Genomic DNA, 230686 nt, shown 5'->3' with positions numbered 1-230686 from the left:
GCGGAAAAGATCGGCATCCCCATCGAGCGGTGCGCCATCAACCTCGCGCGCGTCGGCAACACAGCCGCCGCTTCCATTCCGCTGGCGCTCGCCGACGCCGCCGCGAGCGGACTGCTCAGGCCCGGACACCGTGCGCTGCTCGCCGCGTTCGGCGGCGGCGCCACCTGGGGGGCCGCCGCCCTGACATGGCCGGACGTGACCCCGGAACGAACCTGAACGGTCCCGCTCAGCACCCGGCCACCGCCGCCCACCATCACCCATCCGACGTACCGGACGTAAGGACTCACCATGGCCTCCTCTGCCCCTTCCGCCCGCTCCCTCGAGGAGCAGATCAGCTCGCTGCTGGAGACCCGGTTCGGTGTCGACGCCGCCACCGCCACCTCCGAAGTCACCTTCAGCGCACTCGAACTGGACTCTCTCGCACTCGTGGAACTCTCCGACGTCCTTCAGGAACTCTTCGAAGTGCCCATCGGCGACGACGACCTCGGCGCCGAGCAGACGATCGGCGAAGCCGCCGCCCTCATCCGGGTCAAGCTCGATGAACCGGAGCGCATAGGGAAGAAGGCATGATGCGCGGCCCTTTCCATGCGGCGATCACCGGGATCGGCCTGGTCACCTCCGCGGGGCTGACCACGGATGAGACCTGGGCCTCCGTTCTGGAGGGCCGTCCCACGGCCTCACCGGACCCGGCATTGGCAGGGCTGCCCGTCGAACTCTCCTGCCGTGCAAGCGAGTTCGACGGAGACGCGGCGCTCGGGCGCCGCACCGCATGGCGTCTCGACCGTTGCACCCAGATGGCCATCGCGGCCGGAAGAGCGGCCGTCGTGGACGCCGGCCTGGACCCGGACGATTGGCACGGCCCTCGTGTCGGCACCATCCTCGGAACGGCGTTCGGTGGAATCGGCACCTGGGAACGTGAGCACCGCAAACTCCTCGAACTCGGTGCTTCGCGCATCTCGCCGCTGACCGTGCCGATGTCACTGACCAACATGATGGCGGGCCGGCTCGCCACTGACCTCAAGGCCCGCGGACCCAGCTTCGTGACGAGCTCGGCGTGCGCGTCGGGCGCCACCGCTGTCGGCACGGCGCGCGAGTTACTCCGATCCGGCGCCTGCGACATCGTTCTCGCGGGGGGATCCGAGTCCAGCCTCGTGCACTCGGTCGTAGCCGCCTTCGCCAAGGCGGGCGCCCTCTCGCAGTACAAGGACGACCCCTCGAAGGCGTCCCGCCCTTTCGACATCGAACGCGACGGCTTCGTCATCGCCGAGGCATCCGCTGTCCTCGTCCTGGAACGCCCCGAGCACGCACGGGCGCGCGGCGCTCGGACGTACGCCTACGTCAGTGGTTACGGCGCGTCCGCCGATGCCGGACACGAGACCCGCCCCGACCCGGAAGGGCAGGGCGCCGAAAGGGCGGTGCGGGCCGCTCTGGAGGACGCGGACCTCTCCCCCGCCGACGTCACCCATGTCAACGCCCACGGGACATCCACACCGCTCAACGACATGGCGGAAGGCCGCATGATCCGCAGAGTGCTTGGAGGTCACCCGGTCACCTCCTCGGTCAAGGGCGTGACAGGGCACTCGCTCGGCGCCGCCGGTGCGGTCGAGGCCGCGATCACGGCGCTGTCGCTGAAGCACCAGACAGTCCCGATGACGGCAGGCCTGACCCATCAGGACCCTGCCGTCGACCTCGACATCGTGGCGGCCGCGTCCCGTCCCGTGGCCATGGAAGCGGCGCTGAGCAATTCCTTCGGATTCGGCGGTCAGAACGCCGTACTCGTTCTCACCCGACCGTAGGAGATGACCATGGCTACCAGCACCGTCGCCGCCGCACAGGATCCGAACGTACAGCTGGTCATCGACGTCCTGCCCGCGCTCCTGGTCATCCTGATCGTGTCCGCGCTCTGCGGGAGGCTGGCCGTGGCCTGGGGCCAGCCCCGCGTGGTCGGGGAAATGGTCGCCGGTATCGCCCTCGGGCCGACCCTCTTCGGCCGGGTGTTCCCCGACGCCCAGCAGTCCCTGTTCACCCCCTCGGTGAAGCCCGTGCTGTACGTACTGAGCACGATCGGCCTCACGCTGTTCATGTTCCTCGTCGGCCTGGGGCTCGATCACGAGAAGGCGCCACGCGGATATCAGCGCACCGCGGCGGCGCTGGCCCTCTCCAGCATCGTGCCGGCCCTCCTCCTCGGCTGCGGCGTAGGCCTGCTCTTCCATGAGGAGCTGTCCCGGTCCGACGTCGGCCCAGGCATGTTCTCCCTGTTCGTGGGGGGCGCCTTGGCGGTCACCGCGTTCCCCATGCTCGCGCGCATGCTCTACGACCAAGGGCTTGAGCGCACCCCACTCGGAGTTCTCGCGCTGCTCGCGGCAGCCGTGGACGACGCCGTGGCCTGGTGCTTCCTCGCCTTCATCGTCGCCTTCCACAGCAACGGCGGGCTGTCGCAGAGCGTTCGCGTGGTCGTCCTGTCCGCCGCCTTCGCCGTGCTGACGCTGACTGTCGGACGCAGACTCTTCCGCAGGCTGGGCGAGAAGACGCGCGCGCGAGGCGACTTGACCACAGGCCAGTTCCATCTCGTACTCATGGTGGTGCTGGCCGCCGGATGGTTCACCGAGGAGATAGGCATCTACGCGGTCTTCGGCGGCTTCGTCGTCGGACTGGCCATGCCACGCGAGAAAACCTTTCAACGCGCGGTCAGACTGCGGCTCCTGGACACCGTGCAGGTGCTGCTCGTCCCGGTCTTCTTCGCCTTCTCCGGCCTCAACACGGAGATCGGAGGCATCACCGACGGGGGCACACTGCTGCCCCTCGCGGCCCTGCTGACGGCCGCGGTCGTCGGCAAGTACAGCGGCAGCCTGGCGGCGATGCGCGCGAACGGCTTCAGCTGGCGCGAAGGATCGGCCATGGGGGCGCTGATGAACGCCCGCGGCCTCATGATCCTCATCTTCGTCAACGTGGGTCTGGCCGAAGGCATCATCAACCAGAAGACGTTCTCGCTCCTCGTGCTGGTCGCCCTTGTCACCTCCGCGAGCGCCATGCCCTTGTGCAAACTCTCGCTCGGCCGCCAGCCCATGAGTCTGCTGACAACGCAGCACGAGTCGGCCTGTCCGCCTACAGTGTCGAACGAGTACACGAACAGGGGTGGTTGACCGAGCCTGCACAGCACCATGAGCCAGACGCTCGTATATCGACGGGGGAAGGTCGGTACATGGCACGCGGATGCCTTCGTTTGCTGAAGGCCTTGGTCAAAGGGCTACTGCCCTGCCTCTTGTTGGGCCACGCCCTGTTCGGGCAGGTCGCCCCGCTCCTCACCACGGAGCAACTGGCAGCGCCCGCCCCCACATCGGTGACAAGTGTGTACGAAGGTGACGACGAGGGCGGCGCGGGCGACGAACGGCCGGGCGACGCCGTCTGCTGCGGCCTGACATCCAGTACGGCCGCTCAGCCCCGGGGCCCGCAGACACCGGCAACGGCAGAGCCGCCGTCACTCTCGCCGTCACTCTTCGCGGATTCCGCGGCGATGGCCGTGCCGGTCTCACCCGTGGCCCCGAGCGCACTCGCCGAACCCACCAAACCGAGGGTTCCGGCTCCACTTCGTCCGACGCTGCAGAGCTGGCTGATCTGACACGACCGAGTTCCCGATGCGCACAGCACATCGACTGAGCTCCGTCATGCCAGAAAGGCAGCAACATGCGTCCTGCGAACGGTCTGATAGCGCGCCCCACAGCTGAACGCCCGCACCGGCTCGAACGGACACGCCCCGGCGAGAACCTCCCCCAGACCCTCTTCATATCCTGCACCGAGACCCGGATCGCTCCCACCCGCTTCGTCTCACGTCCTGAGCAGCTGTTCGAGCTGAGGAACATCGGGAACATCGTGCCGCCGTACAACCCCAAGGTTGTCTCCGGCGCGATCGCCACGATCGACTACGCCCTTTCGCTGACCAACCTGCGTGACGTGGTGGTCGCGGGGCATTCAGGCTGTGGTGCGGTGGCGGTACTGCTCAACCAGGCCTCGCACAGCGTTTCCCCCGCCCTGCGCCGGTGGCTGGTCGTCGGCAGTTCACGGGCGGCCTGCCAGGACGCCGCCGGCGAGCGGGCGGCAGGCGCCATCGGCAAGGAAGCCCTGGACCGCGCCGCCCGAGCTCATCTCCTCGTCCAGCTCGCGCACCTGGCCCAGTACCCCGGCCTCGAATCCGGCCAGAGCAGCGGACAGCTTCGGCTCCGTGCCCTGTTCCACAGGGCGGAGTCCGCGACGACAGAGGTGTACTCACCACGCGACGACTCGTTCAAGCCCTTGGCCCGGGAGGGTGGCGGGAGGAGTCGCTGACGGGCAGGCCCGTGACGCGGGGGCGGCATCGCGGCACGGCTAAAGTGATCGCGCGATGACGCCGCATACGGTCTGGAGGGGCACAAGTGAGGGCTGAACCCCTGCCGATACGCGTGCCGATCGGGCATGAATCCCGGCGTTGGGCCAGCCGCATCACTCAACGCCGGGTTCTGCTGGTGGTCCACAACGTCACCTCCGCCGGTCGCCTGCGGGACTTGCTGCCGTTGTTCCATGACGACTTCCGCGTCCAGCTGCTCGTCACCTCGACGGGATCCTCCGCCTTTCAGGGCGGGGTCGAGGAGCTCTTCGCCGACCTGGGCCTCCCGGTGCTTCCTTGGGACCAGGCTCTTTCAACGCCCGTGGATCTCGCGGTTTCGGCGAGCTTCGGTGGTCAAATACCCTTTATCCAGGGCAAATTGTCCATTGTCTCGCATGGAGCGGGATATACTAAGAAACTCCCCCAGCCGGGAGCCGGGAGCCGGGAGCCGGGAGCCGGGAGCCGGGAGCCGGGAGCCGGGAGCCGACGTTCGGTTTGTCGCCCGAGTGGCTCTTGGCGGACGGCCGCCCGTTCATGGACGGCCTCGTGCTGTCGCATCCGGAACAGCTGGAGCGACTGCGGCGCGTGTGCCCGGAGGCCCTGGACGTCTCCGTGCTCGGCGGCGACCCCTGCTTCGACCGCATGCTCGCCGCGCGCCCGTACCGCAACCGCTTCCGGCGGGCCCTGGGTGTGCGACGGGGCCAGCGGCTCGTCGTACTGAACTCCACCTGGAACCCCGAGGGCTTCTTCGGCAGCGGCGGCGGCCATGACCTCTTGCCGAGTCTTCTCCCGCGGCTCACCTCGGAGTTGCCCGCCGACGACTACCGCCTCGCGGTCGTGCTGCACCCGAACATCTGGCACGGACACGGGCCGGGGCAGGTTCGAGCCTGGCTGGATCAAGCCCTCCGCAGCGGACTGACCTTGATCGACCCCGCTCATGGCTGGCGGCAAGCCCTGCTGGCGGCCGATGCCGTGGTGGGCGACTTCGGCGCCGTCTCCTACTACGCGTCCGCGCTGGGTGTCCCGGTGCTGCTCGCGGCCACCGGGCAGGACCGCCTCGACCCCGAGTCGCCGCTCGCCGCTTTCGTCGGGGACGCGCCTCGGCTCGATCCGCACGGACCGCTGCGCGCTCAGGTGGAGGAGCTTCTGGGGGCAGGGCACCTCCCGGCCGCCGCGCCCGCCGAAACCGCTGATCCCGCCGAGTTCGTCACTTCGGCTCCAGGCGCATCGGCAGCGCTCCTGCGGCGCCATTTCTATACGTTGATGGACCTCCCCGAGCCCACCACGCCCGCGCTCCTCGAGCCCCTGCCCCTGCCTCCGTACGAGCCGCCACAGCGGACGGCCCCGCTGCGCGTCCTCACCCGCGTCAGTGACACGGCCGTCGAGATCGAGCGGTCCACCACCCATCCCTACGACGCGGTCGGCGACGTACACATCGCGGTGCACGAGGACACCCGGGACCCGGGCGACCTGGAGGTGGCCGACGTGATCTGGCGCGACGGGTCCGCGGACGACCCACGCCTGGGTGGGGCGGAGGTGTGGACGGTCGAGGTTCTGGGCCGGCACGCGCACTGTGCGGCCGCCGCGTACGTCGACGGCCCGGACGGCTGCACCGTGCGCAGCCGGGAACACGGTCTGTTCCGCCTGTCCGCGGGCCCGGAAGCGGACACCGATCCAGCGGCGTACGCCTCATCGCTGTACGCCTGGCTGGCGGGCGGCGCCATCGTGCCGTCCGGAGGTCTCACCCTCCGTGTGCACGCCGCCGGGGGCGTGCATCCGGTGGCCGTGGAGCCCTGGGCAGTGGAACCCCGCCGGGGCCTGTCCGGCGGATCAGGGCCGGACGGGCCCTAGTGGCCGCCCTCGCATCGCAGCCGGAGTCCGGCGAGATACCGCAGATGCGGGGCGGCCGCGGGGGTGAGCAGCGCCTCCGCCTCGGTGATCTTCGTCAGCGCCTCGGACCGCTCACCCGCGTCGTGGAGGGTCTCGGCCAGGTCGGTGAGAGCGCGCGCCTGATTGTACCTCTCGCCCTGCTCCCGGAAGAAATCCGCAGCAGCTTCCAGAAGGCGCCGTGACTCGGCCGTCCGCCCCATGCCTCGTAGGGCGCGCCCCTGATGGCGCTCGGCCAGCGCGAGAGCACGTGCCACATCCTGCGCGCCCTCTTGGCCGGAAGTGATCCGCCGGTACACGCGCTCGGCCTCGGCAAACCGCTCGTAGGCGGCCTCGTATCGCCATTGGTACAGGCTCAAGAGGCCCAGCAGTTCGACCGCCGATGCCTCACCCCGCACATGGCCCGCCGCGCGCTCGCTCTCGACGGCCGCGTGCGCCGCGTTCTCGGCTTCCTCCCAGCGTTCGAGTTCGCCCAGGCAGTGGCCGAGTTGAAAGTGCAACGCCGCTGCCATGCGCGAACGCGGGTGATGTGCGTCGGCACACCGGGCCGCGACACGTAGCGCGGGCAGTACCTCGTCCCAATGGCCGGCCTTCAGTTGAAGGGGCCACAGGGCTCGGGCCAGACGCAGCGCGGTCGTGATGTGCTGGTACTCCTGTGCGACGGACACCGCTCGGACGACGTTGGCCACCTCTGCCGCCAGCACGGCCACACCCTGGGCCTCGTCGCGGTACGCCTCCCCGTCCCGTGGCGCCGGCTCGGTGCGCCAGCTTTGCGGCAGGGCGGCGTGGGCGGCATGCAGGGCGCGGTTCAGCAGAGCGTCGAGTGCGCGCTCGACGGCGGCGGAACATTCGGGGATTCCGTGCTCCGGGCCCGCGGTGTCGGCCAGGTAGCGCCGCACTTCGGGGCGGAAGCGGTAGCGCTCGTCCGCCGCGAGTTCCAGGAGCTGTACGTCTGCCGCCTCGGCGAGCATCCGTGCCGCCTCCTCGGGTGCGACGCCGGCGGCCGCGGCGGCGAGACGGTCGTCGACGGAGGGCCAGCCGCCCAGTGCCGTCAACCGGACGAGCCGCGCCGTTTCCGGCGGGAGACGGTCACAGGCGTGCTGGGCAGCAGCGCGCACCGGATGGCCGCCCGGCCCGTCGGCCCTCGGCTCCGGGGCCGGGTCCGCGTCCGGGGCCGGGTCTGCTTCGTCGGTCAGCAAGCGCATCGCCTCGGCCTTCAGAGCGAAAGCGTTGCCCGCGCAGTGCTCGAGCAACTGCGGCATCCTGGCCTTGGCGCGCGCGGCCTTCTCCGGCCCGGCCACCTTTCTCACCATCTGCACCGCGTACCGGTCGCTCAGGGGCGGCACGGCCACGCGTTCGGCCTCCAGTACGAAGGGACGGCCCGATACCACCACCAGCAGGAAGACGTCGGGGGTGGCCGGGATCAGTCTGCGGACCTGGGCGGCTGACGTCGCGTGGTCGACGACCACCAGGGCCCTGCGGCCGTCGGTGACCTGACGGTAGAGCTGTTCGCGGCCCGCCGTCGTGACGGGTATCCGTTCCGGTGCGACGCCCATCTGCCGCAGGAGGCGGAGCAGAACGGTGGCGGGTTCCGGGCCGTTCCCCGTCGAGGCGTCGCGCAGGTCGACGTAGAACCGGCCGTCGGGGAACTGGGCGTAGTGAGCGGCACCCAGGTGCAGTGCCACCGCGGTGGTACCGATCCCCGGCGGCCCGTGGAGCAGCGCGACGCGTGGCCGCCCGGCGGCGGGGCGTGTCGCCTCCCGCTTCAACTGCCTGAGGGTTCTCTGCCGGTTGGTGAAGTCCCTTGAGGCGGGCGGCAGTCCGCCTGTGCCGGACAGGGCCACGGCCTGCTCCGGGAGACTGCGAACGAGCAGCGCCCACTCGTCCGCCCGCTGGGGGTCTCGGCCCAGACGAGGGTGCATCTGGGCTGCCAGCGTCTGCCATCCCTCCGGACCGGCAGGCATCGGCGTCTCCCTCCCCATGGTCCTTCTCGCCAACGCCCCCGTCGACAGGAGTAGTTGCTTGCCCATCTCCCCCGCGGCGCCGTTCCCGGCAGCGGTGAGAAAGGCGGTCAGCGCACTCAGCGCCACAACCTCCAGCACGTCGGGCCCCTCCCCTTGATCACCGATCCGACCTTGCCGGACTGTATCGCCGCGACCACGGCCCGAGGAAACATTTGAGACCTCGTCAACTCCGTTGCGCGGACGAGGTCATGCCCGGACGCGCACGGGCTGGGCGGTCGGCGCGGCAGAGTCTGGGGGCTGAGGGGTCCAGGGGGGTCTGGGCCCGGGTGGCTCAACCATTCACGGTTTGCTGAATTCAGGATCCGCTGTACTCTCATGGAGTGCTGACCCTCGCCTCCGAAATCGACGTACTCGCCCGCTTCGGCCGCGCGCTCGCCGATCCGATCCGCTGCCGCACCCTCCTCGCCCTGCGCGAGGCACCCGCCTACCCGGCCGAGCTCGCCGACGCGCTCGGCGTCTCCCGCACCCGCCTCTCCAACCACCTGGCATGTCTGCGCGACTGCGGCCTCGTGGTGACCGTCCCGGACGGACGCCGCACCCGCTACGAACTCGCCGACGAGCGCCTCGGCCACGCCCTGGACCAGCTGCTCGCGGCGGTCGTCGCGGTCGAGTCGGACAAGACCTGCCCGGACGCCGCCGAGAAGGACTGTTGCTGATGACCGCGATATCCCTCGGGCCCTCCCCAGCCCGCCGCGACGCCCTCGCCAAGCGAATACGCCTCCTGGTCGCCGCGACGATCGCGTACAACGCCATCGAGGCGGTCGTCGCGATCACGGCGGGCACCATCGCCTCGTCGACCGCGCTGGTCGGCTTCGGCCTGGACTCGGTCATCGAGGTCTCGTCGGCCGCCGCGGTCGCCTGGCAGTTCTCCGCCCGCGAGCACGCCGTGCGCGAGGCCCGGGAGAAGACCACCCTGCGGATCATCGCGGTCTCCTTCTTCGTCCTCGCCGCCTACGTCAGCGTCGACGCCGTACGCGCGCTGGCCGGCGCCGGTGAGGCGGACCGCTCTGTCCCCGGCATCGCCATCGCGGCCCTTTCGCTGGCGGTCATGCCGTTCCTCTCCGCCGCGCAGCGCCGCGCCGGACGCGAACTCGGCTCCGCGTCGGCGGTCGCGGACTCCAAGCAGACCCTGCTGTGCACGTATCTCTCCGCCGTCCTGCTGGTGGGCCTGGTCCTCAACGCCACCCTCGGCTGGTCGTGGGCCGACCCCGTCGCCGCCCTCGTCATCGCCGCCATCGCCGTCAAGGAAGGGCGCGAGGCCTGGCGGGGCAAGGGCTGCCGCGCGCCCACGCACGGGGCGTGAGGCGCCGCAGGCCGCTTCAGCAGCCGCCGGAGGTAGCCGCCGGAGCGCCGGTCCCAAGCTGCACCACGGCCGGGGCGCCGCAGCACCCGCTGTCTTCGGACTCGGTCTGCGCGGGCTCGTCGAAGAGGCCGGCGCCGCCACAGACCCCCGTCTCCGGAAGGGTCAACTCGACGCGCTCGGCGGCCTCTTGGTCGCCCGCGAGGGACGCGGCGACGGAGCGGACCTGCTCGTAGCCGGTCATGGCGAGGAACGTCGGGGCGCGGCCGTAGCTCTTCATGCCGACCAGGTAGACGCCCTTCTCCGGGTGGGACAGCTCCCTGACGCCGTGGGGATAGACGGTGCCGCAGGAGTGCTGGTTGGGGTCGATCAGCGGGGCGAGGCCGACCGGGGCCTGGAGGCGCTCGTCGAGGCCCAGACGCAGCTCGTTCAGGAAGGAGAGGTCGGGGCGGAAGCCGGTCAGCACGATGACTTCGTCGACCGGGTCGAGGCGGCGGCCGTCCTCGGCGACGAGCACAAGACGCTCGCCGCTCTTCTCGACGGCGTCGGTGCGGAATCCGGTGACGGCATCGGCGTGGCCGCCGTCCACGGCGGCCTTCGCCGCCAGGCCGAGCGCCCCGCGTGCGGGCAGCTGGTCCGCCTCGCCGCCGCCGAAGGTCGAACCGCTGATGCCACGTCGCAGGACCCAGACGGCATGGGTGCCCGGAGCGTCATCGGCGAGGTCGGCCAGGCAGGCGAGCGCGGTGAACGCGGAGGCGCCGGAGCCGATGACCGCGGTGCGCCTGCCCGCGTAACGCGCCCGTACGGCAGGGTCGTTGAGGTCGGGAACCCGGTAGGAGATGCGCGCACCCGCGGTGCGCTCGCCGAGGGCGGGCAGGCCGTCGCCGCCGATCGGGCCGGGCGTGGACCACGTGCCGGAGGCGTCGACGACCGCGCGGGCGAGGATCCGCCGCTCGTTTCCTTCGGTGTCCTGGATGCGCACGGTGAAGGGCTGCCGCTCCCGGTCGGCGTCGACGATGCGGTCACGGCCCTGGCGGGAGACCCCGGTCACCGTCGTGCTCAGACGGACCTTGTCCCCCAGGGCGTCGGCCAGCGGCCGCAGGTACTTCTCGGCCCAGTCGCCGCCGGTGGGGTAGACCGCGCCGTCCGGCCTCACCCATCCCGTCGGGGCCAGGAGCTTCTCGGCCGCGGGGTCGACGACCTCGGCCCAGGTGGAGAAGAGCCGCATGTGAGACCACTCCCGTACGGCGGCGCCCGCGGACGGACCAGCCTCCAGGACGAGCGGCTCAAGGCCGCGGTCCAGCAGGTAGGCAGCGGCTGCCAGGCCGATCGGGCCGGCTCCGATGACCACGACGGGCAGCTCGTCGGAGGCGGGTACCTGGGTGGTGGAAGTGGTCACGGCGATTCCCCTTCGTACTGTTTCGATATCCGTCAATCTCTTGTCCGGCCAGCATGGCATCTGATTCGACGTACGTCAACATAGACAGATATCTAATCAATGCCGCCCCGCCATCCCCCTCACCGCCCCTCGCGGACCTGGTTCGACGTGTGTCAACATAGATGCATGTCGAATACGAAGGTGCTGCCGGTCCTCGACCCCGCGACCGTCGCTCCCTGCTGCCCGCCACTGACGGAGCGGCCGCTGAGCGCCGAGGAAGCCGAGCGAACGGCGGGGATGTTCAAGGCGCTCGGCGATCCCGTACGACTGCGGCTGTTCTCGCTGGTCGCCTCACATGAGGGCGGCGAGGCGTGCGTGTGCGACATCTCCGATGTCGGCGTCTCCCAGCCGACCGTCTCCCACCACCTCAAGAAGCTCCGCGAGGCGGGCCTGCTGACCTCCGAGCGTCGCGGCACCTGGGTCTACTACCGGGTGGAGCCGTCCGTGCTCGCCGCGATGGGGCAGATGCTGCGGCAACACGCCTGATCCCGCCGATCACCGCCACGCCCGTCCGCTGTGTCATGCCCCGGTGGTCAGCGCGGAGGACGCGAACTTCCTGCGCCAGGCCAGCGAGACGTACACGAGCGCGATCAGTACCGGCACTTCGATGAGCGGGCCGACGACTCCGGAGAGCGCCTGGCCGCTGGTGACACCGAAGGTGGCGATGGCGACGGCGATGGCGAGCTCGAAGTTGTTGCCCGCCGCGGTGAACGCGAGGGTCGCGGTGCGGTCGTAGGCGAGTCCAAGTCCCTTGCCCAGCAGGAAGGTTCCGAAGAACATCACGGCGAAGTACACCAGGAGCGGCAGGGCGATGCGTACGACGTCCAGCGGCTGGGAGGTGATCGTCTTCCCCTGGAGGGCGAAGAGGACGACGATCGTGAAGAGCAGCCCGTACAGCGCCCACGGGCCGATCCTGGGAAGGAAGTCGGACTCGTACGCCTCGCGTCCCAGCTTCTTCTCGCCGACGCGGCGGGTGAGGAATCCGGCGAGGAGCGGGACGCCGAGGAAGATGACGACGTTCAGGGCGATCTTCCACATGGAGATGTCGAGGTGCTCGCCGTCGCCGAGGCCGAGCCAGCCGGGCAGCAGGTCGAGGTAGAGCCAGCCGAGCAGTCCGAAGGCGATGACCTGGAAGACGGAGTTGAGCGCCACCAGGACGGCGGCGGCCTCGCGGTCGCCGCAGGCGAGGTCGTTCCAGATGATGACCATCGCGATGCAGCGGGCGAGGCCGACGACGATGAGGCCTGTGCGGTACTCGGGCAGGTCGGGAAGGAAGATCCAGGCCAGCGCGAACATGACGGCCGGGCCGACGATCCAGTTGATGACCAGCGACGACGCCATCAGCTTCTTGTCGCCGGTGACCGCGTCGAGCTTGTCGTAGCGCACCTTGGCGAGCACCGGGTACATCATCACGAGCAGACCGAGCGCGATCGGCAGGGAGATCCCGCCGACCTCGATCTTCGCGAGCGCGTCGTTCATGCCCGGGATCAGCCGGCCGAGGCCCAGACCGACGGCCATGGCAAGCAGGATCCATACGGCCAGGTAGCGGTCGAGGGTGGAGAGCTTGGCGACGATGCCCTCGCCGGACGGCCCGCCCCGGTCCGTCCGCGGGGTGGTGTCGGTGCGGCTCATCAGCAGGCCCTCTTGTTGTCGGCGGCGGTGCGGGCGGCGGCGGCCAGCTCGGCGAACTGCCCGGAGACCGAGGCCAGAACCTCGGGGCGCAGCTTGTAGTAGGTGAAGCGGCCGCACGGCTCGGTCTCCACCAGACCCGCATCGCGCAGCACCTTCAGGTGGTTGGAGAGGTTGGTCTGCTTGGCACCGGTCTCCTCGACGAGGTGCGTCGTACAGAGCGTCTCCTGGGCGAGCAGCGTCACGATTTTCAGACGGAGCGGGTCGCCGAGGACCCGGATCACATCAGTATCAACTGAAGTCAGCATGGACTGATACTGTCACATCATTCGGAGCTGATACCAACCCCGGGCCCTTTCGACCACTCACCACCGCCACCCCTCGCCACCCATCGCCTGTGAAGGAAGCCCCCATGACCACCGCCCCCCTCCCCCTCGCCTCGGTGCTCTTCGTCTGTGTCCACAACGCCGGGCGCCCGCAGATGGCCGCCGGATTCCTCGACCACCTCGCGGGTGACCGGATCGAGGTCCGCTCCGCCGGATCGATCCCCGGCGACCAGGTCAACCCGGCCGCGGTCGAGGCCATGCAGGAGGTCGGCGTCGACATCGCCGGCCAGAAGCCGAAGGTCCTGACCACCGAGGCCGTCCAGGCGTCCGACTACGTCATCACCATGGGCTGCGGCGACGCCTGCCCGATCTTCCCCGGCAAGACGTACCTCGACTGGGCCCTGGAAGACCCCGCGGGCAAGGGCGTGGAGTCCGTCCGCCCGATCCGCGATGAGATCAGGACCCGCATCGAAGCCCTCATCGCCGAGATCGACGCCAAGTAGGCCCCAGGGCCAACCACAAAGCGCTGATTGTCACTTCACGGCACTAGCTGTCACTTCGCAGCACCGGCTGTCACTTCACGGCGCGCACGATGGCCGAGTGCATACCGTCGGCGACCTGGTGCGTCGGGGTGATGCCGATCTCCGTGAATCCGGCAGCCTCAAGCCCTGCCCGGTATTCGGCGGCGGACAGCGCCCCGGCCGTGCAGCCGACGTAGTCACCACGCTCGGCGCGCTGCTCAGGGGACAGGTGGTCCTCCGCCACGACGTCGGAGACGCCGATCCGCCCACCGGGAACGAGCACCCGGAACATCTCGGCGAACACGGCGGCCTTGTCGACCGACAGGTTGATCACGCAGTTGGAGATGACCACGTCGACGGAGTTCGCGGGCAGCGGTACGGACTCGATGGCGCCCTTGAGGAACTCGACATTGGTGGCACCCGCCTTCTTCGAGTTGGCCAGCGCCAGGGCGAGCATCTCCTCGGTCATGTCGAGGCCGTACGCCTTCCCGCTCGGGCCCACCCGGCGCGCCGACAGCAGCACGTCGATGCCACCGCCCGAGCCCAGATCGAGTACGCGCTCACCCTCACGCAGCTCGGCCACGGCAAGGGGGTTGCCGCACCCAAGGGAGGCGGCAACCGCCTCGGCGGGCAGTGCGTCACGGTCTCCGGCCGCGTACAGGCCCGCTCCGAAACCCGCGTCGATCTCGACGCCGTCGGAGCCATCGGACCCGTCGGAGCTGCCACAGCCGTCGGAGCCGCAACAAGCGGTTCCGCCAGCGGCGACCCGCAACGCCGCCGCAGCGTAGTTGGCACGGACCTGCTCACGCAGGTCGCCGTCCTGTCCCGTCATGGCCCACCTCCATCGTTTCGATGTTTGCCAATACAAGACTTCTCCCTGAATCGACACTCGTCAACATAGAGATTCATCTAATCAAAGGCGGGAGCCGCAGGAGGCTTTCCGGCGCAAGCGGTTCGCTCGTTCGAAGGCGGGCGAACGTTTCCCCGCTTCCGGATATCGCACGGAGGTCATGATCAACACGGGTTCCGCGCAACGGCGGAATCCGCCGCCCGCTCAGGAGGTCACCGTGGTCCTCGTCATCGTCATCGCCGTACTGGCCCTGCTCGCGGGGCTCGCGGCCAACCGCTTCGTGCGGCCCCGGCTGATGAGCGACGACGACGCGGGCATGGCCGTCAAGGACCTCGTCGGCCCGCTGCTGACGCTGACGGTCCTCCTGCTGGCCTTCGTCCTGGTCACCGCCTCCGGCTCCTACAGCAAGGGCGAGGTCGCCTCGCGCGGCGAGGCCCGGGCCCTCGATCAGCTCACCGAGATCGCCGAGTACGCCCCGGCGGCAGAGCGGGAACGGGTCCAGGCGGACGCCATCTGCTACGCACGCGCCGTACGCACCCAGGAATGGCCCGCCATGGCCGACGGCAAGGGATCGGAGGCGCCCAGCACGTGGTCGACCGACCTGCGCCGCTCCTTCCGCGCCCTGGAGGGCAAGCCCGTCTTCGGCATGCTGATCGCCGCCGACAACAAGCGCTCCGACGAACGCGAGGAGCGCCTCACGCAGGCCACCGCCAGCGTTCCCGGCGTCATCCTCTGGTTCCTGCTCGCCACCCTCGCGATCACCGTCGTGGCTCTCGGCGTCTGTCTGCCCCGCAAGAACAACCGCGGCCAGATCATCGCGCTCACCGTGATCACGGCTCTCCTGACGTCGACGCTGTGCATCATCCGCGACGTCGACCGGCCCTTCGGCGGCATCATCGACGTGAAACCCAGCGCGATCACCGAGGTCGAACGGCAAGCCACCCGCGACTTCCTCACCCACCACCGGGCCGCCGACCTGCCCTGCGACGACAACGGCAACCGGCGCACCGCGTAGCCGTCGTGCCCACCGGCCATGAGGGCTACGAGGGCAACGAGGGCTGCGAGGGCTACGAGCGGGACATCGAGGGTCAGGTCGCGCGGCGCAGCCGGGGGTGGGGTTCGAGGTGGAGGTAGAGGCCCGCTGTCGCTCGGGCGGGGTCGGTGGGCAGGGGCAGCATCTGGCTGGTGCCGTGGCCGCCGAGACCGTGGGAGGGCCGTCCATGGAGGGGCTGGGTGAGCCTGCGGTGCACTGCTTCCACGGGGTCCTGTTGGGCGTCGTGGAGGTCATCGGCGCCGGTGACGACGTTCAGGAACGACTCGTGCAGGCGTAGGTCGCGCTGGTCGCGGTGGCTGAGCGTCTGGGCCGTCCGGAAGTAGGTGTCGCGCCCGTCATGGATGCGGTAGAAGGCGCTGACGAGGAGGAGTAGCCGTTCGTACGCGTGGCGGTAGGCGGTCTGGTAGAAGTCGCGGGCCCCGCGCTCGTCCACGTCACCCCGCAGGACGCCGGCGATCGAGGCCGCGCCGAGCAGCGCGCTGTACATGGCCAGGTGCACGCCCGTGGAGAGCAGGGGGTCGAGGAAGCAGGCGGCGTCGCCGGCGAGGAAGTACCCCGGTCCGCAGAAGCGGTCGGACACGTAGGAGTAGTCGCTTTCCACCCTCAAGTCCCCGGCCGGCCGGGCGCCTTCGAGCAGTCGCGCGAGCCGGGGGCACTCAGCGAGGGCCTCGCGGTACAGGACCTCGACCGAACCCGCCCGCTGACGCGCCCTGTTGAAGGAACCCTTGTCGGTGACGAGCCCCACGCTCAGGGTGCCGTCGTGCAGGGGGATGGCCCAGAACCAGCCGTTGTCACGCAGCGAGAAGACCCCGATCGCGCCGGCGGGGGCGCAGGGCAGGGGTGGTGCCCCGCGCCAGTAGCCCCACGCGGCGACGTTGCGGAACACGTCGTGGAATCTGCGGGTACGCAGCTCTCGGGCACCCAGCAGGCCGGCGCGGCCGGTGGCGTCGACGAGGAACCGGAAGGCTGTCGTGCCGTGGTGTCCGTCGTCGCTGGACCAGGCGACCGCGGCGGGCCGGTCGCCGTCCCACTCGATGCGGCGCACGCGGGTTCCTTCGCGTACGTCGGCGCCCTGGCTTCGCGCGTGCCGCAGAAGGATGTGGTCGAATTCGGAGCGTATGACCTGGAAGCTGTAAGCAGCCGGCCGGCCGGGCTCGTCGAAGCCCAGCGACCATTCCTCACGGCCCCAGCCGTAGAAGGCGCCGGTCTTGCGGACGAAGCCGTGCTCCTCGATCAGGTCTCTCGCCCCCATCACATCGAGCAGCGGGAGCAGGGACGGCAGGAGCGATTCGCCCACGTGGTAGCGCGGGAAGCGGTCCTTCTCCATGAGGGTGGCCCGGAAGCCCTGACGGGCCAGCAGGGCAGCGGCTGTCGAACCGGCGGGCCCACCGCCGATGACGAGGACGTCTGTTGCTTCCGGCGCTTCCGGCCCTTTCGGCTCTTCCGGCACAAGGAATCCTCTCGACCCGGTCGACTGGATACATGTGGTGCGGCGGCTGCTCACATACCGGCCCGGTCACCATAGGTGACAGACTGCTCACCATGAAGAGCGAAACTGGACTCCCCCCGACGAGCAGGCTCCGGCGGCCGCGCGGCGCGGGCAGGGACACCGAGCGGCCGACGGGCTGATGCCCGTCACGGTGGGTGTTGAAGAGGAGTACTTACTCGTCGACCCGGTCTCCCGGCAGTTGAGCACGCAGGCCGACAAGGTCGTCGCGCAGGCGGCCACCGAACTGGGCGACCGCGTCACCACCGAGATCACCCGCTACCAGGTCGAGGTTCGCACCGATCCGCACACCAGCCTGGCGGAGCTGGGAGACCAACTCCGGGCGGCACGCCACACGGTGGCACGCGCCGCGGCCGGGCTCGGCCTTCGCATCATCTCCAGCGGTACGCCCGTCCTCGGCCAGCGCACCCCTCCGCCCCTGACACCCGGCCCCCGCTACGCCCGCAGCGCCGCCATGTTCCGCGCCCTGGACAACGAACAGAGCGCCTGCGCCTGCCACGTCCACATCGGCGTCCCCGATCTGAGCACGGCCCTGCACCTCAGCAACCACCTGCGCCCCTGGCTTCCCGCCCTCATCGCCCTGAGCGCCAACTCGCCCTTCTGGCAGGCGCAGGACACCGGATACGCCAGCTGGCGGACCATGACCTGGTGGCGCTGGCCCGTGGCGGGGCCGCCTCCCTACTTCGAGTCCCGCACCCACTTCGAGGACCTGCTCGACAGCCTCCTCACGACCGACACGCTCATGGACCGCGGCGGCCTCTACTGGGACATCCGCCCCTCTCACCACGTGCCCACCCTGGAGATCCGGGTCGCCGACGCCGCCCCCACCGTCGACGACACCCTGCTGCTCGCCGGAGTGGTCAAGGGCCTGGCCACCCTCGCGCTGCGGGCCATCGACGATGCTCTGCCCGCCCCGCGCCCCCAGCCGGAGATGCTCCGCGCCGCATGCTGGCGCGCGGCCCGCGACGGCCTGGCGGGCCAGGGCATCAACCTGCGCACCGGCCGGCTCGAACCCGCCACGGCGCACCTGGACCGTCTCTTCGCCGCCGTGCGCCCCACCCTGGAGACAGAGAGCGGCCTCCCCCTCTTGCGGGCCGCGCGAGCACGCGTCAGGGACGAGGGGAACGGCGCCGACCGTCAAAGAGCCGCCCACCAGCGCAGGCAGGACCTCAACGACGTCATCGACTACCTGGTCCACACGGCCACCGCGGGGTGATCATGAGTGTGACGCGATGCGCGCAGACACTCCCGGGCAAAATGCCCTGAAAGGACCTGGCATGAGCGAGGCCCCGCCCTACATCGACGCCGAGGCGATCGCCCGGCTCGTCCCCATGTCCACGGCCGTCGAGGCGGTGGAAGCCGTCCTCAAGACGGGCCTCGACCCGGAGGCGGAGTCTCCTCGGGGGGTCCTGGAGGTGCCGGGCGGCCAGCTCCTGCTGATGCCGTCCGCCACGGCGTCGTACACAGGGGTGAAGATCGCCACGGTCACCCCGGAGAACGCGGCCCGCGACCTGCCCCGTGTCCAGGGCATGTACCTCCTCCTGGACGGAACGACCCACACGCCCCTGGCCCTCCTGGACGGCATCGCGCTGACGTCCCTGCGGACCCCGGCGGTGTCCGGCGCCGCGATCAAGCACCTCGCGGTCCCGGAGACGCGACGCCTCCTGGTCTTCGGCACCGGCCCCCAGGCCTGGGGGCACGTGGAGGCGGTCCGCGCGGTACGCCCGACGCTGGCTCACGTGGACGTGGTGGCGCGCAGCCCCGAGCGGGTGGCGGCCTTCGTCGACCGATGCCGCGCCGCGGGCCTGTCGGCGGCGCCCGCGACTCCGGCGGACGTCGCGACCGCCGACGTGGTCTGCTGCTGCACGACGGCCCGCGAACCGCTCTTCGACAGCGCGCTGCTCCCGTCCCACGCGACGGTCGCAGCCGTGGGCTCACACGAACCGGACGCGCGCGAGGTGGACGAGGAGCTGCTGCGGCGCGGCCTCGTGGTGGCCGAGTCGCACGAGGTGGCACGGCGGGAGTGCGGGGACATCGTCCTCGCGGTGTCCGCGGGCGCCTTCGAGATGGGGCGGCTGCGGACGCTGGGTGAGCTGGTGCGGGGCGATGTGGCGATGCCCGCGGGGCGGCCTCGGCTGTTCAAGTCGGCGGGGATGGCCTGGGAGGATCTGGGCGTGGGGGCGGCCGCGTACGAGCGGTGGGCGAGCCTCGGCTGACCCCGGAACTCCCTGTCCTCACAAGCTCCCTGTCCTCACACCACCCGCACCGCGTGCCGCACCACCGCGTCGAAGAAGTACCCCTGCGTGTTGTGCACCGTCGCCTCCGGCTGGGTGCGCCCTGTGGTGTCCCTGGCGCGGGCAAGGAGTGCCGTCGGGCCCGGGGTCCTGGGGTGCCATGGAGTGGTCCAGCGGGTCCACGTGGCGCGGTGAGGGGTGTCCTTGAGGCGGGCCTCGTGCCAGGTCCTGCCCGCGTCCGTGCTGACGTCCACGCGAGCGATCGCCCCCGTCGCCGACCACGAGCGGCCGGTGAGGTGGTGGGTCGTGGCCGCCGGGAGGCTTGCGTTCCAAGGGAGTTCGAAGGCGGACTTCAGGGTTTGGCGGGTCAGCGGGGCGCTGCCCTGCGGGGGGTACGCCTCGCCGAACAGGCGGTAGAACTGCGTGTTCCAGGGGGAGAAGAGAGGCCTGGACGAGACCTCGATGTCGCCGAGCCATTTGATCGAAGCGATGCCCACCCACGCCGGGACGAGGACCCGCACCGGGTAGCCGTGGTCCGCGGGGAGCGGGGCGCCGTTCATCTCGTACGCGAGGATCACGTCGTCCATCGCCTTGGAGAGCGGCAGCGGGCGGCGGACCCTGCCCAGGTTCGTGCCGTCGTCCGTGACGTACTCCGCGTCCAGGCCGCTGGGCATCACGTCCACCGCATCGCGCGACACGCCTGCCTGGCGCAGGACTTCGGAGAGGCGTACGCCGCGCCAGCGGGCGTTGCCGATCGCTCCCAGGGTCCAGGCCGTGCCGGAGGCCGGCTGGCCCTGCTGGGTCGTGAAGAAACTTCTGCCGTTGCCCGCGCACTCGACGAAGGCGGTGCGTGACGTCGACGGGAGGCGTCTGAGGTCCGCGAGCGTGAACTCCCTCTCCCCTCCGGTCAGTCCGTCGCCCCAGATCCGCAGCGTCCACGTCTTCGCGTCCAGGCGTGGCGTCGCCGTGTGGTTGCGTACGAAGAAGTGGGATGTGGGGGTGTGGAAGCCTGTTTCCGCCAGCGCCTCGAACTTCGTCTCCGCGTTCGTGCCGCGGATCGTGAAGCGGTCCGCGGGGAGCGGTTTCACGATCCCGGGGGGCGCTGTGCCGGTTGCCGCCCGCGCCCGGGGTGCTCCCAGCGTCACCGGCAGCGTCGCCACCGCCCCCGCCGCGGCCAGCAGCCGCAGCATGTCCCTACGGGCCACCCCGTCCGCCCGCGCCTCCCCTGCGAGCCACTGGGCACGCCGACGGGCGTCGTACGCCTCTTCAGAGATCATGGGCGCCATCGTACGAGCCGCCCGTGGATCAACTCACGGATGAAACACGCCAGTTACGGGGTTGTCGTAGACACTACATAGACCATCGGGTGTTCCGAGTTGGCGCGGTTCACGACCACGTCGAGGGTCGGCGCCGGGTCCTTCTTCACATGGGTCAGTCCCAGCCAGGGGCCCGGGTCCGTGAACTCCCAGCCGACCACCTTGCGGTCGCGCTTGCTGATCGTGATGTCGTTCTTCTTCAGTTCTTCGGTGCTCGTGCCGATCCGCTTGAGGAACTTGTCCAGGCCCTCGTTGCTCGTCAGGAACTGGGCGTACAGGCGGCTGGTGCGCCAGTTGTTCGTCTCGTAGTAGGCGACTTCCCTGGAGTACGGGGGAATCGGCACGTCGTAGAGACGGCGCTGCACTCTCGACGGCCAGCCCGCGGTGAGGCCCGTCGCGGAGTACTTGGCCTCCTTGTCGCGGCCGCTGTTGCGGCTCTGGTTCGCGGAGATCACCAGATAGCCGGCAGGCACGCCGATCAGGAGCACGATGATCGTGGCCGTCAGCCAGCGGCGGCGGATCATGTGGCGGCGGTCCTCGCGGGGGCGGCCGCCCTCGTCGGCGGGATCCGGGGAGTCCGGAGAGTCCGGGGACGAGGGCTGGCGGGGGACGGTCATCTGTTTACTGGGTTCCCTGAGAGGTGCGGTCGTTGGTGCGGCGCGCTTCCACGTACCGCTCGTAGCGTTCGTGGCGCTCCACCCTGCGGCGGTTCGCCCTCCGGAAGCGCCGGGCCACCAGGCGTGCCAGGTCGGCGGCGCCCACCATGCCCGCCTCGGGGCCCAGCTGGGCGCGGGCGATACGGGCCTCGGGGCGGTAGCCGCGCCCCGTCAGCTGGCGGCGGAAAGCGTCGCGGGCCGGGCCGATCAGGAGGTCGTCGGCGGCCGATACGCCGCCGCCGATCACGAAGCAGGACGGGTCGAGGGCCGCCGCGAGGTTCGCGATGCCGACGCCGAGCCACTGGCCGATGTCCTGGAGGAGCTCGACGCACATCGCGTCGCCGTCGCGGGCCAGCTCCGTGATCAGGGGGCCCGTGATGTCGGGGATGTTGCCCTTGACCCGCTCGATGATCCCGTACGCGACAGGGGAGTCGGCAGCGGCGAGCTCGCGGGCCTCCCTGACCAGCGCGTTGCCGGAGCTGTACTGCTCCCAGCAGCCGCGGTTGCCGCACGGGCAGCGGTGGCCGCCGGGCACGACCTGCATGTGCCCGAACTCGCCGGCGACCCCGAACTTGCCGCGCTTGACCTGGCCGTCCTCCAGGATCGCGCCGCCGATGCCGGTACCGAGCGTGATCATGACCAGGTGGTCCTCGCCGCGGGCCGCGCCGAAGCGCCACTCCGCCCACGCGGCCGTGTTCGCGTCGTTGTCGACGAGCACGGGGACCGCGAGGCGGCCGGAGATGCGGTCGCGGAGGGGTTCGTTGCGCCAGGACAGGTGCGGGGCGAACAGGACGCGGTTACGGTCCGCGTCGACCCAGCCCGCGGCGCCGATGCCCACCGCGTGCACGTCGTGCCGGTCGGAGAGGTCGAGGACCAGCTCGACGATGGTGTCCTCGACGACCTTGGGGCTCTTGGACTTGTCCGGGGTCTCCGTGCGGAGCGTCTCCAGGATGTTGCCGTCGGCGTCGACGACGCCCGCCATCACCTTCGTGCCGCCGATGTCGATGCCGACGGTGGGCACACGGGGCGCCGTCAGATGTGATCGGCGCTCCCGCGTGCCCACGGTACGCAGGACGGTGGCTCGGGCGGAGCCGCGGTGCGCGAGGTCGCGGTAGGTGCTCATTGCGGCGATTCTGCCTCACACTCGCGGGGGCGCGCACAACGGACCCCGGGGTGCGGAGCGCCCCGAAGGGGCGCGGGGAACTGCGCGCTCAGCCCGAGAAGAGCCGCAGTCGCGTCTGCCGGGCGGCCCAGCAGACGCGACTGCGGCTTTTCCGTGGTTGCTCGCGCAGTTCCCCGCGCCCCTGGCGGGGCGTTGCTCAGCGCTTCTCCAGTTCGTGACGGAGGTCGTCCAGTTCGGAGCCGCCTGCCATCTGGCGGGTGAGTTCATCGAGGGTGACCTCGTCACGCGCATAGCTGCCGAACATCGTGCCGCGCTTCAGGAGGACGAAGCGGTTGCCGACCAGGTACGCGTGGTGCGGGTTGTGGGTGATCAAGACCACTCCGAGGCCCGCGTCCCGCGCGGCCGCGACGTACTTCAGGACGACGCCCGACTGCTTGACGCCGAGCGCGGCGGTGGGCTCATCCAGGACGAGGACCTTCGCGCCGAAGTACACCGCGCGCGCGATCGCCACGCACTGGCGCTCGCCGCCCGACAGGGTGCCGATGGGCTGGTCGACGTCGCGCAGGTCGATGCCCATGCGGAGCAGCTCCGTGCGGGTCGTCTCGCGCATGAGGTCGACGTCGAGGCGCTTGAAGGGGCCCACGCCCTTCGTCGGCTCGGAGCCGAGGAAGAAGTTCCGCCAGACCGGCATCAGCGGAACCACGGCGAGGTCCTGGTAGACCGTGGCGATACCGCGGTCCAGGGCCTCGCGCGGCGAGCCGAGCTTCGCGTCCTCGCCCTCGATGCGGAAGTCTCCCGCGTCGTGCCGGTGCAGGCCCGCGATGATCTTGATGAGGGTCGACTTGCCCGCGCCGTTGTCGCCGAGGACGCAGGAGATCTCGCCCGCGTGGACCTCCAGGGAGACACCTTCGAGGGCGCGGATGTTGCCGTAGTACTTACTGACGTCGTCGAGTTCGACGAGCGGGGCGCGGCCCGGCTCCGGCACCGCGTCGGTGACTTCGGTCGTGTCGGTGGTCACTTCGTCGCCTCCGCGCGCTTGCGGACCCAGTGGTTGAGCAGGGTCGCCAGGAGCAGCATCACCCCGAGGAAGAACTTGAACCAGTCCGGGTTCCACTCGGCGAAGACGATGCCCTTGCTGACCATGCCGAAGATGAGGGCACCCACGGCCGCGCCGACCGCGGAACCGTATCCGCCGGTGATCAGACAGCCGCCGATGACGGCCGCGATGATGTAGATCAGTTCGTTGCCGACGCCCTCGCCCGACTGGACGACGTCGTACGAGAAGAGCAGGTGCTGGCCCGAGATCCAGGCGCCGAAGGCGACGCCCATGTAGAGGCCGATCTTGGTCGCGGCGACCGGGACGCCGACCGCGCGGGCCGCGTCCTCGCCGCCGCCGACCGCGAAGATCCAGTTGCCGACGCGGGTGCGGAGCAGGATCCAGGTGGCGACCGCGATCAGGCCGAGCCACCAGAGGATCGTGATCTTGAAGTCGACTCCGCCGATGGTGATCGTCGAGGCGAAGACGTCCTTGGCGGAGGTGAAGCCCTCCATGTCGGCGATCGACTTCGTGGAGACCGTGCCGCTGATCAGCTTGGTGAAGCCGAGGTTCATGCCGGTCAGCATCAGGAACGTACCGAGCGTGATGATGAAGCTCGGCGGGTCGGTGCGCGTCAGCATCACGCCGTTGAAGACGCCGATGGCGAGGGTGACGAGGAGCGAGACGAGCACGCCGACCCAGACGTTCGCCGTCATCTGGTAGCTGAACATCGACGAGATCAGCGCGGAGGTCGTCACCATGACGCCCGCCGACAGGTCGAACTCGCCGCCGATCATCAGGAGCGCCACCGGCACCGCCATGATGCCGAGGGTCGACGCGGCGTAGAGGACCGTCGCGAGGCTTGTGGCCTGCAAGAAGCTGTCCGCGGTGACCGTGAAGAAGACGAAGACGGCGATGGCGCCGACGACGGAGCCGAGCTCGGGGCGGCCCATCAGCTTCTTCAGCGGCGAGGCCTTCAGGAGGCGCTCGTCCGTCTTGGTGTCCGGCGACGGCGCCGGTGCTGGTGCGGTCGCTGTCATCGCGTCCCTCGCTTCGCGTATTCCTCCAGCTTGGCGGCCTGGTCCTTGGTGACGATCTGCGGTCCTGTGAGGACCGGCTTCCCGCCGCCGAGCACGTCGTCGTTGTACTTGTAGAGCCAGAGCAGGTCCACGGCCTCGTACCCCTGGAGGTAGGGCTGCTGGTCGACGGCGAAGCCGAGCGTGCCGTCCTTCAGGCCCGCCGCGACCTTCTCGTTCAGGTCGAAGGTGGCGACCTCGGCCTTGCTGCCCGCGCTGTCCGCGGCCTTCACCGCGGTGTCCGCGAAGGGCGCGCCGAGCGTGACGACCGAGTCGATGGACTTGTCGGACTGGAGCCTGGCCTCGATGGAGGACTGCACGTCGGGCATGTTCGTGCCGGTCACGTACAGGTTCTGCATCTTGCCGTCGAAGGTCTTCTTGGCGCCCTCGCAGCGCTGCTCGTGGCCGACGTTGCCCTGCTCGTGCAGGATGCAGAGCGCCTTCTTCTTGCCGCGCTTGTTGAGCTCCTCGCCGACGGCCTCGCCCGCGATCGTCTCGTCCTGGCCGATGTGGGTGAGCGCGCCGAACTCCTTGGACTCCGCGGAGCCGGAGTTCACGGTGATCACCGGGATGCCGGCCTTCTTGGCGCGGGCCAGGGCGCCCTTCATCGCGGCGGGCTTGGCGAGGGTGACGATGATGCCGTCGACCTTCTTGTCGATGTACGAGTCCACGAGCTGGGCCTGCTGCTGGGCCTCGGCGTTGTGGGCGTACAGGAACTTGATGTTGTCCTTGACGGCGGCCTGCTTGGCGCCGCTCTGGACGATGTCCCAGAACGTGTCGCCGTCACCCGAGTGGGTCACCATGCCGAACGTCCAGTTCGGCGTGTTCACCGCGGCCTCGCCCTGTGCCGTTGCCGCCTTGCGTGCGTCCTCGGCGCGCTTGCCGCCGGTGCTGCTGCACCCCGCGAGGGATACCCCGAGCACCGCGACCAGCACGGCGCCCACCGCACGTACCCCTGTCTGAACCCTTGCCACGACGCCGTGCCCTTCTAGCTCTAGCTCTGCTGCTCGGTGAGGCCGGTCCGGATCCCCGGCCCCAGCCGCCCAAGTATCGACCACGCGGATCACGCATGCGTTCATCGGGTACCGCGGGCGGTGTACTTCTCCAGCTTCGGCACGTCCTTCTCGGTGACGATGGCGGGGCCGGTGAGGACGGGCTTGCCGCCGCCGAGGACGTTCGCGTTGGTCTTGTAGAGCCACAGCTCGTCGATGGCGAGATAGCCCTGGAGGTAGGGCTGCTGGTCGACGGCGAAGCCGACCTCCTTGGCCTTGAGGCGCTTGACGACCTCGGCGTTCAGGTCGAAGGTGGCGACCTCGGCCTTGCTGCCGGAGTCCTCCTTGGCCTTCACCGACAGGGCGGCGATGGGCGCGCCGAGCGTGACGACGGCGTCGATGTCCTTGGCGGCCTGGAGCTTCGCACTGATGGATGACTGGGCGTTCGGCGCGTTGGTGCCCTCGACGTTGAGGTTCTCGACCGAGCCCTTGAGGGTCTTCTTGACGCCCTCGCAGCGCTGCTCCAGGGAGACGTTGCCCTGTTCGTGGATGACGCAGAGCACCTTCTTCTTGCCGCGCTTGCTGAGCTCGTCGCCGACGGCCTCGCCCGCCACGGACTCGTCCTGACCGATGTGGCTCAGCGCGCCGAAGCCGGCGGAGAACTCGCCGCCGGAGTTGATCGTGACGACCGGTATCCCGGCGGCTTCCGCCTTGCCGAGGACCGTCTTCATCGCCTCGGGCTTGGCCAGCGTCACGACGATGCCGTCGACCTTCTTGTCGATCGCCGACTGGACGAGCTCGGCCTGGCCCTTGGCCTCTTTGTCGTTGGAGTAGAGGAACTCGACGTTGTCCTTGCGGGCCGCCTGCTTGGCGCCGGTCTGGACGATGTCCCAGAAGGTGTCGCCCTCGCCGGAGTGCGTGACCATCGCGATCTTGAGGCGGGGCGTGTTCACGCCCTTGCCGCCTCCCCCGCCGTCGCCCGACTTGTCCTCGTCGTCCTTGCCGCCGGAGCCGCTGCACCCGGCCGCGAGCGCGATCACCGCTGTGAGAGCTGCTGCCGTGCGGGCTTTGCGCATGCGGCTACGCCTGGGGGTACGCATGGGGGGACCACCTCTTCTCCCGGCCGCCCGAATGCGGCTGGGGGAGTTCTAGCGGCGGGCGCGCGGCAGCGTCAATGGCTTTGTCAGAACATTCTGACGAATGTGAGCGACTTGGGACCTACGGCCGTACGAGGAGCTGGAACTCGAAGGAGTAGCGCGAGGCGCGGTAGATGTGGGAGCCGAACTCGACCGCGCGGCCCGTGTCGTCGAACGTCGTGCGCTGCATCGTGAGCAGCGGGGCCCCCGCGGGTTCGCCGAGCCGCTCGCCCTCGTCGGCGGTGGCGGCGCGGGCTCCCACGGACTGGCGCGCGCTGTGCAGGGTGATGCTCGCACCGCGCATCAGGCGGTAGAGGCCGGTGGCCTCCAGACGTGCGGTGTCGAGGGCGAGAAGACCGGACGGAATGTGGTTGCGGAGGTAGGCCATGGGCTCGCCGTGGGCCAGGCGGAGCCGCTCGACGAGGTGGACCTCGTCGCCCTCCGCGATGGCGAGCGCGGCCGCGACCTCGGCGGACGCGGGTTCGATGGTGTTGCGCAGGACGCGGGTCTCGGGGCGCTGGCCCGCGGCCTCCAAGTCGTCGTAGAGGCTGCTGAGTTCGAGCGGGCGCTTGACCTGGCTGTGCACGACCTGGGTGCCGACGCCTCTGCGGCGCACGAGCAGCCCCTTGTCGACGAGCGACTGGATGGCCTGGCGGACGGTCGGCCGGGACAGGCCGAGGCGGCCCGCGAGCTCGATCTCGTTGCCGAGCAGGGTGCCCGGTGTCAGGGCGCCGCGCTCGATCGCCGCCTCCAGCTGCTGGGACAGCTGGAAGTACAGCGGGACCGGGCTGCTGCGGTCGACGCCGAGCTGGAGCGAGACGGTCGGGTCCACGGCTGGTTTGGCGGCTGATTTGGGCACGTGGCGAGCGTAGTCGCAGGGAATGATGACGGGAAGTTCTGAAGTTCTGTTGTCCGGACAAAGGATTGACAGGATCGCGGGGTGTGGCGAGGGTGGGTCCATGCGCATCGGACTGATCGGAACGGGTCGTATCGGCACATTTCACTCCGCGGCTCTGCAGCGGCATCCGGAGGTGGACGCGCTGGTCGTCGCCGATGCCGACGCCGGGCGCGCGGCGGGGCTCGCGGCGCGGATCGGCACGGCCTCGGCGGCCTCGGTGGACGACGTCTTCACGGGGAGCGGCCGGACAGGCGCCGTGGACGCGGTGGTGATCACCGCGGCGACCTCCGCGCACGCCGAGCTGATCGGCAAGGCGGCGCGCGCGGGCCTGCCGGTCTTCTGCGAGAAGCCCATCGCCCTCGATCTGCCCGGTACGCTCGCCGCGCTCCGGGAGGTCGAGGCCGCGGGCACGGTGCTCCAACTGGGCTTCCAGCGGCGGTTCGACGCGGGGTACGTGGCCGCGCGCGAGGCCGTGCGGTCGGGGCGGCTCGGGCGGCTGCACACGGTCCGGGCGATGACCTCCGATCCGGCGCCGCCGCCGGCCGCGTATCTCCCGCTCTCCGGCGGTCTCTACCGCGACTGTCTGGTCCATGACTTCGACATGCTGCGGTGGGTGACGGGCCGTGAGGTGACGGAGGTGTACGCGACCGGGTCGGACGCCGGGCCTTCGATGTTCCGCGACGCGGGCGACGTCGACACGGCCGCGGCGGTCCTCACTCTCGACGACGGCACGCTGGCCACGGCGACGGCCACGCGGTGCAACGGCGCGGGCTACGACGTACGGATGGAACTGGCCGGCGATGAGGATCAGATCGCGGTCGGCTTCGACGACCGCACCCCCCTGTCGTCCGTGGAGCCGTCGGGCCCGCCGCCGCCCGACAAGCCGTGGCCCGGCTTCCTCGAACGCTTCACTCCCGCGTACGAGGCGGAGCTCGCCGCGTTCGTGGATGTCGTACGGGGAGAGCGGACGAACCCCTGCGACGGCCGGGAGGCACTGGAGGCGCTGCGGATCGCGGAGGCGTGTGAACTGTCACGCAGGGAAGGGCGGTTGGTGCGGATGGCGGAGATCGAGGGAGGCTGACGGCCCGGCCGGGGGCTGCCGCGGCGGCTACTCCACCTCGTCAAGGAGTCCCGCGTCATGCGCCAACAGTGCGATCTGTACTCGGTTGTTGAGGTCCAGCTTCGTCAGGACGCGGGAGACGTGGGCCTTGACCGTGGCCACGCTCAGGAAGAGTTCCGCCGCGATGTCCGCGTTCGACGCGCCCCGGCCCACCGCGACCGCCACCTCCCTCTCCCGCTCGCCAAGGAGCGCGAGCCGCTCCAACGCCCGCTCGCGGCGCCCCTGTTGGGGGCCCACCCCCGTCACCTGCGTGATCAGCTGCTGCGTCACCGTGGGCGAGAGCACCGGCTCTCCCGCCGCGACCGCCCGTACCGCCGCGACGATCTCCGCGGGCGGGGTGTCCTTGAGTACGAACCCGGCCGCCCCCGCCCGCAGGGCCCGCAGCACCTGATCGTCGGCGTGGAAGGTGGTGAGGACGATGACCTCGGGGGCGTCGGGGCGCTTGCGGAGGGCCTCCGTCGCCGCGAGGCCGTCCATCGTGGGCATGCGGATGTCCATCAGAACGACGTCGGGGCGGAGCTCGCCGACCAGCGGGGCCACGTGGGAGCCGTCAGCCGCCTCGCCGACGATCTCGATGTCGTCCGCGCCGCCCATCATGAAGGACAGACCGGCACGGACCAGCGGGTCGTCGTCGACGAGAAGCACGCGGATCGGGTTCATGGCCCCACAGTAACGAGATCAGCGGCGTACGCCGTCCCGGCACTCAGCCCCTCCCCGCGCTCAGCCCGCCGCGCCGCACCGCTTCTCGCGCGCCACGGGCGGCGCCGCGTCCAGGACCCAGCGGTCGTCGCTGCGGACGGCGGACCACGCGGTGCACACCGTGCCGTTGCCCCCGGCGTCCGCCGTGACGGTGACCACCGGCTCCGCGTCGCCCTTGGACACGGTGGCGCGGATCCGTCGCGGATCCGCCTCTCCGAGACGGGCCACGTAGTTCTTGGCGTAGTCGTCGCCCGCGCTGTCGGCGTCGAAGAGCCGGCCGAACTCCCCGTCGTCCCCGTCGGTCAGGGCCTGTTGCACGGCGGAACTCAGCCCGTCCAACGTGGCCTCCCCGTCCGGCTCTTCCGTCGCGATCGAGACGATGACCGTGGTCATCCAGACAGCGAGCAGGGCCGCGCCGATCAACAGGACCAGGGATGCCGGCCGCTTCAGCCAGGGCTGCCGCTTCACGGTCATGTACGTCCCATTTCCACACTCGAGCAGGGCATTCGCTCCGCGACCGTACCATCGGCGGTTTCACGCATCAGAGCGGTACGGAGAGGGGGGCGACTGGCTCAACTACCGGGCCACGGCAGCCAGGCGTCGACGCGGAAGCCGCCGTCCCCCGTGGTCCCGTGCTCGATGCGGCCGCCCGCGAGCATGGCCCGCTCCGTGAGGCCGATCAGTCCCTGGCCGGAGCCGGGGACCTTCGGCACGTCGCCGGGCGGCGGCGGGTTGCGTACCGACAGGGTGAGGCCTTCGCCGGGGGCGCCCGACACCAGGACCGTGACCTCGGCGCCCGGGGCGTGCTTGCGGGCGTTGGTCAGGCCCTCCTGGGCGATGCGGTAGGCGGTGCGGCCGACGGCGGCGGGCACGGCGGCCGGGTCGGTGACGCGGTGGTCGAGTGCGACCTTCATGCCCGCGTCGCGTGACTCGGCGACCAGGGTCTCCAGGGCGGCGAGGGTGGGCTGCGGCCGTCCTGACGCCTCGCTGTCCCCGCCGCCGCGCAGGACGCCGATCACCTCGCGCAGGTCCTGCAGCGCTTCGTGGGCGCTCTCCCGGATCACACCCGCGGCGCGGACGATCTCCTGGCGGGGCGCGTCCGGGCGGAACTCCAGGGCGCCCGCGTGCACGCTGAGCAGGGTGAGGCGGTGGGCGAGCACGTCGTGCATCTCGCGGGCGATGGACTCGCGGGCCAGGCACTGGGCCTGTTCGGCGCGGAGCGTGGCCTCGTTCTCGGCGCGGATCGCGCGGTCGCGCAGGCTCAGCAGGAGCTGGCGGCGCGAGCGGACGAACATGCCCCAGCCGATGACGGAGGCGTTGATCAGCACGCCGAAGAGGACGCCGAGCAGAAAGGGCATGTCGGGGTCGGGCCGCATCCCGTAGGCGAACGGCACCACGCAGATCGAGATCCCGCCGATCCAGCCGACGTACCGGAAGGGCCGGCGCACCGCGAGGGTGAACAGCGCCACGGCGACCGCGCCGCCCGCGGTGTCCGAGACCACGCTGACCAGCACCATGGCAATGGCGAGGCCGACCGGCCAGCGCCTGCGCAGCCAGACGGCGGCGCAGGCGAGCGCGCCGATCAGCTGGTCGGCCTCGGCGAGACCGGGCGAGACGTTCGGGTTCTTGCCGATCGCGTCCGCGCCCACCATGCCGATGACGACGGCCACGAAGAAGCAGGCGAAGTCGACCAGCCAGTCGCGCGCGGTCCGCCGGGGCCCGCGCCCGCTCTTGCGCGGCGCGCGGTCCGGGTCGAACTCGGCGGCGACGGCCGCGGGCAGCGCCCATGGACGCCTTGCCCAGGGGGCCGAGGGCGCCGAGGGAACAGGCGGGGGCTCATTGCCACTCATGGTCGACAAATCTACGCACTGCCGGGGCGTCGGGCGCCGACCGGACGTGATCGTCTACCAAAGTCGCGCAGGCGGAGACTTTCGGAGGGGGCCAGGAGGAAGAAGCCTCACCCCGTGGCCGATGTGCGTGGGGGGTCCATGGGGCGAGGCTCTTCGGCATGAAGCGGGTACTTGAGGTCTTCGGCGTCCTTCTCCTGATCCAGGGCGTGGCCGCCCTGGTGCATGGGCTGACCGGCCGGCTGCGCGGCTGGGGCATCGTGCGGCGGATCGGGTTCCTCGACGGCTACGAGATCTACGCGGGCGTCACGCTGATCGTCCTCGCGCTCGCGCTGTTCGCCGTCGCGGAGAGCAGGAAGGCCCGTTAGTACCGTGCCGTCACATCAGTACCGTGCGCGGCGGTCCCAGCAGGCTCTCAGCAGGCGTAGTCGACCAGGTCGAAGGACTCGTAGTGGTCGGAGGTGTAGTAGTCCTCCTTGTTCTCCTCACCGGTCACGATGCGGCGGGCGCCGCGGTCCGGTGAGCCCGGCGTCTTCACGGTGTACTCGTGGTAGTAGCCGGAGCCCTGGGAGGGCAGGATGCCTTCCCGGTTCTGGAAGACGGTGCCGTCCTGCGGATACGGGTAGGGGCCGCCCGCCTCGATCAGGTCCAGGGTGTCGTGCGCCTGGGCGGGCAGCGCGGAGTAGCAGATGTCGCCGACGGCGGTGACGGAGTACGCCGTCGACACGGGGGCGTGGTGGTCAGGGGCCGCGCTCGCGGAGACGGCGACGGGGCCGCCGATGAGCAGGGCGGCGGCGAGGGCGGTGACGCTCACGATTCGTGGGGGGATTCGCATGCGACCAGTGTGACGCGCGTAGAGGTTGTCGTGTCAACGTCAAGTGCAGTGAATTTTCCGGGAGTTAACCAAGCGCCGCCGGTTCTTCCTCAGCCCTTCTTCGCGGCGGCGATGCGGTGTTCCGCCATGTACTCACGCATCCGCAGGCTGGTGGACCCACCGGTGTAGAGCACCGCGCCGCCCACCGAGAGCGGCACCGAGAGCCCCAGCCAGCCCAGCATCTCGGGCCACCGGCGCTGGGAGCGGCAGTCCTCCCACGTGGACTCCTGCCACGTCGGGGCGTCCCCCTCGTAGAAGAGCACCGACTGGCACTCGCGGCTGCGGGAGGAGTCGTCGTCCCCGTCGCTGAACGGCGCCATCAACTGCCACGCGAGCACGGCCCAGATGACACCCGCGGCGAGGAACAGCACCCCGCCCCAGATACGGCGCTTCTGCGCGCCCGCGGCGAATTCCTGCTCGAAGTACTCGTTCATGGGCTCCCCCTGCTTGATCGACCACGGAAGGTATCACCGCACCCGACGCCCCCAACTGGTCCCCACCAGAACCAGCACACCTCCCACCAGACCCACCACACCCAGCCGCTCCCCGCCCACCGCGATCCCCACCGCGGCCGCCCACAACGGCTCCGTACCGAGCAGCAGGCTCACCCGCGAAGGAGACGTCCTGCGCACCGCCCACATCTGCACGAAGAAGGCGAAGAGCGTGCAGAACACGGAGAGGAAGAGCAGCCCGGCCCATTCGCGCGCACCGAAGTCCGCGGCGACGGACCAGGGCGACGCTCCCGTGCCCGCGGCGGCGAGCACCGCGAACACGCCCACCGCGGAACCCAGTTGGACGGTGGTGAGCGCCAGGGAGTCCGCCTCCGCGGCGTCCCGGACGGCCTTGATCCGGGACATCGCGAGGACGTGCACCGTACGCGCGAGCGCCGCGAGGAGGATCAGGCCGTCACCCGCCGACGGCCGCGTGAACCCGCCGCCCTGGGTCAGCAGGACCACGCCGAGCACGGAGAGTCCGGCTGCCGCCAGGAAGGCACGGGGCGGCCTCTTCCGCGTCATCGCGGCCTCGGCGAGCGGGGTGAAGATCATGGTGAGGCTGATGATGAGGCCCGCGTTGGTCGCCGAGGTGTGCACGACTCCGTACGTCTCCAGGAGGAAGATCCCGCTCAGGACGAGACCGAGCGCTCCCGCCCCGCGCCACTGCGGCGCCGTCAGCGCGCGCAGGCCGCGCCATCCGGCCACCACGAGCGCGGGCAGCACGACGGCGAACCGCAGCACGAGGACGGCGACGACCGTGTGCGTCGTCGTGATGCCCTTCGCGGCGAGATAACTGGCGCCCCAGACCACGGCCACGAGCAGGACGGGCAGATCGGTGAGCCAGGCGCGGCGCGCGGCGGGCGCGGCGGGAACAGCGAGCGTCGACACAGGGCACGGTCTCCAACGGATGCGGCGGTGTGGAGACTTCGGCGGCTCTCACGCGGGTCGGTCACCGTAGCCCCTCCGCCGGGAAATCGGTGTCCATTTCCCGCCAGCCACGGCGCACGCCGCCCGCTTTCATTGAACCCGCAAGCACTTCCCACGCATTACGCGTCTATCTGTATCTGTCTACGCAAATGAGGCTCTGACATGTCTTCTCTGACCGGCAAGACCGCCCTCGTCACCGGCGGCAGCCGCGGCATCGGCGCGGCGATCGCGCTGCGGCTCGCGCAGGAGGGTGCCGACGTGGCGATCACGTACGTCAACGGAGAGGCCGCCGCTCATGAGGTCGTCGCCAAGATCGAGTCGACGGGACGGCGCGGGTTCGCCATCAAGGCCGACGCGGCCGACCCCGGTGACGCCGCGGGCCCGGTGGAGCGCGCGGCCGACGACCTGGGCCGTCTGGACATCCTGGTGAACAACGCGGGCATCGGAGTGCTCGGCCCCATCGGGGACTTGGCGCTCTCCGATGTCGACCGGGTGCTCGACATCAACGTACGTTCGGTCTTCCTGGCCTCGCAGGCGGCGGCCGGCAGGCTCGCCGACCGGGGCCGGATCATCTCCATCGGATCGGCGCTCACGCGGTACGCCGGTGGGCCCGGCGGGACGCTGTACGCGATGAGCAAGGCGGCGCTCACGGGGATGAGCAAGCCACTGGCGCGGGAGCTCGCGGGGCGCGGGATCACGGTGAACGTGGTGCATCCCGGGGCGATCGACACGGACATGAATCCGGCCGACGGCCCGTTCGCCGAGCCCCAGAAGGCGGGCACGGCGCTCGCCCGCTTCGGCTCGGCGGACGAGGTGGCTTCACTCGTCGCCTATCTCGCCGGGGAGGACGCCGCGTTCATCACGGGCGCGGAGCTCGTGGTCGACGGCGGATACACCGCGTAACCGCGGCTCGCGGGCATGGAGAGTGGGGCGCACCGGGGCTGTCCACCCGGTGCGCCCCACGTTCTTCAGGGCACTTCAGCGGCTGCGGATCAGCCGCCGAGCTCCTGGTGACGCGCCGCCAGGCGGCTCGCGCCCGCCTCCGTCAGGGAGCCGTACAGCCGCAGCCGCGAGATGCCGCCGTCCGGGAAGATGTCGATGCGCACATGCGTGCCGACGACCGGGACGTCCAGGACGAAGCGGTGGTTGGTGTCGGGCTGCAGGCGGGTGCGGGGCAGCGCCTCGACCCACTCGCCCTGTTCGCCGTCGCGGACGGAGAGCGAGGCCCAGCCCGCCGAATTGCCCTTCAAGTAGGCCGTGTCGATCTCGACGGAGCGGATCTCGGACTGGGCCACAAGCTGGTAGCGGATCCAGTCGTTGCCGTTGTCGCGGCGGCGCCGCGTCTCCCAGCCGTCGTCCATCTTGCGGGAGCGGCCCGGCTGGATGGTGTTGGTGGCCGGGGAGTAGAAGCGGTCGGACGCGTCCTCGACCTGGCCGCCGTTCTCCAGGGCGACGACGTCGAACGTGCCGAGCGCCGCGAGCCACTTGGGGTCGGCGACGACCTCGCCGTACACACGCAGGCGGGCGACGCCGCCGTCCGGGTGCTGGTTGACGCGCAGGTGCGTGAAGCGCTGCTCCAGGTCGACGGCGAAGCCGTTGGCCGCGTGACCGCCAACTGCCGTGCGCGGTACCAGAGTCGTCCACTTCACGTCGTCCGCGAGGAGCTCCTCGGGGGTCGGCGAACCGTCGACGCTCGTGCCCTCGACGGACACGGCCTGCGGGTAGTTGCCGCGGAAGTGTGCGGTGTCGATGACGATGCCGCGTACGACGCCGGGGGCGCCGAGGCGCACGAGCGCCCAGTCGTGGTCGTCGGCGGTGGGCCACGGGTGCTCGGACGAGACACCGCGGCGGCGGCGGGTCTCCCAGCCGTCCATGACCTTGCCCTTGTGCCCGAAGTGCTCCGGGTCGAACACGGCGGGGTGCGCGAGGAGCAGGTTCTCGCGCATCGCGAAGAACTCGTCGTTGGCGGCGATCACACCGGCGCCCAGCTGCCGGTCGGCGAGGTTGGCGTACTGCGTGAAGGGGAAGTCAGCGGTGCGGTAGTCCGCGTAGGGGTCGCCGCCGCCGTAGGGGTTCGCGTCGCCGGTGAAAGTCGGTATCGCCGTCGTCACAGTGATCAGTTCTTCCTTTCCAGAAGTCGGCCTGCGGGTTCGCTGAACTCGCCGCCGTGCAGGATGCGTTCGCCGCGCAGCCAGGTGGACTTCACGACGCCGCTGAGGGTCTTGCCCGCGTACGCCGTGACTCGGTTCCGGTGCTGCAGCTCCGCGGGGTCCACGGTGAAGGTCTCGTCGGGCGCGAGGACCGCGAAGTCGGCGTCGCGGCCGGCCTCGATGGCGCCCTTCTGGTCGAGTCCGACCAGTTCGGAGGTGCGCGTCGACATCCAGCGCACCACGTCCTCAAGGCTGTGGCCGCGCTTGCGTGCCTCGGTCCAGACCGCGGGGAGGCTGAGCTGGAGCCCGGAGATGCCGCCCCACGCGGTCGCGAAGTCGTCGGTCTTGAGGTCGGCGGTGGACGGGGAGTGGTCCGTCACGATGCAGTCGACGGTGCCGTCGGCGAGCGCGTCCCACAGCAGGTCCTGGTTGGCGGCCTCGCGGATGGGCGGGCAGCACTTGAACTCGCTCGCGCCGTCCGGGACTTCCTCCGCGGTGAGCGTGAGGTAGTGCGGGCACGTCTCGACGGTGAGCTTGACGCCCTCGCGCTTGGCGGCGGCGATCAGGGGCAGCGCGTCGGAGGACGACAGGTGCAGTACGTGGACGCGGGCGCCGAGCCGCTTGGCGAGCCCGATGAGGCCCTCGATCGCGACGTCCTCGGAGACGCGCGGCCGGGTCTGCAGGTAGTCCGTGTACTTGGGGCCGCTCTTGTGCGGGGCCGCGTCCAGCTCGTGCGGGTCCTCGGCGTGCACGATGAGCAGGCCGCCGAAGCCCGCGATCTCCGCCATGGAGGTGGCGAGGCGGTCCTGGTCCAGGTGCGGGAACTCGTCCACGCCGGACGGCGAGAGGAAGCACTTGAAGCCGTAGACACCGGCGTCGTGCAGGGGCCCCAGGTCGCCGACGTTGTCGGGCAGGGCGCCGCCCCAGAAGCCGACGTCGATGTGCGCCTTGGTGCGGGCGACGTCCTGCTTCGTGCGCAGATTGCCGACCGTCGTGGTCGGCGGCAGGGAGTTGAGCGGCATGTCGACGAGGGTGGTGATGCCGCCGGCGGCAGCGGCGCGGGTGGCGGTCCAGAAGCCCTCCCACTCCGTGCGGCCCGGGTCGTTGACATGGACGTGCGTGTCGACCAGACCGGGCAGCAGGACGTCGTCGCCGAAGTCCTCCAGACGGGCCCCCGCCGGTACGTCGGCGTCGTGGGCCAGCACGTCGGCGATCTTCCCCCCGGAGACCGTGACCGACGCGGGGCGGGTGCCCTGCGGGGTGATCACGCGAGTCGAGCGCAGCACCAGTTCTACGTCCACGTCTTCAACGCCCTCTCTTCGTTCATTCTTTTCCGCTACACAGACCATTCGTTTCCGCTAAACGGAATTCAACGTTCTGTTGAATGAGTCTTCACGGCCGACCCCGAACCGTCAAGAGGCCACCTGGAGCACTCTGGACGTTTCCACAAAGTGGAATTAGAATTCCACAGGCCAGAACGTAGCTACGCACAACCGGGCCGTCAAACGATCACCGCGGTGTGACGGCGGAGAAGCGGACAAAGGCTCCCCGACCGGTCCCCGGCCACTCCCTGAGCAGCCCTGACCGGCTCTGACGCCAGGGCCGCAGAGGGACCCGGCGAGGAACCGCCCGGTAGGCTGCTGCCTTGCCCGTCAGCCCCGAAAGGACTGCGCCGTGCCGACGTCAAGCGCCAGCGACGCCTCCACCGAAGTCGCCGCCTCCAAGCCGCCCGCTGCCAGCGGTGGTGTCCAGTCCCTCGAGCGCGCCTTCGACCTCCTCGAACGGATGGCGGACGCCGGAGGCGAGGTCGGCCTGAGCGAGCTCTCCGCCAGCAGCGGCCTCCCGCTGCCCACGATCCACCGCCTGATGCGCACGCTCGTCGCCTGCGGCTACGTACGTCAGCAGCCCAACCGCCGCTACTCCCTCGGCCCGCGCCTGATCCGCCTCGGCGAATCGGCCTCGCGCCTCCTCGGCACCTGGGCGCGCCCCTACCTCGCGCGCCTCGTCGAGGAGACCGGCGAGACCGCGAACATGGCGCTGCTCGACGGCGACGAGATCGTGTACGTCGCGCAGGTGCCGTCCAAGCACTCCATGCGGATGTTCACCGAGGTGGGCCGCAGGGTCCTGCCCCACTCCACGGGCGTCGGCAAGGCACTCCTCGCCCACACCCCGCCGGAGGAGGTGCGCGCGCTCCTCGCCCGCACCGGGATGCCCGCAGCCACGGAGAAGACGATCACCACGCCGGAGGGCTTCCTCGACGCGCTGGAAGCGGTCCGCAGCGCGGGCTACGCGGTCGACGACAACGAACAGGAGATCGGGGTGCGCTGCCTGGCGGTGTCGGTCCCCAACTCCCCCACGGCGGCGGCGATTTCGATCTCCGGCCCGGCAGGCCGCGTGACCGAGGCCGCGGTGGAGAAGATCGTGCCGGTGCTGCAGGAGGTGGCGGTGGAACTGTCCGCCGCGCTGGCCAGTTCGGGACCGGCGGCGTAACCCTGGGCGCGGGGCGAGTGGGCGGCTACTGACCGGCGCCGCCCCGGATCAGCCCCCGCCCCGTCGCCACCGCCACCGCCGCCGTACGCGAGTCGACGCCCAACTTCGCGTAGATGTGCACCAGGTGGGACTTCACGGTGGCCTGGCTCAGGAAGAGGCGCTTGCTGATCTGCAGGTTCGACAGGCCCTCCCGCACCAGCCTGAGCACCTCCAGCTCCCGCCCGGTCAGCGCCTCCCCGGGCGCCCGCATCCGGTCCATGAGCCGGTGGGCGATCGCGGGCGCGAGCGCGGACTGCCCCGCGGCCGCGGTCCGCACCGCCGCGGCCAGCTCCTCCGGCGGCGCGTCCTTCAGGAGATATCCCGCCGCGCCCGCCTCGACCGCGGCGAGGATGTCGGCGTCCGTGTCGTACGTCGTCAGGACGAGCACCCGCGGCGCCCCCTGCTCGGCGGTGATCGCTGCCGTGGCCTGCGCCCCGTGCATCCCCGTCCCGAACTGAAGATCCATCAGTACGACGTCGAACCCACCGGTCGCGGCGAGCGTCACCGCCTCCTCGGCCGTAGCCGCCTCCCCCGCGACGGCGAAGCCGGGCTCGGTGTCGAGCACGGCACGCAGCCCGGCACGTACGACGGGATGATCGTCGGCGAGGAGCAGCCTGATGGGTTCCCCCGCCGCGGCGCTCACAGTGCGGCCTCCGTCGGAAGCGGCAGGGTGACCGCGACGGCCGTCCCCTGCCCCGGCGCCGACTCCACGCTCAGCGTCCCGCCGAGCGACCGGGCCCGCGCCCGCATCGCCGGCAGTCCGAATCCCCCGTCCCCGCGGGGCGCCGATGCCGGGTCGAAGCCGCGCCCGTCGTCGACGACGTCCAGGGACACGGACGTGCCCATGAAGCTCAGGGTGATCTCGGCGCGCCCCGCGCCCGCGTGCTGGAACGTGTTGGCGAGGGCGGACTGAGCGGTGCGGAGCAGGGCGACCTCGTACGGCGTGGGGAGCTCGGCGGGCTTCCCGCTCACCGTGAACTTGACGTCGACGTCGCCTCCGGGGGATGCGGAGAGCCGCTCAAGGGCCCCGGCGAGCGAGCCGTGCTCCAGGTCGGGCGGGCTGAGGGCCCGCACGAAGCGGCGTGCTTCGGCGAGGTTGTCCTGCGCTGCGGCACGGGCCTGCTCGATGTGCGGCGCGGCGGGCGAGCCCGCGGGCAGCGCGCGTTGCGCGGCACGCAGCAGGAGCTGGATGGAGGAGAGGCCCTGCGCGAGCGTGTCGTGGATCTCGCGCGCGAGACGCTCCCGCTCGGCGAGGGTGCCCGCGGTCCGCTCGGCCGCCGCGAGCTCGGCCCGCGTGGCCATCAGCTCGTCGATCAGCTGACGGCGCCGCTCGCTCTCCCGGTACAGCGCCTCGTACCCGAGGACGGTGGCGACCGCCACGGCCGCGCCGAGCAGTGGCCCGATGAAGCTGCCGGGCGACACGGGAGAGCCGTGCAGCAGGAAGCTGGCGATGGCGGCACCGGCGGTCAGCGCGACGGTGGGCAGCGCCCAGCGCACGGGCAGCAGGTGCAGTTGCAGGAAGTACAGGGGGAAGGCCGTCCACAGCCCGTCCGGCGACACGACGAGCAGCGCCACCCAGCAGACACCGAGCGCCGCGAGCCACACCGAGGCGGCGCGCTGTGAGCGCGCGACGGCCGGGCTGAGCGTCCCCGCCGCGTAGACACCGCCCATCGCGACCACCGCCGCCACGACGGCACCGCCGCGCGGCGCACCGTCGGCCACGGCACGCACGGCGGCGAGCGCGAGCAGCCCCGCGAGCAGCGCGTGCAGGCACAGGCGCAGGGCGAGGGCTACGGGAGTGGTCCGGGACGGGGCCCCGGGCCCGGCCGGAGGTCCGGGGCGGGTCTCGCCGGAGAGGTTCGGGGGAGCTTCGGAGGTGTTCATCGGACCTTCCAGCGTATGCGGAACAGCCCCGTCTCCCCTCAACCGAAAGGTTGATCGCGGGCTCCCCCCTTCGATTCGGGTGAAGCGTGCTGTGGCGCGATGCCGTGAGGGCGTGCGCGGACGGAGGGTGGGGGCATGTTCGTCGCATGGAGAGACCTTCGGTTCGCCAAGGGGCGGTTCGCCCTGATGGGAGCCGTCGTCGTACTCATCACTCTGCTCGTGGGGCTGCTCTCCGGACTCACCGCCGGGCTCGCCAGGGAGAACACCTCCGCGATCACCGGCCTCCCGGCCGACCGCATCGCCTTCGCCGCGCCACCGTCCGGCCAGTCCGTCTCCTTCACCAATTCCCAGGTGGAAGAGCGCTCCTGGAAGACCTGGGCCGAGCAGCCCGGCGTACGGTCCGCCGAGCCCATCGGCATCAGCACTCTCAACGCCACCGCGGGCGACCGCTCGGCCGCCGTGTCCGCCTTCGGCGTCGAACCGGACTCCGGGATCGCGCCTGCGGGCATCGCACCGGGTGAGGCCGTGCTCTCCGAGAAGGCGGCGACGGACCTCGGCGTCGGCCCCGGGGACACGGTGCGGCTCGGCGGGAGCGGGGTCGAGGAACGGGTCGCACGGGTCGCGTCGGACGCCTCGTACAGCCACACCCCTGTCGTATGGACCACGCTCGACGACTGGCAGGGGCTCGGCCACCGGGGTACGTCGATGGACGAACAGGCCACGGTCATCGCGCTGCGGACCGGCGGCGGGGTCGATCTCGCGGCCGGGGACGAGGCGGCGGGCACGAAGACGAAGTCTCTCGACGGCGCGCTCACGGCGATCGGCTCCTACCAGGCGGAGAACGGTTCGCTGCAGCTGATGCGCGGCTTCCTCTTCGTCATCTCCGCGCTCGTCATAGGGGCGTTCTTCACGGTGTGGACGATTCAACGCGCGGGTGACATCGCGGTGTTGAAGGCGCTGGGCGCTTCCACGCCGTACCTGCTCAGGGACGCTCTGGGCCAAGCCGTGCTGATGCTGGCCGCGGGTACGGCCCTGGGGACGGGGATCGCGGCGATGGTCGGTGCCGCGATCAGTGGCGGTGACGTCCCCTTCGTACTCGATCCGCCGACCGTGCTGTGGCCCGCCGCCGTGATGATCGCTCTCGGGGCGTTGGGCGCTGGCCTGTCCGTCAGGCGGATCACCGCCGTAGATCCGCTGACCGCGCTGGGGAGTGCCCGATGAGTCTGTCCCTCGAAGACATCACGCTGACGTACCCGGACGGGGAGGGCAGGCTCACGGCGCTCGACACCGTGAGCCTGGATGTCCCCGCCGGGACGATGACGGCGGTCGTCGGCCCGTCCGGCTCCGGAAAGTCCAGCCTGCTGGCGGTGGCGGCGACGCTGGTGACTCCCGATACGGGGCGGGTGCTGGTCGGCGGTACGGAGACGGCTGCGCTGACCGCGGCGGAACGTGCGGAGCTGCGGCGGCGGAGGATGGGCATCGTCTTCCAGCAGCCGAATCTGCTGGCGTCGCTGACGGCGCTTGAGCAGGTGGAGCTGATGGCGCGCCTGGACGGGCGCGGACGCTCGGGCGAGGCCCGGGATCGCGCACGGGAGCTGCTCGACACGGTGGGCCTCGCGGGCCTCACACACCGCCGCCCGCACCAGCTTTCGGGCGGGCAGCGCCAACGGGTCGGCATCGCAAGGGCGTTGATGAACTCACCCGCGGTGCTCCTGGTGGACGAGCCGACCAGCGCACTCGATCACGAACGTGGCGCGGCGGTCCTGGACCTGCTGGGGCGGCTCACTCGGGAGTGGGGGACGGCAACGGTACTGGTCACGCACGACCGGGCACGGTTGTCTGTCGCCGACCGGGTGGTGGAGTTGGTGGACGGGAGGGCGGGGGGCCAGCAGGAGAGCGGGCAATGCGGCCCGTCCGGCGCATGAGGACGTTCCGGCCCGCTCAGCAGCAGTCTGTACGCTGATTGGCCCGGCAGGCAGGGCCAATCAGCGGGAGGTGGCATGGCGGACGTACGCGTGGTCCACGACGTGGACCGGCGGCTCGGCAGCAGGCAGCTGTCCCAGTTGGTGACCGGCGCGGCGGGCGGCCATCCCGGCTACCGCGCCCTCGCCCACGGCATCCGCACCCTCCTCCTGGACGGCCGCATCCCCCTGCACACCCGGCTCCCCGCGGAACGCGAGCTCGCCACGGCCCTGGGTGTCAGCCGGGCCACCGTCACGGCCGCGTACGACCTCCTGCGCGAGGGCGGCTATGCCCGCAGCAGGCGCGGCGCGGGCACCTGGACCGAGCTGCCCGACGGGCGCCGCCCCTCCAGTGTGGCCGCGTTCCCGGCGGGCGACGGCATGCTGGACCTGGCGGTGGCGGCACCGGGCGCGCCCGAGGCGGAGCTCTCCGACGCGCTCGCCGCCGCGGCCCTCGACCTCCCCCGGCACGCCTCGACACCGGGTTACCACCCGTACGGGCTCCCGGAGTTGAGGGAAGCCGTCGCCGAGCGTTTCACTCGGCGCGGTCTTCCCACTCTCCCCGACCAGATCCTGATCACCACCGGCGCCCAGTACGCCCTCTCCCTCACGCTCTCCCTGCTCGGCAGGCCGGGCGACCGCATCCTGGTCGAGAATCCCTCGTACCCGAACGCCCTCGACGCGATCCGCCGCGCCGGTCTGCGTGCCACTCCCGTGCCGGTCACCGACACCGGCTGGGACACCGGCCTGGTCGAGTCGACGCTCCGTCAGGCGGTGCCGCGCCTGGCCTACTTGGTGCCCGACTTCCAGAATCCGACGGGCAGCCTGATGCCAAGGGAGCAGCGCGTACGCATCCTGGAGGCCGCCCGTGCCACCGGCAGCCGGCTCGTGATCGACGAGACGATCGCCGAGATCGCGCTCGACGGGCCACCGCCCGTGCCCTTCGCCGCGCTGGCCCCGCACGGCGTGGGCGAGCAAGTCGTCACCGTCGGTTCGCTGAGCAAGACGCACTGGGGCGGGCTGCGCATCGGCTGGGTGCGGGCGGGCTCACGGCTCGTCACGGAGCTGGCTACGGCGCGCGTTCCCTCCGACATGTCGACCCCGGTGATCGAGCAGCTCGTCGCGCTGCATCTGCTGGCCGGGATGGACGACGTCCTGCGTGAGCGGCTGCCCCGGCTGCGCGCGCAGCGGGACGCGCTGGCCGCCTCGCTCGCCCGGCGTCTCCCCGAGTGGCGCTGGCGGACGCCGCCGGGCGGCCTGTCGCTCTGGGTGGACCTGGGCAGGCCGATCGCATCGGCCCTGGCCCGCGCGGCGCTGGCCCACGGCGTCCGCATCGAGGGAGGCGCCCGCTTCGGCGCGGACCCGGGTACGCACGAACACCGCCTGCGCATCCCCTACACCCTGCCGCCCACCTCGGGCGATGAGGCGGTCCGCCGCCTGGCCGCAGCGCTGGGCGACGGCTTGGACACCGCGGCCACCGGGGGCCCACGCAACTGGGTCGCGTAACGCCGACAACGGCCTGCGGGAGCGTGGACAGCGGGCTGGCCGGGCTGCGGGGCGGGGCCCCGTCGGTATGGCCGTCCTGAGGTTCCGGCTACCTCGGTCCCGGCTCCCCGAAGAGCTCCACCGCTCCCCGGACCGCCGCGAGGCCCGAGGCCAGTGCGCTGACGGAGCCGATCGCTCCCGCGACGAGCAGCAGTGAACGGCGCAGCCTCGGTACCTCCGGAGCACCGCTCAGTGCCATCGCGGCCAGCGCCGCGAGCTCGTCCTCGGCGATGCCCCGGTCCGGGAACTCGGCCGGATGCGCGGCGAGCTCTCGGCGCAGCCGGGACACCGCCGTGCCCAATTCCGCCACTCGCGGATCTTCCTCGCTGCCGGTCACTCGCCTCTGCCCCACGCTCCGCAACACAGCTCTCCCCCTCACACACGACGTCGTGCGCATGTTCTCGTACAGATCTTGCCGACCCCGCGCGGCGTTGGTCAGACGCCAGGGGGCGCGGGACAGTAAACGCCACATGGAGCAGGACGCGCCACTTTCCGGCGGTGCGCGGTATGCAGGAGGCATGACGAATCCGATGATCGCCGGGCTTCTCCTCGCCGCGGGCGGTGGGCGGCGCCTGGGCGGCCGCCCGAAGGCACTCCTCGATCACCAGGGGCGGCCCCTGGTGGAGCACGCTGTCCGCGTCCTGCGCGAGGCCGGTTGCACGCGCGTGCACGTGGTACTCGGGGCGGACGCCGCCGCCGTACGCGAGAAGGCCTCGCTCCCCGGCTGCGTACTGATCGACAACCCCGAGTGGGAGGAAGGGATGGGTTCGTCTCTACGGGCCGGGCTCGCCTCCCTGCCTGACACGGGCGCCGACGCCGCTCTCGTCTCGCTCGTCGATCAGCCGGGCATCGGCCCGGACGCGGTGGCCCGCGTGTACGCCGCCTACCGCTCGCCCGCCACCCTCGCGGCAGCCGCGTACGACGGTGAACGCGGCCACCCGGTGCTCTTCGGCGCGGACCACTGGCCGGGCATCGCGGCGAGCGCGGTCGGTGATCGCGGGGCGCGCGCCTATCTGAAGGAACACGCCGGGGAGATCGCGCTCGTCGAGTGCGGGGATGTGGCCCAGGCGTACGACATCGACACGCCCGCCGACCTGATCCACCTTGAGTGACCGGCATGGCACTCAGCGACACGTTCTGTCGATGAAGAGAATCTCGACGTCAACAGACGATTGAACTTCCACTATGAGGAAACTAGTATCCACTGTTCAGAAGCACCCGTTCCCTCAAGTGGGGTCCACGGCCGTATCTCGGCTCCGGTGGCACTGAGTGTCACTGCGAAGGCCCGGCGGCCGCCGCGACACCACCTGTGAAGCTCGCTGAAGGAAGTGACAGCTCATGTCCGCACCAGCGCAGTCCCCGCTGGCCATCGTCGACGCGGAGCCTCTGCCGCGGCAGGAGGAGGTCCTCACCGACGCGGCCCTCGCCTTTGTGGCCGAGCTGCACCGGCTCTTCACGCCCAGGCGTGACGAGCTCCTCAACCGCCGCTCCGAGCGCCGCGCCGAGATCGCCCGCAGCTCCACGCTCGACTTCCTTCCCGAGACCGCGGCCATCCGCGCGGACGACTCCTGGAAGGTGGCGCCGGCCCCGGCGGCCCTGAACGACCGCCGTGTCGAGATCACCGGGCCGACGGACCGCAAGATGACCATCAACGCCCTGAACTCGGGCGCCAAGGTCTGGCTCGCGGACTTCGAGGACGCATCGGCGCCCACCTGGGAGAACGTGGTCCTCGGCCAGCTGAACCTCGCCGACGCCTACGAGCGCCGCATCGACTTCACGGACGACCGCAGCGGCAAGTCGTACTCCCTCAAGGACGCCGACGAGCTCGCCACCGTCGTGATGCGCCCGCGCGGCTGGCACCTGGACGAGCGTCACCTGCAGTTCGAGGGCCGCCCGGTGCCCGGCGCGCTCGTCGACTTCGGCCTGTACTTCTTCCACAACGCCAAGCGCCTCATCGAGCTCGGCAAGGGCCCGTACTTCTACCTCCCGAAGACGGAGTCGTACCTGGAGGCCCGCCTCTGGAACGACATCTTCGTCTTCGCGCAGGACTACGTCGGCATCCCGCAGGGCACCGTCCGCGCCACGGTCCTCATCGAGACGATCACGGCCGCGTACGAGATGGAGGAGATCCTCTACGAGCTCCGCGACCACGCGTCGGGCCTGAACGCGGGCCGCTGGGACTACCTCTTCTCCATCGTCAAGAACTTCCGTGACGGCGGCTCGAAGTTCGTCCTGCCGGACCGCAACCTCGTGACGATGACGGCCCCCTTCATGCGGGCGTACACCGAACTCCTCGTCCGCACCTGCCACAAGCGCGGCGCGCACGCGATCGGCGGCATGGCCGCGTTCATCCCGTCCCGCAAGGACGCGGAGGTCAACAAGGTCGCCTTCGAGAAGGTCAAGAACGACAAGGACCGCGAGGCGGGCGACGGCTTCGACGGCTCCTGGGTCGCGCACCCGGACCTGGTCCCGATCGCGATGAAGTCGTTCGACGCGGTCCTCGGCGAGAAGCCCAACCAGAAGGACCGTCTGCGCGAGGACGTGCAGGTCGCGCCCGGGGACCTCATCGCCGTCGACTCCCTCGACGCGAAGCCCACGTACGACGGCCTGGTCAACGCCGTCCAGGTCGGCATCCGTTACATCGAGGCCTGGCTGCGCGGCCTCGGCGCCGTCGCCATCTTCAACCTCATGGAGGACGCGGCCACCGCCGAGATCTCGCGCTCGCAGATCTGGCAGTGGATCAACGCAGGTGTCGTCTTCGAGAACGGTCAGACGGCGACCGCCGACCTGGCCCGCGAGGTCGCCGCCGCCGAACTGGACGCGATCCGCGCCGAGATCGGCGACGAGGCCTTCGAGTCCGGCAAGTGGCAGCAGGCCCACGACCTCCTCCTCCAGGTCTCCCTGGACGCGGACTACGCGGACTTCCTCACGCTCCCGGCGTACGAGCAACTGCGCTGACTTCCCTGCGGAGTTCATGACGAGGCCCCCGGCACCGCACAGCGCCGGGGGCCGAGTCGCGCCCCGTAAGGGGCGCGGGGAACTGCGCGCTCAGCCACAGACGGCCCGCACCTAACCGAGATGCGAGGACCAATCCTGCTCAGCCGCAGGCTTCCCGTGCAGATCGGGAACCCGCTTGAGCCAGGCGGGACGCCCCTTCTCGGTAGCGGCAGCACGCCGGGCGTCCGCGGCGGCAAGCTCACCCCGGCTGGGAAAGTCCACCGGCAGCCAGGCCGCGGAGGCCCGCGCACGCGCCAGCAGGAAAGCGACGTACGCCTCGCGGACCTCATCGGGGGACGAGAATCCCGGCTCGTCCGCCAGCCACGCGTCCGGCACGAGACCGACGATCTCGCATAGCGCCGCCTCCGTGACGAGCGGGGCCAGTTCAGCATCGGCCGCACGCGTATCGGGTCCGTACCCGCCCAGCGCGTGATGCCGGAAGTCGTACACCTTGTCCGGCGCGGACGCGCCCCAGCGGTGGTGGAAGACCAGGGCCGCGCCGTGGTCGATCAGCCACAGGTGGGGCTCGTGGACGCCGAACGTGGGCCAGATCATCAGGTTCGAACTGTGCACCGTGCGGTCGACGTTCGCGGTGAGGGCGTCGAGCCACACCACCTTGCCCGCCTCCAGCGGGTCCACGTCAAGCGCCTCGGGGGTGAAGTCCACGGCGCCCGGCAGGAGGTCCATGCCGAGGTTGAGACCGGCGCTGGCGGCAAGCAGGTCCCGCACCTCCTGGTGCGGCTCGTCCGCCGCGACCGCCGGATCGAAGTGGACCAGGACGAGCTCGGGGAAGCGCAGGCCGAGGTGGCGGGCCAGTTCACCGACGATGATCTCGGCGACCAGCGCCTTGCGGCCCTGCGCCGACCCGGTGAACTTCACGACGTACGTACCCAGGTCGTCGGCCTCGACGACGCCGGGCACGGAGCCCCCGGTCCGCAACGGGTTCACATACCGGACAGCAGTCACTTCACGCAGCACACCGGCAACTGTATGCCGAGGGCCCGTCCTGCCACGATCCAGTTTCGCCGAGTCAGCACGCGCGCAGGGCCTTCGCGAGGACGCCCTCGCCGGACACCTCGATCCGGCCCGCCTTGACCCCTTCGGCGACCGTCAGGGCGCCCCCGCTCACCGCGACGGACGTCTCCGCGTCCATGACGATGCGGGCGTCCGGTTCCTGGGGCGCCGGTCCGTCCCCGTACGAGCCACCGTCGCCCCCGACACGTACATGGAACTCCCCCTCGTCCAGGCGGACCTGGGCCACCCCTTCCACCCCGAGTCCCGCCAGGGCCCGCAGCAGCGGCAGCGCGAACCAGTGGGCGCGGACCGCGTCCGTCGGCGCGCGCTCCTGGAGGGCGGGCGCGCCCCAGGTGGCGAGGGCCTGGAGGACCGGCAGCAACTCGCGGCCCCGCTCGGTCAGTTCATAGACGTACGCGGCCGATGGCGGGGGCAGGCGGCGGCGCGTCGTCAGGCCATCGCGCTCCATGTCCTTGAGCCGGGACGCCAGGACGTCCGTGCTCACGCCCGGCAGATCGGCGTGCAGGTCGGTGTAGCGGCGGGGGCCGACCAGGAGTTCGCGGACGATCAGCAGGGTCCAGCGGTCACCCACGGTGTCGAGGGCACGGGCGGCAGCGCAGTACTGGTCATAGCTTCGGTGAGGCCTGGGTGCAGGTGGCATGCGACGCAGTCTATGCAAGTTGTTGGACTTTCCAAGCTCCAGCTTGGTAAAACCAAGTAACTCACGTCACGGGAGGCACAGCGCATGGAGTTCCGGCAGTCCAGCAAGCTCAGCGAGGTCTGTTACGAGATCCGGGGCCCGGTCATCGAGCACGCCAACGCCCTGGAGGAGGCGGGCCACAGCGTCCTGCGCCTGAACACCGGCAACCCCGCGCTCTTCGGCTTCGAGGCGCCCGAGGAGATCGTCCAGGACATGATCCGGATGCTCCCCCAGGCGCACGGCTACACGGACTCGCGCGGCATCCTCTCGGCCCGCCGCGCCGTCGCCCAGCGCTACCAGGCCCTTGGCCTCGACGAGGTCTCCGTGGACGACGTATTCCTCGGCAACGGCGTCTCCGAGCTGGTCACGATGGCCGTCCAGGCCCTCCTGGAGGACGGCGACGAAGTCCTCATCCCCGCACCGGACTTCCCCCTGTGGACCGCCGTGACGACCCTCTCCGGAGGCAAGGCCGTCCACTACACGTGCGACGAGTCCGCCGACTGGTACCCGGACCTGGACGACATGGCCGCGAAGATCACCGACCGCACCAAAGCCGTCGTGATCATCAACCCGAACAACCCAACGGGCGCCGTGTATCCCAAGGAGATCCTGGAGGGCATCCTCGACCTCGCGCGCCGCCACGGCCTGATGGTCTTCGCCGACGAGATCTACGACCAGATCCTCTACGACGACGCCGTGCACCACAGCGTCGCCGCCCTCGCCCCGGACCTCGTGGTCCTGACCTTCTGCGGTCTGTCGAAGACGTATCGCGTCGCGGGGTTCCGGTCCGGCTGGCTGGTCGTCACGGGCCCGCAGCAGCACGCGAAGAGCTACCTGGAGGGGCTGACCATGCTCGCCTCCATGCGCCTGTGCCCGAACGCCCCCGCCCAGTACGCCATCCAGGCCGCCCTCGGCGGCCGGCAGTCCATCCGCGATCTCACCGCTCCGGGCGGCAGGCTGCACGAGCAGCGCGACATGGCGTGGCGGAAGCTGAACGACATCCCCGGCATCTCGTGCGTGAAGCCCAAGGGGGCGCTGTACGCCTTCGCGCGCCTCGACCCCAAGGTCCACCCCATCCACGACGACGAGAAGTTCGTCCTCGACCTGCTCCTCCAGGAGAAGATCCAGGTCGTCCAGGGCACGGGCTTCAACTGGCCGCGCCCCGACCACTTCCGCATCCTCACGCTCCCTTACGCTGACGACCTCGACGCGGCGATCAGCCGCATCGGCCGCTTCCTCAGCGGCTACCGCCAGTGACGTCACCGGACGACGGGGGTCGTGTGTCTCTCTGTTCCGCCTGCCAGGTCCCTTCCCTCACCCAGTTCGCCTCGCCCGGCCTCGTCGAGCGGATCGTGTACGGCGGCCTCGACCCGGCGGCCGACCCGGCCTGGGCCGAATCGGGCGCCGCCACCCTCGACGACTACGCGCGCTGGTGCGGCCACCTGTGCGGTCTGACGTGCCTGCGGATGGCACTCGGCCCGTCCGCGCCCTCGCTCTTCGAACTGCGGGACGGCGCACTGAAGTACGGCGCGTACACGGAGGATGCCGATCACACGATCCGCGGGCTGATCTACGCCCCGTTCGCGGAGTACGTGCGTGAGGTGCACGGCGTCAACGGCACGGTGCACCGGCACCTCACGGTGGAGGAGATCACCGGCCTGCTCGACGAGGGCCGCTCGGTCATGGTCTCGGTGCACTACGAGATCCGCCGCCCGCACCGGCCGTCGCCCGGCCGGGGCGGCCACCTCGTGCTGGTCACGGGGCGTTCCGCGGACGGGGGTCTGCACCTGCACAACCCGTCCGGGACCGACGCCGGGACGCGGATGGCGGACATGGCACTTTCGGACTTCGAACCGTTCTTCGCCGGACGCGGAGTGTCCATGCACTGACAGAGGGTCACCCTTGCTGCCAGGATGGCGCGATGATGCGTGGAGGCAGGGTCGCCATCGTGGGTGGAAGCATCGCCGGATGCGCCGCCGCACTCGCCGCGTACCGCGGTGGCGCCGATGAGATCACGGTGTACGAGCGGGCCGCGGGCCGCCTTGCGGACCGCGGCGTCGGGCTCGCGGTGCACAACTCCCGTTACGCGGAGCTGGATTCCGCCGGGTATCTGGACGCGGACATGCCGTGGGTGCAGCTGGTGCGGCGCCGCTGGTACGTGCGGGACGGGTCGGCCGCGGGGCCGCTCGGGCACGAGATCGGGGCGATGTCGTTCCCCTTCCGTACGTACAACTGGGGCCCTCTGTGGCGTGAGTTGCGCGGCCGGGTGCCCGATTCCGTGGTCTTCCGCTCGGGCGTCACGGTGGACGAGGTGCGGCGCGGCGACGCGACCGCAGAGGGTACGGAGGGCTCGGAGGGCGCCGAGGTGGTCACCGCCGACGGCACCGAGCGTGTCGACCTCGTGGTCGGCGCCGACGGCTACCGCTCCGTGGTCCGTACGGCGGCGTTCGCCACCGTACGTCCCACGTACTCCGGTTACCTCGCCTGGCGCGGCGCCTTCCCGGCCGACCGGCTGCCGGACCCGGAGCTGTGGGCGGAGGAGGACTGCGCCTACGTCGTCTTCTCCGGGGGCCACGTCATCGTCTACCGCATCCCCGACGGAGTCGGCGGCCACCGCGTCAACTGGGTCCTTTACACGGCACCGCCGCCCGACCTCGACCTGGGGCTCGGCCTCGACCTGAAGCTCACCGCCCCCACCAGCCTGCCGCCCGGCGGGCTCACGGAGGCCCTCGCCTCTCACCTCACGTACGTGTGCGACGAGTTGCTGCCACCCTTCTGGGGCGACCTCGTCCGTACGACCACCCCTGACGAGCTCTTCCTCCAGCCGATGTACGACTTCACCGCGCCCCGCTACACCGCGGGCCGTCTGCTCCTGATGGGCGACGCCGCCACCGTCGCGCGGCCGCACACCGGGGCGGGGGCGGTCAAGGCGCTGCAGGACGCGACGGTTCTGGAGTCCGCCTTCGCCACGGCCACGACCTGGGCGGACGCCCTCGACACGTACGACACCGACCGCACCGTCGCCGGCGGCGCGATGGTCGATCTCGGGCGGCGCCTCGGCCGCGCGCTCGTCGAGGAGACGCCGCCGTGGCGGTCGATGGACCAGACGGCCCTTGAGACGTGGTGGAAGCAGGCCGACGGGGGCGGGGCGTTCGGGGGCCGCGAGCTGAGGCGGTAGACCGAGGCCCTGTGCTGAAGGGGCGAAGGGTCATACCCACCCGCCGGTTTGGGTATGCACGTCAAGATCAATAAGATCCGGCGATGATCACAAGACAACGGCTGGCGGCCGGGGCCTTCGCCCTGCTCGCGGCCTTGACCGCCGGACTCGGCACGGCGGGCCCCGCCGCAGCCGACGAAGAAGAACCGGCACAGCCCTCGCCCAAGGTCGAGCTGGTCCTCGACGTCAGCGGTTCGATGCGGGCCCGCGACATCGACGGCAAGTCCCGGATGGCGGCGGCGAAGCAGGCGTTCAACGAGGTGCTCGACGCCACACCGGACGAAGTCCAGCTCGGCATACGCACGTTGGGCGCCAACTACCACGGCGACGACCGCAAGACGGGCTGCAAGGACACCGAACTCCTCTACCCGGTCGCGGAGCTCGACCGCGCGGGGCGCACCGACGCGAAGACCGCGGTGGCCACGCTCGCGCCCACCGGCTGGACGCCGATCGGCCCCACGCTCCTGAAGGCCGCCGACGACCTCAAGGACGACAACACCGAGCGCAGCCGCCGCATCGTCCTCATCTCCGACGGCGAGGACACCTGCCAGCCGCTCGACCCCTGCGAGGTGGCCCGCAAGATAGCCGCCGAGGGCATCCATCTCACGGTCGACACGCTCGGCCTCGTGCCGGACGCCAAGACTCGCGACCAGCTGAGCTGCATCGCGGAGGCCACCGGCGGTACGTACACGTCGGTGCGGCACACCGATGAACTCTCCGGCCGGGTCAAGCAGTTGGTGGACCGCGCGGCGGACCCCGTCGCCACTCCGGTGGCCGCCGAGGGTACCGCCCAGTGCTCCGACGCCCCGCAGCTGAACGCGGGCGTCTACACCGACCGCGAGAAGTTCGGCGAGCACCGCTGGTACCGCGTCGCCGTCAAGCCCGGCCAGGAGCTGCGCGCTTCCGTCAGCGTCGGCGCCGACCGCGCGGTGAATCGGGACTACGGCGTGCTGCTGCGGGCCTCGACCGTGCACGGACGCGAGATCGTGCGGGGCTCCGAGGCGGGCGACGGGCGTACGGACGTGATCTCGACGGGCCTGCGCTATCCGAAGCCGGAGGAGGACGACGAGGAGGAGAGCGGCGGGAGCGAGCCCGTCGGCGAGACCGTGTGTCTCCAGGTGAGCAACTCCTTCTCCGCACCCTCCTCGGTCAAGACGACCCCGGGTCTGCCCGTCGAGCTGGCCGTCGATCTGGTGGACGCGCCCGATGAGGCGTCGGACGTGGCGTCGTTCGGCCTGGGCAACGGCTGGTGGCTGCTCGGCGTACTGATCCTCACCGGCTTCATCGCCGGTCTGGTCTGGGGCTGGGTCTCGCGCTGGCGCTTCGCGGTCTGGAGGACCAACTGATGCATGCGACACGTGTGTTGAGCCGGATCGGCGTGTTGAGCCGGATCGGCGTGCTGAGCCGGGCAGGTGTGCTGGCCGGCGCCGCGCTCCTCGCCCTGGCCGGTTCGGCCGGAGTGGCGTTCGCCGATGGCGCCGAGGACGGTGACAAGCCCACCGAGGCCGGTACCTCCTTCCGTACGGCGACGGCGATCCAGCCGGACCAGGAGGCGACGGCGGAGGCGTCCACCGGCGACTACCTGTACTGGTCGTTCCCCGCGGACATCGGGCAGCGCCCGACCGTGCACGCCACGGTGAAGCTGCCCGACGCCGCCGCACGGCACGGCGATTCCACCTGGCAGGTCGATGTGTACGACGGGCTGCGGCGCCACCAGGCGTGCCGGATCGGCGCGCAGACCAGGACGGCCGCGCAGGACGCCGCCACGGTCGAGCTGTCCTGCACGCTGCGCACCGTGCGCGGCTGGTCCGAGCCGTGGGCCAACGACCCGTTGCCCGGCACGTACTACGCGCGTGTGACGGTCACCGGCCTCAAGGCCGACGACCTGGGCCTGCCGATGCGGGCCTCGACGACAGTGACGTCGAGCGACGCGGGCGGCGCGCAGGCGGTGGACGGCGCGCTGGCGGAGCCGTTGGTGCCGGGGGCGGGCACGAAGATGGCGGCGGCCTCCGGTGAGCCGGAGGACGGCTGGGCGTCGGGCTTGTGGTCGTCGCGCTGGCTGTGGACCGCGGGCGGCGGTGTGCTCGGCGCGCTCGCGGGCATCGGGGGCTACTGCCTGACGCGCGGCTCGGGCCGCCCGGCGCGCGTACCTGCGGGGATCTAGTCTCGGTGGTGGCCGGACCGCCCTGTGCGCGGGTCCGGCCACCACCGACAGACCCCTCAGATCCATCGACAGACAGGAAGTTCCGCACCATGGGTGACCTGCTCCTCGTCCGGCACGGCGAGACCGAGTGGTCGATGAACGGCCGGCACACCAGCTGGACGGACATCCCGCTCACCGAGAACGGCAGGGAACAGGCGCGGGGCCTCGCGGGTCTCGTGGGGCGGTTCCGGATCGGCGCGGCGTTCACGAGCCCCCGGCAGCGGGCCAGGGACACGGCGGAGTTGGCGGGGTTCCCGGACGCCCGGGTGGACCCCGACCTGAGCGAGTGGGACTACGGGGCGTACGAGGGGGTCACGACGGTGGAGATCCATCGCACACGCCCCGACTGGTATCTGTTCACGGACGGAGTGGCCCCGGGCCCCGCCGAGCACCCCGGTGAGACCCCGGAGGAGGTCGGCGAGCGGGCGGACCGGATGCTGGCCAAGGTCGATGCGGCTCTGGCCAACTACGAAAGCAGTGTGGTCCTCTTCGCGCACTCCCACTTCCTGCGGGTGCTGACGGCCCGGCGGCTCGGACTGCCGGTGTCGGGCGGGTCGTTGTTCCAGCTGGCGACGGGGACGGTGTGCCGCCTCAGCACGGAGCACGGCCGCCCGGTGGTGGCGAGCTGGAACATCCGGCCGTAAAACCAGGCACACTCTGTCCCATATAGCACTCTCACCACCAAGAAGGATCGTGAATGATCACGCTCAAGAAGGAAGACGGACCTGCGGATCTGGGCGGCGTGACCCGTCTGTCCATAGGAGTGTCCTGGGACCCCACCGTCGGCAGCAGCGGTGGCCTGATGGGCAAGCTCCGCCAGAAGGCCGGCACCGACCTCGACCTGATCGCCATCGCGATGGCGGGGGCCGACCCGGTGCGCCTCGCCGGACTCGACTCGACCGACCCGCTGGGCAACGGCTCGCTGGTGCACAGCGGCGACAACCAGACCGGCAAGGGTGACGGCGACGACGAGACGGTGACCGTCGAGTTCGAGCGCGTGCCGGACAACATCACGTCCATCGTGTTCGTCGCCGCCGCGTACAAGAAGCGCAGCGCCTTCCAGAACGCGCGCAACATCAGCTTCAAGGTGTACGACGCCACGGGCGGCAGCACCCAGCAGGTCGCCGACATCTGGCCGAGCCTGCTCACGAACGACAACGGCTGCGCCGTGGCGAAGGCGATCCGGGACGGTGCGACCTGGAAGCTCCAGGTCATCAACGAGACCGGGAAGATCAAGCAGGGCGACGAGCAGGCCCTGATGCGTTTCGCGATGAGCAAGTAGCGAGCTGAGCAAGTAGGAGCGGAAGTACGGGCCGGCCGGGGAGACCGGCCGGCCCGGTTCGACACACGCCCCCAAGATCATCAAGACTTGCCGCCATGCGATACGGCGTGAACCTCCTCAACTTCGGCTCCGGCACCACCCCCGACTCCCTCGTCCGTCAGGCGACCGACGCCCGTGAACTCGGGTTCGGCTTCGCGATGATCTCCGACCACATAACGGTCACCCCCGACGTGCATTCGGTCTATCCGGCCCCGTTCTACGACCAGTTCGTGCTCGCCGCGCATCTCGCGGGCCGCGTCCCGGGGCTGCGGCTCGGCACGACGATCACCGTGATCCCTTACCGCCACCCGCTCCAGACCGCCCGCCTGGCCGCCAACATCGACCAACTCAACGAAGCGGGCTTCATCCTCGGCGCCGGTGTCGGCTGGTCCCGCGCCGAGTACGAGGCGCTCGGCGTCCCGTTCGAGAAGCGCGGCGCCATCACGGATGAGTACCTCACCGCCATCCGCGCCGCCTGGAGCGAGGAGACGACCTCCTTCCAGGGCCGGTACGCCGCCTATGAGGACATCCGCAACGCCCCCGCCCCGGCGACGCAGATGCCCGTCTGGGTCGGCGGCAACTCCCCCGCGGCCCAGCGCCGCGCGGCCCGCCTCGGCGAGGGCTGGCACCCGTTCATGCCGACGCTCGAAGCCGTACGGACGGCGCTGCCCCGCATCGCGGCGGAGGCCGGGGCCGCCGGGCGCCCCGTGCCGGACCTCGTGCCCCGCCTCCAGCTCAAGCTCACCGCGCAGCCGGACACGGAGGACCGCCCTCTCGGTCACGGGAGCGTCGACCAGCTCCGCGCCGACCTGGAGGCGCTCGCCGAGCTCGGCGCCACGGACGTGCTGCTCGACACCTATCCCGGCACGCCCGCCGAGCGGGGCACCGCCGACGACGACCGGCGCACGCTGGAGCTCGTCGCCGAGAAGGTGGTCGACCCCGTAACGGGAACGGTTCGCTGAACATCGGGAAACATCGGGAACAGTTCGGCGGCCGGTCATCCACCCTCAGCTGACATCCCGCGGCCGTTGTCAGTGGGGCAAGGCACTATCGGAACCAGGCAGAAGGACCTGGGAAAGAGGTGGGCTCATGACGAAGCCTCCGACGGCCGCTCAGCGGCGGATCATCGAGGCCGCGGACCCGGCGACCGGCCGTCTCACCGGGAGCGAGGCACAGCTGGCGGGACTGGTGCGCCACCGCCTCGCTTTCCGGCACCCCCGTCCGCCGCACGCCTATTTCCTGACGCCCACGGGCCATCGCATACGGGAGGGGAAGGAGAGTCCTCCAGCCGCCGATGCCCCCGGCCCTCCTCCGGACACCCCCGCCGCCTCCGGCCTCTTCGCCGCCCGCACCGGCGCCGAGCCGACACCACCGCCGGGCGCGGAGAGACCGGAGGCCCGCGCACGTGACGTGCGCAGCGCCTGGGAGGGCCTCCTGGAGATGCGCCGCATGACCAATCCGGACGGCGCGCGGGACCGTCCCTGCGCCTGGGAGCGGAAGCATCTGGTGCAGGCCGCCGCACTGGCCCTGGAGGCGGCGGGCTGCCCGCCCGGACCCGACGGATACCGAGTGGACGAGACCCCGCAGCCCGAGGCCGTCGCCGTCCGCGAGGCGGCGGCGGACGGGCTGCGGGCGTGCGCGACGGCGCTGGAGGCCGCGGGCTGGCAGGTCAGTGAGCACGCCGAGCGGCCTCATGGGGTGCGCTATCTCCTCGCCTCGCCCCGGAGAAGCTAGACAATCTTGAAGTGACCGTGTTGAACCGTTGAAGGGAATGTCGTGGCGGAGCCGTTTTCCGTGAGCATCAGCGTCCGTGGGTACGAGACGGACTCGCAGGGCCATCTGAACCAGGCCGTCTATCTCCAATACGCCGAGCACGCCCGCTGGTCGGTGCTGCGCGCGGCCGGAATCGAGCAGGCCGATCTGCTCGCCAAGGGGGTGGGCCCGGTCGCCCTGGAGAACACCATCCGCTACTTCAGCGAGCTGCGCGCGGGCGACGAGGTGGAGGTGAGCTGCGTCTTCGTGTGGGGCGAGCGCAAGACGTTCCGCATCGAGCAGACGATCCTCAAGGCGGACGGCACGAAGGCCGCCGAACTGCACTCCATCGGCGGCCTCCTGGACCTGAACGAACGGCAGATGGTGGCCGACCCCCGCGAGTACTTCAGGGCGCTGGCGGACGACCCGGCTGTGATCGGCCTCTGACCGGCCTTCGGCAGCACGGGAGTTGGGGGCGCCGGTCCGGGGTGGCGGGAACTAGATTGGCCGGTGATCGTTCTTTCAAGCAGTAAGCAGGCCCGCTCACCCCCAGGAGGCCCCCGTGCCGGACCGCGACCCCCAAGCCGAAGCCGCCGCGGACATACGCGCGCGCATCGACACCAGCACGCCGCACTCCGCGCGCTTCTGGAACTACTTCGTGGGCGGCAAGGACAACTACGAGAAGGACCGCGAACTCGGCGACCACATCAAGCAGATCCACCCCGGCCTGGTCGACGTGGCACGCCTGAGCCGGCACTTCCTGGGCCGCGCGGTCCGGCATCTGGCGACGGAGCAGGGCATCCGCCAGTTCCTCGACATCGGCACGGGCCTGCCGACCGCCGACAACACGCACGAGGTCGCCCAGCGCGTCGCCCCGGACTCCCGGATCGTGTACGTGGACAACGACCCGCTCGTCCTGGCCCACGCCCGCGCGCTGCTCACCAGCACGCCCGAGGGCGAGACCGCGTACATCGACGCCGATCTCTACGCCCCCGAGGCCATCCTGGAGGCCGCGAGCGCGACCCTGGACCTCTCCCGTCCGGTCGCCCTGATGATTCTCAACACCCTTGGCCACGTGGCGGATTACGAGCAGGCGCACGAGCTGGTGTCCCGGCTGATGGCGGGCCTGGCGTCCGGCAGCTATCTGGTGATCAGCGACAGCACCGCCACCAGCGACGGCATGATCGCGGCGTCGAACGCGTACAACAAGAGCGGCGCGATCCCCTACTACGTCCGCGGCGTCGAGGAGATCGGCGGCTTCTTCGACGGCCTGGAGCTGGTGGATCCCGGGGTCTGTCAGGTCACCCGATGGCGCCCGGACTCCGGCTCCGCGGACACGACGCCGGTCGACGCGTACGGCGCGGTGGCCCGCAAGCCATAGGTCTCTCCGGAGCGGTGGGGGCTACGCGTCCACCAGCCCCCGCCGCTCGTCATAGTCCGCACGCGACTGCGCGATCGTCACCCGGTGCCGCTCCGCCCACCCCGTCAGGGACAGCAGCGTGCCGTGCAACTCCTGGGCGACCGGGGTCAGTTCGTACTCCACCTTCGGCGGTACCGTCGGATGCACCGTGCGCGTGAGCAGGCCGTCGCGCTCCAGATTCCGCAGGGTCAGGGTCAGCATGCGGCGGCTGATGCCGTCGATGCTGCGCTCCAGCTCCGTGAAGCGGATGGGGCCGTGGGCCGCCGCGACCAGGATCGGCACGCTCCATTTACCCACCACCCTGTCAAGAACTTCCCGCACGGGGCATGCCTGCGCGTTCACCACCTGCGAGGTAACACCGGTGTTCCTTCGGGACATTGAAGTGCCTCCTTCTCCCGGCCTCCATGGTCACCCACGATGAGTCCCGTTACAAGTCGTGCACCTATGCAGTTCATGGAGGTTTTCATCGTGTCCGAGGCCAGGGCTCAGGTCCCATCCACCCCACTACGCTCCCGCCGGGCGTCGCTCGCCGTGCTCTCCTCGGGTCTCCTGATGACGATCATCGACGGCAACATCGTGACCGTCGCGATGCCCGCCATCCAGAGCGACCTCGGCTTCTCGGCGCCTGGCCTCGCCTGGGTCGTGAACGCCTACCTCATCGCCTTCGGCGGCCTGCTCCTTCTCGCCGGACGGCTCGGTGATCTCATCGGCCGCAAGCGGATGTTCGTCTCGGGCCTCGCCGTGTTCACCGCGGCGTCCGTGCTGTGCGGGGTCGCCACCGACCAGGGCCTGCTCATCGCGGCACGCGCCGTGCAGGGCGTCGGCGGGGCGATGACATCGGCGGTCGTACTCGGCATGCTGGTGGCGCTCTTCCCCGAACCGCGCGAACAGGCAAGGGCCATCGCGGTGTTCAGCGCGGTCGGCGCGGCGGGCGGCGCGCTCGGCACGTTCCTCGGCGGCGCGCTCACCGAGGCCCTCAACTGGCACTGGATCTTCCTGATCAACCTGCCGATCGGGGCCGTCGCGCTCGTCGCGGCGGTACGCGTCCTCGCGAACGACCGCGGCACGGGCCTCGCCGGGGGCGCCGACTATCCGGGCGCGGCGCTCGTCACCGGCGCGCTGATGCTCACCGTCTACACCATCGTCGGATCCGCCGAGCACGGCACGCCCGCCACGCTCGCGCTCGCCGCCCTCTCCCTCGCCCTGTACGCCGCCTTCGCCGTGCGCCAGGCCCGCACGGCCCGGCCCCTGCTGCGCCTGCGCGTCTTCCGCTCCCGCGTCCTGACCGGCGCCAACGCCGTGCAGATCATGATGATCGCGGGCATGTTCGGCTTCCAGTACATCGGCGCGCTCTACTTCCAACGGGTACTCGGCTACGGCGAGTTGAAGACCGGCTTCGCGTTCCTGCCCGCGCCGATCGCCATCGGCGTCCTGATGGTGGGTCTGTCCGCCAGGGTGATCGGCCGCTTCGGCCCCTACCGTTCGCTGCTCGCGGGCCTGGTCCTCATCACGGCCGGTCTCGCCCTCCTCGGCCGCCTGCCCGCCGACGGTTCGTACGTCGTCGACGTACTCCCAGCGATGCTGCTGCTCGGCGCCGGGTTCGCGGCGGCGATGCCCGCCGTGACGGGGCTCGCGATGTCAGGGGCGCGCGAGGAGGACGCGGGCCTTGCCTCCGGGCTCTTCAACACCACGCAGGTGGTGGGCGGTTCACTGGGCCTGGCCGTGCTGACCACCCTCGCCGCGAGCCGCACGGAGAGCCTGCTCGCGGGCGGCGGGCGGACCGTGGCGGCCACGGCCGACGGTTACCGCCTCGCCTTCTGGGTGGCCACGGGCATCGCGGCCGCGGGCCTCGCCCTGGCGGCGACGCTGCTTCGCCCGGAGCGCGGGGCGGCCGCCTCCGATGACACTGCCGCTGCCGACGCCACTGCCGCCGCGACCGAGCGGGAGCGGAAGCCGGAGCGCCGCGAGCCCACGACCGTGTGAACCAGCTGTTAGACCGATCCGGGTACTCCTCTTGCCTCACGACCGGCCGGGCCATTACGGTCCGGCCAGCCGTGAATCTACGCGCGTCGCACACCGAGCGAGAGGTCCCTGACCATGCGTAAGACCGTCCTGACCGCAATGACCGTACTGGGCGCGGGAATTGCTCTGGCGCTCAGCACCGGCCTGTCCACGGCGCAGCCCGAGACCGGCCGGTGGCAGCAGGTCGGGGACGACGTGAAGTCAGGCATCAGCGGGCTCACCGTCACCTCCCGTTCGGGTGACGATCTCCGCGCCCTCGTCGTACGCGACAACAAGCGGCCCGGCGAGAACCGCATCGCCGAAGTGACCCACCGGCCCGGCCGGCCCGCAGAGGTCTCCGCGATGACGTGGCTGAGCGGTGCCGAGCCCGTCGACCTGGAGGCGGTCGACGCGGTGCCGGGGACGTCCGACGAGTACGTGGCCGTGGCAAGCCGCGGACTCGCCTACCACCTCAAGCTGGCCGACGCCGGGGAGGCCGTACGCGTCCTGGACATCGCGCCGCTGCCCGCGATCGGCGCGGGCGACGACTTCGAGAGCTTCACGCTGACCTCACGGAACGGGAAGACGGCGGCGCTCTGGGCGGACCGCGGCGCGGGCGCGGACCGTCCCGCGACGCTGTACGCGGCAGCGTTCTCGGTCAATTCCTACGGTGAGTCGAAGTTCGGCGCGGTGAAGAAGGCGACCCTCCGCGCGCCGTACCCGAAGGGGAACGTACGCCACGCTTCGGACATCGAGGTGACCAAGTCGGGCCGCATCCTTGTCAGTTCGGCTTCGGACGCCGGTGACGACGGGCCGTTCGACTCCGCGGTGAGCGACGCGGGCAAGCTGACGGTCACCTCCACGGGGAAGGTGCGTCTTTCCGTCGACAGGTCGCCCGAGCTCCTGGAGACGTTCGAGGGCCACAAGATCGAGGCGCTGCGCTGTCTCCCCGGCTCCGGCCTCGCGGCCCTCGGCACGGACGACGAGAACGCGGGAGGCTCCCTCACCACGCGCCGGCTCTGCGACTGACCTCGGCGCCTTCTGCCCGCCGGCAGAGACGGCCGAGTGCCGCGCACTGCAGGGCCATGGACACCGCCATGGCCAGGCAGACGCCCGGCAGCCCCTGGTCCAACAGGGCGTAGGCGAGGGCCAGTTGTACCGCCACACCGACTGCCGTGATGCGGGCGAGGGCCGGACTGCCGCCGCCGCCCTCGAACACGCCGCCCAGCGCGATGAAGCAGGCGAGCAGCACCAAGTAAGGCCCCAGGCACCGCAGATAGAGCACCCCGGCGGCGGCCACCTCGCCCTCGGCGCCGAAGCCCCGCATGATCCACGGACCGGCGACGAGCAGCAGCAGCGCTGCCGTAAGGCCCAACACCCCCGCGACGAACAGCACTTGGCGCCCGACGGCCCGCCGCTCGTCACGTCCCGTGCCCAGCAGGTGGGCGGTGTGGATGGCCGCGGCCTGGCGCACGGAGTAGAAGGCCATCGTCGCCAGATACATCGCCTTGGTCGCGATGCCGTACGCGGCGACCTCGCCCACGCCGATCCTGGCGACGACCGCGACCAGCGCGAGCGCGCCCGTCATCCGGAGAACGAAGTCCGCGGACATCGGAAGCCCCGTCGCCACCGTCCTGCGGGCGTCGGCGGCCAGTCGCTCCACCCCGCACCCCTGGACGGGCGCTGCCCGCAGCACGTCGTTCCGCCGCAGCGCCGCGAGACCCCAGAGCAACGCGACCGCCCGGCCGATGACCGTGGCGATCGCCGCACCGCGCACGCCGAGCCCGAGCCCGAGGATGAACAGCGGGTCCAGGACGAGGATCAGGCCGTTGGCCAGCAGGGCGAGGCGCATGGGAGTGCGGGTGTCTCCCGCGCCCTTGAGGATTCCGTCGACGACGTTCGTGGCGAAGTACACGGCCATGCCCGGCAGCGCGATCGCGAAGTAGCCGGTCGTGAGGGCGAGCGCGTCCCCCTCACCTCCGCCGAGGACCAGCCGGGCCAGCGGCTCCCGGCACAAGTAGCCGCCGACGGCAACGACGGGCGTGATCAGCGCCCACAGGGCCCAGCCGCCGCGCACCGCGGACCGTACAGCCGCCTGGTCCCCCGCTCCTCTGGCCCGCGCGACCAGGACCGTCGTACCGGACCCTGCCATGAGGATGACGCCGAGCAGCAGGTTCTCGACGTTCGTGGCGACGGCCACCGCGGCGACCGCGGCACCGCCGAGCCGGGCCACCCAGAGCATGTTGATGATCCCGGCCGTGACACCGGCGAGCAGCTCGAAGTAGACCGGGTACGCGAGCGACACCAGCCGTCGGCGATGTTCCTTCGAACCCACCATTCCCCCTCTTTCCGCTGTACCTCGATTCGAGGTACAGCGGAAAGAGATAGCATCAACCGCACGGCCGGACAAGGAGCCGGACAAGGGCCGGACAAGAGAAGGGGCTCAACTCACGTGCTGGAGCTGTCGATCCTGGGCTTCCTCCACGAGGAACCCCTCCACGGCTACGACCTCAAGACCCGCATCCAGGGCCTCAGCGGCCACATCCGCCCGGTGAGCGACGGCGCGCTCTATCCGGCGATCACCCGCCTGGTGAAGGCGGGCCTCGTCGAGCAGCGCACCGAGCCGGGCAAGAGCGCCGCGCCCCGCCGGATCCTCTCCCTCACGGAGGCCGGGCACGGCGAACTGCGCGCCCGGCTCCGGGACCCCAAGGACGCCGAAATCACCGACGGGCAGCGCTTCTTCACCCTGCTCGCGTTCCTGCGCCACCTCCCCGACCCGGCAGAGCAGGCCGCCGTGCTCCGCCGCCGCAAGGCCTTCCTGGACACACCCGCGAGCTTCTTCTACCGCGACGGGAAACCGGTGACGGCGGAGGAGGCACCCGACCTCTTCCGCCAGGGCATGCTCCGGATCGCCCGCGCCACCGGCACGGAGGAGAAGAAGTGGCTTACCGAGGCCATCGAAGCCCTGGAGGCATCCGCCCGGGAGGCATCCGCCCTGGAGGCCGGGCGCGGCTGACGGTTCGGTGGAGCTCAGGGCCGCTGCGCGGCCACCAGCTCCCGGGCCTCCTCGTCCGTCGCGACCGACGGCGGGGAGCCCTCCAGGGGCTTGCGGGCCGTCTCCTTCATCGCGGCCACCGCGATGATGCCGACCAGACCCGCGAGCATCGTGTAGAAGGCAGGCATCAAGTCGTTGCCGGTCGCGCCGATCAGAGCGGCGACGACCAGCGGGGTCGTACCGCCGAAGAGCGAGACCGAGATGTTGAAGCCGATGGAGAGGGAGCCGTAGCGCACGTCCGTCGGGAACAGGGCCGGGAGCGACGAGGACATGACGCCCAGGTAGCAGACCAGGGCGAGGCCGAGGATGAGCAGGCCGGTGAAGACCGCCACCGTCCCGCCCTGCTTGATGAGGAGGAAGGCCGGCAGGGCCAGGACGAAGAAGCCCACCGAGCCCGCCATCAGGACCGGCTTGCGGCCGATGCGGTCGGAGAGGCGGCCGACGGAGTTGATGAGCGCCATCAGGATCAGCATGACGAGCACGATGGACATCAGGCCGCCGGTCTCGCCGAAGCCGAGCTGTGTCAGGTAGGTCGGCATGTACGAAAGCAGCATGTAGTCGGTGACGTTGAACGCGGCGACCAGCGCGATGCAGAGCAGCATCGCCCGCCACTGGCCGAAGAAGGATTCCTTGAAGGACTTCTTCTGGCGCTCGGCGGCCGGCCCGCTCTCCGCCTCCGCCATCTTCTGGAAGGCGGGCGACTCGTCGAGCTTCAGCCGCAGGTAGAGACCGATGAGGCCGAGCGGCGCCGCCACCAGGAACGGGATGCGCCAGCCCCAGGACTGCATGGCGTCGTCGCTGAGCCACATCGTCAGGGTGGTGACGAGCACCGCCGCGACGGTGTAGCCGATGAGGGTGCCGAACTCCAGGAAGGAGCCCCAGAATCCGCGGCGCTTGTCGGGCGCGTACTCGGCGATGAAGGTCGCGGCGCCGCCGTACTCACCGCCCGTGGAGAAGCCCTGCACCATGCGGCAGAGGACGAGGAGGACCGGGGCCCAGACGCCGATGGTGGCGTAGCTGGGGATCAGACCGATCGCCAGGGTCGCCGTCGACATCATGATCATGGTCAGCGCGAGGATCTTCTTGCGGCCCACGCGGTCGCCGAGCGGCCCGAAGAACATGCCGCCGATGGGGCGTACGAGGAACGCGGCGGCGAAAGTGGCCAGGGAGGAGAGGGTCTGCGCGGTGTCGTTGCCTGAGGGGAAGAACTCCTTGCCGATGATCACCGCGAGGTAGGCGTAGACGCCGAAGTCGTACCACTCCATGGCGTTGCCCAGGGCGGTCGCCTTGACCGCCCTCTTGACCTGGGCCTCTTCGGTGACGGTGATGTCCGACTGACGCAGGCGCGGGTTCTTCCGGCGGTGGATCGCGCGGAAGAGCGCACGGTGCCTGGCTATGGCCTCCGGAGCGGGTGCTGGTGTTTCGGGGGCTTCGGGGGCGCTCACGGGGCAGTCACCTTCTTGGTCGGCAATGATCTGTCATCGACCGTCTGACCTGGGAAGTCAAAGATCGACGAACGGTCGTCTGCCCAGCCGGGCGTCGGTCAACACTGTCAATTCCGAGGACCGGAAAGTGCCCGCCATTGGTCCTCACAGCAGGGGCCCCAAGTCCTGACTTCCCAGGACTTGGGGCCCGTCACTCAGCCGAGGACCCGTGGGCCGCTCAGCGCCCGTGCGTCAGCGCGCGTACAGCTGTGTCGCGGGCACGATCTGCTGCTCCTGTCCGGGGCTGGACCAGAGCAGCTTCATGTGGGCCTCGCCGGTCTGTTCCGCGTACTCGACCTTGATCGTGTGCCGCTTCCCGGCGGTGAGGGCGACCTGGCCCTTGTCGATCTTCGGCTCGTGCGGTGTCCACGAGTCGATGACGAGCTTGCCGTCGACCCACACGCGCGCCATGTCGTCAGAGACGGTCGTCAGCGTGTACGTCTCCGAGCGGCGCGGCTCCAGCTTCCCTGTCCAGCGGACGCTGAACTTGTCGGAGGGGATGCTCGCCGCCGGTGAACCCTCGTACTTCCAGGCGTGGTTGACGGAGCGGTCGGTGCGGGTGATCTTCGGGGTGCCGCTCAGGTCCGCGTTGTCGAAGATCTCCTGCTTCAGGCCCTTGCCCTTGCCGGGCCGTGCTGTCGGCCCCGGGTCCACCCTCAGCTCGATGACCGTGGCGGTGTCGTTGGTCGCGGCGCCGGACGGCTTCAGGTCGATGCCGTCGCCGGACTTGGTGACGGTCACCTTCTGGTCGCTGCCGAGCACCCGCGCCGACGTGACGTCGAAGTCCGTACGCGCCTTCAGGTGCAGGGCGGTACCGGACGCCGGCCACTGGGTGACCGCCGCGTACAGCTTGTCGCCCTTGCGGCTGACCGAACCCCAGGACGGCTCCTCGACGAGTCCGCCGAAGCGGGCGCCGAACACCGCGTTGCCCTGGCCGGACGTACGCAGCCAGTCGCCCATCTGCTTCAGGCGGTCGACGGAGGGCTGCGGGACGCGGCCGCGGGCGTCGGGGCCGACGTTCAGGAGGTAGTTGCCGCTGCGGGACGTCGTGGAGAGGAGGTTCCTGACCAGGGTGGACGACGACTTCCAGTTGGTGTCGTAGCGCGCGAAGCCCCAGTGGCCGTTGAGGGTCATGCAGGATTCCCAGAGCTGGCCGTCGACCGGGGCGCCGGGGATCTCCTGCTCGGGGGTGCCGTAGTCGCCGTCGACCACGCGGCGCTTGCCGACGCGGTTGTTGATGATGAGGTCCGGGTCGAGGTCGCGGAGGTAGGCCTCCAGCTTCTCGCCGTCCTTCGCCGTCCAGGGGTTGTTGGGCTTGTCCGTGTCCCATTCGCCGTCGAACCAGAGCAGGGCGGGGTCGTAGGTGTCGACCAGCTCCTTGAGCTGGGCGCGCATTCGCTTCTCGTACTTGGGGAAGGTGGCCGGGTCGGGGAAGTCCGGGTCGTGCCAGTCCCAGATCGAGTAGTAGAAGCCGAGCTTGATGCCCGCGTCGTCGGATGCCTTCTTCAGCTCGGCGAGGATGTCGCGGTTCTTGTCGAAGGACGAGTGGTCGCGCAGGTTCCAGTCGTTGACCTTCGTGGGCCACATCGCGTAGCCCTCGTGGTGCTTCGATGTGATGACGATGTAGCGCATTCCGGCGTCCTTGGCCGCCTTGACCACGGCCTTGGCGTCGAAGTCGGCGGGGTTGAACGCCGCGGCCTGCTTCTCGTACTCGGCCTTCGGGATGTCGCACTGGCGCTGGATCCACTCGGCGTCACGGCAGAGGGAGCCGTCGGCCTTCTTGTACTCGCCCTCCAGGTTGGAGTACGCGCCGAAGTGGATGAACATGCCGAAGCGGTCCTGCCGGAACCAGCTGGTGCGGTCGGCGGTGAAGGGGTCGTCGGTGGCGTGGTCGGTTCCGGGGCCGGCGGCGGCCGGGGGTTCCGTCGGCGCGGCGACCGCCGTGGGGACGGCTGTCGCGGCGAGGGCCGAGGCGAGGAGCAGGGCGATCCCGGCGACTCTTCGCCGGGTGCGGCTCAGCTGTGTGCGCATGGGGGCGGCTCCCTGAGGTTGACGGGTCGCTCGGGAACGTAGGGTTGAATACATCGGATGTCAATGCGCCCAACTGACACCGATGGGGCGGATGTTGGCGTGATCACGTGACATCGCTCCGATGACTGGCCCCGGGGGCACCCCCCGGGGCACCCCCGAGCCACCCTCGCCCCCCGCTCCATAAAGCTTTCAAGCGAATTCCGGTCGGCCCGGGTCGGCCTGCGATAGGAATCTGTGACTCCGATAAACCCGCCGCACAACACCCCATCCGCTATTGACTATTCACCGGAAGAGCCTTTGTGAGAGTGGTGTAGCATCGGATCAGGCAGATAAATCGTCGACGATTGAAATCAGCCAACGGGGGCCCTCATGTCATCGATAAAGATCCTGCTTGTCGACAGCGAACAACTCGTCCTCGAAGGATTCCGCAAGCTTCTCGACGGGTTTACGGAATTCTCCGTGGTGTCCATCGCCCATGACGCCGCCACCGCCCTTGAGCACTTACGCGGGCGCCGCCCGCAGATCGTCGTGATGGGACTCGGCGTGCCCGGAACAGGCGGTGTGGACGCGATCCGGGCCATTCGCCGCGAGTCCGGCCACGTACGCATCGTCATCCTCTCCTCCAACCAGCAGCCCGTCTATATGCGCGAGGCCTTCGTGGCCGGGGCCAACGCCTATCTCTCCCGCAGCATCGACGCGAACGAACTGCGCGGGACGCTCCTCGCGGTGCACCGCGACGGCGCCGCGTTCACCGCGGCCACCGCGGGCCCGATCCTGCAGCTCATGTCGGGCCGCCACCGCGGCGACGACACGGCCCTGTCGACGCTGACCGAGCGCGAGCGGCAGATCCTGTCCCTGGTCGCCGACGACCACGAGACCGACTGCATCGCCACGGCTCTGGGCATTCGCCCGAAGACCGTGCGCAACTATCTGAGCCGTATCTACGCCAAATTGGGCACCCCCAATCGCGTCCAGACCGTCCTGTACGCGAAACGCTCTTTAGGCCGCCAAGGAGGACTCGCGACGGACCCGTGACGCACAGGGCGGGCACCTCCCTCACATCGCTCTGACATCGCTGCGGAACACGCCTCAATTGCCCGCGCAATTGGCCCGTTCATTACGGTTCCTGTACTACATCGGCCACCGCCCTGCACCATGCCGCGCCCGCATCGGCCAGCGCGACAGGGAAGGCCATGAAGGTGAACGCACCGCCCGGCGGTAGGTCTCGCAATCTGGCCAATCCCTCAATCTGGATGAATTCGCGTTTCCGGCCATGGATATGCGTGGGCCAGAGGGCCGCGGGATCTCCGGTCCCGTAGAAGGACTCCACCATCGCGCGGGCGGGGCCGTCGAAACTCCAGCAGTCCGTGCCGAGCACCTTCACGCCGAGATCCAGCAGATGGTCGACGGCCTCGGGAGTGACGGCGGTGGACTCCGTGTAATAGGCGGGAGTACCCAGGCGCAGATCCGAGTCGGTGCGGAAGAGCACCACCGTCCCCGGACCCACCTCCGAACCGGCCGCGCGCAGCGCCTCCTTGACGTCACGGGCCGTGACGCGCCCCCCGCACTCCCGTACGTCGAGGACGACACCGGGCCCGCGGAACCACTCCAGCGGCAGGTCGAGGACCTTCTTGGCGGGCCTGCCCGCGCACTCGGGGCCGTAGTGGAAGGGCGCGTCCACGTGCGTGCCCTGGTGCACGGACATCCGGTAGAACTCGTTCGAGAGGAAGCAGCCGTCGGGCAGATCGCGTACGCGCAGCCTGCGGGCTCCGGTCAGCCAGCGCCAGTAGTTGCGCCGCCGGTCCGTGCGGCTGTCCCCCGGTAACGCCCTGATTCTGCGCGACAGATGGCGGATGCCGTCCCGGTGGAGCCACTGCTCGAACTCCACGCCGGGTGCGCGGCGGCTGATGGGGATGCTCAGGTCCACGTACATAAGTCGGATGCACCTCTCTCGTTCTCTGTCGGTGGCGCTGTCGGTCACGCTCACGCGGCGTAGGTGAGCAGGCGGCGGATCGCGGCCGCCGCCGTATGGCCGTACGCCTCTCCGGCCCGGCCGAGCAGGCGGCGTACGTCCATCGCGTACTCCTGTGTGCCGGTCGTCTCCAGGGCGAACGACGCGAGTACGCAGCCCAGTTGGGCCGACCCCTCGAACGGTGCGCCCTGGGCGAGCCCGGCGACGAGGCCCGCCCGGAGCGCGTCCCCCGCCCCGCTCGGCTCGGCCACGGTGACCGAGCCGGGAGCGGGGACGAGGGCCGGCTCATGGCCGGCGCGCTCGATCCGCACCCCGGCGGCGCCGAGCGTGGTCACCCACGCCCCGACCCGTTCGAGGATCCGCGGCCCGCTCCAGCCGGTGGCCTCGCGGAGCCGCACCGAATCGCCCTCGTCGGTGAAGAGGCAACTCGCCTCTGAGATCAGGTACTTGAGGTCCGCGCGACCCATCCCTCCGATCTGCCACGAAGGATGGGCCACGAACGGCAGCCCCAGCCCACGGCACTCCTCGGTGTGCCGGAGCATCGCGGCCGGATCGCCCGGCTCGACCACCACGAGACCGAGACCGCCCGTGCGCTCCGCGACGGAGCGCAGCGAGAGGGTGGACGAGGCCCCCATGGCTCCCGGCCGGAAGGTGCTGACCCGCACCCCCTCCAGGTCGGTCGTGCACACGTACCGCGCGGTGTGCTCGCCCGGCACGACGAGCACGGACTCGGTGTCGACCCCGTGCTGCTTGAGCCACACCTGGTAGTCGGCGAAGTCCGAGCCGGCCGCGCCGACCAGGACCGGATCGAGGCCGAGGCGGCCGAGGCCGAAGGCGACGTTGGCGGCTGTGCCGCCCCGGCGTATTTCAAGCCGCTCGGCGAGGAAGGGCAAGGACGCGACGTGCGGGCGGCCCGACGCTCCTGACGGCTCCGGGAACCGGCCAGGGAAGGTCATGAGGTGGTCCATCGCGATGACCCCCGTAACGGCGATGGGCACGGAGACTTCAGACCCCGGACTCGATCTTCCGCTTGATGCCCGCCTGGTTCTGCCGCGTGTGCAGCTGCATGCGCTCCACGACGGTCGGCAGCGGGACATCAAAGGCGTCGTCGACCTCGAAGTCCTGGACCCAGGTCATCAGGGTTCCCTCGGGCACCTGCTGGTAGCTCCACCTGAGGTGCATGTAGCGGAACGGGAAGAGCGGGTCGCGCCGCTCGGCGACCGCCGTGAGCTCGCGGTGGTCCAGGAGCCGCCAGGAACTCCAGGTCGAGCCCTCGGGGTTGGTCAGCTCGAAGAGGATCTCGGTCCAGCGGCCGTCCCGCTCCTGCGAGACCACCTTGGCGTGGTGGTACTCGTCGAAGAGGTCGGGCCAGCGGGCGATGTCGTTGGTGGTCTCGAAGACGCTCAGGGCGTCGGCCTCGATGACGACACTGTTCTCGATCCTGGGCATCGTCTCAGCTCCCTACCGTGGCGGCGCCGGCCGACAGCAGACGCCCCACACAGTCGACGAGGTCACCGAAGGTGCGGAAGCCGCCCTCGGCGTCGGCGTCGATGCTGACGCCGAAGTGCTGTTCGAGGGCTACGACGATCTCGACCAGCTCGGTCGAGTCGATGTCGAGGTCCTCGGCCAGGCGCTGCCCGTCGGCCAGCTCCTCGCTCTCGAAGCCCGCACCGCGCATGACGGTGACCACGTTCTCGCGGATGTCCATGTAACTCACGTACTCCTTACGCTGGTTGAATCCTTTGAGGTGCGAGGGTCAGTCGGCGACCGCGATCGCCACGGCCACGCCCGCCTCGTGCGAGATGCTCACGTGCAGCCCGCTGTAGCCGGCACGCCGGAAGGCCTCACCGGCCCGTCCCGTCAGCCGGGGCACGGGTGCGCCCGACGCCTCGCGGCCGATCTCGACGTCCCGCCAGCCCAGGCCTTCGCCGTGGCCGCCGAGTGCCTTGCGCACGGCCTCCTTGGCGGCGATGCGGCCCGCCATGCAGGAGGCCCGGTGGCGGGGCGACGTGCCCTCGCACAGAGCCAGTTCGTTGACCGTGAAGAACCGCTCCACGAGCCGCTGCCCACGCCGCTCGGCCATGGCGCGGAAGCGTTCGATGTCGACGATGTCGATGCCCACCGCGCGGATTCCGGACGACCGGGGCAGGGCACTCCACGCGGTCAACGCCTCAGCAACAGACATGCGTTGACACCCCCCAGGCCGCGCGAGACCACCAGCGTGTGCTCGCAGTCGCCCGCCGGACGCGCCTGTCCCGCGACCAGGTCGAGGTCGATGCCGGGAGCCGGGCGTTCCAGGTTCACGGTCGGCGGCAGCACCCCGTCGCGCATCGCCCGCAGGGCGAGCGCCACGTCGGCCGGCGCCGCGGCCCCCAGGAGGTGGCCGAAGCCCGACTTGGGTGCGGTGACGGGGAGTTGGCGTGCGATAGAAGGGCCGAACGCCTCGTGCAGCGCGTATCCCTCCGTGACGTCCTCGAACGGGACGCCCGAGCCGTGCGCGAAGACCGCTCCGATGTCGCCGCCGGAGATCCCGGCGTGTTCCGTCGCTGTCCGCATGGCGCGGCCCAGGATCTGCCCGGTGGGCTCGACCGTGTAGTACGGCATGTAGCCGTCGGTGCTCACGCCCCAGCCGGCCAGTTCGCCCAGGATGCGTGCCCCGCGCCGCTCTGCGTGCTCGCGGCGCTCCATGACCAGGAACACCGCCCCCTCGCCGAAGACGCTGCCGCCGTGGCCCGCGTCGAACGGCCGGTACAGCTCGTGCGGGGCGAGCGAGCCGCGGGACTTGGCGCCGAGCCCGCTGGTCTCCATGCAGAGCCAGCCGTACGGCGAGAGGGGCGCCTCCACGCCGCCCGCGATCACGATGTCCGCGCGGTCGCGCAGGAGCGCCTCGGCCCCGCCGATCAGCGCGTACGCTCCACTGGCCCGGTCGGCGACGAACGTACGCGCCGGGCCCTTGATGCCCTGGTCGATGCAGATGTTGCCCTGTGGCGCGGCGGGGAACCAGGCGGTCGCCTGATAGGGGCTGACCGCGCGCGGCCCGTCGGTCCACAGGTGGCGCAGCTCGCGCTCGGCGAACTCCCAGCCGCCCAGGATGTTTCCGACCATGACGCCGGTCCGCTCGGCGGATGCCTCTTCGCCCACGGTGACGCGGGCGTCCGCGAGTGCCTGCCGCACGGCGTGCACGGACAGGTGCGTGAAGCGGTCGGTGCGCTTGACGAAGCGGGACGGCAGTTCGGCGCCCGCGTCGAAGTCGGCCTGGCCCGCCGCCGACGTGGCGTACTCCGAGGCGTCGAAGCGGTCGATGGCGGCGACCCGCGGGACGCCTTCTCGTGCGCTGTCCCAGAGGGGATCGGTGCCGGTGCCCGCGGGCGTGACCGCGCCGATGCCGGTGATGACGACGCTCATCGGTGCGCCCCTTCCCGCACGGCCCGCGTGACGAGCGCGGCGTGCAGCCCCGCGAATCCGCTGGCGCCCTTGAGGATCGCCTCGCCGTACCATGGGCGGCCTTCGCCCGGGACGTAGTCGAGGTCACAAGTGGGGTCGGGGTTCTCGTAGTTGGCGGTCGGGTGGACGAAGGAGTGCTTGCCCGCGAGGGCGCAGAGCACGATCTCCATGGCGCTCGCGGCGGCCAGCGCGTGGCCGACCATCGACTTCGCCGAGTTCACCGGGATCTGCCGGGCGCGCTCGCCGAGGGCGAGCTTGAGGGCGCTGGTCTCGCAGGTGTCGTTCTGCGGGGTCGAGCTGCCGTGCGAGCTGACGTGGTCGATGTCCCGCGGACGCAGGCCGGCCTCCGCGACGGCCTGTGTCATGGCGCGGGTCAGGTCCTCGCCGTCGGAGAGCAGGTCGGTCATGTGCGCGGCGTTCGAGGTGTGCGAGAAGCCGTCGACCGTCAGGTAGGGCGCGGCGCCCCGGCGCTCGGCGTGCTCGCGCGACTCCAGTACGACGATGCCGCAGCCCTCGCCGAGCACGAAGCCGTCGCGGCCCGCGTCGTACGGGCGTGACGCCGCCTCGGGGCGGTCGCTGTGGGCGCGCGAGAGGCAGTTGATGATCTCGAAGGACGCCACCGTCACCGGGGTGATGGGCGCCTCAGTGGCCCCCGCGATCATCACGTCCGCCTCCCCGTGGCGGATCGCCTCGTAGGCGTGGCCGATCGCGTCGACGCCGCCGATGCACCCCGTCGACAGGGTCACGCACGGGCCCTGCATGCCCAGCAGGGCCGAGAGGATCGTGCCGGGGGTGTTCGACATGGACGCGAGGTAGAGATCACGCCCGGCCTTCTCCGGGTCGACGGGCCCCCGCCCCTGATCGGTGACCCGCAGGAACTCCTCCTCCATCTTCGGGGTGCCGCAGACCGCCGTGGACAGCGAGAGTCCGGCGCGCTCCGGGTCGTAGCTGCCCCGGTCGAGTCCGGCGTCCCGTACGGCTTGGTACGCGGCCGCGACGGCGAACTGTGTGTACCGGTCGAGGCGTTGCACCTCGGGCGGCAGAGCCGGTATCTGCTCCTCGAATCCGGGGACCTCTGCGATCGAGTCCGACGCGAATTCGAAGTCTCCGAAGAGCGCCGAACTCGTAATGCCGGAAAGAGGTTTGGTGACGCTCTTTCCCGCGGAGATTGTTTCCCATAATGCTTCTGTTCCGATTCCGGCCGGGCTGACCACGCCCAACCCGGTGACCACCACTTCTCGCACTGCTTCTGGCACGTGAACCACTAACGCCTTTCTCCTGTCAGGACGGTGATGAGACCGGGGGTGACGGACTCCTTTGCCGTCACCCCGTATTTCTCCATGACCGCGCGGTACGCGGATTCCTCCTGGACCCCGCCCGCATCGGTGTTCACCAGGAGGCTGAGCGCGATCATCGGGCGGTGGAGGGCGGGCCGCCCCGGCTCCTGGCGCATGACGTCGACGATCAGCAGGGTGCCGCCGGGCCGCAGCAGCCGTGCGCACTCCTGGATGAGGCGTTCGGTGGCGTCCGGTCCTGCGAAGCGACTGAGGTGTGCGAGCACGACGGTGTCGAAACACCCCTCAGGGAAGGGCGCCTTGGGGAAGTCGCCGGCGTAGTCCCTGGTGAAGTCGGCGGGGACGAAGCGGAACCGCTCCGCCACGCCGAACTCCGCCGCCCGCTCGCGCGCGGCGCCGAGCAGCTCCGGGGTGTCGTGGGCCACCACCCGTGCCTCCGGGTCGGCGGCGGCCAGGGCGATGCCCCACTCCCCCGCGCCCGAGGCGAAGTCCAGGACGCGGCCCGCGGCCCGCGGGGCGAGCTCGCGCACTACGCGGAAGGCGGTGCGCACGCCCACCGGGAAGATCCCGGCGAACATCCCCGGGTAGAGCCCGCGGTTCTCGGGCGCGCCCAGCTCACCGCCGCCGTGGCGGCCGGACCGCACCAGTTCGGTGAGGCCGCTCCACTGGTCCCATTCCGCGAGTACGTCGGCGAAGTGGTCGCCGAGGTAGCCGCGGCCGCCCTCGACCAGATGGGCGCGGGACGTGTCGGTGAGCGTCCAGCTCTCCTCCGCACCGCCCGCGACCAGGCCGAGCTCCTCCAGGGCGGCGAGCAGGGCGTGCAGCGCGGCGGGGTCGCAGGCCAGCTCGGCGGCGAGGCCCGGCGTGCCGCGCGGGCCCCGGGCGAGGCCGGTGAACACGCCCAGGTCCAGGGCCGTGCCGAGGACTCTGGCGCGGGCGAAGCCGAAGTTCAGGGCGAGGAGCGGGCCGGGGTCCGGGGCGTCCTCGTACGGAGCGAGGGCGCGGCTGTGGGCAGCGGCCGTCGGGGCGCTCACTTGCCGCCCTCCAGAAGGCTCACGTACTGGGGGTTCTGCGTGTACTCGTACGGGTCTTCGGAGAGGAACACGTTCCGTACCGGGGGCCGTTCGCAGGGCGCGACGACGAGGAACCGGCAGGTCTGGTCCGGTCCTGTGACGAAGCCGTGGGGTTCGTTTCGGGGGATGAAGATGGCGTCGCCGGGGCCGACTTCCTCGGTCTTGCCGAGCCCGGGCATGACGAGCCCCATCGAGCCTTCGAGCACATAGATCTCGTGCTCCCACTCGTGGTAATGCGGGGGTGTGGAGCCGTTCGGCGAGACCTCGAATTCGGTGAGGACGAAGCGGTCGGCGCCGTCCGGTGTGTCGATGAGTTTCCGGTGAGTGGTCTCCTTCGCTCCGGGTTCGCGGACTATTTCGGCCTTGACCGCGGTCCTGTGCACGCGCTTCATGTGCTGCCTTTCTCCGAATGAGAATCCCGAATGGTTTCCCGACTGGGGCGGGCGCTTGTGCGGCGCCGCAATCGAACGTAATTCAGCGGTACGGAGCGCATCTATGGGCAGGGACCGCCACCGACGTCGGGACTTGGAACCGGAGTCGCCGGGGACGTCGGCCCACGGGCCGGGACAAAGTCCCGGTGGATGCGGGACGCGCTCGACGCCGCCCCTCTGCCGCACACTTGACCATGGTTCACGGGCGGTTCATCGTGAGGCGCCGAGCATTGTTCGGGCGTCTGCCCGAGCATCGCCGAACCGGGAGGGTATCCCTACGTCATGCCCCTGGCCCGCCGCACCTTCCTCTCCGCCCTTGCCGGAACGACCGGCGCCGCCGTCGCCTGTTCCGGCTCCTCCGCCGACGGCGCCCCGACCTCCGAGTCACCCGCGGTCAAGGCCGCCCGGCGGCTGCTGCCCGGACACTGGAAGCAGCTGACGTTCACGACCGCGGGTCCCGCCGACGCCTTCCGGATATCCGGGCGGCGCGGGCGGATAGAGATAGCCGGACCGAACCCTGCCGTCCACCTCACCGGCCTGCGCCACTACTTGAAGCACACCGCCCACGCGAACATCACCTGGGCGGGCAGTCAGCTTGACCTGCCCGATCGGCTCCCCGGGCTCGACGAACCGGTGACAGGAAGCGCCAACGCCCCACACCGCTTCGTCCTCAACGACACGAACGACGGCTACACGGGGGCGTACCACGACTGGTCGTACTGGGAGCGCGAGATCGACGTGCTCGCGCTGCACGGCTACAACGAAGTGCTCGTGTACGTCGGCGCCGACGCCCTCTATCACCGCGTGTTCCAGGAGTTCGGCTACTCCGACAAGGAGATGCGCGAGTGGATCCCGTCCCCGGCCCACCAGCCGTGGTGGCTGCTCCAGAACATGTCCTCCTTCCCGCATCCCGTCTCGCGCCAACTCCTGCACGAACGCGCCGTGTTGGGAGGCCGCATCACGAACCGACTGCGCGAGCTCGGCATGACCCCGGTCCTCCCCGGCTACTTCGGAACGGTCCCGCCCGGCTTCGCCGCGAAGAATCCCGGCGCGAAGACCGTGCCGCAGGGCGACTGGGTCGGCTTCGCGCGGCCCGACTGGCTCGATCCGCGCACCGAGCACTTCGAGCGGGTGGCCGCCGCCTTCTACCGCTCCCAGGACGAGCTGTTCGGGGCGTCGACGATGTACAAGATGGACCTCCTCCACGAGGGCGGGAAGTCGGGCGACGTCCCGGTCCCTGACGCGGCGAAGGCCGTCGAGAAGGCCCTCAAGGCCGCACACCCCGGCGCCATATGGGTGATCCTCGGCTGGCAGAGCAACCCTCCCAAGGCCATCGTCGACGCCGTCGACAAGTCGAAGATGCTCGTGGTCGACGGCCTCTCCGACCGCTTCCCGAAGATCACCGACCGCGAGTCCGACTGGAACGACACCCCCTACACCTTCGGCTCGATCTGGAACTTCGGCGGACACACGACCCTCGGCGCCAACACCCCGGACTGGGCCGCGCTCTACGAGAAGTGGCGCACCAAGGAAGGCAGCAAGCAGCGCGGCATCGCGCTGATGCCGGAGGCGGCCGACAACAACCCCGCCGCTTTCGAGCTCTTCTCCGAACTGGCCTGGCGGACAGGGGACTTGAACCTCACCGCCTGGTTCGCCGACTGGTCCGTGTCCCGCTACGGCGCCGCCGACCCGCACGCGGCCGAGGCCTGGGACGTCCTGCGCCGCACCGCGTACGGCACGACCCGAGCGGACCAGTGGTCCGAGGGCGCGGACGGCCTCTTCGGCGCGCGCCCAGATCTGGCGGCGAAGTCGGCGGCGGCCTGGTCGCCGAAGGCGATGCGGTACGAGCCCGCGGACTTCGAACCGGCACTCACCGAACTCCTCTCCGTAAGGCGCTCGTTGAGACAATCATCCGCCTACCGCCGCGACCTCCTGGACGTGGCCCGCCAGGCACTCTCCAACCGCAGCCGCGTACTCCTGCCGCAGATCAAGGAGGCGTACGACGACCGGGACGACGCCCTCTTCGACCGGCTGACCCGGACCTGGCTCGGCCTCATGGACCTGCTCGACAAGCTCGTGGCCACCGACTCCCGCCATCTGCTGGGCCGTTGGGTCGCCGACGCCCGCTCGTGGGGCGCCGACGCGACGGAACGGGAGCATCTCGCGTACGACCAGCTGTCGCTGCTCACCGTGTGGGGCACGCGGGCCGGCGCGGACGCGGGGCTGCGCGACTACGCCAACCGGGAGTGGGCGGGCCTCGTCGGCGGGCTCTACCGGCTGCGCTGGGAAACGTACTTCAAGGAGCTGCGGACAGCACTCGACCAGGACCGGAAACCAAAGGCCATCGACTGGTTCGCGATCGAGGACGGCTGGATTCGTGATCCGGGGCCGCTCGCGACCCGGCCGACCGGCGACACGTACGAGATCGCCCTACAGGTACGCGACCGACTGGCGGCCAGGCGCTGAGGCGCCACCGGTCCGACGGCCGTGCCCCCGAGGCAGAACGGGGGCACGGCCGAGCCCGGTCAGGACCTCGGGCACTCCTTCCACGCCATGTGGTAAATCGTGCTGATGTCCCCGTCTGTCGAGTCCATCGTCATGAAGCTGGTCTTCGCGGGGTCCGATGTGCCCGCGTCGATGCGCAGTTCGGTGTTGATGTTGAAGTTCCGCTGCACGCCGCAGGGTGCCCAGACGAGCTGACCCCACTCCGTGGTGTCGCTGGCCTGCCAGTTGTCGTTGTACGCACCCTTGAACTCATGGCTGATCGAGGCCGTGTTCGGTGAGCCCTGGAAGTAGTACGACGCCTTCTCCGTGGCCTTGGCGCCGGCCTGGAGCGATGCGTAACCGCGGTAGTCGGCACTCGCGATCGCGTACGTGAAGCCGTGCGGGACATGCACGACGAGGTTGAGCTGGCAGTTCTTGCGGAACGCGGTGGGGTCCGCGCCGCCGCCCACCTGGGCGAGGTAATCGCTGTAGGTGACCGTGAAGGCCGTGTTGTCCGCGGAGACAGCGACGGCCGCGGTGCCCAGGGGGCAGCCCGAGCCGTTCACCGTGGCGACCTCGATCACGATCTTGTCCGGGGGCGGGTCCAGGGTGGCCGCCGTGTCCTGTGCGGGGAGCGTCGAGCCGAGCAGCGCCGCGACGGCGCCGCTCAGCAGCAGTGCACCAGCCATGGTTCTCCATTCCATTACTGAGGAGGGGGGTCGGAGAAGTGCCTGTGGTGCGAGGTGCCTGTGGAGCGGATTGCGTGAGCGAGGGGGATCGTACGGACCAATGAGGTAGGCGGCCAGAGCGATCTCCGGCCATTCGGCCCGCGGGGCCCCATCGCGTCTTGACGGGTATACGTCACCCACAATCTCTGGTAGGAAACCTTCCTAACAGTACGCGGTACGACGAACTCCCCCTGGATTCCCCACCCTTGGAGGCCCTCGTGCAGTCCCCCCACATACGCCCGCGCACCCTCACCTCACGCCGCACCGTGCTCACCTTCATCGGCGCCTCGCTCATCGCGGGCCCAGTAATCGCTTCCCAATCGGCAGGCGCGGCCCCCGCCGCCACCCCGACCCCCATGGCGGGCGGACTCGACGATCCGGCGAAGAAGGAGATCGCCATGAAGATCGTGTGCAGCGCCGAGAACTCCGACCTCAACTGGAAGGAGTACTACCGCTACTGCGAGGACATCGGCGACGGCCGCGGCTACACCGCGGGCATCATCGGCTTCTGCTCGGGCACCGGTGACATGCTCGACCTGGTCGAGCTCTATACGCGCCGCAAGCCGAACAACATCCTCGCCAAGTATCTGCCCGCGCTGCGCGAGGTGGACGGCACCGACTCCCACGAGGGCCTCGACCCCCACTACAAGCGCGACTGGGAGAGGGCCGCCGAGGACCCCGAGTTCCAGAAGGCTCAGAACGACGAGCGTGACCGCGTCTACTTCAACCCGGCCGTCAAGCAGGGCAAGGCGGACGGCATCGGCGTGCTCGGGCAGTTCGCGTACTACGACGCGATCGTCATGCACGGCGACGGCAGCGACCACACCAGCTTCCGCAACATCCGTAAGCGCGCCCTGCGTTCGGCGAAGCCGCCGGCCCAGGGCGGCGACGAGGTGACATACCTCCACGCCTTCCTCGACGCGCGCGTCTGGGCGATGAAGCAGGAGGAGGCACACGAGGACACCAGCCGCGTCGACACGGCCCAGCGAGTGTTCCTGAACAAGCGCAACCTGAACCTGAACCCGCCGCTGGAGTGGAAGGTCTACGGGGACTCGTACCGCATAGGCTGAACCGCCCACATCGGCGCGGGACACCGCCACCACCCCCGCGCCGATGTAGCAGCGCCGATGTAGGAGCGCTTACGAGTTGCGTGAAGCAGCTTTCGCTGGTGCTGAACGGCAAGGCCGCCCGATCCTTGTCGAATGATCGGAATGAACGCGATACTCGGCGTCGCAGTGGTGTCCCTGGGCATGGTGCTCACGCCGGGCCCCAACATGATGTACCTGGTCTCGCGGAGCATCACCCAGGGCAGGCGGGCCGGAGCGATCTCCCTGGCCGGGGTCGCCGTCGGGTTCATCATCTACCTGACGGCAGCCAACCTCGGCCTCTCCCTGGTCTTCCTCGCGGTCCCCCAGCTGTACATGGCCGTGAAGCTCGCGGGGGCGGCCTACTTGGCATGGCTGGCCTGGAAGGCACTCAAGCCGGGCGGGGTATCGGTCTTCGCCCACCAGGAGCTGACCCCCGACTCGCCCCAACGCCTGTTCACCATGGGAGTGCTGACGAACCTCCTGAACCCAAAGGTCGCCATCATGTACGTCTCGCTGATACCCCAGTTCATCGACCCGACGGCCGGCCACACCCTCCTCCAGGGCTTCGTACTCGGCGGCATCCAGATCTCCATCAGTCTGGGCGTGAACCTGGCGATCATCGTGGCGGCGGGCACCATCGCGGTATTCCTGGCCCACCGCCCGACGTGGCTCCGAGTCCAGCGATACGTGATGGGAACGGTGCTGGGCGCACTAGCAATCAAACTCGCAACGGACCGATCCCCAACGACGGCAACATGAAGGCGCCCCCCACCACCACCCTCAGACCAACCGGGCGGCCCCGGCAACCATCAAGGCCGCCAGCATCGCGACGCCCCCGCCGACAGCCATGACCGTCGTGGCGGACGCCGTGTCCACGACCACTCCGCCCGCCAGCGCGCCGAACGAGAACGTCGCCTGGAACGACGACGTGAACAGCACGGACGCCGCCTCCGGCGCATGTGGCGCCGCGGTCACGAACCACGTCTGCGAGCAGACGGGCACCGCCCCGTACGCGACGCCCCACACCACCAGCAGCACAAGCGCACCCGCCTTCCCGGTGCCGAGGGCTGGCAGCAGCAGCGTCACCGCACCGATCAGCCCGGCGGCCGTGGCGAAGGTGCCACGCGGCGCACGCCTCACCCACGGCCCCGCGAGGAAGTTGCCGAGGATGCCGGCAGCGCCGTACGCCAGCAGGAAGCCGGTGATCGACCCGGCGCCCACACCGGTCACCTCCGCCAGGAACGGAGTGACGTACGTGTACGTGCCGAAGTGAGCCGTCACGACGAGGAAGGTGACGGCAAGGGCGGCGCGGACGCGGTCCGTGCCGAGCAGCTCGCGCAGCACGGCGAGGCGGGTGACGTTCTGCGGCGGCAGGGCCGGCACGGACACCAGAAGCGCGGCGAGAACCGCCAGTGTGAATCCGCCCATAGCCACGAACACGACGCGCCAGCCCATGAGTTGGCCGAGCAACGTACCCGCCGGCACACCGAGCACGGAGCCGAGCGGGACGGCGGAGAAGATCACGGCGGTCGCCCGCCCGGCCTGCGCCTCGGGGACTAGGCGGGAGGCGAGGCTCGCGCCGATGGACCAGAAGCCGCCGATGACGAGTCCGACGAGGACCCGGGAGACCATCATCAGCCAGTAGCCGGGGGCGAGCGCGGCGAGGAAGTTCGCGAGGGCGAGCACCAGGATCAGAGCGCAGAGCATGAGGCGCCGGTCGACGCGTCCGGTCGAAACCGTCACGGTCGGTGCGGCGACGGCGGCGAGGATGCCGGGCAGGGTCATCATCAGGCCGGCCGTGCCGTCCGAGATGCCGAAGGTGTCGCCGATGGGGTTGAGCAGGCCGATCGGCAGGATCTCGGTGGTGACGATGGCGAAGATCCCCGTCGTCACGGCGATGACGGCCGGCCAGCCGCCCCGCCGAAGGCGGGCGGAGGAGGCCTCGGTGAACGGAGGTGACGTGGCGGGTGCTGGCATGCTGCCGAGTTCAGCAGTGCCGTACGGGCCAGGTCTGGCACGTATGCGACGTCAATGTGCCGCGGAGGTAGTGACGTCGGATTCCCGCGCGGCGCCCCCGCCGCCGTAGAGATCCCCGACCCCAGGACAATCTGTGCCCACGCCGGGAACGGGTCGTAGAAGTGGCGCTTCTTCCGTGTGCGTGGCGCCGGAAGTCGGTCCCGTCCCATGGGAGTTCACGAGGCATGGGACGGGGCCGACCACTATTCCGACTGGAAAGTAACTTCCGCGATGCGGGCGGCGTCACGCACGTTACGTCAGTGGGCCGCCGCCGGGGAAGACCCTTCGTGCACCCTCTGTTCAGCGATTTCTCCCCCGGGCTCCATCGGATTGGTCACGTCGTCGTCCTCGCCCCGCTTACCGATGTGGTTGAAGACCAGGTTCAGCAGCACCGCCGCGACACAGCCCGTGGAGATGCCCGAGTCGAGGATGATGTTCGCGGTCTCCGGGAACGCGTGGTAGAACTCCGGCGCCGCGATCGGGATGAGGCCGACGGCCAGCGAGACGGCCACGATCAGGACGTTGTTGTCGCGCTCCAGGTTCGCCTTGACCAGCGTCTGGATGCCGCTCGCCGCGACCGAACCGAAGAGGACGACGCCCGCGCCGCCGAGCACCGGACGCGGTACGACGGCGATGAGCGAGGCGGCCATCGGGCACAGGCCCATCAGGACCAGGAAGCCGCCGCCCACGGCGACGACGTACCGGCTGCGGATCTTCGTCATCGCGACCAGGCCGATGTTCTGCGCGAACGCGCTGCACATGAAGCCGTTGAAGAGCGGGCTCACCGCCGAGCCGAGACAGTCGGCGCGCAGACCGGCGGCGATGGTCTTCTCGTCGGCGGGGCGGTCCACGATCTCGCCGAGCGCCAGCATGTCGGCGGTGGACTCGGTCATGGAGACCACCATCACCACGCACAGGGACACGATCGCCGCCGCCGCGAACTGCGGTGCGCCGAAGTGGAACGGCGTCGGGAAGCCCACGATGTCCGCGTCGCCGACCGGGCTGAAGTCCGTGACACCGAACGGGATCGCGATGAGCGTGCCGACGATGAGGCCGAGCAGCACGGCGATCTGCTTGACGAAGCCGGTGGTGAAGCGGCGAAGCAGCAGGACGATCACGAGGGTGATGCCCGCGAGGCCGAGGTTCTTCATCGAGCCGTAGTCATCGGCGCCCGGTACGGGTCCCTGCGCCCAGCCGAAGGCCACGGGCATGAGCGAGATGCCGATGAGCGTGATGACCGTGCCGGTCACCACAGGCGGGAAGAACCGGACCAGCTTCGAGAAGAACGGTGCCGCGATGAAGCCGAGGACACCGGCGACGATCACCGCCCCGAAGATGATGGGGAGCGCGTCGTCCTTGTCCTTGGTCGAGTCGACGACCGCGAGCATGGGGGCGACACCGGCGAAGGTGACGCCGTTGACGAAGGGCAGGCGGGCGCCGATCTTCCAGATGCCGAGCGTCTGGAGGAAGGTGGCGAGACCCGCGGTGAACAGACAGGCTCCGGTCAGGAAGGTGAGTTCCTTCGCCGAGAGCCCGATCGCCGCGCCCACGATGAGCGGAGGGGCGACGACGCCCGCGTACATGGCCGCCACGTGCTGGAGGCCGGTCGTCGCCATCTTGAGCGGGGGGAGCTTCTGGTCGACGGGGTGTATCTCCTGCGTCCCTTGTATGGCGCTTTCGCCGTCGACTTCGGATGGGTCTGGGGTGGTGCCTTGCTTGGTGAACCTGGGCTGAGTGGCCACTGTGGCTCCTCCGGTTGTTTTCCAGTACGGCGGGCTGTGCCGGCACTTTTCGCTTCTGGGAGGTGGTGCGTGGTGCAAGGACTTGCTCGGTATGAAGTTGTGGGTGGTGCGCCCAGGTAGTACTGACCGCCCCGGGAACGTGAAGCTTTGGGCCACGTTCCGGGGCGGCACTTGAGCAACCCGCTCGGCTGCTCAAGTCCGGTCAGGGGCCGTCCCCCCTGACCGGAGTTCTTGGGATCAGGCCTCGGCGGAGATCCGCGCGAGGCGCTGCGCCTCCTCCCGCGCTGAGCGGGCGATGGCGTCCTCGTCGACGTGCAGGAGGCGGCCGTTCTCGACGACCGGCCTGCCGTTGACGAGGGAGAGCGTGACCGGGGCCGCCGCGCCGAAGACGATGGCGGTCACCGGGTCGGCGATCGAGGAGTGCCCGATGCCGTCGATCTTCCAGAGGACCAGGTCGGCGAGCTTGCCCGGCTCGAGCGACCCGATCTGTGTGGAGCGGCCAAGGACCTGGGCGCCACCGAAGGTGCCCAGGCGCAGTGCCTGACGTGCGTTCAGGGCGGCTTCGCGGTGCGCGCCGAGGCGGTTGATGAGCAGCGCGTTGCGCAGCTCGGTGTGGAGTTCGCCGGACTCGTTGGACGCGGTGCCGTCGACGCCGAGGCCGACCGGGACGCCCGCCTTGAGCATGTCCGGTACGCGGGCGATGCCTGCCGCCAGACGTGCGTTGGAGGACGGGCAGTGCGCGACGCCCGTGCCGGTACGGGCGAACGCGGCGATGTCGGAGTCGTTCATGTGGACGCAGTGCGCCATCCACACGTCGTCACCGAGCCAGCCCGTCGACTCGAAGTAGTCGGTGGGGCCCATGCCGAAGAGCTCGTGGCAGAACTTCTCCTCCTCGACCGTCTCGCTGCCGTGGGTGTGCAGACGTACACCCTTGGCACGTGCCAACTCGGCGCCCTGCTTCATGAGTTCGGTCGAGACCGAGAACGGGGAGCAGGGGGCGACGGCGACCTGGGTCATCGCGTCGAAGGAGGCGTCGTGGTGCTTGTCGACGGTCTCGGCGGTCGCGGCGAGCGCGCCTTCGAGGGTCTCGACGGCGAAGTCCGGCGGCAGACCGCCGTCCTTCTCGCTGCGGTCCATGGAGCCGCGGGCGAGGGTGAAGCGGACGCCCATGTCGCTCGCGGCGCCGATGATGGCGCCGGAGAGGTCGCCCGAGTTCTTCGGGAAGACGTAGTGGTGGTCCATCGCGGTGGTGACACCGCCGCGGGCCATCATGCCGAGCGAGCCCTGGGCCGCCGCCTTCACCATCTGCTCGTCGATGCGCGCCCACGTCGGGTAGAGCGCGACGAGCCAGTTGAAGAGGTTGTGGTCGGTGGCGAGGCCGCGGGTGATCCACTGGTAGAAGTGGTGGTGGGTGTTGACCAGGCCGGGGGTCACGAGGTGACCGGTCCCGTCCACGCGGCGTACGACGTTCTGAAGGCCCTCGGGGGCCTTTCCTGCGCCGATGGACTCGATCTTGTTGCCCGCGACGACGACGTATCCCGATGCGTACTCGGTGTCGTCGGCGTCGACGGTCGCGATCGCACAGTTCTCGATGACGATGCGCTGAAGGTCTGCCGGTGCTGCCATGGTGCTTCTTCCTTCTCTTGATTGTGGCGATGTGGGCACGGCATGACCCTAGGAAGATTTGAGTGCCGCGGCCGCGGGGCTGCGGGTGCCGAGATGGTTGAAGAACAGGTTGAGCAGGACCGCGGTCAGCGCTCCCGCACTGATTCCGGAGCCGAGGACGGTCTGCGCCCAGGCCGGGAATTCGGCGTAGAAGGTGGGCGCGGCGAGCGGGATGATGCCCGCTCCGAGCGCGACGGCCACCAGGATGATGTTGGAGCTGTCGTCGAGGCCCGCCTCGGAGAGCGTACGGATGCCGCTCACGGCGATGGAGCCGAAGAGGACGATGCCCGCGCCGCCGAGGACCGGCATCGGTACGAGGCTGACGACCGCGCCGAGCATCGGGAAGGCGCCGAGCACGATGAGGGCGCCGCCCGCGACGGCCACGACGTAGCGGCTGCGGACACGTGTCAGGGAGACGACGCCGACGTTCTGTGCGAAGGCCGAGGTGGGAAAGCCGCCGAAGACGGGGCCGACCAGGGTCGCGATGCCGTCGGTGCGCAGGCCGCGGGTGATGGTCCTGCCGTCGCTCTTGCGCTCGCAGATCTCGCCGAGGGCGAGCATGCCGGCCGACGACTCGGTCATCAGGACGAGCATCACGATGCAGAGCGAGAGGATCGCGGCGGGCTGGAACTCCGGGGCGCCGAAGGCGAAGGGCGTCGGGAGCGCGGCCACCGGCGCGGACTTGAGGGCGCTGAAGTCGGCCATCCCGAACGGGATCGCGGCGAGCGTGCCGATGAACATGCCCAGGAGCAGGGCGACTTGCTTGATGAAGCCGCGTCCGAACCGCTGGAAGAGCAGGATCACGACGAGCGTGAAGGCGGCGAGCGCGAGGTACTTCATGGCGCCGAAGTCGGCGGCGGTCTTGTCGCCGCCCTGCGCCCAGGTGACGGGCACGGGCATCAGCGTCACACCGATGAGAGTGATGACGACGCCGGTGACGAGCGGCGGGAAGAAGCGCAGGAGGCGCCCGAAGAAGGGGCCGACCGCGAGGCAGAAGACGCCCGCGACCATCACCGCGCCGTAGATGGCCGGGAGTTGGTGCCCTGTGGCGCTGTTCTCGGCGATGGCGAGGATGGGTGCGATACCCGCGGAGGACGCGGCGTTCACGAAGGGGAGCCGGTTGCCGACGAAGCCCTTGACGCCGAGCGTCTGCAGGATCGTGGCGAGTCCGGCGATCAGCAGGCTCGCGGCGATGAGGCGCGTCTGCGCGACCGTGTCCAGGCCGACGGCCTGGCCGATGATCAGCGGCGGAGTGACGACGCCCGCGTACATGGCGGCGATGTGCTGGAGCGCGGCGGGGACGAGCCGCGAGGGGTGAAGCTTCTCATCCACCGGGTGACAGTCGGGAATTGACTCACCGTCAGCTATGTCTGTCTTCGCCGATGGGGTGGAACACGGGCCTTTCGCCGGCCCCTTTGCAGGCTGTGCCATTGCTGCTGTTCCCTCCGGTGTGGCGCGCCCCCGTCCGCTGCGGACGGGCGGGGGCGCGCGTCCCGCGTCAGAGGTTGGTCATGTCGACCGGGATCTTCGGCTGGACCCCGTCCCTGAGAACCGTGGCCTCGATGAGGCCGTAGGGGCGGTCCGCCGCGAAGTAGACCTCGTTGTCGTTCTTCAGCCCGAAGGGCTCGAGGTCCACCAGGAAGTGGTGGTTGTTCGGCAGCGAGAAGCGGATCTCGTCGATCTCGCTCCGGCTGTTGATGACGCGCGAACCCATTTGGTAGAGGGTCTGCTGCAGCGAGAGGGAGTACGTCTCGGCGAAGGCCTGAAGGATGTGCTTCTTGGCCTGCTCGTACGACTTCTCCCAGTTGGGCATCCGGTCCGCGTCGCTGGTCCAGTTGTAACGCCAGGCGGCCGACACGTCCGTGCACAGGATGCGGTCGTACGCCTCCTTCAGCGTCGTGTACTTGTCCTTGACGTAACCCCAGAACTCCGAGTTGGTGGAGTTCATGACCGTGAGGTCCTTGAGCCCGGAGATGATCTCCCAGTTCTCACCGTCGAAGGTGATCTGCGTGGTGCGCAGCTCCTGGCCCTTGCGGGCGAAGGAGTGGTTGACCTCGTCCGAGCCGATGAACTTGGAGTTGTTGTCCGAGGTCGCGATGCGCTCCCAGGAGTACTCCTCGATGCGGATCCGAGCACGGTGAATCGGCTCCTGCGACGTCACGAAGTGACGGGCGAGGTGGATGCCGAACTGCTCGGCGGACTCGATGCCGTGCTCCTTGGCGAACGCGAACACCGTGTTCTTGGTGGTGTCGGTCGGCAGGACGTTGGCGTTCGAGCCGGAGTAGTGGACGTCGTCCATGTCGCCGGAGAGGGCGACCGAGACGTTCAGGTCCTTGATGTGGTGGGTGTCGCCGTCCCGCGTGATCTTGACGACGCGGTTCTCTGCTTTGCCGTACTGGTTCTGGCCGAGAATCGTGGGCATGTCTGCTAGCTCCCTCGGTAAACGGAGTAGCCGAACGGGTTGAGCAGCAGCGGTACGTGATAGTGCTCGCCCGGCGTGACGGCGAACGTGATCGCCACCTCCGGGAAGAACGCACCGCTGTCCCTTACGCGGGGGGCGTCCTGCTGCGCCTCGGCTTGCTTCTTTGAGAAGTAGGTCTCGACCTCGAAGTCGAGACGTACGTGGGTCGTGCCTTCCGGCAGGGCCGGCAGGTCCTTGCAGCGCCCGTCCGCGTCGGTCGCGGAGCCACCGAGCGCCACCCACTCGGCGTCACGGCCGCTGCGGGCGGTAAGCGAGATGGCGACGCCCTCGGCGGGGCGTCCGACGCTGGTGTCCAGGATGTGCGTGGACACCGAGGCGGTGGTGTCAGTGCTCATCAGTCCTTGTCCTCTTCTACGAGACGGGTGAGACGGATTCGGTTGATCTTCCCGAGTTCGGTGCGCACGATCTCGCGCTCCGCCTCGGCCGTGTTGCCGATCCGTGCCTTCATCGCGTCGCGCATCTGCTCACCGGTGGCCCCGGTGGCGCAGATCAGAAAGACATGTCCGAACCGGTCCTGGTAGGCCAGGTTCAGTTCGAGCATCTCGGCCTTGAGCTCCTCGGAGGCCCCCGCCATGCCGCGCTGTTCACGCGACGACGTGGGGTCCCCGGGCTTCGGGCGGCCGATCGGCGGGTGCCCGGCCATCGCCTCTGCCAGATCCTCGGCGGTCAGCTCGGCCATGGCGGCGTCACTGGCGGCGAAGAGGGCTTCGACGGTGGGGAAAGGGCGCTGGGAGAGCAGTTTGCTTCCCCAGGCCGATGAGGCGCAGGCCTCGTGGAGGGCGGCGGTGGCCGCACTCTCCTGCAAGGCGTTGAACCGGGCAAGGCCCGGCGTCGAGCTCGAAGTCACGGGTGCCTCCGTGGCCATACGGCCTTGTGCTGGACGGGCTGCGGATAGCTAACGCCAGCCGAAACACCACGTCAACACTTTGTTGAAAACTTCGAGTAACAAAGGCCGCCGTCCGGTTAACGGACGGCGACCTTCTGGTCCCCTCCGACCTGGGGCTCAGGTGGAGCGGTTGAGGTAGTTGTAGACGGTGAAGCGCGATACGCCGAGCGCGCCGGCGACCGTCTCCACCCCGTGCCGCACGGCGAAGGCGCCTCGCGCCTCGAGTATCCGTACGACCTCCTGCTTGGCCTTGCGGTCGAGCTCCGACAGGGGCACCCCGCGCTTGCGCTCCAGGGCCAGCAGGATGTGGTCCAGGGAGTCCGCGAGCTGCGGAAGGCGTACGGCGACCACGTCCTCGCCCTGCCAGGAGAGAACGACGTCGTCCGTGCCCGCCTCGTCGGGGGGCACGAATTCGCCGCCCATGGCGTCCACGAGCGGCTTGACGGCCGCCACGAAGGGACCGTGGTCGTCTCTGGCACCGGTCATTCGATGGCCTCCCCCGGCTCTCCGAGCACGTTCACCTGGAGCGAGACGCGCGTGGCGCCCGCCTCCAGGGCCTTGCGCAGCAGCGCGTCGACGGCGGTCAGGACCTCGTCGGCGCCGCCTTCCGCGGTGTTGCCGAAGGGGCCGACGTCCACGGCGTCGAGCTCGGCCCCCTGGATGACGTCACGGGCCACCACCGCATGGGCGGGGGCCTCGTCCAGGTCGAAGGGTTCGGTCGTGAACTCCACTCTCAATCGCACGCGCACAACCTACTGCCGGGTGACGAATTTCCGGGAGCCCCCTCTTGACAAGGGCGGATCCTCGACGGCAATCTTCCATCAGACAGAAATTAACTTCCGCAATACGGAAGGAGCGCGGAAGCCCCATGGGATACTCCGACCAGCGCTTCAATGTGAACCTGTCGATCCTCTTCACGGAACTCCCGCTCCTGGAGCGCCCCGCGGCCGCCGCCGCGGCGGGCTTCACGGCGGTCGAGCTGTGGTGGCCCTGGGTCGACGCCCCCACCCCCGAGCAGTCCGAGCTCGACGCCCTTCGGGCCGCGATCACGGACGCCGGCGTACAGCTGGTGGGCCTGAACTTCTACGCCGGGCAGCTGCCGGGTCCGGACCGCGGCGCCCTGTCGATTCCGGGCGAGGAGAGCGAGAAGTTCCGCGCGAACCTCTCGGTGGCGGCGGACTTCGCCCAGTCCCTCGGCTGCAAGGCGCTCAACGCGCTCTACGGCAACCGGGTGGAGGGCGTGGACCCGGCCGTCCAGGACGAACTCGCCCTGGAGAACCTGGCGTTGGCGGCCCGTGAGGCCGACCGCGTGGGTGCGGTGCTGCTGATCGAGGCCCTGAACAAGCCCGAGTCGCCGCGCTGCCCGATCGTCAGCGCGGACGCGGCGATCGCCGTGGTGGACAAGGTGAACGCCGCCACCGGGCTCGGCAACGCGAAGTTCCTCATGGACCTGTACCACCTGTCCATGAACGGTGAGGACCTGCCTGCCGTCATCGATCAGTACGTCGCTCAGACCGCGCACGTGCAGATCGCCGACAATCCTGGCCGGGGGGCCCCGGGCACGGGGTCGCTTCCGCTGGAGGAGCTGCTGGATCAGCTCCGGAAGGCGGGATACGAGGGATACGTCGGGCTGGAGTACAAGGCTGGCGACCGTCCTAGCTCTGAATCCTTCGGCTGGCTGCCGACTGGGAACTAGGCCGCCGCTTCGCGGCGGATCTTTCCCGCCCACCCACCCGATTGCCCCGCAGTAAGCAGAAAGGCTCCACCATGAGCAACCTTCCCAAGATCGCGTGGATCGGACTCGGCATCATGGGGTCCCCCATGTCCGAGAACCTGATCAAGGCTGGTTACTCCGTCACCGGCTTCACCCTTGAGCAGGACAAGCTGGACCGCCTCGCGGCCGCCGGCGGCACCGTCGCCAAGTCGATCGCCGAGGCCGTCAAGGACGCCGATGTCGTGATCACGATGGTGCCCGCCTCTCCGCAGGTCGAGGCCATCGCGTACGGCGAGAACGGCATCCTGGAGAACGCGAAGCCGGGCGCGCTGATCGTGGACATGTCGTCGATCACCCCGCAGACCTCCGTGGACCTGGCCAAGGCCGCCAAGGACAAGGGCATCCGCGTCCTGGACGCCCCCGTCTCCGGTGGCGAGGCCGGTGCCATCGAGGCCGTGCTCTCCATCATGGTCGGCGGCGAGCAGGCCGACTTCGACGAGGCCAAGCCGATCCTGGACGCCCTCGGCAAGACCATCGTGCTGTGCGGTCCGCACGGCTCGGGTCAGACCGTGAAGGCCGCCAACCAGCTCATCGTCGCCGTGAACATCCAGGCGTGCGCCGAGGCCGTTGTCTTCCTGGAGAAGTCCGGGGTGGACCTGACCGCCGCCCTCGACGTCCTGAACGGGGGGCTTGCGGGCTCGACCGTCCTGACCCGCAAGAAGGACAACTTCCTCAAGCGCGACTTCAAGCCCGGCTTCCGGATCGACCTGCACCACAAGGACATGGGCATCGTCACCGACGCCGCCCGCAATGTCGGTGCCTCGCTCCCGGTCGGCGCCGTGGTCGCCCAGCTCGTCGCCTCGCTGCGCACGCAGGGTGACGGCGGCCTCGACCACTCCGCGCTGCTGCGCGGCGTGGAGCGCCTCTCGGGCGCCGAGCTCTAAGCAGCCGGAAGGCTTCAAGAGCTCCCTCAACTTCCGGGCCGCGGCGGCGCTGACACCTGTCCTGTCGCGCCCAGGCGTCGCCGCGGTCCGGAACTCAAGCCTCAGCACGAGCAAGCGAACAAGCCCCACCAAAAACTTCAACAAACTGTTGACGTAGCTGTTCAGGCGTACTTACGCTCACGTCACTTCAGCAGTTTCAGTAGTCCGTACGGAAGGTCAACCTCGCCACCATGTCGAAGCGTGTGCTCACGACCGAGTCCGGCGCCCCCGTCGCCGACAATCAGAACTCAGCCACCGCCGGCGTCGGTGGCCCGCTTCTCCTCCAGGACCAGCACCTCCTCGAGAAGCTCGCCCGCTTCAACCGTGAGCGCATCCCGGAGCGTGTGGTGCACGCGCGTGGTTCCGGTGCCTACGGCTACTTCGAGGTGACCGACGACGTCACCGCGTACACCTCGGCCGACTTCCTGAACACCGTCGGCAAGCGCACCGAGACGTTCCTGCGCTTCTCCACGGTGGCGGACAGCCTCGGCGGCGCGGACGCGGTCCGTGACCCGCGCGGCTTCGCGCTGAAGTTCTACACCGAGGAGGGGAACTACGACCTCGTCGGCAACAACACCCCGGTGTTCTTCATCAAGGACCCGATCAAGTTCCCCGACTTCATCCACTCGCAGAAGCGCGACCCCTTCACGGGCAAGCAGGAGCCGGACAACGTCTGGGACTTCTGGGCGCACGCCCCCGAGGCGACGCACCAGGTGACGTGGCTGATGGGCGACCGCGGCATCCCCGCGTCGTACCGCCACATGAACGGCTACGGCTCGCACACCTACCAGTGGACGAACGCGGCGGGCGAGGCCTTCTTCGTGAAGTACCACTTCAAGACGAACCAGGGCGTACGCAGCCTCTCGTCGGAGCAGGCGGCCGAACTCGCGGGCAAGGACGCCAACTCGCACCAGACGGACCTCCTCCAGGCCATCGAGCGCGGCGTGAACCCGTCCTGGACGCTGCACGTGCAGATCATGCCGGCGGCGGACGCGGCCGACTACCGCTTCAACCCCTTCGACCTGACGAAGGTGTGGCCGCACAGCGACTACCCGCTGCAGCGCGTGGGGCGCCTGGTCCTGGACCGCAACCCCGACAACGTCTTCGCCGAGGTCGAGCAGGCCGCGTTCTCCCCGAACAACTTCGTTCCGGGCATCGGTCCTTCCCCCGACAAGATGCTCCAGGGCCGCCTGTTCGCCTACGCGGACGCGCACCGCTACCGCCTTGGCGTCAACCACACGCTGCTCGCGGTGAACGCGCCCAAGGCCGTCAACGGGGGCAAGGCCGACAACTACGGCCGTGACGGCCTGATGGCGTCCAACGCCTACGGCCGTGACCGCAAGAACTACGAGCCCAACTCGTACGACGGCCCGGCCGAGACCGGTCAGCCGCTCTCCGCCCCGCTGGCGATCAATGGCCACACGGGCACGCACGAGGCCCCGCTGCACACCAAGGACGACCACTTCTTCCAGGCGGGCGAGTTGTACCGCCTGATGTCGGCCGAGGAGCAGGCACGCCTGGTGGCGAACATCGCGGGCGGCCTCTCGCAGGTCACCCGCGACGACGTCATCGAGAAGAACCTGGCCCACTTCCACGCCGCCGACGCCGAGTACGGCAAGCGCGTGGAGGAGGCGGTCCGCGCCCTGCGCGAGGACTAGAACTCCCTGACTGCGCCGGAGGATTGACGGGAGGTCAGTTCTCCGGTGCTGCGCCCGCACCATCACGGACCCGGATGAGGGGTGGTCCCGTGGTGTACGGGCCGGACGAGGACCGCGGCGGCTCTGCGAGCCAGTGCGGTGGTTAAGGTCAGGCGGCTCCCTTCTCGACCTGAGGGAGGGGAAATCCGCCGGTCCATTCGCAGCCGCCGCGGTCCCAGCCGTTCTCGGGCCCCTGGGCCTTGGACCCATATGACTCCGTCCGGCGGCGCGTATGCATGTTCCGCCAGTCGCGCGCGGTCGGACGGCTACAACTCCTCTGCCAGAGCGGCGAGTACGGACGGTCCCGTACTCGCCGCTCTTTCGCGTGCGCTTGGCTTGAGCGGTACGTCTGCGGGTCCGTCGTGGCTGAGCGCGCAGTTCCCCGCGCCCCTTCGGGGCGCTCCCTAGCGAACCTTCTCGCCCGTCGCCAGCGTCGCCACTATGCGTTCGAGGCGGGACGCCCGAGTCGCCGGCTTCTTGGCGGTCATGAGGCGGTGCAGGACCACGTAACGGTCCGACCTGCCGAGGGCCTCGAAGGCCTCCCGTGCCGCCGGGTTCGCCGCGAGCGCCGCCGTCAGGTCGTCCGGGACCGTCGCGGTCCGTTGTGACGCGTACGCCGCCTCCCAGCGCCCGTCCGCCCGCGCCGCGGCCACCTCCGCGAGGCCCGGCTCGCGCATGCGGCCCTCGGCGGTCAGCTCCTCGACCCGGTCGACGTTCACCTCCGACCACAGGCTGCGCGGGCGGCGGCGGGTGATCTTCTGCAGGTAGTGGACGTCGTCGTACGCCTTCCGGTGGCCGGTGATCCAGCCGTAGCAGAGGGCCACGTCATTGACCTCCGCGGACGTCACTGAAGCCACTCCCGAACCCTTCTTGGCGAGCTTCACCCAGACTCCCGGCGAGCTGTCGTGGTGCTCGTCCAGCCAGGCCTCCAACTCGGCCCGGTCCGCGCAGGTCATGACCTTCAGATCAGCGAGCGATTCCATCCGCCCAAGATAAAGGGGCGGCCCACCCCCCACGGGTGGACCGCCCCTCAAGAGAGTTGCGTCAGGCGACTCAGACCTTCAGCGGCCGGATGGCCGTGGGCGCGTGGCCCGGCTCCGTGGCGATCTCCTCGAACTCCTTGACCGCGCTGATGTCGGCCGTGGGGCTCATGGAGATGTTCGTGATGCGCTCCAGGATGGCCTCGACGACGACCGGGACCTGGTGCTCCTGGGCGAGCTTCTTTGCCTGCTCGAAGGCGGCGCCCAGTTCGTTCGGGTCGGTGACGCGGATGGCCTTGCAGCCCAGGCCCTCGGCGACCTTGACGTGGTCGACGCCGTAGACGCCCAGCTCCGGGCTGTTCTGGTTTTCGAATTCCAGGTTGACCTGGAAGTTGATCTCCAGGCCGATCTGGGCCTGGCGGATCAGGCCCAGGTAGGCGTTGTTGACCAGGACGTGGACGTAGGGGATGCGGTGCTGCGCGCCGACCGCCAGCTCCTCGATCATGAACTGGAAGTCGTAGTCGCCGGACAGGGCGACGACCGGGGTGTCGCGGTCCGCGGTGGCGACGCCCAGCGCGGCCGGGATCGTCCAGCCGAGGGGGCCCGCCTGGCCGCAGTTGATCCAGTGGCGCGGCTTGTAGACGTGCAGCATCTGGGCGCCCGCGATCTGCGAGAGGCCGATGGTGGTGACGTAGCGCGTGTCCGGGCCGAAGGCCTTGTTCATCTCCTCGTAGACGCGCTGCGGCTTCATGGGGATGTTGTCGAAGTGCGTGCGGCGCTGGAGGGTTTCCTTGCGCTCCAGGTGCGATGCGACCCACTCGGAGCGGTCGGGGAGCTTGCCCGCGGCCTTGAGCTCCTTGGCGACCTCGACGAAGAGTTCGAGGGCGACCTTGGCGTCGGATGCGATTCCGTAGTCCGGCGCGAAGATCTTGCCGATCTGGGTCGGCTCGATGTCGACGTGCACGAACTTGCGGCCCTGGGTGTAGACGTCCAGCTTGTAGCCGGTGTGACGGTTGGCCCAGCGGTTGCCGATGCCGAGGACGAAGTCCGACTCCAGGAACGTGGCGTTGCCGTAGCGGTGGCCGGTCTGCTGGCCGACCATGCCGGCGTTCAGGTCGTGGTCGTCGGGGATGGTGCCCCAGCCCATCAGGGTCGGGACGACCGGGGTGTTGGTGATCTCGGCGAACTCGACCAGGAGGTCGGAGGCGTCGGCGTTGATGATGCCGCCGCCGGCGACGATCAGCGGACGCTCCGACTCGACCAGGAAGGTGATGGCCTTCTCGATCTGCGCGCGGGTCGCGGTCGGCTTGTAGACCGGCAGCGGCTCGTACGTGTCCACGTCGAACTCGATCTCGGTCTGCTGGACGTCGATCGGCAGGTCGATGAGGACCGGACCCGGGCGGCCCGAGCGCATCAGGTGGAACGCCTGCTGGAAGATGCCGGGAACCTGCGCGGCCTCCAGGACCGTGACGGCCATCTTGGTGACCGGCTTGGCGATCGACGCGATGTCGACGGCCTGGAAGTCCTCCTTGTGGAGCAGGTGCGTCGGCGCCTGGCCCGTGATGCAGAGGATCGGGATCGAGTCGCCGGTCGCGGAGTACAGACCGGTGATCATGTCGGTGCCCGCCGGGCCCGATGTGCCGATGCAGACGCCGATGTTGCCGGGGTTGGCGCGGGTGTAGCCCTCGGCCATGTGCGAGGCGCCCTCGACGTGCCGGGCAAGCGTGTGGTCGATGCCACCGCCCTCCTGTAGCGCCTTGTAGAACGGGTTGATCGCCGCGCCGGGCACACCGAACGCGTTGGTGACGCCCTCGCGCTTGAGGATCTCAACTGCCGCGCGGACAGCGGTCATACGGGCCATGGGGTTCTCCTGCTTCGACAACAGCTTCGACAGCTTCATCAGCTATTCGGCTGACGGATACGGCTGGCGGATCCGGCTCCCGTCGCGCCCCGCGGTGAGCTTCTGTTTCCGCATTGTGGAAATTTAGTTCTGCTATATGGAAGCAATGTAGGGGGGCGCGGTGGAGACCGTCAAGAGATGTCCGGGAACCGGGCCGCCCGAGGGGCGCGTCCCAGTCGTTGAATTCGCATTGAATTCGGGCCGCACCATCGGGGGGTCGAGCGTGGCCGGTTCACCGGAGGCGTCACCTGCCCGGGGCGGCCCGCGGAGCTACGGCCGCTGGACGGCCGGGCCCCTGCTCGGGCAGGGGGGCCTCGGGCGCGTCTTCCTCGCGCACGACGGGGCGGGGCGCGCCGCCGCCCTGCGGGTGGTGCACGCCTCCCTCGCCCGTGATCAGGCGTTCCGTACGCGCTTCGCCCGCGAGGTCCACGCGATCGGCGCCGTGCGGGGGCGCCGCATCGCCGCGCTCGTCGACGCCGACCCGCACGGCGCGGTGCCCTGGCTCGCCACGGAGTACATCCACGGCCCGACCCTCGCCACGCGCGTACGGGATCTCGGCGGGCCACTCGGTACGCCGGAACTGCGGGCCCTGGCGAACGCGCTCGCCGGGGCGCTGAACGACATCCACCGGGCGGGCCTCGTGCACGGTGGTCTCCGGCCGTCGAAGGTGCTTCTGGGCGCGGATGGGGCTTGTGTGGTGGACTTCGGCATGGGCGGGTGCGCGGGAAGACATGGGTACACGGCACCCGAGCTCCTGACTCCGGCGCGCGCCGAGGCCAGGCCGCCGTCGGACGTCTTCTCGCTCGGCGCGGTACTCGCCTACGCGGCGGCGGGGCGCGGCCCCTTCGAAGCCGGAGGCGAGGACCCGGACCTGGCGGGTGTACCCGGGGAGCTACTGCCCCTCATCACCGCCTGCCTCGCCACCCACCCCACGGCCAGGCCCGCCCCACGCACCGTCGCCCGGATGGCGGGCCTTCCCCTGCCGGGCAGCCGCCGCCGCGCCCTGACCCTGGCGGGCACGCTGCTCTTGGCTCAACTGGCCCCCGCAGCCAGCCCACTTGGGGGACGATGGACGCCACGAACCGTCGAGCGGTGACGGCGAGCGGGTGACGGTCACGGTGGCGGGTGAGGGTGATGACGGAGAGCGGCGTCCCGGTACGGTGCCCGGTCTGCCGGCGCGATCATGTGTACGCCCCGCCGTCCTACCCCTGCGCGTGCGGCGCCCCCGTGGTGCCGCCGGTGGCGCGCGGCGCGACGGTGACGCCGGTGACGGACCGGACGTGGGCGGACGAGTGGGTGACCGTGCGCTGCCGGATGTGCGGGCGCAGGGACCAGTGGCCGCAGCCGGAGCTGGGGTGCGGGTGCGGGGCGGTGCTGCGCATTCCGGTGCGGGCGGTACAAGCACCGTCGGGTGCGCCGCCACCTCCGCCGGCTCCCGCTCGTCCGCCCGCGTCCGGTCCGTCGCCGACGCCTCGGCCGGCCTTCCGGCCGGTGCCGGTGCGCACGGCGCGGGACGCGGTGACGGTGGCGGGGCTGTATCTGCGGTGGCTCGGGTACGGGGACGTCCGGGGAGCGGTCAAGCGGGCGCCTTCCGGGGTGCGGGTGTCGGCGCGGGGCGTGCTCGCCCTGGTCGAGCCGTCCGTGCAGCCGACGTCGCTGCGTGACGTGGAGTGCGTATGGCTCAGCGCGATGTCCGACTCCGTCAGCTGCGTCTGCTTCTCCCTCGCGGGCTACGAGGAAAAGGCCCGCACCCGAGCGGACACACTCTCGATCCCCTTGTTCATCATCGACCTGACGGGAACACCCCAGCCGGTGAACGACGCGGCGGAGAAACTGGTGGCGGCGGGATAAGCGGCTCGGCGGGCCTCACCCTCGCGGGGACCCCGCCCCGTACCGCTCCCTGAGTTCGATCTTTCGCACCTTGCCGGACACCGTCATGGGGAAGTCCTCCAGGATCCGCAGCCCCGCCGGGATCTTGTAGTGCGCCAACTGCCCGTCGCAGAAGGTCCGTAGCTCCTCCAGGGTCAACGGATCCTCCGCGTCCCGCAGGATCACGCAGGCCAGCGGCACCTCCCCGTAGCGCTCATCGGGGACCCCCACCACCTGGACGTCCGCGATCTTCGGATGGCCGTACAGGAACTCCTCGATCTCACGCGGATAGATGTTCTCGCCACCCCGGATGATCATGTCCTTGATGCGGCCGACTATCTGGACGTAGCCGTCCTCCCGCATCACCGCCAGGTCGCCGGTGTGCATCCAGCGCCCGGCGTCTATCACCTCCGCCGTCCGCGACGGCTCGTTCCAGTAGCCGAGCATCACGCTGTAGCCCCGTGTGCACAGCTCGCCCGAGGCGCCCCGCGGCAGGGTCACGCCGCTGACCGGATCGATCACCTTCACCTCGACGTGCGGCAGCACGCGGCCCACCGTGCCGGTCCGCCGCTCCAGGTCGTCCGTGCGCCGCGTCTGCGTCGAGACCGGGGACGTCTCCGTCATGCCGTAACAGATGGAGACCTCCTCCATGTGCATCTCGGCGACCACCCGCTTCATCACCTCGACCGGACAGGGCGAGCCCGCCATGATGCCGGTGCGCAGCGAACTCAGGTCGTACGCGGCGAAGTCGGGGAGGTTCAGCTCCGCGATGAACATCGTCGGCACGCCGTACAGCGACGTACAGCGCTCGCGCTCCACCGCGCGCAGCGTGGCGGCCGGGTCGAAGGACGGTGCCGGGATGACGATGCAGGCGCCGTGGGAAGTGGCCCCCAGGTTCCCCATCACCATGCCGAAGCAGTGGTAGAACGGCACGGGCAGGCACACCCGGTCCTGTTCCGTGTAGCCGACCGTCCGGCCCACCCAGTAACCGTTGTTGAGGATGTTGTGGTGGGAGAGCGTCGCCCCTTTGGGGAAGCCGGTCGTGCCCGAGGTGTACTGGATGTTGACGGGGTCGTCGCAGCTCAACTCCCCCTCCCGAGCCGCCAGTTCGGCGTCCGGCACCCCCCTCGCAGCGTCCAGCAGCACATCCCAGGAGCTGTCCTCGATGTAGTGCACGGACCTCAGCTCGGGGCAGTCGGGCCGCACCTGGTCCACGAGGGCCCGGTAGTCGCTCGACTTGTGCGACTGCGAGGCGACCAGGACCGTCACCCCGGCCTGCTTCAGCACGTACTCCAACTCATGTGCGCGATAAGCCGGGTTGATGTTCACCATGATCGCGCCGATCCGCGCGGTGGCGTACTGCACGAGCACCCACTCGGCACAGTTCACCGCCCAGATGCCGACGCGATCACCCTTGGCGACCCCGGCCCCCATGAAGCCCCGCGCCAACTGCTCGACGGCAAAGCCGAATTCGGCGTACGTCCAGCGCGTCCCCGCCGCCACGTCCACCAGCGCGTCCCGCTCCGGCCAGGCCTCGATCGCCCGGTCGAGATTGCGCCCGATGGTGTCACCGAGCAGCGGCGTCGTACTGACACCGTGCGCGTACGACAGTTCACCCGTAGGCCCGCTCATCGACTCGCTCATCGGAAAGTCCTCCTCGCGCAGCTCGATCCGGCGGATCCTACCGGAGACGGTCTTGTCAGTGGATCTCCACGCCGCCTTCGTTCGTGCGCACGGTGACCGTGTGCTTGCCGTCGCGGTTCCAAGGCAGGGTGATGTGCGGGGTTCCGGTCTTGCTCTGCGCCTGGATGTAGTAGCCGGCGTGGGGCGGCATGGTCAGGTCGACACTGCCCTGGTCGGTGGTGACGGCGGTGGTGGTGGGGGCGGTCGCGAAGGTGGCGCGGACCTCGCCCTGCCGGGTCCTGGCCTCGAAGGAGGCGGGCTTGGCGTCCTTCACGTCGATCTGGCCGCTGGCGGTGTGCAGCACGAGCGGGCCCCGCGGGTCGGTGAGGTCGATGGCACCGGCATCGGTGGTCAGGGCGAGGTGTCCGGTGAGACCGCTTCCGGTGATCTGACCCTGGCCGGAACTGACCTCGGCCGCGAGGGCCGCGGGCAGGGTGATGTCCAGGTTCAGGGAGCAGTCGTCGCCGCAGGAGCCGGTGACCGTGGTCGTCTTCCCCGAGGACTTCACCGTCACCTTCGGCGGGGTGTCCGCGTAGTCGCCGGTGGCCGTGACGTGGACCTTGGAGTCATCGCCGGCGTGCAGGGTGACGCCGCCGTGGGTGCCGACGCGCAGCAGGGTGCTGGACGCGGCGTTCGCGGTGTGGTCGGAGGAGTACTTCTTGTGGGCGGGGAGGGCGCTGGTGACCAGCCAAGCGCCGGTGCCGGCGACCACGACGAGGATGATCAGGCCGACGGCCAGGATCCAGCGGTTCTTGCGCGTTGCCATGTCTTTCAAGCTCCCAAGTAACGTAGAACGGCGAGTACACGGCGGTGTTCGCCGTCTTCCGGGTGCAGCCCGAACTTCACGAAGATGCTGCGGATGTGTTTCTCGACGGCGGCGGCGCCGATGCACAGCTCGTTGGCGATGCCCGTGTTGGACCGGCCCTCCGCCATCGCGGCCAGCACGTCGCGCTCCCGGGGCGAGAGCGTGGCCATGGGGTCCTGTCTGCGGCTGCGGGCGAGCATCTGCTTGACCACCTCCGGGTCGAGGACGGTGTCGCCGGCCCGGACTCGCTGCAGGCCGTCGACGAACTCGTCCGCGTCCGAGACCCGGTCCTTCAGCAGGTAGCCGACGCCGCTGGTGGCGCTCTCGATGAGATCGACCGCGTAGCTCTGTTCGACGTACTGGGACAGCACGAGCACCCCGGTCTCCGGCCAGCGGTTGCGGATGACGAGGGCGGCGCGCAGGCCCTCGTCGACGAAGGTCGGCGGCATCCGTACGTCGACGACGCAGACGTCGGGCCGGTGCTCGGCGACGGAACGCAGCAGGGCCTCCCCGTCCCCGACGGCGTCGACGACGTCGATGCCGGCGTCCCGCAGGAGCAGGACGATGCCTTGCCGCAGCAGGGCGGAGTCCTCGGCGATCACTACACGCATTGCATTTCCACTTCGATCAGGGTCGGTCCGCCGGGCGGGCTCGTGACGCGCAGTCGGCCGTCGACGCCGGAGACCCGGTCGGCCAGGCCCGCGAGCCCGCCACCCGGCGAGACCTTCGCCCCGCCGACGCCGTCGTCGCCGATCGTCACGGCAAGACGGTCCGCGGTGCGCCGGATCCGCACCCAGGCCTTCCCGGACTGCGCGTGCTTGGCGACGTTGGTGAGGGCCTCGGTGACGACGAAGTAGGCGATGCCTTCCACGGTCGTCGACGGCCGGTGTGCCACATCCACGTCGACGTCGACCGGGATCGGAAGACGGGCGGCCACGGCGGACAGGGCGGCGTCAAGACCCCGGTCCGTGAGGACGGGCGGGTGCAGTCCGCGGGTGAGGTCGCGCAGTTCGTTGATGGCCTCCTGGGCGCTGGCCCTGGCCTCGTCCACCAGCTCGAGCGCCGCGTCCTGGCCTGAGCCCTTCAGCCGGGAGCGGGCCCGGCCGAGCGTCATCGCCATGGCGACCAGGCGCTGTTGGGCGCCGTCGTGCAGGTCGCGTTCGATGCGCCGGCGTTCGGCCTCGGCGGCGTCCACCACGCGGGCCCGGCTCTCCGTCAGGTACTCGACCCGTTGGGCCAGTGTGACATCGCGGGGCAGCGCAAGGAGGGTGCGGGCGAGCAGCACGTCGGCGGCGAGCAGACCGCGCACCAGCAGCGGTGCGAGGGTGGCCCACAGCAACAGCGTGGCCGCGGAGACCAGGAGCGCGGTGCCGGGGTCGCCGACCGTGATAAGGCCCAACGAGGCGGCTCCAGAGGGCAGTTGGGCGTAGTAGGCGGGCAGAAGGACCAGGGCGAGTGGGACGCCCCACACCAGCAGGCTGCCGAGCAGGGTCACAAGCGACCAGGGGGCAAGCACGCCGAAGTAGGCCACCAGATGCCAACTCGACCGGCTCCTGGCCAGGGCCGCCGCCGACCCGAGCAGCGGTCCGGACAGCGCGGGACGCGGCTGCGGCGGCATGTCCAACTCACATACGGCGGCCCAGCGTTGGCGCTCGGCGGCGCCGAGCAGATGCAGCGCCCGGCCCGCGAGTATCACCAGCGGTAGGCCGACGAGACCGGCCGGCACCAGGCAGACCGCGACGCCGAGCGCGATCAGCACGGCCAGGCCGGCCGCCCCCATCACCGCGTCGGTGGCCAGCTGGATGCTCGCACGCCACAGGTACGGGGACGCCAGCGCCCGGTAGGGATTCGGTGGCAGGGCCGGGCCCTGCGGTTGTGCCATCGGTTGTTCACCGGCGATCACGGGGTCACCCGATTCCGACCGGTGGCCGGCTTCGTGGGTGTCGGCCAGAACCATGCGGCCCTCCTCGACTGACGATTCCTGATTACACCGGGACGGTAGCGAGGCTGTGACCTGGGCCGATACGAGGACAACCGACGAACCGGGGGTAGGGATAACCCACCCCCGGTTCGTGGGTGCACATGACCGACAGCGCCGCACCCGGTCGGCCAGAGTGATCCGTATGACGAAGCAGCAGACGGCAGTTGAGGGCGACACCCTGGTCGCGGACGCCCCCCACGGAAGCAACGCCGCGGCCGGACCCGCTTCCCGTGCGGAGCTGTACCGGTTTGTCGACCGGTACGGCGATCTGATCGACGACCGCATCGCGGAGATCGTCGACGAGACCGTCGATGAGGCGATCGCCACACGTGCGGCACGCCGACGGCGGTTGTCCTGGTTGCGGCTGTGCATGGTCGTCGCGGCTCTGTGCGGGGTGTCGGTACTGCTGCGGGAAGCTCCGTACGCGGTCGCCGCGACGTGGCTTGCGGGTGCGGTCATCTGCGGGCGCGGCTGCGGGAGTTGAGGCCCGGGGGCGGACACGCACCGCGGCCGGACACGCACGGGATCACGCCGCGGGCCGCAGCTCAGGACGGCCGGTGAGGATGCCCTGGAAGACGTCGGCAAGGACTTGACTGGGGTCCACACCGAGTTCCTCGGCGAGCAGCCGACGCCCTTCGTGGTAGACGGCGATGGCCTCGGACTGCCTGCCGCAGCGGTGCAGGGCGAGCATCAGCTGGGCCCGCACCCGCTCGTGGAACGGGTATCTGGTGACCATTCTGAGCAGTTCGGGAACCAGATCGGCGTGGATGCCGAGCGCGAGATATGCCTCGATACGGCCCTGCAGCGCGGCCATCCTGGCCTCTTCGAAACTGGCCGACTCCTCGCTCACGAGGTGTTCCGTGCCGTCTGTGAGCGCGTTTCCCCGAAACAGGGAGAGCGCGTCGCTGAGATGCTTTGCCGCGATGCGGAAGCGGCGTTCCGCCAGCGCGTCGCGCCCCATTCTCGACAGTCTTTCGAAATCTTTCCAATCACACCCTGCATCACCGACGGACATTGCGTAGCCATGTCCCTGACGCGTTATGGACACCTGGCCGCCCAGGGATTTCCTTAACCGTGAGATGTAGGTGTAGACCTGCGCATCGCACGTCTTCGGCGGCCGGTCATTCCAGAGCAGGTACCCGAGTCTGGCAACGGTGACGACCCGGCCTTCGGCCATGAGGAGCGCCGCGAGCACAGTCTTCGACTTGGTTCCGCCGAGCTGTATTGCGTCTCCATGCAACAGGGCATCTATCGGCCCCAGGATGCGAAATTTTATCGTATCCACTGTCTTACCCCCTGGTGCATTCCATGTGCAGGGCGTTGCACCGCTAAGCATCGTACATGAAACCGCAGGTCAATCAGCTGTGGGTTCAGTATTGAACTAACTAAGAGTAATTGGCCGTGCCCTTTGAAACACATTGCTCTTTCTTTGCGCGCCGCCCGGAACCCGGAGCGCACGGAATCCCTCGCGACAACCGGCGGAATACACAAAAAAGCACGGGCCGCGCCGAGAGTGTCTCGGTGCGGCCCGTGCCGTGCCACGGATGAGGGGGGCGGATCAGGTGCCGCCGAGCCGCGGATCCACCGTGATCTTGGCGTGCCGGCCCCCTCCGGACAGCTCGGCGACGGCGTCGGCCAGGCCGTCGAGTCCGGTGCGGCCGGTGATGACGACGCCCGCGTCGATCCGGCCGTCGGCGATGTCCCGCAGGGTCTGCCGGTACTCGGCCGGGCTGCCGCCGAACGAGCCGCGGATGTCCAGCTCCTTGTGCGCCACCACTCCGGCGTCGACGGTGTCGGGCCGCAGACACACGCCGACCACGACGACGGTGGAGCCGGCCGGCGCGCCCCGCACCACCTGGTCGAGCATGCCGGGCGCGCCCACACACTCGAACAGCACGGCGTCGCGCACCTTCAACCCGCGGTACTCGGCGGCCATCCGGTCCATCGTCCCGGTGACCACCCCGAGCGAACTCCAGCGGTCGTACGGCGACTCGACCGCGGGGTCGATCAGCACATCAGCGCCAAGGCGTTCGGCGAGCGCCCGCCGCTCGGCCGAGAAGTCGACGGCGACCACGGGACCGTGCCCCTGCGCCTTCAGTACGGCGACGACACCGAGGCCGATGGGACCGAGCCCGAGGACGACCGCCACGTCACCCGATTCCATGACCGAGCGCCGGACCGCGCGCGTCGCGACGGAGAAGGGTTCCGTCAGGGCGGCGACCTCGGCCGGCACTCCGCCCGGCACCGCCATCGTGAACGCCTCCGGCAGGATCATGTACTCGCCGAAGCCGCCCGGGAAAGCCGGTGTGTAGCCGATGATCCCGGAGCCCTGCGGGCCGAACCCGATCGGCGGTCCGCACACCGTCGTGCCCACCGGCAGGGCACGCACGGTGCCGGGGCCGTAGTCCACGACCTCGGCCGCGAACTCGTGGCCGAGCACGATGCCTTCACGGATGTCGTGCGGGGTTCCGCCCGTGCGGCGCATGATGTCCATGAACGCGTCCGGGTCGTCGAGCGCGTGCAGGTCCGACCCGCAGATCCCGCAGGCCAGGGTGCGCACGAGGACCTGTCCTGCCTGCGGTACGGGATCGGGCACCTCCTCGACGACGAGGGCTCCGTCACGGGTGATCGCGGCGCGCATGGGCGTACTCCTTCCTCCGCCGTACTCTTCCTCGTCAGGTCAGCCGTCGGTGCGCGGACCGGCGGCCAGCTCCCGCACCAGTCCGGCGATGGACTCGATCGTCGGGTGGTCCCAGGCCAGCGTGGCCTCCACCTCGATGTCGTACTCGTCCTCGATGTCGCCGACCAGGGCCAGCGCGTACACCGAGTCGAGGCCGTACTCGACGAGCTTGCCGTCGGGTGCGATGCCGCTCGCCGGGACGTCGAGGTAGAAGGCCACCTTCTCGACCAGCCAGTCGACGACGGCCTGGTGCTCGGCGGTGGCTGCGGAGGGCTGCTGTGCGGTGGTCATCGGTGCTCCAAGGTCAAGGTCGTGGAAGGGTCGGACGGTTCGAGGGATCGGGCGAAGGCGACCAGCGCCTCGGTCACGGCGGCCGGCCGCTCCTGCTGCACCCAGTGGCCGCAGCCCGGCAGCAGGACGAGATCTCTCAAGTGCGGCACCCAGCGCCGGAGTTCGGACTCCAGGTGGGCGGGGTCGATGGCGCGGATGACGAAGTCGTCCGCGCCGGCCAGATACAGCGCGGGCACCGGGATCCGGGCCTTGGCGAGGGGGGCGGTGAGCTCCCAGTTGGTGGTGAGGTTGCGGTACCAGTTCAGACCGCCGGTGAAGCCGGTGCGGCCGAACTCCCGGGCGTAGACGGCGATGTCGTCCTCCGTCAACCAGTCGGGCAGGACGCCGGGGTCCGGGTAGATGTCGAGCAGAGCACCGTCCTGCGGGACCACCGGGTCGACGGCGGGGGCGCCGCCGGAGGTGCCGCCCAGCATGCGGCGGAACGTGGCGGGCAGGTCCCGTACCAGCTCCTCGTCCACGAGGCCAGGGGTCTGGAAGTACAGCATGTAGTGGCGGTCGCCGAAGGCGCGGCGCAGGGCGGGCAGCGGGGGCAGGCCGCTGCGCGGGCGGTAGGGGATGCTCAGGCCCGCCACCCCGCGCACCCGGTCCGGGCGCATCAGGGCGGTGTGCCAGGCGACTTGGGAGCCCCAGTCGTGGCCGGCGACCACGGCACGCTCGGCGCCCAGCGCGCCGAGGAGAGCGACGACGTCGCCGACCAGGTGGTGGATGGTGTAGGCGTCGACGCCGTCGGGGCGGTCACTGCCGCCGTAACCGCGCAGGTCCGGGGCGACGGCGTGGAAGCCCGCCGCGGCGAGCCCGGTGAGCTGGTGCCGCCACGAGTACGACAGCTCGGGGAACCCGTGCAGCAGCAGGACGAGGGGGCCTTCGCCGGCCTCGGCGACATGGAAGCCGCGGCCTCCCGCGCGCAGGGTGCGGTGGGTGATCTCAGACACGCCGCGCCACCTCTTCGTACGCGTCGGTGTCATCGGCGTCGTCGTCATACGTGTCGTCGTCGAAGCCCATCAGGCGGGCCAGTTCCGCGGCGTCCATCAGGCGCAGCCGGGCGACGGGGGCGTCCGGGTCCGCGGCGGACTGGTCGGCCGCGCGGACGAAGAGGCCGGCGAAGCGCCGCACGGTGTCCGGGTCGAAGAGGTCGACGTCGTAGCGGAAGTCGACCGAAAGCGTCTCGGCGCTCTGGCGGATGTTCACGGAGAGATCGAGCTGGCCCTCCGCCTGCGGCAGCGGGCACGGCGCAAGGACAAGACCGGCGTACTCGATGGCGTCGCCGCCGCTCTCGCTGTCGAGGAGCAGCCGCATGAGGGGGTCCGGGGCCGCGGTGCCGATCATGTTGAAGGTGATCTGGCACAGGGAGGAGCCCGAGCTGCTGCGCGGGCGGTTCGCGGTGCGGGTCAGAGTTGAGAAGGGGTAGCCCACCCCGGCGATGCCCGCACGGACCTGGGCGTCGGCGGCCACGGCCGCTTCGCGGAACGTCGTCGTGGGACCGAACTCGGCGCGGAAGACGAGGGTGTTGATGAAGTTTCCGACGACCTCGCGCAGGGCCGGCGCCATGCGGGTGGTGGTCGGGCAGCCGACGAGGAAGTCGTTCTGCCGGGTGTAGCGGTGCAGCAGCCCCTGGAAGGTGCCGAGCAGGTAGGAGAAGAGGGTCACGCCGCAGGTGCGCGCGGCCTCCCGCAGACGGGCCACCTGGGGGGCGTCGAGGTCGATCGTGTGGGTCGCGCCGACGCCGGAGCGGTGCGGGGTGCGGGGCCGGTCCGTGGGGATCTCGGCAGGGACGGCGCCGTCGCAGCGGGCGTGCCACTGGGCGGCGAGCCGGTCACCACGCGACGAGGCAAGGAGCTTCGCCTCCTTGGCGACATAGGCGTCGTAGTCGCCGGGTACCGGCGCGAGGCCCGCACTGTCGCCGGCCGCGATGCGGCCGTGGGCGTGGACCACGTCGCGCAGCAGCAGCCAGTTGGAGGTGGCGTCGGTGCCGATGTGGTGGCCCGCGACGAGGAGGACGGCGTCCGTGGGCGTACGGCGCAGCAGGACGAACCGGAACGCGCCCCTGGTCTCAAGATCGAACGGCTCGTTGAGGGCGTCGCGGACGGCCCGGTGCAGCTCCGCGTCGTCGGCTCCCGGCACCTCGCGCACCTCGAGGCCCGGGGGCACGGGCGCCGCGTGGAGCCTTACGGGGTGTCCCTCGTGCCGGATGAAGGCGGAGTCGGCCATGGGGTGGCGGCGGACCGTCGCGGCGACGGCCTCGGCGAGGGCGGCCGTGTCGAGCGCGCTGCGCACTGCCAGGGCGACCCCGGTGTGGTAGGCGCTGCTGGCGGGCGCCAGCTCGTGGAGGAACCACAAGGCCTGCTGCGCGTGCGAGAGCTGATGGTGAGTCGGCATGGTTGTCTTTCTGTCGGCGCCGCCGGTGGCCGGTCGGTTCGGGTAAGTGGGGAACGCGCTCATCGCCGCTGGGCTCGCCTCTGCCCAGGCTGCCGGAGTGATCTATACGGCGGCCATATCGTCCGCGGCGGCGTCCCGTTCACCGGCCGGTGAAGGTGGGGATCGCGCCGTCGAGGAAGGCGTCGATGCCGATGCGGTGGTCCTCGGTGGCGAACAGGCCCGCGAACTCCCGGCACTCGACGCCCATTCCGGTCTCCAGCGGAGTGCCGAGGCCCTCGTCCACGGCCCGCTTGGCTGCGGCCAGGGCCGCGGTGGGCCCCTGGGCGAACTCCTCGGCGAGGCTCCGGGCGGCGCGGTCGACGTCCTCGTCGGCGACCACCTCGTCCACCAGGCCTATGTCCAGGGCCTGTTGGGCGGTCAGGGGCCGGCCGGTGAAGATGAGCTTCTTGGCCTGGCCGGGGCCCACCAGGCGGGGCAGCCGCTGAGTGCCGCCGGTGCCGGGGATCAGGCCGAGCCGGATCTCGGGGAGGCCGAGCAGCGCGCCACGGCCTGCGATCCGGTAGTCGGCGCACAGGGCGAGTTCCAGTCCGCCGCCGAGGGCGTAACCGCTGATGGCGGCCACCACGGGCTTGGGGATGGCGGCCATGGCGCTGAACCCGGCCTGCAGTCGCCCGGTGTGGGCGCGGACCTCGGCCGTGGGTCGTCCTGCCATGCCGTGCAGATCGGCGCCGGAGGCGAAGACCCGCTTGCTGCCGCGCAGGATCACGGCCCGTACGGCGTCGTCGCGGCCCACCTCGTCGGCGGCCGCGGTCATCTCCCCCGGTACGGCCGGGTCCACCCCGCTGACCTTGGGGCGCACGATCCTGATGGTCGCCACCCGGCCCTCCTTCTCGGCCCGGACGAATACCGCCACTGTCCATCCCCTCCTGTTGTCGCTGCCCTGGTGTCGTGGTCCTGGTGTCGCTGTCCTGCTGTCACGCCAGCCGGCGGCCGACGAGATCGAAGCCGTCGCGCTGCTCGTGACGGTTCAACAGCTCACGGGCGATCTCCTCGTGTGCCGCGTCGGCTCCGGGCACCGGCGCGAGTCGCAGCCGGGCGGCAAGGCGGCCGAGCACGCCGGTGAGCCAGCCGGGGTCGCGCAGGAAGGCACCGGCCTTGTCGGTGTTGTGCCGCCAGACACCGACGCAGGCGGCGGCCGCGAGCAGTACGGCGTAGCGCTCGGCGAGCTCGAAGCTGACGGGTCCGGCCAGCGGCGTGCGATCGCGTGGCGCCAATTCGCGGCACCGGGCGGCCAGTTCGCGCAGCTCGGCGGTGAACCGGCCGAGCAGGGGGCCGATGACGGGCTCGGTGCGCAGCTCGGCCTCGGCGGCCAGCAGGGTCGCGATCAGCGGGTCCTTGCGGCCTGCGGTGATGGCCAGGCGGCCGAAGTCCAGGTCGGGCAGCGGGCCGTCGAGGTCGAAGAGGCCGGCGGGCGCCGGGACGTCGTCGGACAGCCACGCACGGCGGGCGAGCCGGGGCAGCTGGGGGATGATCGTCGCCAGGCAGACCGTGCCGCCCGCGTGCACCAGCGAGGCCACTGGAAGGTCGCGCAGATGCTTCTGGAACACCGCGTGCGGGCCCTCGCGCAGGAACGAGCGCGCCCCGAGGACCACCGCGAGGGAGTCCACCGCGTCCCGCATCAGCAGCGGCACGAGGAACTTCACGGCGGCCGCGTACACACTGGTCTGCTCGGGCAGCAGATGCAGCGCCCTGCACACGGTCGTGGCGAGGCAGTCGGCGGCGAGCAGGTCCAGGAAGACGCCGGTCAGGACTGAGCGGGCGTGCGGGAGTTCGAGGACGGTACGGCGGTACAGGCGCCGCTCCGTAGCGAAGTCGAGGACGGTGCGCAGCTGTTGGTCGAGGGTGCCGACTGCGGCGCCGGGCAGCACGGCCCTGGTCACCTGGAAGGCGCGCAGTACGGTCTCCATCGCCTCACCGAGGTCGCCGGTGACGATGTCGACGGGTAGCGGGCAGTCGCGGAACTCGAGGCCGCCCAGGTACATGGCGCGCACGCCGCTGGTGCGGTAGCGGGGCAGGAAGCGCAGCCGGTCACGGGGCGCCGTGGCGGAGTCCATGAGCACCAGGGAGTGGCTGCGGCTGCCGGGGGCTTCGCTGGTGCGGGCCAGGACGGTCACCGCTTCGGCGCGCGCGATGTTGTTGATGATCTCCTTGCGGCCGTTGAGAACGAGCTCCTGGCCGCGCACCTCGGCGCGGAAGCCGGTGCGGGTCACGTCGTTGCCGGTCGACATGTCGGTGTACGCGGCGGCGATACGGCCGTTGCGCAGCAGGACGTCGGCCAGCCACCGGCGCTGGTCCGGACGGCCCGCGGCCCACACGTTCACCGAGCCGACCAGGTTGCTTGCTCCGTGCCCGAGGCCCAGGGCGATGTCGCGGCGGAACAACGGGCGCAGCACACGGGCCAGTTCGTCGGCGCGGGTGAGTCGCCCGCCGAGGTCGCCGGGCACGAACTCCGCGCCCAGGCCGTAGGCGTCCAGGGCGCGTTCGCCGGTCGCCAGGAGGTCGCCGCGCTCGTCGGCGGCGATGAGGGCGGCGAAGCCGAGCGGGTTGTCGAGGTCGCCGGGGTTGCCGAGGAGGGCCTCCAGGGGCGCAGGATCGTGCAGCCGGGAGTGGACCGAAGCCGCCGTGGGCGGGTGGGGGATCGTGGTCACGCGCTCACCTTCAGCGGGTGGTGGAGGAGGGAGGGCAGCTGCCCGGACTCGTGCTGGGCGATCAGGGTCGGCACAAGGCGCTCCAGGACGTCGTCGGTGGCGTCGGGCCAGGAGGTGCCGAGGTGGTCGAGGACCCGGGCGAGCGCGGCCTCAAGCCAGCGGCCGTCCTGCCACAGCTCGGCCGTGTGCCCGGCGTCCGCGCCCGCTTCGGCGACGGCGTGCCGGTTGCGCAGCCACAGGTGGACGGCCGCCGATGCGGCGAAGCACCAGGCGTAGCGCTCGGCGAGGGTGAACGCTGATGCCGGTACGTCGACGGCGGTCGGCCGGTAGCCGTCCAGTTCGGCGGCGAGGCCTTCGGCGGCGGCAAGGACACCCTCGGCGCGGCGCGCCACCCCGGCGGGCAGCTCGCCCCGCGCTGCGAGCGCGGACAGCTCCCGTACACCCGGCGCCAGTGCCTGGACGACGCTGCAGCCGGTGCGCGGCAGCAGGGACAGAGCGTCGCGGTCGAAGTCGGGCAGGTCGGCGCCGAGCGTGGTGGCGGCCGCGAGTCCCGTCTCGTCGACGGTGCCGCGCCGCCACTGCCGGGCGAGCAGCGGGAACAGGTTGATCAGGGCGTGCAGGTTGACCACGGTGTTGCCGTCGAAGATGCCGACGATCCTGTGATCGCGTTGCAGCTTCTGGAACCGGCCGTGTTCGTAGGTGTCCCCCACCAGCAGGGAGCGCGCCCCGAGCACGGTGGAAAGGCGGGCGACGACCCGGTCGACCAGGCTCGGCACGAAGTACTTGGTGACGGCGGAGACGGTGGCCAGTTCGCCGGTGAGGGTGTGCAGGGCGCGGCCGGCGACGAGGGTCGTCGCCTCGGCGAGCAGTACGTCGGCGTACGACTGGGCCAGCAGCCTGCGCGTCTGTGGCAGGTCGGCGAGCCGGTCGCCGTAGGCGTGCCGGTCGAGGGCGTAGCCGGTGGCCAGCGCGAGGGCGTGGTCGGCGGCGCCCAGGGACAGGGCGGCGCACAGGGTCCGGGTCAGTTGCAGGCTCTTGAGGACGATTTCACTGCCCTCGCCCTCCGCGCCGACCAGCGATGCCCCGGGGATCTTGGCGTCGGTGAAAGCGATCCCGCTGATGTCGGCGCCCCGGATGCCGTGCAGCCTCACCTGCGGCAGCGGCCGGTACGCACTCCGGTCGAGGCGCTGTTTGTCGACCATCAGCAGGCTGAAGCCGCGCGGCCCTTCGGTGTCCTTGGTGCGGGCGAGGACGCAGATCAGCTGGCCCCGGTTGGCGTTGTTGATCAGCCACTTCTCGCCGTCGAGCCGGTAGTGGCCGCCGTCCCGGCGCGCGGTCACCTCACCGGCGAGCAGGTCGCTGCCGTGGTCCCGCTCGGTAAGACCCCAGGACACCACGGCCCCGTCGGCCACCCGCGCCGCGGTCTCCCGGATCTGCCGGGCATCGCCGCCGACCCAGACGGAGACGGCGCCGAGGAAGGTCTTGCCGTGGGCGACGGCGACGGTCAGATCGCGCCGGGCGACCGCCCGCATCAGCTGCAACACCTGCTCGTAGGAGCGCAGTTCGCCGCCGTGGCGGTACGGGACGTACTGCCGGTGCAGGCCCAGCAGGTCCAGTTCCCGGCAGATCTCCAGCGGGAACTCCTCGCGGTCGTCGAGCGCCCCGCAGCGGGCGTACGAGAACAGCCGGCCCTCGTCGGCGGGGTCACCGAGGCGCCGGTCGAGGTCGGCGGCGGCGAGATACGGGGCGTGTCTCACGCGGACCGTCCAGGAGCCTGGGCGGCCGGTGCCGCCGATCCCCGGAACTCACGCAGCAGCGGGGCGTCGAGGTCTTCGTAAAGGCCCGGCAGTGAGCCGTCCGTGAACAGCTGCCGCATGTGGGAGCGCCGGATCTTGCCGCTGGTGGTGCGGCGGACCTGGCCGGGGCGCAGGAAGACCACGCCGCCGACGCGGATGCCGACGCGCTCGGCCAGCGCGCCGCGCACGGTGCGGGCCAGCTCCGGCAGGTCCGCGGCGGAGGACCCGCGCGGGCGCATCTCCTGCATCACGACGACCCGTTCACCGTCGGCGGGGACCGAGCAGACGCTGCCGGCGAGGCCCTGGAACGCCTCGTGCAGGTCCTGGACCTCGCGCTCCAGGTCGTGCGGGTAGAGGTTGCGGCCGTTGACGACGAGCATCTCCTTGACCCGGCCGGTGACGAAGAGTTCGCCGTCGTACAGGGCTCCGGTGTCACCGGTGCGCAGGTAAGGTCCTTCGCCCTCGGCGGTGCGGGCGCGGAAGATCCGCTCGGTGGCCTCGGGGTTGCGCCAGTAGCCGTCGGCGACGCTGTCGCCGCGTACCCAGATCTCACCGACCCGGCCGTCGGGCAGCGTCCGCCCGGTGTCGGGGTCGACGATCCGCACGGTCAGGTCGTTGACGCGGCCGCTGCTGACAAGACGGGCACCCTCGGCGTCGGCGGGCAGGGCGCGGAGCTCCTTGCGGGCCAGGGCATCGGCGTCGACGGTCGCGAGGACCGGGGCACGGCCCGGGCCCGTACCGGTGACGAGGAGGGTCGTCTCGGCCATGCCGTAGCAGGGGTTGAAGGCGTCGAGACGGAAGCCCGCCGATGCGAAGCGTTCGGCGAAGTTCAGCAGGGTGCGGGCGCTGACGGGTTCGGAGCCGTTGCCCGCGTTGCGCACCCGGGACAGGTCCACGCCGGCGAGCTGCTCGTCGGTGACGCGGCGTACGCAGAGGTCGTAGGCGAAGTTCGGGGCGACGGTGGTGGTGATGCGGTACGTGTCGAGGAGCCGCAGCCACAGGTGCGGGCGGCGCAGGAAGTCCATGGGCGTCATCAGGACCGTGGTCGCGCCCAGGTGCAGCGGCAGCAACAGCTTGCCCATGAGGCCCATGTCGTGGTGCTGCGGCAGCCAACTGCCCATCCGGGACCCGGAGTCGAGGCCGAAGGCGTGGGCCATCTCGCCGACGTTGTGGGCGAGCGAGCCGTGGGTGACCCGCACGCCCTTGGGGTCGCTGGTCGAGCCGGACGTGTACTGCAGGATGACGAGGGTGGCGGCGTCCAGCGCCGGTACCTGCCAGCCGGGCGCCTCGGCCAGGTCGAGGGTGTCCGTGGCGACGCAGGGCACGTCCTCGGCGTCGGCCTCCGCCAGGAAGGCGGTGATGGAGGAAAGTTCACCGGACGTGGTGAGCACGAGCCGGACGTCGGCGTCCCGCACGATCCCGGCGGAGCGGGTGTCGTGGCCGCGCTGCTGCCCCGGCATCGGGGACGGTACGGCGACCACACCGGCGTACATGCAGCCGATGAGCGCCTTCACGAACTCCAGGCCTGTGCCGTACAGGAGCATCACCCGGTCGCCGGCCATGCACCGACCGCGCAGCCAGGCGGCGACCTTGCGGGCCTCGCGGTCGAGTGCGCCGTACGTCAGGGTCTCCTCGACGGGCCGGCCGTCGGGGTGCCGGACGAAGACCACGGCCGGCCGGTCCGGAATGTCCCGTGCGTGTGTCTCGAGTCGGCCGACGAGGTGTTCGGGGCTCATGAGGTGGTCGGGGCTCACGAGGGCGTCGTGGTCGTCGCTCATGTGCGCGGACGGCCTTTCTGTGATGCGGTCGGTGGTCATGCGCCGTGCTCCGCGGCGGACCCTGCCGTCCGGCCGACGGCCGCGCGCAGGCGCAGGTCGGCCCGGAGGTGGCCGGTGAGGTGGGCGAGCAGTTCGGGTTCCTGCTGCTCCAGGTAGAAGTGGTCGCCGGGGAAGACCCGCATCTCGAAGCCGGCCGTGGTGGTCTGCGACCAGGCGCGGACGTCCTCGATCGCGCAGTCCTCGTCCTGGTCGCCGACGTAGGCCACCACCGGGCAGCGGGTCTTGGCGGCCGGGTCCGGGCGGTACGTCTCCACAAGGCGGTAGTCGGCCTTGATGACGGGCAGCACCATCTCCAGGAGGGCGGGGTCGTCGATCTCCGCAAGGGATGACGAGCCCAACTGCCGGATCTCGGCGAGGAATTCGGCGTCGTCCCGGCTGTGCAGGTCGGTGCGCTCGCGACGGTGCGGGGCGTCGGCTCCGGACACGAAGAGCCTCAGCGGTCGCACCCCGTGGCGGGCGTCAAGGAGCCGGGTCACCTCATGGGCGACGACCGCGCCCATGCTGTGCCCGAACAGGGCGAGCGGGGTGCCGAGGAGCGGCTCGAGCGCCTGCGCGACCCCGTCGGCGAGTTCTCCGATCGAGTCGGCGAAGGGCTCGGCGAACCGGTCCTGACGGCCGGGGTAGCAGGTGGCAAGGAGCTCGATGTCCTCGGGCAGGCGGCGGGCCCACGTCCGGTAGGCGGTCGGCGAACCGCCGGCGTGCGGGAGGCACACCAGGCGCAGCCGGGGTGCGGTGGTCGCTCGGTAGCGGCGGAACCACCTGTCCGCTGACTCGGTCATCACAGTCCTTCCGGAACGCCGGGGGCGCACTTGCCTGCAAGGGGTCGAGGGTGGGTACCGCACGCCGACGCACCGCCCCGCGGGCGGGGCGTACGGGCCCCGACCCACACGCTGCCGCCCGCGTCTATATGCGGCCCATATCGCTTCCGCACAACAGGTGCGGATGCCTGACGCACCGTCTATGTGACGGGTGTGTCGGCGGTTTGGCGCTCGCGGCCCTCCGAGCGCGCGACGGGGCTCACGGCGGCCGTCACGGTAAGGAGCAGGACGATGACACCGACGCCGACGCCCGTGGCGGTGAGACCGGCGCGGTCGAGGAGCCAGCCGCCGCCGAGGGCGCCGATGGCGCTCGCGGCGGAGGACAGGGCGCCGGTGGCGCCGTTGACCCGGCCCTGTAGTTCGTCGGGGGTGACGCGCATCTGGTAGATGCCGCCTGCGACGTTGAAGAGGCTCGCCACGAAGGAGATACCGGCCAGGGTGCCGATGAGGACGAGGGGGCTGCGCGCGAGGACCGACAGCGGCACGAGCACGGTCCAGACGGCGAAACCGGTCACCACCGTCCGGTACAGGCTCGCCCTGCGCAGCCACCAGGACGCGCACAGGGCGCCCAGGACACCGCCGACGCCGCCCGCGCCGACGACCAGGCCGACGATCGCGGGCGAGTGGCCGCCGTCGTGGACGATCACCATCACCGACAGGAGCAGCACCTGGAAGACCAGGTTGCTGCCGGCGAAGATCCCCACCATCGTGCGCAGGAACCGCCGTTGCCACAGCCAGCGGACGCCCGCGGTGACTTCGGCGCGCAGCGGCTCCCTGGGGCCGGGCGCCTGCTCGGCCGTGAAGCGCCGTCTGATGAAGAGCAGCAGGACGAGGGCGACCAGGGCGGCCAGCGCGTTGGCGGCGAAGGGGAGCCAGCGGGCGAGCGTGAACAGCGCGCTGCCGCCGGGCTGTCCGAGCAGGCCGATGGCCGCGCCGCGCGCCTCGTTCTGGGAGAGCGCGGCCGGCAGTTGTCCGGGGCTCACCACATGCCGGACGGTGGCCCGTTCGGACAACTGATAGACGATCGTCACCGACGCCAGGAGGAACGCGGCGGCCATCAGGTGCGGCAGCCAGAACCGACCGGCCACCTCGGTGGCGGCGACACTGCTGACGACCAGCACGCCCACCACGTCGCAGCCGATCATCAGCTTCCGGCGGTCGAGGCGGTCGACCAGCGCCCCGGAGGGCAGCTGGACGAGGAAGCCGGGCAGCGCCGCCGCGAAGGTCACCAGACCCGTCGCGGCGGCCGATCCGGTGTGCCACAGGACCAGCAGCGGGAACGCCGCCATGGTCAGTGACGTACCGAGCCGTGAGACTCCGGCGCTCACCCACAGCCGGATGAAGTCGGCGTTGCGGCGGAGGGGAACGGGAGGCGATGTCGCGGTGTCCGCGGCATCCGCGGCATCCGCGGAGGGCGGGACGGTCTCGGACACTTCGAGGCGCTCAGACACCGTGCACACCCGAACCGTCCGCGCCGTGCTCCCGCTGCTCCCGCTGCTCCCGCTGCTCCCGCTGCTCCCGCTGTACCGCCTCGTCGACCGCGCGCTGCCACAGGCCCGCCGTGCGGGTCCGCTCGCTCCAGGTCGTGGCGATCACGTGCCGGACCAGCTCCCGTCCTGCCACCGCGTTCGTCAGCAGGACCGCGCCGACTCCCGAGTGCAGCCGAAGCCCGGTCATGGCCTGGTAGCCGTACGCCTGCCCTCCGTGGCCGAACTCCAGGTCGCCCGAGGAGTCGTCGACGATGGTGCTCCAGCCGTACATCCGGCCCGACCTCGGCGTCAGCATCTCCCGTACGAGCTCCTGCTCGACGAGGGCGCCCGGCAGCCCAAGGCGGCAGCGCCGGACCTGGACGGCCAGCGCGGCGAGGTCGGCCGCGGTGCTCCACAAGCCACCGGCAGCGGCCTCCGGGTTGACGTAGTACCCGTCGGGCACCGGTGTCCCGTCGGCGTCGTGGCCGTGGGCGAACTCCCGTCCCGACAGGTCGGGGAAGCGCGGCTCGAAGCCGCTGCCGGTCATCCCCAGCGGGTCGAACACCAGCCGCCTGACCAGGTCGGGAAACTCCTCGCTGGTCAGGTCGCTCATCGCCTGCTGGAGCACCGAGTAGTGCAAGGGCGTCAGATGGAACACCGCGCCGGGCTCGTCCTGCCGGTGCGCGGCCGGAGTGCGGGCCGGGGCCCGTCCGTTCAGCACGTCGAGCACCGTCGGCACCGGGTCGTGCCGGCGGTAGCCCTCCGTCAGGTCGGGGTGCCCGGCGAAGCCGGCCTGGTTGCCGAGCAGCAGCCGGGCGGTCACCGGAAGGCCGTCGGGGACCCGCCAGGAGGTCAGGTAGTCGTTGATGTCGCGGTCGAGGTCGAGCAGCCCACCGGACACCAGCCGCAGCACGGTGAAGGCCGTGAGGTGCTTGCTGATCGACCCGGCAGCGAACACCGTGTCGTCCGTAACCGGTACGGCGTGGTTCGCCCGCTGGACCCCGAAGGCGTGCACCTCCGCGACCTCGCCGTCCCTGACGAGGGCCAGGCTCGCGCCCGGGATGCCGTGCCGCGCCATCACCCCCTCGACGGCGTCCCGGACATCCGGGACCGCGCGGGCGGCACCTCGCCGCGGGCCTCGCGCTCCGTCGCGCAGCAGCGCGCCGAGCTCGGCCATCTGTTCCTCTGCCAGCTTCCGGACGGTCGACTCCTCGTGGATGGCTGTGCGGTGGGTCCAGCGCAGGTACAGCCGGTCGCCGTGGACGCGGGCGTCGACGTCCAGGAGCAGCCCGTGGGGCAGCTCCGTGTCCTGGATGACCGCATGCTCCGGTACGAACGGAAGGGCCGCGTCCCCGCGGACGTCATCGGCGGGCGTGAACCCGAACCGGACCTGCGGTGCAGGCAGAGCCGCCAGCTCCTCCGCGACGTCCGGATCAGGAGCCAGCCAGCGCAGCAGGCCGTAGCCGTGGCGGGGTGCGGGCAGTGCCCTCAACTGCCGGGTCACCGACGTCAGATCGGCCGCGGGGCCACGGTCGCGCGGCAGGCGCAGGGACACCGGGACGCGGTCCGTCAGCGGGCCGACGGTCCGGGCCAGGGCGGCGGCCTCGTCGGACGCCTCCCGGCGCGGGTCGACGGTGACCTCGACGCCGATGCGGTCCGCGTCGGCCCAGCGCGCGAGCACCCGCCCGAGCGTGGACAGCAGCAGCCGCTCGGGCCGGTCAGCGGCCAGCAGCTCGGCGGTCTCTTCCGCCGGGAGCGCCACGGTGACGGTGTTGCCGTCGACCGTCACGCCCTGGACCGCGTGGCCGACCTCGTGGTCGCCCTTGTGGTCGACGGGAAGCGGCGGGGCCTCGGGCAGCCCAAGCCAGGCCTCGGCCTGGTCGAGCATCTCCTCGCTCCCGGCAAGACCGGCGAGCTGCCGGGCCCAGCCGTGCAGCGGTACGGGCACCTCGGGCAGCTGGACCACCCGGCCGCGGGCGACCTGCCGTACGGCCGTCACGAGGTCGGCGAGGACCACGGACCAGGAGCTGTGGTCCAGGGCAAGTTCATGCCCCGACAGCCACAGTTCGTCGTCCGGGATGTCGTCGAAGCGGACCAGCGTGGCGCGAAGAGCGGCGCCCTTGCGCGCGTCGACGTCCGCCGCGCTCTCGGCGACAGCCGCGCGGACCGCCTCCGCACGCCGCTCCGCCGGTACGGCGGCGAAGTCGGCGACCCGCAGCAGGGCGTCGTCGTCGACCTCGGCGAGCCGCGCGACGGCCGGCGAACCGGCGGTGTCGAGCACCAGCCGCAACGCCTGGTGGTGTCGGACCACGGCCGCCAGCGCCTTCCGCAGTACGTCGGCGTCCGCCCGCCCTTCCCACGGCACCCGTACCGTGCGAGCCCCGGCCGCGTAGCCGTCGAGCCACTTGATGTGCCCCGGCAGCAGCGGCATCCCGTCCTCCGGGAACCGGGCGTCGTCCGCCTCGGCCGCCGCCGTCAGCGACGCGAGGTCGCCGAGGCTGCGCGCCTGGAGGATCATCCACATGGCCACCGGCAGCCCGGCCTCGCGGCACTCCGCCAACATCCGCACGGCCCGCAACGAGTCACCGCCCAGGTCGAAGAAGCCGTCCTCCACAGCGACGCCGTCCACCCCGAGGAGCTCGCTCCAGATGACGGCGAGCCGCTTCTCGACGGGCGTGCGCGGGGCGGTACGAGGGCCGCCGGATGCGTACGTGGTCCGGTCGGGGGCGGGCAGGGCGCGGTGGTCGATCTTGCCGCTGTTGGTGAGCGGGATCGCGTCGAGGGTCACGTAGGCCGCCGGGACCATGTACTCCGGCAGCGCCTCGCCCAGGTGCTCCCGCAGCGGGGCGGCTTCCGCCGTGCCGACGACGTACGCCACCAGGCTCTTGTCCCCGGCATCGTCCGCACGCGCCACGACGACGGCGTCCGTCACGGCAGGGTGCTCCCGCAGCCGCGACTCGATCTCACCGAGCTCGATGCGATAGCCGCGAACCTTCACCTGACTGTCGATACGCCCCAGGCACTCGAAGGTGCCATCGGACAGACGACGGGCCAGGTCACCCGTGCGATACAACCGCGAACCAGACGGCCCATACGGGTTGGGCAGGAACTTCTCGGCGGTCAGTCCAGGCCGGGCATGGTAGCCGTGGGCAAGACCGTCACCGGCGATGCACAGCTCGCCCGTGACGCCGACCGGGACCGGACTGCCCTGCGCGTCGAGCACGTACAACTGGGTGTTGGCGAGCGGGTCACCGATGGATACGCAGCCGTCGAGGGCCTGCGGCACGTCCCAGGAGGACGACCAGATGGTGGTCTCCGTCGGCCCGTACACATTCACCGACCGGCCTACGCGCGAGCCGAGCTGCTGAGCGAGCTCGGCGCTCATGGCTTCACCGCCGACCAGCGCGGTGACAACGGGATCGTCGAACCCGTCCGCCAGCAGCAGGCGCCAGCCCGAGGGCGTCGCCTGCATGTGGGTCACACCGTGTGCTTCCGCGAGCGCACGCAGCGCGGTGGCGTCCTTGACCTCGGCGTCACCGGCCAGAACGACCCGCCCGCCCGTGATCAGAGGCAGATGCAGCTCAAGACCCGAGATGTCGAACGAGATCGACGTCGACGCCAGCCAGACACCCGTGTGATCGGCGCCGAGGTGATCCCGCAGCGAGGCCAGGAGGTTGTGCAGGGCGCGGTGGCTGATGACCACACCCTTGGGCCGCCCGGTCGAACCAGACGTGTACAGGATGTAGGCCACCTGCTCCGGGTCCACCGAGACCGCCTCAAAGGCAGCAGGCAGACCATCGATCTCCGCACGGTGCGCGGCAAGGTAGTCGTCCGTGACCACCAGCACAGCCCCGGCATCCTCGGCCATGTACGCGGCACGCTCAGCGGGCAGCGCAGGGTCGATCGGCAGATACGCCGCCCCCACCTTCCACACCGCCAGCATGCTCACCAGCACATCCGGCGTCCGATGCAGAGCAAGCCCCACCACACCGCCGGGCACCACACCCGCACCCCGCAGATGCCGAGCCAACCGACTCGACCGCTCGTCCAACTCCCGGTAGCTGACGCGCTGTTCACCGCAGATCACGGCGGCCTCGTCGGCCCGGCCCGCCACCTGCCCCGCGAACAACTCCAGCGCACCGGCACAGCCCCACTCGGTCGCGGCAGGTGCCGAAAGCGCGGCGGCCAGTTCCTCGGCCGGGAGGTGTGCCTCGCCCGCCGTGCCCGCCGGGTCGGCGGCCATCGCCTCCAGCACCTGGCGGTACAGGGCCGCCAGGCGCCGCAGGTTCGCCCCGTCGATCGTCTCGGCGGAGGCGATCAGCGCGATGTGCCGCTGGGAGGCGGCCACGTTGAGGGCGAACTCGTTCGCGCCGTCGTTCAGACCGGCGGCCACGTCGACGGCGGACGTATCGACCTGGTGGAAGTCCAGGTGCTCGAAGAGCACGGAGACCAGGCGCCGGCCGTCGCCGGTGTCCCGCTGGATGGCGGGCAGCGGGTAGCGGCGGTGGGCCCAGATGTCCGTCTCCTGAGCGTGGACCCGCTCCACCAGCTCCAGCCAAGTACCCGAGGGCCGAGTCGACGGGAACGGCAGGGTGTTGAGGTGCATGCCCAGCACCCGGTCCGAACCCGGAGCCTCCAGGCGGCCGTGGAAGACAACACCCGTGTGGAAGGCCTCGTCCGCCGTGAGGGACGACAGGACCTTCAGATGCGCCGCCAACAGGACCGTCTTCAGGGAGGTATGGGACTGCCGGGCCAGGGCGAGGAGGCCATCGGCCAGGTCACCGAAGGGGATCGACTGCTCGTGCGTCCCCGGCAGGTTCGTGGACGCGTCCGCCCAGCTCTCCGGGAGGGAGGCGGGGGCGTGGCGCTCGACGACGTCCTGCCAGAAGGCGCGGTCCTCATCGCCGTCCAGCGAGGCGAGTTCGGCGGCGACGAAGTCCGCGTACCGGACGGAGGGCGCCTCGTGCACCGGGGCCTGACCGCCGTCCCGCAGGCTGCGGTAGCAGTCCACGATCTCCATGAGGAGGGTGTGGTAGCTCCAGCCGTCCGCGATGGCGTGGACGTACGTGAACGTGATCCGCCAGGCATCGTCCGACTCCAGGTGCACCGCGATCCGCAAGGAGGGGGCGTCGGCCAACGCGAAGCCCGTCGCCTGCTCCTCGGCACCGAACTCCCGCAGGGCCGCATGCTGTCCCTGTGTGCTCTCGCCACGCAGGTCGTGCACCGTCACCGGTACAGCGGACGTGTCGTGCACCAGTTGGAGCGGCCGGGAGTAGCCGGTGAGGTGGAGCGTGGTGCGCAGCGTCTCGTGGCGGTGCGTGATGTGGTCGACGGCAGCGCGGAACGCCTCTACCGAGAACGGCTGATCGTCGGGGATCCGGAAGGAGTTGATGTTCTGGTACGCCGACCTGCCCTGCTCCTGCGCCGCCAGCATCTCGACGAGCATGCCGGTCTGGATCTGCGACAGGGGGTACGCGTCGACGACGTCCGCCGGGAGCGCGGCACGGTCCTCCTCGCCGAGCAGCCCGAAGGGCTCCACGGCGGTGAGCAGGGACGCCCCTTCGGTGCCGGTGAGGTGGACGGCGAGCGCGGCGATGGTGCGGTGCTCGAAGACCGCGCGGACGTCGACGTCGTAACCGGCGGCGCGCAGGGCGCCGACCAGACGGACGGCCCGGATGGAGTCGCCGCCGAGGTCGAAGAAGCTGTCCTCCACCCCCACCTCGTCCTGCTCCAGGACGGTCGCCCAGATTCCGGCCAGCCGCTCCTCGGCCGGCGTGCGCGGAGCGGTACGACGCCCGCCCGCGTAGGCGGTCTGGTCGGGGGCCGGCAGGGCGCGGTGGTCGACCTTGCCGCTGTTGGTCAGCGGGATCGCGTCGAGGGTCACGTAGGCCGCCGGGACCATGTACTCGGGAAGCGTGCTACCGAGTTGCCCGCGCAAGTCGGCCGAGGCCGCCTCGCCGACGAGGTACGCCACCAGGGTCTTGTCCCCGGCCCGGTCCTCGCGGGCGACGACCACCGCGGTCTCGATACCCGGGAGTTCCCGCAGGCGCGACTCGATCTCACCGAGCTCGATGCGATAGCCGCGCACCTTCACCTGACTGTCGATACGCCCCAGGCACTCAAAGGTGCCATCGGCCAGACGACGGGCCAGGTCACCGGTTCGGTACAACCGGGAACCGGAAGGGCCGTACGGGTTGGGCAGGAACTTCTCGGCGGTCAGTCCAGGCCGCGCGTGGTAGCCGTGGGCAAGACCGTCACCAGCGATGCACAGCTCGCCCGTGACGCCCGACGGCACCGACCGCCCCTGCGAATCCAGCACGTACAACTGGGTGTTGGCGAGCGGACCACCGATCGAGACACCGTCCAGGACATCGGGAACATCCCAGAGCGACGACCAGATCGTCGTCTCCGTCGGCCCGTACACATTCACCAACCGGCCTACGCGCGAGACGAGTTCCCGAGCCAGCTCGGCGTCGATGGGTTCACCACCGGTCAACGCCACCACCGAGCGATCGTCGAACCCGGCCGCCAACAGCAGTCGCCAGCCCGAAGGCGTCGCCTGCACATGGGTCACACCGTGCGCTTCCGCGAGCGCCCGCAGCGCGGTGGCGTCCTTGGCCTCGGTGTCACTCGCCAAGACCACGCGCCCGCCCGTGATGAGCGGCAGGTGCAGCTCAAGCCCCGAGATGTCGAACGAGATCGACGTCGACGCCAACCACACGTCACCGGAGCCCGAGCCCAGCCGCTCCCGCAGCGAGGCCAGCAGGTTGTGCAGCGCACGGTGACTGATGACCACACCCTTGGGCCGCCCGGTCGAACCGGACGTGTACAGCACGTAAGCCACCTGCTCCGGATCCACAGCGACCGCCTCGAAGGCAGCAGGCAGACGATCGATGCCCTCACCGTGCGCGGCAAGGTACTCGTCCGTGACCACCAGCACAGCCCCGGCATCATCCGCCATATACGCGGCACGCTCAGCCGGCAGCGCAGGATCAATCGGCAGATACGCCGCACCCAGCTTCCACACCGCCAGCATGCTCACCAGCACATCCGGTGTCCGCCCGAGTGACAGACCCACCACAGCGCCCGGCACCACACCCGCACCCCGCAGATGCCGAGCCAACCGGCTCGACCGCTCCTCCAACTCCCCATACGTGACCCGCTGTTCACCGCAGACCACCGCAGCCTCATCCGCCCGGTCCGCCACCTGCCCCGCGAACAACTCCAGCGCACCCAAACGGCCACCCCACTCGGTGCAGTCCGAGGCGCCCTCGAACTCCCCCTCAGGCAGACACACGACCCCGGCGTCCCCCTCCGGGTCCGCCGCCATCGCCTCAAGCACCGACCGGTACATCGACCCCAGCCGCCGCAGGTTCTCCCCGCTGATCACATCCGTCGTGGAGCCGAGGTTGAAGTTGCCCTTGGTCGGAATGACGTTCATCGCGAACTCGTTGATGCCGTCGTTCAGGCCCTGGGCGGTGTCGACCGTGTCGGTGTCGACGTGGTGGAAGTCGAGGTACTCGAAGAGCACCGAGATGAGGTGCCGGGAGTTTCCGGCGTCCCGCTGGACGGCGGGGAGGGGGTAGCGGCGGTGGGCCCAGATCTCCGTCTCCTGGGCGTAGACCCGCTCCACCCATTCCCGCCAGGTGCCGGAGGAGGGCCGAACGGCCGGGAAAGGAAGGGTGTTGAGGTGCATGCCCAGCACCCGGTCCGCGCCCGGAGCCTCCAGGCGGCCGTGGTAGACGACCCCCGCGTGGAAGGCCTCGTCAGGCGTCAGCGCCGAAAGGACCTTCAGATGCGCCGCAAGGAGCACACTCTTCAGCGAGGTGCCTGCCGTACGCGCCAGTTCCCGCAGGCGCCCCTCCAGATCCGCGAACGGAACCTGCAGACCGTGCCGCTCCTCGCTGCTGCCCTCCGGGTCGCCCCACGTCTCGGGCAGTCGGAGCGGGGCGTGCCCGTCCGTGACCCCGCGCCAGAACGACTGGTCCTCCACGCTCGCCACCGACGCCAGCTCGGCTGCGATGAAGTCCGCGTACCGGATGGAAGGCGCCTCGTACTCCGGCGCCTCGTACTCCGGCGCCCCGCTCTCCGGCGCCCCGCACTCCGGCACCTCGCCGCCGTCCCGCAGTCGCCGGTAGCACTCGACGATCTCCATCATCAAGGCGTTGTAGCTCCAGCCCTCCGAAACGGCGTGGTGGTACGTGAAGTTGAGCCGCCAGGCGTCGTCGCTCTCCAGGAGCGCCGAGACGTTCATCAGGGGGGCGGTCGTCAGGTCGAAGACGACGGCGTGCTCCTGGGCCACGTACTCGGCCTTGCGCCGCTCCTGCTCCGCCGTGTCCAGGCCGCGCAGGTCGCGCAGGGTCACCGCGAAGCCGGTGGTGGCGTGGACGAGCTGGAGCGGCCGGGAGTAGTCGGACAGGTGCATCGACGTGCGCAGGATGTCGTGGCGGGCCACGACCGTGTCGACGGCCTCCTGGAGCGCGGCGAGCGAGAACGGCTTGTCGTCGCGGATCCGGAAGGAGTTGAGGTTGTGGTAGACGGCCCGTCCGCCGGGGCTGCCCGCCATGGTCTCGGCGAGCATGCCGGTCTGGATCTGTGACAACGGATACGCGTCCACCACGCCCGCGGGCAGCAGAGCCCGGTCCGCCTCGTCGATCAGGGCGAACGGGGCCACGGTGGTGACCAGGGAGGTGCCCCCGCCCTGTCCCGCGAGGTGCGTGCCGAGTCCGGCGACGGTGCGGTGCGCGAAGACGTCCTGGACGGACACGTCGAACCCGGCGGCGCGCAGCGCCCCGGCCAGGCGGACGGCGCGCAGCGAGTCGCCGCCCAGGTCGAAGAAGCCGTCCTCCACACTGACCCGGTCAAGGCCGAGGACCTCGCCCCAGACGGAGGCGAGACGTTCCTCGACGGGGGTGCGCGGGGCGACGTACTTGCCGGTGTCGAAGGCGTCGCGGTCCGGCGCGGGCAGCGCCCGGTGGTCGATCTTGCCGTTGGCCATCAGCGGCACGGCGGCCAGCGTGACGAACGCGGCCGGGATCATGTAGTCGGGCAGGGTGGCGGCCAGGTGCTCCCGAAGGAGGCCGGATTCGGCTTCGTCTCCCGGTCCTGCCGGGACGACGTACGCCGCGAGGGACTTCTCCCCCGTCCGGTCCTCGCGGGCGACGACCACCGTGTCGGCGACGGCCGGGTGCTCGCGCAGCGCGGTCTCGATCTCGCCGAGCTCGATGCGGTAGCCGCGTACCTTCACCTGGTCGTCGATGCGGCCGAGGAACTCCAGTCGTCCGTTGGGCAGTCGGCAGGCCAGGTCGCCGGTGCGGTAGAGCCGCGCACCCGCGGGCCCGAACGGGTCGGGCACGAAGCGTTCCGCGGTCAGCGCGGGCCGGCCGAGGTAGCCGCGGGCCAGGCCGGGGCCGCCGACGTGGATCTCGCCGGGGACGCCGACCGGGACGAGCCGTCCATGGCCGTCGAGGAGGTGGATGCGCAGGTCGGTCAGGTGCCGGCCGAGGACGCTGCGCGCGGGACGGCGGAAGTCGTCGGCGTCCACGCGGTGGAAGGTGCAGTGGACGGTGATCTCGGTCGGGCCGTACAGGTTGACGAGCATCGGCTTGTCGAGGCCCACCCGGTCGACCCACGGCTGGAGTTCGGCCGTGTCGAGGCGTTCACCGCCGAAGACCACGGCCCGCAGCGCGAGCCGGTCGATGCGCTCGTCGCCCTCGGCGGCAAGCGCGGCGAGCTGGCGGAACGCCGACGGGATCCTGCACACGACGGTCACCCGCTGCTCCACGAGCAGGTCGAGGAACTCCTCCGGCGACCGGCCGACCTCGGTCGGCACGATCACCACACGGCCGCCGTGCAGGAGCGCGCCCCACATCTCCCACACGGAGAAGTCGAAGGCGTACGAGTGTGCCTGCGTGCACACGTCGTCCCTGCTGAAGGCCATCTCCTCGGTGATGGCCGTGAACATGCGCAGGACGTTGGCGTGGCTGAGGCCGACGCCCTTCGGCCTGCCCGTCGAACCGGACGTGTAGATGACGTACATCAGGTCGTCCGGCGTACCGGCGACTGCGGGCGCGGTGTCCGGGCGGGCCGCGAGGGCGGCCCGGTCCGTCTCGCCGTCCAGGAGCACCACGGGGCCCTCGTGGATCCCGTCGAAGGTGGCGACGTGCACGGTCCTGGTGACCAGCAGGGGCGCCCCCGCGTCGTCGAGGACGTACGCGAGGCGGTCGACGGGGTTCGTCGGGTCGAGCGGCAGGTACGCGGCCCCCGACTTGAGCACGCCGAGCAGGGTCGGCACAAGGTCGATGTCCCGTTCGAGCGAGACGCCGACGACAGTGCCGGGCCCGGCGCCGAGGCCGATCAGGTGGTGGGCGAGCCGGTTGGCCCGCTTGTCCAGTTCGGCGTACGTCAGGTGCCGGTCCCCGCAGGTGACGGCGACCGCGTCGGGGGCGGTGGCGACATGCGTGGCGAAGACGTCCGGCACGCGGTGGTGGACCGGCTGCTCGACGGTGGTGTTCCAGTCGACGAGCAGCCGGGTCAGCTCGTCCTCCGGCAGACAGGGGTCGCCTGCGTCCCCGTGCGGGTCGGCGGCCATGGCCTCCAGGACCCGCCGGTACTGGTCCGCGAGGCGCCGCAGGGCGTCCCGGCCGAACACATGGGTGCCCGCACCGAGAGTGATCCGCCCGCCGGACGCCACCACGCTGAGCTCGAACTCGTTCGTGCCGTCGCCGAGCCCGCCCTCGACGTCGACGGTGTCGCGGTCGACCTGGTGGAAGTTCTGGTGGTCAAAGAGTGTGGTGATCAGCCGCTGGCTGTCGCCGGAGTCCCGCTGGATGGCGGGCAGGGGGTAGCGGCGGTGGGCCCAGATGTCCGTCTCCTGGGCGTAGACCCCCTCCACCAGCTCAAGCCAGCTGCCGGAGGGCCGAGTCGCCGGGAACGGCAGCGTGTTGAGGTGCATGCCCAACACCCGCTCGGCATCCGGAGCCTCAAGACGACCGTGGTACACGACACCGGTATGGAAGGCGTCCTCCGTCGTCACCGTAGAAAGCACCTTCAGATGCGCCGCAAGGAGCACACTCTTCAGCGACGTACGCGCACGTGCCGCAAGCTGACGGAGTCCGTCCTCCAGATCGGCGTACGGTGCCTGCGCCCAGTGGAAGTCCTCCGGGGTGCCGTCGTCGTCGGCCCAGGCGGCCGGGAGACGCAGCGCGGTGTGGTCGCCGACCACGTTCTGCCAGAACGCGCGGTCGTCGACGCTCGCCAGGGAGGCGAGTTCGGCCGCGATGTAGTCGGCGTACCGGACGGACGGAGCCACATACTGCGTGACCTCGCCGCCGCCACCCGTCAACTGCCCGTAGACGTCGAGGAGTTCCATGAGGAACGTGTTGAGCGTCCAGCCCTCGGTCACCGCGTGGCAGTGGCTGACCGTCAGACGCCAGGCATCCTCCGACTCGATGTGCGCGCAGAACCGCATCAGCGGAGCAGTGGTCAGGTCGAAGCCGCGGGCCCGCTCGCGCGCCGCGTACTCCTCACCGGCGGCGGCCGCGTCCCAACCGCGCAGGTCGACGACCTCCACCGTCGGCTCCACCCGCGCGTGCACCACCTGCAACGGCTGCGAGAAGCCGTCGAGGTGCACGGACGTGCGCAGGATGCCGTGACGGGATACGACCACGTCCACGGCCTGCTGGAGGGCATCGGCGTCCAACGGCCGCTCGTCCGGGATCCGGAACGAGTTGATGTTGTGGTAGACATCCCGGCCCTCGCTCCGCGCGGCCAGCATCTCCACGACCATGCCGGTCTGGATCTGCGACAGCGGATACGCGTCCACGACGTCCACCGGCAGGGCAAGCCGGTCCTCCGCGCTGATCAGCGCGAACGGCTCGACCGCCGCCGTCACTTCGGCGGCCGACCGCCCCTCGGCCACGACGGCGAGCGCGGCGATCGTGCGGTGCTCGAAGATCTCCCGTACGTCGATGTCGTACCCGGCGGCCCGCAACGCGCCCACCAGGCGGACGGCCCTGATGGAGTCACCGCCGACCTCGAAGAAGCTGTCCTCGACGCCCACCTCGGCCACGTTCAGGATCTCGCCCCACACCGCGGCCAGGCGCTCCTCGACCGGGGTCCGGGGCGCGAGACGGTGGGCGGTGGCGAAGGCGTCGCTGTCGGGCAGGGGCAGGGCGCGGTGGTCGAGCTTGCCGTTGGTGGTCAGGGGGACGGTGTCGATGGGGACGAAGGCCGCCGGGACCATGTACTCCGGCAGGACGGACGCCAGGCGGTCGCGGAGTTCCGCGGCGGTCGGCGCGGGTCCTGCCGGGACGAGGTAGCCGGTGAGGACCTTGTGTCCGGGGTTGGGCTCGGTGAGGGTCACGACGGCGTCGCGCACCGCCGGGTGCTCGCGCAGCCGGCTCTCGACCTCACCGAGCTCGATCCGATAGCCGCGCACCTTGACCTGGTCGTCGATGCGGCCGAGGAAGTCCAGGGACCCGTCGGGCAGTCGGCGGGCCAGGTCGCCGGTGCGGTAGAGCCGCGCGCCCGTGGGCCCGAACGGGTCGGGCACGAAGCGTTCCGCGGTCAGCGCGGGCCGGCCGAGGTAGCCGCGGGCGACGGCCGGGCCGCCCACGTACAGCTCGCCGGGCACGCCGACCGGCACGAGGTGTCCGTGCGGGTCGAGGAGGTGGGCGCTCAGGTCGGCCAGGGGGTGGCCGATGTCGCTGCGGCGGGGGTGGGCGAGGTCGTCGGCACCGATGAGGTGGTAGCAGGCGTGCATCGTGGTCTCGGTCGGCCCGTAGAGGTTGACCAGGACCGGCTCGTCGAGGCCCATCCGGTCCACCCACGGCCGCAGTTCGGCCGTCTCCAGCTTCTCGCCGCCGAAGCCGACCAGGCGCAGGGCGAGCCGGTCGAAGCGGGGGTCGCCGTCGCCGGCGGGCGCGCTGAGGGCGCGGAACGCCGTCGGGGTCTGCAACAGCACGGTGACCTGTTCCGCGACGAGCAGGTCGAGGAACTCCTCCGGCGAGCGGACGACGTCCGGCGGCACGACCACCAGGCGACCGCCGTGCAGCAGGGCGCTCCACATCTCCCAGACGGACACGTCGAACGCGTACGAGTGGGCCTGTGTCACGACGTCGGTGTCACCGAACGCGAACTGCTCACGGGTCGCGCGGAACAGCCGCAGCACGTTGGCGTGGCTGACACCGACGCCCTTGGGCGTGCCGGTGGATCCGGAGGTGTAGATCACGTAGGCCAGGTCGTCGGGGCTGTTCAGCCCCTCGGGCGCGGTGGCCGGCCAGGCGCTCGCGTCCTCCATGTCGACGAGGAGCAGCTCGCCCTCGAAGTCATCCGTCACCCGTTCCGCGAGTCCGCTCGCGCTGACCAGGACGCCGGCCCGCGCGTCGGTCAGGATGTGGACGAGGCGGTCGTCGGGGTTGTGCGGGTCCAGCGGCACATAGGCGGCACCCGACTTCAGGACGCCGAGCAGGGTCGGCATCAGGTCGAGGTCGCGGTCCAGGAGGACGGCGACGACGGTGTCCGGTCCTGCGCCGAAGTCGCGCAGCCGGTGCGCGATCCCGTTGGCGCGCGCGTCCAGTTCGGCGTACGTCAGACGGCGGTCGCCGCACGTCACGGCGGTGTGGTCGGGCGTACGGGCGGCCTGGGCGGCGAACGCCTGGTGCACGCACTGCTCGGCCGTAATGTCCGTGGTGTTCGTGGTGTTCCAGTCGACCAGGAGCCGGTCGAGATCGTCCTGAGCGAGGGGCACCACCGTGGCATCCCCGTCCGGGTCGGCGGCCATGGCCTCCAGGACCCGCCGGTACAGATCGCCGATCCTGCGCAGTGCGTCCCGGCCGAGTACGTCGGTGGAGGTGCCGAGGTTGAACCGGCCGTTGCCGGAGACCACGCTCAGCGCGAACTCGTTCGGCGACGAGTTGAGTCCGGCGTCCATGTCCACGGCGTCGCGGTCGACCTGATGGAAGTTCTGGTGCTCGAAGAGCACGGAGATCAGCCGCTGAGCCTCGCCCAAGTCCCGCTGGATGGCGGGCAGGGGGTAGCGGCGGTGGGCCCAGATGTCCGTCTCCTGGGCGTACACCCCCTCCACCAGCTCAAGCCAGCTGCCGGAGGGCCGAGTCGCCGGGAACGGCAGCGTGTTGAGGTGCATGCCCAACACCCGCTCCGCATCCGGAGCCTCAAGACGACCGTGGTACACGACACCGGTATGGAAGGCGTCCTCCGTCGTCACCGTAGAAAGCACCTTCAGATGCGCCGCAAGGAGCACACTCTTCAGCGACGTACGCGCACGGGCCGCCAGGCGCCCCAGGCCCTCTTCCAGGTCGGCGAAAGGAACGTACACACGGTGGTGGTCACCGGCGTCGCCGTCCTCGTCGGCCCAGGTGTCGGGCAGCGCCAGCGGAGCGTGCCCGCGCACCACGTCCTGCCAGAAGGCGCGGTCCTCGTCGCTCGCCAGGGAGTCGAGTTCGGCCGCGACGAAGTCGGCGTACCGCACGGCGGGCGCCACGAACGCGGCCGGCTCACGCCCCTCGCGCAGCTCGCGGTAGCAGTCGAGGATCTCCATGAGGAGGGAGTGATAGCTCCAGCCCTCGGTCGCCGCGTGGCAGTGGCTCAGCGTCAGCCGCCAGGCACTGTCGGACTCCAGCTGGACGCCGATCCGCAGCAGCGGCGCGGAGTCCAGGTCGAAGCCGGCGGCACGGTCCCCGTCCGCGTACGCCCGGCCGAGCCGCTGCTGTTCGGCGGCGTCGAGCCCCCGCCAGTCGTGCACGGTCACGGGCAGGACGGCCGAGGCGTGGACGAGCTGCAACGGCTGTGAGTAGCCGGACAGATGCATCGACGTACGCAGGATGTCGTGGCGCGCGACGACGGTGTCCACGGCCGCCCGGAAGGCCTCCGCCGAGAACGCGTGCTCGTCCGGGATCCGGAAGGACGTCAGGTTGTGGTACGTGTGCAGCTCACCGGCCCGTAGCAGCTCCACCAGCATGCCGGTCTGGATCTGCGACAGCGGATAGGCATCCACCACGTCCCCGGGCAGAGCGGCACGGTCCTCCGCTGACACGAGCGCGAACGGCGCCACGGCACGGATCAGTGAGGCACCCCCGCCCTGCCCGGACAGTCGGGCGGCGAGCGCGGCGATCGTGCGGTGCTCGAAGATCTCCCGTACGTCGATGTCGTACCCGGCGGCCCGCAACGCGCCCACCAGACGGACGGCCCGGATGGAGTCACCGCCGACCTCGAAGAAGCTGTCCTCGACGCCCACTTCGGCCACATCGAGGATCTCGCCCCACACCGCCGCAAGACGCTCCTCGGCAGGCGTACGGGGAGCGATGTGCCGGCCGCCTGTGTAGGCGGTCTGGTCGGGGGCGGGCAGGGCACGGTGGTCGAGCTTGCCGTTGGTGGTAAGCGGGATCGCGTCGATGGCCACGAAGGCCGCCGGGACCATGTAGTCCGGCAGGACCGGCGCGAGGTGTTCCCGCAGCGATGCCGCGTCCGCTCCGCCGACGGCGTACGCCACCAGGGACTTCTCTCCGGCCTGGCTCTCACGGGCCACGACCACGGCGTCCTTGATCGCCGGGTGCTCACGCAGCCGGTTTTCGATCTCACCGAGCTCGATCCGATAACCACGGATCTTGACCTGCTTGTCGATACGACCGAGAGACTCCAGACTCCCGTCCGCGCGCCGCAGCGCCAGGTCACCACTGCGGTACAACCGCGAACCAGCCGGACCGAACGGGTCCGGCACGAACCGCTCGGCGGTCAGCTGCGGCCGCCCGAGGTACCCGCGTGACACCGCCGGACCGGAGACATAGATCTCCCCCGGAACTCCGATGGGCACCAACCGGCCCTGCGCGTCGAAGAGATGAATGACGGTATCGGCGAGCGGATACCCGACCGGGCTGAGCGCCGGATGAGCCAGGTCCTCGCCGGTGATGCGGTGGTAGGTGGAGTGCACGGTGGTCTCGGTGATTCCGTACATGTTCACCAGCGCCGGACGTTCGACACCGACACGGTCGGTCCAGGGCCGCAGCTCACTCAGATCCAGCCGCTCTCCGGCGAACACCACGGCACGCAGAGCGAGTTGACCGATCCGCGGATCGCCCTCCCCCGCAAGCGCCGTCAGCGACCGAAACGCCGTAGGCGTCTGACACAGAATCGTCGCCCGCTCCTGGACGAGCAGGTCCAGGAACTCATCCGGCGACCGCGTCACCTGCGCCGGCACCACCAGCAGCGTCCCACCGTGCAGGAGCGCACCCCACATCTCCCACACCGACACATCAAACGCATACGAGTGGAACAGCGGCCACACATCATCGGCGCCGAACCCGAAGTGCTGCTCACTGCTGCTGAACAACCGCAGCACATTGGCGTGACTGAGCCCGACACCCTTCGGCTTGCCCGTAGAACCCGACGTATAGATCACGTAGATCAGATCGTCCGGCACACCCTCGGTGACCGGCGCCACAGGCAGACACGCGTCGATCAGAGCCCTGTCATCGACATCGTCGATCACAACCAGACGCCCGGTGAAGGAAGACAACCGGTCAACCAGGCTGCTCTGCGTCACCAGGATCGGCGCGGCCGCATCCTCCAGGATCGTCGCCAACCGCTCATCCGGATTCGCAGGATCCAACGGCAGATAGGCCGCGCCCGACTTCAACACACCCAACAGAGACGGGAACAGATCGATCCCCCGCTCCAGCGAAAGCCCGACCAGAGTGTCGGGACCGGCGCCGAGGCCGACCAAGTGGTGGGCGATCTGATTGGCGCGCGCGTCCAGTTCGGCGTACGTCAGACGTTGGTCGCCGCAGGTGACGGCGGTGCGGTCGGGCGTACGGGCGGCCTGGGCGGCGAAGACCTCGTGCACCCTCCGATCGACCGGCACCTCGACCGCCGCACCGGCACCCCACTCGCCCAGCAGACGCTCCTCCTCGCCCTCCGGCAGATACACCGAACCCGCGTCACCCAGCGGATCAGCGGCCATGGCCACCAGAACCCGCCGGTACATCGAGGCAAGGCGCCCCATGTTCTCGCGGCTCACAACTCGCGTTGTTGAGCCGAGGTTGATGTTGCCGCCGGCCGCGATCGCGCTCAGCGCGAACTCGTTGCCGCCCGCGTCCTGGTTCGACGCCGTGTCGACGACGTCGGTGTCGACCTGGTGGAAGTTCTGGTGGTCGAACAGCGTCGTCACCAGGCGCTGGGGCTCGCCCGAGTCCCGCTGGATGGCGGGAAGCGGGTAACGGCGGTGGGCCCAGATGCCTGCCTCCTGCGCGAACACCTCCTCGACGAGAGCCAGCCACGTACCGGAAGACGGCCGAGTCGCCGGGAACGGCAGCGTGTTGAGGTGCATACCCAAGACGCGCTCGGCATCCGGAGCCTCCAGACGACCGTGATACACGACACCCGTGTGGAAGGCGTCCTCCCCCGTCACCATCGAAAGGACCTTCAGATGCGCCGCCAGCAACACACTCTTCAGCGAGGCGCCGGCTCGTTCCGCCAGGCCCTTGAGGCCTTCTTCGAGATCACCGAAGGGGGCCTGGACCCAGTAGCGGTCACTGGTGTCGCCGTTGGTGTCGGCCCAGGTGGCGGGGAGGCGCAGTGCGGTGTGGGTGCCGACGACGTTCTGCCAGAAGGCGCGGTCGTCGTCGCTCGCCAGGGAGGTGAGTTCGGCCGCGATGTAGTCGGCGTAGCGGACGGACGGAGCCTCGTAGGCGGGCGGCTCGTCGCCGTCCTTCAAGTACCGGTAGGCGTCGAGGAGTTCCATGAGGAACGTGTTGAGCGTCCAGCCCTCGGTCACCGCGTGGCAGTGGCTGACCGTCAGACGCCAGGCGTCATCCGACTCGATGTGCGCGCAGATCCGCATCAGCGGAGCAGTGGTCGGCTCAAAGCCACGGGCCCGCTCGCGCGCCGCGTACTCCTCACCCGCCGCAGCGACGTCCCGCCCACGCAGATCCTCGATCTCGACGGTCAAGTCGCCCTGCGAATGCACCACTTGTAGCGGCTGGGAGTAGCCGTCCAGGTGCACCGAGGTGCGCAGGACGTCGTGTCGGGCGACGACGGTGTCCACCGCGCGCTGCAATGCCTCCGCGTCCAGCGGCTGCTCGTCCGGGATCCGGAACGAGTTGATGTTGTGGTAGACATCCCGGTCCTCGCTCCGCGCGGCCAGCATCTCCACGACCATGCCGGTCTGGATCTGCGACAGCGGATAGGCATCCACCACGTCCCCGGGCAGAGCGGCACGGTCCTCGTCACCGATGAGCGCGAAGGGGGCAACCGCCTCCGTCACTTCGGCGGTCGACCGGCCCTCGACGAGAACAGCCAGCGCGGCGATCGTGCGGTGCTCGAAGATCTCCCGTACGTCGATGTCGTACCCGGCGGCCCGCAACGCCCCCACCAGGCGCACCACGCTGATCGAGTCACCGCCGACCTCGAAGAAACTGTCCTCGACGCCGACCTCGGCCACATCGAGGACCTCGCCCCACACCGCCGCCAACCGCTCCTCGGCAGGCGTACGGGGAGCGACGTGCCGGCCACCGGTGTAGGCGGCCTGGTCGGGGGCGGGCAAGGCACGGTGGTCGAGCTTGCCGTTGGTGGTAAGCGGGATCGCGTCGATGGCCACGAAGGCCGCCGGGACCATGTAGTCCGGCAGCGCAACGCTCAAGTGCTCGCGCAGTTCACCCACTTCTGTCGACCCGACCGTCATGCCCACGAGGTAGGCGACCAGGGACTTCTCTCCGGTCTGGCTCTCGCGCGCCACGACCACGGCGTCCTTGATCGCCGGGTGCTCACGCAGCCGGTTTTCGATCTCACCGAGCTCGATCCGATAACCACGGATCTTGACCTGCTTGTCGATACGACCGAGAGACTCCAGACTCCCGTCCGCGCGCCGCAGCGCCAGGTCACCACTGCGGTACAACCGCGAACCAGCCGGACCGAACGGGTCCGGCACGAACCGCTCGGCGGTCAGCTGCGGCCGCCCGAGGTACCCGCGTGACACCGCCGGACCGGAGACATAGATCTCCCCCGGAACTCCGATGGGCACCAACCGGCCCTGCGCGTCGAAGAGATGAATGACGGTATCGGCGAGCGGATACCCGACCGGGCTGAGCGCCAGGTGGGCCAGGTCCTCGCCGGTGATGCGGTGATAGGTCGAGTGGACCGTCGTCTCAGTGATCCCGTACATGTTCACCAGCGCCGGACGCTCGACACCGACACGGTCGGTCCAGGGACGCAGCTCGCTCAGATCCAGCCGCTCCCCCGCGAACACCACCGCACGCAGAGCGAGTTGACCGATCCGCGGATCGCCCTCCCCCGCAAGCGCCGTCAGCGACCGAAACGCCGTAGGCGTCTGACACAGAATCGTCGCCCGCTCCTGGACGAGCAGGTCCAGGAACTCATCCGGCGACCGCGTCACCTGCGCCGGCACCACCAGCAGCGTCCCACCGTGCAGGAGCGCACCCCACATCTCCCACACCGACACATCGAACGCGTACGAGTGGAACAACGGCCACACGTCATCGGCGCCGAACCCGAAGTGCTGCTCACTGCTGCTGAACAACCGCAGCACATTGGCGTGGCTGAGCCCGACGCCCTTCGGCTTGCCCGTCGAACCCGACGTATAGATCACGTAGATCAGATCGTCCGGCACACCCACGGTGACCGGCGCCACAGGCAGACACGCGTCGATCACAGCCCTGTCGTCGTCATCGTCGATCACCACCAGACGCCCGGTGAAGGAAGACAACCGGTCGACCAGGCTGCTCTGCGTCACCAGGATCGGCGCGGCCGCATCCTCCAGGATCGTCGCCAACCGCTCATCCGGATTAGCCGGATCCAACGGCAGATAGGCCGCACCCGACTTCAACACACCCAACAAAGACGGGATCAGATCAATCCCCCGCTCCAGCGAAAGCCCGACCAGAGTGTCGGGACCGGCTCCAAGGCCGACCAGGTGGTGGGCGATCTGATTGGCGCGCGCGTCCAGTTCGGCGTACGTCAGACGTTGGTCGCCGCAGGTGACGGCGGTGTGGTCGGGCGTACGGGCGGCCTGGGCGGCGAAGACCTCGTGCACCCGCCGATCGACCGGCACCTCGACCGCCCCACCGGCACCCCACTCACCCAGCAGACGCTCCTCCTCGCCCTCCGGCAGATGCACCGCACCCGCCTCACCCAGCGGATCAGCAGCCATCGCCTCCAGAACCCGCCGATACATCGAGGCAAGGCGCCGTACGTTCTCGCGGCTGACGACGTCCGTGGTGGTACCGAGGTTGAAGTGACCACCGGACGCGATCGCACTCAGGGCGAACTCGTTGACGCCGTCGCCGAGGTTGGCCTCGACGTCGACCGCCGCGCTGTCGACCTGGTGGAAGTCCTGGTAGTCGAAAAGGATGGTGAGCAGACGGTCGGCGGCGCCCGAGTCACGCTGGATGACGGGGAGCGGGTAGCGGCGGTGGGCCCAGATGCCCGCCTCCTGCGCGAACACCCGCTCGATGAAAGCCAGCCAGGTGCCCGAAGACGGCCGAGTCGACGGGAACGGCAGCGTGTTGAGGTGCATGCCCAAGACGCGCTCGGCATCCGGAGCCTCAAGACGGCCGTGATACACGACACCCGTGTGGAAGGCGTCCTCCCCCGTCACCATCGAAAGGACCTTCAGATGCGCCGCCAGCAACACACTCTTCAGCGAGGCACCGGCTCGTTCCGCCAGGCCGCGCAGGCCCGGCTCCAGGTCCGCGAAGGGCACGCGCGTCCAGTGCCGGTCGGTCGAACTGCCGTACTCATCCGCCCAATTCGCGGGCAGAGCCGTCGGTGCGGCATGGCCGACGACGTCGGACCAGAACGCGCGGGTCTCGGCAGACGCCAGGGTCGTGAGCTCGGCGGCGATGAAGTCGGCGTAGCGCACGGCGAGCGGGGCGGGTTCCGCGGCGCCGTCGCCGTTCTGGATGCGTCGGTAGGTGTCGAGCACCTCCGCAAGGAGGGAGTTCACGGTCCAGCCGTCGGTGACTGCGTGGCAGTGGCTGAGCGTCAGCCGCCAGGCGGTGTCGGACTCCACCTGCACGGCGAACCGCAGCAGAGGGGCGGCGGTCAGGTCGAACGGCTCGGATCGTTCGCGGGCCACGAACTCCCGGCCGAGCCGCTCCTGTTCCGTCGCGTCCATGCCGCGCCAGTCGTGGGCGGTGACCGGTACGTCGGCGGTGGCGTGCACAAGCTGCAGGGGCTGCGAGTAGCCGGTCATGGCGATGGAGGTGCGCAGGACGTCGTGCCTCTGGACGACCGAGCGCACGGCCTCGCGCAGTGTGTCCGCCGCGTACGGACGCTCGTCGGGGATCCGGAACGAGTTGATGTTGTAGTACAGGCCGCTGTCCGGACGGGCCAGCATCTCGACGAGCATGCCGGTCTGGATCTGCGACAGCGGATACGCGTCCACCACGTCCGCCGGCAGGGCGGCACGATCCTCGTCGTCGATGAGCGCGAAGGGTGCGACTGCCTCCGTCAGCGAGGCGCCCGTGTTCTGTCCCGCCATCACGAGGGCGAGTTCGGCAACGGTCCGGTGTTCGAACACGTCCTGTACGCCGATGTCGTAGCCGTCGGCGCGCAGCGCGCCGACGAGGCGGATGGCCCGGATGGAGTCACCGCCGAGGTCGAAGAAGCTGTCCTCGACGCCGACGCGGTCAAGCCCGAGTATCTTGCGCCAGACGGCAGCGAGCCGCTCCTCGTCCGTGGTGCGCGGAGCGATGTGCCGGCCGCTGGAGAAGGCGTCCTGGTCGGCGGCGGGCAGGGCGCGGTGGTCGATCTTGCCGCTGTTGGTGAGCGGGATCGCGTCGAGGGTCACGTAGGCCGCCGGGACCATGTACTCCGGCAGTGCCTCGCCCAGGTGCTCCCGCAGCGGGGCGGCTTCCGCCGTGCCGACGACGTATGCCACCAGGCTCTTGTCGCCGGCATCGTCCGCACGCGCCACGACCACGGCATCCGTCACAGCGGGGTGCTCGCGCAGGCGCGACTCGATCTCACCGAGCTCGATGCGATAGCCGCGCACCTTCACCTGACTGTCGATGCGACCCAGACACTCGTAGGTGCCGTCGGCCAGACGACGGGCCAGGTCACCCGTGCGGTACAACCGCGAACCAGACGGCCCATACGGGTTCGGGGCGAACTTCTCCGCCGTCAGCCCCGAACGGCCGTGATAGCCGTGCGCCAGACCGTCACCGGCGATGCACAGCTCGCCCGTGATCCCGTCCGGTACCGGCCTGCCCTGCGAATCCAGCACGTACAACTGGGTGTTGGCGAGCGGACCGCCGATCGAGACACCGTCCAGGACATCGGGAACATCCCAGAACGACGACCAGATCGTCGTCTCCGTCGGCCCGTACACATTCACCAGCCGCTGCACCCGCGTGATCAGCTCGCGCGCAAGACCGGCCGTGATCGGCTCTCCGCCGGTCAGGGCGGTCACGGCGTAGTTGTCGAATCCGGCCGCCAGCAGCAGCCGCCAGCCCGACGGGGTGGCCTGTACGTGCGTGACCCGGTGCCGGTCCATCAGCGCGATCAGCGCGGTGGCGTCCTTGACCTCGGTGTCGTCGGCCAGGACGACCCGGCCGCCGGTGATCAGCGGCAGGTGCAGCTCAAGACCCGAGATGTCGAACGAGATCGACGTCGACGCCAGCCACGCTCCGCGACGCCCGGTGCCAATGTCGTCCCGCACGGAGGCCAGGAGGTTGAACAGGGCGCGGTGGCTGATGACGACGCCCTTGGGCCGCCCGGTCGAACCGGACGTGTACAGGACGTAAGCCACCTGCTCCGGGTCCGCGGCAACGGACTCGAACGATGAGGGCAGAGCATCGATCTCCGCACGATGCGCGGCAAGGTAGTCATCCGTGACCACCAGCACAGCCCCGGCATCCTCGGCCATGTACGCGGCACGCTCAGTCGGCAGCGCAGGATCGATCGGCAGATACGCCGCCCCCACCTTCCACACCGCCAGCATGCCCACCAACACATCCGGCGTCCGATGCAGGGCAAGCCCCACCACACCGCCGGGCACGACACCCACACCCCGCAGATACTGAGCCAGCCGACTCGACCGCTCATCCAACTCCCGGTAGCTGACCCGCTGTTCGTGACACACGACCGCCACGGCATCGGGAGTCGCCGACGCCTGATCGACGAACGTCTCAAGGGTCAGCACGGTGCTGGTGCTGGTGGCTTCGGTGCGCCGGGACACAGGGGGGTGCTCCACTTCGGGTAGGTAGGCGGTGGTGGCGTCGCCGTCGGGATCGGCGGCCATGGCCTCCAGGACGAGCCGGTACATCGAAGCCAGCCGCTCGGCGCCCGCGCGGCCGAGGGCGCCGGTGTGCGTCTTGACGACGAGCCCGCCGCCCGTGGCCACGACGCTGAGCGCGAACTCGTTGAAGCCCGCGCCGAGTCCGGAGGCGACGTCGACCGAGTCGGTGTCGACCTGGTGGAAGTTCTGGAAGTCGAACATCACCGGGATCAGCCTGCGGCCGTCGCCGGTGTCACGCTGGATCGCGGGCAACGGGTAGCGGCGGTGGGCCCAGATCTCCGTCTCCTGACCGTGGACCCGCTCCACCAGCTCCAGCCAAGTACCCGAGGGCCGAGTCGAGGGGAACGGCAGGGTGTTCAGGTGCATGCCCAGCACCCGCTCCGAGCCCGACGCCTCCAGACGGCCGTGGTACACGACACCCGTGTGGAAGGCCTCGTCCGGCGTCAGCGCCGAAAGGACCTTCAGATGCGCCGCAAGCAGCACACTCTTCAGCGAGGTCCGCGCCCGCGTGGCCAGCCCACGCAGGCCCTGCTCCAGGTCCTGGAAGTCGACCCGCAGCCGCAGGGGCTCACTCGTCCCATCCGTCGCCGTGCGCCAAGCCTCCGGCAACGACAAGGGAGCGTGGCGTTCGACCAGGTCCTGCCAGAAGGCGCGGTCCTCATCGCCGTCCAGCGAGGCGAGTTCGGCGGCGACGAAGTCCGCGTACCGGACGGCCGGAACCTCGTGCGCCGGGGCCTCACCGCCGTCCCGCAGCTGCCGGTAGCAGGCAAGGAGCTCCATCACGAGGCTGTGGTAGCTCCAGCCGTCCGCGATGGCGTGGACGTACGTGAACGTGATCCGCCAGGCCTCGTCCGACTCGACATGCACGGCCATACGGATCAGCGGTGCGGCCGGCAGTTCGAACGCGGCAGCCTCCTGGGCGGCGACGAACGCCTCCAGCTCCCGCTGCCGCTCCTCGGGGCCCTGTCCCCGCATGTCCGCCACGACCAGCTCGATCTGCGCGCCGGAGTGCACCACCTGGAGCGGCTGCGCGTAGCGCACGAAGTCGATCGACGTACGCAGCATCTCGTGCCGCTGCGTGATGTGGTCGACGGCGGCGCGGAACGCCTCCGCGCAGAACGGCTGAACGTCGGGGATCCGGAAGGAGTTGATGTTCTGGTACGCCGACCTGCCCTGCTCCTGCGCCGCCAGCATCTCGACGAGCATGCCGGTCTGGATCTGCGACAGCGGATACGCGTCCACGACGTCCGCAGGCAGCAGGGCACGGTCCTCCTCGCCGATGAACGCGAAGGGGGACACCGTGCCGGCCTGCGAGACAGAGCTGTCCCCTGTCACATGGGTGGCCAACGCGGCGATGGTGCGGTGCTCGAAGACCGCGCGGACGTCGACGTCGTAACCGGCGGCGCGCAGGGCGCCGACCAGACGGACGGCCCGGATGGAGTCGCCGCCGAGGTCGAAGAAGCTGTCCTCCACCCCCACCTCGTCCTCTTCCAGGACGGTCGCCCAGATCGCGGCGAGCCGCTCCTCCGAGGGTGTGCGCGGGGCAGTTCCACGGGTTCCGGTGTACGCGCCCTGGTCAGGGACGGGCAGGGCACGATGGTCGACCTTGCCGCTGTTGGTCAGCGGGATCGCGTCGAGGGTCACGTACGCCGCCGGAACCATGTACTCCGGCAGCGCCTCGCCCAGGTGCTCCCGCAGCAAGGCCGCGTCCACGTCACCCACGACGTACGCCACCAGGCTCTTGTCCCCGGCCTCATCCGCACGCGCCACGACCACGGCATCCGCCACGGCAGGGTGCTCACGCAGGCGCGACTCGATCTCACCGAGCTCGATGCGATAGCCGCGCACCTTCACCTGACTGTCGATACGACCCAGACACTCGAAAGTGCCGTCCGGGAGGCAGCGGGCCAGGTCACCAGTTCGGTACAACCGCGAACCAGACGGCCCATACGGGTTCGGGACGAACTTCTCCGCCGTCAGCCCCGAACGGCCGTGATAACCGTGCGCCAGACCGTCACCGGCGATGCACAACTCACCGACGACGCCCGACGGGACCGACCGTCCCAGCGAATCCAGCACGTACAACTGGGTGTTGGCGAGCGGACCACCGATCGAGACCTGCGCGACGGATTCCGACACGTCCCAGAGCGACGACCAGATCGTGGTCTCCGTCGGGCCGTACACATTCACCAACCGGCCTACGCGCGAGCCGATTTCCCGAGCCAGCTCAGCGTTGACGGGTTCACCACCGGTCAACGCCACCACCGAGCGATCACTGAACCCGGCCGCCAGCAACAGCCGCCAGCCCGAGGGCGTCGCCTGCATATGGGTCACACCGTGCGCTTCCGCGAGCGCACGCAGCGCGGTGGCGTCCTTGACCTCGGTGTCACCGGCCAGAACGACCCGCCCGCCGGTGATCAGCGGCAGGTGCAGCTCAAGCCCGGAGATGTCGAACGAGATCGACGTCGACGCCAGCCAGACACCCGTGTGATCGACGCCGAGATGATCCCGCAAAGAGGCCAGCAGGTTGTGCAGCGCACGGTGGCTGATGACCACACCCTTGGGCCGCCCAGTCGAACCGGACGTGTACAGGACATAGGCCACCTGCTCCGGATCCACAGAGACCGCCTCAAAGGCAGCAGGCAGCCCATCGATGCCCTCACTGTGCGCGGCAAGGTAGTCATCCGTGACCACCAGCACAGCCCCGGCATCCTCCGCCATATACGCGGCACGCTCAGCCGGCAGCGCAGGATCAATCGGCAAATACGCCGCACCCAGCTTCCACACCGCCACCATGCTCACCAGCACATCCGGTGTCCGCCCAAGCGACAGACCCACCACAGCGCCCGGAACCACACCCGCATCCCGCAGATGCCGAGCCAGCCGACTCGACCGCTCCTCCAACTCCCCATACGTGACCCGCTGTTCACCACAGACCACAGCAGCCTCATCGGCCCGGACCGCCACCTGCCCCGCGAACAACTCCAGCGCATGCCCCGAGTTCCACTCGGTGAAGTCCGAGGCCCCCTCGAACTCCCCCTCAGGCAGACACACCACCCCGGCATCCCCCTCCGGGTCCGCCGCCATCGCCTCAAGCACCGACCGGTACATCGACCCCAGCCGCCGCAGGTTCTCCCCGCTGATCACATCCGTCGTGGAGCCCAGCTGAACAGCCCCGTCAGCAGCCACCACGTTCAGCGGGAACTCGTTGCCGCCGACGTCCCAGGACGCACCGCTGCCGTACCTCTCCGCACCGGCCGGGCGGAAGTCCTGGTGCTCGAAGAGCACGGAGACGAGCCGGTCGCCGATGCCGCAGTCGCGCTGGATCTCGGGAAGCGGGTAGCGGCGGTGGGCCCAGATGTCCGTCTCCTGAGCGTGGACCCGCTCCACCAGCTCCAGCCAAGTACCCGAGGGCCGAGTCGACGGGAACGGCAGGGTGTTGAGATGCATGCCCAGCACCCGCTCCGAACCCGGAGCCTCCAGACGGCCGTGGAAGACAACACCCGCGTGGAAAGCCTCGTCAGGCGTCAGCGCCGAAAGAACCTTCAGATGCGCCGCAAGGAGCACACTCTTCAGCGAAGTCCCGGCCGTCCGCGCCAGCTCCCGCAGGCGCCCTTCCAGATCCGCGAACGGAACCTGGAGACCGACCCGCTGCGCGCCGCTCCCGGCCGGATCACCCCACACCTCCGGCAGCCGCAACGGCGCGTGCGCCTCCGTCACCGTTCGCCAGAAGGCCCGGTCGTCCTCGCTCGCCACCGACTCCAGCTCGGCCGCGACGAAGTCCGCGTACCGCACGGAGGGCGCATCGTACTCCGGTGCCTCACCGCCGTCCCGCAACTGCCGGTAGCAGTCGAGGAGCTCTACAAGGAGCGTGTTGAGGGTCCAGCCCTCCGTCACCGCGTGGCAGTGGCTGAGCGTCAGGCACCAGCCGGTTTCGGACTCGATGTGTACGCCGAGCCGCAGCAGCGGGGCGGTGGCCAGGTCGAAGTGGCGGTCGCGTTCACCCCGTACGTACGTGGCGACGGCCTGTTCCCGCTCCGGTGCGCCGGCAGTCCGTACGTCGTGGATCTCGACGCCGAGGCGCGCCTCGGCATGGACGAGTTGCAGCGGCTGCGAGTGGCCGGACAGGTGCATCGACGTGCGCAGGACGTCATGGCGGGCGACGACCGTGTCCACGGCGGCCCGGAAGGCTTCCGGTGAGAACGGCTGCTCGTCGGGGACGCGGAAGGAGTTGACGTTGTGGTAAACGTCCTTCGTGTCGGGGCCCGCGGCCAGCATCTCGACGAGCATGCCGGTCTGGATCTGCGACAGCGGGTAGGCGTCCACCACGTCCACCGGCAGCAGCGCCCGGTCCGCCGCGTCGATCAGCGCGAACGGCGCCACCCGTGACACAAGTGACGCAAGTGACACAAGTGACACAAGTGACGCAAGCGAGCCCCGGCCCTCCGTCTCCTGGCCGCCCAGGAGTACGGCGAGGTCGGCGACCGTTCGGTGTTCGAAGACGTCGCGGACGGTGACGTCGTGGCCGGCCTCGCGCAGGGCGCCCACGAGGCGTACTGCCGCGATGGAGTCGCCGCCGAGTTCGAAGAAGCTGTCATCGACGCCGAGTTCGTCCAGGCCGAGGACGTCGGCCCAGACGCGGGCGAGGTGTTCCTCGGCCGGTGTGCGCGGTGCCGTGCCACGGTTCTCGGCCTGGGAGACCTGGTCGAGGGCGGCGAGCGCGCGGTGGTCGACCTTGCCGTTACGGGTCAGGGGGACGGCGTCGATGGCGATGTAGACCGTGGGGACCATGTAGTCGGGCAGGGCCGCCGACAGGTGGGCGCGCAGGGAGTGCTGGTCGGGGTCGGCGCCGTCGGCCGTGACGACGTAGGCGACCAGGCGCTCCACGCCGTGCGTCGTGCGCCGTACGGCGGCGATGGCCTCGGCGACGGTGGGGTGCATGCGCAGGCGGGCCTCGATCTCGCCCAGCTCGATGCGGTAGCCGCGCAGCTTGACCTGGTTGTCGATGCGGCCCAGGAAGTCGAGGGAGCCGTCGGGCAGGCGGCGGCCCAGGTCACCGGTGCGGTAGAGGCGGGAGCCTGCCGGGCCGAACGGGTCGGGGAGGAACTTCTCGGCGGTCAGGTCGGGGCGGCCGAGGTAGCCGCGGGCCAGTCCGTCGCCGGCGATGTAGACCTCGCCGGCAACCCCGGTGGGGGCGGGCCTGAGGTCGTCTGTGAGGACGTACATCGCGGAGTTGGGGATGGGGTCGCCGAGCGGGATCAGTTCGCCGTCGGGGAGCGTGTCGATCGGCTGGCCGGAGTTGCCGATGGTGATCTCCGTCGGGCCGTACTCGGTGGCGAGCCGGGTGCCCTGGGGTCCGGCGAGGGCGCGCCAGCGGGCGACCAGGTCGGTGGTGAAGCTGTCCCCTGCGGCGATGACGAGGCCTGCGAGGTCCCTGGCCTGGGCGGGGGTGAGCTGGTGGGTGAGCAGGTCGAGGTGGCCGGGGGTGAGCTTGATGAAGCTGAAGGGGGCGTGGGCGGCGAGCGTGCTGCCGAGGGCGGCCGTGTCGAGGTCGGTGGGCAGCAGGGTGACCGGCTGGCCGGTGATGAGGGGGGTGAAGAGGTCGGGGATGCCGAGGTCGAAGGCGATGGAGGAGAACAGCGGGGCGCCGCCGGTGCCCTGGGCGGCGTAGGAATCCACGGTCCAGGAGAGGTAGTTGGCCAGGCCTCGGTGGTGGATCATCACGCCCTTGGGGCGGCCGGTGGAGCCCGAGGTGTAGATGACGTAGGCCAGTTGGCGCGGGTCGGGGGAGGTGGCGGGAGGCGTGGTGGGCTGCTCGTCGATGAGCCAGGCGTCCTGGTCCAGGACAGTGAGGGTGCCGTGGTGGACGGCGGACAGGGTGGGCAGGTGGGCGCCGGTGGTGAGGACGAGTTCGGCGCGGGTGTCGGTGAGCATGTAGCCGAGGCGTTCGCTGGGGACGCTCGGGTCGAGGGGGAGGTAGGCGGCGGAGGCCTTCCAGATGCCGAGGAGAGCGGGCACCAGATGGACGTCGCGGTCCAGGCAGACGCCGACGAGGGTGTCGGGTCCGACGCCGTTCTCCAGCAGGTAGTGGGCCATCTGATTGGCCCGCTCCTCGACTTGGCGGTAGGTCAGCTCGCTGTCGCCCGCCCTGACCGCCACGGCATCGGGGGTGGCCGCGGCCTGCCGGGTGAACAGGTCCACGGTGCCGGTGTCGCCGCGGTCGATGCTCTCGCCCGCCGCCCATGCGCCCAGGGCCGCGCGTTCGCCGTCGGACAGCATCTCGGCGGTGGAGACCCGGGCATCGGGCGCTGCGGTGAGGCCGTCCAGGAGGCGGAGGTAGTGGCCTGCCATGCGGTCGGCGGTGGAGCGGTCGAACAGGGCGGTGGCGAAGAGCAGATGGGCGTCGAGCGGGCCGTCCGCGGCGTCGGCGACGTCGAGGGTGAGGTCGGTCTTGGCGGTGCGGTGGCCCGTCTCGGGCGTCACCGTCAGGCCGGGCAGCGCGAGGTCGGGGGCCTGCCGCTCGCGCAGGATGAAGTCCGCCTGGTAGAGCGGGGTGCGGGACAGGTCGCGCTCCGGCTGGAGTTCGTCCACGAGGGTGGCGAACGGCACGGCCTGGTGGTCGAAGGCGTCGAGGACCGTGGTGCGTCCTGCGGCGAGGAGCTCGGCGAACGTGGGGTCGCCAGCCCAACGGGCGCGGGCCACAAGCACGTTGATGCCGTAGCCGATGAGCTGCTGCAGCTCGGGGCGGCTTCGGCCGGAGACGGTCACGCCGACCGGGATGTCGGTGGCGCCGGTGTGGCGGGCCAGCATGAGCTGGTAGGCGGTGAGCAGGACGGTGAAGCGCGTGACGCCGTGGGTGCGGGCCACCTCACTGACGCGCCGGGCGAGGTCGGCGGGGACGCTGAAGGCGACGGCGTCGCCGTGCGGGTCCCGGCGTGCGGGGCGCGGCCGGTCGGTGGGCAGCTCGAGGACGGGCAGGTCGGCCAACTGCTCACGCCAGTACGCGAGATGGCCTTCCAGGGTTGCCCCGGTGAGCTCGCCGCGCTGCCAGGCCGCGTAGTCCGCGTACTGCACGGGCAGCGGGTCTGCGGTGTGGGGCGTGCCGGTGCTGTACGCGGTGTAGAAGGTGCCGAGTTCCTGGGCGAAGACACCCATCGACCAGGCGTCGCAAGCGATGTGGTGGAAGGTGACGACGAGCAGGTGCTCGTCGTCGCCGAGCCGGTAGAGGCGGGCCCGGACCGGCCACTCCCCTTCCAGGTCGAAGGGGCGGCCGGCGTCGGCCTCGGCGCGGGCGTGGGCCTCGGCGGCACTGGCGTCCGTGAGGTCGGCGACGGGCAGCTCGACGACGCCGGGTTCGTCGACGACCTGGACCGGCTCCCGCCCGGCCAGCGTGTAGCGGGTGCGCAGGATCTCGTGCCGCTCGACGATCCGGGTCAGGGCGGCCCGCAGCGCCTCGGCGTCGAGGGTGCCGTGCAGCCGCATCGCGAGCGGTACGGCGTACTCGGTGCTCGCGGGGTCCATGCGGTGCAGGAACCACAGCTGCTGCTGTCCGAACGACAGCGGCAGCTCACGATCCCGCGGGACGCGCGGGATCGGGGCCCGGCGTCCGCCCCGCCGGCCGGCCAGCCTGCTCCGCAGCAGCTCCTCCCGCAGTGCGTTCGCTTCCCGGTCGTTCGTGGACGGCGCGTCGCCGATGCTCATGGTCTTTCCGCTCCTCAACGGGTATGTCACTGGGCCCGGTTCGTCGGGCGGTGAGTCGACGGCTCGCGCGGTCAGGCGAGTTCGGTATCGGTCAGCTGGTCGATCTCGGCCCTGATCCGCTCCTCGATCGCCTGGGCGAGTCCACCGACGGTGGACTGCTCGAAGACCGTCCGGATGGTCAGGTCGACGTCGAAGGCGTCCTGGAGGCGGGAGGTCATCCGGATGGCGAGGATGGAGTGTCCGCCCAGTGCGAAGAAGTCGTCGTGCACGCCGATCCGCTCCAGGCCGAGGATCTCGCCCCAGATCTCGGCGATGCGTTCCTCGGTCGGCGTGGACGGCGCCCGGTAGGCGCCCCTCGCCAGGTCGAGGACGGGCAGGCCGCGGTGGTCGACCTTGCCGTTGGAGGTGAGCGGGATCGCCGGGACGACGGCGTAGGCGGTCGGCAGCATGTACTCGGGGAGCACGGCCGCGAGCCCTTCGCGTACGGCGGTCAGGTCGGGGTCGGCAGGGCCGTCCGGGACGAGGTAGGCGGCCAGGGACTTTTCGCCCGCGTCGTCGTCGCGCAGCACGACCACGGCGTCAAGGACACCGGGAAGGCCCGTCAACTGGGCGCGGATCTCGCCGAGTTCGATCCGGTAGCCGCGCAGCTTGACCTGGTCGTCGATGCGGCCGAGGAATTCGATGCTGCCGCCTGGGAGGCGGCGGGCGAGGTCGCCGGTGCGGTAGAGGCGGGATCCTGCCGGGCCGAACGGGTCGGGCACGAAGCGTTCCGCGGTCAGTGCCGGGCGGGCCAGATAGCCGCGGGCCACGCCGTGCCCGCCGACGTGCAGCTCGCCCGCGACGCCGACGGGGAGAGGGTGCCCCGCGGGGTCGAGGACGTGGGCGGTCGTGTTCGGCAGGGGGCCGCCGAGCGGGACCGGGCCGTCGTAGGGCTCGGTGACCGGGTGCGCGGTGGAGCCGATCGACGCCTCGGTGGGGCCGTACTCGTTGATCAGCCGGTGGCCGCCGAGGGCGGTCAGCCAGTGGTTGGCGGTCCTTGCGGACAGCGCCTCCCCCGCGACAAGGACGGTCCTCGCGAGGCGGGCCGTCTGTTCGGCGTCGAGCTGGTGGGCGAGCAGGTCCAGATGGCCGGGGGTGAGCTTGACGAAGTCGAACGGTCCGGCGGCGTCCAGTGCCGTGCCAAGGCCCGCGAGGTCCAGATCGGCGGGCAGGACGTGCACGGGGCCGCCGGTCATCAGCGGCACGTACAGGTTGGTGGCGGGCAGGTCGAAGGCGATGGAGGAGAACAGGGGCGCTCCGCCGTCGCCGTCGGACATCAACTCCCTTGCCGCCCAGCCGAGATGGTTGGCGAGGCCGCCGTGGGTGACCATCACTCCCTTGGGGGTGCCGGTCGAGCCGGAGGTGTAGATGACGTAGGCGAGGGCGTCCGGGTCGCCGCACCGCGGCGGGGCGTCGGCGGGGCGTTGTGCGACCGCCGCGCGCTCGTGGTCCAGGAGGACACGGGTGCCGGTGAAGCCGTCGGTTGCGTGCGCGAGGGCGGAGTCGGTGAGCAGCAACGCCGCCCCGCTGTCGGTGAGGACGTGACGCAGTCGCTCGGCCGGGTTGGTCGCGTCGAGCGGGACGTAGGCGGCGCCCGTCTTCCACACGGCGAGGAGGGCGGCGACCAGGTCGGGCCCGCGGTCGAGGCAGACGCCGACGACGGTCTCCGGTCCCGCGCCCTGCGCGGCGAGATGATGGGCGATGCGGTTGGCGTACGCGTCGAGTTCGCCGTACGTCAGCCGTACGTCGGCGGCGAGGACGGCCGGGGCGTCGGGGCGGGCGGCGGCCATGGCCTCGATCCGGTCGAGGACCGTGCCGGCGGGGAACTCCTCTGCGGTCGCGTTCCACTCCCCGAGGAGCTGCGCGCGCTCGGCGTCGGGCAGGATGTCGGCCTCGGCGAGCGGGGTGGCGGGGGCGGCGGTCACGGAGGCCAGGAGGCGTACGAAGTGGTCCGCGAAGCGCTCGATGGTGGCGTGCTCGAACAGGGCGGTGGCGTATTCGAGGGCGCCGGTCCAGGTGCCGTCGGCCTCGCGCCGCACGTAGAGGGTCAGGTCGGTCTTGGAGACCTGGCGGGCGCCGCGCAGGTAGTCGAGGTCGGTGCGGTCGGGCATGCCGCCGGTGAGCTGCTCGTCGTGCATGTTGAAGGCGACCTGGTAGAGCGGGGTGCGGGACAGGTCGCGTTCGGGGCGCAGTTCCTCGACGAGGTGCTCGAAGGGCACTTCCTGGTGGGCGAAGGCGTCCAGACAGGCACCGCGCACCCGGCCGAGGGCGTCCTGGAAGGACTGTCCGGCCTCCAAGGGGCAGCGCAGGACGAGGGAGTTGAGGAAGAAGCCGACCATGGGGCGCAGTTCGGGCCGGGTGCGGCCGGCGACGGGGGCTCCGACGACGACGTCCCACTGCCCGGTGTGCCGGGCGAGCAGGGTGCCGAAGGCCGTGAGGAGCGTCATGAACGGCGTGGCCTCGTTGCGGCGGCCGAGCGCGGTCGCGGCGTCGACGAGGGGCTGCGGGATGCTGAAGGTGACGACGGAGCCGTGAGGGTCGCGCTCCGGGGGGCGCGGGTGGTCGGTGGGCAGTTCGAGCGGGGCCATGCCGTCGAGCGTGCGGCGCCAGAAGTCCAGGTCGTCGGCGAGCCGCTCGGTGGTGCGCCACTGTTGCTGCCAGGACGCGAAGTCCGCGTACTGCACCGGCAGTTCGGGCAAGTCGGTCGGCTCACCGGCGTGCAGGGCACGGCACAGGGTGCGGAACTCGTCCTCCAGGACCGCCGATGACCAGCCGTCGCAGGCGACGTGGTGGATGGTGACAAGGAGCAGCTGGTCCTCGCCGGGGGCCCGGCCGAGCAGTGCCCGCCAGACCTGACCGCCCTCCAGGTCGAAGCCCGCCTCGAACTGCTCGGCGTAGACGGGGAGGAGGTCGTCGCGCTCGCCGTCGACGACCCGCAGCTCGACCGGCGTGTACGGCTCGACGATCTGTACGGGTTCGCCGCCGCGGGAGGCGTAACGGGTGCGCAGCGCCTCGTGCCGCTCGCCGAGGATGTCGAGCGCGCGGCGGACGGCGTCGGCGGAGATGTCCGGGGAGAGCCGGATGAAGAGGGGCGCCGTCCACTCCGGGCTCTTGGGGTGCATCGTGTTCATGAACCACAGCCGGCGCTGGCCGAAGGACAGCGGGAGTTCCCCGTCGCGGGGAACGGGGGTGACGGCGGGTTCGACGGCGGCTGCGGAGTCGACGAGCGCGGCCTGCTCGCGGACCGTGACCGCGGCGAAGAGGTCGGCGAGCACCACTTGGCGGCCGGTGGTCCTGTGCAGCATTTCGGCGAGCTGGGTGAGGACGAGGGAGTGTCCGCCGAGCTGGAAGAAGTTGTCGTCGAGGCCGATGTCGGCGATGCCGAGCAGCTCCGACCACGTCTGGCAGACGGCGCGTTCGGCGGAGGTGACCGGGGCCGCGTGGACCGGCCGCCCGGGAAGTTCGGCGGCGAAGGCGGCGGGCGCCTGTGCGCCATCGGAGACCCGGCCGAGGAGCTCCACGGCGCCGTCCGCGCGCCAGCGGACCTCGTCGCCCGTCCGGTACATGCGCGAGCCCGGCGCCCCGAAGGGGGCGGGCCGCAGCCGCTCGGCCGTGGCGAGCGGGTCGCCGAGGATCCCGCGCGCCACCGCGGAACCGGCGACATGCAGCTCGCCCGGAACGCCGGGGGGTACCGGGTCTCCGTACGCGTCGAGCACGAGCACGCGCACCTTGTCGACCGGCCGTCCGAGGGATGCGGCGGCCGCGGCATCGCCGGACCCGCCTTCCACAGGGCACGCGGTGACGGCGAGCGCACCGCTGTCGGGGCCGTACACCTGCCAGGCCTGGGCGCCGGCCGCGGTGACGACAGCGGTGGGGGCGGGACCGGCGGGGCTTCCTGCCGCGAGGACGAGGCGCAGGGCGCCGCAGGCGGCCCAGTCACCTTCTGCCGCGGCGGCGTCGAGACCGGAGGCGGCGATCGGCATGACGGTGACGCCGTGGCCGGCGACAGTGTGGGCGAGGGGGGCCTTCGCCGTGGCCGTCACCACGGTCGCACCGGTGGTGAGGGCGGTGAACAGCGGCCAGTAGGAGGCGAGGCCGGAGGGCGTGCACAGCACACGGTCCGCGTCGGTCACACCGAAGCGGCGGGTGGTCCAGCGGACGTGGTGTGCGACGGTCGCGTGATCCGCCATCAGATACTGGCCATCGTCGGCCAGTTGGACTCCCCAGGCCAGATCGTCGTCCTCGACGCTTACCGCGGGCGGGGTGGCCGCCTGGGAACGCAAGGTGTCGCGCTCGGCGTCGAGGTCGATCACCGGAGCCGGTCCGGCTCCGGCGCGCAGGGCGGCCGCCGCGTTGCCCTGGGTCAGGACGGCCGCCGGCTCGGCGTACCGGCGCAGCGCCCGCAGCCCCTCATCCGGCACGTCGGCCGGCAGCGGCAGGACCGCCGCGCCCGCCCGCCAGACCGCGAGCAGTGCCGTCGGCAGGTCCGCGGAGAGCGGCAGGTGCACGGCGACGAGCGATCCCCGGCCCACACCGGCCGCGCACAACAGGTGCGCCAGCCGATTGGCCTCCGCGTCGAGCTCCGCGTAACCGATCCCGCGCCCGCCGTCGCCGTCGACGAGGGCGGTCCGGTCCGGGGCCTGGGCTGCCAGGTCCGAGAAGAGAAGGTGGAGGGGCGACTGACGTGCCACAAGTGCTCCCCGTGGGGTCGTGTGCGGTGGGTGGGCGGAGTGAGGTGCGGGCCGGACGAGAGGGCTGAGAAGCCCGGTGTCGGCGGGAGTGCGAGCGCGGGGGGGGCGCGGGGAGGGCGGGGGGAGCGGGGCGGGGGCCTCCGCTCAGCCCCGGGCCTCCGCTTCCGCGCGGGCCTCTGCGGTCAGCCCGCCGCCTCCGCCATCCGGCGGCGCAGGCTGAGCGGGCGCATGTCGGTCCAGATCTCGCCGATGTGCGCGAGGCACTCCTCCTTGGTGCCGCGGGTGCCCTCGGCGTGCCAGCCCGCCGGAAGCTCCCGCTCGGCCCACCAGATGGAGTACTGCTCCTCGTCGTTGAGGACGACGAGGTAGGTCTGCGCGTCGGTGTTCTGCTCGGCCATGTCGCTCCCTGATCGGTTGGGTTTCGAACGTGTCGTATCTGCTCGTATCGGCGTTCGGGAGTCTGTGAACTGGCGCTATAGGGCTTCTATATCGGGCCGCACCGGCATGTAGAGCCGGTATAGAAACGCTCCGCAAGCTGTCCGGCGAATCGCATTCCACACGCCTCGGCGGGGGCGCAGAAGGGAAGGCCGGGATGCCGGACCACCGGAACTGGAAACCACTGGAGATCACCCCGGCGAGCGTGGGCGCGAAACCTGGCGCCGAAGGGCTCGCCGCGTATCTCGACGCTCTTCCCGACCTTGCCGAACGACTCACCGAGGAACGGGCGTTGGTGTTCCGTGGCTTCGGCGTCGACCCCGACGAACTCGACACCGTCATGGACCGTCTGCTGCCCGACCGGGCGGCCTATGTGCATGGGAATTCCCCGCGCACCAAGGTCGGACGGAACGTCTACACGTCGACGGAATATCCGTCGGAATTCGTCATCTCGATGCACAACGAGCTTTCGTACGCGCACCGTTGGCCGTCCCGGCTGCTGTTCTTCTGCCACACCGCCCCGGAAACCGGCGGTGCCACCCCCGTGGTGAACGGCGCACTGTGGCTCGCGTCGCTGGACGACGAGGTGCGCGAGGCGTTCGCCGGCGGGGTGCGCTACACGCAGAACCTGCACGGGGGCCGCGGCCTCGGCAAGAGCTGGCAGGAGACGTTCGAGACCGAGGACCGCGACGCGGTCGAGGAGTTCCTCTCCACGACCGCCTCGAACTGGACGTGGCTCCCCGGCGACGCCCTGCGCGTCACCCAGGACCGCCCGGCCACGCTGCGTCACCCGGTGACCGGCGAGGAGGTCTGGTTCAACCAGTCCGACCAGTGGCACCCGGCGGCGCTCGGCGAGGACGCGGCCGCACTGGCCCGGGTGTTGCCCGCCGACGAACTGCCGCAGTCCGTCAGCTTCGCCGACGGCAGTCCGATCCCCGACGCGTACGTGCTGCAGGTGCGCGACCGCGGCCTGGCCGCCGCCGTCGACGTCGACTGGCACGCCGGTGACCTGCTGCTGATCGACAACGTGCTGGTCGGCCACGGCCGCCGCTCGTTCACCGGCAGCCGCCGGGTCCTTGTGGCCATGTCCAGCTGACTGCCCGCTCTCGTACGCACGCTCCCGTACGCACGTTCCCGCACGCCCGGACGGCCGCCGAGGCCCCGTCGGGCGACGCACCCCGCAAGCACAGGCCCGAAGGAGACGCATGTCCATAGCGACCCCCGATCCCGGGGCGGTCCGGTCCGACGCCGACGCCGACGCACCGCTCTCGCTGACCTTGACCGACCCCGAGCGCCGTGAATTCGACGCTGTGGCACAGCAGTTGGCCACCACCACTCCGGAGCTGATCGACGACGCCAAGTGGGTGGCCGCGGCCCGGGAACTCTCCGCCCACCTGCCGCCGAGGCTGCGCCAGGTCGTACGGGCCTACCGGCACGACCCCGGCGAGGACGGCACCCTCCTGCTGCGCAACTTGCCGGTGGACCCGGAGGTGCTGCCCACGACGCCGACGGTTCCGGAGTCGGTGGAGCGGGAGGCCACGGTCCCGGCCGCCGTCGCCGTACTGATCGCGGCGGAGCTCGGCGAGATCGCCGCCTACCGCAACGAGAAGTCGGGCGCCCTCGTGCAGAATGTGGTGCCGGTCCCGGGCCGCGAGTCGTCACAGAGCAACGCGGGCTCCACACCGCTGGAGCTGCACGTCGAGAACGCCTTCCACCCGCACCGCCCCGACTTCGTGGGCCTGTTGTGCTTGCGCGCAGACCCCGACAACGCGGCCGGCACCCTCGTCTCGTCGTTCCGACGCACGCTGCGCCTGCTCGACCCCGCGACCCGCGAGGTGCTGCACCAGGAACGCTTCACCACCGTGCCGCCGCCGTCCTTCCGGTCGGGGGACTCGGCCGTCGCCCACGCGGTGCTCACGGGAGACCCCGAAGACCCCAACGTCAAGGTGGACTTCAACGCCACCGCCGCCGTCGACACCGAGGCCGCGGCGGCCCTGGAGCGACTGCGGGACGCGTTCGTCGAAGCCTCGACGTCGGTCCCGCTGCGCTCCGGCGAGATGGTGTTCGTGGACAACCGCCTCGCCATTCACGGGCGTTCGGCCTTCACCCCGCGCTACGACGGCCAGGACCGCTGGCTGCACCGCACGTTCGTCCTCCTGGACAACCGCCGAACCCGCGGCAGCCGCCCCGGCAACGGCAGCGTTCTCGACTGATCCGCACGCGACGGGTCGTGCCGGTCGGTGACGATGCGGACCTCCACAGCGCCACGCAGCACCGCCGCAGGCCAGGCCAGGCCGACGGCGGTGCTGCGTTACCGCGTTCGTACGACGGGGCCCTGGCCACCGCGACGGCACATCACGAGCAGCCGAGGACGGGCGAGCCCGACGTGGTCACTGCCGGGCGGGCAATTACGCTCCATGCGCGGCAAGTTCGCCCAAGGCCATAGGTGATCGCGGGGACGGTCGGTCATCCGCGCCGCCACAGCCCGCCGATCGCCTGACTTGCTCCCTGGCAGGAGGAGGCGACGGCGCACGCGTCCGGAGTGATCGCCCTTGGTGTGCGGCGCTCGGGGTTATCGGCCAGCCGTGGCGCCAACGGCCGCCACAAGGGCTACGAGGCCGAGCACGTACTGCCCAAGCACCTCGTCCCTGGCTGCGGCTCGCGCAACCGCGGAAAGGGGGCCCCGCCCACCGGCCAACGCACCGAGCGTCACCCACCTCATGGCGTGCCCGAGGCGCCAGGCCTGGGCGACATCGGGGATCTCCTCGATGAGCCAGGTTTTGCGGGAGTGGCGCCGACGGTGCAATCGCCCGGTTCCAGCGCGCCCTCGGGCATGCCGCACGCCCACGCGCCAGCGGGCGCCCGCCCCCGAAGGCGAAATCGGCGTTGGAGGGCGGGCGCCGCTCTGGCATGAACTCACCGCTTTCCACGCTCCAGCCACTCATCCGCCGACCCCGACGCCGTCCGCTCCCGCAGATCGACCCGCCGGATCTTGCCGGAGATCGTCTTGGGAAGCTCCTCCGTGAACTCGATGCGCCGGATGCGCTTATACGGAGCCAGCACCGACCGGGTGTACTCGAAGATCGCCTCTGCCGTTTCCTCGCCCGGTGACCAGCCCTTCGCCAGTACGACGTACGCCTTCGGGACTGCAAGCCGCAGCGCGTCCGGCGCGGGCACCACCGCGGCCTCCACCACTGCCTCATGCTCAAGGAGCGCGCTCTCCAGCTCGAAGGGCGACACCTTGTAGTCGGAGGACTTGAAGACGTCATCACTGCGCCCCACATAGGTGAGGTACCCCTCGGCGTCGAGCGAACCGATGTCACCCGTGCGGTAGTAGCCGCCCGCCATCGCCTCTGCGGTGCGCTCCGGGTCGCCGTGGTAACCGGTCATCAGGCCGACCGGCCCTGCCGAGAGGTCCAGGGAGATTTCGCCCTCCGCCGCTCCCGGCTCGCCCGTGATCGGGTCCAGGAGCGTGACCCGGTAGCCGGGGCTGGGTCGGCCCATGGAACCGGGGATCAGGCGCTGGCCCGGGGAGTTGGCCACCTGGACCGCGGTCTCCGTCTGGCCGAAGCCGTCCCGGATCGTCACGCCCCAGGCGCGGTTCACCGCCTCGATCACCTCGGGGTTCAGCGGCTCGCCGGCCGCCACGATCTCCCGTGGCGGCGTACGCAGTTGACCCAGGTCCGCCTGGATCAACATCCGCCATACCGTCGGAGGTGCACAGAAGCTGGTGACGCCCACGCGGTCCATCTCCGCCATCAAGCGGCCCGCGTCGAAGCGCGTGTAGTTGTAGATGAACACCGTCGCCTCGGCGTTCCACGGGGCGAAGAGGTTCGACCAGGCGTGCTTGGCCCAGCCCGGCGAGGAAATGTTCAGGTGTACGTCGCCGGGCTTCAACCCGATCCAGTACATCGTCGCCAAGTGGCCCACCGGGTACGACACATGGGTGTGCTCCACCAGCTTCGGCTGCGATGTCGTGCCCGAGGTGAAGTACAGCATCAGCGGGTCGTCGGCCTCCGTGGGGCCGTCCGGCTCGAAGGCTTGCGCGGCCGATGCCGTGTCCGCATAGGACAGCCAGCCCTCGCTCGAAGAGACGGAACCTTCCCCGACCACGATCCTTGTGTACGTGCCGGGCACACCCTCGAACTTCCCTGCGTCCTCCCCACGCGTGATCACATGCCGCGCCCTGCCCCGCTCGATCCGGTCCCGCAGATCAACCGTCCCGAGCAGCGGCGTCGCCGGGATCATCACCGCGCGCAGCTTCATCGCCGCGAGCGCCGTTTCCCACAGCTCCACCTGGTTGCCGAGCATCACCAGGATCCGGTCGCCCGCCACGACGCCCTGCGCCCGCAGCCAATTGGCCACCTGGTTCGAGCGTGCAGACAACTCCGCGTAGCTGAACCGCTCTTCTCCCCCGCCCTCCTCAGCGATGTGGAGCGCCGTGCGGTCATTGCCATCGGCGATCGCGTCGAACCAGTCCAGCGCCCAGTTGAACCGCTCGAACCGGGGCCAGCTGAAACCCGCGTACGCAGCCTCGTAATCCTCACGATGCCGCAGCAGGAAGTCCCGGGCCGTGCGGAACTGTTCCGTTCCGCTGGAGCCCGTCGTGTCCATGCCCGTCGTGCCCGTGCTCGTCGTGCCCGTGCTCGTCATTGCGCTCTCCTCGTCGCCGGTTCCGATACCCGGCAGCTTTGCCGGGCTCTTCGCCGGAGTCATTGCCGGACGCTACGCAACATCGTGTAATCCGTGATGCAGGTCTCACCACCCCCGGACGGGGGTGTCGAGGAGTGGAGTGGCCCGAAGTGAAAGGGCTGGCGCGTGACGGCTGACGGAGGCGAGGCAGTCGAGATGCGGGCGGCGCTGCTGCGGCTGCGGCGCGGCGCGGGGCTGCCGGTGGCCTTCGGGGGTCTCGTCGAGGGGCAGCGGCACGTGCGGATCGGTGAGCTGACGGGCACGGGTACGCGTGCACTGTGCGGCCTAGTACGACAGCGCGGTGGCCGCGGAGGGCCTGCGCTCGGGGCGCGGCGGCGCGGGAGCCGCAGGAGGGCGCGGGCCCCGCCTGGGAGCAGGTACGCGAGGCGCACGGCGCGCTCAGGGGACTGGCCCCGCGGATCGCCGACCCGGCGCTGCGGGCCGAAATGCTGGCGGTGTGCGACCGGTTGGCCTCGGCGGCGACGACGGAGAGGCTCAGGCTGCGGCCGGAGACGGCGAAGGCTTGTCTGCGGGCGGCCATGCGGAAGTTGGGTGCGCACACGCGGCTGGAGGCGGTGGTGGCGGCGCGGAGGGCGGGGTTCCTACCCTGAGCGCGGCAGTGATTGACTGTTGAAATTGAATGGGCTCTGGAGGGGGTGATGGGCATGGTGTCCACGGACCGGTTCCTCGCTTTCGCGGCGATGTCGCTGCTGGTGATCGTGATCCCGGGGCCGAGCGTCCTGTTCGTGATCGGCCGGGCCCTTGCCCATGGCAGACGCACCGCCGTGGCGACGGCGCTCGGCAACCTCTTCGGGTCGTACGTCTTGGTCGTCGCGGTCGCGTTCGGCGTCGGATCGCTCGTCGAGCGGTCGGCCGCGGTGTTCATGGCGGTGAAGCTGGCGGGGGCCGCCTATCTGGTGTTCCTCGGCGTGCAGGCGTTCCGGCACCGCAAGGAACTGCGGGCACAGTCCATGGGGGCGAGCTCCCCCGGCGAGACGCGCACCGCTCCGCACACCGCTCCGCGCGCCAATCTGCGCTTCGATCTGCGTACGGTCATGGACGGCGCGCTCGTCGGCGTGACGAACCCGAAGGGCATCGTGTTCTTCGCGGCGGTGCTGCCCCAGTTCGCCGACCACTCGGCGGGTCATCTGCCCGCGCAGATGCTGCTCCTCGGTCTGATCCCGATCAGCATCGGTCTTGTCACCGACACCCTGTGGGGTCTTACGGCGTCCGCGGCCCGCACGTGGTTCGCGCGCTCGGAGCGGCGCCTTTCGCTGATCGGCGGGGCCGGGGGCGTCACGATGATCGGGCTCGGCGTGACGGTCGCGGCGACGGGCCGTGCGGACTGAGGCCTTCGCGCGGGCTGAGGCCTTCGCGTGGACTGAGGCCTTCGCCGTTCAGCGCTCGACGACCGTGCCGAAACGAATGTCGTACGTGGCTGTCCGGTTCATGGGGCCGCTCAGCAACCGGTCGGCTTCTTCGGTCAGTTCGTGCCGTTGCGCCTTGGTGAGGGTGCCGAACGGTTCGATGGTGAGGACTGCGGAGTCCTTGGTTTCTCCCGCGCCCTCCTCGACGCGCCACACGCCCGCCAGGAAGCCGTCGACCAGGAAGACGCTGTAGGCGAAGTTCCCCTTCCAGGAACGGCCCTTGTACTCGGCCGGCACGACCCTGCCACGGTCCGCGTGCGACAGCAGGAGGTTGTCGAACTCGGGAAGGAAGCGCGCCGGAGCCGGTGTGTCCGCGTCGGGGCGTGGCGCGTCGGGGAGGTCGAAGAGCTCGACGCCGTCCTCGTCGCGGAACGTACGCAACTGGGGCCGCAGCCGCTCGAACGCCTCCCGCAGCCGCGTCAGCCCTGCCCAGGTCTGCATGTCCTTGACGGAGGCGGGCCCGAACGCGGCGAGGTAACGCAGGACGGTGGCGTCGGGTGCGGGCACCGGCTCGCTCGGTCGGCCGAGCCAGTGCTCGACGGTGGTGAGCGCGACCTGCCCGCTGCGCCGCCACAGCCCGCGCGGGGTGACCTGGACCAGCGGCAGCGAACAGCGGGCGGCGACGGCAAGCGACTGCGGGTCGGCGTCGGGCCAGCGGGGCAGCAGGATCTCCCGCAACTGCTTCATCGTCCGTGGCTCCTCCTCGACGGCGGCGCGGGCGAGCGAGGCGAGCTCCGTGAGGTCGACGCCGGTCAGCCCCTTACGGAAGGCGTGCAGCTCACGGTCGCGCGCGGCCTGGACCAGCGGGCGCAGGGTGAGGGCGTCGTCGCCGGTGTGCAGGTGGATGGTGGAGCGCATCGTGACGATGCGTACGAGATCGCGCGCGGCGAGGAGCCCCGACAACGCCTCCGGGTCGAACCCTTCGAGCCGGGCGGCGAGTGCGTAGTAGGGCGGCTTCACGTTCTGCGCCTGGAGGCCGAGGAGGTGGGCAACGGCACCCTCGACGGAGAGGTCGGCCGAGCGGCGCAGGAGGAGCTGACGGTCGACGGTGGCGCGGTTGAGGGCGCGTGTGCCGAGTACGGGGGCGGGGCGCTGGGCCGCCTTCGCCAGGGGGCTCGTCGACTTCGGCGTAACGGGCGTACTCGGCGTCTTGGTCATGCTCCGCACGCTAGCCGGACTTGCGGACATCGACGGCCCGCAAGCGGTGGGAACGGGGCGAGGGAACGGGATGGGGGAACGGGATGGGGGCGGGATCGAGAAGCGCACCAAAAAGCGTGCCGGGAGGAGCGTCGAGATGTCGCCAAGCCCGCGCCTTTTGGGACGTATATCCTGCTTCGAAGCCATCAAGACACACGTTCGACTTCACCCGACCCCATTCGACCCCATCCGACACCGCCCGACAACGGAGGCAGCCAGCATGGCGGAGCGCCGGCCCCGGCCCGCACCGAGCGCGAAGAGGCACGGCTGGCGGCGCACCGCGCCGGCCGGGGCCTCTGCGGCCTCAGGGAACGGGGGCTCCGGAGCCCCCGAGGCCACGCCCGCGCACCCCTCCCCCGCACCGCCGGAAGCCGCGAGTGTCGTACAGGCCGCGCTCTACCGTGACGGGGTCCGCGTCGCGACTCCCTCCTCCCTCGCCGACACCTTCCGGGAGCTGCGCGAGCAACACGAGGGCATGGCGTGGATCGGCCTCGCCCGCCCCACGGAGGCCGAACTCCTCTCGCTGGCCGCCGAGTTCGACCTGCACGAGCTGGCCGTCGAGGATGCGATGGAGGCCCACCAGCGCCCGAAGCTGGAGCGCTACGGAGAGACCCTCTTCGTAGTCCTGCGCGCGGCCCGTTATCTGGACGCCCCGGAGGAGGTCGACTTCGGCGAACTGCACGTTTTCGTGGGCCCCGACTTCGTCATCACGGTGCGCCACGGCGCCGCCCCGGACCTGACCGCCGTACGCCGCCGCATGGAGGAGAGCCCCGAGCTCCTCAAGCTCGGCCCCGAGGCGGTCCTGTACGCGATCCTGGACGCGGTGGTCGACGGGTACGCCCCGGTCGTGGCCGGAGTCCAGAACGACATCGACGAGATCGAGACCGAGGTCTTCAGGGGCGACCCGGAGGTCTCCCGCCGCATCTACGAACTCTCCCGGGAAATGGTCGAGTTCCAACGGGCGACCCGCCCCCTGGTGGCCATGCTGCACTCCCTGATGGCAGGCTTCGCGAAGTACCGCACCGACGAGGAACTCCAGCGCTACCTGCGCGACGTAGCCGACCACGTCACGCACACCAGCGAACGAGTCGACGGCTTCCGCCAGGCCCTCACCGACATCCTCACGGTCAACTCCACACTCGTCACACAGCAGCAGAACGCGGAGATGCGGGCGCTGGCGGAGGCGGGGTTCGAACAGAACGAGGAGATCAAGAAGATCTCCTCGTGGGCCGCCATCCTCTTCGCCCCGACCCTCGTCGGAACGATCTACGGCATGAACTTCGACCGCATGCCGGAGCTGGATTGGAGGTTCGGATACCCCTTCGCGGTTGGCCTCATGGGGATTGTTTGCGCCAGTTTGTACGTGATTTTCAAGCGGCGGGACTGGCTCTAGTGGCGGTTATTCTCCCCAAGAAGTCAGCACGGCACAGGGCGCGCGTAGCACAAGCACTCATGGACCTCGTGGCACGCGTACGCCGCGCGTTGGGTGAACAAGCCATCCACCCAGCAGAATTGGAGCGCTGCGCCTGCGCCCTCCTGCAATCGCCTGTTGGCGCGCAGCGCGCAGCGCGTTGCCGTACGCCAGCCGACACGTCGGCCGCGACCGCCTCGACCCACTCGTTACCCTCGCCCACCTCCCAGTGCAACGCGCGCAGTAGCGGACTGGCCTGCGATGATGACGGCGTGCCAGAGCCAGGGACCACTGCCGTCGTCATTGTCTTGCCCGATGCCGCCCCGCTCCTCGATGCGGCGTGGCGTATCGACCCGGCTCTGGTGCGTCGTGGGGTGCCGGCGCACGTCTCGCTCCTCTACCCGTTCGTGCCGGAATCGGCGCTGACAGATCAGGACGAGAAGGGCGTGCGTGCCCTGGCTGCGAGTTTCCCGGCAGCTGATCTGCTCTTGGAGGAGGTCGTGACGGCGTCCGGCTTCGTCGCCGTCACCGTTCCGGGACTCCAAACGATCGTCGATGCGTTCCGCACCCAGTGGCCCGGGTTGCGCCCGTACAAGGGCCGCTTCGGGGCGCAGCCCGCCGCCCATCTCACGGTCGCTATGGGTGCGGACAACCCGACAGCTGCCGCCCATGTCCGCGCTGCGATCAGCAGCCTGCTGCCGCTGCACACCCGTGCGACGGCGGTCCAGCTGGTGGTGCTGACGGAGGAAGGCTGGCAGCCGCGGTTCACCGTGCCGCTCGGCGTCCCGGACGGGCCGTAAACACCGCCCGCCAGTCCCTCGCCCCTGGCCGCGGACACAGCCCGAGGTCGGCACCCCGTCCTCGGCCATATCCCGGGGACCAGTCGAACTGCGCACACGACCGAACAACCTGCACAGCCACACCTCGGTGCGTAGTCGTCTACTCGCCCGACGCCGAGGGCGAGGGCGAGCGCCGCGTCCGCTGCCACGGCAAGTTCCTCGGCCGCGCCCAGCGCCCCGGCGTCGGCCGTCTTTGGCTGAGGGGTGATCCCCGATCAGCGGCGGCCGGTGGCCAGGATGACGAGGAACTGGCCGCCGCCCGCCTCGATGCCGGCGGTCACCGGCACCCCCGGTAGTAGTCGGGAGAACCGGTCCACCAGCCAATCCGCCGCCTCTTGGGCGTCCTTCCTGGTCGGACAACGGCCCACCATCTCGCGGCCCCCCTTGCGCTCCAGCCTGTCGCCAACGGCGATCAGCGGCGCGGGTTCGACTACGTACAGGCGCTCCGGCCAGGCGATGACCACCTTGACCGCACCCTTGCGGCTATTGCACCCGCGGTGCGCGAGCCGCTCGGCGACCTTGGCCTTCCGATCGGCGGTCCGGCTGTCGACACTGGGCCCCCGCGGGTCGTTCACCGACTCGTCGGGGTCGACCGGTTCGTCACACACCCAGCACCGCCAGCCGTCGCGCTCAGCCACATCATCAAGGAGACTCATCCAGGCAAACTAGCCTGCCCGGCCGCCACCCGCGCACCAGGGCCCCGGTCGGCCAACAGCGCTGCGACACCAGGCTGGCTTTGTGGACGACAAGCGATTGCGGTGGGCCTCGCCGACGCCGTCGCCCTGCTCGGCCGCGTAGTCCGACCCAGCCGAGCCGGGTGCGCAATCTGCGCGCCCTCCCGGCCAAGCGCCCTCCGATACCGCGCGTAGCCGCCATGACGAGCCAGGAACCGGACTCGACCAGGGGCGACGCCTCCCAGAGCACCCTCCCTGGCCGCTTTCCGCAGGTCAGCGCCCTGCGGACGACGTCTTCAGAAAGATCTCTTCGTGGGCGGCAATTCTGTTTGCTCCTACACTCGTTGGAACTATCTACGGCATGAACTTCGACGAAATGCCGGAGCTGCAATGGGCGTCCGGTTATCCGTTCGCGATCGGCCTGATGGCAGTGGTCTGCGTGAGCCTGTACTTCATCTTCAAGCGGTGAGACTGGCTCTAGGATCAGGCAATCGCTCCTCAAGCCGCTCCCCTGCCGGCGACGAGGGTGCCGGGGAAGGCGTCGGCGACGGAGGAGCGGTATTCGACGGGCTTGTGGTCGTCGTACTTGAACTCGGCCCGCCGCACTGACCGTAGTAATATCGAATGTGGGTTGGTTCACTCTCACGTGCAACCGCCCGGAAGGGCGACTCCGGCGCGTATACGCCGGAGTCGTTGTCTCAGCTTGCAGGTCGTCGAGCGCCGCCGTATCCCCTTCCCTCATGGCATCAAGCTGGGCACGGTGCGCCTCCCGGATCTCCTCGCGGGCGTCCTGGTCCGCTGATGGCTGGTGCGGGCGGGTTTTGCGAGGCAGGCTTAGAAGTGAACCGGCTCGGACACGCCACCGGCGAAGGGAACCCGGGATGATCCAGAACGCGGACATCCGTGAGTGGCGGACCCACGATGTCGTCGACGCGGGTGGTCACAAGATCGGCACGTTGGAGGCCGTCTACGTGGACACCAGCACCGACGAGCCGGCCATGGCCACCGTCCAGGTCGGGCTGCCCACCCGCCGCCACCTGGTCTTCGTCCCGCTGACCGACGCGATCGTGGGCCCCGGCTACGTCAAGGTCGACTACGACCGGTCGCTGGTGAAGAAGTGCCCGGCGATGGGCACGGACGACGTCCTGCCCGCCGAGGACGAAGCCGCGGTCTTTGCGCACTACGGCCTGCCCTACCAGCCCGGCGCGAACGGTGAGCGGCAGCTCGCCCGCCGCTGACCGGCCCATCGAGGAGGTGCCTGAAGTCGTGACGCTCTTCCTGATCCTCGTCATCGCTGCGATGGTGCTCGGCATCATCGGCGCCGTCGCCGAAGGGCTGTTCTACCTGCTGGTCATCGGCATCGTGGTGTTCATCGCGGCCCTGGTGTACCTCGCTCTGCATCTGCGGACCTCCGGCCGGCGCCACCACCCGCTTCGTTGAAACGCGGGGCCCGAGGAAGGAGGCATTGCCCTCGGTCATGTCCCGGCAAGCACTCGCCACCGCCGTCCAGTCCCGCACGCTGTCAACCCCACGCTGCTCCAGGGCCGTTGACAGGGGTCGTTTCCAGGCGTTGACTGGCGGCACGGCGTAAGGCCTTGCCACTCCCGAACATTCGGCGACGCATTCCACCTTCCCGCTTCGCCCGGACCCCGCGGATACCAGGAACCATTCCGTGCGTCCTGGAGACCCGGCGATGATCTTGTGGATTCTCCTTATTCTGCTGATCCTGCTGATTCTGGTGATCTTCGGGGTCTTCATGCGAAGCCGCGGCGGCAGTCGCAGCGGCACCCGGCGCCAGCTTCATCCGCGGCCGCGCATGACACCCTCACGGGCCGGATCACCGAAGGCCAAGGACGCCTTCCGCCGCTGAACCCCGACGCAGGCACCAGCGCACCAGCAGGACACAACTCAAAAGGGAACAAAAGAGGTTGAGGGAAATGAAGCAGAGCAGCACGCGAGTCCCGAGCCGGAGAGAACAGCCGTGACCACCGTCGTGATCATCTCCGTGGTGGTCATCGCGGCGGGCACCCTCCTCTACTTCGGACGCACCCGGCCTCCCGGCGGTGGCAGGCGCGGCCTGAAGCGGCGATTCGGCCCCGAGTACCAGCAGTCCGTCGACCGCCACGACGGTGACGTCAAGGCAGCCGAGCAGGAACTCAGCGATCGCGTCAGGCGTCACCTTTCACTCCATGAGCAGACGCTGCCTCCCGAGGTCCGCGCACACTACGTGGCCCAATGGGCCGATTGTCAGGAGCAGTTCGTCGACGCACCGCAGAAGGCGGTCGCCGAAGCCGACGCTCTTCTCGCCCGGCTGGCAGCGGACCGGGGCTATCCCGGCGGCGACCAGTTCGACGAGCAGCTCGCCGCGCTCTCCGTCCGCCACGCCCACTACGTCGACGGCTACCGCAGCCTGCACACGGCCGCCCGCGGCCAGAGCGGCACCGAGGAGATGCGGGAAGCCATGATCGAAGCCCGCGCCCTCTTCGAGGCCTTGGTCACCGATCAGTCGGCGGACCCGCACCGGCGCCGCCCGCAATCCCCCGACGACCGCGGCCGCACGCCGTGGACACAGACCCGGCGCCACGCGAAGGGAACGGGCACAGGATGATGTACGACCAGGAACGCGCACAACAGCCCCCGGCCGAGCGGCCGAACCTCGCCGAGCGGCCGAACCTCGCCGAGCAGCACGCCTCGCAGACGCCCCGCTCCGAACCGGCTCGCACACCCGATCGGCCGGTCATCAGCGCCGACGAACCGGACCACACCCCCCGCCTCGTGCTGCTCCCCCAAAGCGATCGGGACAAGCTCACCATGCGGCTGCAACAGGCCCTCAACGCCTTCGTGGAGAGCCCGCGCCAGGCGCTTGAGGAGGCCGACGACGTCTTCGAGGAAGCCGTGTCCCAGCTGACCGCGACCCTCGCGGAGCGGCACCGTGTCCTGCGTGCGGGCTGGCGGGGCCAGGACACCGCGGCGCAGACGGAGGAACTGCGTCTCGCGCTACAGCAGTACAGGGAGACCACGGAACTGCTGCTGCGCATGTAGCGCATCCCGGTCCAGCACTCCGTCGGCAGTCAGCGGCTCGGCACGGCGAAGCGCAGGATGCGCCCCCAGGTCGAGCCGTACTGCCGCCACAACGGTCCTGTGACGTACGGGATGCCGTACTTCTCGCAGAGTTTCCGCACCCGTGGGGCGATCTCGGCATAACGATTGCTGGGCAGATCGGGGAAGGCGTGGTGCTCGATCTGGTGGCCCAGGTTTCCGCTGAGGATGTGAAAGAGCGGGCCGCCCTCGATGTTGGCCGACCCCTGGATCTGCCGGAGATACCACTGACCACGTGTCTCGTCCTCGATGTGCTCCTCGGTGAAGGTCTGGACGTCGCCGGGGAAGTGGCCGCAGAAGATGATGGTGTGCGACCAGATGTTGCGCACGGTGTTGGCGGTGAGATTGCCGATCAGGCAGGGCAGGGCGGAGGGCCCCGCGAGCAGCGGGAAGAGCACGTAGTCCTTGGCGAGTTGCCGGCCGGCCTTGGTGAGGAACCCGGTGAGGTCGGCCGCGAGGGAACGCCACGTCTTCCGGCCGGAGGCGACGGCATCGGGCTCCAGGTCGTAGAGGGCGATGCCCCACTCGAAGAGCGGCGCGAGCGCGAAGTTGTAGAGCGGCTGGGCGAGATGCCGCGGGCGCCAGCGCTGGTCGGCGCTCATCCGGAAGACGACGTAGCCGAGGTCCCGGTCGCGGTCCACGACATTGGTCCAGGTGTGATGCAGGTGATTGTGGGTGTGCTTCCACGCATCGGCGGGGGTGAGGAAGTCCCATTCCCAGGTGGTGGAGTGGATCGCCGGGTCTCCCATCCAGTCCCACTGGCCGTGCAGGATGTTGTGGCCCAGCTCCATGTTCTCCAGGATCTTGGCGACGGAGAGCATCACGGTGCCCGCTGCCCAGGCGGGCGGGAACAGCGATACGGCCAGGGCAACCCGGCCTCCCGCTTCCAGGCCGCGCTGGGCGGCGATCACCGTACGGATGTAGCGGGCGTCGTCATCGCCGCGCGCGGCGATGACTTCGGAGCGGATCCGGTCGAGCTCCTCACCGAGTTCCTTGTCGAAGCCGGACTCTGTCTCGGTGGTCGCAGTCTCGGTGGTCGCAGTCTCGGTCGTCGCGGTCTCGGTCGTCGCGCGCGGAGGGACGGTCACGGGGAACTCCTGGGGTGGTTAGGCGTCGAGGGCCAGCGGTCCGGCTGCCGCGGAGACACAGGTCTGGATCATCTGGCCGGCACGGTCGTGGACTTCGCCGGTACGCAGGTCGCGCACGAGTCCGTACGTCAGTGGCGTGAGGCAGCCGAAGCAGATGCCGCGCCGGCATCCGTACGGCATCACCGCCCCCGCCGACTCGCCCACCGCGAGAAGCGGGGTGGCCGCGCCCGCGGTGACCTCGGTACCGGTACGCGTGAACAGCACCCGGCCACCGGAAGCGGCGTCGCGACGCGGCGGCAGGACCGGAGCGAGCTGGAAGCGTTCCACATGGAGCCGCTCGTCGAGACCCGCCCGGTGCCACTGGCTCTCCACCGCGTCGAGCAGGTCGGCCGGACCGCAGGCCCAGGTCTCCCGCTCCCGCCAGTCGGGGCAGAGCCGCCCCAGATCGGCCGGGGAGAGCCTGCCGTGCGGCCGGGTGTGGTGTTCGCGGTAGTCCAGCCAGGTCAACCGCCCGCTGGCGGAGCGCAGTTCGGAACTGAAGATGCTGCCCCGGGCACTGGGCGCGCTGTGCACCAGCATGACATCGGGGCGCGGGGACCGACGGCGCATGAGTGTGCGGAGCATGCCCATGACCGGGGTGATCCCGCTGCCGGCGGTCACCAGAAGGATGCGGGGCGGGAGGGGGTCCGGAAGGACGAACTCCCCTTGCGCCGGGCCCAGTCGAAGCACCGTGCCCGGAGGAGTCCGGCGGGCCAACCGCGGGGACACTCTGCCGTCAGGCGTGACTTTGACGGTGATCGTCAGGAGCCCGTCCGCACGGCCCGGCGCCGAGGTGAGGGAGTACGTGCGCCACTGCCATACGCCGTCCATCGCGACGCCGATCGGAAGGTACTGCCCAGGGCGGTGACCCGACCAGCCCCGGCCGGGCCGGAGAGTGAGTGTCACGGCATCCGGCGTTTCCGGACTCACCGCCGTCACCCGCCCCGCCGGGAAGCGGGCGCCGAGGAGGGGGTCGATCAACCCGAGATAGTCGTCCGGGGAGTGCGGGCTGGTCAGCCAGGAGGCCACGTTCAGCAGCCTGCTGGCGAGGGCCGGTAACTCAGGCATGCACGGATTCCTCTCGTGGCGCAGCACGACGGGTGCGTGCTGCGTACGTCGAGTCGTCCCGGGCCCGGCTGAGGCCACGTAACCACGACCGCATGAACCGACGCACGGCGAGGAGGCGCATCCCGCCATGCGCGGCCTGCGGCATCTGGCGATCGGGGATCCGCGCAGCGCGATGGACTGCGCGGACATGACGGGCCGGACCGGAGGGAAATGGCCGGAAGGCAGTGCCGGTTCCACGACGCCAAGTACCCGGCCAGTTCCGCCACCCTGGGGCCGGCCTCGTGAACGTGGGCCGACCCCGTCGGCTCACTCCTTCAGGTTGTAGAAGTGGATGGGTGAGTTCGGCGTGAAACCGATACGCGGGTATACGGGGGCCCCGGCGACGGTCGCGTGCAAAGTGGCGCGGGTCAGCCCGGTGGCTCGGGCGCCCTCGTACAACGCCTTGCGCGTGACCGCCTCGCCATAACCCCTGCGCTGCCACTGCGGGTCGGTGGCGACGAAGGCGACGAAGAGGCGGCCTTGCGCTTCCACCGTCGCGGCGCACGCCACCGGAACGTCGCCTCGCATGCCCAGGTAGGCGTACATCTCACTCTTCCAGTGCGCGGATCCGACCAGGCCGTCGCGGCCTTCCTCCATGGGGAACCCGTAGGCGCGTGACTGGAGGTCCGCGTAGGCCCGCAAGTGCTCGTCGGTGCGCACCCGCACGAACGTCAGGTCGGGGTGGACCGGGTCGGGGACGGGCAGCAGGTCTCCGGCCATGCCCCTGCCGGGGAAGGCGTACTGCAGGCCGGCCTGCTCGGCCGCCTTGGCCAGCGCGGCGCGAGCCTCGTCGTCGAGGAGGTCCTCGAAGAGCCACAGGAAGCCCGGGTGCTTCTTCGCGCGCATGATGTCCGCCGCCTGGCTCAGGCGTTGTGCGACGAGATCGGCTCCTGCTCCCGCGTCGGTCAGAGTGATGCAGTTGTAGAACGAGAATCGGCAGTCGGCCCAGCGGACGGCGATGCCGGGGAGGTCGCGCACATCCGCGTCCGCGTCGCGGTCGAGCACCATGGCCCGCCAGGCCACCGTGAGCTGCTGTGCCGATTCGATGGACTCCGTGAGGCCAGTCACCGTACTCCCATGGGTTGTTGAGGAACTGCACATGCGGCACGCGGTGTCGCTGCCATCAGATGATGCCTTCGAACTGTTTGTCCTCGGTGGGGGAACTGGAGCGGGGCACGTGGTAGGAGTCGCGTCCGAAGCGCCGCCACAGGGCGGCGATGAGGAAGGCCACCACTACGGCGACGGGGGTGTAGTTGAAGGTGGTGGCGGTGATCGGGCTGCTCTGCGGCAGCAGGAACAGCACCGTGACCGCGGCCGCCCACACCACCGCCACCCAGCCGATCGGCCGGCTCCAGCGGCCCAGGTGCCAGGGCCCTGGGGTGAATCGGTCGCGGTGGATCAGTCGCAGCAGCACCGGGATGGCGTAGGCCGAGGTGAATCCCACGACCGAGATGGCGGTCACCGCCGCGAACGCCGTTGTGGAATACAAGGACGGCAGCGCGAGCACGAAAGCCACGGCGACCGCGAGCCAGACCGCGTTGGCGGGGATGGCGGTGCGGCGGCTGACCTTCTTCCAGCGTGCCGATCCGGGCAGGGCACCGTCCCGGGCGAAGGCGTAGATCATCCGGCTGGCGCTGGCGGTCACGGTGTAGCCGCACAGGAACTGGGCCACGATGATCACAAGGAGCAGGGCCTTGGCCGCCGCCATGCCCAGCGCGTCCAGAAGGATCTGCGCCACTGGTACACCGGTCGGCCCTGACAGTGTCGCGGTGTAGTCCTGGATGGCGAACAGCAGCGTCAGCAGCAGGATGCCGCCGGCGACCCAGGACACGGCCACCGAGCGGAAGACCCCGCGTGCCGCGGCGACGGAGGCATGGTTGGTCTCCTCGCTCAGGTGGGCCGAGGTGTCGTAGCCGGCCAGGGCGAAGACCGGAAGCAGCATGCCAAGGAGGATCACGTATACCGGGGCGCTCCAGCCGGTGTTGTTGGTGAACTCGGTGAAGACGAAGCCGGCCGACTGGTGGTCGGAGGGCACGAGCGCCAGGGAGCCGATGATGACGACGGCCCCTGCCAGGTGCCACCACGCGCTCACGGACGTCAGGATGTTCATCAGCCGGGTGCCGAAGAGGTTCAGGACCGCGTGCAGCGCGAGGATGACCGCGTACAGGGCAAGCAGGGAGCCCGGGGTCGGCGTGTAGCCGAATTGCAGGTTCATCCACGCGGCGGTGAACGTCGCGATGCCGTAGTCCTGGGCCGCGATTCCGCCGAGCAGGCCCAGGAGGTTGAGCCAGCCGGTGTACCAGCTCCACCGCTCGCCTCCGAGCTGGCGGGCCATGTAGTACAGGCCGCCGCTGGTGGGGTAGCGGGATGTGATCTCCGCCAGGGCCGCGGCCAGGCACAACACCAGTGGCCCGACGGCGAGCCACCCCCACGTGATCACCGCGGGGCCTCCCGAGTTCAGGCCGTAGCCGAACAGCAGCAAGGTCCCCGACATGATCGAGATGACCGACAGGGAGGCCGAGAAATTGCCGAAAGCCCCCATCCGGCGGTGCAGTTGCTGGGTGTAGCCCAGCGACTGGAGGATGCGCGCGTCCTCCCCGTCGTCGTGGACCGGGTTCGGCTGCTGGCGCGATGTTCTTGTCGACGTCATCGGTTCTCCGCACAGGAAAGCTGACATGGGGGGTGCAGGCGGGGTGGCTGCCGGACCGCCGGCGGGACGTGGCGGTGGCCGCCCGCCTGTGGGGCCGGTTCGGCGGTCATGGGTGTTCTCCCAGATGCCGTGGGTGGGATCTCAGGCAGGCGACGCGGTCCTCCTCGAATGCCTTCCGCCACTGGGCCTCCGGGTACCGGGCGTCGTACTGCCACGGGGCAGGAGTGGCGAAGTCGCCGATGGCATCGAACACTTCGGTGGCCCACTGGGCGAAGCCGCCCCTGGCCAAGGCGTATGCGAGGTAGTTCAGATCCAGCTGGGAACTGGTGGCCGGATCGCACTTCTGGAACCAGCCCTCGAATGCCTGCGTGACGGCTCGGGTGGTGTCCTCCCTGGTCCACAGGAGGTTCAGCATGACCTCGGCGCCTCTGTCGCGTCGCTCCCGGTGCTCCTGCACACGGGCGTAGAGGGGCAGCAGAAGCAGTGGCGAGTCGGGCGGCGCGAAGGAGACCGTCCAGCGGGCGAAATCCGTCGCGACCGCCTGGCGGCCCGCCGGCCCCGGGCGGGCCTGGAGCGCCTGGGTCATGCGGTGCCATGCCTCGCGGTTGAACGGATCTCGTCGGTGCACTTCCCCCAGCAGGCCCCATGGCCCACGAGGCAGCAGGTACTCATGGGGAGGCGGAGCCACGTGATGCTCCGGGTAGCGGTCTGTCACATCCGTTTCGACCAGAGCCAGGCGGCAGATCCAGGGCACCGAGTCGTCGGGATTCCCCTCGCCCGCCTTGTGACACGCCTCCCGGGCGCGGGCCACCAGATTCTCCAGGTCCCCTGCCCGCCGGTAGTCGCGCGCCCAGTTCCTTCGGTGGGCCTGCAGCACCCGTTCGGTGGCGACTCTGGCGTACATCACCCGGGCAGCGAGGCTCTCGGGTTCCTCCTTCAGCCATAACTCCACGACGTTGGCCTGAGCTGCGACAACCCCAAGGACCTGAGTGCGGGATGTCCACTGCGGCCAGTTGCCCGTCCCGGCAAGTACCTGCCGCATCTGCATCCAGTAACCCGCCTGGATGTCCTGCACTGCCGCATAGAGATCTGTGTCTCGTCCGGCCGGATTCGCGCGGCCTGCCGGGTTCGAACTCTCCATGGCAGAAGGACTCTCGGGGCAGTTGGGGCGGGGTGGCACGGTCGTGCTCCTGACAGGTACTTAAGTGCCTGGAGAGGCGCATGACCAGAGAATCCCAAGATTGTTTGGTTGCTCAGATGCAGGTTTCGGCCATGGGGCAGGCGAGCGTCGCCATCCGTGACCGGACCCGCCGGCCCCGGCACTCAGCCCTGAGCGGGAGCGGACGGACCCCTGGTGTGCGGGCGGACTGTGCAGTTCGTCCCGGTGACGGTCTTCCAGACGCGGAATCATTCGGCCAGTTCGGTGCGGTGGTCACTGGCTATGAGCGGCTGCTGCGTGAGCGTGAACGGAGCCCCACCGGGGAGCGCCTGGGGATCCCGGCAGCTCACCTGACCACTGCCCGGCGGCCCACCGTAGTCTTGGCCGACGGCAACGGCGGCCGCATCAGCTGCGGCATGAACTGATAAATCGGTCAAAGAATTGATATCTCCAGTTTCGCGAGCACCTTCACGAGCGCTTTCACGAGCGCTTTCGCGAATACGCAGCAGAAGTGCGTTCACCGCATGGCCTCGGCCACGAGCGATCCTGTGGGCCACGGCGGGCCTGGTGGCCCTCGGGTTCCTCATCGCGCTGGAGATCGCCGCGCGCCGCTACGGCGGCGTGCCGGGGCCGATCACCAATCAGGCGCGGGAGGTGCTGTTCCCGCCCAAACCGGGGCCGCTGTACGGCGGTCTGGCCTTGATGATGGTGGTGCTCACGTGGCGGCAGCGGTTCATCGCTGCCGGTGCCGCGATCGGGATCGACGTCGTCTTCGTGCTGGTGCGGTGGGCGGTCGGCGCCGAGGTGCCCGAAGGGCAGTTCTTCGGCAATGGCGCGCTGTGGGCGATGCTGGGCTGTGCGGTCGTCGCGATCACGCGCCGTACGGGCGAGGAACGCGTCCTGATGCTGAAGGGCGTTGGCCTGGGTCTGCTGCTCGTGGCCGGACGCAAGACCGGTGACACCTGGCTGCTCATCACGGCGAAGACCCGCCCGACCGTGCTCGACCCGTACGTGGCGACCGCCGATCACGCCCTGGGCAACCCGTCATGGCTGGCCGGCCGGATGCTGGAGGCCAGCGGCCCGCTCGTCCCCCATGTCATCGACCTGGTCTACGCCCAGCTCGCGGTGGCCGCGGTCGTCGCCGCCCTCTACCAGCTGCGCAACGTGGCGACCGAGCGCCGCTTCCCGCGCCACCACCTGGTGCGTACCTTCCTGGTGATCGGCCTCCTCGGCCCCGCCGTCTACATGATCTTCCCGGTGGTCGGGCCGGTCTTCGCCTACGGCCCTGGCACCTCCGGAACCGGCGGCGTGCAGTGGGCCGTGGCCAATCTGTGGCCGCACACGCCGCCGCCGATCGGCGTCCCGCACCCGGTGCCGTACGACGGTCTCACCCCCCGCAACTGCATGCCCAGTCTGCACACCGCGTGGGCCACCGCGATCTTCATCCACTCCCGCAAGGGCCCGCGCCTTCTGCGCTACGCGGGGACCTTCTGGCTGGTCGCCACGCTCAGCGCGACGCTCGGCTTCGGCTACCACTACGGCGTGGATCTCGTCGCCGGCGTGGTGTTCGCGCTCACGGTCGAGGGGGCTCTGCGCGCGTACGACCGTGGCTGGGACCGGTCGGGAATCCAGCTGGTCGCTTACGGCACAGCGGTCTTCGGCGCGCTCTTGGTGATGTATCGCTTTCTGCCGATGGAGATGGCCAGGCATCCGTGGGTGTTCGGTCCCCTTGTCATGCTGTCGATGGTCTCGGTGATCTACGGCTACGTACGGACCAACAGAGCCTGGGAACCGACGGCCGCGCCGACCCTCCGGCCGCCGGAACCCCAGCCCGAAATGGTGTGAGTCAGGTCAGCGGGCGGTCGTGGCGCAGGTCGGCGAAGAGCCGGGCCGACTTCTCTGGGTCCCACTTCAGTACGTTGCCCTTGGAGGTGGGGACGCCGAAGCCGGACACGGGTACGTTGATCCGCTTGCCCTGTCCGCCCGAGACGCTCTGCACGGCGCGGAACATGTTGCTGAGATCGCGCAGGCTCATGTCCTTGTCGACGATGAGCGTTTCGAGCCCGGCCTGCATGGCCGGGCCGATCTCCGTCGGGTCGAAGAGGGTGCCGGGCCGGGCGGCCTGGTGGGCGAGGGTCGAAAGGAACTTCTGCTGGTTCTTCGACCGGCCCAGGTCGCCCTCCTTCTCCTGGTGCCGCTGGCGGACGAAGGCGAGCGCCTGCTTGCCGTCCAGGGTGTGACAGCCCTTGCGCAGGTCGGCGCCCGACTTCTTGTCCTTGATGTCGCGGTCGAGGCACATCCGTACGCCGCCGATGGCGTCGACGATGTTCACGAACCCCGCGAAGCCGATCTCCGCGTAGTGGTCGATGCGCAGGCCGGTGTTCCGCTCGACGGTGTGGACCAGGAGTTCGGGGCCGCCGTAGGCGAACGCGGCGTTCAGTTTGTCGCCCTCGGGCCGCTTCGTCTTGCCCGTCAACGTGTCGAGGCGGCCGGGCACGGTGACCCAGGAGTCGCGCGGCAGGCTGACCATGCTGGTTCCGTTGGCCCCGGTGTGCAGCAGCATCATCGAGTCGGTGCGCCGCCCGCCGCCCCCGCCCGCGCGCAGATCCTTCACGGCGTCCGGCGAGAGCCCGTCGCGGCTGTCCGAGCCCACGATGAGGTAGTTGGTGCCCTCGCCGGGTGGCGGGCGGTCCCCGTACGCGCCGAGGTCGACGTCACGCTGGAGCCGGGTCTCGGCCCAGCCGTACGTGCCGCCCGCCGCGACGACCACGCCGGTGAGGAGGACGAGGACCGCCCGCCGCAGCCGCCTGCGCTTCTTCTTCGCCTGACGGGCGTGGGCGCGCCGAGGTCCGTAGCGGGAGCTCGGGCGGTCGGTGAACCGCTCGGCCTGCTCGCGCGCGGCGGAGTCGTCCGGGATCACGTCTGTCATGGTCAACTCCCTTGCAGACTGCGCCGCGTCTCTTCGGACGGGGCTTCGAGCAGATACGGGTCGGCGGTGCCGGTGCGCTTCATGCTGTGCCACTTCAGGCGGGTGCCGAGCAGCGCCGTGATCACGGAGTGGATGACCACGAGGTACATCAACTGCCGGTACACGAACTGCTGGAGCGGCAGCACCCACAGCACGCGCAGCCGTTCGCGGTCGAGCCGCAGCGCGTACGCGGCGGTCACCAACTGGACGGCGAGGAAACCGAACCAGACGAGGCCGGCCTCCACGGGATCGCGGAACAGCACCCCGAACAGGGCGAACATGTCCACGACCGGTGCGCACAGCGGAAGCACGATCTGGAACAGCGTCACGTAGAGCATCACGCGCCGGCCGAAGCGTCCGGCGGGTCCTACCTCCGTCGCCGCGTGCCGGTGCTTCCACATCGACTGGAGGGTGCCGTAGCACCAGCGGTAGCGTTGACGCCACAACTGGCGCACGGTGCTCGGCACTTCGGTCCACGCGACCGCCGACTGCTCGTAGACGACGCGCCAGCCGGCCCGCCAGAGCGCCATCGTGAGGTCGGTGTCCTCGGCCAGGGTCTCGTCGCTGACGCCTCCGACGCCCATCAGCGCGTCCCTGCGGAACGCTCCGATCGCCCCCGGCACCGTAGGCATGCACTCCAGGACCTCGAACATCCGCCGGTCGAGGTTGAAGCCGAGTACGTACTCCAGGTGCTGCCATTTGCCGAGCAGGCGGCGCCGGTTGCCGACCTTGGTGTTGCCGCTGACCGCGCCGACCGCCGGGTGGGCGAGCGGCTGGACGAGACGGGCGAGCGCCTCCGGTTCGAAGATGGTGTCGGCGTCGACCATCACGACGATGTCGTGACGGGCGTGCGCCAGGCCGGTGTTGAGGGCGCTCGGCTTGCCGCCGTTGGGCTGCCGGATCACCGTCACCCGCGGGTCGTCGATGTCCTCGGCGATGTCGGCGGTGGCGTCCGTCGAGCCGTCGTCGATCACGATGACCTGGAAGTGCGGGTGGGTCGAGGCGAGCAGCGAGTACACGGTGGAGGCGATACCTGCCTCCTCGTTGTACGCGGGCACCAGGACCGTCACCGGGTCCCGCACCTCGCGAAGGCGTGGCGCGCCGGGCCGGTACCGGTGCAGCCTGCGCACGTGGAGCCGGGCGAACAGCGCGAACAGGAGCATCCGCAGGACGCCGAGCACGCCCGTGAGGGTCAGCGTCCACACCATCACGGTGAGGAAGGCGTGGCCGAGGCGCTGCGACCAGATCAGGCCCTCGCCCTCGATCTCCTGGGCGACCGGGACCGCTTGGGTGAAGGAGGGACGGCCGAGGCCGCCGCTGACGGTGGTGAACCACTTCACCCTGCGGTCACGCAGCAACTCCTCGGCCTCGCGGTAGCCGAGGTCGGTCTGGCTGTGCTGCGTCACGAGGCCGCGCCACGGCTTGCGGGCCTTGTAGTCCGATGCGACCACCAGGTACCCCTGTTCCGCCGCGCGCTTCGCGGCCGGCCACTGCGGGCCGCAGAGCGTGTCCGCGGCCGTGGTGTGCGGCAGCCGCAGCAGGGTGGTGTTGACGCCGGCCGCACCCGCGAGAGCGGTCTGGGTGAGCGAGAGTTCGAGACGCGCGCGCAGCGGTGAGGCGACACCGAAGTCGCCGCCGCTGTAGGTGTACGAGCCGATCTCGTGGCCCTCGCGCACGATCCGCCGCGTCAGTTCGGGGTGCCGGGCCGCGTCCTTCCCGTAGACGAAGAAGGTCGCCCGTGCGTGGTGTCTGCGCAGCAGGTCGAGCAGGCGCGGTGTCCACACCGGGTCGGGCCCGCCGTCGAAGGTGAGCGCGACGGTCCCCGGCGGCATGCCCGCGGTGGCGACCCCCTTCGGGCCGAACCGCAGCAGCGGCTTCCCGTCGTCCGCCTCGCGCGGGATCGGCCGGGTGCACGGCGGCTTGGTGCGCGCGGCGTCGACCTGGTGGGTCGTCCAGCCCTCGAAGAGGAGGGCGACGGCGACCACCAGGAGCACAAGGAGGAGCACGAGCCAGTGTCCGCGCGGCGGCCGGCGGACAGCGGTGGCGCGGGGGCTCACTTCTCCGGGCCTCCGGCCGGCGGGGCGGATCTGCCGGTCGGCGGGCGGCGGTGGTCGTCCCGGTCCGCGCGGGCCCCGGCTCGGGCGGGTGCGCCAGGGGCTTCCGGGGCCTTCCTGGCGTCCGGGTGGGCAGGGGCGGCCGGTGCGTTCATACTCGGCGGCTGCGTGCCGACGGGCTGCCAGAGCCCGCTGATCAAGGTGCCGACGAACAGCAGATACCCGGCGCAGGCGCAGCCCACGGTGAGCGCGAGGCCTTGCAGCGTCCGCCTCCGCCAGCCCGACTCGTCGATGAATACGGGGATTTGGGGCGCGGCAGCGGGGGGATGCCGCGCGGCAGGGTTCTGCCTCGTCGTGACAGCGTCTTGCCGCACCGGGTGCCCGAGCGCGCCCGGCGGGCACGGGGACACGGACGGCAATCGCCCGTCGTGCGGTGTGCTGGCTATGTGGGGGATGCCCTGCACTGGTGCTCCTGATCTGCGGCCGCGCACGCGCGACTCTTTATGTGTGGGGGGTTACGGGCCCGGGGGCCCGCTGTACTGCTCGCGAGACGTCAGGCGGCGGCCGCCGGCCGTCACGCAGCCCCCGACCCTACTCGGACACCCGTGTGGCACGGCAACAGGCCGCCCGGGAACGGCAGTCGTCCGAAGGGCCGCCCGGTGTGCCGCCTGCCGGGGCCTGAACCGGCAGTTGGGGATGCGCCACGTGGGTACCGGGGCTCCCATGGGCGACATTCTCGTGGGTACCTGCTCGTGGACCGATCCGGCGCTCGTCCGCAGCGGGTGGTACCCGAAGGGGCAGCGCGACGCGGCAGGGCGGCTGCGGTACTACGCCGAGCGGTTTCCCGTCGTCGAGGTCGACTCGACGTACTACGCGCTGCCCGGCGAACGCAACAGCCGGTTGTGGGCCGAGCGGACACCCGAAGGCTTCACGTTCGACGTGAAGGCGTTCTCGATGCTCACCGGACACCCCACGCGCCCGGCCGCGCTGCCCGGTGATCTGCGGGACGGCGCCCGGGACCCGGGCGTTCTGGACGAGGTGTGGGCACGTTTCGCCGCGGGGATCGAACCGCTGCGACAAGCCGGACGGCTCGGCAGTGTGCTGTTCCAGTTCCCGCCGTGGCTACGGCCCGGGGAGCGGGCCGATGAGGTGCTCGCGCTGACCGCTCGGCGGACCCAGGGGTGGCCGCTCGCCGTGGAGTTCCGGCACCCCGACTGGTGGCGTGCGGATCAGGCCGAGGCCACCCGCGCCCTGCTGGCCGGTCACGGCATGGCGGCAGTCGGCGTCGACATGAACCGGACGCTGCCGTCCTCTCTGCCTCCCGGCGCACCGGTCACCTCGCCCCGGCTGGCCGTCGTACGCTTCCACGGCCGCAGTGACGCGTGGGGGCGGGGAAGCAAGGAGGACCGCTTCCGGTACGCGTACGCCGACCATGAACTCGCCGAATGGCTGCCCCGGTTGCGCACGCTCGCCGAGCGGACCGAGCAGGTCCACGTCCTGTTCAACAACTGCTGCGCGGACGCCGCCGTACGTGCCGCCGAGGCCATGACGCGGCTGCTCGGTCCGGCCGGCTCCCCGCACGTGTACGGACGCGGCAGTGGGGATACCCGGCCGGGGCGGTGAAGCCCCGCCGGTTCGGTCCGGGAAGGTTCTGTCCGGGAAGGTTCGTTCCGGGAGGGTTCGCCGTTCGCATCGAGCCGCACAACCGACCACGGAAGGGACGGAGTTATGGCACACCAGGCTGAAACCGGCGACGTCACCGGCACCGCGGACAAGAACTACAACTTGTTCTGGTACGTCGAGGCGTGCCTCAGCAACGCACTGCGCCTGGAAAGGTATATCCAGGACGCGGAGCGCGAGAAGGACACCGAGGTCGCGGACCTTTTCCGCAAGGCACAGGCGGACAGCCGCAAGGGTGCCGAACTGGGCAAGCGCCTGCTGCGCAGCCGACTCGACGACTGACCCGCCGCGTTGCGATCGTATGGGCCCCTCACCATGGCCCATACGCGCCCGCGAGGCCCCCAGGCGAGCGATGCGCCTGGGGGCCTCGCCTGCCGGGCCTGTCCGCGCTCCACGGGAGCGTGACATTCTCCGTTCACCTCTCGGACCGCTATCCGTCGCGCCATCCGCCGGAAAGCCTTCACGGCAAGATCAGAGAGTGGATCCGTCATGCAGTACCCGTGACAGAAAGGGATCCCTTCATGGCCAAGCCCCGCAGACCCCGCGCCGCCTTTGCCCGGCCCGCCCACACGCGCGTCGCCGTCATCGCGGCCCTCGCGGCGTTCGCCGCCACCGTGCCCCTGGACTCCGGCGCCCTCGCGGCCCCGGCACTGCCCGCCGTCGAGCCGCGCGCCGAGACCCCCGCCCTCCACGACGACGACGCGGGCGGCAACGCCGACGCCGACGACCCGGCGATCTGGCGCAACCCCGCCGACCCGGGGCGCAGCCTGGTCGTCGCCACCGCCAAGCAGGGCGGGCTGCGTGTGTACGACCTCTCCGCGCGCGAGGTGCAGTCCGTTCCCGCGCCCGCGCCGCCCGGTCCCGAGGACGCGCCCGGCCGCTTCAACAACGTCGACCTGGTGCACGGTCTGCGCCTGCCGTCGGGCCGTGCCGACCTCGCCGTGACCAGCGACCGCGGCAACGACCGGCTGCGCGTCTACCGCATCGACCGCGACCGCTCCGGCGGCCCGCTCACCGACGTCACCGACCCGTCGGCGCAGCCCGTCTTCTCGAACTCGCAGGAGGAGATCAACGAGCAGCGCACCGCGTACGGCCTCGCGACATGGACGGACCCGGCCACCGGCCGGTCGTACGCGGTGGTCAGCCAACGGGAGCGGACCCGGATCGCGCTCCTCGAACTGACCCCGAAGAGCGACGGCACTGTGGGCTACCGCAAGGTCCGCACCCTCGACCTGCCTGCCGATTTCCGTCTGCCGAACGGCACTTCGTGGTCGCCCTGCGGCGAACCGGGCGAACTGCCGCAGGTGGAGGGCATGGTCGTGGACCCGGCCAACGGCACGCTGTACGCGGGCCAGGAGGACGTCGGCATCTGGCGCCTGAGCGCCGACCTGAGCGGAAAGCCGCAACTGGTCGACAAGGTAAGGGAGTACGGCGTTCCAGCGACATACGACCCTTCGACCGAGGAGTGCACCGCCGGCGCCGACCCCGGCTACGGCGGCAAGCGCCTGAAGGCCGACGTCGAGGGTCTGACACTCCTTGACGAAGGTGACGGCGACGGATATCTGCTGGCCTCCAGTCAGGGCGACAACACCTTCGCCGCCTACGACCGTGAGCTGTCCGACCGCAACGCATACGAGGGCGGCTTCCGCGTCACCGCCGCATCCGCCACACTCGACGGCTCCGAGGAGTGCGACGGTGCCGCGGTCCTCAACGAGCCGCTCGGTGCCGCGTACCCGAACGGGCTGCTCGTCGTGCAGGACGGCCATGACGCGCCCGGCGACCCCGAACGGGCCTCCACCGACTTCAAGTTCGTGGACCTGGGCGACGTGCTCGACGCCGTCGACGACTGACACGACGGGACGCGGCGAGCTACTCGGCCGCCCACAGGCCGCGTACGTGACCGAGGTGGCGGGTCATCACCGCGCGTACGGTTTCCTCGTCGCGGGCGAGCAGCGCGTCGAGGATCTCCAGGTGCTCCTCGGCCGACGCCTCAAGGCGGCCCGCGTCGACCAGCGCCTGGAGTCCGTACAGGCGGGAGCGCTTGCGCAGGTCGCCGACCACCTCGACCAGGTGGTCGTTGCCGGAGAGCGTGAGCAGGCCGAGGTGGAAGCGGATGTCGGCCTCCACGTACGCGATGAGGTCGCCGTCCGCCGCCGCGGTGACGATCTGCCGCGCTACCGGCCGCAGCGCTTCAAGGGCGGCGGGGTCCGCCGACGTGGCGAGCTCCGCCGTGGTGGGGATCTCGATGAGCGCGCGGATGTGCTTGTACTCGTCGAGCTGCTTCTCGGAGACCGCGGTGACCCGGAAGCCCTTGTTCGGCACCGTGTCGACGAGCCCCTCCTTGGCGAGGTCGAGCATCGCCTCGCGGACCGGGGTGGCGGAGACGCCGAAGCGCGCGGCGAGGGTGGGCGCCGAGTAGACCTCGCCCGCGCGCAGTTCACCCGCGATGAGCGCGGCACGAAGGGCGTCCGCGACCCGCTCACGGTAGCTGCTGCGCGTCCCGCCCAGGCTGGGCAGCGCGGCGGGGGCGGCGGACGGGCCGGGGTTGCGCCGGGCGGGCATGGTGGCGGTTCCTCCTGGGTGCAATGTCACGTCGTACGAGTATCTCAGCAGGCCCTACAGGACGAACCCCGCGGGGAAGGGGTCCTCCGGGTCGAGGAGGTACTGCGCGGTCCCGGTCACCCAGGCACGGCCTGTGAAGCTGGGCAGCACCGCGGGGGTGCCCGCGACCTCGGTGGTGCCGAGCAGTCTCCCGCTGAACTGCGTTCCGATGAAGGACTCATTGACGAACTCGGTGTTCAGCGGCAGCTCCCCGCGCGCGTGCAGCTGGGCCATGCGCGCGCTCGTCCCGGTGCCGCACGGCGAGCGGTCGAACCAGCCGGGGTGGATGGCCATCGCGTGCCGGGAGTAGCGGGCGGTGGCGCCGGGCGCGTAGAGGTGGACGTGGTGGCAGCCGCGGATGGACGGGTCCTGCGGGTGCACCGGTTCGTCCTCGGCGTTGATCGCCTCCATCAGCGAGAGTCCCGCCGCGAGAATCTCGTCCTTGCGCCCGCGCTCGAAGGGCAGGCCGAACTGCTCCAGGGGCAGGATCGCGTAGAAGTTGCCGCCGTAGGCCAGGTCGTACGTCACCGAACGGCCGTCCGGCAGGGTGATCTTGCGGTCCAGGGCGACGGCGAAGGACGGCACGTTCTTGAGCGTGACGGCCTTCGCGGCGCCGCCCTCGACGGCGACCTCGGCGACGACGAGGCCCGCCGGGGTGTCCAGGCGGATCGTGGTGACCGGCTCGACGACCTCGACCATGCCGGTCTCGACGAGGACGGTGGCGACGCCGATGGTGCCGTGCCCGCACATCGGCAGATAGCCCGAGACCTCGATGTAGATCACGCCGTAGTCGCAGTCGGTCCTGGTGGGCGGCTGGAGGATGGCGCCGCTCATCGCCGCGTGACCGCGCGGTTCGTTCATCAGGAGCTGCTTGATGTCGTCGCGGTGCTCGCGGAAGTGGAGCCTGCGCTCGTTCATCGTCGCGCCGGGGACGGTGCCGATGCCGCCGGTGATCACCCGCGTCGGCATGCCTTCGGTGTGCGAGTCGACCGCGTGCAGGACGAGTTTGCTGCGCATGTCGGAGCCCTTTCGTCGGTGGCCGTGCGGGGGTCGGTGGCCGTGCGGGGTGTCAGGCGAGCCCGGCGGCGACCGTACGTTCGGTGGCGGCACGCACCGCCTTCTCCTGCTCGGGAAGCAGCGGCACCCGCGGCGGACGGCAGGGGCCGCCGTGCCGCCCGACGATGTCCATGGACAACTTGATGGCCTGCACGAACTCGGGCCTGGAGTCCCAGCGCAGCAGCGGGTGCAGCTCCCTGTAGAGCTCCCGTGCCGTGGTCAGCTCCCCGGCCACGGCGGCACGGTAGAGCTCGACGGAGGCGGCGGGCAGCGCGTTCGGGTAGCCCGCGACCCAGCCCTTGGCGCCCGCGAGGGCGAGTTCGAGCAGGACGTCGTCGGCGCCGACCAACAGGTCGAGCTCCGGGGCGAGTTCGGCGATCCTGTACGCGCGGCGTACGTCTCCGGAGAACTCCTTGACGGCGTGGATGTACCCCTCGCCGTGCAGCTTCGCGAGGAGTTCGGGCTCCAGGTCGACCTTGGTGTCGATGGGGTTGTTGTACGCGACGACGGGGAGGCCCGCCTTCGCGACCTCCTCGTAGTGGGCGAGTACGGAACGCTCGTCGGCGCGGTAGGCGTTCGGCGGGAGCAGCATCACGGACGCGCAGCCCGCGTCCTTGGCCTGCTCGGCCCAGCGGCGGGCCTCGGCGGAGCCGTAGGCGGCGACGCCGGGCATCACGCGCCGCCCGCCGACCGCCGCGACGGCGGTCTCCACGACCTTGGCGCGCTCCTCGGGGGTGAGCACCTGGTACTCGCCGAGCGATCCGTTGGGCACGACGCCGTCGCAGCCGTTCTCGACGAGCCAGGCGCAGTGCTCGGCGAAGCGGCCGTAGTCGACCGAGAGATCGTCGTTCAGCGGAAGGGCGGTAGCGACGAGGACGCCGTGCCAGGGGCGGCGGGGTTGCTCGGCGGGCGTGGTCATGGGCGTGGTCCCTTCGGTGGGGTGCCGTGCGGGTGTAGTGCGTGCGGCGCGGGTGCGGGGCGGGTGCGGTCCTGCCGTTAGGTGGAGGGGGGCTGTTCCGCTTGGTCGTCGGTGGGCCGTGCCAGCACGCCGAGCGGCACCGGCCTGGCGAACGGCCGCCGCGCGGACCGCTCCTCGCATCCCGCGAGTCCGGCGACGGCCGCCGAGCACATCCGGCCCTGGCACCAGCCCATGCCGGCCCGGGTCAGGAGTTTCACGGTCCGCGCGTCCGTGGCCCCGAGTTCCTCGACGGCCTCGCGGACCGCCGAGGCGGGGACCTCCTCGCAGCGGCAGACGAGGGTGTCGTCGTGGAGCTGTTCGGCCCAGTGGGCGGGCGGCACGTACACGGCGTTGATCGCGGCGGCGAACTCCCGCATTTTGGTACGGGACTTGGCGGCGGCGGCCCATGCGCGCGGGTCGGGTGCGCTCCCCCGGAGCCGGGCGGCGGCCGAGCGTCCGGCGATGTGCCCTTCGGCGAGGGAGAGTGCCGCACCGCCGATGCCTGTCGCCTCCCCTGCGGCCCAGACGCCGGGGACGTCGGTGCGCTGTTCGGCGTCGACGGCGACGTTCAGGCCGTCGACGCCGCAGCCGAGCCCTTCGGCGAGATCGGTGTGCGGCAGCATGCCGTGGCCGACGGCGAGGGTGTCGCAGGGGATGCGTCGCTCGGTGCCGGGCCTGACGCGCCCCGCCGTGTCGAGCGCGGCGATGGTCACCGCTTCGAGCGCGTCCTTGCCGTGCGCCTCGACAATGGTGTGCCGAGACGCCAACGGGACGCGGTGGCGCAGCAGTTGGGCGGCGTATCCGGCGCCCTCTGCGAGCTTGTCCGGATGGGCGGCGAGGGTGGCCGCGTGCCGCGCGAAGGCCTTGGGGTCGGCGGACTCGACCAGGGCGGCCACCTCGGCCCCGGCCGCCGCGAGCCCGACGGCGACGGGCATGAGCAGCGGCCCGGTTCCGGCCACGACGGCGGTGCGCCCCGGAAGGACGAGGCCTCCCTTGAGCATGGCCTGCGCACCACCGGCGGTGATCACGCCGGGCAGGGTCCATCCGGGGAAGGGCAGGACCTTCTCATACCCCCCGGTCGCGAGGACCACGGCGTCAGCACGCACCGCCACGGCCTCTTCCTGCTCGGGACCCAGGAGCGCGTGCACGGTGAAGCGGGGCCCGGCGGGGCTGGCGGCGACGTCGGGGACGATGGACGAAGCCGCCCCGGCAGGCGTGGCAGCGCCGCTAGCCGGGGGTCGCCCCTCGGACACCCGACCAGGCACCACACCGCCCGCATGCACCGCACCACCGCTCGGCACGCCGGAAGCCGGTGCGCCAGATGTCGCTCCGCCCCGTTCGGCGGGCTCCGTCTCCGTCCGCTGTTCGGCCGAGGCTCTCCCGATGCGCTCCACGAACCAGACGTGATGCTCCGTCAAGTGCGTGATGCGGCCCGCCGCGATCTGTTCCGCGAGTCCGTCCCGCAGCCGTTCCCACGTACGCCACTGGTGATGCAACGCCTGCGGCCGCCGCGCACCGAGCGCTCCGGCGGGCTGCCGGTAGAACTGCCCGCCGGCCTGACCTGCCGCGTCAACCACCGTCACCCGTACGCCCCGTTGAGCCGCGGCGAGCGCCGCCGCGAGGCCTGCGGGCCCCGCGCCGATCACGACGAGCGTGCCCGGCGGCGTCGTACCTGCGAACGCACCGTCAGCCGCCTTCACCGGCCCTCCCCCTCCCCCGTCTCCCCGCCATGCCCGCTGCCGTCCTGCGTCCGGATCTCGTCGCCCGGTGCGGTCGGTGTCAGGCAAGCCCGTTGGTTCGCGCGCCCGTTGACCTCAACCAGGCAGTCGAAGCACACGCCGATTCCGCAGAAGACTCCCCGTGGTTCACCGTCCCGCCTCGTGGTGCGCCAGGCTGTGATGCCCGCCGACCAGAGCGTGGCTGCCACCGTCCGGCCCGGCAGGGCCGGGATCTCGCGGCCGTCGAACGTGACGGTGTGCGGTAGGCCCGGGTGGGCGCGGGCCAGGTTCAGGGGGGTGCGTTTGTTCATGGCGCCTCCTCGGGCGGGCGGGTGGCGAAACGGTCGGGGAGGAAGGGGGTGAGGTTCAGGTCCGGAGGCGCGCCGCTCAGCAGCTGGGCGATCAAGTGCCCCGTCCCCGCCGCGAGTCCGATCCCCGCGCCCTCGTGCCCGCAGGCGTGGACGAGCCCCGGCACCCGGGCGTCAGGACCGATGGCGGGGAGGTGGTCCGGCATGTAGGGGCGGAAGCCGACGTACGCGCGCATCGCGCGGACGTCCGCCAGGAACGGGAAGAGCCGGGTCGCCCCCGCCGCCAGGGCCCGCATGACCGGCAAGGAGAAGGAGCGGTCGAAGCCGACCCGTTCGCGGCTCGCGCCGATCAGGATCGGCCCCGCTGCCGTGCCCTCGACCACCGGCGACGTCTGGAGCGCGGCGGACCCGCTGACCACGTCCGCCACGTAGTCAGCGGCGTACACCTTGTGCCTGACCCTGCGCGGCAGCGGCTCCGTGACCAGGACGAAGCCGCGCCGCGGCAGCACGGGCAGGGCGGCTCCGGCGAGCGCGGCGATCTCGCCGCCCCAGGTGCCCGCCGCGTTCACGACGTACGGGGCGTGGATATCGCCCCTGTCGGTGCGGACCCCGCGTACCTCACCGCCCGCCGTCCGCAGCACCGCGGTGACGGAAGCAGCCGTGCGCAACTCTGCTCCCAAGGACCTTGCCATGCGCACCAGTTGGGCTGCCGCCAGGGATGGCATCACCTGGGCGTCCTGCGGGTAGAACACACCGCCCGCCGTGCCGGGAGCGAGGTGCGGTTCGAGGTCGTACAGCTCGTCGGCCGTGACGAGCCTCGCATCGACCCCCGCTTCGCGCTGCCCCGCGGCGAACTCCCCCAATGCCGCGAGCCCTTCATCGGACGACGCTACGACCACGCCACCCTTGGCCTCGAACTCGACGCTCTCGCCCACGCCCGGCTCGGCCGCGAGTTCCGTCCACAACCTGCCTGAAAGGAGGGCCAGTTCGAGCTCAGGACCTGGCTCCTTGTCGGAGACGAGGATGTTGCCCTCGCCTGATCCGGTCGTGCCGCCGGCCACCGGACCGCGGTCCACCAGGACGACGGACAGTCCGGCCCGCGCCGCGTACAAGGCACAAGCGGCGCCCACCATCCCGGCGCCGACTACCACAACATCGCAGGTCAGCCGCTTTGTCACATCAGTACTATGTCACATGTTCCCTTACGGGCCAAGGGTCCCTACGCTGGCGGAACCGCCAGCGGAAGAAGAGAAGAAGAGGTGAACCCCATGGCCAACTCCAAGGATTCCAAGGCATCCGAGGCCTCCACGACACCCAAGGTTCCCAACTCGCGCAAGAACGGCCTGTACCCCGAGATCTCCGACGAGCTCTCCGCCCTGATGCGGACGGGCTGGGCCGACACCGAGCAGCGCGACCTGCGCCCTGCCGAACAGACCCCGCACGCCGCGCGCCGCCGCGCCGCCCTGTCGGCGCTGTTCCCGGGCGAACGCCTGGTGATCCCCTCGGGGAAGCTCAAGACCCGTTCGAACGACAGCCATTACCCCTTCCGTCCCTACTCCGCGTACGTCCACATGACCGGCGACCAGGCGCGGGACTGCGCCCTCGTGCTCGAACCGCGCGCCGCCGGCGACGGCCACGACGCGTACCTCTATCAACTGCCCCGCGACAGCAGGGAAAGCGACGAGTTCTGGACCGGCATGACGGCTGAACTGTGGATGGGCCGCAGGCGCAGCCTCGCCGAGTCCGAGCTCCTCCTCGGACTGCCCTGCCGCGACGTCCGCGACGCCCCGGCCGAGTTGGCCGCGTCGCCCGACGTGCCGACCCGCGTCGTGCGCGGCCACGACCCGGCGCTCGAAGCCGCCGTGACGACCGACGAGCAGCGCGACGCCGAGCTGGACGAGGCGCTCTCGGGCCTGCGCCTCATCAAGGACGACTGGGAGATCGGCGAGCTGCGCAAGGCGGTCGACTCCACGGTCCGCGGATTCACCGATGTCGTACGGGAGTTGGCAACCGCCGTCGCCACGTCGGAGCGGTGGATCGAGGGCACCTTCTTCCGCCGCGCCCGCCTGGAGGGCAACCACATCGGCTACGGCTCGATCTGCGCGGCGGGCGAGCACGCCACGATCATGCACTGGGAGCAGAACGACGGGCCCGTGCGCCCCGGCGAACTCCTGCTCCTTGACGCGGGCGTGGAGACCCACAGCCTCTACACCGCCGACGTCACGCGCACCCTCCCCGTCGACGGCACGTTCACCCCGCTCCAGCGGAAGATCTACGACGCGGTGTTCGAGGCGCAGGAGGCGGGCATCGCGGCCGTGAAGCCGGGCGCCGCGTACCGCGACTTCCACGACGCGGCGCAGCGGCACCTCGCGCGCAAGCTCGTCGAGTGGGGGCTCCTCGGCGGCGATCCCGAGCGGGTCTTCGAGCTCGCCCTGCAGCGCCGCTTCACCATGGCGGGCACGGGCCACATGCTCGGCCTCGACGTCCACGACTGCGCCCAAGCCCGCACCGAGGAGTACGTCGGCGGCGTGCTGGAGGCGGGCATGGTGCTCACCGTCGAACCCGGCCTGTACTTCCAGCCGGACGACCTCACCGTGCCGGAGGAGTACCGGGGCATCGGGGTCCGCATCGAGGACGACATCCTCGTCACGGCCGACGGCAACGAGAACCTGTCGGCAGGTCTTCCGCGCGGTTCCGCGGCGGTCGAGGCCTGGATGAGCGGCCTGATGGGCGGCCTGATGAGCGGCCGCTAGAGGCGGGCATGCACTCGGCGTCCGCTCTCGGCACCCCACTATGCACTCCGCGTATACACGCTATGTATAGTGCTCGCATGCCCGCTGCGAAAAGCAAGATGAAGAGATCCGCCAAAGGGTTCCGCCGAGCCGCGTCCATGACGGCCATGACCGCCGCGGTCATGGCCGTCGCCCTGACGGGATGCACCAAGGTGGACACCACGGCGCCCAGCTCCGTCCGCAAGGACGCGGCGTCCGTGAGCGTCAAGAGCCAGGCGAAGCTCGGTACGGCCGACTGTCGCAAGGCGAAGTGCGTGGCCCTGACGTTCGACGCGGGGCCGAGCGAGAACTCGCCGCGGCTGCTCGACATCCTCAAGGAGGAGAAGGTGCCCGCCACCTTCTTCCTGCTCGGCAAGAACCACATAGCCGAGCACCCCGAGCTCGTGAAGCGCATGGCCGCCGAAGGGCACGAGGTGGCGAGCCACACCTGGTCGCACAAGATCCTCACCGACATCACGCCGGACGAGGCACGCGAGGAACTGCGCAGGCCCAACGAGGCAATAGAGAAGCTGATCGGCCACAAGCCGACGCTGATGCGCCCGCCGCAGGGCCGCACCAACCCCGACGTCAACAAGGTCTCGCGCGAGGAAGGCCTCTCGGAAGTCCTGTGGAGCGTTACCGCCAAGGACTACACGACCAACGACTCCGCCCTGATCCAGAAGCGCGTCATCGATCAGACGAAGCGGGACGGCATCATCCTGCTGCACGACATCTACAAGGGGACGGTGCCCGCGGTGCCGGGCATCATCGACGAGCTGAAGAAGCGCGGCTACGTCTTCGTGACGGTTCCGCAGCTGCTCGCGCCGGGCAAGGCCGAGCCGGGGAAGGTCTACCGCCCGTAGCCCTGGCAGGATCGCCGTGTGGCTCTCTTCCGTATCGACCGGGAATCATCCCTGCCCGCCGGCGAGGTCTGGCGCCGGCTCACCGCGTGGGAGCGGCATGCCGATGTGGTGCCGCTGACGCGGGTCACCGTGCGGACGCCCCCGCCCAGTGGGGAGGGGACGGTGTTCGTCGCCCGCAGCGGACTCGGTCCGGTCGGGTTCGACGACGTCATGGAGGTCGTGACGTGGCGCCCGGCCGTGGAGGGCGGGGGCCTGTGCCGCCTTGAGAAGCGGGGGTCGTTCGTGACGGGGTGGGCGGAGATCGAGGTGTCCCCCCGGGCGGGAGCGGGCGGTTCGACGATCGTCTGGCGGGAGGACCTGCGCGTGCGGTGGCTGCCGCGGGTCTTCGACGGGGTGCTCGTGGCCGCCGCGCGACGGATGTTCGGACGGGCGGTGGACGGACTGCTCTCTTCTCCCACGCCCCGCCCCTACGCGTGACCGGGGACCTGACTCAGCAGACCTCACTCAGCCCCGGGAAGCCTGCGAGCGCGTGCGGCCGTGCAGGGTGCGTGCCACCCTCGGGCCCAGCCACCGCTTCATCCTGCGCAGCGGCTCCAACTGCTCGGCCGCGCGGTCGATTCGGTAGTACAGCTGCGGCGGGACGTGGGGAAGCAGCGGTGAGTGGCGCTGGCCGAGGAGCGCGAACATCTGGGCGGGGTCGAGGCCGATGTAGCGCGGCAGGTTCTCGTACCACTGGGCGCTGTAGCGGGCCGCGCTCTGCACGGAGAGGAGGGCGGACCTGCGCTCCCGCTCGTAGCGCGCGAGGGCGGGAGTGAGCTCCGCCGGGCTGCCCCGCAGCGCGTCCGCCAGGGCGATCGCGTCCTCCAGGGCGAGCGTCGTGCCCGCGCCGATCGAGTAGTGCGTGGTGTGCGCGGCGTCGCCGAGCAGGACCACATTGCCGCGGTGCCACGTCTGGTTGGTCAGCGTCCGGAAGTTGAGCCACTGCGCGCTTCCGTCGGCCTGCGCACGGCCGATCAGGCGGTGTCCGTCCAGCGGCCCGGCGAAGAGCCGCTCCAGGAGGGCGAGGCCTTCGGGCTCGCTCGCCTCGTGCAGGCCGAGGCCCGTCCAGGTCTCCGGGGAGCACTCGACGACGCAGGTGCTCCGCTCGTCGCTGAAGCGGTAGCCGTAGCACCAGATCCAGCCGTGCGCGGTCTCCACGAAGGCGAAGGTGAAGGAGTCGAAGACCTTGGTGGTGCCGAGCCAGATGTACTTGTTCCGGCCGAGCGCGACCTGTGCGCCGAAGTGGTCGGTGTGACGCTCGCGCAGCGCGCTCCTGACACCGTCGCCCGCGACGACGAGATCGGCGTCGGGCAGCTGGGCCGCGTCGGTGATCTCCCGCTCGAACTCGACGCGTACGCCGAGGGAGCGGGCCCTGCTCGTGAGGATGTCGAGGAGCCGGTGGCGCCCGATGCCGTGGCCTTCGTCGCCGTGGTGGACCGTCGTGCGGTTGCCGACGTGCGCGACGCCGTCGCTCCAGCGGACCGAGTGCTCGCTGATGGCGCGCGCGGACTCGGGGTCACCGGCACGGAGCTTCTCCAGCAGGCCGCCCCAGTACGTGACCCCCCAGCCGTAGGTCGATCCTGCCGGGTTGCGCTCGTGAACGGTGATGTCGTGGGACGGGTCCTGCCGCTTGAGCAGGATCGAGAGGTAGAGGGCGGCGGGCCCGCCACCGACGCAGGCGACCTTCACAGATGCTCCTATTACGACACAAATCGATCATTCGTGACGCAAGGTAGCAGCAATGAGGGGCGGGCCCGTGGATCTTCAGGCCACCGACCCGATGCGCCCGGCCGCACGCCGCGAGCCGTCGTGGTGGATCGGCGTGTGCGCGCCCGTCAGCGAGACCCCACTGCCGCCGCGCCGGTTCGCGACGATCTCAGCGGCGATCGAAAGGGCCGTCTCCTCCGGGGTGCGCGCCCCCAGGTCGAGGCCGATGGGCGAGCGAAGGCGGGTCAACTCCAGTTCGCTGACGCCGACTTCACGCAGCCGTTCGTTGCGCTCCAGATGCGTACGGCGTGAACCCATCGCGCCCACGTAGGCGACCGGCAGCCGCAGGGCCAGTTCGAGGAGCGGCACGTCGAACTTGGCGTCGTGCGTCAGGACGCACAGGACGGTGCGGCCGTCGACCTCCGTCCGCTCCAGGTACTTGTGCGGCCACTCGACGACGATCTCGTCCGCGTCCGGGAAGCGCGCCGCCGTGGCGAACACGGGTCGGGCGTCGCAGACGGTCACGCGGTAGCCGAGGAACTTGCCGATCCTGACGAGCGCCGACGCGAAGTCGATCGCGCCGAACACGATCATGCGGGGCGGCGGGACGCTCGACTCGACGAGGAGCGTGAGGGGCTGCCCGCAGCGCGAGCCGTCCTCACCGATCTCCACCGTGCCCGTGCGCCCGGCGTCCAGCATCGCGCGGGCCTCGCCCGCGGCGGTGCGGTCCAGCTCGGGATGTCCGCCGAGGCTGCCCTCATGAGGGGCGTCGGCGTCGGAACGTACGAGAAGAGCCCGGCCCATGAGGTCCGCGGGTCCGGAGGTGATGCGGGCGACGGCCGCGGCCTCGCCCGATGCGGCCGCCGCGAGCGCGGCGGCCAGAACCGGCCGCGCGGAGGAGTCCGCGCGGACCGGGGTGACGAGGATGTCGATGATGCCGCCGCAGGTCAGGCCCACGGCGAAGGCGTCCTCGTCGCTGTATCCGAAGCGTTCAAGGACGCATCCGCCGTCTTCGAGTGCCTGCTGACACAGGTCGTAGACGGCGCCTTCCACACACCCGCCGGAGACGGAACCGATCGCCGTGCCGTCGGAGTCGACGGCCAGGGCCGCACCGGGCTGCCGGGGTGCGCTGCCGCCGACCGCCACCACGGTGGCGACGGCGAAGTCGCGTCCCTGCTCGACCCACCGGTTCAACTCTTCGGCGATGTCCAGCATGTCCGTCTCCTAACGGGTGTGTGATTCAGGATGGGCTACTTGACGCCCATCCAGTTCTCGATCGGATGGAGCGCGAAGAAGGCGAGGAACACGAGCGCGAGCACCCACATCAGCCAGCCGATCTCGCGGACCCTGCCCTGGGCGGCCTTGATGAGGACGTGGGCGATGACACCGGCCGCGATACCCACCGTGATGGAGTACGTGAACGGCATCAGGACCGTGGTCAGGAACACCGGAATGGCGGTGGCCTGGTCGGACCAGTCGATGTGCCGGGCGTTGCTCAGCATCATCGCGCCGATGACGACGAGCGCGGCGGCTGCGACCTGGGTCGGGATGAGCTGGGCCAGCGGGGTGAAGAAGAGGCAGAGCGTGAAGGCGAGACCGGTGACGACGCTCGCGAAGCCGGTGCGCGCGCCGTCGCCGACGCCCGCGGTGGACTCGACGAAGACGGTCTGGCCCGAGGCACCGGCGAATCCGCCGACGACGCCACCGGCACCGTCGATCGCCAGGGCCTTGTTCAGACCCGGCATCTTGCCGTCCTTGTCGGCGAGGTTGGCCTGCTGGCCGATGCCGATGATGGTGCCCATGGCGTCGAAGAAGCCGGCGAGGACCAGGGTGAAGACGATGACACCCACGGTGATGCCGCCGATGTCGCCGATGCCGCTGAAGGACACCTCGCCGAAGAGGCCGAAGTCGGGCGACGAGACGATGGAGCCGCCCAGCTCAGGGGCGTTCAGGCCCCAGTCCTTCTGGCTCATGCCCGCGACCTGGTGGACGATCGCGGCGAAGACGGTGCCGCCGACGATGCCGATGAGGATCGCGCCGGGCACCTTGCGGACCTGGAGCAGGAAGATCAGCAGGACGGTGACGGCGAAGCAGAGGACGGGCCAGCCGATGAGCTTGTCGTCGATGCCCATCTGGATCGGCTTCGCGCCCATGTCGCCGTGCTTGGACGGCATGGAGGTGACGAAGCCCGCCTGGACCAGACCGATCAGCGTGACGAACATGCCGATGCCCATGGTGATGGCGTGCTTCAGCGCCAGGGGAATCGCGTCCATGATCAGGGTCCGCAGGCCGGTGAGGACCAGCAGGATGATGATGGCGCCGTAGATGACGCACATCGCCATCGCGTTGCCCCAGGTCATCTCCGGGGCGACCTGGAAGGCCACGACGGCGGAGACACTGAGTCCCGCCGCGAGGGCCAGCGGCACATTGCCGAGGATGCCCATGACGATGGTGGTGGCGGCCGCCGCGAAGACGGTGGCGGTGGTCAGCTGATCACCGTCGAGGCGGTGGCCCGTGGCATCGGGCACCGAGAGGATCACGGGGTTCAGAAGGATGATGTAGGCCATCGCCATGAAGGTGGTGAGGCCGCCACGCACCTCCCGGCCGACCGTCGATCCTCTGTGGGTTATGTGGAAATACCGGTCGAGCCAGGACCTGCCGGCCGGGACGCGAGAGCCGTTGCCCGCGTCCTCTGCCGTGGTCTTCGGCTCCGTTGACTGTTGGGTCATGGTGCCTAACTCCCAAGGTTCAAAGGGGCACCCGCAACAGGCTGTTCGTAAAGGGTTGGGCCTGTGGAGACTGCGGGATTTGGGATGGTGCGTTTGGCTGCACGACCCGGGGGACGGCCCGAGACGAACTGGGGCTCCGAAGAGCGTGGGTGCTGCGTGGGTGCTGCTCAGGTACTGCGATGACCGCGAGCGGTGCGGTACTGGGTTTCTCCGGGCGGCGCGGGCGACAGGAAGTGTGACGTTCCGCGGGAGGCACGCGCCGCCCGGAGAGATCGTGGGATCAGGTGCCGGTGAGGTGTTCGGGTCGTACCGGCGTCCTGTTCAGTTCCAGACCCGTCGCGTTCCGGATCGCCGCGAGGACGGCCGGGGTCGACGAGAGGGTCGGGGCCTCGCCCATGCCGCGAAGGCCGTAGGGGGCGTTCGGGTCGGCGAGCTCCAGCACGTCGACGGGGATGGTCGGCGTGTCGAGGATGGTCGGGATGAGGTAGTCCGTGAAGGAGGGGTTGCGCACCTTCGCGGTCTTCGGGTCGACGATGATCTCCTCCATCACCGCGACGCCCAGGCCCTGGGTGGTACCACCCTGGATCTGGCCGACCACGGAGAGCGGGTTGAGCGCCTTGCCGACGTCCTGGGCGGTGGCGAGCTCGACGACCTTGACCAGGCCGAGCTCGGTGTCCACCTCGACGACCGCGCGGTGCGCGGCGAACGAGTACTGGACGTGGCCGTTGCCCTGACCGGTCTTCTTGTCGAAGGCCACGGTCGGACGGTGCCGCCACTCGGCCTCGACCTCCACGGTCTCGCCCTCGAGCAGCTCGGCCAGGTCCGCGAGGGCCTCGCCGCCGTCGGTGAGGACCTTGCCGCCTTCGAGGACCAGCTCGGCGGTGGCCCAAGCGGGGTGGTAGGAGCCGAACTTGCGGCGGCCGATCTCCAGGACCTTCTCGCGGACGAGCTCGCAGGAGTTCTTGACCGCGCCACCGGTGACGTACGTCTGACGGGACGCGGACGTCGAACCGGCGGAGCCCACCTGCGTGTCGGCGGGGTGGATGGTCACCTGCTGTACGCCGAGTTCGGTGCGGGCGATCTGCGCGTGGACGGTGATGCCGCCCTGGCCGACCTCCGCCATCGCGGTGTGCACGGTCGCGACCGGCTCACCGTTGATGACCTCCATGCGCACCTTGGCGGTGGAGTAGTCGTCGAAGCCCTCGGAGAAGCCGACGTTCTTGATGCCGACCGCGTAGCCGACGCCGCGTACGACGCCTTCGCCGTGCGTGGTGTTGGAGAGTCCGCCGGGCAGCGCGCGGACGTCCGCGCCCTCGCTGGACTCCCACTGGCGCTCGGGCGGCAGCGGACGGGCCTTGACGCGGCGCAGGATCTCGGCGACCGGGGCCGGGGAGTCGACCGGCTGGCCGGTCGGCATGATCGTGCCCTGCGACATGGCGTTGAGCTGGCGGAACTCGACCCGGTCCATGCCCACCTTGTCGGCGAGCTTGTCCATCTGGGCCTCGTAGGCGAAGCACGCCTGGACCGCGCCGAAGCCGCGCATCGCGCCGCACGGCGGGTTGTTCGAGTAGAGGGCGATGGCCTCGATGTCGACGTCGTCGATCACGTACGGACCGACCGACAGGGACGAGGCGTTGCCCACGACCGCTGGGGAGGCCGACGCGTAGGCGCCGCCGTCCAGGACGATCTTGCACTTCATGTGCGTGAGCTTGCCGTCCTTGGTGGCGCCGTGCTCGTAGTAGAGCTTCGCCGGGTGGCGGTGCACGTGGCCGAAGAAGGACTCGAAGCGGTTGTAGACGATCTTGACCGGCTTGCCGGTGCGCAGCGCCAGGAGGCAGGCGTGGATCTGCATCGAGATGTCCTCGCGGCCGCCGAACGCGCCGCCGACGCCGGAGAGCGTCATGCGCACCTTCTCCTCGGGCAGGCCGAGGACGGGGGCGATCTGTTCGAGGTCCGAGTGCAGCCACTGGGTGGCGACGTACAGCTCGACACCGCCGTCCTCGGACGGCACGGCGAGGCCGGACTCCGGGCCGAGGAAGGCCTGGTCCTGCATGCCGAAGGTGTATTCGCCCTTGACGATGAAGTCGGCCTTCTTGGCGGCCTCTTCGGCGTTGCCCCGGATGATCGGCTGGTTGTGCACGATGTTCGGGTGCGGGACGTGCTTGATGTACTCGTCGGTGCGGCCCTCGTGGACGAGGACGGCGTCCGGAGCGGTCGCCGATGCCTCGTCGGTGATGACGGGCAGTTCCTTGTACTCGACCACGATCTTCGCGGCGGCACGGCGTGCGGTCTCCGGGTGGTCGGCGGCCACGAGGGCGACCGGCTCACCGTGGTGACGGACCTTGCCGTGGGCGAGGACCGGGGTGTCCTGGATCTCCAGGCCGTAGTTCTTCATCTCGGCCGGCAGGTCGTCGTACGTCAGGACGGCGTAGACGCCGGGCGTCTTGAGGGCCTCTACGGTGTCGATCGAGACGATCTCGGCGTGCGCGACGGTGCTGCGGAGCGTCTGGCCCCAGAGCATGTCCTCGTGCCACATGTCCGAGGAGTAGGCGAACTCGCCGGTGACCTTCAGGGTGCCGTCGGGGCGGAGGGTGGACTCGCCGATGCCGCCCTTGTTGTGCTTCTGGGTGACTTCGGTGGGCGCGCCCGTGGTGGTCTTGGTTCCAGCCATGATCAGACCGTCTCTTCCTGACGGGCGGCCGCCAGGCGGACCGCGTCCAGGATCTTCTCGTAACCGGTGCAGCGGCAGAGGTTGCCGGAGAGCGCCTCACGGATGTCGGCGTCCGACGGCGATGCGTTGCGCTCAAGGAGCTCGTCGGCCGCGACGAGGAGACCGGGGGTGCAGAAACCGCACTGGACGGCGCCGGCGTCGATGAACGCCTGCTGGATCTGGGAGAGTTCACCGCCCTCGCCGGTCTGGCCGTCGGTGCCTTTCGCCTGCCACTGGCGGGCCTCCTGCAAGGAGGTGCCGCCGCAGACGGAGCCGCAGGCGCCGCCCGGGTGGGAGTCCTCGCGGTGCTTCGCGTAGTCCGCGAGGCCCTCGACGGTGACGACCTCACGGCCCTCGACCTGTCCGGCGGCGACCAGACACGAACACACCGGTACGCCGTCGAGGCGGACGGTGCAGGAACCGCACTCGCCCTGCTCACAGGCGTTCTTCGAACCGGGAAGCCCCATGCGCTCACGCAGGACGTAGAGAAGGGACTCACCCTCCCACACATCGTCGGCTTCCTGCTGACGGCCGTTGACCGTGAAGTTCACGCGCATTATGCGACTCCCTCAGTGCTGCGGCCGTTGCCGCGGTACGACTCCCAGGTCCAGCCGAGCGTGCGGCGGGCCATGATGCCGACGGCGTGACGGCGGTAGTTCGCCGTGCCGCGGACGTCGTCGATCGGGTTGGCGGCACCGGAGGCGAGCTCCGCGAACTGCTTGGCGATCGAGGGGGTGATGATCTTCTTGCTGTCCCAGAAGCCGCCCTCTTCGAGCGCCGCGTTCAAGAACTCCTCGGCCGCCTTCGCCCGGATGGGGGTCGGGGCGGCGGAGCCGATGCCGGTCCGTACGGTCCGGGTCTCGGGGTGCAGGGCGATGCCGAAGGCGCACACGGCGATGACCATCGCGTTGCGGGTGCCGACCTTCGAGTACTGCTGCGGGCCGTCCGCCTTCTTGATGTGGACGGACTTGATCAGCTCGTCCTGCGCGAGGGCGTTGCGCTTCACGCCGGTGTAGAAGTCGTCGATCGGGATGAGGCGCGAACCGCGTACGGACTCCACCTCGACCTCGCAGTCGGCGGCGAGCAGCGCGGGGTGGGCGTCACCGGCGGGCGACGCCGTGCCGAGGTTGCCGCCGACGCCGCCGCGGTTGCGGATCTGCGGTGACGCGACCGTGTGCGAGGCGAGCGCGAGACCCGGGAGCTCCGTGCGCAGCTCCTCCATGATCGTGGTGTAGGGAACCGAGGCGCCCAGCTGGACCGTCTCCTCGCCCACCGACCACTCGCGCAGCTCGGCGACGCGGTTGAGGTCAAGCAGGTACTCGGGACGACGGTGGTCGAAGTTGATCTCGACCATCACATCGGTGCCACCCGCAATCGGCACAGCGGTGGGGTGCTCGGCCTTTGCGGCGAGCGCCTCCTCCCAGCTGGCGGGGCGAAGGAAGTCCATGAGGCTCTCTTCTTCTTCATATCGAGGGTCGTTCGTTCGAGAAGATCCAGCCAAGTCGGACCGGAGGCCTCTCGACTGCCCGTTCATGTGCTGTTAACGCGGAGTGGGGCAAGTACACCGCCCCGCCGTCCGATGCGGTCAGTCACCGAAACCATGAAGGAGTTGGCTGGCCAAGGCGCGCGTCTTGTAGATTCGTATGAAGAACGAGCCTCAGTAACCTCGCGGATTCCCCCTGGAAACCGGAGGCACCCCAGGACACGAGGGCCAGGGTCGACTTTCGGCAACACAGAGTCGACACACCCGAACTGTCTGTACATCCCATTCGAGACAAGATCGGCGGCGACCACCATGCGGCTGCGCGCACTCCTTGACACCGACGCGCTGGGCCTGCGGCTGCTCGGCGGCGAGGACGAGCTCGACCGCACCGTGCGCGGTGTGATGACCACGGACCTGCGCGACCCAAGCCGGTATCTCGCCGGAGGCGAGCTGGTCCTGACGGGCCTCGCCTGGCGCCGGGACGCCTCGGACACGGAACCCTTCGTACGCATCCTCGCGAGCGCCGGAGTGGCGGCGCTCGCCGCGGGCGAGGCCGAGCTCGGCGACATCCCTGACGACATCGTCGAGGCCTGCGCGCGGCACCGGCTTCCGCTGTTCGCCGTGAACGAGTCGGTCGCCTTCGCGACGATCACCGAGCACGTCGTCCGCCAGGTCTCCGGCGAGCGGGCCGGCGACCTGGCGGCCGTGGTGGACCGGCACCGCCGTCTGATGACCTCGGGCCCCACAGGCGGCGGCCCCGACGTCGTCCTCGACCTGCTCGGCTCCGACCTGGACCTGCGGGCCTGGGTCCTGTCCCCCGCGGGCCACGCCATCGCGGGGTCGAGCGCGGCGGGCCCCGCCCTCTCCGCGGCCGTGTGCGCCCGTCTGGGGGGCGAGCACCTGGCCGCGGCCCGCACGGGGCGCAGGGGCCCGCACCGGGTCCAGGTGGACGGCACGACGTACTCCCTGTTCCCCATTCGGAGCAGTGGGCGCGGTCCGGCTGCCGCGTCGGCCTCGGCGGCGGCCGCGGCGAGCACGGCCGCCCTGCGCGACGTGCGCGAGACGGTCCTCTCCGACTGGTTCCTGGCCGTCGAGGCCGACGCGGGCGACTGGCCCGAGGAGCGGCTCGACCTGCTGCAGGGCGTCACCCAGCTGATCGCGGTGGAGCGCGACCGGCGCGACGCCGCCCGCACGGTGCGGCGCAGGCTTGCCCAGGAGGTCCTCGAACTGGTCCAGACGGGCGCGGCCCCCGCGGAGATCGCGGCGCGCCTGCGGGTCGCCGCCCCCGTGCTGCTGCCCGGCCTGGGCGCGGCACCGCACTGGCAGGTCGTGGTGGCCCGCGTGGAGTGGGACGGCGGCGAGATCGAGGGCGGCCCGGTGGCCCAGTCCCTCCTGGAGGAGATCCTCGTGGACCCCCTGTCGGCGGGCCCCGAGCCGTCCGACCGGATCGCGGTGGCCCATACGGGTGACGAGGCGATCGCGCTCGTGCCGCTGCCGGCGGTATCCGCGGAGCACGACGGCTCGGAGACGGGCCTCCTTGCCGACTCCCTCCTGGAGTCCGTCCGCGAACCCCTCTCGGCGGGCCTCGACGGCGACGGCCGCCTCACGCTCGGCGTCAGCGCGTCCGTGCACTCGGCGGAGGGTCTTCGCGGCGCCCTGGAGGAGGCACGGCACGCCCGCCGGGTCGCGGCGGCGCGTCCGGGGCGGGTCTGCGCGGCGGGCCACCAGGAGCTGGCCTCGCACGTGCTGCTGCTGCCCTTCGTCCCGGACGACGTGCGCAGGGCGTTCACGGCGCGTCTCCTCGACCCGCTGCGGGACTACGACCGGCGCCACCGGGCCGAGCTCATTCCGACCCTGGAGGCGTTCCTGGACTGCGACGGTTCCTGGACGCGGTGCGCGGCGCGGCTGCACCTGCACGTCAACACGTTGCGCTACCGGGTGGGCCGTATCGAGCAGTTGACGGGTCGTGACCTTTCGCGCCTCGAGGACAAGCTCGATTTCTTCCTGGCACTGCGGATGAGCTGACGCGAGCGACCGCCCTCAAACCCCTTTCATGGCCGGCCCTTTGTGAATTCTTTCACCCAGCCCCTTGGCCGGGTACGCCGATCCATGCTGAGATGCGCCCACGACTCAACAGCTCAATGGCGTGCTCGGGGAGGGCAACGTGGCGCATACCGCCATGTCTGGTTCCGGAACGACTGCAGGGGACGATCCACTCCAGACCGCGGTATGGCGGCTGCGCTCGCGCGGCTGCTGGACCGACGCGGCCGCACTGCTGGCCTCGCGAGAGGGGCCATCGGCGGCGCTCCAGAGAACCTCGCTCCTGGTGGAGCGGTGCCTGTTCACGGGAGAGGGCTGGGCCGAGGCGGAGGACGGACTGCGTACGGCCGAGGCGCTGGCCGTGGAGGACGAGGACCGCGGGGCGGCGGCGTGCGAGCGCGGCCAGTTGGCGTACGCCTCCACGGTGCTCGCCGTGCGGGACCGGGCGGACGAGGCGCGTACGGCGCTGGGGCGGGCGGCGGCGCTCCTTGCCCCGACTGCTTCGGGGCGGCCTCTGCTCGACTTCCGCCGGGGTCTGATCGCCGAGCACATCTCGGACTCGCCCCAGGCGGCGCGGGCCGCCTACCGGCGGGCGCACGCGGGGGCGACGGCGCACGGCGACTCCTTGCTGCTCTCCTTCACCTGGCGCCACTTGGCCGGACTCGCCCTGCGGGAGGGGGAGTTGGCGGAGGCGCGGCATGGGTTCGCGGAGTCGTTGAGGCTCAGGGAGGAGCTGGGGTACTTGGTGGGTACGGCGCCGGCGCTTGCGGCTCTTGCCGATGCGGAGCCGGAGCCGGAGGCGGGGCGGCTTCGGGCCGAGGCGGCGCGGCTGTTCCGGTTGATGGGCGGGGTGCCGTCGTGGTTGGCGCAGCAGTTGAGTCCACCGGCGCCCGCAGCTTGAGGTAAGGGATTTGGTCCCCAACCCCGCCCCTTCCCGAAAACCCGCTCTGGCGCGGGGGCCTTGGTTGCCGTCGATCACCGGCTTCGCCGAGTTCGTCCTCAAACGCCGGACGGGCTAGATATAGCCCGGCCGGCGTTTGAGGCCATCTTGTACGGGGTCTGGGGCGGAGCCCCAGTTTCGGGAAGGGGCGGGATTGGGGAAAGCCCCGCAGGGACCGCCCGAACCTCAGCCCCCCGCCCCCGCAAAGTGTTCCCGCACCAAGGTCTGGACGACCCCCAGGTCCTGAGCCACCAACGCCTCCAGCAATGCCATGTGCTCCGCCGCGTCAGCAACAAGATCCGCCCGCCGCCCGGCCACAGGGCCGCTCACCAGCGGCCACTGCGACCGGCGGTGGAGATCGTCTGCCACCTGCACCAGCTGCTGGTTCCCCGAGAGGCCGAGGACCGCCCCGTGAAAGGCGCGGTCCGCCTCCGCGTACCGGGCGAGGTCCCCGCCCGCCGCCGCCACCGCACTCGCCTCGGCCAGCGGCCGCAACTCGCACCAGCGGGCCGCGGGCACCGTACGGGCGAGCCGCAGCATCACCGGCACCTCGATCAGCGCCCGCACCTCCGCCAGCTCCCCCAGCTCGCGCGCGCTCCGCTCGGTGACCCGGAAGCCCCGGTTCGGGACGACCTCCACCGCACCCTCGATCGCCAGCTGCTGCATCGCCTCGCGCACGGGAGTCGCCGAGACCCCGAAGCGCTCACCGAGCACCGGCGCCGAGTACACCTCGCCGGGCGCGAGGTCGCCCCCGACGAGCGCGTCCCGCAGGGCGTCCAGGATCTGTCCGCGGACCGAGTTCCGCTGCACCGTCTTACGGGGCGCGGGCACGGCGGCTTCCCCATGGGTGTGCTCACCATGGGTGTGCTCACCCCTGGCAGCCGAGGGAGCAGCGTCCCGGGCCGTCGCGGCCCGCACCTGCTCCGGCACGCGGACGGCGAGGCGGTACGCGTCATGCGCTCTGGCCTGCTCCACGAGGTCCACCCCAAAGTCCGCTCGGTCCGAAAGGTACGAGAGGCACCATAGGCGGACAGCCCCGCAGTTGAAACCTCGATCATTCTGGGTAAGGTTAGGCTTACCTGTAATCGATCGTGATTCGGTGGTCCTCGCATGTCCGTACCCACCTTGGCGAAGCGCGCCCCGAGCGCCCTCGCGGACGCCTACGCCCGCCTCACCGAGGTGTTCCCAGGACTGCGCGTGACCGAGCTCGGCGACGAGGAGCAGGCCCCACAGGGCGGCGGCTGGGTCACCGCCTCCCGGCTCGCGGAGGGCGGGGCCGACCTCGACGCGTTCCTCGCGTGGGACGAGGCGCAGGTGCAAAAGGACTACGGGCAGGCGGGGCGCCCGGACGTCATCGCCAGCTTCGCGCTGCACCGCTACGCCTGGCCGGCCACGCTCCTCATCACCGTGCCGTGGTTCCTGCACCGCCGCGTCCCCCGCTACCCCGTACAGAACGTGTCCTTCCAGCGCACCCTGGGCCGGCTGGCCGTGCGCGGCGCGGGCTTCGCCTGTCTGCCGGGCGATCCGGCCGCCTCGCTGCCCGGCGCCCGTGTCGTGCCGGACGAGGAGGCGCTGCGCGCGGAGGTGCGGGCCTCCGTCGCCGAGCATCTGGGACCGCTCCTGGACGCCTTCGGGCCCCGGATGCGGCGCCGCTCGCGCGCCCTGTGGAGCGTCGCCACGGACGAGATCGTCGAAGGGCTCTGGTACATCGCCCATCTCCTCGGCGAGGAGCAGCGCGCCACGACCGAGCTGGAGCGGCTGCTTCCGGGTGCCACCAAGCCGTACGTGGGGACGGCGGGGTTCCGTGAGCTGACGGGGCCGAACGGCGAGCCCCTGCCGACGCGTGACCGCGCGAGCTGCTGCATGTTCTACACGCTGCGCCCCGAGGACACCTGTGTGACCTGCCCGCGCACCTGCGACGCGGAGCGCGTCGCGCGCCTCAGTGCCGCCGCCGCGGCCTGACCGGAGCCTCGCTCCGAGCCGAAACCGCCACCCCTCCCCCTTGAACCACCCTTTCGTGTCCGTTTAATCGAACTCAACTCCCCTCACCAAGGCCTGAGTTCGAGCAAAACGGCGCGCGCCGCACCCCTTTGCACCCCCCTTGGCGTTCTCTTGCACCGAAACCCCTCTGGGGGCCATCGGGATTGGGCCACTATGGCGCCCGAACGCCCTACCGCGACGCAAGGGACCCCAGATGAGACTGACCGACATATCGCTGGACTGGCTGCTTCCGGGTGGCGTCCTGCTCCTGGGCATGCTGGTGGCGGTGGCGGTACTCGCACGCGGCAAGCGCGCCGGGCAGAAGGCGGCCGCCGGTGCCTCCGGTGACGACTCCTGGGAACGCAGCGAGGAGCGCCGCAGGCGCAAGGAAGCCATCTACGGAACGGCTTCGTACGTTCTGCTGTTCTGCTGTGCGGCGGTCGCCGCCGCACTCTCCTTCCACGGCCTCGTCGGCTTCGGCCGGCAGAACCTCAACCTGACCGGCGGCTGGGAGTACCTGGTCCCGTTCGGGCTCGACGGCGCGGCGATGTTCTGCTCCGTGCTCGCCGTGCGCGAGGCCAGCCACGGTGACGCGGCCCTCGGCTCGCGACTCCTGGTGTGGACGTTCGCGGGCGCTGCCGCCTGGTTCAACTGGGTGCACGCGCCCAGGGGACTCGGCCACGCGGGCGCCCCGCAGTTCTTCGCCGGGATGTCGCTGTCGGCGGCGGTGCTCTTCGACCGCGCGCTGAAGCAGACCCGCCGTGCGGCACTGCGCGAACAGGGCCTGGTGCCGAGGCCGTTGCCGCAGATCCGGATCGTACGGTGGCTGCGCGCGCCCCGGGAGACCTTCGGCGCCTGGTCGCTGATGCTCCTCGAAGGCGTACGCACCCTGGACGAGGCGGTCGAGGAGGTCCGCGAGGACCGGCGCGAGAAGGAGCGCACCCGGATCACCAGGCGGGGCCGCGAGAAGCTGGAGCGTGCGCAGCTCAAGGCGATCAGCAGGGGCCACCGCAGCCTCCCGGCCCGCGGCGGCGCGCGCCAGGTCGACCTGCCTGCCGTCGCTCCGGCCGCCGGGTCCGCGCAGGTCGGCGCGGACCCCGCGATAGCGCCTGCCACAGCGCCGCAGGAACAGGAGCAACTGCCTCTGCGTTCCCGTCCCTCCCTCCAGGCCGTGAAGAACGGCTCTGAACCCGTCACCGTCGACCTCACCGCCGAGGACGACACCCAGACGCTGCCGCGGCTCGACTCCCTTGAGCAGAAGCTCAAGGATCTGGAGCAGCAGTTCGGCTGATGTCGGCAGCGCGGGACGGGAGTTGGCCGGCGGTCCGGTTCATGCCGGGCCGTCGTCCAGCTCGAACCACACCGCCTTCCCGACCCCGTGCGCCCGCACGCCCCACGCGTCGGCGAGGGACTGCACGAGCATCAGACCCCGGCCGTGCGTGCTGTCGTCGGCGTTCGGCACGCAGAGCTTGGGGCGGCGCCCCACGAAGTCCCTGACCTCGACGCGCAGCCTGCCCGGCCGCACGGTCGCCGTCAGAATGGCGTCGCGATCGGTGTGCACCAGTGCGTTCGTGACCAGTTCGCTGGTCAGCAGCTCGGCTATCTCGGATCTTCCGGGCCTCCCCCAGGACCGGAGCAGTTCACGCAGCGCGCACCTGACCTCGGGGACCACCCGGAGGTCGGATCGCCCCAATCTGCGCCGGAGTTGAGCCCGATGAAGCTCCACCGGCTTGTCGTCGATCGGCTCGTCCCTTGCTTTCGGCGAAGAAGTCCCAAGATGAATGGGACCGCCCCCTCTTAACTGCCTTGTCATGACCCCCGCCCACAAAACGAGTCCATTCCTCCCTGCTCGAACACCCTCACGGAATGCATGCCCCACCCGGTTGGCGGCACTCATGTCCATTCGTCAACCATTGGGGTGGGTGCGCCCGAGCCCGGCGGGGAAGTGAAGCGGTGGACCGTTTCCGCATGATCCTGACCGGGCCCGATCGCGCCGCCTCGGGCCCGCACGAGCATTCCGAGGAGCCGCCGTGCACGACGACCGACTGCTGGTGGAGGGACGCCTTGAGCGCGCCCTGCGGCAGTTCATCCGCCCCGCCCAGTACGCGGACCGTGTGCCGCTCACCCTCTCGGTCTGGCACGCGCCGGGCGAACCAGTCCCCGTCGCCGAGGCCCTCGACGCCTCGTACGAGCCCTTCGAGACGGGCACGGCCTGGGGAAAACCCTGGTCCACCAGTTGGTTCCGGCTGCGGGGTCAGGTGCCCGATGCCTGGCGCGGGCGTCACGTCGAGGTGGTCGTCGACCCGGGCTTCACCGGTGACGGCCCCGGCTTCCAGGCGGAGGGCCTGGTGTACGACGCCTCCGGAGTCCCCCTCAAAGGCATTCACCCCCGCAACCGGCACGTCCCCGTGGCAGTGGCCGCACAGGGCGGCGAGCCGGTGCACCTGCTCCTGGAGGCGGCGGCCAACCCCACCGTTCTGCACGACTTCGAACCGACACCCCTGGGCGACGTACTGACCGCGGGCGATGGCCTCATCTACCGATTCGCGTCTGCCGATCTCGCCGTACTGGATGAGGACGTTTGGCAGTTGACGCTGGACATCGAGGTCCTGTCCGAGCTGATGTACGAACTGGACGCCGCGCGTCCGCGGCGCCACGAGATCCTGCGCGCCCTGGAGCGGGCGCTCGACGCGCTCGATCTGCACGACGTGTCGGGCACGGCAGCAGCGGCGCGGGCCGAGCTGACGGAGGTCCTCGCGAGTCCCGCCCACGCCAGCGCGCACCGGGTCTCGGCCACCGGGCACGCCCACATCGACTCGGCCTGGCTGTGGCCACTGCGCGAGACGGTACGCAAGGCGTCCCGCACCTTTGCCAATGTGACGGCTCTCGCCGAGGACTATCCCGAGCTGGTCTTCGCCTGCTCACAGGCCCAGCAGTACGCGTGGGTCAAGGAGCACCAGCCGCACATCTGGGAGCGCATCAAGAAGGCTGTAGCAGACGGAACTTGGGCGCCGGTCGGCTCCATGTGGGTCGAGTCGGACGCCAACATGCCGGGCGGCGAGGCGCTTGCCCGGCAGATCACGCACGGGATGCGGTTCTTCCGCGAGGAGCTGGGGGTGGAGACCGAGGAGATCTGGCTGCCGGACTCCTTCGGCTACACGGCGGCGTTCCCGCAGTTGGCGAAGCTCGCGGGCATCCGCTGGTTCCTCACCCAGAAGCTGAGCTGGAACCAGTCCAACAAGATGCCGCACCACACCTTCTGGTGGGAGGGCATCGACGGCACACGCATCTTCACGCACTTCCCCCCGGTGGACACCTACAACTCCCAGATCCACGGCGCCGAACTCGCCCACGCGGAGCGGAACTTCACCGAGAAGGGCCGTGCGTCCCGCTCACTGGTGCCGTTCGGCTGGGGCGACGGCGGCGGCGGGCCGACGCGCGAAATGCTGGAGAAGGCAAGGAGGTTGCGGTCTCTGGAGGGGTCGCCGCGCGTCGAGATCGAGAGGCCTTCGGCGTTCTTCGCCGCCGCCGAGGAGGAGTACGGGGCCAAGGCGCCGGTCTGGTCCGGCGAGCTCTATCTGGAGCTGCATCGCGCGACGTACACGACGCAGGCGGCGACCAAGCGTGGGAATCGTCGCACCGAACACGCCTTGCGCGAGGCCGAGTTGTGGTGCACCGCCGCTGCGGTGCGCGACCCTTCGTACGTCTATCCTTACTCGACCCTCGACCGGCTCTGGAAGACGGTGCTCCTGCACCAGTTCCACGACATCCTGCCGGGCTCGTCGATCGCGTGGGTGCACCGGGAAGCTCGCGACACGTACGCGCGCGTGCTGGCCGAGCTCGATGAGATCACCGCTTCGGCGGTCCGATCCCTCGGTCCGGGAGGGCCCGCCGCGCTCAACGCGTCGCCGTACGCCCGCAGTGAGGTCGTCAGGACCGACGAGGGCGAGCTGGTGCACGTCAACGTCCCGGCGCTGGGGAGTCAGAGCCTCGAAGAGGCGGCCTCGTACACGCGGGAGACCGGCACGACCGCCCTCCTTGCCGACGGCGAGATCCAGCTGGTCAACGAACACCTCCGTGTCGCGATCGACGCGGACGGCCTGCTGACCTCCGTGCACGACGTGGACGCGCGGCGCGAGGTCCTCTCCCCCGGATCGCGCGGCAATCTCCTCCAGCTGCACCCGGACCACCCCACGCACTACGACGCCTGGGACCTGGACAAGCACTACCGCAACACGCACACCGACCTCACGGAAGCCGAGTCCGTGGAGCTCGTCGAGGACGGGCCGCTGCGGGTCGCCGTCCGTGTGGTGCGGGCCTTCGGGAAGTCGCGGATCACCCAGGAGATCCGGCTCGCGGCGGGCAGCCGTCGCATCGACGTCGTCACGGACGTCGACTGGCGGGAGTCGGAGAAGGTGCTGAAGGCCGCCTTCCCGCTGGACGTGCACGCCGAACGGTCCGCCGCCGAGATCCAGTTCGGGCATGTGCACCGCTCCACGCACGCCAACACCGGCTGGGACGCGGCCCGTTTCGAGATCTGCGCGCACCGGTGGCTGCGGGTCGCCGAGGAGGCGTACGGCGTGGCGGTGCTCAACGACTCGACGTACGGCCATGACGTGACGCGCGCGCCGCACGGCGAAGGGCTCGGCACCACCGTGCGGCTCACGCTCCTGCGCGCCCCGCACAGCCCTGACCCGGAGACGGATCTGGGCACGCACCGGTTCACGTACGCCCTGCTGCCCGGCGCGACGACGGGGGACGCGGTCTCGGAGGGGCTCGCGCTGAACCTTCCGCTGCGGGTGGCCTCGGCGCCCGTGCTGCCCTCGCTGGTCAGCGTCGACAATCCGGCGGTGACCGTGGAGTCGGTGAAGCTGGCGGACGACGGGAGCGGCGATGTCGTGGTGCGTCTCTACGAGTCCCGGGGCGGGCGCACGGCGGCCACGCTCACCACGTCGTTCGCGGTGAGCGCGGCCGAGGTGACCGACCTCCTGGAGCGTCCGCTCGAACCGGCCCACACGGGCGATGCGGGGCTCGTACTCGCGCTGCGTCCGTTCCAGATCGTGACGCTGCGACTGCGGCCTGCCTGACCGGCCGTCAGGGACCTGGCACGTTCCGCAGGTTGGAGCGTGCCATCTGAACCATGCGGCCGACTCCGCCGTCCAGGACGATCTTGCTGGCGGAGAGCGCGAAGCCCGTCACCATCTCGGAGCTGATCTTGGGCGGGATGGAGAGGGCGTTCGGGTCCGTGACGATGTCGACGAGCGCGGGCCCCTTGTGCGAGAAGGCGTCCTTCAGAGCTCCCGCGAGCTGCTTGGGCTTCTCGACGCGCACTCCGTAGGCACCGGCGGCGCGGGCGACTGCGGCGAAGTCGGGGTTGTGGTTGGCCGTGCCGAACGAAGGGAGCCCGGCCACCAGCATCTCCAACTCGACCATGCCAAGAGATGAGTTGTTGAAGAGGACGACCTTCACCGGCAGGTCGTACTGGACGAGGGTGAGGAAGTCGCCCATCAGCATGGAGAATCCGCCGTCGCCCGACATGGAGACGACCTGGCGCTTGCGGTCGGTGAACTGGGCGCCGATCGCCTGCGGCAGGGCGTTGGCCATCGAGCCGTGACTGAAGGAGCCGATGATGCGGCGCTTGCCGTTCGGGGAGAGATAGCGGGCCGCCCAGACGTTGCACATGCCCGTGTCGACGGTGAACACCGCGTCGTCGGCGGCGAGTTCGTCGACCACGGACGCGACGTACTCGGGATGGATCGGGATGTGCTTGTCGACCTTGCGCGTGTAGGCCTTGATGACGCCTTCGAGGGCGTCCGCGTGCTTCTTCAGCATCTTGTCGAGGAACTTGCGGTTGCTCTTGGGCGTGACGCGCGGGGTGAGACAGCGCAGGGTCTCGCGTACGTCGCCCCAGACGGCGAGGTCCAGCTTCGATCGGCGGCCGAGGCGTTCGGGACGCACGTCGACCTGGGCGATCTTGACGTCGTCGGGCAGGAAGGCGTTGTAGGGGAAGTCGGTGCCGAGGAGGATCAGGAGGTCGCACTCGTGGGTGGCCTCGTACGCGGCGCCGTAGCCGAGGAGTCCGCTCATGCCGACGTCGTACGGGTTGTCGTACTGAATCCACTCCTTGCCGCGCAGAGCGTGGCCCACCGGGGACTTGATCTTCTCGGCGAACTCCATGACCTCGGCGTGCGCGCCGGCCGTGCCGCTGCCGCAGAAGAGGGTGACCTTGGCGGCCTTGTCGATCATCTCGGCGAGCTTGTCGATCTCCGTGTCGCCGGGGCGCACGGTGGGGCGCGAGGTGACGAGGGCGCTCTCGGGGGACTTGTCGGGGGCGGGCTGGTCGGCGATGTCCCCGGGCAGGGTGACGACGCTGACGCCGGACTGCCCGATCGCGTGCTGGATGGCCGTCTGGAGCAGCCGCGGCATCTGCTTCGGGTTGGAGATCATCTCGCTGTAGTGACTGCACTCGCGGAAGAGCTGATCGGGGTGGGTCTCCTGGAAGAAGCTCAGGCCGATCTCGCTCGACGGGATGTGCGAGGCGAGGGCGAGGACGGGCGCCATGGAGCGGTGGGCGTCGTAGAGGCCGTTGATCAGGTGGAGGTTGCCGGGGCCGCAGGAACCGGCGCAGACGGCGAGGCTCCCGGTGATCTGGGCCTCGGCGCCCGCCGCGAAGGCAGCCGTCTCCTCGTGCCTGACCTGAACCCAGTCGATGCCCTTGGTGCGCCTGATCGCGTCCACGACCGGATTGAGGCTGTCGCCCACGACTCCGTACATGCGGCGCACACCGGCGCGGTGGAGGATGTCGACGAACTGTTCGGCGACGTTCTGCTTGGCCATGGCTTCACGAACCCTTCAGTCCCCTTGACTCTCTTGGGGTCCATGAATTCACAGGGCGGGCGCTCACGCCTCCCAAACGAGGGCGCTCACGCCTCCCAGACGGCGGCCGCGGTCCGGTCGTCGGCGTAGCCCTTGACCCTGACCTGGATGTCCGCGAGGAACGTCGCCAGGCCGGGTGGACCGCTCTTCGCCCACCGCTGCGTGAGGTGCGTGGCGAGCTCGGGCTCGCCGCGCAGGGGCTCGGCGAGGCCGCCGCTGCAGAGCATCAGGGCATCACCCGGGCGGGCTACTGAGGCCCGGAAGCGGAAGGGTTCGCGGGGCGGGGGCTCGGGGGCGGGCTCGTACGGACTCGGGGGCGTGATGATCCCCATGTCCATGGTGAGCCGATCGCCCTCGGGGGTCTCCGACGGCACGGAACCGAACCCGACGACGGGGGGCCCGGGGTCCACGGCCGCGTCGCTGACGTGGGGCTCGATGTCCTGCCAGGCGCCGTCCCTGAGCCGGAAGAGTCCGCCGCCGCCGACGCCGAAGAAGACGCGGGTGCGGCATTCGGGGTCGGCCGGCAGGAGGAGGCAGCGCAGCGACGCGGCGTACTCCTCGGGCTCGATGCCGAGGTCGGCGGCGTGCGCGCGGAGCTTGCCCAGGCTGCGGTCGGTGAGCCGGTGAAGACCGCTCTTGAGGTCGCCGCGCCGTGCGGCACGGATGTCCTCGGAGAGCCGCTGATGGCTGCGGCCCACGGCACGCCCGATCCAGGCGCAGGCCTCGGCGGCGGCGCGGTGGGCGCCGGGTGTGGCTCGCGCGCCGGTGGCCATGGCCACCAGGACGAGAGCGCCGTCCCCGGTCCCGAACCGCGCGGTGAGCAGCGAGTCGCGGCGCGGCTCGCCCCGGTAGCGCGCGGAGTCCCCGCGCACGGAGACGGCGCGCAGGGTGGAGTTGCCGTAGCGGGCGCCGTCGAGCACGGTGTCGGCGACCAGATCGCCCAGGTCGTCGGGGTCGGCGGGGGGCAGGACGGTGGGCTCGGCGTCGTAGGTGGGCGGGCCGTCGCCGACGTACGAGACGGAGTCCACGGGTGCCGCCGCCACAGACGGCTGCGGTTGCACCGGCGCGGGTGCCTGCGGAGCCGCCGGGTCCTGCGCCCGCGGCCCCGGGGCCGCGGACTCCTCGGGCGGGCGGGGCGCGGGGACGGCGGTGGTGCGGCTCGGGTCGCCGGGAGACTTCGATCGTCCGGCCGGAAAAGTGACCGGCCCCGTGGGCTCGGCCGGGGGTTCCCAGGGGGCGGCGTCCGGGCGGATGCGGGCGGCGGGTGGGGGTTCGCGTGGGGCTACCGGCTCACGTGGCGCTACCGGCTCGCGTGGAGTGAACGGCTCGCGTGGAGTGAACGGTTCGCCTGGTGCGGGTCCGGCGCCGCGATCGGGCGGCTCCCCCGCAGGGGGCTCGGTGCGCGGAAGCGTCCCTTCCGCGCCCTCGCTCACGGGGGCGGAATCAGCCACGCCCTCGCCCGCCGCCGCGGAAACCGCCGATGCGAACCTGTCGTCGAGAGTGTCGGCCGCCTCGGCCGGTCCCGTGTCATGAGCGGAGTCGTCGTAGAGCTGACCCCACCAGTCGTCCTCCTGGCCGGATGCTCCGTCGTGCCTCTCCCCCTGCTGGCTCATGCCCCTATTGTCCACCGCAAAGGGCGTACGAAAACGGTGCATCCGGAAATTCCGGCCACCGGAAGAGTGATGAGGGCCGCCGGGCGGACCCACCCCCCACGGGAGGACCGCCCGGCGGTGTCTGTGTGTTTATCGCACGTCGTAGGCGCGGGCCACCGTCTGAGTGACGGAACTTCCGTTCGCATCCGTCAGTTCGGTCCTGAGCCAGACCTGCTTGCCCGAGGCGCCCGCGTGATCGACGGCCGCGGTCCACTTCCCGCCGGACGCTGACGTCTCGGCTTCGGTCCAGGTCTTGCCCTCGTCGTACGAGTAGGACAGGGCCGCCGACTTGAGCGCCCCCGGCTTGTAGCCCGAGTGCCCCGTCGCCGTGATCCCAATCTTCTGGCCGTCCTTTGCCGCGAGCGTCTTCATGTTGTCCTGCGGCAGCGCGTAGCGCGGGAACAGCATCGGGATCCCCTGCGAGTGGGCCTCCTCGTCGAGGTGCGAGCGGAACGCCCATGTGGTCTGCGTGTTCGTGGACCGCTTCCAGACCTTCGAGCCGATCTTGTGCGTGTGGAGGGTGAGTTCGTACGCCGAGTCGTCGGCCGGGACGGCGAACACCCCGAACGGCCAGCCCGACTCCCCCACGACCTCACCGTCGCGCTTCAGCTCCAGGCCGCCGATGTCGCCGAAACTGCCCTGGACTCCGGCGTGTTCGCCGTCGTCCCAGAATCCCGGAGCGACTCCGATCAGATTGCCCTGCCGTTCGGCCGCGAGCGCCTGCCTGCCCTGGGCGTCACGCGGCGCCGCGGGCGCAAGGACCCCGTCGTACCACTTCTCGCCGCGCCGCTCCCCCTTCTCGTACGTCCGCACCGGGTCGATCATGAACTCGCCGAACGGGAAGCTGCTGGAGACCTGGTGACCCCAGCCGGTCGTGCCGGCCGAGTAGTACTCGGTGCGCTTGCCGGGGGCCGGGACCGACGCGATGTCGGCGAAGTACACCTCAAGACCCGAGGGGCGGACGGCGGACGGCAGGTCCACGTAGTCCGTGGCCGTGCCCATCGCGCGGTACGTCGCCTCGTTCGCGGCGAGGTCCTTGTCCCGCACCCGGTAGGTGCGGTCGTCGCGGATCTGGCCGGTCTCGGGGAAGGCGAGGTTGTAGACGTAGGGGCTCTTCGCCGTTCCCTTCCACTTCAACTCAACGGTTCCGTCGGCCAGTTGGGAGAGCAGTGAGGCAGCCTCGCCCGTCTGGATGCCGAGCACCGGCAGCGGGGAGCCGCCGAGGCCGACCGAGGGGTACCAGCGGCCCGGGGCCGTGCGGTGGGCGATGACGGCGACCGCTCCCGCCGCCTTCGCGTTCGCCGCGACGCCGGTCGCGCTGCCGCTGTCCGGGACCTTGACGAGGGCGATCTTGCCCTTGACCCCCGCGGCTTCCAGCTCCGCGGGCGTACCGGACTTGGCGTCGACGAGAGCCGCGCTGCCCGTGCCGTCTAGGTTGGCCGAGCCGGTCGACGCGGTCACGGGGTGCAGCGACTTGCCGCCCACGACGGCGAGTTCGGAGAGCAGGGGGGCGGCGGCGCGCCAGTAGCTGCCGGACTCGAAAGTGCCGTCGGTGGCGTTGCCCTCCACCGACTGGTAGAAGCCGCGGATGGTGCGCGGTCCCGCCGCGGTGCCCGCGTGCAGCCAGTTGTCGGCGCCCCAGGTGCGGGCGAACCCGAGGGTGGCGCCGCGCACTTCGGACTCCTTGTCCGTCTTGACGGTGAGGCGGTGCGCCTCGCGGGCGTCGAGCGTGACGGTCATGTCCTTCTTCACCTCGACCTGGGGCCGGGCGATGTGCGTGAGGGAGTCGGTCAGGGTGCCGCCGTCCGCGTCCGGCGTCGCGATGAAGCCGGTCAAGAAGTAGGCGCCGGGCCGCACTTGGTACGTCTGGTCGTTCGCGCCCTCGTTGAAGCGGCGCTCGCCGGTGGCGTCGTCGGTGCCGATGAGGTCGACGGACGACGGGCCGTCGGCGGGCTTACCGGCGCGGTCGACGAGCTTCACGCGGAGGCTGACGGTCTCCGGCTGTACGTAGAGGGAGAAGGGAGTGGAGACCGCGACGCCCCCTTCGGCGCTCGCCAGGACGCGGCCGGTCACGTCGCCGTACTGCGCCCGCTTGAGGTCGGCGTCGGGGTCGAGCTTCAGCGGAACCTTGACCGTGGCCCCGGCGGGAATTCTCACGGAGCGCTCGCCGAGCTTGGCGATGCCCGACCGCACGGCCGAGCCGTCGTTGCCGGTGACGCCCCGCACGGACAGCTTCAACTCCACTGCCTTGTCTGTGGTGTTGGTGTACGGGACGTCGACCGTGGCGCGGTCGGAGTTGTCCTGGGGCCAGCCGAAGCTGCCGCCCTGCACGGCGGGCGAGCCGAGCACCTTCTGGTCGACGGCGGCCTTCACGTCCAGGCGCCCGCCGCCCGTCTCGGTCACGTCACCGGGGATGCCGCTGTCCGCCGACGAGACGAGGGCCGACTTGATCTGCTGGGCGCTCCACTCCGGGTGGCGCTGCTTGACCAGGGCGGCGGCGCCCGCGACGTGCGGGGTGGCCATCGACGTACCGCTCATGGACTGGTAGGCGTAGACGCCCCTGCCGCCCGCCGCGGCCGCGGAGATCTCGACGCCGGGTGCGGCGATCTCCGGCTTGAGTGTGTGCGAGCCGTACGCGGGTCCCCGGCTGGAGAAGGGGGCCGTCGAGTCGTCGCGGTCGACGGCGCCGACGGTCAGGACGCTCGGCGCGCAGCCGGGCGATGAGACGGAGTTGAGGCTCGGCCCTGTGTTGCCCGCGGCGAGGACGAAGAGCGTGTCCTTGCTCGACTGCGCGAGCTCCTCCGTGGTCGTGCTCATGGGGTCGGTGCAGTCGGTCCTCGCCGGGTTGCCGAGGCTCATGGAGACGACGTCGGCCTTCTCGTCGACGGCCCACTGCATGCCCGCGATGATCCACGAAGTGGCTCCGGAGCCACTGTCGTTGAGGACCTTGCCGTGCAGCAGCTCGGTGCCGGGAGCGACGCCCTTCTTCTTGCCGTCGCTCGCCGCGCCGGTGCCGCCGACGGTGGAGGTGGTGTGGGTGCCGTGGCCCTGGCGGTCCTCGTCGTCCGGCGAGTCGGTGAAGTTCTTCCGCGCGCCGATCCGGCCCTTGAGGTCGGGGTGTCCGGCGTCGGCTCCGGTGTCGAGCACGGCGACCTTGATGCCCTTGCCGTCGTAGCCCGCGGCCCAGGCCTCGGGGGCGTGCACCTGCTTCGTCGACCTGTCGAGCGTGGCCTCGACCTTGGCGTCGAGCCAGAGCTTCTTCAGGTCGGACCCGGAACGGGACTTGGGGGACGTGATGTCCGCCCAGAAGTCCGCGGCCTTCTTCTTGTCGGCCTTCAGTGCCACACCGTCGACGGGTTCGAGGACGAGTCCGCGCTCGGCGCCGCGCGGAGTGGCGGGGACCGCGCGCGTGACGTCGACGGACCTGTCGTACACGGCGATCAGCGGGAGCTGCTTGGCGTGCGCGTCGTCGTAGCCCTGGCGGACGAGGCCGGTGACGTTGAAGAGTTCCTCGTCGACCTTGCCTGCGGCGATCGCGTGGACGGCGCCCTCGGGGTAGACGTACAGGTCCTTGCCGGACTGCCTGGTCTGGACGAGGGGAACTGTGCCGTCCGCGCCGGGCAGCGCACTCGCGCCCGCGCGCTTCTTGCCGTCGGTCGTGACGAGGATGCGGTCGCCGGTGACCAGGGTGACGACGGAGCTCCCCTCGCCGCGTGCCGCGCTCCCCGCGCTCCCCACCAGCGGAGTCGTGTCCGCCGTGCCCGCGCGTGGCTCGGCCACGGACGGGACGGCCGCGGTGACGGCGAGGACGGCGGCGGACGCCGCCCCCAAGGCCGTACGCGATATCGGGCGCATCGCTCTCCCCAGGGTTGATGGGCATGCGGTTGACGGGCATGCGGAACCACAGCCGAAATCGGACCAAAGGCCTTATTCGCGGCTGCCGTTGGTGCTGCGGTGGCGTCACCTTGGCAGAGAGGCGGGGGGTGCGGGGATGATGTCCTGGGGCGGGTTTACGCCGTGGCTGTTTTCCGCCAGGGCGCCGTCGGAACGGATCCTTGGGGAGGAACGTCACCGCATGCTGGCTGCGATAGGTCTGGACGAGCTGCACGAGTCGGCGTACCGCGCGCTGGTGGCGGTGGGCGCCGCCGACGTGCCCGATCTCGCACGGCGGCTCTCGCTGGGCGAACCGGATACGGTGCGCGCCCTGCGCCGCCTGGAGCTGCACGGCCTCGCGGCCCAGGCGTCCGGCAAGGCGGGCCGGTGGGTGGCGGCCCCGCCCGGCGTCGCGCTCGGCGCGCTCCTGACCCAGCAGCGGCACGAACTGGAGAAGGCCGAGCTCGCGGCGAAGCTCCTTGCCGAGGAGTACCGCGCGCAGGCCGCCGAGCCCACGGTGCACGACCTCGTCGAGGTGGTCACCGGCGCGGGCGCGGTGTCGCAGCGCTTCCTCCAGCTCCAGCTGGGCGCGAGCCACGAGGTGTGCGCCCTGGTGACCGGCAACCCGGTGGCGGTGACCGGCATGGAGAACGACGCGGAGGAGCAGGCGGCGGGCCGTGGCGTCACCTATCGCGTGGTGGTCGAACGCTCCGTCCTCGCCCTGCCCACCGGCCTCATCGAACTGTCGACGGCGATCGGCCGCAACGAACAGGTGCGCGTCGTGGACCGCGTCCCGACGAAGCTGGTGATCGCCGACGGCTCCCTTGCGATGGTGCCGCTGACCTCGCGCAGGGCGGAGCCCGCCGCGCTCGTGGTGCACGCGAGCGGCCTGCTCGAATCCCTGACGGGACTCTTCGAGGCGGTATGGCGGGACGCGCTGCCGCTGCGGCTCGGCGAGGGCGGCCACTCGGTCACCGAGGACGCCCCCGAGGGCCCGGACGGCGCGGACCTGGAGATCCTTTCGCTGCTGCTCGCGGGCCTGACGGACGCGAGCGTCGCCAAACAGCTCGACCTGGGCCTTCGGACGGTGCAGCGCCGGGTCAAGCGCCTGATGGAGCTGACGGGCGTGACGACACGGCTGCAGCTGGGCTGGCACGCGTACGAGCGGGGCTGGGTGGCGCGCTAGTCGCTCCGCGGGCAGTGCGTGGGAGACCTGCGGGCCGGTGGGGGCTGGTCGCGCAGTTCCCCGCGCCCCTTACGGGGCGCGACACCGCACCCCGGCATGAGGGCCGCGAATCCGCCGCGACCTGCGGTTCTGCCCCGTTTCCTGCACGCTTGACAGATGGGAGCCTGGGAACTCCTGCTGGTCGGAGTGGTGCTGCTGCTCGGGCTCTGCGGAGTGCTTGTGCCCGGCGTGCCGGGGCCGTGGCTGGTGTGGGCCGCGGTTCTCTGGTGGGCGCTGAAGGACCCGGAGCCGGTCGCCTGGTGGGTCCTGGTCGGCGCGTCCGTGGTGCTCCTCGTCGCACAGGGCATCCGATGGCTGCTGCCCCCGCGACGCTTCCGGCAGAGCGGTGCCACACGCCGGACGGCCGTGTACGCGGGGGCCGGGGCCCTGATCGGGTTCTGCGTGGTGCCGGTGATCGGGTCGCTGCCGGGGTTCATCGGAGGGATCTACCTGGGCGAGCGGCTGCGGCTCGGCGGGCACGGCGAGGCGGCGACGGCGACGAGGACGGCCATGCGGGCGGGCGGGTGGAGCGTGCTGACCGAGCTGTTCGCGTGTCTGCTGATCGCGGGGGCCTGGGTGGGAGCGGTGATGTGGGGCTGAGCACATACGCAGCACCTGTTCACATGGATATACCCTCATCGGATCTCTCCCGACTCATTGACGGACTGCCGCACCCTCTCTAGCTTTCAGCGAGGTAAAGCTCCGATGACTCCGGGAGAAGCGATGCCAAGCCCGTCCAGAAGAACCGTGCTCGCCACCACCGGAACCGCGGTCGGCGGCGTACTGATGGCCGGTGGCCTGCCCACCCAGGCCACCGCCGCGTCCTCGGAGGTGAGCACGCCGGGTGACCCCTGGCGCACCGTCCTCGACGACGCCGATCTGGTCTGGCAGAAGCTGCCGAAGACCTGGTACGAGGGCCCGTTCCTCGGCAACGGTTTCCTCGGCTCGGGAATCTACGCGGAACCGGGCACGCAGCCGGGCGGCGCGACCACGGCACTGCGCTTCAACATCCAGCACTCCGAGGTGCAGGACCACCGCCCCCAGTTCGGCTCCCTCTTCGGCCTCGCACGCCTGCCCATCGGCCACTTCACCCTCGAACCCGTCGGCAGGATCACCGGCATCGACTGGCGCCTGCGGCTGCGCGACGCCGAGCTGACCGGCGCCCTCACCACGGACAGGGGCACCCTGAAGCTGCGCGCGCAGGTGCACGACACACGCTCGGTGCTCGCCGTCGAGGTCACGCCGAGCGCGGGCGAGCGCGACTTCCGCTGGGTGTTCCACCCCGCGGAGGCGATCAGCCCGCGCGCCGCGTTCAAGCCGCTGCCGGAGGGGTACGCGGGCAACCCGCCCGCCGAGATCAAGGAGTACGACGGCGTCACGGCCGCCGTACAGCCGCTGCTCGCGGGCGGCCAGCACGTCACCGCTTGGCGGGAGCGGACGCGGGCCGAGGCCCGGACGCTGTACGTGAACGTGGCGCACTCGCACCCCGGGACGACGGCACGCGACCGTGCGGTGCGCGCGGTGCGGGGTGCGGCGGCCTTCTCGTACGACTGGCTCGCGAGGTCGCACCGGGCCTGGTGGCACGCGTACTACCGCAAGAGCTTCCTGTCGCTGCCCGACGCCAGGATGCAGCGCTTCTACTGGATCCAGCTCTACAAGTCGGCGGCCGCCGCCCGCCGCGACGCCCCGGTCATGGCGACCTGCGGGCCCTGGCTGGAGCCCACTCCGTGGCCCAACACCTGGTGGAACCTGAACGTTCAGCTGGAGTACTGGCTGATCCACGGCTCCAACCACGTCGAACTGGACGCCGTCACACGCGCGTTGAGCGAGTTCCGCACCAACCTCACCAAGGAGATGGCGGCCCCCTACCGCGCAGACTCGCTCGGCATCCCCCGCACCACGGACCCGTCCCTGGTGAACGGCGCGTCGGTGACGGACGGGGGCTATGGCGTCGGCATCCCGGGACAGGACCCTCCGACTCCCGAGGTCGGAAACCTCATGTGGGCGCTGCACAACGTCTGGCTGAGCTACCGCCACACGATGGAGAGGCCGATCCTGCAAGACGTCCTTTTCCCGCTCCTACGGAAGGCGGTCAATTACTACCTGCACTTCCTGGAGCCGGGCGCGGACGGCAAACTGCACCTGCCGGCGACCTACTCCCCCGAGTACGGGGGCAACTCGCGCGACTGCAACTACGACTTGATGCTGCTGAAGTGGGGCTGCCGCACGCTGCTGGAGGTTTCCGAACTCCTGGGCGTGGAGGACAAGTTGGCGCCGCGCTGGAGGGAGGTCGTCAGCAGGCTGACCGCGTACCCGACCGACGCTAACGGCTACATGATCGGCGCGGACATCCCCTTCGCGAAGTCGCACCGCCACTACTCCCACATGCTCGCGGTCTACCCGCTGTACGAGGTGACGGGCCGCACGGCGGAAGAACGCGCCCTGATCGAGAGGTCGTTGGCGCACTGGGTCGGCTTCGAGGGCGCGTTGCAGGGTTACACGTTCACCGGTGCCGCCTCCATGTCCGCGCTCCTCGGCAAGGGCGAGGACGCGCTGAAGTACCTGGGCCAGCTGATGAGCCGGTTCATCCAGCCCAACACCATGTACAAGGAGTCGGGCCCGGTCATCGAGACCCCGCTCTCCGCGGCGCAGTCCCTGCACGACATGGTCTGCCAGTCCTGGGGCGACGTCATCCGCGTCTTCCCCGCGCTGCCGTCGGCGTGGGCGGACCTCACGGTGCACAACTTCCGTACGCAGGGGGCGTTCCTGCTCAGCGCGGTACGGGAGGGCGGGGCGACCCGGTGGGTGCGGCTCGTGAGCGAGGCGGGGGCGCCGTGCGTCGTGCGGCATGGCATCGCGGGGGCGATCGAGGTGCGGGACGGGCGGGGCCGCCACCTGCCGTACGAGGATGAGGGCGACGGCGCCGTCAAGATCACCCTCAGGCGGGGCGGCTCGGCGCTGATCACCGCGAAGGGTGACCGCCCGGATCTGCGGATCTCCCCGGTCGAGCCGAACGAGGAGGCGCCGCGCTGGGGCCTGCCCGCGGCTTAGGCTCGCGCCATGACCGAATTCAGCGAGGCCGAGCGGGCGTACCTCAAGTCCCAGCGTCTGGGCCGGATGGCCAGCGTCGACGCGACGGGGCAGCCGCAGGCGAATCCTGTCGGGTTCTTCCCGCAGGACGACGGGACGATCCTTATCGGGGGGTACGCGCTGGGCACCACCAAGAAGTGGCGGAACCTCCAGCAGAATCCGAAGGTGTCGTTGGTCGTCGACGACATTGTGAGTGAGCGGCCGTGGAAGGTGCGGGGGGTCGACATTCGCGGGGATGCGGAACTCCTCACGGGGCCGCATGAGTTGGGGCCTCACTTCAGCGAGGAGCTGATTCGGATCCATCCTCGGCGGATCCATAGCTGGGGGCTTGAGCAGTAAATTCTCCCCAACCCCGCCCCTTCCCGAAAACTCGCTCGGCGCGAGGGCCTTGGTGACCGTCGTCACCGGCTCCGCCGAGTTCGTCCTCAAACGCCGGACGGGCTGAGTAGTTTCAGCCCCTCCGGCGTTTGAGGAGCGGGGGTCTGGGGGCGGAGCCCCCTGCGCGGCGGAGCCGCCAATAGATACAGCCGGGAAGGGGCGGGGTTGGGGAAAGATCCCTTAACCCGCCGTCAGCAGATGCCGCACCCCGTACGACCGCCACGGCCGCCACCCGTCCGGCACCGACTCACCCGGCAACCCCACATCCGGGTCCCCCAAAGCCCTCATCCGGATAACCGCCACGGCCCCCGCATCCACCCCCGCCAAAGCCAAAAGCCCCGCCTCCGCATCCTCCCGATCCGCCCCCGCATCAAGCCGCACCCGCCCATCAGCCAGCGCAGCAGCCAGCTCCCCCAAGACCCCCGGCTCCCCGGCAAGCGCTCCCGGCTCCGGGAACACATGAGTCAGCGCCCCGCACGGCGCATCCAGCGCCTTCCCGTACCGCTCCACCAGCACCGCAGCCGCCCCGCACCCCACAAGCGCCCGCACCGCGAACTCCTCGGGATCCGCGGCCCCGGGCGACCGCAGGCCGGGGGCGGCAGCGACGAGCGGAGCCAGCCGCGCGTCCGCGCCGAGCCGCTCGTCCACGGCGTACGGATCCGCGTCGAGGTCGAAGAGGCGGCGCAACCGCTGCACGGCGGTCGTGAGGTCACGGAGGTCCGTCAGGTGCAGCCTGGCGTCCAGCCACCCACCGACCCCGTGGTCGCTCTCCTCGACGGCCACGATCCCCGTGCCGTACGGCAGCCGCAACGTACGCCGGTACGTCCGCCCACCCCGCTCCCCGCTGACCTGCTCGACCCCGGCGACGGCCTCCTCGGAGAGCAGGTCGAAGACGGCACCGGCCTGGTAGGGGCCCCGGTAGGCGAGCCGCAGCGGAACTCCGGCGGCCGGGGTCGCCCGCCCCGCGCCCCCGCCACGCGGCGCGGCGGCCCGCAGCGCGGTGGGCGTCATGGCGTACACCGCCCGGATCGTGTCGTTGAACTGGCGCACGCTGGCAAACCCCGAGGCGAACGCGATCTCCGTGATCGGCAGGCCCGTGGTCTGCAGCAACACCCGTGCGGTGTGCGCCCGTTGGGCCCGCGCGAGGGCGACCGGTCCGGCACCCAGCTCGGCGGTGAGCTGCCGCTGGACCTGCCGGGAGCTGTAGCCGAGCCGCACGGCGAGACCGGAGACGCCCTCGCGGTCGACGACACCGTCACCGATCATGCGCATGGCGCGCCCTACGACGTCCGCGCGTACGTTCCACTCCGCGGACCCCGGCACGGCGTCCGGGCGGCAGCGTCGGCAGGCCCGGAATCCGGAGCCCTGGGCTGCGGCCGCGGTGGTGTAGTAGCGGACGTTCTGGCGCTTCGGGGTGACGGCGGGGCAGCTGGGCCGGCAGTAGATGCCGGTGGTCTCGACGGCGAAGAAGAACTCCCCGTCGAAGCGGGCGTCGCGGCTGCGAACCGCCTCGTACCTGGTCTCTTCATCGATCACGTCTTCCAGTGTGCGACGTCGAGCGCACTTCGGCTCGCGGAATTCGGACACCGCGTTGGGGGCGGCAGAGCGCCGCCCGGAGCGCGGGCACGAAGTTCACCGCAGCTGCTCCGGCTCAGGAGTACTCGCGGGATGCGCGGCGCGGTGCGAGGGCGCCCGAAGCGTCCCCGCACCGCGCCGCTCCCCCTTAGCGGACGCTCCCCTTAGCGGACGCGCCCCCGCTTCGCCTCCATCGCCGCCTTGCCCTCCGCGCCCCGCAGTTTCCACATGCGGCGCATGTCCGCCCGGAGCTTCGCGTCCGTCTTGGCGACGATGCGCTGGTTCTCGCGGATCAGCTTGCGGTAGCTGGCGAGACGGCGGTCCGGGAGCGTGCCGTCCTCCACGGCCGCGAGTACCGCACAGCCGGGCTCGGCGGTGTGGGCGCAGTCGTGGAAGCGGCAGTCGGCCGCCAGCTCCTCGATCTCGGAGAAGACCTGGCCGACGCCCGTCCCCGCGTCGAAGAGGCCGACACCCCGCAGTCCCGGCGTATCGATGAGGACGCCACCGGCGGGGAGCACGAGGAGGTTGCGGGTCGTCGTGGTGTGGCGGCCCTTGCCGTCCACGTCGCGGGCGGCGTTGACGTGCATGACGTCCTCGCCGACCAGCGCGTTGGCCAGCGTCGACTTGCCCGCTCCGGACTGGCCGAGCAGGACGGACGTGCCCCCGGCGACGACGGCGCACAGGATGTCGACGCCTTCCCCGGTCGTGGCGCTGACCGGGAGCACCTGGACGCCGGGGGACGACGTCTCGACGTCCTCGACAAGGTAGGACAGGCCCGTGGCGTCCGGGACCAGGTCGGCCTTGGTGAGGACCACCAGCGGCTGGGCCCCGGACTCCCAGGCCAGGGCGAGGAACCGTTCGATCCGGCCGAGGTCGAGCTCGACGGCGAGCGAGACCGCGATGATCGCGTGGTCGACGTTGGCCGCGAGGATCTGCCCCTCGGACCGCTTCGAGGAAGTGGAGCGCACGAAGGCCGTGCGGCGCGGCAGCAGCGTACGGACATAGCGCGGATCGCTGCCGTCAGGGTCGACGGCGGCCCAGTCCCCCGTGCACACGACCTTCATCGGGTCGCGGGGCACGACGAACTCGGTGTCGGCACGGACCGTGCCGGCGGGGGTGGCGAGGTCGCACTGGCCGCGGTCGACGCGCAGGACACGGCCGGGCAGCAGGCCCTGCGCCGCGTACGGGGTGAACTCGGCTTCCCAGTTCTCGTCCCAGCCGTAGGGCGTAAGAGGGTGCGAGGACGGAGAAGAGGACTGCGGAGAAGAAGCCTGCGGAGTCGCAGAGGAAGACAAGGGGTGACCCTTCACAAGGGTGGCCCCGGCGCACGCGCACACTGGCGCGCGGAAGAGAGGAAGGTCAGCCGGTGGCCACGGAGGTGGAATGAACGGACTTCTCGATGCGGGCAGCGCCCATCTCAACGACAGCCATCGGTCACACCTCCTGGAACACACTCAACCGGCACCGGCAGCCAACCGGCTGCCGGACGAACAGAAGGAACCCTAGCTTCGGGCTCAGGCGGAGCGCCAACTCTTTTCGCGTGCTGCTTCCCGCCCGGCGCCCACAGGTTGCCCGGCCGCCGCCGCGCGGGCCCTGCGCACGGCGGACAGCGGCGTGGGCGCGAGCGTCTTGCGCAAGTTGGTCCGCATCGTCGACGCGGCGTCGAGCACGTAGTTCTGCCGGACTTTCCAGGGGCCTCGGTCGCCCTGCCGGGGGAAGGCGTCGATGGAGCGCTGGACGTATCCGGAGGCGAGGTCGAGCAGCGGGCGTTCGTCGAGGGTGGTCATCGGCCTCGGCTCCACCGCCGCGTAGTCGTTCTCGCGCATGTGGTTGAGCACCTTGCACACGAGGCGGGATGTGAGGTCGGCGCGCAGCGTCCAGGAGGCGTTGGTGTAGCCGATGCACACGGCGAAGTTCGGTACGCCGGTCATCATCGCGCCGCGCCACACGAACTGCTTGTTCAGTCGCACCTGTTGGCCGTCGACGCGCGGGGTGATGCCGCCGAAGGCGAGGAGTTGGAGTCCGGTGGCGGTCACGACCACGTCGGCCTCCAGGACGCGGCCGGACTTGAGCCGGATGCCCTCGGGGACGAAGCGGTCGATGTGGTCGGTGACGATCTCGGCATCGCCCGTCTTCAGTGCCTCGAACAGGTCGGCGTCGGGCACCGCGCACAGCCGCTGGTCCCAGGGATCGTAGGACGGCGTGAGGTGGTCGGCGACCAGTTGGTCGTCCTTGACGATGCGCTTGTTCAGGCCGGTGAGCAGCCGCCGTGCCGCCTTCGGGCTGCGGCGGCAGAACTGGTAGAGGCCGATGGTGAAGAGGATGTTCTTCGTCCGCACGACCCGGTGGGCGACGCGCGGGGGCAGTACGGCGCGGATGCCGTCGGCCAGCCTGTCGCGCGAGGGCAGCGAGCCGATCCAGGTCGGGCTGCGCTGCAGCATGGTGACGTGCGCGGCGCTCTGTGCCATCGCGGGCACCAGCGTGACGGCGGTGGCTCCGCTGCCGATGACGACCACGCGCTTGCCCGCGTGGTCCAGGTCCTCGGGCCAGAACTGGGGGTGCACGACCGTGCCGGTGAAGGAGTCGGCGCCCGCGAACTCGGGGGCGTGGCCCTGGTCGTAGTTGTAGTAGCCCGCGCAGGAGTACAGGAAGTCGCAGGTGACGGTGGTCAGGGTGCGGCTGCCGTCCTCGGCGGTGCGCTCAAGGGTCACCGTCCAGCGCGCCGTGACGGTGGACCAGTCGGCGCCGACGACCTTGGTCCCGTAGCGGATCCGGTGGTCGATGCCGAACTCCGCCGCCGTCTCCTTGATGTAGCTCAGGATGGACCGGCCGTCGGCGAGCACCTTCGAGTCGCGCCAGGGCTTGAAGGCGTAGCCGAGGGTGAACATGTCGGAGTCCGAGCGCACACCCGGGTAGCGGAACAGGTCCCACGTCCCGCCCATGGACTGCCTCGCCTCGATGATCGCGTACGAACGCTCGGGGCACTCGGTCTGCAGCCGGTAGGCGGCGCCGACGCCGGAGAGCCCGGCGCCCACGATCACGACGTCGATGTGCTCGGCCGGGGCGTCGGCGGCGCCTTCCGGGCCTTCGGTCCTTGAGTCTGCGGAGTACGTCATTCCTTCAGTGTCCGGAAGCACACCCGGCAGGAATTGACCTGGGACGACAGATCTTTGACCCTGGACGACATGTCCGTGATCAGATCTGCGGGGCTGCGTGGTTTCCGCGCCACGGTGGCGGAGCTCGGCGGCGACGCCGAGGCGTACGCGCGGCAGGCCGGCGTTCCCACGGGCGCGCTCGACGGGGACGACCTCCTGGTGCCCGAGGAGGCGATGGCCACGGTACTGGAGCTGGCCGCCGAGGATCTTGGCTGTCCTGATCTCGGCCTGCGCATCGCGGCCCGGCAGGACTTGGGCATGCTCGGCGCTCTCGCTCTCGCCATCCAGAACTCCGACACCCTCGGGGACGCCCTGGAGTGCACGACGCGCTATCTGTTCGTCCACGCGCGCTCGCTGAGTCTGAGCCTGGAGCCCGACCCGTACGGCACTCCCGGGGTGGCCGCCCTGCGCTACGGCGTGCGCGAGGGGGTCGAGGCACCGCCGCAGGGCATCGACCTCTCCCTGGGGTTCATGCACCGGGCCATCGTCTACCTGGTCGGTCCGTACGGCCTCGGCTCGGTCGAGCTGCCGCATCCGCTCCTGTCCCCGCTCTCGGTGTACGAGGACTTCTTCGGCGTACCGGTGAAGGCGGACCGCCCGGCGGCGCTGCTGCGGGTCCCGCTCAGCCTGGCCGACCGGCCGCTCGATGGCGGCAACGCGCATCTGCGCCGCCTGGCGCTTGCCTACCTCGACGAGCAACTGCCCAGCGAGCGTTCGGACATCGTCACCGGTGTGCGCGCCGTCGTCGGGCGTTCGCTCGGCACATCGCCGCCCGGGATCGGGACCGTGGCGCACCTCCTGAACGTCCATCCGCGGACCCTGCAGCGCCGGTTGCGCGCCGCGGGCACGACGTTCGCCGAGGTCGTCGACGAGGAACGGCGCGGGGCGGCACGGCGCTATCTCACCGGCACCGACCTCCCGCTTGGCCAGGTCGCCCTGCTTCTCGGCCTCTCCGAGCAGTCGGCCCTGAACCGCTGCTGCCGGCGCTGGTGGGGGGCGACGCCCCGAGCGGTACGGGCGCGCGGCTATGGGGCCGCCGAGCCGCCGGTCTCCTGAAGCAGCCGCGTACGGAAGAGGTCGAGGACCTCGTCGAGCGCGGCCCTCGTCGGCTGACCCGGTTCGTCGATGAGGTGCTCGGTCAGGACGGAGTGCGGCGGCAGAACGCCCTCGGGGCTCGCGTCGCTGTCGTCGAGTTCGACGGCGGTGAAGGCGTCGCCGAGCCGGTGGCGCAGGAAGGCGAACCGGTCGCCGGGGACCAGCCGGTCGCCGCTGAACCGCGTCCCGAGGACCCGCAGCCCGTCCCGCTCGCAGCGGCCCTTGACGACGGCGAGTTCCTCGTCCGAGATGTCGATGGTGCCCGCACGGCGGGCGTTGACGGCCAGCGGGAGCGAGGGCTGGGAGAGGACGGGGGCGAGCAGCCGGTCGTCCGTGGCCATCGCCAGGGCGAAGCCACCGGTGAGGCACATGCCGACGGCCCCCACGCCGGGGCCGCCGCAGCGCTTGTGCTCGTGCGCGGCCAGGGCGCGCAGCCAGGTCACGACGCGCGAGCTGCGGCCGGTGGCGAGCAGGGTGAACTCCCGGCTCACGCACACCTTCAGCATGGACGACGCCGTGTAGAGACCGGACTTCAGCGAGCCGTGGGCCCGGGGATGGGCGTCCCGGCCCGGGGTCCCGAAGAGGACGGGGAGCACAGCGGTGCATCCGATGGCGGCCACTTTCTCGGCGAACGCGAGGACCTTGGGCGTGATGCCCGGTATCTCCGCGATCACGATGACGGCGGGGCCTTCCCCGCGCCGCAGGACCTTGCGGGTGGTGCCCTCGTGCGTGAACCGGCTCCGCGTGAAGCCCGTCAGGTCATGGTCGGCCACTGCTCATCGTCCTCCGACTCGACTTCCGCCGACCGGAGTTGACGCGTAAAGGATCTCGCGGCCGAGGCTTGTTGGACGGAACGTATAACAAGGGTGCCGTGCGGGCCTACCCCCAGCAGAAGATCCGGCCGCAACCGCGCCGCGCCGCCGGGGCCGACCCCTCATGCTGGCGGGGTGGGACTCAATCCGGCCGAAGCGGCGATCACCGGCATGACCATGGGCGCCATCGCGTCCTTCTCCGGCGCCTGGCTCACCCAGCACGCGACGGACAAGCGCGAGCGCGAGAACCGCGTGTGGTCGCGGTGCATGGACGTCTACGAAGAGGCCATGATCGCCGTGCACCGAGTCGGCGCCCTGCGTAAGCAGTTGTCGGATACGGGAGACTGGCCGGACGGCACCGGTGCGGCGGTGAGCGACGTCCATGTCCTCGCGGCCCGGCTGGAGATCTACGCCACGACTCCGGTCCTCGACGCGCACTGGGCCGCCTTCCAGGCGATGCGGGCGTGGATCGACGCGTGGCACGACTGGGACAACCAGGAGGGGACCAATCCCCGGGTGAGCCAAATGGACCCGCTGTGGCGGGAATTCGCGGAGCGCGTCAAGGAATCAGAGGATTCCGACCATCTGCTCCTGGGCATCCTGCGCGAGGAGGTGCACGGAAGGAGGAAACAAAGAAGACCTTGGTGGAAGTGGCGCCCTTTCCGGCGCCCGGACGCGGAGGGATCTCCTCAACTCAGGCCCTGAGAACGTTTCTTGTGCGGTAACTCCCGCCCTGGAACCGTTGGTGGCTACCATTGCATATTCACGGCGCAAGAGCGGCCGGCCTCCGCAGGGCAGTTGCTCTCTCCTGGGATCGGACGGGGGAACGAACCCATGACGCATCACGAGCCGCACCAGAAGCACTTGATCCAGATATTCCGGAACAACGATCGCATCGGATCCGGTGTGCGCCTCACCAGGCACTTCGCCCTGACTGCCGCGCACTGCCTGGGAGATGACAAAGAGAAGCGCATGCGGCCGGTTCTCCTGCGGCTTCCGGACGGCAGGCGTCTGGAGGGCGAGGTCCAGCAATTCGATCTCCTCTCCGACATGGCTCTCGTGAAGATCGTGTTCCAGAAAGGCGAAAAGGTTCCGCTCCCCGGCATCCACTTCGATGTCGCCCGCGAAGGAGATGTGTGGACGGCGGCCCGCAGGCCGTCGGGCAACGGCAGGCTGCGGGGAACCGTGAGCCACGTATCGGTCATCTACCAGAGCACGGGCGAGCAGGCCGTCAACTGCCATCGGCTGCGGCACGACGGTTCCTGCGACGACGTACGGAAGTTCGCCGGCAGTCCCGTCGACCGCGGTGAGCCCGATCGGCGCCGCCCCCCGGTCGTCCTCGGGCTCCTCGTCGCACGGCCCGCCACCACGGACGCTCCGGAGGACACGCTGTTCGCCGGCACGATCGACGAGGCGGTGCGCCGATTCGACACCTTCAAGTTCCACCACGAGCCACAACAGCCGCTGTCCGACTCCGAACGCATCTACGAAGTGCGCCAGGACCACGAGGCGGAAGCGCTGGCCCGCAAGGACCGCACAGTGCCGGCCGGACTGGCCGCCGTGACCAGCTATGTGAACCTGCGCTGGCACAGGCCCCGGCCGTGACGAGCATGCCGCACACCCTTGCGGCCCGTCTCCTGGAGGGGACATGATGACGATCGCGAACGTCAGCGAGGCGCTGGCGACTGCGGAGGACGCCCTTGAGGCGCACGGTACGGCCCGGTCCGACCTGAAGGAATCGCTCGCCGGTTACGTGGATCGCCTCACCAACCCGGAAGCGCCCTACGCACTCTTACGGCCCCACGCCCGCCAGCACATCAATCTCGCGCAGCTGCTCCTCGCGCTCGACATGAGGGAACGCTCGCACGCTCTCGCCGCGGTGACCCTGCGCCACATGGAGCTGGCCGAAGCCGACCAGGAGCTGTTCGTGGCCGACACCTGGAACGAACTCGGCTCGCTGCTCGCGGAGCACGACGATCTCGACCGGGCCCGCATGGTCCTGAACTACGCCCTCAACCGCGCGCAGCGCGCCGCCGCACCCGAACTGGCCCGGATACTGGCCAACTTGAGCGCGGTGAGCCTGCGTGCCGGGCATCTGGAGGACGCCAAGATCTGGGCGCAGAAGTCGGTCACCGTCCTTGGCAGGTACTACGGCGGCGACCCTGAGGCGCGGCTCACCGCCGACTGGGTGCGGGTCGAAGTGGCCTCGATCCGGCGGGACACCGCCGAACTGACCCGCACCCTGGGCGACTTCGCCGCCTCTGTGGACTGGTTCACGAGCTTCAAGGACGACGACGATCCGAAGGCCGTCGCGGCGCGCTCGGCGCTGGCCCAGGCGAAGTTCCAGGCCGCCAAGGCGGTGCAGGACGAGGAGCGGATAGAGGCGGAGCTCGGCGAGTTGGAGATCGCCCACTTACGCGCGGCCGCGCTCCTCGGCGCCGATCACCAGGAGACGCTGGTCGCCCAAGCGGCGCTCGCCACCGCGGAGTTCGACGCGGCCGACGGCACGGCGTTCTGCGCAACGCGCAGGCATCAGGCCGTGGCCCTGCTCGACTCGGCCACCGCGACGGCAGCGCGGACCCTGGGCCGTGACCACTCCCAGACGCACGCCCTGCGTGCGGCGCTCGCGGACATGCGGGGTGCCACCGCACCGTCGGACGAACTCCCTTATCTCATCGAGCATGTCTACACACCCCAGGAGAACAGCGCCCGCAACAAAGCGAAGGGCGATGCCCTGCGGCACGAGCGCAATGTGATCAGGCTGGTCGCGCACGCGGGCGCGTCCTTCTTCCTGAAGGATCTGAAGCTCTTCCATCCGCAGGTCATTCACGCCCTCAATCAAGGCAGTTACTTCTACGCCATCATCAGCAGCCCCTGGAACAACCTCGCCATTTTCACCAAGCACGACGCGACGGCGGAGCGCCCCAACTCCCACAACATCGTGGACATCATCGCGGCGAGCGACTACTACTCGAAGACTTTCCTGCACGTGATAGATGCCTACCGCACGCTGCGCGACACATATCACGACCGTATCGAATTGCGGCTCACGCACATCGACATCCCCGGCTCGACCCTGCTCACCACGGACCGCGGATTCTTCGAGCCTTACATCACGTCCAATCCGGAACGCAGGACCCGCCGAAAGCTCAATGTCCTTGAGGTGGAGTTCCACAAGGACAGCAGGTACTACTCCGACAGCCGGGCCGAGTTCGACATCCAGTGGGAACTCGCAAGCACCCTGGACCAGTTCGAGGCGAGCGAGGAACAGCACAAGACGGCGCTACGGGACTCAGTGCGCGCCCAGTCCGACGACCGGTTCAAGGGAGATGGAGAGCCCCGCCCCTGATGCTGCGGAGCACGCCTGTCGAGCCGACGAACAGCGGGTCGGGCAGAGCATCCAGGTGCCAGAACTCCCAGCGCAGGCACCGCTCGGGCTCCAGGACCCGCGGCTCGCCGGTGAAGTCGAGGATCTCCACGCCGACCTGCATGTGGTGATTGGCCGCCGGGTCGGGATCGGTGACGCACGCGACGCGCGTGCCGATCGCGCGCAGGCCCGTCTCCTCCTCCAGCTCACGGCAGGCGGCGCCGACCAGGGACTCGCCCACTTCGAGATGCCCGCCGGGCAGTCCCCAGGTGCCGCCGCCGAAGGTGTTGGCCCGCAGGCCGAGCAGCACGCGGCCGCCCGCGCGGACGATCGCCTGGACCCCTACGCGTACTTGTGCGGTCATCGTGGGCTCCTCACGTATTCGGGTTCATGTCCGGGTAAGTGCCGGTGAAGTTCTCGGCGTTCCTCGCTCCGGTGACGGGCTCATCCACCGCGAGATCCTCCTCCGCCAGGCGCGTGAAGAAGTCCCCGATGCGCCGTTCGCCTTTCTCGTCGATGACGACGACCTGGCAGTCCGGATCGATGAAGAAGTAGCTGCCGGTACGGGTTCGGTTCCGGTAGACGCGCAGCCTGACGCCGCGGTCCTCGGCCGCGGCCTCGCACCGGTGGACCACGTCCTCGAACTCGTCGTCGCCGAGTGAGAGCCACTCCCTGTTGTCCGCGCCGTAGTTGGTCTCCGACATCTGGTAGACCTTCCACACGTCGGGCAGGCAGGCGTCCTCGATGAGGTTCAGCACGTCGGGCGCACCGCCGACGTTCAGCCGTGTGACGACCGTGCCGAGCTTCACCCGGACGTGACGGTGGTTCTTGCGGACCTCTCCGAGCAGGCCGAGCATCTTCTCCCGGTGCGGCGCGACCCCGGTACGCAGGGCGCGGTGCTCGGCCGCGTCCGCGGACTCCAGGGGCAGCGCGATCCAGGAGAGGTGGGGCAGCACGCGCTGCATGGTGCGCAGGGGCGCGAGACCGTTGGTGCTCAGGACCACTTTCGCCGAGCGACCGTCCGCCTGGGGTCCGCGCAGCGCCCGTGCGAGCTCCGCGAGATAGGAGAGCAAGGTCGGCTCACCCCCGGAGATGACGACGCCACGCACGCCCCTGTTCTTCAGTGCGGACGCGACCCGCAGTGCGGTCTCTCTGGGCATGGGCGGGACCTCGTGCCTCGGGCCGAAGCAGAAGGGGCAGCTGAGGTTGCACCTTCCGATGGGCCGCATATCGACGAAGGCGGGGATGAGCATGGGGGGACCTTAGCGACACCTGGGGCCCGGATTGCGCCAAACCCACAAGCGTTGCACACCGAACACCTGCCCTCGGGGCACTCCCGCCAAGCGCACCCTGAGCGGAGGGCGCAATTCCGGCCAGATCCGCGTGCCGAACGGGCCGCCATCTGGCTTGTCTTGTCGTGGACCAAGTAGATGCCCCAGGCATCCAATGGAAGAGGTAAAAGGAGCCCCTCCGCTTGTGAGGTAAGTCCATGACCGAATCAGTCGCGTCCGAACCACTGGTGTTCAAAGCAGCCACGTCCGAAGCAGCCGGGTCCGAACCAGTCGCCTTCCCGCAGGACCGCACCTGCCCCTACCACCCGCCGGAGTCGTACGAGCCGCTCCGCGAGGCCCGGCCGCTCTCCCGGGCCCGGTTGTTCGACGGGCGTTCCGTCTGGGTGGTCACCGGGCAGGGAACCGCCCGTGACCTGCTCGTCGACCCACGCCTTTCCGCCGACCGCGAGAACGAGGCGTTCCCCGCGCCGACCGAACGCTTCGCGAAGGTACGCAACCGCCGAGTCGCCCTGCTCGGCGTCGACGACCCCCTGCACAACACTCAGCGCCGCATGCTGATCCCCAGCTTCTCGGTCAAGCGGATCGCCGCGCTGCGCCCCCGGATCCAGGAGACGGTCGACCGGCTCCTG

At 70.4% G+C, this 230686-nt stretch carries 184 protein-coding genes and 2 pseudogenes (2 of these 186 only partly in view); 80 read left to right on the top strand and 106 right to left on the bottom strand.

Annotated elements, in window-relative coordinates:
- The 7 genes from E5671_RS36035 to E5671_RS36005 form a co-directional block, all read left to right on the top strand.
- A protein-coding gene (locus E5671_RS36035; RefSeq protein ID WP_160508031.1) for a beta-ketoacyl-ACP synthase 3 crosses the window boundary here: on the top strand, window positions 1–216 show its final stretch. 798 nt of this gene lie to the left of the window's left edge; the window shows 216 of its 1014 coding nt (coding positions 799–1014); its start codon lies beyond the left edge, outside the window; its stop codon occupies window positions 214–216.
- A gap of 72 nt (window positions 217–288) precedes the next feature.
- The gene (locus E5671_RS36030) at window positions 289–570 is read left to right on the top strand and encodes an acyl carrier protein (protein ID WP_160508030.1); all 282 of its coding nucleotides are present in this window, start codon (window positions 289–291) and stop codon (window positions 568–570) included.
- Complete coding sequence (locus E5671_RS36025) at window positions 567–1796, top strand: beta-ketoacyl-[acyl-carrier-protein] synthase family protein (RefSeq protein WP_443032743.1); 1230 nt, start codon at window positions 567–569, stop codon at window positions 1794–1796. The genes E5671_RS36030 and E5671_RS36025 overlap by 4 nt, the downstream gene beginning before the upstream one ends.
- 9 nt (window positions 1797–1805) lie before the next feature.
- The gene (locus E5671_RS36020; RefSeq protein WP_160508029.1) at window positions 1806–3143 is read left to right on the top strand and encodes a cation:proton antiporter; all 1338 of its coding nucleotides are present in this window, start codon (window positions 1806–1808) and stop codon (window positions 3141–3143) included.
- Window positions 3144–3223: 80 nt separating this feature from the next.
- On the top strand, window positions 3224–3619 hold the full coding sequence (locus E5671_RS36015) for a hypothetical protein (RefSeq protein WP_160508028.1): 396 nt from the start codon (window positions 3224–3226) through the stop codon (window positions 3617–3619).
- A 65-nt stretch (window positions 3620–3684) separates the two neighbouring features.
- A complete protein-coding gene (locus tag E5671_RS36010) occupies window positions 3685–4323 on the top strand; it encodes a carbonic anhydrase (protein ID WP_160508027.1) in 639 nt (212 codons plus the stop codon).
- 583 nt (window positions 4324–4906) lie between these two features.
- The gene (locus tag E5671_RS36005; RefSeq protein ID WP_336605945.1) at window positions 4907–6211 is read left to right on the top strand and encodes a hypothetical protein; all 1305 of its coding nucleotides are present in this window, start codon (window positions 4907–4909) and stop codon (window positions 6209–6211) included.
- Here E5671_RS36005 and E5671_RS36000 read toward each other — a convergent pair.
- Window positions 6208–8349, bottom strand: coding sequence for an ATP-binding protein (locus E5671_RS36000; protein ID WP_160508026.1), 2142 nt, complete (start codon window positions 8347–8349; stop codon window positions 6208–6210). The two genes, E5671_RS36005 and E5671_RS36000, sit on opposite strands and share 4 nt — an antisense overlap.
- Window positions 8350–8591: 242 nt before the next feature.
- On the opposite strand from E5671_RS36000, the gene E5671_RS35995 reads away from it, so the two are divergent.
- Together E5671_RS35995 and E5671_RS35990 are read left to right on the top strand one after the other, a co-directional pair.
- Window positions 8592–8927, top strand: a complete 336-nt coding sequence (locus tag E5671_RS35995) for a metalloregulator ArsR/SmtB family transcription factor (RefSeq protein ID WP_160508025.1) — start codon at window positions 8592–8594, stop codon at window positions 8925–8927.
- On the top strand, window positions 8927–9574 hold the full coding sequence (locus tag E5671_RS35990) for a cation transporter (RefSeq protein ID WP_160508024.1): 648 nt from the start codon (window positions 8927–8929) through the stop codon (window positions 9572–9574). Before E5671_RS35995 ends, E5671_RS35990 begins: the two co-directional genes overlap by 1 nt.
- A gap of 16 nt (window positions 9575–9590) precedes the next feature.
- Here E5671_RS35990 and E5671_RS35985 read toward each other — a convergent pair whose 3' ends face one another.
- Window positions 9591–10970: an NAD(P)-binding domain-containing protein gene (locus E5671_RS35985; RefSeq protein WP_336605944.1), complete on the bottom strand. Its 1380-nt coding sequence runs from the start codon at window positions 10968–10970 to the stop codon at window positions 9591–9593.
- A 165-nt stretch (window positions 10971–11135) separates the two neighbouring features.
- Here E5671_RS35985 and E5671_RS35980 point away from each other — a divergent pair, with 165 nt between their 5' ends.
- Window positions 11136–11495: an ArsR/SmtB family transcription factor gene (locus E5671_RS35980; RefSeq protein ID WP_160508022.1), complete on the top strand. Its 360-nt coding sequence runs from the start codon at window positions 11136–11138 to the stop codon at window positions 11493–11495.
- A 33-nt stretch (window positions 11496–11528) separates the two neighbouring features.
- Here the strand turns inward: E5671_RS35980 and arsB are convergent, their stop codons facing one another.
- Window positions 11529–12641, bottom strand: coding sequence for an ACR3 family arsenite efflux transporter (gene arsB, locus E5671_RS35975; RefSeq protein ID WP_160508021.1), 1113 nt, complete (start codon window positions 12639–12641; stop codon window positions 11529–11531).
- The gene (locus E5671_RS35970) at window positions 12641–12946 is read right to left on the bottom strand and encodes an ArsR/SmtB family transcription factor (RefSeq protein WP_160508020.1); all 306 of its coding nucleotides are present in this window, start codon (window positions 12944–12946) and stop codon (window positions 12641–12643) included. Before E5671_RS35970 ends, arsB begins: the two co-directional genes overlap by 1 nt.
- 104 nt (window positions 12947–13050) lie before the next feature.
- Here E5671_RS35970 and E5671_RS35965 point away from each other — a divergent pair, with 104 nt between their 5' ends.
- Window positions 13051–13467, top strand: coding sequence for an arsenate reductase ArsC (locus E5671_RS35965; protein ID WP_160508019.1), 417 nt, complete (start codon window positions 13051–13053; stop codon window positions 13465–13467).
- A gap of 70 nt (window positions 13468–13537) precedes the next feature.
- Here the strand turns inward: E5671_RS35965 and arsM are convergent, their stop codons facing one another.
- Complete coding sequence (gene arsM, locus E5671_RS35960) at window positions 13538–14317, bottom strand: arsenite methyltransferase (protein ID WP_160508018.1); 780 nt, start codon at window positions 14315–14317, stop codon at window positions 13538–13540.
- Between the two features lie 178 nt (window positions 14318–14495).
- On the opposite strand from arsM, the gene E5671_RS35955 reads away from it, so the two are divergent.
- Complete coding sequence (locus tag E5671_RS35955; protein WP_202121395.1) at window positions 14496–15350, top strand: bestrophin-like domain; 855 nt, start codon at window positions 14496–14498, stop codon at window positions 15348–15350.
- Window positions 15351–15423: 73 nt separating this feature from the next.
- Here the strand turns inward: E5671_RS35955 and E5671_RS35950 are convergent, their stop codons facing one another.
- A complete protein-coding gene (locus tag E5671_RS35950) occupies window positions 15424–16839 on the bottom strand; it encodes an FAD-dependent oxidoreductase (RefSeq protein ID WP_160508017.1) in 1416 nt (471 codons plus the stop codon).
- Between the two features lie 190 nt (window positions 16840–17029).
- On the opposite strand from E5671_RS35950, the gene E5671_RS35945 reads away from it, so the two are divergent.
- Both E5671_RS35945 and E5671_RS35940 read left to right on the top strand, forming a co-directional pair.
- Window positions 17030–18112 (top strand): carboxylate-amine ligase, encoded by a 1083-nt coding sequence (locus tag E5671_RS35945; protein WP_336605943.1) that lies wholly within the window; start codon window positions 17030–17032, stop codon window positions 18110–18112.
- Between the two features lie 61 nt (window positions 18113–18173).
- Window positions 18174–19112 (top strand): ornithine cyclodeaminase family protein, encoded by a 939-nt coding sequence (locus tag E5671_RS35940; RefSeq protein ID WP_160508015.1) that lies wholly within the window; start codon window positions 18174–18176, stop codon window positions 19110–19112.
- Window positions 19113–19147: 35 nt separating this feature from the next.
- Here E5671_RS35940 and E5671_RS35935 read toward each other — a convergent pair whose 3' ends face one another.
- From E5671_RS35935 to E5671_RS35900, 8 genes are all read right to left on the bottom strand, one after another.
- The gene (locus E5671_RS35935) at window positions 19148–20407 is read right to left on the bottom strand and encodes a sulfite oxidase (protein WP_443032742.1); all 1260 of its coding nucleotides are present in this window, start codon (window positions 20405–20407) and stop codon (window positions 19148–19150) included.
- A gap of 53 nt (window positions 20408–20460) precedes the next feature.
- Entirely contained in the window at window positions 20461–21063 is a 603-nt protein-coding gene (locus E5671_RS35930) for a sugar kinase (protein ID WP_160508013.1), read from the bottom strand.
- A gap of 4 nt (window positions 21064–21067) precedes the next feature.
- The gene (locus tag E5671_RS35925) at window positions 21068–22225 is read right to left on the bottom strand and encodes an ROK family glucokinase (protein WP_160508012.1); all 1158 of its coding nucleotides are present in this window, start codon (window positions 22223–22225) and stop codon (window positions 21068–21070) included.
- Between the two features lie 196 nt (window positions 22226–22421).
- Window positions 22422–23243 (bottom strand): ATP-binding cassette domain-containing protein, encoded by an 822-nt coding sequence (locus tag E5671_RS35920; RefSeq protein WP_336605942.1) that lies wholly within the window; start codon window positions 23241–23243, stop codon window positions 22422–22424.
- On the bottom strand, window positions 23240–24301 hold the full coding sequence (locus E5671_RS35915) for an ABC transporter permease (protein WP_160508011.1): 1062 nt from the start codon (window positions 24299–24301) through the stop codon (window positions 23240–23242). Before E5671_RS35915 ends, E5671_RS35920 begins: the two co-directional genes overlap by 4 nt.
- On the bottom strand, window positions 24298–25311 hold the full coding sequence (locus E5671_RS35910; protein WP_336605941.1) for a sugar ABC transporter substrate-binding protein: 1014 nt from the start codon (window positions 25309–25311) through the stop codon (window positions 24298–24300). Before E5671_RS35910 ends, E5671_RS35915 begins: the two co-directional genes overlap by 4 nt.
- Before the next feature lie 101 nt (window positions 25312–25412).
- Window positions 25413–26405 carry a sugar ABC transporter substrate-binding protein gene (locus E5671_RS35905; protein ID WP_160510624.1) on the bottom strand — a complete coding sequence of 331 codons (993 nt, stop codon included), beginning with the start codon at window positions 26403–26405 and terminating at the stop codon, window positions 25413–25415.
- Between the two features lie 142 nt (window positions 26406–26547).
- Window positions 26548–27297, bottom strand: coding sequence for a GntR family transcriptional regulator (locus tag E5671_RS35900; RefSeq protein WP_336606076.1), 750 nt, complete (start codon window positions 27295–27297; stop codon window positions 26548–26550).
- A 127-nt stretch (window positions 27298–27424) separates the two neighbouring features.
- On the opposite strand from E5671_RS35900, the gene E5671_RS35895 reads away from it, so the two are divergent.
- Entirely contained in the window at window positions 27425–28444 is a 1020-nt protein-coding gene (locus tag E5671_RS35895; protein WP_160508009.1) for a Gfo/Idh/MocA family protein, read from the top strand.
- 27 nt (window positions 28445–28471) lie between these two features.
- Here the strand turns inward: E5671_RS35895 and E5671_RS35890 are convergent, their stop codons facing one another.
- From E5671_RS35890 to E5671_RS35880, 3 genes are all read right to left on the bottom strand, one after another.
- On the bottom strand, window positions 28472–29143 hold the full coding sequence (locus tag E5671_RS35890) for a response regulator (protein WP_160508008.1): 672 nt from the start codon (window positions 29141–29143) through the stop codon (window positions 28472–28474).
- A gap of 60 nt (window positions 29144–29203) precedes the next feature.
- Window positions 29204–29656: a hypothetical protein gene (locus E5671_RS35885; protein WP_160508007.1), complete on the bottom strand. Its 453-nt coding sequence runs from the start codon at window positions 29654–29656 to the stop codon at window positions 29204–29206.
- A 98-nt stretch (window positions 29657–29754) separates the two neighbouring features.
- Window positions 29755–31032 (bottom strand): sensor histidine kinase, encoded by a 1278-nt coding sequence (locus E5671_RS35880; protein WP_202121394.1) that lies wholly within the window; start codon window positions 31030–31032, stop codon window positions 29755–29757.
- A gap of 158 nt (window positions 31033–31190) precedes the next feature.
- On the opposite strand from E5671_RS35880, the gene E5671_RS35875 reads away from it, so the two are divergent.
- Window positions 31191–31397, top strand: coding sequence for a hypothetical protein (locus tag E5671_RS35875; protein WP_160508005.1), 207 nt, complete (start codon window positions 31191–31193; stop codon window positions 31395–31397).
- Between the two features lie 47 nt (window positions 31398–31444).
- On the opposite strand, the gene E5671_RS35870 is transcribed toward E5671_RS35875, so the two are convergent.
- From E5671_RS35870 to E5671_RS35860, 3 genes are all read right to left on the bottom strand, one after another.
- Window positions 31445–31864 (bottom strand): ribonuclease domain-containing protein, encoded by a 420-nt coding sequence (locus E5671_RS35870; RefSeq protein WP_160508004.1) that lies wholly within the window; start codon window positions 31862–31864, stop codon window positions 31445–31447.
- An 89-nt stretch (window positions 31865–31953) separates the two neighbouring features.
- Window positions 31954–32337 carry a hypothetical protein gene (locus tag E5671_RS35865; RefSeq protein WP_160508003.1) on the bottom strand — a complete coding sequence of 128 codons (384 nt, stop codon included), beginning with the start codon at window positions 32335–32337 and terminating at the stop codon, window positions 31954–31956.
- Window positions 32338–32370: 33 nt separating this feature from the next.
- Window positions 32371–33285 carry an EamA family transporter gene (locus tag E5671_RS35860; RefSeq protein ID WP_160508002.1) on the bottom strand — a complete coding sequence of 305 codons (915 nt, stop codon included), beginning with the start codon at window positions 33283–33285 and terminating at the stop codon, window positions 32371–32373.
- Between the two features lie 201 nt (window positions 33286–33486).
- Between E5671_RS35860 and E5671_RS35855 the strand changes: the two genes are divergently transcribed.
- Window positions 33487–34227 (top strand): SDR family oxidoreductase, encoded by a 741-nt coding sequence (locus E5671_RS35855; protein ID WP_160508001.1) that lies wholly within the window; start codon window positions 33487–33489, stop codon window positions 34225–34227.
- A gap of 89 nt (window positions 34228–34316) precedes the next feature.
- Here the strand turns inward: E5671_RS35855 and alc are convergent, their stop codons facing one another.
- A complete protein-coding gene (alc, locus tag E5671_RS35850) occupies window positions 34317–35435 on the bottom strand; it encodes an allantoicase (RefSeq protein WP_160508000.1) in 1119 nt (372 codons plus the stop codon).
- Window positions 35436–35440: 5 nt separating this feature from the next.
- Window positions 35441–36823 carry an allantoinase AllB gene (allB, locus tag E5671_RS35845; RefSeq protein ID WP_160507999.1) on the bottom strand — a complete coding sequence of 461 codons (1383 nt, stop codon included), beginning with the start codon at window positions 36821–36823 and terminating at the stop codon, window positions 35441–35443.
- Window positions 36824–37148: 325 nt separating this feature from the next.
- Here allB and E5671_RS35840 point away from each other — a divergent pair, with 325 nt between their 5' ends.
- Window positions 37149–37964: an IclR family transcriptional regulator domain-containing protein gene (locus tag E5671_RS35840; RefSeq protein ID WP_160507998.1), complete on the top strand. Its 816-nt coding sequence runs from the start codon at window positions 37149–37151 to the stop codon at window positions 37962–37964.
- Window positions 37965–37989: 25 nt separating this feature from the next.
- On the opposite strand, the gene E5671_RS35835 is transcribed toward E5671_RS35840, so the two are convergent.
- Window positions 37990–38646 carry a response regulator gene (locus E5671_RS35835; RefSeq protein ID WP_160507997.1) on the bottom strand — a complete coding sequence of 219 codons (657 nt, stop codon included), beginning with the start codon at window positions 38644–38646 and terminating at the stop codon, window positions 37990–37992.
- The gene (locus E5671_RS35830; protein WP_160507996.1) at window positions 38643–39887 is read right to left on the bottom strand and encodes a sensor histidine kinase; all 1245 of its coding nucleotides are present in this window, start codon (window positions 39885–39887) and stop codon (window positions 38643–38645) included. The genes E5671_RS35835 and E5671_RS35830 overlap by 4 nt, the downstream gene beginning before the upstream one ends.
- Window positions 39888–40022: 135 nt before the next feature.
- Here E5671_RS35830 and E5671_RS35825 point away from each other — a divergent pair, with 135 nt between their 5' ends.
- The 3 genes from E5671_RS35825 to yczR all read left to right on the top strand — a co-directional run bounded on the left by E5671_RS35825 (window position 40023) and on the right by yczR (window position 43354).
- A complete protein-coding gene (locus tag E5671_RS35825) occupies window positions 40023–41108 on the top strand; it encodes an ABC transporter permease (protein WP_160507995.1) in 1086 nt (361 codons plus the stop codon).
- Window positions 41105–41812 carry an ABC transporter ATP-binding protein gene (locus tag E5671_RS35820; protein ID WP_160507994.1) on the top strand — a complete coding sequence of 236 codons (708 nt, stop codon included), beginning with the start codon at window positions 41105–41107 and terminating at the stop codon, window positions 41810–41812. Before E5671_RS35825 ends, E5671_RS35820 begins: the two co-directional genes overlap by 4 nt.
- A 75-nt stretch (window positions 41813–41887) precedes the next feature.
- On the top strand, window positions 41888–43354 hold the full coding sequence (gene yczR, locus E5671_RS35815; RefSeq protein WP_160507993.1) for a MocR-like transcription factor YczR: 1467 nt from the start codon (window positions 41888–41890) through the stop codon (window positions 43352–43354).
- An 88-nt stretch (window positions 43355–43442) separates the two neighbouring features.
- On the opposite strand, the gene E5671_RS35810 is transcribed toward yczR, so the two are convergent.
- Window positions 43443–43757: a DUF5955 family protein gene (locus E5671_RS35810; RefSeq protein ID WP_160507992.1), complete on the bottom strand. Its 315-nt coding sequence runs from the start codon at window positions 43755–43757 to the stop codon at window positions 43443–43445.
- Between the two features lie 154 nt (window positions 43758–43911).
- On the opposite strand from E5671_RS35810, the gene E5671_RS35805 reads away from it, so the two are divergent.
- Window positions 43912–44505 carry a nucleotidyltransferase family protein gene (locus E5671_RS35805; protein WP_237330304.1) on the top strand — a complete coding sequence of 198 codons (594 nt, stop codon included), beginning with the start codon at window positions 43912–43914 and terminating at the stop codon, window positions 44503–44505.
- Between the two features lie 226 nt (window positions 44506–44731).
- Window positions 44732–46351, top strand: a complete 1620-nt coding sequence (gene aceB / locus E5671_RS35800) for a malate synthase A (protein ID WP_160507991.1) — start codon at window positions 44732–44734, stop codon at window positions 46349–46351.
- Window positions 46352–46462: 111 nt separating this feature from the next.
- On the opposite strand, the gene E5671_RS35795 is transcribed toward aceB, so the two are convergent.
- Complete coding sequence (locus E5671_RS35795; RefSeq protein ID WP_160507990.1) at window positions 46463–47368, bottom strand: HipA family kinase; 906 nt, start codon at window positions 47366–47368, stop codon at window positions 46463–46465.
- A 52-nt stretch (window positions 47369–47420) separates the two neighbouring features.
- Window positions 47421–48065, bottom strand: a complete 645-nt coding sequence (locus tag E5671_RS35790; protein ID WP_160507989.1) for a winged helix-turn-helix transcriptional regulator — start codon at window positions 48063–48065, stop codon at window positions 47421–47423.
- 84 nt (window positions 48066–48149) lie between these two features.
- Between E5671_RS35790 and E5671_RS35785 the strand changes: the two genes are divergently transcribed.
- The 11 genes from E5671_RS35785 (at window position 48150) to E5671_RS35735 (ending at window position 57978) form a co-directional block, all read left to right on the top strand.
- On the top strand, window positions 48150–49361 hold the full coding sequence (locus tag E5671_RS35785) for a pyridoxal phosphate-dependent aminotransferase (RefSeq protein WP_160507988.1): 1212 nt from the start codon (window positions 48150–48152) through the stop codon (window positions 49359–49361).
- A gap of 23 nt (window positions 49362–49384) precedes the next feature.
- Window positions 49385–49993 carry a C39 family peptidase gene (locus E5671_RS35780; protein WP_160507987.1) on the top strand — a complete coding sequence of 203 codons (609 nt, stop codon included), beginning with the start codon at window positions 49385–49387 and terminating at the stop codon, window positions 49991–49993.
- A 35-nt stretch (window positions 49994–50028) separates the two neighbouring features.
- Window positions 50029–51282, top strand: a complete 1254-nt coding sequence (locus E5671_RS35775; protein WP_160510621.1) for an FAD-dependent monooxygenase — start codon at window positions 50029–50031, stop codon at window positions 51280–51282.
- An 83-nt stretch (window positions 51283–51365) separates the two neighbouring features.
- On the top strand, window positions 51366–52667 hold the full coding sequence (locus E5671_RS35770) for a VWA domain-containing protein (protein WP_160507986.1): 1302 nt from the start codon (window positions 51366–51368) through the stop codon (window positions 52665–52667).
- Window positions 52667–53485 (top strand): hypothetical protein, encoded by an 819-nt coding sequence (locus tag E5671_RS35765; RefSeq protein WP_160507985.1) that lies wholly within the window; start codon window positions 52667–52669, stop codon window positions 53483–53485. Before E5671_RS35770 ends, E5671_RS35765 begins: the two co-directional genes overlap by 1 nt.
- Before the next feature lie 89 nt (window positions 53486–53574).
- Window positions 53575–54168, top strand: coding sequence for a histidine phosphatase family protein (locus E5671_RS35760; protein ID WP_160507984.1), 594 nt, complete (start codon window positions 53575–53577; stop codon window positions 54166–54168).
- A gap of 53 nt (window positions 54169–54221) precedes the next feature.
- Window positions 54222–54806 carry a TerD family protein gene (locus E5671_RS35755; protein WP_160507983.1) on the top strand — a complete coding sequence of 195 codons (585 nt, stop codon included), beginning with the start codon at window positions 54222–54224 and terminating at the stop codon, window positions 54804–54806.
- A 95-nt stretch (window positions 54807–54901) separates the two neighbouring features.
- Window positions 54902–55807, top strand: a complete 906-nt coding sequence (locus E5671_RS35750) for a TIGR03619 family F420-dependent LLM class oxidoreductase (protein ID WP_160507982.1) — start codon at window positions 54902–54904, stop codon at window positions 55805–55807.
- 127 nt (window positions 55808–55934) lie between these two features.
- Window positions 55935–56579, top strand: a complete 645-nt coding sequence (locus E5671_RS35745) for a hypothetical protein (protein ID WP_160507981.1) — start codon at window positions 55935–55937, stop codon at window positions 56577–56579.
- Between the two features lie 42 nt (window positions 56580–56621).
- Window positions 56622–57044, top strand: coding sequence for a thioesterase family protein (locus E5671_RS35740; RefSeq protein WP_160507980.1), 423 nt, complete (start codon window positions 56622–56624; stop codon window positions 57042–57044).
- A gap of 115 nt (window positions 57045–57159) precedes the next feature.
- Window positions 57160–57978, top strand: a complete 819-nt coding sequence (locus tag E5671_RS35735) for an SAM-dependent methyltransferase (RefSeq protein ID WP_160507979.1) — start codon at window positions 57160–57162, stop codon at window positions 57976–57978.
- Window positions 57979–57999: 21 nt separating this feature from the next.
- Here the strand turns inward: E5671_RS35735 and E5671_RS35730 are convergent, their stop codons facing one another.
- Window positions 58000–58395 (bottom strand): winged helix-turn-helix transcriptional regulator, encoded by a 396-nt coding sequence (locus E5671_RS35730; RefSeq protein ID WP_160507978.1) that lies wholly within the window; start codon window positions 58393–58395, stop codon window positions 58000–58002.
- Window positions 58396–58470: 75 nt separating this feature from the next.
- Here E5671_RS35730 and E5671_RS35725 point away from each other — a divergent pair, with 75 nt between their 5' ends.
- Window positions 58471–60000: an MFS transporter gene (locus E5671_RS35725; RefSeq protein ID WP_160507977.1), complete on the top strand. Its 1530-nt coding sequence runs from the start codon at window positions 58471–58473 to the stop codon at window positions 59998–60000.
- 114 nt (window positions 60001–60114) lie between these two features.
- Window positions 60115–61047: a hypothetical protein gene (locus E5671_RS35720; protein ID WP_160507976.1), complete on the top strand. Its 933-nt coding sequence runs from the start codon at window positions 60115–60117 to the stop codon at window positions 61045–61047.
- Here the strand turns inward: E5671_RS35720 and E5671_RS35715 are convergent.
- A complete protein-coding gene (locus E5671_RS35715; protein WP_202121392.1) occupies window positions 61022–62356 on the bottom strand; it encodes an MATE family efflux transporter in 1335 nt (444 codons plus the stop codon). The genes E5671_RS35720 and E5671_RS35715 overlap by 26 nt on opposite strands.
- Before the next feature lie 114 nt (window positions 62357–62470).
- On the opposite strand from E5671_RS35715, the gene E5671_RS35710 reads away from it, so the two are divergent.
- Window positions 62471–63034: a helix-turn-helix transcriptional regulator gene (locus E5671_RS35710; protein ID WP_160507975.1), complete on the top strand. Its 564-nt coding sequence runs from the start codon at window positions 62471–62473 to the stop codon at window positions 63032–63034.
- 14 nt (window positions 63035–63048) lie between these two features.
- Here E5671_RS35710 and proP read toward each other — a convergent pair whose 3' ends face one another.
- Window positions 63049–64518, bottom strand: a complete 1470-nt coding sequence (gene proP, locus E5671_RS35705; RefSeq protein ID WP_160507974.1) for a glycine betaine/L-proline transporter ProP — start codon at window positions 64516–64518, stop codon at window positions 63049–63051.
- 231 nt (window positions 64519–64749) lie between these two features.
- On the bottom strand, window positions 64750–66588 hold the full coding sequence (locus E5671_RS35700) for an alpha-L-fucosidase (RefSeq protein ID WP_160507973.1): 1839 nt from the start codon (window positions 66586–66588) through the stop codon (window positions 64750–64752).
- Between the two features lie 369 nt (window positions 66589–66957).
- On the opposite strand from E5671_RS35700, the gene E5671_RS35695 reads away from it, so the two are divergent.
- The gene (locus E5671_RS35695) at window positions 66958–67623 is read left to right on the top strand and encodes a response regulator transcription factor (protein ID WP_160507972.1); all 666 of its coding nucleotides are present in this window, start codon (window positions 66958–66960) and stop codon (window positions 67621–67623) included.
- An 82-nt stretch (window positions 67624–67705) separates the two neighbouring features.
- Here E5671_RS35695 and E5671_RS35690 read toward each other — a convergent pair whose 3' ends face one another.
- From E5671_RS35690 to E5671_RS35650, 9 genes are read right to left on the bottom strand one after another with little or no spacing between them, the layout of a single operon-like run.
- Entirely contained in the window at window positions 67706–68521 is an 816-nt protein-coding gene (locus E5671_RS35690; RefSeq protein WP_160507971.1) for a cyclase family protein, read from the bottom strand.
- Between the two features lie 50 nt (window positions 68522–68571).
- Window positions 68572–69558, bottom strand: coding sequence for a PfkB family carbohydrate kinase (locus tag E5671_RS35685; protein ID WP_160507970.1), 987 nt, complete (start codon window positions 69556–69558; stop codon window positions 68572–68574).
- A 7-nt stretch (window positions 69559–69565) separates the two neighbouring features.
- Complete coding sequence (locus tag E5671_RS35680) at window positions 69566–70009, bottom strand: SRPBCC family protein (RefSeq protein WP_160507969.1); 444 nt, start codon at window positions 70007–70009, stop codon at window positions 69566–69568.
- Window positions 70010–70013: 4 nt separating this feature from the next.
- Window positions 70014–70268 carry an acyl carrier protein gene (locus E5671_RS35675; protein WP_160510619.1) on the bottom strand — a complete coding sequence of 85 codons (255 nt, stop codon included), beginning with the start codon at window positions 70266–70268 and terminating at the stop codon, window positions 70014–70016.
- 48 nt (window positions 70269–70316) lie between these two features.
- Window positions 70317–70745 (bottom strand): holo-ACP synthase, encoded by a 429-nt coding sequence (gene acpS / locus E5671_RS35670; RefSeq protein ID WP_160507968.1) that lies wholly within the window; start codon window positions 70743–70745, stop codon window positions 70317–70319.
- Window positions 70724–71965 carry a beta-ketoacyl-[acyl-carrier-protein] synthase family protein gene (locus E5671_RS35665; protein WP_160507967.1) on the bottom strand — a complete coding sequence of 414 codons (1242 nt, stop codon included), beginning with the start codon at window positions 71963–71965 and terminating at the stop codon, window positions 70724–70726. The genes acpS and E5671_RS35665 overlap by 22 nt, the downstream gene beginning before the upstream one ends.
- Window positions 71962–73260, bottom strand: a complete 1299-nt coding sequence (locus tag E5671_RS47500; RefSeq protein ID WP_336605938.1) for a beta-ketoacyl-[acyl-carrier-protein] synthase family protein — start codon at window positions 73258–73260, stop codon at window positions 71962–71964. Before E5671_RS47500 ends, E5671_RS35665 begins: the two co-directional genes overlap by 4 nt.
- An 8-nt stretch (window positions 73261–73268) precedes the next feature.
- Window positions 73269–74333 (bottom strand): methyltransferase domain-containing protein, encoded by a 1065-nt coding sequence (locus tag E5671_RS35655; protein WP_160507966.1) that lies wholly within the window; start codon window positions 74331–74333, stop codon window positions 73269–73271.
- A complete protein-coding gene (locus E5671_RS35650; RefSeq protein ID WP_160507965.1) occupies window positions 74330–74764 on the bottom strand; it encodes a cupin domain-containing protein in 435 nt (144 codons plus the stop codon). The genes E5671_RS35655 and E5671_RS35650 overlap by 4 nt, the downstream gene beginning before the upstream one ends.
- A 321-nt stretch (window positions 74765–75085) precedes the next feature.
- Between E5671_RS35650 and E5671_RS35645 the strand changes: the two genes are divergently transcribed.
- Window positions 75086–77269 (top strand): alpha-N-acetylglucosaminidase, encoded by a 2184-nt coding sequence (locus E5671_RS35645; RefSeq protein WP_160507964.1) that lies wholly within the window; start codon window positions 75086–75088, stop codon window positions 77267–77269.
- A gap of 59 nt (window positions 77270–77328) precedes the next feature.
- Here E5671_RS35645 and E5671_RS35640 read toward each other — a convergent pair whose 3' ends face one another.
- The gene (locus tag E5671_RS35640; protein ID WP_160507963.1) at window positions 77329–77976 is read right to left on the bottom strand and encodes a DUF4360 domain-containing protein; all 648 of its coding nucleotides are present in this window, start codon (window positions 77974–77976) and stop codon (window positions 77329–77331) included.
- Between the two features lie 257 nt (window positions 77977–78233).
- Between E5671_RS35640 and E5671_RS35635 the strand changes: the two genes are divergently transcribed.
- Complete coding sequence (locus tag E5671_RS35635) at window positions 78234–79085, top strand: chitosanase (RefSeq protein ID WP_160507962.1); 852 nt, start codon at window positions 78234–78236, stop codon at window positions 79083–79085.
- Between the two features lie 132 nt (window positions 79086–79217).
- Entirely contained in the window at window positions 79218–79862 is a 645-nt protein-coding gene (locus E5671_RS35630; RefSeq protein WP_160507961.1) for a LysE family translocator, read from the top strand.
- A gap of 21 nt (window positions 79863–79883) precedes the next feature.
- Here E5671_RS35630 and E5671_RS35625 read toward each other — a convergent pair whose 3' ends face one another.
- From E5671_RS35625 to E5671_RS35585, 9 genes are all read right to left on the bottom strand, one after another.
- A complete protein-coding gene (locus E5671_RS35625; RefSeq protein WP_160507960.1) occupies window positions 79884–81080 on the bottom strand; it encodes an MFS transporter in 1197 nt (398 codons plus the stop codon).
- A gap of 296 nt (window positions 81081–81376) precedes the next feature.
- Complete coding sequence (locus E5671_RS35620) at window positions 81377–82861, bottom strand: nucleobase:cation symporter-2 family protein (protein ID WP_443032741.1); 1485 nt, start codon at window positions 82859–82861, stop codon at window positions 81377–81379.
- Between the two features lie 237 nt (window positions 82862–83098).
- On the bottom strand, window positions 83099–84487 hold the full coding sequence (locus E5671_RS35615) for an 8-oxoguanine deaminase (protein ID WP_160507959.1): 1389 nt from the start codon (window positions 84485–84487) through the stop codon (window positions 83099–83101).
- Between the two features lie 48 nt (window positions 84488–84535).
- Entirely contained in the window at window positions 84536–85957 is a 1422-nt protein-coding gene (locus E5671_RS35610) for a nucleobase:cation symporter-2 family protein (protein WP_160507958.1), read from the bottom strand.
- Between the two features lie 67 nt (window positions 85958–86024).
- On the bottom strand, window positions 86025–86948 hold the full coding sequence (gene pucL / locus E5671_RS35605; protein ID WP_160507957.1) for a factor-independent urate hydroxylase: 924 nt from the start codon (window positions 86946–86948) through the stop codon (window positions 86025–86027).
- A gap of 5 nt (window positions 86949–86953) precedes the next feature.
- Window positions 86954–87343 (bottom strand): hydroxyisourate hydrolase, encoded by a 390-nt coding sequence (uraH, locus tag E5671_RS35600; RefSeq protein WP_160507956.1) that lies wholly within the window; start codon window positions 87341–87343, stop codon window positions 86954–86956.
- Window positions 87343–87855: a 2-oxo-4-hydroxy-4-carboxy-5-ureidoimidazoline decarboxylase gene (gene uraD / locus E5671_RS35595; protein ID WP_160507955.1), complete on the bottom strand. Its 513-nt coding sequence runs from the start codon at window positions 87853–87855 to the stop codon at window positions 87343–87345. Before uraD ends, uraH begins: the two co-directional genes overlap by 1 nt.
- 156 nt (window positions 87856–88011) lie before the next feature.
- Window positions 88012–88380 (bottom strand): helix-turn-helix domain-containing protein, encoded by a 369-nt coding sequence (locus tag E5671_RS35590; RefSeq protein WP_160507954.1) that lies wholly within the window; start codon window positions 88378–88380, stop codon window positions 88012–88014.
- Entirely contained in the window at window positions 88377–88637 is a 261-nt protein-coding gene (locus E5671_RS35585; RefSeq protein WP_160507953.1) for a thiamine-binding protein, read from the bottom strand. Before E5671_RS35585 ends, E5671_RS35590 begins: the two co-directional genes overlap by 4 nt.
- Window positions 88638–88762: 125 nt before the next feature.
- Between E5671_RS35585 and E5671_RS35580 the strand changes: the two genes are divergently transcribed.
- The 3 genes from E5671_RS35580 (at window position 88763) to E5671_RS35570 (ending at window position 92249) form a co-directional block, all read left to right on the top strand.
- Window positions 88763–89590, top strand: a complete 828-nt coding sequence (locus E5671_RS35580; RefSeq protein ID WP_160507952.1) for a TIM barrel protein — start codon at window positions 88763–88765, stop codon at window positions 89588–89590.
- 71 nt (window positions 89591–89661) lie between these two features.
- Window positions 89662–90552, top strand: a complete 891-nt coding sequence (locus tag E5671_RS35575; RefSeq protein ID WP_160507951.1) for a 2-hydroxy-3-oxopropionate reductase — start codon at window positions 89662–89664, stop codon at window positions 90550–90552.
- A 230-nt stretch (window positions 90553–90782) separates the two neighbouring features.
- A complete protein-coding gene (locus tag E5671_RS35570) occupies window positions 90783–92249 on the top strand; it encodes a catalase (protein ID WP_160507950.1) in 1467 nt (488 codons plus the stop codon).
- A 443-nt stretch (window positions 92250–92692) separates the two neighbouring features.
- On the opposite strand, the gene E5671_RS35565 is transcribed toward E5671_RS35570, so the two are convergent.
- Both E5671_RS35565 and gcl read right to left on the bottom strand, forming a co-directional pair.
- On the bottom strand, window positions 92693–93271 hold the full coding sequence (locus E5671_RS35565) for a YdeI/OmpD-associated family protein (RefSeq protein ID WP_160507949.1): 579 nt from the start codon (window positions 93269–93271) through the stop codon (window positions 92693–92695).
- 70 nt (window positions 93272–93341) lie between these two features.
- Entirely contained in the window at window positions 93342–95129 is a 1788-nt protein-coding gene (gene gcl / locus E5671_RS35560; RefSeq protein ID WP_202121388.1) for a glyoxylate carboligase, read from the bottom strand.
- Window positions 95130–95391: 262 nt separating this feature from the next.
- Between gcl and E5671_RS35555 the strand changes: the two genes are divergently transcribed.
- On the top strand, window positions 95392–96264 hold the full coding sequence (locus tag E5671_RS35555) for a protein kinase domain-containing protein (protein WP_160507948.1): 873 nt from the start codon (window positions 95392–95394) through the stop codon (window positions 96262–96264).
- A 106-nt stretch (window positions 96265–96370) separates the two neighbouring features.
- Here the strand turns inward: E5671_RS35555 and E5671_RS47495 are convergent, their stop codons facing one another.
- The gene (locus E5671_RS47495; protein WP_336605937.1) at window positions 96371–96550 is read right to left on the bottom strand and encodes a hypothetical protein; all 180 of its coding nucleotides are present in this window, start codon (window positions 96548–96550) and stop codon (window positions 96371–96373) included.
- 109 nt (window positions 96551–96659) lie between these two features.
- On the opposite strand from E5671_RS47495, the gene E5671_RS47490 reads away from it, so the two are divergent.
- Window positions 96660–97019 (top strand): hypothetical protein, encoded by a 360-nt coding sequence (locus tag E5671_RS47490; protein WP_336605936.1) that lies wholly within the window; start codon window positions 96660–96662, stop codon window positions 97017–97019.
- A 15-nt stretch (window positions 97020–97034) separates the two neighbouring features.
- Here the strand turns inward: E5671_RS47490 and E5671_RS35545 are convergent, their stop codons facing one another.
- From E5671_RS35545 to E5671_RS35530, 4 genes are read right to left on the bottom strand one after another with little or no spacing between them, the layout of a single operon-like run.
- The gene (locus tag E5671_RS35545; protein ID WP_272902843.1) at window positions 97035–98681 is read right to left on the bottom strand and encodes an AMP-binding protein; all 1647 of its coding nucleotides are present in this window, start codon (window positions 98679–98681) and stop codon (window positions 97035–97037) included.
- 55 nt (window positions 98682–98736) lie between these two features.
- A complete protein-coding gene (locus tag E5671_RS35540) occupies window positions 98737–99486 on the bottom strand; it encodes a DUF4097 family beta strand repeat-containing protein (RefSeq protein ID WP_160507946.1) in 750 nt (249 codons plus the stop codon).
- Window positions 99487–99491: 5 nt separating this feature from the next.
- Window positions 99492–100136, bottom strand: coding sequence for a response regulator transcription factor (locus tag E5671_RS35535; protein WP_160507945.1), 645 nt, complete (start codon window positions 100134–100136; stop codon window positions 99492–99494).
- Window positions 100127–101482 (bottom strand): sensor histidine kinase, encoded by a 1356-nt coding sequence (locus tag E5671_RS35530; RefSeq protein ID WP_160507944.1) that lies wholly within the window; start codon window positions 101480–101482, stop codon window positions 100127–100129. The genes E5671_RS35535 and E5671_RS35530 overlap by 10 nt, the downstream gene beginning before the upstream one ends.
- A 166-nt stretch (window positions 101483–101648) precedes the next feature.
- On the opposite strand from E5671_RS35530, the gene E5671_RS35525 reads away from it, so the two are divergent.
- Complete coding sequence (locus E5671_RS35525; protein ID WP_160507943.1) at window positions 101649–101990, top strand: hypothetical protein; 342 nt, start codon at window positions 101649–101651, stop codon at window positions 101988–101990.
- Window positions 101991–102032: 42 nt separating this feature from the next.
- Here E5671_RS35525 and E5671_RS35520 read toward each other — a convergent pair whose 3' ends face one another.
- From E5671_RS35520 to E5671_RS35455, 14 genes are all read right to left on the bottom strand, one after another.
- A complete protein-coding gene (locus tag E5671_RS35520) occupies window positions 102033–102791 on the bottom strand; it encodes a BTAD domain-containing putative transcriptional regulator (RefSeq protein WP_160507942.1) in 759 nt (252 codons plus the stop codon).
- Window positions 102792–103064: 273 nt separating this feature from the next.
- The gene (locus E5671_RS35515; protein ID WP_160507941.1) at window positions 103065–104147 is read right to left on the bottom strand and encodes a zinc-binding dehydrogenase; all 1083 of its coding nucleotides are present in this window, start codon (window positions 104145–104147) and stop codon (window positions 103065–103067) included.
- A 39-nt stretch (window positions 104148–104186) separates the two neighbouring features.
- Window positions 104187–104477 (bottom strand): acyl carrier protein, encoded by a 291-nt coding sequence (locus E5671_RS35510; protein ID WP_160507940.1) that lies wholly within the window; start codon window positions 104475–104477, stop codon window positions 104187–104189.
- Window positions 104474–105469 carry an alpha/beta fold hydrolase gene (locus tag E5671_RS35505; RefSeq protein ID WP_336605935.1) on the bottom strand — a complete coding sequence of 332 codons (996 nt, stop codon included), beginning with the start codon at window positions 105467–105469 and terminating at the stop codon, window positions 104474–104476. Before E5671_RS35505 ends, E5671_RS35510 begins: the two co-directional genes overlap by 4 nt.
- A complete protein-coding gene (locus E5671_RS35500) occupies window positions 105462–106913 on the bottom strand; it encodes a condensation domain-containing protein (RefSeq protein WP_160507939.1) in 1452 nt (483 codons plus the stop codon). Before E5671_RS35500 ends, E5671_RS35505 begins: the two co-directional genes overlap by 8 nt.
- 139 nt (window positions 106914–107052) lie before the next feature.
- Window positions 107053–107826, bottom strand: a complete 774-nt coding sequence (locus tag E5671_RS35495; protein ID WP_160507938.1) for an enoyl-CoA hydratase-related protein — start codon at window positions 107824–107826, stop codon at window positions 107053–107055.
- Between the two features lie 61 nt (window positions 107827–107887).
- Complete coding sequence (locus tag E5671_RS35490; RefSeq protein ID WP_160507937.1) at window positions 107888–109621, bottom strand: acyl-CoA dehydrogenase family protein; 1734 nt, start codon at window positions 109619–109621, stop codon at window positions 107888–107890.
- Window positions 109618–111378, bottom strand: coding sequence for an acyl-CoA dehydrogenase family protein (locus tag E5671_RS35485; protein ID WP_202121386.1), 1761 nt, complete (start codon window positions 111376–111378; stop codon window positions 109618–109620). Before E5671_RS35485 ends, E5671_RS35490 begins: the two co-directional genes overlap by 4 nt.
- Window positions 111375–113234: a fatty acyl-AMP ligase gene (locus E5671_RS35480; RefSeq protein WP_237330302.1), complete on the bottom strand. Its 1860-nt coding sequence runs from the start codon at window positions 113232–113234 to the stop codon at window positions 111375–111377. The genes E5671_RS35485 and E5671_RS35480 overlap by 4 nt, the downstream gene beginning before the upstream one ends.
- Complete coding sequence (locus tag E5671_RS35475; RefSeq protein WP_160507936.1) at window positions 113231–114034, bottom strand: thioesterase II family protein; 804 nt, start codon at window positions 114032–114034, stop codon at window positions 113231–113233. The genes E5671_RS35480 and E5671_RS35475 overlap by 4 nt, the downstream gene beginning before the upstream one ends.
- Before the next feature lie 179 nt (window positions 114035–114213).
- Window positions 114214–115524, bottom strand: a complete 1311-nt coding sequence (locus E5671_RS35470; protein ID WP_160507935.1) for an MFS transporter — start codon at window positions 115522–115524, stop codon at window positions 114214–114216.
- Complete coding sequence (locus tag E5671_RS35465) at window positions 115517–146515, bottom strand: non-ribosomal peptide synthase/polyketide synthase (protein ID WP_160507934.1); 30999 nt, start codon at window positions 146513–146515, stop codon at window positions 115517–115519. Before E5671_RS35465 ends, E5671_RS35470 begins: the two co-directional genes overlap by 8 nt.
- Window positions 146516–146586: 71 nt before the next feature.
- Window positions 146587–151245: a non-ribosomal peptide synthetase gene (locus E5671_RS35460; protein ID WP_160507933.1), complete on the bottom strand. Its 4659-nt coding sequence runs from the start codon at window positions 151243–151245 to the stop codon at window positions 146587–146589.
- Window positions 151246–151427: 182 nt separating this feature from the next.
- Window positions 151428–151643: an MbtH family protein gene (locus tag E5671_RS35455; RefSeq protein ID WP_160507932.1), complete on the bottom strand. Its 216-nt coding sequence runs from the start codon at window positions 151641–151643 to the stop codon at window positions 151428–151430.
- A 194-nt stretch (window positions 151644–151837) separates the two neighbouring features.
- Here E5671_RS35455 and E5671_RS35450 point away from each other — a divergent pair, with 194 nt between their 5' ends.
- Both E5671_RS35450 and E5671_RS35445 read left to right on the top strand, forming a co-directional pair.
- Window positions 151838–152776 carry a TauD/TfdA family dioxygenase gene (locus tag E5671_RS35450; protein WP_160507931.1) on the top strand — a complete coding sequence of 313 codons (939 nt, stop codon included), beginning with the start codon at window positions 151838–151840 and terminating at the stop codon, window positions 152774–152776.
- Between the two features lie 109 nt (window positions 152777–152885).
- A complete protein-coding gene (locus E5671_RS35445; protein ID WP_160507930.1) occupies window positions 152886–153893 on the top strand; it encodes a TauD/TfdA family dioxygenase in 1008 nt (335 codons plus the stop codon).
- 703 nt (window positions 153894–154596) lie between these two features.
- Here the strand turns inward: E5671_RS35445 and E5671_RS35440 are convergent.
- On the bottom strand, window positions 154597–156294 hold the full coding sequence (locus E5671_RS35440; protein WP_160510611.1) for an AMP-binding protein: 1698 nt from the start codon (window positions 156292–156294) through the stop codon (window positions 154597–154599).
- Window positions 156295–156528: 234 nt separating this feature from the next.
- Here E5671_RS35440 and E5671_RS35435 point away from each other — a divergent pair.
- Together E5671_RS35435 and E5671_RS35430 are read left to right on the top strand one after the other, a co-directional pair.
- Window positions 156529–156983: pseudogene (locus tag E5671_RS35435) on the top strand (hypothetical protein).
- A 54-nt stretch (window positions 156984–157037) separates the two neighbouring features.
- Entirely contained in the window at window positions 157038–157721 is a 684-nt protein-coding gene (locus E5671_RS35430; protein ID WP_160507929.1) for a LysE family translocator, read from the top strand.
- A gap of 48 nt (window positions 157722–157769) precedes the next feature.
- On the opposite strand, the gene E5671_RS35425 is transcribed toward E5671_RS35430, so the two are convergent.
- Window positions 157770–158957 (bottom strand): winged helix DNA-binding domain-containing protein, encoded by a 1188-nt coding sequence (locus E5671_RS35425; protein WP_237330301.1) that lies wholly within the window; start codon window positions 158955–158957, stop codon window positions 157770–157772.
- A 259-nt stretch (window positions 158958–159216) separates the two neighbouring features.
- On the opposite strand from E5671_RS35425, the gene E5671_RS35420 reads away from it, so the two are divergent.
- Both E5671_RS35420 and E5671_RS46580 read left to right on the top strand, forming a co-directional pair.
- On the top strand, window positions 159217–160389 hold the full coding sequence (locus tag E5671_RS35420; protein ID WP_160507927.1) for a magnesium and cobalt transport protein CorA: 1173 nt from the start codon (window positions 159217–159219) through the stop codon (window positions 160387–160389).
- Window positions 160390–160679: 290 nt separating this feature from the next.
- Window positions 160680–161207, top strand: a complete 528-nt coding sequence (locus E5671_RS46580; protein ID WP_336605934.1) for a 2'-5' RNA ligase family protein — start codon at window positions 160680–160682, stop codon at window positions 161205–161207.
- 254 nt (window positions 161208–161461) lie between these two features.
- Here E5671_RS46580 and E5671_RS35410 read toward each other — a convergent pair whose 3' ends face one another.
- The gene (locus tag E5671_RS35410; protein WP_135331090.1) at window positions 161462–161902 is read right to left on the bottom strand and encodes a hypothetical protein; all 441 of its coding nucleotides are present in this window, start codon (window positions 161900–161902) and stop codon (window positions 161462–161464) included.
- Between the two features lie 316 nt (window positions 161903–162218).
- On the opposite strand from E5671_RS35410, the pseudogene E5671_RS35405 reads away from it, so the two are divergent.
- The 6 genes and pseudogenes from E5671_RS35405 to E5671_RS35385 all read left to right on the top strand — a co-directional run.
- Window positions 162219–162389: pseudogene (locus tag E5671_RS35405) on the top strand (CorA family divalent cation transporter); the annotation flags it as partial.
- 412 nt (window positions 162390–162801) lie between these two features.
- Window positions 162802–163158 (top strand): PRC-barrel domain-containing protein, encoded by a 357-nt coding sequence (locus E5671_RS35400; protein ID WP_160507925.1) that lies wholly within the window; start codon window positions 162802–162804, stop codon window positions 163156–163158.
- A gap of 28 nt (window positions 163159–163186) precedes the next feature.
- Window positions 163187–163360 carry a hypothetical protein gene (locus E5671_RS45570; protein WP_237330992.1) on the top strand — a complete coding sequence of 58 codons (174 nt, stop codon included), beginning with the start codon at window positions 163187–163189 and terminating at the stop codon, window positions 163358–163360.
- Between the two features lie 232 nt (window positions 163361–163592).
- Complete coding sequence (locus E5671_RS35395) at window positions 163593–163790, top strand: hypothetical protein (RefSeq protein WP_237330300.1); 198 nt, start codon at window positions 163593–163595, stop codon at window positions 163788–163790.
- Between the two features lie 111 nt (window positions 163791–163901).
- Window positions 163902–164528, top strand: a complete 627-nt coding sequence (locus tag E5671_RS35390; protein WP_237330299.1) for a hypothetical protein — start codon at window positions 163902–163904, stop codon at window positions 164526–164528.
- Complete coding sequence (locus E5671_RS35385) at window positions 164525–164962, top strand: hypothetical protein (protein WP_160507923.1); 438 nt, start codon at window positions 164525–164527, stop codon at window positions 164960–164962. The genes E5671_RS35390 and E5671_RS35385 overlap by 4 nt, the downstream gene beginning before the upstream one ends.
- A 29-nt stretch (window positions 164963–164991) precedes the next feature.
- Here E5671_RS35385 and E5671_RS35380 read toward each other — a convergent pair whose 3' ends face one another.
- The 6 genes from E5671_RS35380 to E5671_RS45565 all read right to left on the bottom strand — a co-directional run bounded on the left by E5671_RS35380 (window position 164992) and on the right by E5671_RS45565 (window position 171583).
- The gene (locus E5671_RS35380; RefSeq protein ID WP_160507922.1) at window positions 164992–166107 is read right to left on the bottom strand and encodes a fatty acid desaturase; all 1116 of its coding nucleotides are present in this window, start codon (window positions 166105–166107) and stop codon (window positions 164992–164994) included.
- Between the two features lie 18 nt (window positions 166108–166125).
- Window positions 166126–167214: a ferredoxin reductase gene (locus E5671_RS35375; protein WP_160507921.1), complete on the bottom strand. Its 1089-nt coding sequence runs from the start codon at window positions 167212–167214 to the stop codon at window positions 166126–166128.
- Window positions 167215–167520: 306 nt separating this feature from the next.
- Complete coding sequence (locus tag E5671_RS35370) at window positions 167521–168321, bottom strand: GNAT family N-acetyltransferase (RefSeq protein WP_336605933.1); 801 nt, start codon at window positions 168319–168321, stop codon at window positions 167521–167523.
- A gap of 55 nt (window positions 168322–168376) precedes the next feature.
- Complete coding sequence (locus tag E5671_RS35365; RefSeq protein WP_160507919.1) at window positions 168377–169903, bottom strand: amino acid permease; 1527 nt, start codon at window positions 169901–169903, stop codon at window positions 168377–168379.
- 106 nt (window positions 169904–170009) lie between these two features.
- Complete coding sequence (locus E5671_RS35360) at window positions 170010–170978, bottom strand: hypothetical protein (protein ID WP_336605932.1); 969 nt, start codon at window positions 170976–170978, stop codon at window positions 170010–170012.
- 332 nt (window positions 170979–171310) lie between these two features.
- A complete protein-coding gene (locus E5671_RS45565) occupies window positions 171311–171583 on the bottom strand; it encodes a hypothetical protein (protein ID WP_202122793.1) in 273 nt (90 codons plus the stop codon).
- 22 nt (window positions 171584–171605) lie between these two features.
- Here E5671_RS45565 and E5671_RS35355 point away from each other — a divergent pair, with 22 nt between their 5' ends.
- On the top strand, window positions 171606–172907 hold the full coding sequence (locus E5671_RS35355; protein WP_160510609.1) for a DUF5933 domain-containing protein: 1302 nt from the start codon (window positions 171606–171608) through the stop codon (window positions 172905–172907).
- Window position 172908: 1 nt separating this feature from the next.
- On the opposite strand, the gene E5671_RS35350 is transcribed toward E5671_RS35355, so the two are convergent.
- Genes E5671_RS35350 through E5671_RS35340 form a run of 3 tightly spaced genes read right to left on the bottom strand, consistent with a single transcriptional unit; the run spans window position 172909 to window position 176548 of the window.
- Window positions 172909–173991: an LCP family protein gene (locus tag E5671_RS35350; RefSeq protein WP_160507917.1), complete on the bottom strand. Its 1083-nt coding sequence runs from the start codon at window positions 173989–173991 to the stop codon at window positions 172909–172911.
- A 2-nt stretch (window positions 173992–173993) separates the two neighbouring features.
- Window positions 173994–176087, bottom strand: a complete 2094-nt coding sequence (locus E5671_RS35345; protein WP_160507916.1) for a glycosyltransferase — start codon at window positions 176085–176087, stop codon at window positions 173994–173996.
- Window positions 176084–176548 (bottom strand): hypothetical protein, encoded by a 465-nt coding sequence (locus E5671_RS35340; protein ID WP_160507915.1) that lies wholly within the window; start codon window positions 176546–176548, stop codon window positions 176084–176086. Before E5671_RS35340 ends, E5671_RS35345 begins: the two co-directional genes overlap by 4 nt.
- 259 nt (window positions 176549–176807) lie before the next feature.
- Here E5671_RS35340 and E5671_RS35335 point away from each other — a divergent pair, with 259 nt between their 5' ends.
- The 3 genes from E5671_RS35335 to E5671_RS35325 all read left to right on the top strand — a co-directional run bounded on the left by E5671_RS35335 (window position 176808) and on the right by E5671_RS35325 (window position 179614).
- Complete coding sequence (locus E5671_RS35335; protein WP_160507914.1) at window positions 176808–177707, top strand: DUF72 domain-containing protein; 900 nt, start codon at window positions 176808–176810, stop codon at window positions 177705–177707.
- Window positions 177708–177812: 105 nt separating this feature from the next.
- Window positions 177813–178046 carry a hypothetical protein gene (locus E5671_RS35330; RefSeq protein WP_160507913.1) on the top strand — a complete coding sequence of 78 codons (234 nt, stop codon included), beginning with the start codon at window positions 177813–177815 and terminating at the stop codon, window positions 178044–178046.
- Between the two features lie 239 nt (window positions 178047–178285).
- Window positions 178286–179614, top strand: a complete 1329-nt coding sequence (locus tag E5671_RS35325; RefSeq protein ID WP_160507912.1) for a phytase — start codon at window positions 178286–178288, stop codon at window positions 179612–179614.
- Window positions 179615–179633: 19 nt separating this feature from the next.
- Here the strand turns inward: E5671_RS35325 and E5671_RS35320 are convergent, their stop codons facing one another.
- The 6 genes from E5671_RS35320 to E5671_RS35295 all read right to left on the bottom strand — a co-directional run bounded on the left by E5671_RS35320 (window position 179634) and on the right by E5671_RS35295 (window position 185583).
- Window positions 179634–180326, bottom strand: coding sequence for a GntR family transcriptional regulator (locus E5671_RS35320; protein ID WP_160507911.1), 693 nt, complete (start codon window positions 180324–180326; stop codon window positions 179634–179636).
- Window positions 180327–180380: 54 nt separating this feature from the next.
- Window positions 180381–181382, bottom strand: coding sequence for a proline racemase family protein (locus E5671_RS35315; protein WP_160507910.1), 1002 nt, complete (start codon window positions 181380–181382; stop codon window positions 180381–180383).
- 52 nt (window positions 181383–181434) lie between these two features.
- Window positions 181435–182340 (bottom strand): dihydrodipicolinate synthase family protein, encoded by a 906-nt coding sequence (locus E5671_RS35310; RefSeq protein WP_160507909.1) that lies wholly within the window; start codon window positions 182338–182340, stop codon window positions 181435–181437.
- A gap of 77 nt (window positions 182341–182417) precedes the next feature.
- Window positions 182418–184079, bottom strand: a complete 1662-nt coding sequence (locus tag E5671_RS35305; RefSeq protein ID WP_336605931.1) for an FAD-dependent oxidoreductase — start codon at window positions 184077–184079, stop codon at window positions 182418–182420.
- Window positions 184076–184408 (bottom strand): (2Fe-2S)-binding protein, encoded by a 333-nt coding sequence (locus tag E5671_RS35300; protein ID WP_160507908.1) that lies wholly within the window; start codon window positions 184406–184408, stop codon window positions 184076–184078. Before E5671_RS35300 ends, E5671_RS35305 begins: the two co-directional genes overlap by 4 nt.
- Window positions 184405–185583 carry an FAD-dependent oxidoreductase gene (locus E5671_RS35295; protein ID WP_160507907.1) on the bottom strand — a complete coding sequence of 393 codons (1179 nt, stop codon included), beginning with the start codon at window positions 185581–185583 and terminating at the stop codon, window positions 184405–184407. Before E5671_RS35295 ends, E5671_RS35300 begins: the two co-directional genes overlap by 4 nt.
- Window positions 185584–185673: 90 nt before the next feature.
- Here E5671_RS35295 and E5671_RS35290 point away from each other — a divergent pair, with 90 nt between their 5' ends.
- From E5671_RS35290 to E5671_RS35280, 3 genes are all read left to right on the top strand, one after another.
- Complete coding sequence (locus tag E5671_RS35290) at window positions 185674–187158, top strand: aminopeptidase P family protein (protein ID WP_160507906.1); 1485 nt, start codon at window positions 185674–185676, stop codon at window positions 187156–187158.
- 77 nt (window positions 187159–187235) lie between these two features.
- A complete protein-coding gene (locus tag E5671_RS35285; RefSeq protein ID WP_443032740.1) occupies window positions 187236–188039 on the top strand; it encodes a polysaccharide deacetylase family protein in 804 nt (267 codons plus the stop codon).
- A gap of 18 nt (window positions 188040–188057) precedes the next feature.
- On the top strand, window positions 188058–188516 hold the full coding sequence (locus tag E5671_RS35280) for an SRPBCC family protein (RefSeq protein WP_160507905.1): 459 nt from the start codon (window positions 188058–188060) through the stop codon (window positions 188514–188516).
- Between the two features lie 27 nt (window positions 188517–188543).
- On the opposite strand, the gene E5671_RS35275 is transcribed toward E5671_RS35280, so the two are convergent.
- The 6 genes from E5671_RS35275 to E5671_RS35250 all read right to left on the bottom strand — a co-directional run bounded on the left by E5671_RS35275 (window position 188544) and on the right by E5671_RS35250 (window position 196671).
- Window positions 188544–189767 (bottom strand): FAD-dependent monooxygenase, encoded by a 1224-nt coding sequence (locus E5671_RS35275; protein WP_160507904.1) that lies wholly within the window; start codon window positions 189765–189767, stop codon window positions 188544–188546.
- Window positions 189768–189842: 75 nt separating this feature from the next.
- Window positions 189843–191000 (bottom strand): XdhC family protein, encoded by a 1158-nt coding sequence (locus tag E5671_RS35270; protein ID WP_160507903.1) that lies wholly within the window; start codon window positions 190998–191000, stop codon window positions 189843–189845.
- 35 nt (window positions 191001–191035) lie between these two features.
- A complete protein-coding gene (locus E5671_RS35265) occupies window positions 191036–192514 on the bottom strand; it encodes an NCS2 family permease (RefSeq protein ID WP_160507902.1) in 1479 nt (492 codons plus the stop codon).
- A 280-nt stretch (window positions 192515–192794) separates the two neighbouring features.
- Window positions 192795–195185 (bottom strand): xanthine dehydrogenase family protein molybdopterin-binding subunit, encoded by a 2391-nt coding sequence (locus E5671_RS35260; protein ID WP_160507901.1) that lies wholly within the window; start codon window positions 195183–195185, stop codon window positions 192795–192797.
- A gap of 2 nt (window positions 195186–195187) precedes the next feature.
- The gene (locus E5671_RS35255; protein ID WP_160507900.1) at window positions 195188–195781 is read right to left on the bottom strand and encodes a (2Fe-2S)-binding protein; all 594 of its coding nucleotides are present in this window, start codon (window positions 195779–195781) and stop codon (window positions 195188–195190) included.
- A complete protein-coding gene (locus E5671_RS35250; protein ID WP_160507899.1) occupies window positions 195781–196671 on the bottom strand; it encodes an FAD binding domain-containing protein in 891 nt (296 codons plus the stop codon). Before E5671_RS35250 ends, E5671_RS35255 begins: the two co-directional genes overlap by 1 nt.
- A gap of 348 nt (window positions 196672–197019) precedes the next feature.
- Between E5671_RS35250 and E5671_RS35245 the strand changes: the two genes are divergently transcribed.
- Both E5671_RS35245 and E5671_RS35240 read left to right on the top strand, forming a co-directional pair.
- Complete coding sequence (locus E5671_RS35245; protein WP_160507898.1) at window positions 197020–198732, top strand: PucR family transcriptional regulator; 1713 nt, start codon at window positions 197020–197022, stop codon at window positions 198730–198732.
- Between the two features lie 154 nt (window positions 198733–198886).
- Window positions 198887–199648 carry a hypothetical protein gene (locus E5671_RS35240; protein WP_202121384.1) on the top strand — a complete coding sequence of 254 codons (762 nt, stop codon included), beginning with the start codon at window positions 198887–198889 and terminating at the stop codon, window positions 199646–199648.
- Window positions 199649–199873: 225 nt separating this feature from the next.
- On the opposite strand, the gene E5671_RS35235 is transcribed toward E5671_RS35240, so the two are convergent.
- On the bottom strand, window positions 199874–200662 hold the full coding sequence (locus tag E5671_RS35235; protein ID WP_443032739.1) for a GntR family transcriptional regulator: 789 nt from the start codon (window positions 200660–200662) through the stop codon (window positions 199874–199876).
- A 135-nt stretch (window positions 200663–200797) separates the two neighbouring features.
- Here E5671_RS35235 and E5671_RS35230 point away from each other — a divergent pair, with 135 nt between their 5' ends.
- Together E5671_RS35230 and E5671_RS35225 are read left to right on the top strand one after the other, a co-directional pair.
- Complete coding sequence (locus tag E5671_RS35230; protein ID WP_160507896.1) at window positions 200798–201649, top strand: (2Fe-2S)-binding protein; 852 nt, start codon at window positions 200798–200800, stop codon at window positions 201647–201649.
- Window positions 201650–201881: 232 nt separating this feature from the next.
- Entirely contained in the window at window positions 201882–202958 is a 1077-nt protein-coding gene (locus E5671_RS35225; protein WP_160507895.1) for a DUF2637 domain-containing protein, read from the top strand.
- 39 nt (window positions 202959–202997) lie between these two features.
- Here E5671_RS35225 and E5671_RS35220 read toward each other — a convergent pair whose 3' ends face one another.
- A complete protein-coding gene (locus tag E5671_RS35220) occupies window positions 202998–203480 on the bottom strand; it encodes an ATP-binding protein (protein WP_160507894.1) in 483 nt (160 codons plus the stop codon).
- A gap of 217 nt (window positions 203481–203697) precedes the next feature.
- On the opposite strand from E5671_RS35220, the gene E5671_RS35215 reads away from it, so the two are divergent.
- Complete coding sequence (locus tag E5671_RS35215; RefSeq protein WP_160507893.1) at window positions 203698–206754, top strand: glycoside hydrolase family 38 C-terminal domain-containing protein; 3057 nt, start codon at window positions 203698–203700, stop codon at window positions 206752–206754.
- Between the two features lie 7 nt (window positions 206755–206761).
- On the opposite strand, the gene E5671_RS35210 is transcribed toward E5671_RS35215, so the two are convergent.
- The 3 genes from E5671_RS35210 to E5671_RS35200 all read right to left on the bottom strand — a co-directional run bounded on the left by E5671_RS35210 (window position 206762) and on the right by E5671_RS35200 (window position 214050).
- Window positions 206762–208504: a pyruvate dehydrogenase gene (locus E5671_RS35210; RefSeq protein WP_160507892.1), complete on the bottom strand. Its 1743-nt coding sequence runs from the start codon at window positions 208502–208504 to the stop codon at window positions 206762–206764.
- An 86-nt stretch (window positions 208505–208590) separates the two neighbouring features.
- Window positions 208591–210156 (bottom strand): protein phosphatase 2C domain-containing protein, encoded by a 1566-nt coding sequence (locus tag E5671_RS35205; RefSeq protein ID WP_160507891.1) that lies wholly within the window; start codon window positions 210154–210156, stop codon window positions 208591–208593.
- A gap of 129 nt (window positions 210157–210285) precedes the next feature.
- Complete coding sequence (locus E5671_RS35200) at window positions 210286–214050, bottom strand: S8 family peptidase (RefSeq protein ID WP_160507890.1); 3765 nt, start codon at window positions 214048–214050, stop codon at window positions 210286–210288.
- Window positions 214051–214270: 220 nt separating this feature from the next.
- Between E5671_RS35200 and E5671_RS35195 the strand changes: the two genes are divergently transcribed.
- The 4 genes from E5671_RS35195 to E5671_RS35180 all read left to right on the top strand — a co-directional run bounded on the left by E5671_RS35195 (window position 214271) and on the right by E5671_RS35180 (window position 218722).
- A complete protein-coding gene (locus E5671_RS35195) occupies window positions 214271–215254 on the top strand; it encodes a helix-turn-helix transcriptional regulator (protein ID WP_160507889.1) in 984 nt (327 codons plus the stop codon).
- A gap of 156 nt (window positions 215255–215410) precedes the next feature.
- Complete coding sequence (locus E5671_RS35190; RefSeq protein WP_160507888.1) at window positions 215411–215893, top strand: DUF456 domain-containing protein; 483 nt, start codon at window positions 215411–215413, stop codon at window positions 215891–215893.
- A gap of 123 nt (window positions 215894–216016) precedes the next feature.
- Window positions 216017–218344, top strand: a complete 2328-nt coding sequence (locus tag E5671_RS35185; protein WP_160507887.1) for a glycosyl hydrolase family 95 catalytic domain-containing protein — start codon at window positions 216017–216019, stop codon at window positions 218342–218344.
- A 9-nt stretch (window positions 218345–218353) separates the two neighbouring features.
- Entirely contained in the window at window positions 218354–218722 is a 369-nt protein-coding gene (locus tag E5671_RS35180; protein ID WP_160507886.1) for a PPOX class F420-dependent oxidoreductase, read from the top strand.
- A gap of 219 nt (window positions 218723–218941) precedes the next feature.
- Here E5671_RS35180 and E5671_RS35175 read toward each other — a convergent pair whose 3' ends face one another.
- The 3 genes from E5671_RS35175 to E5671_RS35165 all read right to left on the bottom strand — a co-directional run bounded on the left by E5671_RS35175 (window position 218942) and on the right by E5671_RS35165 (window position 223452).
- Complete coding sequence (locus tag E5671_RS35175) at window positions 218942–220294, bottom strand: AlkA N-terminal domain-containing protein (protein WP_160510605.1); 1353 nt, start codon at window positions 220292–220294, stop codon at window positions 218942–218944.
- 206 nt (window positions 220295–220500) lie between these two features.
- Entirely contained in the window at window positions 220501–221631 is a 1131-nt protein-coding gene (gene rsgA, locus E5671_RS35170) for a ribosome small subunit-dependent GTPase A (RefSeq protein WP_160507885.1), read from the bottom strand.
- 219 nt (window positions 221632–221850) lie between these two features.
- A complete protein-coding gene (locus tag E5671_RS35165; RefSeq protein WP_160507884.1) occupies window positions 221851–223452 on the bottom strand; it encodes a flavin-containing monooxygenase in 1602 nt (533 codons plus the stop codon).
- A 69-nt stretch (window positions 223453–223521) separates the two neighbouring features.
- On the opposite strand from E5671_RS35165, the gene E5671_RS35160 reads away from it, so the two are divergent.
- Window positions 223522–224547, top strand: a complete 1026-nt coding sequence (locus E5671_RS35160; protein ID WP_160507883.1) for an AraC family transcriptional regulator — start codon at window positions 223522–223524, stop codon at window positions 224545–224547.
- Here the strand turns inward: E5671_RS35160 and E5671_RS35155 are convergent.
- Entirely contained in the window at window positions 224517–225359 is an 843-nt protein-coding gene (locus E5671_RS35155) for a dienelactone hydrolase family protein (RefSeq protein ID WP_160507882.1), read from the bottom strand. The two genes, E5671_RS35160 and E5671_RS35155, sit on opposite strands and share 31 nt — an antisense overlap.
- Before the next feature lie 174 nt (window positions 225360–225533).
- Between E5671_RS35155 and E5671_RS35150 the strand changes: the two genes are divergently transcribed.
- From E5671_RS35150 to E5671_RS35140, 3 genes are all read left to right on the top strand, one after another.
- A complete protein-coding gene (locus tag E5671_RS35150) occupies window positions 225534–226103 on the top strand; it encodes a hypothetical protein (RefSeq protein ID WP_160507881.1) in 570 nt (189 codons plus the stop codon).
- 129 nt (window positions 226104–226232) lie between these two features.
- Window positions 226233–227003, top strand: a complete 771-nt coding sequence (locus E5671_RS35145) for a S1 family peptidase (RefSeq protein ID WP_160507880.1) — start codon at window positions 226233–226235, stop codon at window positions 227001–227003.
- A 43-nt stretch (window positions 227004–227046) separates the two neighbouring features.
- Window positions 227047–228747, top strand: a complete 1701-nt coding sequence (locus E5671_RS35140; protein ID WP_160507879.1) for a hypothetical protein — start codon at window positions 227047–227049, stop codon at window positions 228745–228747.
- On the opposite strand, the gene E5671_RS35135 is transcribed toward E5671_RS35140, so the two are convergent.
- Both E5671_RS35135 and E5671_RS35130 read right to left on the bottom strand, forming a co-directional pair.
- Window positions 228719–229129: an NUDIX domain-containing protein gene (locus tag E5671_RS35135; RefSeq protein ID WP_160507878.1), complete on the bottom strand. Its 411-nt coding sequence runs from the start codon at window positions 229127–229129 to the stop codon at window positions 228719–228721. The two genes, E5671_RS35140 and E5671_RS35135, sit on opposite strands and share 29 nt — an antisense overlap.
- Before the next feature lie 10 nt (window positions 229130–229139).
- Window positions 229140–229994 carry a radical SAM protein gene (locus E5671_RS35130; RefSeq protein WP_272902906.1) on the bottom strand — a complete coding sequence of 285 codons (855 nt, stop codon included), beginning with the start codon at window positions 229992–229994 and terminating at the stop codon, window positions 229140–229142.
- A 260-nt stretch (window positions 229995–230254) separates the two neighbouring features.
- Here E5671_RS35130 and E5671_RS35125 point away from each other — a divergent pair, with 260 nt between their 5' ends.
- A protein-coding gene (locus E5671_RS35125; RefSeq protein WP_160507876.1) for a cytochrome P450 crosses the window boundary here: on the top strand, window positions 230255–230686 show its beginning. The gene runs 816 nt beyond the window's last position; 432 of the gene's 1248 nt are visible here — the first part of the coding sequence; the start codon lies at window positions 230255–230257; its stop codon lies off the right edge, out of view.

It is taken from the genome of Streptomyces sp. BA2 (assembly GCF_009769735.1).
Taxonomy (GTDB): Bacteria; Actinomycetota; Actinomycetes; order Streptomycetales; family Streptomycetaceae; genus Streptomyces.
Note: the sequence above shows the minus strand (reverse complement) of the source record. Positions and strands in the feature narration are given on the sequence as shown.

Excerpts from the sequence above, each read along its gene's own strand:
- E5671_RS35440 (WP_160510611.1), bottom strand. The coding sequence starts at position 156,294 with ATGGACACGACGGGCTCCAGCGGAACGGAACAGTTCCGCACGGCCCGG.
- E5671_RS35785 (WP_160507988.1), top strand. The coding sequence starts at position 48,150 with ATGGAGTTCCGGCAGTCCAGCAAGCTCAGCGAGGTCTGTTACGAGATC.
- E5671_RS35180 (WP_160507886.1), top strand. The coding sequence starts at position 218,354 with ATGACCGAATTCAGCGAGGCCGAGCGGGCGTACCTCAAGTCCCAGCGT.
- uraH (WP_160507956.1), bottom strand. The coding sequence starts at position 87,343 with ATGAGCACTGACACCACCGCCTCGGTGTCCACGCACATCCTGGACACC.
- E5671_RS35375 (WP_160507921.1), bottom strand. The coding sequence starts at position 167,214 with ATGCCTGAGTTACCGGCCCTCGCCAGCAGGCTGCTGAACGTGGCCTCC.
- E5671_RS35130 (WP_272902906.1), bottom strand. The coding sequence starts at position 229,994 with ATGCGGCCCATCGGAAGGTGCAACCTCAGCTGCCCCTTCTGCTTCGGC.
- E5671_RS35715 (WP_202121392.1), bottom strand. The coding sequence starts at position 62,356 with ATGGTGGGTTCGAAGGAACATCGCCGACGGCTGGTGTCGCTCGCGTAC.
- E5671_RS35285 (WP_443032740.1), top strand. The coding sequence starts at position 187,236 with ATGCCCGCTGCGAAAAGCAAGATGAAGAGATCCGCCAAAGGGTTCCGC.
- E5671_RS35240 (WP_202121384.1), top strand. The coding sequence starts at position 198,887 with ATGTCTGGTTCCGGAACGACTGCAGGGGACGATCCACTCCAGACCGCG.
- E5671_RS35720 (WP_160507976.1), top strand. The coding sequence starts at position 60,115 with ATGCGTAAGACCGTCCTGACCGCAATGACCGTACTGGGCGCGGGAATT.
- E5671_RS35205 (WP_160507891.1), bottom strand. The coding sequence starts at position 210,156 with ATGAGCCAGCAGGGGGAGAGGCACGACGGAGCATCCGGCCAGGAGGAC.
- yczR (WP_160507993.1), top strand. The coding sequence starts at position 41,888 with ATGGCGGACGTACGCGTGGTCCACGACGTGGACCGGCGGCTCGGCAGC.
- E5671_RS35135 (WP_160507878.1), bottom strand. The coding sequence starts at position 229,129 with ATGACCGCACAAGTACGCGTAGGGGTCCAGGCGATCGTCCGCGCGGGC.
- E5671_RS35745 (WP_160507981.1), top strand. The coding sequence starts at position 55,935 with ATGACGAAGCCTCCGACGGCCGCTCAGCGGCGGATCATCGAGGCCGCG.
- arsB (WP_160508021.1), bottom strand. The coding sequence starts at position 12,641 with ATGAGCCGCACCGACACCACCCCGCGGACGGACCGGGGCGGGCCGTCC.
- E5671_RS35320 (WP_160507911.1), bottom strand. The coding sequence starts at position 180,326 with ATGCCCGCCCGGCGCAACCCCGGCCCGTCCGCCGCCCCCGCCGCGCTG.
- E5671_RS35330 (WP_160507913.1), top strand. The coding sequence starts at position 177,813 with ATGGCACACCAGGCTGAAACCGGCGACGTCACCGGCACCGCGGACAAG.
- E5671_RS35610 (WP_160507958.1), bottom strand. The coding sequence starts at position 85,957 with ATGGCACAGCCTGCAAAGGGGCCGGCGAAAGGCCCGTGTTCCACCCCA.
- E5671_RS35260 (WP_160507901.1), bottom strand. The coding sequence starts at position 195,185 with ATGGCTGGAACCAAGACCACCACGGGCGCGCCCACCGAAGTCACCCAG.
- E5671_RS35680 (WP_160507969.1), bottom strand. The coding sequence starts at position 70,009 with ATGCCCAGGATCGAGAACAGTGTCGTCATCGAGGCCGACGCCCTGAGC.
- E5671_RS35185 (WP_160507887.1), top strand. The coding sequence starts at position 216,017 with ATGCCAAGCCCGTCCAGAAGAACCGTGCTCGCCACCACCGGAACCGCG.
- E5671_RS35755 (WP_160507983.1), top strand. The coding sequence starts at position 54,222 with ATGATCACGCTCAAGAAGGAAGACGGACCTGCGGATCTGGGCGGCGTG.
- E5671_RS35700 (WP_160507973.1), bottom strand. The coding sequence starts at position 66,588 with ATGCGCACACAGCTGAGCCGCACCCGGCGAAGAGTCGCCGGGATCGCC.
- E5671_RS35890 (WP_160508008.1), bottom strand. The coding sequence starts at position 29,143 with ATGAACCCGATCCGCGTGCTTCTCGTCGACGACGACCCGCTGGTCCGT.
- E5671_RS47495 (WP_336605937.1), bottom strand. The coding sequence starts at position 96,550 with ATGCGCAGCACCGCCCCGCACCCGCACCCCAGCTCCGGCTGCGGCCAC.
- E5671_RS35425 (WP_237330301.1), bottom strand. The coding sequence starts at position 158,957 with ATGACCAAGACGCCGAGTACGCCCGTTACGCCGAAGTCGACGAGCCCC.
- E5671_RS35690 (WP_160507971.1), bottom strand. The coding sequence starts at position 68,521 with ATGTACGTGGACCTGAGCATCCCCATCAGCCGCCGCGCACCCGGCGTG.
- E5671_RS35445 (WP_160507930.1), top strand. The coding sequence starts at position 152,886 with ATGTCCATAGCGACCCCCGATCCCGGGGCGGTCCGGTCCGACGCCGAC.
- E5671_RS35825 (WP_160507995.1), top strand. The coding sequence starts at position 40,023 with ATGTTCGTCGCATGGAGAGACCTTCGGTTCGCCAAGGGGCGGTTCGCC.
- E5671_RS35510 (WP_160507940.1), bottom strand. The coding sequence starts at position 104,477 with ATGACCACCGCACAGCAGCCCTCCGCAGCCACCGCCGAGCACCAGGCC.
- E5671_RS35310 (WP_160507909.1), bottom strand. The coding sequence starts at position 182,340 with ATGACCACGCCCGCCGAGCAACCCCGCCGCCCCTGGCACGGCGTCCTC.
- E5671_RS35590 (WP_160507954.1), bottom strand. The coding sequence starts at position 88,380 with ATGACCGGTGCCAGAGACGACCACGGTCCCTTCGTGGCGGCCGTCAAG.
- E5671_RS35650 (WP_160507965.1), bottom strand. The coding sequence starts at position 74,764 with ATGAAGCGCGTGCACAGGACCGCGGTCAAGGCCGAAATAGTCCGCGAA.
- E5671_RS35475 (WP_160507936.1), bottom strand. The coding sequence starts at position 114,034 with ATGACCGAGTCAGCGGACAGGTGGTTCCGCCGCTACCGAGCGACCACC.
- E5671_RS35385 (WP_160507923.1), top strand. The coding sequence starts at position 164,525 with ATGATGTACGACCAGGAACGCGCACAACAGCCCCCGGCCGAGCGGCCG.
- E5671_RS35640 (WP_160507963.1), bottom strand. The coding sequence starts at position 77,976 with ATGGCTGGTGCACTGCTGCTGAGCGGCGCCGTCGCGGCGCTGCTCGGC.
- E5671_RS35630 (WP_160507961.1), top strand. The coding sequence starts at position 79,218 with ATGATCGGAATGAACGCGATACTCGGCGTCGCAGTGGTGTCCCTGGGC.
- E5671_RS35220 (WP_160507894.1), bottom strand. The coding sequence starts at position 203,480 with ATGACAAGGCAGTTAAGAGGGGGCGGTCCCATTCATCTTGGGACTTCT.
- E5671_RS35805 (WP_237330304.1), top strand. The coding sequence starts at position 43,912 with ATGACGAATCCGATGATCGCCGGGCTTCTCCTCGCCGCGGGCGGTGGG.
- E5671_RS35265 (WP_160507902.1), bottom strand. The coding sequence starts at position 192,514 with ATGACCCAACAGTCAACGGAGCCGAAGACCACGGCAGAGGACGCGGGC.
- E5671_RS35525 (WP_160507943.1), top strand. The coding sequence starts at position 101,649 with ATGACGAAGCAGCAGACGGCAGTTGAGGGCGACACCCTGGTCGCGGAC.
- E5671_RS35545 (WP_272902843.1), bottom strand. The coding sequence starts at position 98,681 with ATGAGCGAGTCGATGAGCGGGCCTACGGGTGAACTGTCGTACGCGCAC.
- allB (WP_160507999.1), bottom strand. The coding sequence starts at position 36,823 with ATGGTCTGTGTAGCGGAAAAGAATGAACGAAGAGAGGGCGTTGAAGAC.
- E5671_RS35965 (WP_160508019.1), top strand. The coding sequence starts at position 13,051 with ATGACCACCGCCCCCCTCCCCCTCGCCTCGGTGCTCTTCGTCTGTGTC.
- E5671_RS35930 (WP_160508013.1), bottom strand. The coding sequence starts at position 21,063 with ATGACCGTCCCCCGCCAGCCCTCGTCCCCGGACTCTCCGGACTCCCCG.
- E5671_RS35725 (WP_160507977.1), top strand. The coding sequence starts at position 58,471 with ATGGAGGTTTTCATCGTGTCCGAGGCCAGGGCTCAGGTCCCATCCACC.
- E5671_RS35940 (WP_160508015.1), top strand. The coding sequence starts at position 18,174 with ATGAGCGAGGCCCCGCCCTACATCGACGCCGAGGCGATCGCCCGGCTC.
- E5671_RS35790 (WP_160507989.1), bottom strand. The coding sequence starts at position 48,065 with ATGCCACCTGCACCCAGGCCTCACCGAAGCTATGACCAGTACTGCGCT.
- E5671_RS36020 (WP_160508029.1), top strand. The coding sequence starts at position 1,806 with ATGGCTACCAGCACCGTCGCCGCCGCACAGGATCCGAACGTACAGCTG.
- E5671_RS35480 (WP_237330302.1), bottom strand. The coding sequence starts at position 113,234 with ATGACCACCGACCGCATCACAGAAAGGCCGTCCGCGCACATGAGCGAC.
- E5671_RS35190 (WP_160507888.1), top strand. The coding sequence starts at position 215,411 with ATGGGAGCCTGGGAACTCCTGCTGGTCGGAGTGGTGCTGCTGCTCGGG.
- E5671_RS35530 (WP_160507944.1), bottom strand. The coding sequence starts at position 101,482 with ATGGTTCTGGCCGACACCCACGAAGCCGGCCACCGGTCGGAATCGGGT.
- E5671_RS35165 (WP_160507884.1), bottom strand. The coding sequence starts at position 223,452 with ATGACGTACTCCGCAGACTCAAGGACCGAAGGCCCGGAAGGCGCCGCC.
- E5671_RS36030 (WP_160508030.1), top strand. The coding sequence starts at position 289 with ATGGCCTCCTCTGCCCCTTCCGCCCGCTCCCTCGAGGAGCAGATCAGC.
- E5671_RS35775 (WP_160510621.1), top strand. The coding sequence starts at position 50,029 with ATGCGTGGAGGCAGGGTCGCCATCGTGGGTGGAAGCATCGCCGGATGC.
- E5671_RS35615 (WP_160507959.1), bottom strand. The coding sequence starts at position 84,487 with ATGGCAGCACCGGCAGACCTTCAGCGCATCGTCATCGAGAACTGTGCG.
- E5671_RS35770 (WP_160507986.1), top strand. The coding sequence starts at position 51,366 with ATGATCACAAGACAACGGCTGGCGGCCGGGGCCTTCGCCCTGCTCGCG.
- E5671_RS35300 (WP_160507908.1), bottom strand. The coding sequence starts at position 184,408 with ATGAACAAACGCACCCCCCTGAACCTGGCCCGCGCCCACCCGGGCCTA.
- E5671_RS35325 (WP_160507912.1), top strand. The coding sequence starts at position 178,286 with ATGGCCAAGCCCCGCAGACCCCGCGCCGCCTTTGCCCGGCCCGCCCAC.
- E5671_RS35350 (WP_160507917.1), bottom strand. The coding sequence starts at position 173,991 with ATGACAGACGTGATCCCGGACGACTCCGCCGCGCGCGAGCAGGCCGAG.
- E5671_RS35500 (WP_160507939.1), bottom strand. The coding sequence starts at position 106,913 with ATGCCGACTCACCATCAGCTCTCGCACGCGCAGCAGGCCTTGTGGTTC.
- E5671_RS35255 (WP_160507900.1), bottom strand. The coding sequence starts at position 195,781 with ATGCGCGTGAACTTCACGGTCAACGGCCGTCAGCAGGAAGCCGACGAT.
- pucL (WP_160507957.1), bottom strand. The coding sequence starts at position 86,948 with ATGCCCACGATTCTCGGCCAGAACCAGTACGGCAAAGCAGAGAACCGC.
- E5671_RS35250 (WP_160507899.1), bottom strand. The coding sequence starts at position 196,671 with ATGGACTTCCTTCGCCCCGCCAGCTGGGAGGAGGCGCTCGCCGCAAAG.
- E5671_RS35830 (WP_160507996.1), bottom strand. The coding sequence starts at position 39,887 with ATGAACACCTCCGAAGCTCCCCCGAACCTCTCCGGCGAGACCCGCCCC.
- acpS (WP_160507968.1), bottom strand. The coding sequence starts at position 70,745 with ATGTCTGTTGCTGAGGCGTTGACCGCGTGGAGTGCCCTGCCCCGGTCG.
- E5671_RS35895 (WP_160508009.1), top strand. The coding sequence starts at position 27,425 with ATGCGCATCGGACTGATCGGAACGGGTCGTATCGGCACATTTCACTCC.
- arsM (WP_160508018.1), bottom strand. The coding sequence starts at position 14,317 with ATGACGGGACAGGACGGCGACCTGCGTGAGCAGGTCCGTGCCAACTAC.
- E5671_RS35885 (WP_160508007.1), bottom strand. The coding sequence starts at position 29,656 with ATGACCGTGAAGCGGCAGCCCTGGCTGAAGCGGCCGGCATCCCTGGTC.
- E5671_RS35515 (WP_160507941.1), bottom strand. The coding sequence starts at position 104,147 with ATGCGCGCCGCGATCACCCGTGACGGAGCCCTCGTCGTCGAGGAGGTG.
- E5671_RS35935 (WP_443032742.1), bottom strand. The coding sequence starts at position 20,407 with ATGATCTCTGAAGAGGCGTACGACGCCCGTCGGCGTGCCCAGTGGCTC.
- gcl (WP_202121388.1), bottom strand. The coding sequence starts at position 95,129 with ATGGCCCGTATGACCGCTGTCCGCGCGGCAGTTGAGATCCTCAAGCGC.
- E5671_RS35565 (WP_160507949.1), bottom strand. The coding sequence starts at position 93,271 with ATGGAATCGCTCGCTGATCTGAAGGTCATGACCTGCGCGGACCGGGCC.
- E5671_RS35140 (WP_160507879.1), top strand. The coding sequence starts at position 227,047 with ATGATGACGATCGCGAACGTCAGCGAGGCGCTGGCGACTGCGGAGGAC.
- E5671_RS35915 (WP_160508011.1), bottom strand. The coding sequence starts at position 24,301 with ATGACAGCGACCGCACCAGCACCGGCGCCGTCGCCGGACACCAAGACG.
- E5671_RS35245 (WP_160507898.1), top strand. The coding sequence starts at position 197,020 with ATGCGGCTGCGCGCACTCCTTGACACCGACGCGCTGGGCCTGCGGCTG.
- aceB (WP_160507991.1), top strand. The coding sequence starts at position 44,732 with ATGTCCGCACCAGCGCAGTCCCCGCTGGCCATCGTCGACGCGGAGCCT.
- E5671_RS35430 (WP_160507929.1), top strand. The coding sequence starts at position 157,038 with ATGGTGTCCACGGACCGGTTCCTCGCTTTCGCGGCGATGTCGCTGCTG.
- E5671_RS35675 (WP_160510619.1), bottom strand. The coding sequence starts at position 70,268 with ATGGACATCCGCGAGAACGTGGTCACCGTCATGCGCGGTGCGGGCTTC.
- E5671_RS35335 (WP_160507914.1), top strand. The coding sequence starts at position 176,808 with ATGGGCGACATTCTCGTGGGTACCTGCTCGTGGACCGATCCGGCGCTC.
- E5671_RS35225 (WP_160507895.1), top strand. The coding sequence starts at position 201,882 with ATGAGACTGACCGACATATCGCTGGACTGGCTGCTTCCGGGTGGCGTC.
- E5671_RS35990 (WP_160508024.1), top strand. The coding sequence starts at position 8,927 with ATGACCGCGATATCCCTCGGGCCCTCCCCAGCCCGCCGCGACGCCCTC.
- E5671_RS35730 (WP_160507978.1), bottom strand. The coding sequence starts at position 58,395 with ATGTCCCGAAGGAACACCGGTGTTACCTCGCAGGTGGTGAACGCGCAG.
- E5671_RS35535 (WP_160507945.1), bottom strand. The coding sequence starts at position 100,136 with ATGCGTGTAGTGATCGCCGAGGACTCCGCCCTGCTGCGGCAAGGCATC.
- E5671_RS35625 (WP_160507960.1), bottom strand. The coding sequence starts at position 81,080 with ATGCCAGCACCCGCCACGTCACCTCCGTTCACCGAGGCCTCCTCCGCC.
- E5671_RS35875 (WP_160508005.1), top strand. The coding sequence starts at position 31,191 with ATGAAGCGGGTACTTGAGGTCTTCGGCGTCCTTCTCCTGATCCAGGGC.
- E5671_RS35270 (WP_160507903.1), bottom strand. The coding sequence starts at position 191,000 with ATGCTGGACATCGCCGAAGAGTTGAACCGGTGGGTCGAGCAGGGACGC.
- E5671_RS35160 (WP_160507883.1), top strand. The coding sequence starts at position 223,522 with ATGTCCGTGATCAGATCTGCGGGGCTGCGTGGTTTCCGCGCCACGGTG.
- E5671_RS35880 (WP_202121394.1), bottom strand. The coding sequence starts at position 31,032 with ATGAGTGGCAATGAGCCCCCGCCTGTTCCCTCGGCGCCCTCGGCCCCC.
- E5671_RS35465 (WP_160507934.1), bottom strand. The coding sequence starts at position 146,515 with ATGAGCATCGGCGACGCGCCGTCCACGAACGACCGGGAAGCGAACGCA.
- E5671_RS35820 (WP_160507994.1), top strand. The coding sequence starts at position 41,105 with ATGAGTCTGTCCCTCGAAGACATCACGCTGACGTACCCGGACGGGGAG.
- E5671_RS35855 (WP_160508001.1), top strand. The coding sequence starts at position 33,487 with ATGTCTTCTCTGACCGGCAAGACCGCCCTCGTCACCGGCGGCAGCCGC.
- E5671_RS35230 (WP_160507896.1), top strand. The coding sequence starts at position 200,798 with ATGTCCGTACCCACCTTGGCGAAGCGCGCCCCGAGCGCCCTCGCGGAC.
- E5671_RS35905 (WP_160510624.1), bottom strand. The coding sequence starts at position 26,405 with ATGCGCAAAGCCCGCACGGCAGCAGCTCTCACAGCGGTGATCGCGCTC.
- E5671_RS35455 (WP_160507932.1), bottom strand. The coding sequence starts at position 151,643 with ATGGCCGAGCAGAACACCGACGCGCAGACCTACCTCGTCGTCCTCAAC.
- E5671_RS35695 (WP_160507972.1), top strand. The coding sequence starts at position 66,958 with ATGTCATCGATAAAGATCCTGCTTGTCGACAGCGAACAACTCGTCCTC.
- E5671_RS36025 (WP_443032743.1), top strand. The coding sequence starts at position 567 with ATGATGCGCGGCCCTTTCCATGCGGCGATCACCGGGATCGGCCTGGTC.
- E5671_RS35290 (WP_160507906.1), top strand. The coding sequence starts at position 185,674 with ATGGCCAACTCCAAGGATTCCAAGGCATCCGAGGCCTCCACGACACCC.
- E5671_RS35750 (WP_160507982.1), top strand. The coding sequence starts at position 54,902 with ATGCGATACGGCGTGAACCTCCTCAACTTCGGCTCCGGCACCACCCCC.
- E5671_RS35955 (WP_202121395.1), top strand. The coding sequence starts at position 14,496 with ATGATCAACACGGGTTCCGCGCAACGGCGGAATCCGCCGCCCGCTCAG.
- E5671_RS35195 (WP_160507889.1), top strand. The coding sequence starts at position 214,271 with ATGCTGGCTGCGATAGGTCTGGACGAGCTGCACGAGTCGGCGTACCGC.
- E5671_RS35760 (WP_160507984.1), top strand. The coding sequence starts at position 53,575 with ATGGGTGACCTGCTCCTCGTCCGGCACGGCGAGACCGAGTGGTCGATG.
- E5671_RS36010 (WP_160508027.1), top strand. The coding sequence starts at position 3,685 with ATGCGTCCTGCGAACGGTCTGATAGCGCGCCCCACAGCTGAACGCCCG.
- E5671_RS35665 (WP_160507967.1), bottom strand. The coding sequence starts at position 71,965 with ATGAGCGTCGTCATCACCGGCATCGGCGCGGTCACGCCCGCGGGCACC.
- E5671_RS35580 (WP_160507952.1), top strand. The coding sequence starts at position 88,763 with ATGGGATACTCCGACCAGCGCTTCAATGTGAACCTGTCGATCCTCTTC.
- E5671_RS35400 (WP_160507925.1), top strand. The coding sequence starts at position 162,802 with ATGATCCAGAACGCGGACATCCGTGAGTGGCGGACCCACGATGTCGTC.
- E5671_RS35765 (WP_160507985.1), top strand. The coding sequence starts at position 52,667 with ATGCATGCGACACGTGTGTTGAGCCGGATCGGCGTGTTGAGCCGGATC.
- E5671_RS35365 (WP_160507919.1), bottom strand. The coding sequence starts at position 169,903 with ATGACGTCGACAAGAACATCGCGCCAGCAGCCGAACCCGGTCCACGAC.
- E5671_RS35970 (WP_160508020.1), bottom strand. The coding sequence starts at position 12,946 with ATGCTGACTTCAGTTGATACTGATGTGATCCGGGTCCTCGGCGACCCG.
- E5671_RS35870 (WP_160508004.1), bottom strand. The coding sequence starts at position 31,864 with ATGCGAATCCCCCCACGAATCGTGAGCGTCACCGCCCTCGCCGCCGCC.
- E5671_RS35980 (WP_160508022.1), top strand. The coding sequence starts at position 11,136 with ATGTCGAATACGAAGGTGCTGCCGGTCCTCGACCCCGCGACCGTCGCT.
- E5671_RS35575 (WP_160507951.1), top strand. The coding sequence starts at position 89,662 with ATGAGCAACCTTCCCAAGATCGCGTGGATCGGACTCGGCATCATGGGG.
- E5671_RS35410 (WP_135331090.1), bottom strand. The coding sequence starts at position 161,902 with ATGAGTCTCCTTGATGATGTGGCTGAGCGCGACGGCTGGCGGTGCTGG.
- E5671_RS35450 (WP_160507931.1), top strand. The coding sequence starts at position 151,838 with ATGCCGGACCACCGGAACTGGAAACCACTGGAGATCACCCCGGCGAGC.
- E5671_RS35925 (WP_160508012.1), bottom strand. The coding sequence starts at position 22,225 with ATGAGCACCTACCGCGACCTCGCGCACCGCGGCTCCGCCCGAGCCACC.
- E5671_RS35865 (WP_160508003.1), bottom strand. The coding sequence starts at position 32,337 with ATGAACGAGTACTTCGAGCAGGAATTCGCCGCGGGCGCGCAGAAGCGC.
- E5671_RS35540 (WP_160507946.1), bottom strand. The coding sequence starts at position 99,486 with ATGGCAACGCGCAAGAACCGCTGGATCCTGGCCGTCGGCCTGATCATC.
- E5671_RS35200 (WP_160507890.1), bottom strand. The coding sequence starts at position 214,050 with ATGCGCCCGATATCGCGTACGGCCTTGGGGGCGGCGTCCGCCGCCGTC.
- E5671_RS35420 (WP_160507927.1), top strand. The coding sequence starts at position 159,217 with ATGGCGGAGCGCCGGCCCCGGCCCGCACCGAGCGCGAAGAGGCACGGC.
- E5671_RS35145 (WP_160507880.1), top strand. The coding sequence starts at position 226,233 with ATGACGCATCACGAGCCGCACCAGAAGCACTTGATCCAGATATTCCGG.
- E5671_RS35210 (WP_160507892.1), bottom strand. The coding sequence starts at position 208,504 with ATGGCCAAGCAGAACGTCGCCGAACAGTTCGTCGACATCCTCCACCGC.
- E5671_RS35645 (WP_160507964.1), top strand. The coding sequence starts at position 75,086 with ATGCCCCTGGCCCGCCGCACCTTCCTCTCCGCCCTTGCCGGAACGACC.
- E5671_RS35570 (WP_160507950.1), top strand. The coding sequence starts at position 90,783 with ATGTCGAAGCGTGTGCTCACGACCGAGTCCGGCGCCCCCGTCGCCGAC.
- E5671_RS35315 (WP_160507910.1), bottom strand. The coding sequence starts at position 181,382 with ATGCGCAGCAAACTCGTCCTGCACGCGGTCGACTCGCACACCGAAGGC.